Source organism: Pseudomonas sp. FW215-R2, from assembly GCF_058789255.1.
Window position 1 is genome coordinate 115,343 of the sequence record NZ_JBYTBO010000004.1, and the last position, 230,686, is coordinate 346,028.

At 55.9% G+C, this 230,686-nt stretch carries 188 protein-coding genes, 1 tRNA gene and 1 pseudogene (2 of these 190 cut by a window edge); 69 read left to right on the forward strand and 121 right to left on the reverse strand.

The features are described from left to right. From hyoA to AC3WRD_RS07380, 6 genes are all read right to left on the reverse strand, one after another. A protein-coding gene (hyoA, locus tag AC3WRD_RS07355) for an NACHT domain-containing antiphage protein HyoA (protein ID WP_102619981.1) crosses the window boundary here: on the reverse strand, window positions 1–2,315 show its 5' portion. Its footprint begins 2,029 nt before the window's first position; 2,315 of the gene's 4,344 nt are visible here — the first part of the coding sequence; it begins with the start codon at window positions 2,313–2,315; the stop codon falls past the left edge of the window. A gap of 161 nt (window positions 2,316–2,476) precedes the next feature. Next, complete coding sequence (locus tag AC3WRD_RS07360) at window positions 2,477–2,974, reverse strand: 3'-5' exonuclease family protein (protein ID WP_102619980.1); 498 nt, start codon at window positions 2,972–2,974, stop codon at window positions 2,477–2,479. 779 nt (window positions 2,975–3,753) lie between these two features. Next, window positions 3,754–4,464 carry a hypothetical protein gene (locus tag AC3WRD_RS07365; protein WP_102619979.1) on the reverse strand — a complete coding sequence of 237 codons (711 nt, stop codon included), beginning with the start codon at window positions 4,462–4,464 and terminating at the stop codon, window positions 3,754–3,756. Window positions 4,465–4,572: 108 nt separating this feature from the next. Continuing rightward, window positions 4,573–5,016 carry a ubiquitination-like system serine protease family protein gene (locus AC3WRD_RS07370; protein ID WP_219737190.1) on the reverse strand — a complete coding sequence of 148 codons (444 nt, stop codon included), beginning with the start codon at window positions 5,014–5,016 and terminating at the stop codon, window positions 4,573–4,575. Beyond that, window positions 5,013–6,203, reverse strand: coding sequence for a ThiF family adenylyltransferase (locus AC3WRD_RS07375; protein WP_102619978.1), 1,191 nt, complete (start codon window positions 6,201–6,203; stop codon window positions 5,013–5,015). The genes AC3WRD_RS07370 and AC3WRD_RS07375 overlap by 4 nt, the downstream gene beginning before the upstream one ends. Next, window positions 6,178–6,927 carry a multiubiquitin domain-containing protein gene (locus AC3WRD_RS07380; RefSeq protein ID WP_102619977.1) on the reverse strand — a complete coding sequence of 250 codons (750 nt, stop codon included), beginning with the start codon at window positions 6,925–6,927 and terminating at the stop codon, window positions 6,178–6,180. The genes AC3WRD_RS07375 and AC3WRD_RS07380 overlap by 26 nt, the downstream gene beginning before the upstream one ends. A gap of 212 nt (window positions 6,928–7,139) precedes the next feature. Here AC3WRD_RS07380 and AC3WRD_RS07385 point away from each other — a divergent pair, with 212 nt between their 5' ends. The 9 genes from AC3WRD_RS07385 to AC3WRD_RS07425 all read left to right on the forward strand — a co-directional run bounded on the left by AC3WRD_RS07385 (window position 7,140) and on the right by AC3WRD_RS07425 (window position 18,453). Continuing rightward, window positions 7,140–7,511: a helix-turn-helix domain-containing protein gene (locus tag AC3WRD_RS07385; RefSeq protein WP_102619976.1), complete on the forward strand. Its 372-nt coding sequence runs from the start codon at window positions 7,140–7,142 to the stop codon at window positions 7,509–7,511. A gap of 14 nt (window positions 7,512–7,525) precedes the next feature. Further along, window positions 7,526–8,395 (forward strand): ImmA/IrrE family metallo-endopeptidase, encoded by an 870-nt coding sequence (locus AC3WRD_RS07390; RefSeq protein ID WP_102619975.1) that lies wholly within the window; start codon window positions 7,526–7,528, stop codon window positions 8,393–8,395. 49 nt (window positions 8,396–8,444) lie between these two features. Then, window positions 8,445–9,017, forward strand: a complete 573-nt coding sequence (locus AC3WRD_RS07395) for a GNAT family N-acetyltransferase (RefSeq protein ID WP_102619974.1) — start codon at window positions 8,445–8,447, stop codon at window positions 9,015–9,017. A 244-nt stretch (window positions 9,018–9,261) separates the two neighbouring features. Further along, window positions 9,262–9,954, forward strand: coding sequence for an ImmA/IrrE family metallo-endopeptidase (locus tag AC3WRD_RS07400; RefSeq protein WP_102620057.1), 693 nt, complete (start codon window positions 9,262–9,264; stop codon window positions 9,952–9,954). Window positions 9,955–11,103: 1,149 nt separating this feature from the next. After that, window positions 11,104–12,111: a DUF6896 domain-containing protein gene (locus AC3WRD_RS07405; protein WP_102619973.1), complete on the forward strand. Its 1,008-nt coding sequence runs from the start codon at window positions 11,104–11,106 to the stop codon at window positions 12,109–12,111. A gap of 20 nt (window positions 12,112–12,131) precedes the next feature. Next, complete coding sequence (locus tag AC3WRD_RS07410; RefSeq protein ID WP_102619972.1) at window positions 12,132–12,635, forward strand: hypothetical protein; 504 nt, start codon at window positions 12,132–12,134, stop codon at window positions 12,633–12,635. A 526-nt stretch (window positions 12,636–13,161) separates the two neighbouring features. Then, a complete protein-coding gene (locus AC3WRD_RS07415; protein ID WP_173861309.1) occupies window positions 13,162–16,920 on the forward strand; it encodes a hypothetical protein in 3,759 nt (1,252 codons plus the stop codon). Between the two features lie 210 nt (window positions 16,921–17,130). After that, window positions 17,131–18,192 carry an SDR family oxidoreductase gene (locus AC3WRD_RS07420; RefSeq protein ID WP_102619971.1) on the forward strand — a complete coding sequence of 354 codons (1,062 nt, stop codon included), beginning with the start codon at window positions 17,131–17,133 and terminating at the stop codon, window positions 18,190–18,192. Window positions 18,193–18,243: 51 nt separating this feature from the next. Beyond that, a complete protein-coding gene (locus AC3WRD_RS07425) occupies window positions 18,244–18,453 on the forward strand; it encodes a hypothetical protein (protein ID WP_102619970.1) in 210 nt (69 codons plus the stop codon). Between the two features lie 229 nt (window positions 18,454–18,682). Here AC3WRD_RS07425 and AC3WRD_RS07430 read toward each other — a convergent pair whose 3' ends face one another. From AC3WRD_RS07430 to AC3WRD_RS07490, 13 genes are all read right to left on the reverse strand, one after another. Next, window positions 18,683–18,931 (reverse strand): CsbD family protein, encoded by a 249-nt coding sequence (locus AC3WRD_RS07430; protein ID WP_083369126.1) that lies wholly within the window; start codon window positions 18,929–18,931, stop codon window positions 18,683–18,685. Between the two features lie 202 nt (window positions 18,932–19,133). After that, window positions 19,134–20,516, reverse strand: a complete 1,383-nt coding sequence (locus AC3WRD_RS07435; RefSeq protein WP_102619969.1) for an LLM class flavin-dependent oxidoreductase — start codon at window positions 20,514–20,516, stop codon at window positions 19,134–19,136. A gap of 35 nt (window positions 20,517–20,551) precedes the next feature. After that, the gene (locus AC3WRD_RS07440) at window positions 20,552–21,397 is read right to left on the reverse strand and encodes an amino acid ABC transporter permease (RefSeq protein WP_102619968.1); all 846 of its coding nucleotides are present in this window, start codon (window positions 21,395–21,397) and stop codon (window positions 20,552–20,554) included. Then, the gene (locus AC3WRD_RS07445) at window positions 21,394–22,215 is read right to left on the reverse strand and encodes a transporter substrate-binding domain-containing protein (protein ID WP_102619967.1); all 822 of its coding nucleotides are present in this window, start codon (window positions 22,213–22,215) and stop codon (window positions 21,394–21,396) included. The genes AC3WRD_RS07440 and AC3WRD_RS07445 overlap by 4 nt, the downstream gene beginning before the upstream one ends. Window positions 22,216–23,057: 842 nt before the next feature. Continuing rightward, window positions 23,058–23,645, reverse strand: a complete 588-nt coding sequence (locus AC3WRD_RS07450) for a TetR/AcrR family transcriptional regulator (protein ID WP_256580573.1) — start codon at window positions 23,643–23,645, stop codon at window positions 23,058–23,060. Beyond that, window positions 23,632–24,483 (reverse strand): 3-hydroxybutyryl-CoA dehydrogenase, encoded by an 852-nt coding sequence (locus AC3WRD_RS07455; protein WP_102619966.1) that lies wholly within the window; start codon window positions 24,481–24,483, stop codon window positions 23,632–23,634. The genes AC3WRD_RS07450 and AC3WRD_RS07455 overlap by 14 nt, the downstream gene beginning before the upstream one ends. Before the next feature lie 48 nt (window positions 24,484–24,531). After that, window positions 24,532–25,308, reverse strand: a complete 777-nt coding sequence (locus AC3WRD_RS07460) for a hydroxypyruvate isomerase family protein (protein ID WP_102619965.1) — start codon at window positions 25,306–25,308, stop codon at window positions 24,532–24,534. A 69-nt stretch (window positions 25,309–25,377) separates the two neighbouring features. Continuing rightward, the gene (locus tag AC3WRD_RS07465) at window positions 25,378–27,780 is read right to left on the reverse strand and encodes an efflux RND transporter permease subunit (protein ID WP_102619964.1); all 2,403 of its coding nucleotides are present in this window, start codon (window positions 27,778–27,780) and stop codon (window positions 25,378–25,380) included. Further along, window positions 27,777–28,781, reverse strand: a complete 1,005-nt coding sequence (locus tag AC3WRD_RS07470) for a WD40/YVTN/BNR-like repeat-containing protein (protein ID WP_256580572.1) — start codon at window positions 28,779–28,781, stop codon at window positions 27,777–27,779. Before AC3WRD_RS07470 ends, AC3WRD_RS07465 begins: the two co-directional genes overlap by 4 nt. 207 nt (window positions 28,782–28,988) lie before the next feature. Then, a complete protein-coding gene (locus tag AC3WRD_RS07475) occupies window positions 28,989–30,341 on the reverse strand; it encodes a DUF1329 domain-containing protein (protein ID WP_102619962.1) in 1,353 nt (450 codons plus the stop codon). Between the two features lie 23 nt (window positions 30,342–30,364). Further along, window positions 30,365–32,017 carry a DUF1302 domain-containing protein gene (locus AC3WRD_RS07480; RefSeq protein ID WP_102619961.1) on the reverse strand — a complete coding sequence of 551 codons (1,653 nt, stop codon included), beginning with the start codon at window positions 32,015–32,017 and terminating at the stop codon, window positions 30,365–30,367. A 99-nt stretch (window positions 32,018–32,116) separates the two neighbouring features. Then, window positions 32,117–32,638, reverse strand: coding sequence for a GlcG/HbpS family heme-binding protein (locus tag AC3WRD_RS07485; protein WP_102619960.1), 522 nt, complete (start codon window positions 32,636–32,638; stop codon window positions 32,117–32,119). Between the two features lie 256 nt (window positions 32,639–32,894). Further along, entirely contained in the window at window positions 32,895–33,650 is a 756-nt protein-coding gene (locus AC3WRD_RS07490) for an IclR family transcriptional regulator (protein WP_102619959.1), read from the reverse strand. An 84-nt stretch (window positions 33,651–33,734) separates the two neighbouring features. Here AC3WRD_RS07490 and AC3WRD_RS07495 point away from each other — a divergent pair, with 84 nt between their 5' ends. From AC3WRD_RS07495 to AC3WRD_RS07515, 5 genes are all read left to right on the forward strand, one after another. Continuing rightward, window positions 33,735–35,264 carry an MFS transporter gene (locus AC3WRD_RS07495; RefSeq protein ID WP_102619958.1) on the forward strand — a complete coding sequence of 510 codons (1,530 nt, stop codon included), beginning with the start codon at window positions 33,735–33,737 and terminating at the stop codon, window positions 35,262–35,264. Next, window positions 35,261–36,292 carry an HlyD family secretion protein gene (locus AC3WRD_RS07500; RefSeq protein WP_102619957.1) on the forward strand — a complete coding sequence of 344 codons (1,032 nt, stop codon included), beginning with the start codon at window positions 35,261–35,263 and terminating at the stop codon, window positions 36,290–36,292. The genes AC3WRD_RS07495 and AC3WRD_RS07500 overlap by 4 nt, the downstream gene beginning before the upstream one ends. A gap of 1 nt (window position 36,293) precedes the next feature. Beyond that, window positions 36,294–37,703 (forward strand): efflux transporter outer membrane subunit, encoded by a 1,410-nt coding sequence (locus AC3WRD_RS07505; protein WP_102619956.1) that lies wholly within the window; start codon window positions 36,294–36,296, stop codon window positions 37,701–37,703. Window positions 37,704–37,721: 18 nt separating this feature from the next. After that, window positions 37,722–38,684, forward strand: a complete 963-nt coding sequence (locus AC3WRD_RS07510) for a LysR family transcriptional regulator (protein WP_102619955.1) — start codon at window positions 37,722–37,724, stop codon at window positions 38,682–38,684. Window positions 38,685–38,896: 212 nt separating this feature from the next. Next, window positions 38,897–39,580: a GntR family transcriptional regulator gene (locus AC3WRD_RS07515; RefSeq protein WP_102619954.1), complete on the forward strand. Its 684-nt coding sequence runs from the start codon at window positions 38,897–38,899 to the stop codon at window positions 39,578–39,580. Between the two features lie 144 nt (window positions 39,581–39,724). Here AC3WRD_RS07515 and AC3WRD_RS07520 read toward each other — a convergent pair whose 3' ends face one another. The 3 genes from AC3WRD_RS07520 to AC3WRD_RS07530 all read right to left on the reverse strand — a co-directional run bounded on the left by AC3WRD_RS07520 (window position 39,725) and on the right by AC3WRD_RS07530 (window position 42,951). After that, window positions 39,725–41,371: a bifunctional 3-(3-hydroxy-phenyl)propionate/3-hydroxycinnamic acid hydroxylase gene (locus tag AC3WRD_RS07520; RefSeq protein WP_102619953.1), complete on the reverse strand. Its 1,647-nt coding sequence runs from the start codon at window positions 41,369–41,371 to the stop codon at window positions 39,725–39,727. A gap of 125 nt (window positions 41,372–41,496) precedes the next feature. Continuing rightward, entirely contained in the window at window positions 41,497–42,057 is a 561-nt protein-coding gene (locus AC3WRD_RS07525) for a VOC family protein (RefSeq protein ID WP_102619952.1), read from the reverse strand. Between the two features lie 42 nt (window positions 42,058–42,099). Next, window positions 42,100–42,951: a fumarylacetoacetate hydrolase family protein gene (locus tag AC3WRD_RS07530; RefSeq protein ID WP_102619951.1), complete on the reverse strand. Its 852-nt coding sequence runs from the start codon at window positions 42,949–42,951 to the stop codon at window positions 42,100–42,102. Window positions 42,952–43,076: 125 nt separating this feature from the next. On the opposite strand from AC3WRD_RS07530, the gene AC3WRD_RS07535 reads away from it, so the two are divergent. From AC3WRD_RS07535 to AC3WRD_RS07550, 4 genes are all read left to right on the forward strand, one after another. After that, the gene (locus AC3WRD_RS07535; protein WP_102619950.1) at window positions 43,077–43,658 is read left to right on the forward strand and encodes an amino acid synthesis family protein; all 582 of its coding nucleotides are present in this window, start codon (window positions 43,077–43,079) and stop codon (window positions 43,656–43,658) included. 69 nt (window positions 43,659–43,727) lie between these two features. After that, window positions 43,728–44,843, forward strand: a complete 1,116-nt coding sequence (locus AC3WRD_RS07540) for an alcohol dehydrogenase catalytic domain-containing protein (RefSeq protein ID WP_102619949.1) — start codon at window positions 43,728–43,730, stop codon at window positions 44,841–44,843. A 70-nt stretch (window positions 44,844–44,913) separates the two neighbouring features. Beyond that, window positions 44,914–45,465 carry a cupin domain-containing protein gene (locus tag AC3WRD_RS07545; protein ID WP_102619948.1) on the forward strand — a complete coding sequence of 184 codons (552 nt, stop codon included), beginning with the start codon at window positions 44,914–44,916 and terminating at the stop codon, window positions 45,463–45,465. A gap of 34 nt (window positions 45,466–45,499) precedes the next feature. Then, complete coding sequence (locus AC3WRD_RS07550; RefSeq protein ID WP_102619947.1) at window positions 45,500–46,060, forward strand: NADPH-dependent FMN reductase; 561 nt, start codon at window positions 45,500–45,502, stop codon at window positions 46,058–46,060. A gap of 190 nt (window positions 46,061–46,250) precedes the next feature. On the opposite strand, the gene AC3WRD_RS07555 is transcribed toward AC3WRD_RS07550, so the two are convergent. Beyond that, a complete protein-coding gene (locus AC3WRD_RS07555; RefSeq protein WP_102619946.1) occupies window positions 46,251–47,165 on the reverse strand; it encodes a LysR family transcriptional regulator in 915 nt (304 codons plus the stop codon). Window positions 47,166–47,407: 242 nt separating this feature from the next. On the opposite strand from AC3WRD_RS07555, the gene AC3WRD_RS07560 reads away from it, so the two are divergent. From AC3WRD_RS07560 to AC3WRD_RS07580, 5 genes are all read left to right on the forward strand, one after another. Further along, complete coding sequence (locus AC3WRD_RS07560; RefSeq protein WP_102619945.1) at window positions 47,408–48,391, forward strand: aldo/keto reductase; 984 nt, start codon at window positions 47,408–47,410, stop codon at window positions 48,389–48,391. A gap of 46 nt (window positions 48,392–48,437) precedes the next feature. After that, window positions 48,438–49,424 carry an aldo/keto reductase gene (locus AC3WRD_RS07565; RefSeq protein WP_102619944.1) on the forward strand — a complete coding sequence of 329 codons (987 nt, stop codon included), beginning with the start codon at window positions 48,438–48,440 and terminating at the stop codon, window positions 49,422–49,424. 45 nt (window positions 49,425–49,469) lie between these two features. Next, window positions 49,470–49,862, forward strand: coding sequence for a nuclear transport factor 2 family protein (locus AC3WRD_RS07570; protein WP_102619943.1), 393 nt, complete (start codon window positions 49,470–49,472; stop codon window positions 49,860–49,862). Between the two features lie 111 nt (window positions 49,863–49,973). Beyond that, window positions 49,974–50,807 carry an SDR family oxidoreductase gene (locus AC3WRD_RS07575; RefSeq protein ID WP_102619942.1) on the forward strand — a complete coding sequence of 278 codons (834 nt, stop codon included), beginning with the start codon at window positions 49,974–49,976 and terminating at the stop codon, window positions 50,805–50,807. Window positions 50,808–50,907: 100 nt separating this feature from the next. Beyond that, on the forward strand, window positions 50,908–51,498 hold the full coding sequence (locus AC3WRD_RS07580; protein ID WP_256580571.1) for an NAD(P)H-binding protein: 591 nt from the start codon (window positions 50,908–50,910) through the stop codon (window positions 51,496–51,498). 103 nt (window positions 51,499–51,601) lie between these two features. On the opposite strand, the gene AC3WRD_RS07585 is transcribed toward AC3WRD_RS07580, so the two are convergent. Both AC3WRD_RS07585 and AC3WRD_RS07590 read right to left on the reverse strand, forming a co-directional pair. After that, the gene (locus AC3WRD_RS07585; protein WP_102619940.1) at window positions 51,602–53,374 is read right to left on the reverse strand and encodes a monovalent cation:proton antiporter-2 (CPA2) family protein; all 1,773 of its coding nucleotides are present in this window, start codon (window positions 53,372–53,374) and stop codon (window positions 51,602–51,604) included. A gap of 366 nt (window positions 53,375–53,740) precedes the next feature. After that, window positions 53,741–54,321: pseudogene (locus AC3WRD_RS07590) on the reverse strand (flavodoxin). A gap of 266 nt (window positions 54,322–54,587) precedes the next feature. On the opposite strand from AC3WRD_RS07590, the gene AC3WRD_RS07595 reads away from it, so the two are divergent. Beyond that, the gene (locus AC3WRD_RS07595) at window positions 54,588–55,403 is read left to right on the forward strand and encodes an SDR family oxidoreductase (RefSeq protein ID WP_102619939.1); all 816 of its coding nucleotides are present in this window, start codon (window positions 54,588–54,590) and stop codon (window positions 55,401–55,403) included. Further along, the gene (locus AC3WRD_RS07600) at window positions 55,396–56,700 is read left to right on the forward strand and encodes an NTP/NDP exchange transporter (RefSeq protein ID WP_102619938.1); all 1,305 of its coding nucleotides are present in this window, start codon (window positions 55,396–55,398) and stop codon (window positions 56,698–56,700) included. Before AC3WRD_RS07595 ends, AC3WRD_RS07600 begins: the two co-directional genes overlap by 8 nt. A gap of 44 nt (window positions 56,701–56,744) precedes the next feature. Here the strand turns inward: AC3WRD_RS07600 and AC3WRD_RS07605 are convergent, their stop codons facing one another. Further along, window positions 56,745–57,668, reverse strand: a complete 924-nt coding sequence (locus tag AC3WRD_RS07605) for a LysR family transcriptional regulator (RefSeq protein ID WP_102619937.1) — start codon at window positions 57,666–57,668, stop codon at window positions 56,745–56,747. A gap of 320 nt (window positions 57,669–57,988) precedes the next feature. Between AC3WRD_RS07605 and AC3WRD_RS07610 the strand changes: the two genes are divergently transcribed. Beyond that, entirely contained in the window at window positions 57,989–59,230 is a 1,242-nt protein-coding gene (locus AC3WRD_RS07610; protein ID WP_173861308.1) for a Bcr/CflA family multidrug efflux MFS transporter, read from the forward strand. A gap of 47 nt (window positions 59,231–59,277) precedes the next feature. On the opposite strand, the gene AC3WRD_RS07615 is transcribed toward AC3WRD_RS07610, so the two are convergent. Both AC3WRD_RS07615 and AC3WRD_RS07620 read right to left on the reverse strand, forming a co-directional pair. Continuing rightward, the gene (locus AC3WRD_RS07615; protein ID WP_102620055.1) at window positions 59,278–60,288 is read right to left on the reverse strand and encodes an aldo/keto reductase; all 1,011 of its coding nucleotides are present in this window, start codon (window positions 60,286–60,288) and stop codon (window positions 59,278–59,280) included. A gap of 107 nt (window positions 60,289–60,395) precedes the next feature. Then, window positions 60,396–61,289, reverse strand: a complete 894-nt coding sequence (locus AC3WRD_RS07620; protein WP_102619935.1) for a LysR family transcriptional regulator — start codon at window positions 61,287–61,289, stop codon at window positions 60,396–60,398. 196 nt (window positions 61,290–61,485) lie between these two features. On the opposite strand from AC3WRD_RS07620, the gene AC3WRD_RS07625 reads away from it, so the two are divergent. The 3 genes from AC3WRD_RS07625 (at window position 61,486) to AC3WRD_RS07635 (ending at window position 64,533) form a co-directional block, all read left to right on the forward strand. Beyond that, entirely contained in the window at window positions 61,486–62,544 is a 1,059-nt protein-coding gene (locus AC3WRD_RS07625; protein ID WP_102619934.1) for an NAD(P)-dependent alcohol dehydrogenase, read from the forward strand. A 76-nt stretch (window positions 62,545–62,620) separates the two neighbouring features. Then, window positions 62,621–63,394 (forward strand): carboxymuconolactone decarboxylase family protein, encoded by a 774-nt coding sequence (locus AC3WRD_RS07630; RefSeq protein ID WP_102619933.1) that lies wholly within the window; start codon window positions 62,621–62,623, stop codon window positions 63,392–63,394. 146 nt (window positions 63,395–63,540) lie between these two features. Next, a complete protein-coding gene (locus tag AC3WRD_RS07635; protein WP_102619932.1) occupies window positions 63,541–64,533 on the forward strand; it encodes an aldo/keto reductase in 993 nt (330 codons plus the stop codon). Window positions 64,534–64,769: 236 nt separating this feature from the next. Here AC3WRD_RS07635 and AC3WRD_RS07640 read toward each other — a convergent pair whose 3' ends face one another. Genes AC3WRD_RS07640 through AC3WRD_RS07660 form a run of 5 tightly spaced genes read right to left on the reverse strand, consistent with a single transcriptional unit; the run spans window position 64,770 to window position 70,129 of the window. Continuing rightward, window positions 64,770–65,738: an XdhC family protein gene (locus AC3WRD_RS07640; protein ID WP_102619931.1), complete on the reverse strand. Its 969-nt coding sequence runs from the start codon at window positions 65,736–65,738 to the stop codon at window positions 64,770–64,772. Between the two features lie 11 nt (window positions 65,739–65,749). Then, window positions 65,750–67,960, reverse strand: coding sequence for a xanthine dehydrogenase family protein molybdopterin-binding subunit (locus AC3WRD_RS07645; protein ID WP_102619930.1), 2,211 nt, complete (start codon window positions 67,958–67,960; stop codon window positions 65,750–65,752). A 12-nt stretch (window positions 67,961–67,972) separates the two neighbouring features. After that, a complete protein-coding gene (locus AC3WRD_RS07650) occupies window positions 67,973–68,956 on the reverse strand; it encodes an FAD binding domain-containing protein (protein WP_102619929.1) in 984 nt (327 codons plus the stop codon). Further along, window positions 68,956–69,636: a (2Fe-2S)-binding protein gene (locus tag AC3WRD_RS07655; RefSeq protein WP_102619928.1), complete on the reverse strand. Its 681-nt coding sequence runs from the start codon at window positions 69,634–69,636 to the stop codon at window positions 68,956–68,958. The genes AC3WRD_RS07650 and AC3WRD_RS07655 overlap by 1 nt, the downstream gene beginning before the upstream one ends. A 49-nt stretch (window positions 69,637–69,685) precedes the next feature. Next, the gene (locus AC3WRD_RS07660) at window positions 69,686–70,129 is read right to left on the reverse strand and encodes a (R)-mandelonitrile lyase (RefSeq protein WP_102620054.1); all 444 of its coding nucleotides are present in this window, start codon (window positions 70,127–70,129) and stop codon (window positions 69,686–69,688) included. Between the two features lie 193 nt (window positions 70,130–70,322). On the opposite strand from AC3WRD_RS07660, the gene AC3WRD_RS07665 reads away from it, so the two are divergent. After that, window positions 70,323–71,216 carry a LysR family transcriptional regulator gene (locus AC3WRD_RS07665; protein WP_102619927.1) on the forward strand — a complete coding sequence of 298 codons (894 nt, stop codon included), beginning with the start codon at window positions 70,323–70,325 and terminating at the stop codon, window positions 71,214–71,216. 62 nt (window positions 71,217–71,278) lie between these two features. On the opposite strand, the gene AC3WRD_RS07670 is transcribed toward AC3WRD_RS07665, so the two are convergent. The 6 genes from AC3WRD_RS07670 to AC3WRD_RS07695 form a co-directional block, all read right to left on the reverse strand. Beyond that, on the reverse strand, window positions 71,279–72,010 hold the full coding sequence (locus AC3WRD_RS07670; protein ID WP_102619926.1) for an NADPH-dependent F420 reductase: 732 nt from the start codon (window positions 72,008–72,010) through the stop codon (window positions 71,279–71,281). A 97-nt stretch (window positions 72,011–72,107) separates the two neighbouring features. After that, entirely contained in the window at window positions 72,108–73,271 is a 1,164-nt protein-coding gene (locus AC3WRD_RS07675; protein WP_102619925.1) for an efflux RND transporter periplasmic adaptor subunit, read from the reverse strand. A 1-nt stretch (window position 73,272) separates the two neighbouring features. Next, window positions 73,273–76,437, reverse strand: coding sequence for an efflux RND transporter permease subunit (locus tag AC3WRD_RS07680; RefSeq protein ID WP_102619924.1), 3,165 nt, complete (start codon window positions 76,435–76,437; stop codon window positions 73,273–73,275). Window positions 76,438–76,491: 54 nt separating this feature from the next. Then, complete coding sequence (locus AC3WRD_RS07685) at window positions 76,492–76,782, reverse strand: LysR family transcriptional regulator (RefSeq protein ID WP_102619923.1); 291 nt, start codon at window positions 76,780–76,782, stop codon at window positions 76,492–76,494. Then, window positions 76,772–77,083 (reverse strand): antibiotic biosynthesis monooxygenase family protein, encoded by a 312-nt coding sequence (locus AC3WRD_RS07690; RefSeq protein ID WP_102619922.1) that lies wholly within the window; start codon window positions 77,081–77,083, stop codon window positions 76,772–76,774. Before AC3WRD_RS07690 ends, AC3WRD_RS07685 begins: the two co-directional genes overlap by 11 nt. Window positions 77,084–77,512: 429 nt before the next feature. Continuing rightward, window positions 77,513–77,878, reverse strand: coding sequence for a histone-like nucleoid-structuring protein, MvaT/MvaU family (locus tag AC3WRD_RS07695; protein WP_102619921.1), 366 nt, complete (start codon window positions 77,876–77,878; stop codon window positions 77,513–77,515). A 337-nt stretch (window positions 77,879–78,215) separates the two neighbouring features. Here AC3WRD_RS07695 and AC3WRD_RS07700 point away from each other — a divergent pair, with 337 nt between their 5' ends. The 7 genes from AC3WRD_RS07700 to AC3WRD_RS07730 all read left to right on the forward strand — a co-directional run bounded on the left by AC3WRD_RS07700 (window position 78,216) and on the right by AC3WRD_RS07730 (window position 83,336). Continuing rightward, window positions 78,216–78,371 carry a hypothetical protein gene (locus AC3WRD_RS07700; protein WP_173861307.1) on the forward strand — a complete coding sequence of 52 codons (156 nt, stop codon included), beginning with the start codon at window positions 78,216–78,218 and terminating at the stop codon, window positions 78,369–78,371. Window positions 78,372–78,420: 49 nt separating this feature from the next. Then, window positions 78,421–79,668, forward strand: a complete 1,248-nt coding sequence (locus AC3WRD_RS07705; protein ID WP_102619920.1) for a hypothetical protein — start codon at window positions 78,421–78,423, stop codon at window positions 79,666–79,668. 133 nt (window positions 79,669–79,801) lie between these two features. Beyond that, window positions 79,802–80,497, forward strand: a complete 696-nt coding sequence (locus tag AC3WRD_RS07710) for a GIY-YIG nuclease family protein (RefSeq protein WP_102619919.1) — start codon at window positions 79,802–79,804, stop codon at window positions 80,495–80,497. 12 nt (window positions 80,498–80,509) lie between these two features. Continuing rightward, on the forward strand, window positions 80,510–81,235 hold the full coding sequence (locus AC3WRD_RS07715; RefSeq protein WP_102619918.1) for a hypothetical protein: 726 nt from the start codon (window positions 80,510–80,512) through the stop codon (window positions 81,233–81,235). Between the two features lie 36 nt (window positions 81,236–81,271). Beyond that, window positions 81,272–81,478, forward strand: coding sequence for a DUF3833 family protein (locus tag AC3WRD_RS07720; protein ID WP_256581050.1), 207 nt, complete (start codon window positions 81,272–81,274; stop codon window positions 81,476–81,478). A 131-nt stretch (window positions 81,479–81,609) separates the two neighbouring features. Then, the gene (locus AC3WRD_RS07725) at window positions 81,610–82,419 is read left to right on the forward strand and encodes a phosphodiester glycosidase family protein (RefSeq protein ID WP_102619917.1); all 810 of its coding nucleotides are present in this window, start codon (window positions 81,610–81,612) and stop codon (window positions 82,417–82,419) included. A 2-nt stretch (window positions 82,420–82,421) separates the two neighbouring features. Further along, on the forward strand, window positions 82,422–83,336 hold the full coding sequence (locus tag AC3WRD_RS07730; RefSeq protein ID WP_102619916.1) for a COG1361 family protein: 915 nt from the start codon (window positions 82,422–82,424) through the stop codon (window positions 83,334–83,336). 365 nt (window positions 83,337–83,701) lie between these two features. On the opposite strand, the gene AC3WRD_RS07735 is transcribed toward AC3WRD_RS07730, so the two are convergent. Beyond that, entirely contained in the window at window positions 83,702–84,226 is a 525-nt protein-coding gene (locus AC3WRD_RS07735) for a hypothetical protein (RefSeq protein WP_102619915.1), read from the reverse strand. A 7-nt stretch (window positions 84,227–84,233) separates the two neighbouring features. Continuing rightward, window positions 84,234–85,331: a CHAT domain-containing protein gene (locus AC3WRD_RS07740; RefSeq protein ID WP_102619914.1), complete on the reverse strand. Its 1,098-nt coding sequence runs from the start codon at window positions 85,329–85,331 to the stop codon at window positions 84,234–84,236. A 100-nt stretch (window positions 85,332–85,431) separates the two neighbouring features. Here AC3WRD_RS07740 and AC3WRD_RS07745 point away from each other — a divergent pair, with 100 nt between their 5' ends. Then, entirely contained in the window at window positions 85,432–85,926 is a 495-nt protein-coding gene (locus AC3WRD_RS07745) for a hypothetical protein (protein WP_102619913.1), read from the forward strand. Window positions 85,927–86,167: 241 nt separating this feature from the next. Here the strand turns inward: AC3WRD_RS07745 and AC3WRD_RS07750 are convergent, their stop codons facing one another. After that, entirely contained in the window at window positions 86,168–86,995 is an 828-nt protein-coding gene (locus AC3WRD_RS07750) for a pentapeptide repeat-containing protein (protein ID WP_102619912.1), read from the reverse strand. 709 nt (window positions 86,996–87,704) lie between these two features. On the opposite strand from AC3WRD_RS07750, the gene AC3WRD_RS07755 reads away from it, so the two are divergent. Next, window positions 87,705–87,842: a type II toxin-antitoxin system CcdA family antitoxin gene (locus AC3WRD_RS07755; RefSeq protein ID WP_102620053.1), complete on the forward strand. Its 138-nt coding sequence runs from the start codon at window positions 87,705–87,707 to the stop codon at window positions 87,840–87,842. A 270-nt stretch (window positions 87,843–88,112) separates the two neighbouring features. Here AC3WRD_RS07755 and AC3WRD_RS07760 read toward each other — a convergent pair whose 3' ends face one another. The 3 genes from AC3WRD_RS07760 to AC3WRD_RS07770 form a co-directional block, all read right to left on the reverse strand. Further along, window positions 88,113–88,352, reverse strand: a complete 240-nt coding sequence (locus AC3WRD_RS07760) for a PDZ domain-containing protein (protein ID WP_146013077.1) — start codon at window positions 88,350–88,352, stop codon at window positions 88,113–88,115. Between the two features lie 684 nt (window positions 88,353–89,036). After that, window positions 89,037–89,459, reverse strand: coding sequence for a hypothetical protein (locus AC3WRD_RS07765; RefSeq protein WP_102619910.1), 423 nt, complete (start codon window positions 89,457–89,459; stop codon window positions 89,037–89,039). A gap of 30 nt (window positions 89,460–89,489) precedes the next feature. Further along, complete coding sequence (locus tag AC3WRD_RS07770) at window positions 89,490–89,930, reverse strand: DUF6957 family protein (protein ID WP_256580567.1); 441 nt, start codon at window positions 89,928–89,930, stop codon at window positions 89,490–89,492. A 281-nt stretch (window positions 89,931–90,211) separates the two neighbouring features. On the opposite strand from AC3WRD_RS07770, the gene AC3WRD_RS07775 reads away from it, so the two are divergent. Further along, window positions 90,212–90,685, forward strand: coding sequence for a Cro/Cl family transcriptional regulator (locus tag AC3WRD_RS07775; RefSeq protein ID WP_102619909.1), 474 nt, complete (start codon window positions 90,212–90,214; stop codon window positions 90,683–90,685). Window positions 90,686–90,881: 196 nt separating this feature from the next. On the opposite strand, the gene AC3WRD_RS07780 is transcribed toward AC3WRD_RS07775, so the two are convergent. From AC3WRD_RS07780 to AC3WRD_RS07800, 5 genes are all read right to left on the reverse strand, one after another. Beyond that, complete coding sequence (locus AC3WRD_RS07780; RefSeq protein WP_146013078.1) at window positions 90,882–91,358, reverse strand: hypothetical protein; 477 nt, start codon at window positions 91,356–91,358, stop codon at window positions 90,882–90,884. Between the two features lie 66 nt (window positions 91,359–91,424). Next, window positions 91,425–92,426: a TniQ family protein gene (locus tag AC3WRD_RS07785; protein ID WP_146013079.1), complete on the reverse strand. Its 1,002-nt coding sequence runs from the start codon at window positions 92,424–92,426 to the stop codon at window positions 91,425–91,427. After that, entirely contained in the window at window positions 92,419–93,210 is a 792-nt protein-coding gene (locus tag AC3WRD_RS07790; protein WP_102619907.1) for a P-loop NTPase family protein, read from the reverse strand. Before AC3WRD_RS07790 ends, AC3WRD_RS07785 begins: the two co-directional genes overlap by 8 nt. After that, window positions 93,211–94,113: a TniB family NTP-binding protein gene (locus AC3WRD_RS07795; protein WP_256580566.1), complete on the reverse strand. Its 903-nt coding sequence runs from the start codon at window positions 94,111–94,113 to the stop codon at window positions 93,211–93,213. It abuts the gene before it with no gap. A gap of 212 nt (window positions 94,114–94,325) precedes the next feature. Then, window positions 94,326–96,230 carry a TnsB C-terminal domain-containing protein gene (locus tag AC3WRD_RS07800; RefSeq protein WP_102619906.1) on the reverse strand — a complete coding sequence of 635 codons (1,905 nt, stop codon included), beginning with the start codon at window positions 96,228–96,230 and terminating at the stop codon, window positions 94,326–94,328. A gap of 732 nt (window positions 96,231–96,962) precedes the next feature. Here AC3WRD_RS07800 and AC3WRD_RS07805 point away from each other — a divergent pair. From AC3WRD_RS07805 to AC3WRD_RS07815, 3 genes are all read left to right on the forward strand, one after another. Further along, window positions 96,963–98,216 carry a tyrosine-type recombinase/integrase gene (locus AC3WRD_RS07805; protein WP_102619905.1) on the forward strand — a complete coding sequence of 418 codons (1,254 nt, stop codon included), beginning with the start codon at window positions 96,963–96,965 and terminating at the stop codon, window positions 98,214–98,216. 146 nt (window positions 98,217–98,362) lie between these two features. After that, entirely contained in the window at window positions 98,363–99,748 is a 1,386-nt protein-coding gene (locus tag AC3WRD_RS07810) for a tyrosine-type recombinase/integrase (protein ID WP_256580578.1), read from the forward strand. Further along, window positions 99,735–101,849 carry a hypothetical protein gene (locus AC3WRD_RS07815; protein ID WP_102619903.1) on the forward strand — a complete coding sequence of 705 codons (2,115 nt, stop codon included), beginning with the start codon at window positions 99,735–99,737 and terminating at the stop codon, window positions 101,847–101,849. The genes AC3WRD_RS07810 and AC3WRD_RS07815 overlap by 14 nt, the downstream gene beginning before the upstream one ends. Before the next feature lie 514 nt (window positions 101,850–102,363). On the opposite strand, the gene AC3WRD_RS07820 is transcribed toward AC3WRD_RS07815, so the two are convergent. Beyond that, window positions 102,364–102,807 carry a hypothetical protein gene (locus tag AC3WRD_RS07820; protein WP_102619901.1) on the reverse strand — a complete coding sequence of 148 codons (444 nt, stop codon included), beginning with the start codon at window positions 102,805–102,807 and terminating at the stop codon, window positions 102,364–102,366. 85 nt (window positions 102,808–102,892) lie between these two features. Between AC3WRD_RS07820 and AC3WRD_RS07825 the strand changes: the two genes are divergently transcribed. Then, window positions 102,893–103,174, forward strand: coding sequence for a helix-turn-helix domain-containing protein (locus AC3WRD_RS07825; protein ID WP_102619900.1), 282 nt, complete (start codon window positions 102,893–102,895; stop codon window positions 103,172–103,174). Window positions 103,175–103,651: 477 nt separating this feature from the next. On the opposite strand, the gene AC3WRD_RS07830 is transcribed toward AC3WRD_RS07825, so the two are convergent. The 10 genes from AC3WRD_RS07830 to AC3WRD_RS07875 form a co-directional block, all read right to left on the reverse strand. Further along, window positions 103,652–105,787 carry a hypothetical protein gene (locus tag AC3WRD_RS07830; protein ID WP_102619899.1) on the reverse strand — a complete coding sequence of 712 codons (2,136 nt, stop codon included), beginning with the start codon at window positions 105,785–105,787 and terminating at the stop codon, window positions 103,652–103,654. 114 nt (window positions 105,788–105,901) lie between these two features. After that, a complete protein-coding gene (locus tag AC3WRD_RS07835; RefSeq protein WP_102619898.1) occupies window positions 105,902–106,864 on the reverse strand; it encodes a hypothetical protein in 963 nt (320 codons plus the stop codon). 75 nt (window positions 106,865–106,939) lie between these two features. Then, window positions 106,940–107,575 (reverse strand): hypothetical protein, encoded by a 636-nt coding sequence (locus AC3WRD_RS07840; protein ID WP_102619897.1) that lies wholly within the window; start codon window positions 107,573–107,575, stop codon window positions 106,940–106,942. A 248-nt stretch (window positions 107,576–107,823) separates the two neighbouring features. Next, complete coding sequence (locus AC3WRD_RS07845; RefSeq protein ID WP_102619896.1) at window positions 107,824–108,462, reverse strand: hypothetical protein; 639 nt, start codon at window positions 108,460–108,462, stop codon at window positions 107,824–107,826. 5 nt (window positions 108,463–108,467) lie between these two features. Beyond that, window positions 108,468–109,634 (reverse strand): nucleotidyltransferase domain-containing protein, encoded by a 1,167-nt coding sequence (locus AC3WRD_RS07850; protein ID WP_102619895.1) that lies wholly within the window; start codon window positions 109,632–109,634, stop codon window positions 108,468–108,470. A 51-nt stretch (window positions 109,635–109,685) separates the two neighbouring features. Beyond that, window positions 109,686–111,281, reverse strand: coding sequence for an SAVED domain-containing protein (locus AC3WRD_RS07855; protein ID WP_102619894.1), 1,596 nt, complete (start codon window positions 111,279–111,281; stop codon window positions 109,686–109,688). A gap of 268 nt (window positions 111,282–111,549) precedes the next feature. Next, window positions 111,550–112,071, reverse strand: a complete 522-nt coding sequence (locus AC3WRD_RS07860; RefSeq protein WP_102619893.1) for a Mov34/MPN/PAD-1 family protein — start codon at window positions 112,069–112,071, stop codon at window positions 111,550–111,552. Then, window positions 112,052–113,797 (reverse strand): ThiF family adenylyltransferase, encoded by a 1,746-nt coding sequence (locus tag AC3WRD_RS07865; protein WP_102619892.1) that lies wholly within the window; start codon window positions 113,795–113,797, stop codon window positions 112,052–112,054. The genes AC3WRD_RS07860 and AC3WRD_RS07865 overlap by 20 nt, the downstream gene beginning before the upstream one ends. Further along, window positions 113,790–115,001, reverse strand: coding sequence for a nucleotidyltransferase domain-containing protein (locus AC3WRD_RS07870; RefSeq protein WP_102619891.1), 1,212 nt, complete (start codon window positions 114,999–115,001; stop codon window positions 113,790–113,792). The genes AC3WRD_RS07865 and AC3WRD_RS07870 overlap by 8 nt, the downstream gene beginning before the upstream one ends. Before the next feature lie 13 nt (window positions 115,002–115,014). Further along, window positions 115,015–116,136, reverse strand: a complete 1,122-nt coding sequence (locus AC3WRD_RS07875; RefSeq protein ID WP_102619890.1) for an SAVED domain-containing protein — start codon at window positions 116,134–116,136, stop codon at window positions 115,015–115,017. Window positions 116,137–116,335: 199 nt separating this feature from the next. Between AC3WRD_RS07875 and AC3WRD_RS07880 the strand changes: the two genes are divergently transcribed. Beyond that, a complete protein-coding gene (locus AC3WRD_RS07880) occupies window positions 116,336–116,956 on the forward strand; it encodes a 3'-5' exonuclease (RefSeq protein WP_102619889.1) in 621 nt (206 codons plus the stop codon). Window positions 116,957–118,145: 1,189 nt separating this feature from the next. On the opposite strand, the gene AC3WRD_RS07885 is transcribed toward AC3WRD_RS07880, so the two are convergent. Both AC3WRD_RS07885 and AC3WRD_RS07890 read right to left on the reverse strand, forming a co-directional pair. Beyond that, a complete protein-coding gene (locus tag AC3WRD_RS07885) occupies window positions 118,146–118,787 on the reverse strand; it encodes a hypothetical protein (protein ID WP_102619887.1) in 642 nt (213 codons plus the stop codon). Continuing rightward, a complete protein-coding gene (locus tag AC3WRD_RS07890) occupies window positions 118,784–119,476 on the reverse strand; it encodes an HNH endonuclease (protein WP_102619886.1) in 693 nt (230 codons plus the stop codon). Before AC3WRD_RS07890 ends, AC3WRD_RS07885 begins: the two co-directional genes overlap by 4 nt. 203 nt (window positions 119,477–119,679) lie before the next feature. Between AC3WRD_RS07890 and AC3WRD_RS07895 the strand changes: the two genes are divergently transcribed. Then, window positions 119,680–122,061 carry a type I restriction enzyme HsdR N-terminal domain-containing protein gene (locus AC3WRD_RS07895; RefSeq protein ID WP_102619885.1) on the forward strand — a complete coding sequence of 794 codons (2,382 nt, stop codon included), beginning with the start codon at window positions 119,680–119,682 and terminating at the stop codon, window positions 122,059–122,061. Between the two features lie 754 nt (window positions 122,062–122,815). Here AC3WRD_RS07895 and AC3WRD_RS07900 read toward each other — a convergent pair. The 12 genes from AC3WRD_RS07900 to ectB form a co-directional block, all read right to left on the reverse strand. Continuing rightward, window positions 122,816–123,526, reverse strand: a complete 711-nt coding sequence (locus AC3WRD_RS07900) for a ribonuclease T2 family protein (RefSeq protein ID WP_102619884.1) — start codon at window positions 123,524–123,526, stop codon at window positions 122,816–122,818. 46 nt (window positions 123,527–123,572) lie between these two features. Next, a complete protein-coding gene (locus AC3WRD_RS07905; protein ID WP_102619883.1) occupies window positions 123,573–124,454 on the reverse strand; it encodes a hypothetical protein in 882 nt (293 codons plus the stop codon). Between the two features lie 773 nt (window positions 124,455–125,227). Continuing rightward, window positions 125,228–126,460: a ferritin-like domain-containing protein gene (locus AC3WRD_RS07910; RefSeq protein WP_102619882.1), complete on the reverse strand. Its 1,233-nt coding sequence runs from the start codon at window positions 126,458–126,460 to the stop codon at window positions 125,228–125,230. Then, window positions 126,457–128,097 carry a GMC family oxidoreductase gene (locus tag AC3WRD_RS07915; protein ID WP_102619881.1) on the reverse strand — a complete coding sequence of 547 codons (1,641 nt, stop codon included), beginning with the start codon at window positions 128,095–128,097 and terminating at the stop codon, window positions 126,457–126,459. The genes AC3WRD_RS07910 and AC3WRD_RS07915 overlap by 4 nt, the downstream gene beginning before the upstream one ends. Next, on the reverse strand, window positions 128,094–128,510 hold the full coding sequence (locus tag AC3WRD_RS07920) for a TetR family transcriptional regulator C-terminal domain-containing protein (RefSeq protein ID WP_102619880.1): 417 nt from the start codon (window positions 128,508–128,510) through the stop codon (window positions 128,094–128,096). Before AC3WRD_RS07920 ends, AC3WRD_RS07915 begins: the two co-directional genes overlap by 4 nt. A gap of 238 nt (window positions 128,511–128,748) precedes the next feature. Then, window positions 128,749–129,555: a copper chaperone gene (locus tag AC3WRD_RS07925; RefSeq protein WP_102619879.1), complete on the reverse strand. Its 807-nt coding sequence runs from the start codon at window positions 129,553–129,555 to the stop codon at window positions 128,749–128,751. Between the two features lie 2 nt (window positions 129,556–129,557). Next, window positions 129,558–131,051: a tyrosinase family protein gene (locus AC3WRD_RS07930; protein ID WP_102619878.1), complete on the reverse strand. Its 1,494-nt coding sequence runs from the start codon at window positions 131,049–131,051 to the stop codon at window positions 129,558–129,560. A 274-nt stretch (window positions 131,052–131,325) separates the two neighbouring features. After that, a complete protein-coding gene (locus tag AC3WRD_RS07935; protein WP_102619877.1) occupies window positions 131,326–131,628 on the reverse strand; it encodes a hypothetical protein in 303 nt (100 codons plus the stop codon). A 9-nt stretch (window positions 131,629–131,637) separates the two neighbouring features. After that, window positions 131,638–132,261 (reverse strand): LysE family translocator, encoded by a 624-nt coding sequence (locus AC3WRD_RS07940; protein WP_102619876.1) that lies wholly within the window; start codon window positions 132,259–132,261, stop codon window positions 131,638–131,640. 50 nt (window positions 132,262–132,311) lie between these two features. Continuing rightward, entirely contained in the window at window positions 132,312–133,616 is a 1,305-nt protein-coding gene (locus tag AC3WRD_RS07945; RefSeq protein ID WP_096820435.1) for a SidA/IucD/PvdA family monooxygenase, read from the reverse strand. 10 nt (window positions 133,617–133,626) lie between these two features. Beyond that, complete coding sequence (locus tag AC3WRD_RS07950; RefSeq protein ID WP_096820434.1) at window positions 133,627–134,094, reverse strand: GNAT family N-acetyltransferase; 468 nt, start codon at window positions 134,092–134,094, stop codon at window positions 133,627–133,629. Next, window positions 134,091–135,344 (reverse strand): diaminobutyrate--2-oxoglutarate transaminase, encoded by a 1,254-nt coding sequence (gene ectB, locus AC3WRD_RS07955; RefSeq protein WP_207267954.1) that lies wholly within the window; start codon window positions 135,342–135,344, stop codon window positions 134,091–134,093. The genes AC3WRD_RS07950 and ectB overlap by 4 nt, the downstream gene beginning before the upstream one ends. A gap of 536 nt (window positions 135,345–135,880) precedes the next feature. On the opposite strand from ectB, the gene AC3WRD_RS07960 reads away from it, so the two are divergent. Further along, a complete protein-coding gene (locus AC3WRD_RS07960) occupies window positions 135,881–136,447 on the forward strand; it encodes a TetR/AcrR family transcriptional regulator (protein ID WP_096820432.1) in 567 nt (188 codons plus the stop codon). A gap of 84 nt (window positions 136,448–136,531) precedes the next feature. On the opposite strand, the gene AC3WRD_RS07965 is transcribed toward AC3WRD_RS07960, so the two are convergent. The 3 genes from AC3WRD_RS07965 to AC3WRD_RS07975 are packed head-to-tail and all read right to left on the reverse strand — an operon-like array spanning window position 136,532 to window position 142,256. After that, window positions 136,532–137,935 (reverse strand): efflux transporter outer membrane subunit, encoded by a 1,404-nt coding sequence (locus AC3WRD_RS07965; RefSeq protein ID WP_102619874.1) that lies wholly within the window; start codon window positions 137,933–137,935, stop codon window positions 136,532–136,534. 4 nt (window positions 137,936–137,939) lie between these two features. After that, window positions 137,940–141,071: a multidrug efflux RND transporter permease subunit gene (locus AC3WRD_RS07970; RefSeq protein ID WP_102619873.1), complete on the reverse strand. Its 3,132-nt coding sequence runs from the start codon at window positions 141,069–141,071 to the stop codon at window positions 137,940–137,942. A gap of 27 nt (window positions 141,072–141,098) precedes the next feature. Further along, the gene (locus AC3WRD_RS07975) at window positions 141,099–142,256 is read right to left on the reverse strand and encodes a MexC family multidrug efflux RND transporter periplasmic adaptor subunit (protein ID WP_102619872.1); all 1,158 of its coding nucleotides are present in this window, start codon (window positions 142,254–142,256) and stop codon (window positions 141,099–141,101) included. Window positions 142,257–142,374: 118 nt separating this feature from the next. Between AC3WRD_RS07975 and AC3WRD_RS07980 the strand changes: the two genes are divergently transcribed. Next, on the forward strand, window positions 142,375–142,941 hold the full coding sequence (locus AC3WRD_RS07980) for a TetR/AcrR family transcriptional regulator (protein ID WP_102619871.1): 567 nt from the start codon (window positions 142,375–142,377) through the stop codon (window positions 142,939–142,941). On the opposite strand, the gene AC3WRD_RS07985 is transcribed toward AC3WRD_RS07980, so the two are convergent. Beyond that, entirely contained in the window at window positions 142,942–143,553 is a 612-nt protein-coding gene (locus AC3WRD_RS07985) for a dTMP kinase (protein ID WP_102619870.1), read from the reverse strand. Window positions 143,554–143,702: 149 nt separating this feature from the next. On the opposite strand from AC3WRD_RS07985, the gene AC3WRD_RS07990 reads away from it, so the two are divergent. The 3 genes from AC3WRD_RS07990 (at window position 143,703) to AC3WRD_RS08000 (ending at window position 148,896) form a co-directional block, all read left to right on the forward strand. Then, entirely contained in the window at window positions 143,703–144,836 is a 1,134-nt protein-coding gene (locus AC3WRD_RS07990) for an aminotransferase class V-fold PLP-dependent enzyme (protein ID WP_102619869.1), read from the forward strand. 271 nt (window positions 144,837–145,107) lie between these two features. After that, window positions 145,108–147,513, forward strand: a complete 2,406-nt coding sequence (locus tag AC3WRD_RS07995; protein WP_102619868.1) for a glucose/quinate/shikimate family membrane-bound PQQ-dependent dehydrogenase — start codon at window positions 145,108–145,110, stop codon at window positions 147,511–147,513. An 84-nt stretch (window positions 147,514–147,597) separates the two neighbouring features. Then, window positions 147,598–148,896, forward strand: a complete 1,299-nt coding sequence (locus AC3WRD_RS08000; protein ID WP_102619867.1) for a carbohydrate porin — start codon at window positions 147,598–147,600, stop codon at window positions 148,894–148,896. Between the two features lie 11 nt (window positions 148,897–148,907). Here the strand turns inward: AC3WRD_RS08000 and AC3WRD_RS08005 are convergent, their stop codons facing one another. Both AC3WRD_RS08005 and AC3WRD_RS08010 read right to left on the reverse strand, forming a co-directional pair. After that, window positions 148,908–149,588 (reverse strand): DUF3313 domain-containing protein, encoded by a 681-nt coding sequence (locus AC3WRD_RS08005; protein ID WP_102619866.1) that lies wholly within the window; start codon window positions 149,586–149,588, stop codon window positions 148,908–148,910. After that, window positions 149,588–149,914 (reverse strand): hypothetical protein, encoded by a 327-nt coding sequence (locus AC3WRD_RS08010; RefSeq protein ID WP_096820422.1) that lies wholly within the window; start codon window positions 149,912–149,914, stop codon window positions 149,588–149,590. Before AC3WRD_RS08010 ends, AC3WRD_RS08005 begins: the two co-directional genes overlap by 1 nt. Before the next feature lie 146 nt (window positions 149,915–150,060). Here AC3WRD_RS08010 and AC3WRD_RS08015 point away from each other — a divergent pair, with 146 nt between their 5' ends. Both AC3WRD_RS08015 and AC3WRD_RS08020 read left to right on the forward strand, forming a co-directional pair. After that, window positions 150,061–150,786 (forward strand): response regulator, encoded by a 726-nt coding sequence (locus tag AC3WRD_RS08015; RefSeq protein ID WP_102619865.1) that lies wholly within the window; start codon window positions 150,061–150,063, stop codon window positions 150,784–150,786. Then, window positions 150,783–152,117, forward strand: a complete 1,335-nt coding sequence (locus AC3WRD_RS08020; protein WP_102619864.1) for an ATP-binding protein — start codon at window positions 150,783–150,785, stop codon at window positions 152,115–152,117. The genes AC3WRD_RS08015 and AC3WRD_RS08020 overlap by 4 nt, the downstream gene beginning before the upstream one ends. 5 nt (window positions 152,118–152,122) lie before the next feature. On the opposite strand, the gene AC3WRD_RS08025 is transcribed toward AC3WRD_RS08020, so the two are convergent. Continuing rightward, window positions 152,123–153,733, reverse strand: coding sequence for a mechanosensitive ion channel family protein (locus AC3WRD_RS08025; protein WP_102619863.1), 1,611 nt, complete (start codon window positions 153,731–153,733; stop codon window positions 152,123–152,125). 163 nt (window positions 153,734–153,896) lie between these two features. Here AC3WRD_RS08025 and AC3WRD_RS08030 point away from each other — a divergent pair, with 163 nt between their 5' ends. Next, window positions 153,897–155,192 carry an OprD family porin gene (locus AC3WRD_RS08030; RefSeq protein WP_102619862.1) on the forward strand — a complete coding sequence of 432 codons (1,296 nt, stop codon included), beginning with the start codon at window positions 153,897–153,899 and terminating at the stop codon, window positions 155,190–155,192. Window position 155,193: 1 nt separating this feature from the next. On the opposite strand, the gene AC3WRD_RS08035 is transcribed toward AC3WRD_RS08030, so the two are convergent. The 8 genes from AC3WRD_RS08035 to fdnG all read right to left on the reverse strand — a co-directional run bounded on the left by AC3WRD_RS08035 (window position 155,194) and on the right by fdnG (window position 167,968). Next, complete coding sequence (locus tag AC3WRD_RS08035; RefSeq protein WP_102619861.1) at window positions 155,194–158,823, reverse strand: AAA domain-containing protein; 3,630 nt, start codon at window positions 158,821–158,823, stop codon at window positions 155,194–155,196. A 90-nt stretch (window positions 158,824–158,913) separates the two neighbouring features. Next, window positions 158,914–159,009, reverse strand: a tRNA-Sec gene (locus AC3WRD_RS08040). Between the two features lie 6 nt (window positions 159,010–159,015). Beyond that, on the reverse strand, window positions 159,016–160,935 hold the full coding sequence (gene selB, locus AC3WRD_RS08045) for a selenocysteine-specific translation elongation factor (protein WP_102619860.1): 1,920 nt from the start codon (window positions 160,933–160,935) through the stop codon (window positions 159,016–159,018). Then, window positions 160,932–162,338, reverse strand: a complete 1,407-nt coding sequence (gene selA, locus AC3WRD_RS08050; RefSeq protein ID WP_102619859.1) for an L-seryl-tRNA(Sec) selenium transferase — start codon at window positions 162,336–162,338, stop codon at window positions 160,932–160,934. The genes selB and selA overlap by 4 nt, the downstream gene beginning before the upstream one ends. 48 nt (window positions 162,339–162,386) lie before the next feature. Beyond that, window positions 162,387–163,313 carry a formate dehydrogenase accessory protein FdhE gene (gene fdhE, locus AC3WRD_RS08055; protein WP_102619858.1) on the reverse strand — a complete coding sequence of 309 codons (927 nt, stop codon included), beginning with the start codon at window positions 163,311–163,313 and terminating at the stop codon, window positions 162,387–162,389. Window positions 163,314–163,316: 3 nt separating this feature from the next. After that, window positions 163,317–163,970: a formate dehydrogenase subunit gamma gene (locus tag AC3WRD_RS08060; RefSeq protein WP_102619857.1), complete on the reverse strand. Its 654-nt coding sequence runs from the start codon at window positions 163,968–163,970 to the stop codon at window positions 163,317–163,319. Continuing rightward, complete coding sequence (gene fdxH, locus AC3WRD_RS08065; protein WP_096820413.1) at window positions 163,967–164,902, reverse strand: formate dehydrogenase subunit beta; 936 nt, start codon at window positions 164,900–164,902, stop codon at window positions 163,967–163,969. The genes AC3WRD_RS08060 and fdxH overlap by 4 nt, the downstream gene beginning before the upstream one ends. Next, complete coding sequence (gene fdnG / locus AC3WRD_RS08070) at window positions 164,903–167,968, reverse strand: formate dehydrogenase-N subunit alpha (RefSeq protein WP_146013081.1); 3,066 nt, start codon at window positions 167,966–167,968, stop codon at window positions 164,903–164,905. It lies immediately after the preceding gene. 218 nt (window positions 167,969–168,186) lie between these two features. On the opposite strand from fdnG, the gene AC3WRD_RS08075 reads away from it, so the two are divergent. Beyond that, the gene (locus AC3WRD_RS08075) at window positions 168,187–169,341 is read left to right on the forward strand and encodes a MalY/PatB family protein (RefSeq protein ID WP_102619855.1); all 1,155 of its coding nucleotides are present in this window, start codon (window positions 168,187–168,189) and stop codon (window positions 169,339–169,341) included. 49 nt (window positions 169,342–169,390) lie between these two features. On the opposite strand, the gene AC3WRD_RS08080 is transcribed toward AC3WRD_RS08075, so the two are convergent. The 3 genes from AC3WRD_RS08080 to AC3WRD_RS08090 are packed head-to-tail and all read right to left on the reverse strand — an operon-like array spanning window position 169,391 to window position 175,288. Continuing rightward, window positions 169,391–171,310, reverse strand: a complete 1,920-nt coding sequence (locus AC3WRD_RS08080) for a hybrid sensor histidine kinase/response regulator (protein ID WP_102619854.1) — start codon at window positions 171,308–171,310, stop codon at window positions 169,391–169,393. A gap of 10 nt (window positions 171,311–171,320) precedes the next feature. Next, window positions 171,321–173,639: an ATP-dependent DNA helicase gene (locus AC3WRD_RS08085; protein WP_102619853.1), complete on the reverse strand. Its 2,319-nt coding sequence runs from the start codon at window positions 173,637–173,639 to the stop codon at window positions 171,321–171,323. Next, window positions 173,636–175,288: a VRR-NUC domain-containing protein gene (locus AC3WRD_RS08090; RefSeq protein ID WP_102619852.1), complete on the reverse strand. Its 1,653-nt coding sequence runs from the start codon at window positions 175,286–175,288 to the stop codon at window positions 173,636–173,638. Before AC3WRD_RS08090 ends, AC3WRD_RS08085 begins: the two co-directional genes overlap by 4 nt. Window positions 175,289–175,485: 197 nt before the next feature. Between AC3WRD_RS08090 and AC3WRD_RS08095 the strand changes: the two genes are divergently transcribed. Further along, the gene (locus AC3WRD_RS08095; RefSeq protein ID WP_096820406.1) at window positions 175,486–175,710 is read left to right on the forward strand and encodes a YgdI/YgdR family lipoprotein; all 225 of its coding nucleotides are present in this window, start codon (window positions 175,486–175,488) and stop codon (window positions 175,708–175,710) included. Window positions 175,711–175,768: 58 nt separating this feature from the next. Here AC3WRD_RS08095 and AC3WRD_RS08100 read toward each other — a convergent pair whose 3' ends face one another. From AC3WRD_RS08100 to AC3WRD_RS08165, 14 genes are all read right to left on the reverse strand, one after another. Continuing rightward, the gene (locus tag AC3WRD_RS08100) at window positions 175,769–176,143 is read right to left on the reverse strand and encodes a hypothetical protein (protein WP_096820405.1); all 375 of its coding nucleotides are present in this window, start codon (window positions 176,141–176,143) and stop codon (window positions 175,769–175,771) included. 163 nt (window positions 176,144–176,306) lie between these two features. Then, complete coding sequence (locus AC3WRD_RS08105) at window positions 176,307–178,160, reverse strand: polyurethane esterase (RefSeq protein ID WP_102619851.1); 1,854 nt, start codon at window positions 178,158–178,160, stop codon at window positions 176,307–176,309. A gap of 151 nt (window positions 178,161–178,311) precedes the next feature. Beyond that, window positions 178,312–180,000 carry a polyurethane esterase gene (locus AC3WRD_RS08110; RefSeq protein WP_102619850.1) on the reverse strand — a complete coding sequence of 563 codons (1,689 nt, stop codon included), beginning with the start codon at window positions 179,998–180,000 and terminating at the stop codon, window positions 178,312–178,314. 57 nt (window positions 180,001–180,057) lie between these two features. Then, window positions 180,058–183,144 (reverse strand): autotransporter serine protease, encoded by a 3,087-nt coding sequence (locus AC3WRD_RS08115; protein ID WP_102619849.1) that lies wholly within the window; start codon window positions 183,142–183,144, stop codon window positions 180,058–180,060. Window positions 183,145–183,314: 170 nt separating this feature from the next. Further along, the gene (gene eprS / locus AC3WRD_RS08120; RefSeq protein WP_102619848.1) at window positions 183,315–186,266 is read right to left on the reverse strand and encodes an autotransporter serine peptidase EprS; all 2,952 of its coding nucleotides are present in this window, start codon (window positions 186,264–186,266) and stop codon (window positions 183,315–183,317) included. 42 nt (window positions 186,267–186,308) lie between these two features. Next, window positions 186,309–187,673: a TolC family outer membrane protein gene (locus AC3WRD_RS08125; protein ID WP_096820400.1), complete on the reverse strand. Its 1,365-nt coding sequence runs from the start codon at window positions 187,671–187,673 to the stop codon at window positions 186,309–186,311. Window positions 187,674–187,675: 2 nt separating this feature from the next. After that, window positions 187,676–189,025, reverse strand: coding sequence for an HlyD family type I secretion periplasmic adaptor subunit (locus tag AC3WRD_RS08130; RefSeq protein ID WP_096820399.1), 1,350 nt, complete (start codon window positions 189,023–189,025; stop codon window positions 187,676–187,678). Next, the gene (locus AC3WRD_RS08135; protein WP_102619847.1) at window positions 189,022–190,809 is read right to left on the reverse strand and encodes a type I secretion system permease/ATPase; all 1,788 of its coding nucleotides are present in this window, start codon (window positions 190,807–190,809) and stop codon (window positions 189,022–189,024) included. Before AC3WRD_RS08135 ends, AC3WRD_RS08130 begins: the two co-directional genes overlap by 4 nt. Before the next feature lie 204 nt (window positions 190,810–191,013). After that, window positions 191,014–191,442 (reverse strand): AprI/Inh family metalloprotease inhibitor, encoded by a 429-nt coding sequence (locus AC3WRD_RS08140; RefSeq protein ID WP_158243853.1) that lies wholly within the window; start codon window positions 191,440–191,442, stop codon window positions 191,014–191,016. Window positions 191,443–191,535: 93 nt separating this feature from the next. Beyond that, on the reverse strand, window positions 191,536–192,993 hold the full coding sequence (locus AC3WRD_RS08145; RefSeq protein WP_096820397.1) for a serralysin family metalloprotease: 1,458 nt from the start codon (window positions 192,991–192,993) through the stop codon (window positions 191,536–191,538). A gap of 403 nt (window positions 192,994–193,396) precedes the next feature. After that, window positions 193,397–194,482: a polyamine ABC transporter substrate-binding protein gene (locus AC3WRD_RS08150; RefSeq protein WP_102619846.1), complete on the reverse strand. Its 1,086-nt coding sequence runs from the start codon at window positions 194,480–194,482 to the stop codon at window positions 193,397–193,399. A gap of 56 nt (window positions 194,483–194,538) precedes the next feature. Further along, window positions 194,539–194,883 (reverse strand): cupin domain-containing protein, encoded by a 345-nt coding sequence (locus tag AC3WRD_RS08155; RefSeq protein ID WP_102619845.1) that lies wholly within the window; start codon window positions 194,881–194,883, stop codon window positions 194,539–194,541. 41 nt (window positions 194,884–194,924) lie between these two features. Further along, entirely contained in the window at window positions 194,925–196,331 is a 1,407-nt protein-coding gene (locus AC3WRD_RS08160; protein ID WP_102619844.1) for an NAD(P)/FAD-dependent oxidoreductase, read from the reverse strand. Between the two features lie 51 nt (window positions 196,332–196,382). Continuing rightward, a complete protein-coding gene (locus AC3WRD_RS08165) occupies window positions 196,383–197,198 on the reverse strand; it encodes a helix-turn-helix domain-containing protein (RefSeq protein WP_102619843.1) in 816 nt (271 codons plus the stop codon). A 263-nt stretch (window positions 197,199–197,461) separates the two neighbouring features. Between AC3WRD_RS08165 and AC3WRD_RS08170 the strand changes: the two genes are divergently transcribed. After that, on the forward strand, window positions 197,462–197,734 hold the full coding sequence (locus AC3WRD_RS08170; protein ID WP_096820481.1) for a DUF1652 domain-containing protein: 273 nt from the start codon (window positions 197,462–197,464) through the stop codon (window positions 197,732–197,734). A gap of 57 nt (window positions 197,735–197,791) precedes the next feature. Here AC3WRD_RS08170 and AC3WRD_RS08175 read toward each other — a convergent pair whose 3' ends face one another. Then, on the reverse strand, window positions 197,792–200,266 hold the full coding sequence (locus AC3WRD_RS08175; protein ID WP_102619842.1) for a UvrD-helicase domain-containing protein: 2,475 nt from the start codon (window positions 200,264–200,266) through the stop codon (window positions 197,792–197,794). Between the two features lie 279 nt (window positions 200,267–200,545). Here AC3WRD_RS08175 and AC3WRD_RS08180 point away from each other — a divergent pair, with 279 nt between their 5' ends. Further along, entirely contained in the window at window positions 200,546–201,241 is a 696-nt protein-coding gene (locus AC3WRD_RS08180) for a pirin family protein (RefSeq protein ID WP_085731268.1), read from the forward strand. 63 nt (window positions 201,242–201,304) lie between these two features. On the opposite strand, the gene pgm is transcribed toward AC3WRD_RS08180, so the two are convergent. From pgm to AC3WRD_RS08200, 4 genes are all read right to left on the reverse strand, one after another. Beyond that, window positions 201,305–202,951, reverse strand: coding sequence for a phosphoglucomutase (alpha-D-glucose-1,6-bisphosphate-dependent) (gene pgm, locus AC3WRD_RS08185; protein WP_102619841.1), 1,647 nt, complete (start codon window positions 202,949–202,951; stop codon window positions 201,305–201,307). A 109-nt stretch (window positions 202,952–203,060) separates the two neighbouring features. Further along, window positions 203,061–204,461: an aminotransferase-like domain-containing protein gene (locus AC3WRD_RS08190; RefSeq protein WP_102619840.1), complete on the reverse strand. Its 1,401-nt coding sequence runs from the start codon at window positions 204,459–204,461 to the stop codon at window positions 203,061–203,063. Window positions 204,462–204,510: 49 nt separating this feature from the next. Further along, window positions 204,511–205,965, reverse strand: a complete 1,455-nt coding sequence (locus AC3WRD_RS08195; RefSeq protein ID WP_102619839.1) for a hypothetical protein — start codon at window positions 205,963–205,965, stop codon at window positions 204,511–204,513. 546 nt (window positions 205,966–206,511) lie between these two features. Then, window positions 206,512–207,534 carry a zinc-dependent alcohol dehydrogenase family protein gene (locus AC3WRD_RS08200; RefSeq protein WP_085731020.1) on the reverse strand — a complete coding sequence of 341 codons (1,023 nt, stop codon included), beginning with the start codon at window positions 207,532–207,534 and terminating at the stop codon, window positions 206,512–206,514. A 270-nt stretch (window positions 207,535–207,804) separates the two neighbouring features. Between AC3WRD_RS08200 and AC3WRD_RS08205 the strand changes: the two genes are divergently transcribed. Next, the gene (locus AC3WRD_RS08205; RefSeq protein WP_085709803.1) at window positions 207,805–208,719 is read left to right on the forward strand and encodes a LysR family transcriptional regulator; all 915 of its coding nucleotides are present in this window, start codon (window positions 207,805–207,807) and stop codon (window positions 208,717–208,719) included. Between the two features lie 50 nt (window positions 208,720–208,769). Here AC3WRD_RS08205 and AC3WRD_RS08210 read toward each other — a convergent pair whose 3' ends face one another. Beyond that, entirely contained in the window at window positions 208,770–209,954 is a 1,185-nt protein-coding gene (locus AC3WRD_RS08210; RefSeq protein ID WP_102619838.1) for a sugar transporter, read from the reverse strand. Window positions 209,955–210,287: 333 nt separating this feature from the next. Between AC3WRD_RS08210 and AC3WRD_RS08215 the strand changes: the two genes are divergently transcribed. The 6 genes from AC3WRD_RS08215 to AC3WRD_RS08240 all read left to right on the forward strand — a co-directional run bounded on the left by AC3WRD_RS08215 (window position 210,288) and on the right by AC3WRD_RS08240 (window position 218,007). Then, entirely contained in the window at window positions 210,288–210,947 is a 660-nt protein-coding gene (locus AC3WRD_RS08215) for a hypothetical protein (RefSeq protein ID WP_102619837.1), read from the forward strand. 101 nt (window positions 210,948–211,048) lie between these two features. Continuing rightward, window positions 211,049–211,396 carry a DUF4190 domain-containing protein gene (locus AC3WRD_RS08220; protein WP_096820381.1) on the forward strand — a complete coding sequence of 116 codons (348 nt, stop codon included), beginning with the start codon at window positions 211,049–211,051 and terminating at the stop codon, window positions 211,394–211,396. A gap of 15 nt (window positions 211,397–211,411) precedes the next feature. Beyond that, a complete protein-coding gene (locus AC3WRD_RS08225; RefSeq protein WP_096820380.1) occupies window positions 211,412–211,864 on the forward strand; it encodes a DUF805 domain-containing protein in 453 nt (150 codons plus the stop codon). Window positions 211,865–212,140: 276 nt separating this feature from the next. Next, a complete protein-coding gene (gene mexE, locus AC3WRD_RS08230) occupies window positions 212,141–213,394 on the forward strand; it encodes a multidrug efflux RND transporter periplasmic adaptor subunit MexE (protein ID WP_096820379.1) in 1,254 nt (417 codons plus the stop codon). A 15-nt stretch (window positions 213,395–213,409) separates the two neighbouring features. Next, the gene (locus AC3WRD_RS08235) at window positions 213,410–216,589 is read left to right on the forward strand and encodes an efflux RND transporter permease subunit (RefSeq protein WP_102619836.1); all 3,180 of its coding nucleotides are present in this window, start codon (window positions 213,410–213,412) and stop codon (window positions 216,587–216,589) included. Continuing rightward, window positions 216,586–218,007 carry an efflux transporter outer membrane subunit gene (locus AC3WRD_RS08240; RefSeq protein WP_096820377.1) on the forward strand — a complete coding sequence of 474 codons (1,422 nt, stop codon included), beginning with the start codon at window positions 216,586–216,588 and terminating at the stop codon, window positions 218,005–218,007. The genes AC3WRD_RS08235 and AC3WRD_RS08240 overlap by 4 nt, the downstream gene beginning before the upstream one ends. A 59-nt stretch (window positions 218,008–218,066) precedes the next feature. Here AC3WRD_RS08240 and AC3WRD_RS08245 read toward each other — a convergent pair whose 3' ends face one another. The 3 genes from AC3WRD_RS08245 to AC3WRD_RS08255 are packed head-to-tail and all read right to left on the reverse strand — an operon-like array spanning window position 218,067 to window position 221,377. Beyond that, window positions 218,067–219,047 carry an HlyD family secretion protein gene (locus tag AC3WRD_RS08245; protein ID WP_102619835.1) on the reverse strand — a complete coding sequence of 327 codons (981 nt, stop codon included), beginning with the start codon at window positions 219,045–219,047 and terminating at the stop codon, window positions 218,067–218,069. Window positions 219,048–219,051: 4 nt separating this feature from the next. Then, on the reverse strand, window positions 219,052–219,252 hold the full coding sequence (locus AC3WRD_RS08250) for a DUF1656 domain-containing protein (RefSeq protein WP_096820375.1): 201 nt from the start codon (window positions 219,250–219,252) through the stop codon (window positions 219,052–219,054). Beyond that, entirely contained in the window at window positions 219,242–221,377 is a 2,136-nt protein-coding gene (locus AC3WRD_RS08255) for an FUSC family protein (RefSeq protein ID WP_102619834.1), read from the reverse strand. The genes AC3WRD_RS08250 and AC3WRD_RS08255 overlap by 11 nt, the downstream gene beginning before the upstream one ends. A 192-nt stretch (window positions 221,378–221,569) precedes the next feature. Here AC3WRD_RS08255 and AC3WRD_RS08260 point away from each other — a divergent pair, with 192 nt between their 5' ends. The 4 genes from AC3WRD_RS08260 (at window position 221,570) to AC3WRD_RS08275 (ending at window position 226,994) form a co-directional block, all read left to right on the forward strand. Further along, the gene (locus AC3WRD_RS08260) at window positions 221,570–222,625 is read left to right on the forward strand and encodes a tetratricopeptide repeat protein (protein WP_102619833.1); all 1,056 of its coding nucleotides are present in this window, start codon (window positions 221,570–221,572) and stop codon (window positions 222,623–222,625) included. A gap of 127 nt (window positions 222,626–222,752) precedes the next feature. Continuing rightward, window positions 222,753–224,255 (forward strand): ATPase domain-containing protein, encoded by a 1,503-nt coding sequence (locus tag AC3WRD_RS08265; protein WP_102619832.1) that lies wholly within the window; start codon window positions 222,753–222,755, stop codon window positions 224,253–224,255. Further along, the gene (locus AC3WRD_RS08270) at window positions 224,252–225,922 is read left to right on the forward strand and encodes an ATP-binding protein (RefSeq protein ID WP_102619831.1); all 1,671 of its coding nucleotides are present in this window, start codon (window positions 224,252–224,254) and stop codon (window positions 225,920–225,922) included. The genes AC3WRD_RS08265 and AC3WRD_RS08270 overlap by 4 nt, the downstream gene beginning before the upstream one ends. Before the next feature lie 184 nt (window positions 225,923–226,106). Continuing rightward, window positions 226,107–226,994 carry a halovibrin HvnA gene (locus AC3WRD_RS08275; protein WP_102619830.1) on the forward strand — a complete coding sequence of 296 codons (888 nt, stop codon included), beginning with the start codon at window positions 226,107–226,109 and terminating at the stop codon, window positions 226,992–226,994. A gap of 39 nt (window positions 226,995–227,033) precedes the next feature. Here AC3WRD_RS08275 and AC3WRD_RS08280 read toward each other — a convergent pair whose 3' ends face one another. The 5 genes in view from AC3WRD_RS08280 to AC3WRD_RS08300 are tightly spaced (at most 44 nt apart) and all read right to left on the reverse strand, a layout consistent with a single transcriptional unit that may run on beyond the window. After that, on the reverse strand, window positions 227,034–227,411 hold the full coding sequence (locus tag AC3WRD_RS08280; RefSeq protein WP_007954537.1) for a response regulator: 378 nt from the start codon (window positions 227,409–227,411) through the stop codon (window positions 227,034–227,036). Window positions 227,412–227,455: 44 nt separating this feature from the next. Next, a complete protein-coding gene (locus AC3WRD_RS08285) occupies window positions 227,456–228,670 on the reverse strand; it encodes a hybrid sensor histidine kinase/response regulator (RefSeq protein ID WP_102619829.1) in 1,215 nt (404 codons plus the stop codon). After that, entirely contained in the window at window positions 228,664–229,257 is a 594-nt protein-coding gene (locus AC3WRD_RS08290; RefSeq protein WP_102619828.1) for a chemotaxis protein CheB, read from the reverse strand. Before AC3WRD_RS08290 ends, AC3WRD_RS08285 begins: the two co-directional genes overlap by 7 nt. Beyond that, a complete protein-coding gene (locus tag AC3WRD_RS08295) occupies window positions 229,254–230,087 on the reverse strand; it encodes a CheR family methyltransferase (protein ID WP_096820368.1) in 834 nt (277 codons plus the stop codon). The genes AC3WRD_RS08290 and AC3WRD_RS08295 overlap by 4 nt, the downstream gene beginning before the upstream one ends. Further along, window positions 230,087–230,686, reverse strand: partial view of a response regulator gene (locus tag AC3WRD_RS08300; RefSeq protein ID WP_102619827.1) — the end only. The gene runs 2,892 nt beyond the window's last position; only the last 600 of its 3,492 coding nucleotides appear in the window; the start codon falls outside the window, past its right edge — the gene reads right to left on this strand; the stop codon is at window positions 230,087–230,089. Before AC3WRD_RS08300 ends, AC3WRD_RS08295 begins: the two co-directional genes overlap by 1 nt.

Below are 230,686 nucleotides of genomic sequence, written 5' to 3' on the forward strand. Positions count from 1 at the left end.
GACATCTGTCGATCATGCATATTCGTGAGGCAAACAATGTGTTCGCAGGCGAGGCTAAAGTTTTGACTATTCAACGACCAGAATGGCCGGAAACCGAGCAACTGCCAGACGTGAATTACAGGTTCACGATGTACTCGGCCGTTACGAGCTAGTCTAACGTCATACCAGAACAGCTTGTAATCCAGCTCCGGCCAAGTAGGCACGATCTCCCGGAGTTTTTCTCCGAGCTCTAGAGTGTCTCGCTCATCATAAATGTGCGCCTGGGCCAGCTTGCTCAGAATCGCAAGGGCGGACTCATCAAGCGCAAACGGGTCTTGTACCTGGAGCAAACGGAGGACAGCCAGACCAGCTATCTCGGCTAGCCAGGCGTACCTTTTAGAGATGACGCTGAAACCGTGCTCTTCAGTTGGAGGCTTGTCCAAGAGCGCACCGAGCCCACATATAAGGGCTGGCAGGTTTTCTAGCGGACAATCCATTGCCAAGGAAGAAAGCTTCAACGCTAGGGAATCCCTACCGCTATATCGCTCCTTCTTCGCACTTCTCTCGATCGCCTGTAGCAGCCAAGGCAGCCATTGGCTATCAAGCGCAAGCCCGTCAAGCAGTTCAGCTAGCCACTCCCGGTTAACTTTGGAGTCTCCTGCCAGCAGCTCTAGGCGCACATCGGCTATATCTTGGGCCGTCCCCAGGTCGATAACAGCTCGGATTGCTGCCAAACGAGTATGTTTGTGCTGAGCATCGAGGGCAAATTGCTTAGTCTCTGCAAGTGCACCCACCACCTCGCCCTGCCATACCATTCTTAAAAGGAACCAGGCGATGTCATCGTTGGTGCGGTAAAGCGTCAGTAGTTCTTTGATGTCTTCAGTGAGATCGTGGTGCGCGAATCGCTGTACGGCTGAATAGTCAGTCATCGTCCAGCTGTGAGCCGGCTGCGCCAAGTGCTCGCACGCTTTACGCAGCACCCTCCGACGTGTACTCAGTGGAAGCTGTCCAGGATCGCCTCCCTCAAAAAACACCTCCGGAGCAACCTCCTCCAGCCGTGTACAAATACGATCATCCAACAGCGCTAACCAGGGTAGAACTGGACGCATCGAAGGATTGATAACCTCCAGCCCATATTGTGTACGGAAGAACAAGTTCTCGATTTTGACCCGCGAACCTGCGCCACGGATGAGTTCGTGGAGCCATTCCGCTGTTAGGTATTCTCGGACAGTCCGATGGTGGAAACGAACCGTTCCATAGATACCCGGCTCGAAAATTGGTCGATTCAGCAAGGCTGCTGATTCTGTGTCATTCCAATCCGTCAGCACCTCGCGAATGGCAATCCCACTTTTATTGATCTCACCATCAGGGACGCGGATCGCAGACGTTAGCCCTAATGTCGTTGCTGCTGCAATTAAGCGTGCGCCTTCTCTGAGCCTATCTGGAGCAATGGGTCTAGATTCGGCACGATCTTGGTCACGCTCTTCAAGGCGGCGATTAATGCTGCTTCTCATGAGCTCCAAGCGCGAGCCTATTCGATGGTGCTCAAGCCAAAAGTCGACGAGCTCTAGAAAGTCCAGAGGGCGCGTGGTTAGCGACCATGCTTCCTTTCGCTCAACTGCGGCGCGAAACGCTTTGATGTCTTGGACGCCAGTGGCATCTAAGAAGCGATCAATCTGCTCGTCATGGATGTCGTCCAAGGTCACCAAGAGGAACGACGTAACTGGCTCCGTTTTTTTGCATGGAACCGTTTGCACAACTCCCTCAAAACCATCACTTGTTGTGGAAGGCGCTTGTCGAGCTACGGGCCTAAACGCAAATGCCTTTTCACAGATCGCGAGATCCGTCTTTGCGCGCCATGCTGTGCTTCGTCCAGTAATGATTATGTGCGCTTGGCCCACAGCGTTCTGGGTCAATCGACCAAGTTTTCGAATTGCGCGCTCAAAATCTTTCGGATCATTTAACCGAGCTTCGTCGACTGAATCCATCAGCAGCCAGCCCTCGCCGTCTGAAGCGAGCCAGCTCTCGAACTCATCAAACGTCCCCACCTCGAACGCGTCCTCCAAGTCTGAAGTGACGTTCTCAATACGAAGAAAGAACGAGGTTTTACCTTGGCTCCGGAGCTCGTAAGCGACGTTTCGAATCTCAGCAGTTTTACCTGATCCCGCCTCGGACAGCAGTATCACTCGATGATGAGTTATTAAGTCTGGCCAGCGGAGCTCCCCCTGCCGGCTATGCCTACCACTTAGGTCGACATCATCAGACACATCAGCATCCAGAGGGATTTTGGAGAAGGTGCGATCAAGGTCAATGAAGGCGTCCGAGTGTTTGGTCATAGCGAGTCTCAAAGCAAGTCAGGAGCAGTCCCGACGGGGTCTACACCATCCTACTCGAATGCCGTCTCCGCCGGTGACCCGCGCTGGGAGTTCGACTTGTACTCCGAATCACCTCCTGGCCATCTCTGGATAACGGAACTCTTCGCCACGGCTCATGGCAATCAATCTCCAACCGACTTGGAGGTTGCTGTCAGGCGTTCGTAAAGCTCGGCAAGGAGTCTGGCATCGAGTAAGGCATGATGTGGAAGTTCGGGAAGTGCTGTGTCACCGATGTCGCCGACTTCAAAATGTCTGAACAAGTGGATCAGATTGGTAGGTCTGTTCGCCACATGGCTTGGCCATTTGTGATCCGCGTTTGCGAGCTGACAAAAGAAATCCCAGTCCCAGTCTGGAGCATCGGAGCAGACCTCTATTTGTTCTTCGATACTGTCTAGGAAAGCGCTCAGCGCAGCTTGTGCATCCACAAGTGACATTCCGTATCGAGGTAGGCTCAACTGCGGCAAGACATGCTGGATTACGAAGTCACTGCAGTCTTCGACCTTGTAGGTATCGGTCAGTTCTACATAGAACTCGTCTCCAGCTTCTGAGACCAATGCTAACGAGATCAGCTTTGTATCCTGGTTGAGCTGAGTGAACTCACAGTCCAAAAATAGCTTCATCGCAGTCTCCCCATGTGTGGTCTCACCCTAGAGATCTAAGTACAGGTTAAATGGAGAATCGCATAGGGCTTCGGCTACTTAGGGGAGTTCTGTACGGGCACTCACGGTCTTCCCGCGCCACTGCACTTCAACGCATGCAGTCTTTGCTTTACCCCTACTTTTGGGCCTAAAACGACGGCCTATTCGTAAGCCTGGATAGCTTTGCTCACGAGTGCAAAACTGGTGGGTTGTCGACACGTGAGCGCGCACTGCATGCTCTCCAAGATCCTGTTGAGAGCCGGGTGGGCATTTGACTGACTCAGTGTGCTTACCAACTGCAGCAGTTGCCGGCCCTATGCGAGGGACATTTGAACATCGCAATACACTGTGTCGTGATCGTCTATCATACCCATCGGATTTCTCCACTCAACCTAGTCGTTTGCCGCCGCGTCCCAAAAGGGCCATTTTTGTTCGTGCCCCTGCGGGGAATGGCTGTCGTGAACCGAGCCTTGGCAACGCCTACGCCTCGGCCCTTCGGGTTTTCATCCCACACGCCGCGCGCTCCGCTTGCCATATCTATTCAACCGTGTGATCACCCGCAACCGGATCGAGCGGTCATCCGCTTAAAACTCTCGTGTATTTAAATCTAGTAATCATCGTCACTTGATGTTGATGCCCATCTCATTCCAATTGCTTGTCTCGTCCGAAGTCATCACCTCAATTTACCTGTAGCCTTGCGTTCTGAAGAACTCTACGTACTGATCCCTGAAATGTAGAGGTTCGTTTCGAAATACGCAGGATCATGCAGGGTCTCGGGACGCCAGCGATAACTCTATCAGCTCTATTCGATAAGCGTCACGATTGGTGATAAACCGTACGCACATCGCACCAATGGAAATTGCGAAAACGAACCCCATCAATATCGTCACTATTTGAGTAGATATAGGGCTGTCCAAGCTTGAGGAAAATAGAGATGACCAGTTTCCTTGAAGGAGCATGTTACCCAGAGTGAAATTCAAGATAAGTAGTGAGAATGCCGCAAATTTTTTGCCGTCAGCTTCAATGAAATAGCCCAGGCGCCGCTCTAATCTTTTAATTTTCAACTCTAAGTAATATTTCGCACTTTTTAGGTGTTTCGCCTCATACCGTCTGAGTTGAGTTGCAAAATGCTGGTCATGGTCAATCTCAGCATCCCGGAGAATTCGTGACCGTTCTTTCCACATCCAAACACTACATATCATGAGAATAGGGGGGAATAGCAAAGATAGCGTCGCAATTAGTTGCGAAAGTCCCGCACTCCAGAGAGCCAAGGTCACCCATCCCCCCGCCAGCTTAAAGATAAGCTTGTGCCAGAGCGCGAGCAATATCAGCACAAGGAAAGGTGCAGAGGCAGCAATTATCCCATATTTGGAGACTCGATCTACGACGAGTTCAAATTTGGTCAAAGCTTGTTGCGGACGGTAGGGCTTCATGGCCTCGAGGGTGTTTAAAAGTATTTTGAGATTTTGCATTTATACTCATCTCATAGCCAATGAGAATGTTGACGTTAAATTACGGCGAGTGAGGGCCCGTGTCCTCTGTACGGGCCCGCTCATCTAGACTGAAATTGGGGGACTCCATCAGAGGCCGAGCCATTTCTTCAGCCTGGTGGTGAAGGATTGTGTATTGTTCAATTCCTGGATTTTAGGTGCCGACTGAAGCACCAATTGCTCTCTCGGCTCGCTCGACTGTAGCCTTGCCTTCGCTTCGGCATCACGCTTGCGTCCTAAGTTGATCGTCTCTTGAGACATGTTGCCAGCCCACTCGATGCGACCAGAACGAACCCAGTAATGCGAGCGGCACTTGAATGACCAGTTTCCGATGGAGGGCTTGAGCGACACCGTTTCACCATCGAAGTACATCTGCCAGTCGGTGGGAGAGAACGGAGTGATCACCTTGTTGCCGCAACCACAGGCACACAGATGTGCTGCAGTTGCGAACTCCATTGCTAAATAAAGCTCGCCTTGCTCCAGCTTATCTGGGAAACGCTCAACAAATTGAGGAGTGAGGTTTCTAATCGTCATGGACACTCCTCACTATTGCCCATCTCGTTGAGGTGAGTCGCGTAGGTGAAGTGACCAGCTTGGACGTTGTCCGCGTAGAAACCACAGAGCCGCTTCCAGGCACCAATTGCCAGCACCGCATTGAGGGCATTCAGATCAGCGATCTGGATGTTCGAGCGGTAGATGTCCTCTACAGGATTTTCAGTTAGAGGCATGGTACGAGCCGCATGGGTGTAATGCTCAGATGTAAGCGTTGTGACCCGGCACATTCCCCAGATTTGCTGTGTCTCACCAACTAGGTGAACCCCCATTCCGACATCAAGCAGAGATGTGCGGGTACCTCGGAGCGCTTTCACCACAAAATCCCTCACCGTGGTGTTATCTACACTGAGAAAAACGTAGTCGAAAGCACATAGGTCATCGACATTCTCCGCTGTGATCATGCATGGGTGAGCAGTGATGTTACGGTGCATCTCTCCATACTTCTCTTGGAGGTACTCAACCTTCTTCATACCCCGAGCTAGATCAACGAATGACACCGCTCCAGGGTAGCGAAACGCGTTGTGCTGCTGTAGCACGTCCGCATCGAAGAGATGGATCTCCTCTACAGGGGTCTTAGCGATCTGATCCAAAATGTAGGCACCAGTACCGCCGAGCCCCACTACTGCCACCTTCAATCCCTTGAACTTCTCGGTGGGCATTCCGATGCCGGCGCGTGCCGACGCCGTGTCGGTGTAGGCGAAGACAGTTCCCTCCATATCCGACCGGATTGGCGCGAAGGTCTTAGCTGTGACGTCCTTGTCCAATGCCTCAGCTTGGCCGCTCAGGATTGAAACGTAGATCGAGACCTTCTCGTAGTAATCGGAGTAGTTGCCGCTCCGGGGCTTTGCCGAGAAGTAATGGTTCACGACCAAATTCGGTAACAACTGATTCGAATTGCTGTTGTTGATGATCTGTTCGAGGGGACGCCCTTTTGAATCGCAAGGGCAGTCACCAATGAAATGCGCCGTGTGATCGCTCGGTTGGCCCGCAACATCTGCCGTCAGATTGAGCGCCATGACCAACACACCGCTGCGGCACACCTGGCGCTGGGCGTTTACATAGGGCACGTCATGAACCAGGAGGTAACCCTCGTAGGTATCTAGGTTGTACCCTTCATTGCGCAAGCGCAGGAGGTGAGGACTACGACTTATCAGTTGGTGTGACATTAAAGTGCATCCCCTTCTTGATCCGGACGTGTTGGCCATCAACCAAATTAGTGAGCGAGTTGCCTTCGTGGCCTTTGGCGTAGGTCACGGTGAAGTGAGCATTGGGGGCAGGCTGCGCGTCCGGGTAGGCCAAGTGAACTACCTCCCAGTACGACAAAGTGTGGGAGTGGACAAACACTGGCTGCGTATTGACGAAGACCTTGATATTGATTTCCACCGCAGCGAAATGCTCGACCCCAGGGCGGGCCAAATCGAACAAGTCGCGGTCTTCGATAAGCTCATCGTCATCGCCGGGGATGACCAGGAAGATGTCGTACTTCTGAGCATCCACGCCGGCCAGTTGCTTCAAGGTGCGACCAGAAATACGCTGAGCACCCCAGTCCTGCGCACCTCCATCAATGAAGAAGCGGAAGGTGCGATCACTCTTGAATGCAAGGAACTTCTCGATGCCGGCCTTGCGCAGGTCGGTAGTTTCAGTGGGGCTAAGCAGCTCCAAGTGGCCATTGGTGAGAACCTGGAACAGCAAGTAATCGTCCACTGGTCGGAGCTCCGCAGCCTCCAAGACTTGCTGCCCCGTTGGAACAGGATCCGCGATCACTAATTGCCGATATTCCAGAGCATCGTTGCCAAGCTGGATTTTATACGGCCCATGATCACGTACCTCGCGGCCCGCTAAGACGGCGGCGGCCACGTCTTCAACCTCAAAATCGTTCAACTGTGACATAGGGAAAACCTCGTATCTGAACCAAATGAGCTGTTGCCTACACAGACAACACCACCGTCCTTAAAAAACGACCCAAAGGTCGTTGTCCTGTCAGACAACAGTGGACTTCAAAAAAAAGCCGCTTATCATGGATGATGAATCGCGAGCTGTTGTCTGACTAGGCAACAGACTACTCCCGCCCTATCGGGCAATGCAATAGGTTGGAGAAAAAAATGGATTTGGCCGGGTTCATCGCTGCCATGCGTGAACGAAAAGAGCTGAGTTTTCGTGACTTGGAGAAACGTGCAGGCGATCTAGATCACGCTTATATTTGGAGACTGGAGAAAGGAGACCGGGCAGCCCCTTCAGAGGAAGTCGTAGCACGCCTGAGCCACGCGCTCGAGCTAGATGACCGTGAGGGTGATGTTTTCAAGTTGCTGGCTAAATCGGTCACTGTTGAAGATTCGCTTTACAACTTGATGGTGTCCCGCACGGACATCCCATGGGAAGATTTTGAAGACGTAGCAACAATGAGCTTTCGAGGTGAGCGTCCGAACACCGAAGTGGCTTGGCTCAAGCGCATCCAACTCATTCAGCAAATGTAACGACGAGGAGCTTCATGGACGAAAACGTTGTGGTCTCGCGAGCCAGGAAGCTGTTGAAGGACGCACGCATCGATACAGCACCTGTTGATGTAGATGCGCTCGCTCTTCATTTGGGCTTCAAGGTCTCACGTGTGGAGCTTTCAGATGGTGAAGCAGGTAACACTTTCGAAAGGCGTGGACAGAAGTACATCTGCGTGAATGAAAAGGACAGCGTTGTTCGACAGCGCTTCACCATCCTCCATGAGATCGCGCACCACGTCCTAGAGCTGCCCTCGCTGCACGGTGAGAAGGTGATTGGCGATGAGCTTGAACGCTTCACGGGCCGCCCTCAGGAAGAGATTTCCTGCGACGTCTTCGCTGCTGAATGCCTGGTTCCCTGGGCATTGATCCAGCCGCTCGCGGAAGACATGAACTTCACTTTAGAGCACCTTGCTGAGTTGGCTGAACGCTTCCAAGCATCGCGCTCATGTATCGCTTCCAAGTTCGCCCAAGCCTCAGAAGGCCACCTGGCCTTTGTCGTCGCGGAAGACGGCGTGGTTAAGTATTCCATTGGCTCAAAGGCCCTGCGCGATGCCAGAGTATGGATCAGCAAAGGGATTCCCCTTCCTCAAAACTCTGCCGCAGCAAAAGCGTATAAAGCAGGTATCAGCGGCCTTCATGAGGCAGACATCGACGGGAGTGATTGGAGCACCAGTGATGATGCTCGGCGGTTCGCCTGCTACGAACAAGCCACCTACCACGCCCCGACCAGGCAGACTCAATCGATTCTGAATTTCGAAGAGCTCGATCCTCGCCTGGTTTCGAGCGGCTACCGGGCGAAACACGATGACGAAGATCTCTTGGAAGAGCTGGATGGCCGCCCAGGCTGGTCTAAGTATCGGTAGTGGCCTTATTAAAAACTGGTCAGCTGTGCACCAGACTAGGAGCGCGACGATGTCGAGACTTCCCGATGTAGCCGCAAGTGATGAAGACTGGTTTGAATTTGCCGAAGCACGGTCTGAGGATCTAATACCTTACCTGAAGGATTTTATCCTTGAGCGGTTCACCTACAAGCCCAGGTACGTCCAGCAGCGGGTCTGGAGATCATTCGCCACAGTCTCGGCACTTAGCACCCAATTCGATCTCTATTTCCGTTTATTCGGGAGACCCGACGCTAACTGTCCACGGGATACTTTGGTGATCGCTCGGATTGGATTCAAGCACCAGCGCATTGGACATGGCCGAGCCTTAATTGAACGTTTGGTAGAGCTGGCGCCAAAATTTGGCTACAAACATCTGCTGATTGAAAGTGCCAACGCTAAAGCATCTGCTTTTGCCGAGCGCCTGGGCTTCACGCCCTACGATAGCCGCCGACATTGGATGGGATCAGTCGAAGCTATCCAGGAGGCACTTGAACAACAATCAGAATGGAAACCACTGCAGCAGATTGATGACTGTTTCTCCTCACCTGCTGAGAGACAGCGACTGCTTGAGATTCTATATACAGGCAGGTCAAAGCTTTCCTAGGTGGGCCGATGGCAAAAAGTGGAAGCGTGGCTGCGTACGCAAACCTTCAACTAGGGTAGTCGCTAGTCTGGATTGCAACAGCACAGGCACCGAGATGGGTTCTGGGCTGGAGTATCCAGCGCACGAGTACCGGGAGCCCATTCATGTCTTTAGCTCGACATCACCCTGGCATTACAGATGATTGACAATACTACATATGGTTAATAAGGATGCGCAAATAGCACATCATATGGTGTACAAGGCTATGAATCGTGAACGCATCCAGCAAGCAGCCCATCGTCTTCATAAAGAAATGTGGGACAACCAGGAACGCTTATGGCCAAACCGGCACCTAACGCCTTTTCAGATGCTGGCACCTGAGGTCGCGGCCCATATTTTAGGACTTGATTACCAGCTCCTTCCTAATCTGGGCTCTCCACTCTTCGGGCGAGAGGGTGAACGCTTCAAGGCTGCTGGTTTAATGAATCGCTCGATTCGACGCGTAGCTGTTTCCACCGAATTCCCATTGAATGTGATCCGGTTCACTGGCGCTCATGAGATCGGTCACTTTGTACTTCATGAAGATGAGGTGATGCATCGTGATAAGCCTTTAGACGGATCGGCACGAGGACAAAGTCGCCCTCCCAAGGAAAGGGAGGCTGATTACTTTGCGGCGTGTTTTTTGATACCAGCCCGACTTCTACTGGATGCTTTTGCTGCTCAATTTCAGATGAAGGGCCCCTTCCCCTTCACTGATACCACCTGTTACCACCTCAATCCTTCAGATCCATGGTCGCTTCTGAACGCAGAAAGGGATTCGCTTGATCGAGAGATTTCGTTGGCAAGGTGCGCCCGGTTCAACAACCGTAATTTGATTCCACTTTCGGTTCAATTTGGGGTGTCGGATATTGCGATGGCGATTCGAATCAAGGAGCTTCAGCTAGTACGCTGGCCTTAGCCGCTATCCTCCTTGATGCTCTAGTGCCGATGCTCAGTGGTGCGTCGGCCGAAACAAGTCCCTGGTCGGTGGGTTTGCGACGAAATCGATGGATGTACTGAGTTCGTCTTACATGTGCTCGAAGACTTTGTCGAGACGCGGATGAGCTTTCGATTCTCGCAGTGCATTTACTAATTCCAGAAGCTCTCGACCCTGGGCTAGTGCATCTGGATATCGCAGTACACCGTGTCATCGTCGTCTTGTCCCATTCCCGTCATCCGCTCAGCCTGTTCCAGGTTTGTATCTGGCGGCCCTATGCTGCTCTAGGTGATGAATCTCTGCTTACCAACTCGGCAGAAATTCATCCCAGTCTGCGGCAAAAGGCCCATCAACCAACCTGGTCGACCCGATAGTTGCTTGGTGGAAACGCTCTCTCCAGGGTTGTGGAATAGTCTGCTCCAAAATGATGTCGATTCCGGAGTTATGACACAGCACCGTTTTGACTTTGTAGCCGGCTTGAGCTGATCGAGCGGCACGATGTTATTACTATAGACTGTTTATTGTAACGGCCCGTCCCTGGCCGTATCCTCGCTTTTGAGGATCCGACTCATGAATGGGCATTGCGCGTAGCCCCTGCACACCAAAGACTGAGTTACGAGGATCTCGCGGGTGCAACACACAGAACGAATGTAGGAAGCTTGAGCAGGCCAGAAAGAAGCCGACATTGAAGAAACTGGACGAGATAGCTGACTACTTAGGCCTCAACCTTTTGGCGGTAGTCACTCTAGCCATTGCCGCTCAGGGTGACCAACTCCCTTCGGAGACTTTGCAGCGTAACGCCTTGCGAATTAGGGATTTCGAGATGTCCGGAGGATGGGAGTTGGTGGATGAGTAGTTCAGTGATGGAAAGCTCATCAAGCGCTCCCAAGGGAAGCCTAGGCAGCCCTTAAATGCGGATGCCGTCAGAAGTTTGAAGGCTCAGGGTCTAGACAAGAAGACAATCGCGAAAAAGGTCGGAAATGCGCGAGCTAACGTCCAGAAATACTGGAACACCTAAGATTTTTTCGCTCATTCTTTATTAGATGTGCGCTCACTTAGAGACAGCTAATGCACTACGATAAACTTTCTAAAGCCTTACTACTTCCTTAATTACTTTTATTTCGAGGCATCATGGACGAACGACTTTCCAATTTGATTAGCGATTACCTAGAAGCTGTCCGAACAGCCTTGACGTTAATTAAGAAATCGGGAATCCCCCTTCCCCGCACCTCAATAGAATGGATAAATACTGATCTGTCGCACATCTCAAACTTAGATAGCGGCATCAACTACTTTAAGCACGGATGCGGATGTAGCGTGGATTTACCAAACGGCACAGTAGATTTCGATTTCGGCAGACATGGAGAAATTTCTGGGCTAGACGCTTGGCGTATTATACGGTTCGCCAAGGAAAGGCTGGAGAACTACGGATTCTCAACAGATGAAGAGTTCCACGAGTGCTTTCAAGATTCGATCAAAAAAAAATTAATAACCCCCTTGGACTCCGCCCTGTATCGCCTTGCAAGTCAGCCCCTAGAATATACTTCAATTATTGACAGCCGTGAGGAAGGAGACCTACTCCCTCATAGAGAACAGGATAAAGTTCTGACGCTCCAGATACACTATTTTTACGCAGCTGATTTGATGCTGAAACAATACGATGCGCTGATTAAAAAATGGAATAAAAATAAAAAGCTTAGCAGAACTGATGAAATAAATTTCAGAATATACATGAGCTCCTGGCTCGGTTTCTTAGCCGTAACGTGCGAGGGCTATAAGAAACTGAATATGTACAGACTGCTCAATGAGGAAAGACCTAATGATTACCAAGAGCTAATTCCAAAATACAACAACCTCAATAGCGTCATCAATAAGAACTACGACGATTTGCGTAAATTTCGAAATAACGTATTTCATCTGCGCACTAGCATTAACGATACAATAGCATTTCTCTCGCCAAGCTCAGACCGCCTCTCTTGGGCGCGGCAAATCCACAAAGATCTCGAATCCTTTTTCTCTGACTATCGAGTGCTATGCGAGTGCTATTGCATGTTCAACGGCCGGGAGAACGAAAGTGAGTTTGGCCCCAAAAAACAAGCAAGCACCTCAGCTTTACCTCTCAATACACGAGTTTCGTAATTACCAGCAAGGAGCTGCAAATGTGGATATTAAATTCTGGGCGTAAGCATTTCCTAGAGTTCCTTCGCAATACGTCAATTCAGTTTTTCCTGATGGTACTGGTCGGAATAGCTGGAGGAAAATTCAAAATACTCATTTCAAAGCAGAATTATAAGGATGCTATTCCTATGGGAGCGATTTGCTTTGTCATGTTCCTCCTTCTCTATCTTGCTGCACACGCAAACATAAAGACATTCTTTAAAGAATTTAGAGCCGGGGCGACCGACGGGCTCGATCCCTTTCTTAACACCCTAGATGGGGAAAATTTAAAGCGCAAGAATCGTCTGACATGCATCTACCTCATAAAAAACTATAAGTCAGCCCTGGCTGAAGCATGCTTACTAATAATGGGCATTTACTTTGTCATGATATTTGGACTTTTCTACTCTGTAGAAAATGCACAACGCTTTATGGCGGATACCAGTGGAGGTTCTGATCACACTGCGCACGTTAACCAAGTCACTTCAATAGTTCCTAAGGAGTAATCTAGTATTAAGGCTTCAGCTGTACCCTCTAGCTAGGGCCCTGACAAATGCCCCACAGCTATATCTACAGCATATCCAAGTAAGACTAGGTACCCAGCATCGCAAAGCCAAGACATGGTGTGCACTTAAATTTAAGTGGGCACCAGTTCTATCCTTTTAAGCGCGTTTTTCATGCAGCGAACACGCCGTACCATTACGACTGAACTGGAGAAAAGTTAACCGCAGGTTGACCACGAGCTCTCTGGGGTCTCGCCACGCAGAGGTGCCAGTACAAGCGATTATGCGTTGGCCGTGGGCGCCATGAAGGTTTCAGGGTAGGTTTGCGAGTGGCGCAGCTAGCGGCAAGCAAACCTCTATGCCGCATGAAATCGCCGTGCTCACCTCTTTCGATTTAAGAGGTTTTGCGCCCATAGATAAGAAAATCCCTCGCAATTCTCAACCGCCCGAGAATAAAGTGGCGGCAGTCCGTCCAGTAAAGCTGAATGGAAAATGGAACCTGCAGGCTACTGAAATCAGGAGATGAAAGTTGCAGTGGATCAAAGCGCTTGATCTGGAGATGTGGGCCGAAACAGTCCAGGCTAAAGGCAAGATGCCCGGCCTCGTGAGCGACCTAATATGGGCTACGGCATCAAAAGTCAGATACCTAAGATTTCCAAACGGGGATAAAGGCCAAGTTCGAGGCTACGATGGCGAACTTGACGCAGACTCCTCCTCATCGTTCATCCCGGACGGCAAGTCCGTCTGGGAGTTTGGAACAAGTGGTGCAGGCAAAGCCAAGGCTGAGAGTGACTATAAAAAACGCACCAGCGAGGTCGCGCCGGCTGATCGCGCGAACCTTACGTTGGTGATTGTTACACCTCGAACTTGGGATACCGGAGGAGAGAAACTGCCTGACTGGCTTGCGGAGAAAAACGCCCTAGGGGAGTGGAAAAAAGTTGAGTATCTCGAGGGAACGCGGTTAGAGGACTGGCTCGCCCAGTGCCCGGCCGTCGCGTCGAAATGGGCCAGCTGCGAGCTCAAGCTCACTCCCCAAATCGGAGTTCAGAGCACTGAAGAATTCTGGCAGTTCTACTCAAGTCGATTCTCACCCGAACTGAACGAATCGGTATTGCTCGCCAGCCGAGAGGATCAAGCGAAAGAGTTGCTGGAAAAGCTGAATCAAAACAGCGGCCGCCTTGCATTTGCAGCCGACTCTCCTGACGAGGTCATTGCTTTCGTCATCGCGGCAATACGTAGCGCACCGGAACTCATCCGCAACGTACTGGAGGCCCGCACCCTAGTCGTAGAAACGGAAGAAGCCGTCAGGCATTGCTTAACGCTCGAAAATCTTATTTACCTTCCACGACAAGGCGCTAGGGCTTCGGCAGGGCGACTCGCTCGTGAAGGTGTTACCGTCATCAGTGCCGGGGCAGATGAGAAAAGCCACGACCACGTTCTCCTTCGCAGGCCAAGCAGCAGAGAAATGGGCAAGGCGTTCATGAATATGGGCATGAACGAAGACGCCGGTTACCAACTGGCTAGAACATGTGGCCGCAGCCTAGCGGTTCTGGCTCGACTGCACCCTAGTGGCACGGCTGAAAATCCTGAATGGATTGAAGATGCTGACTTGTTGATACCTGCTCTACTCGCTGGATCCTGGATGGCTGACGTGGAGCCGGATCGCTCAATCCTGAGTCTGCTCACCCGTAAAGATTACGATGACGCAGAAGAAGAGCTGCTCAAATTTACCAAGATGCGGGATGCGCCATTAGAGCGCATTGAAGATCTCTGGGCGATGAAAGCATCAGTGGACGCTTTTGTATACCTAGGGCATCTCATCAGCAGCAAACATCTGGATCGCTTCAAGGAAGCTGTAACCTCAGTTTTTTCAAAAGCTGCGCAAGCGCACAAACCTCCTACTGCGGATCAGCCCTTTTTGATGCCAGGCAGTAGAGATCAAAATCCGCTGCATACTGAATCCCTAAAAAACGGCCTTATGAACACACTGCTACACATGGCCGTGTTACATGAGCAAGCGCAATTCAAAGTCTCACGCTCGAACCCTCAAACTTTCGTTGACGAGGTCATCCGGGGACTGCCAGGCCTGTCCAGCGATCACCGGCTCATTGCGAGCTTAGAGCAACAACTCCCCCTGCTGGCGGAGGCCTCCCCACACCCTTTTCTTGAGGCCCTTGAGCGTCAGCTTGAGGGCGACGCCACGATCCGTCCTATCTTCGACGAATACCCGGGCCTAATCACCCCAACTACCTATCATTGCGGTTTGTTGTGGTCTCTGGAGGCGCTGGCGTGGCTTCCGGATTTCTTGCAACGAGCAGCACTCTGCCTCGCAAAGCTTGCAGCTCTGGATCCTGGTGGAAAGCTGACGAACCGGCCAATCAATAGCCTACGCTCGATCTTCCTTTCATGGAGTCCCGGCACTGCCGTCAGCACTCAACATCGGCTCGCGATTCTTGAGTCGATTATTAAAGACGTCCCCGTCATCGCATGGCCGCTGCTGGAACAACTACTCCCTCGATTTAGCGACACCAGCACGCCGACGACGAAGCCGAGATTCAGAGAGCCCGAACAGAGAGATAACGAAAACCTGACATACGGGCTTGTCTGGAAAAGTGAGGAAAGAATCGTTGAGCTCGCGATAACCCGGGCAGAATATGATCCAGCTCGTTGGAGCTCGCTGATCGACTCCTTGGGCGCGGTGCAGAACCCCACGTTCGAGCTGATCGTAAACGGCCTCGCACAAGCTCTTGGTGCTACCCAGGACGAACAGCAATCAAAAATATGGAATGCACTTCGCAAACAAACCCTGCGCCACCGAAAGTATCAAGACGCAGACTGGGCATTGCCTTCTGACAGTATCGAAACGCTCGAAGCTTTGGTCGAAAGACACAAGCCCGCAGCTTTAGTGGATTCTGTAAGCTGGCTCTTTGACGATTGGATGCCCTCGTTCGATTTGGCCGATGAGACCTCCGACCCAATTCAGGCGGTGGAGGACGCCCGCGGGGAAGCTCTCAGGGGCATTATGGATGCGACGGGAATCGATGGAGTTGTGGGCTTGATAGAGCGCGTTAAGATTCCTCGCTTGGTGACGCTCTCGATTCGCGGCCTACAGCTTACTGATAACCAGCTTCTGCAACTGTTCACCAGGCTGCTCTCAAGCACCATTGGCGAGTCAGCCCTCGCTGCAAGCATCGTCTTGGCACATGGTATGGAACGCTTTGGTGACAGTTGGGCCACAGATGCAAAGGACGCTCTGCAGAAAAGCGGCTGGGATCATCAGAAGAGCGCTCTTGTGCTTTTGGGGCTCGGCGAAACGAGGGAAAGCTGGAACTACGTCAAGTCCTTTGGAAGGGAGACGGAGGCAGCGTACTGGAGCCAAAAATCGCCGATCAGGATCCAAGCGCCGCTAGAAGATCTTAAATTTGCTATCGAAAAATATCGTACCGTGGGGCGATCCGCCGCAGCCTTGGCCGCAGCAGAAAAGCGATTGGGGGAGCTTCCCGTCGCAACGATTCAAGCAATCATGTCCTCGGCAGTGTCCGAACATAACGCAGATCCAGATGCGAAAAGCACATTTGGATATCTGGACGTAGACAGAATTTTCTCCGCACTGGCGCAAAGATCTGACCTTCCACGGGAAAGCTTGGCAGCAATGGAGTTCATGTACCTTCCCATGCTCCGTACCGACAACCTTACGATCCATGAGCTTTTGCTGGAGCAGCCAGTGTTCTTTATGGGCATGGTTAGCAGGGTATTTCGAGCCAAAGACGAAGAGCCTCGAGATCTTTCCGAAACGGATAGAAAGCTGGCGACCGCTACCTATCGGCTACTCAAGGGGCTAAAGAAGCTGCCAGGTCAGAAAGGAAACGACGTGGATGAAGCTGCTCTGAGGACTTGGTGCGTAGATGTCCGAAAATTGGCGCAGGAATCGAACAGGGGTATGGTCACAGATCAACTGATTGGACAAATACTGGCACACGCCCCGCTTGGAGCGAAAGATTCGGCATGGCCTCACGAGGCCGTCAGAAACGTCATTGAAGTTTTGGCATCGCCTGAGGTTGAGCGAGGCATCAGCCTCGAACGGTACAACATGCGCGGGGTGTACAGCAAAATGCCGGATGAGGGCGGGGATCAGGAACGCGCCCTCGCTTCTCAATCGCGTGAGTGGGCTACGAAAACGATAACATCAGTAAGAACGTCAGCAATGCTCCGCAGGATTGCTGAGGGTTGGGAAGCCGACGCCGAACGGGCAGATATTGCTGCTGCTCAGCGAGCCACGCGTTGGTAGAAGTGTAATAAGAGGGGCTTGGCGTGCGTTGAGTTTTGTCAGCATATGTCAAGCACCTCCCCTAATTGCGACGAAGTGGCCTCGTCAAAGCAGACGTAGTGAGTCTGACCAAGTATCTCGACTAACTGACGGTGAGTGCAGGTCGCAAGACCAAATGCGAATCCGGTTAGGTTGAACGTGGACTCTCAAACCTAAATCCAGGAGAAACGTATGACCCAGACAGCTTTGGTCGTGGGCGCCAGCGGCATCGTCGGCAGCGCCATCACTCAGTTACTCATCGACAACCAGTGGCAGGTCGCAGCGCTATCGAGGCACCCGTCGCAAGTGCAAGGCGTAATACCTGTCGCGGCAGACCTTCAGGATCCTGCTTCGCTGGAACAGGCGCTGGCGGATTTGAAACCCACTCATGTGTTCATTACCACATGGTCACGGCAAGCCACGGAAGCCGAGAACATTCGCGTTAATGCCGCCATGGTACGCAACGTGCTCGCCGCCATTCGCCCAGCCAAAAGTGTGGAGCACGTCGCACTGGTTACCGGCCTCAAACACTACCTCGGCCCGTTCGAATCCTATGGAAAAGGCAGCCTTCCGCAAACACCGTTCCGCGAAGAGCAGGGTCGCTTGGATGTCGAAAACTTCTATTACGCCCAAGAAGACGAACTCTTCGCCGCTGCTGAAAAGGATGGCTTCACATGGAGCGTCCATCGCCCGCATACCGTTACCGGGGTTGCCGTAGGTAACGCGATGAATATGGCAACCACCCTCGCCGTCTATGCCACGATTTGCAAACAAACCAATCGCCCATTTGTGTTTCCCGGATCAAAAGTGCAGTGGGACAGCCTTACTGATATGACGGATGCCCGGCAGCTGGCGAAACAACAACTGTGGGCAGCCACCATGCCGGCTGCAGCCAACCAGGCATTCAACGTCACCAATGGCGATGTGTTTCGTTGGAAATGGATGTGGAGCCGAATTGCCGAATACTTCGACTTGCCTGCTGCCGATTACCCCGCTTCAGTGTCACCTCTTGAGACGCAGATGGCTGATGACCAAGTCATATGGGCGCAAATAGTCGCGGAACACAGTTTGAAAGAACCTGATATTGGTCGCCTGATATCCCCATGGCACACCGATGCAGACCTTGGTCGACCAATCGAAGTTGTCACGGACATGTCCAAAAGCCGCGCCATGGGCTTCACTGCATACCAAGCAAGCGATCAAGCATTTTTCGACGTGTTCGACAAACTACGAGAGATGCGCTTGATACCCTAGGTCATTGCAGAACAGGTTTTCTCAGAAGATTCCAAGGAGAGGAGAAGGAAAATGGCAGGCGAATACTCGTTGTCCGACGTGCTGGAAAGGATGTATCAGAATCAGCTCGCCCTAGAGGCGGCGTTGATGGAGTTAACGCTCCACATCGAAGCCCAGGGGAGCTCTGTGGTTGGAGACAATGTTCGCGGCGCTTTGTGGGGCATCGGTGAGAACGCCGGGCATATCAAACAGGGTTTAGCCCGGCTCAAAAAGCGTCCATGACCTAGCCGCTCTTCGATTTTGATCTCAAGCAAGTGTCGTGTGAACACCACATTACAGGGAAGGCCGACATCAATTTTGCGCACGCAGAGAGCACAACAGGTAAATGGCATTTTTCATCGTACTTTGATCGCAAAACCGGGGGGCTTGAAGGTATCGCTTGCGGGCATCCATTATCCGGATATCACCAACGAAGGAGGTGTCACCAAGGCTGGCGGCACCTCCTACACGTTTAGCGACGAAAAATACGGTTTATAAGGATCAACGCTGCTGCACCTATTGCGAGTGCGGCGACCGGTTTTTCTTTAACGAAAGTCGATACGTTATCTAGTGCATCGCCGTAGGTTTTAGTCAGTTGCCCAGCCGCTTGGTGTCCCGCGCCTTCAGCCTCCATCTTCGAATCACCAATCAGTTTTCCGACCGCGCTCTGCGCCTTGCCGGCCAGTTTTTCTGCTACGCCTTCTACCTGTTCACTCTTCATGATTCACAAACCTTCGTGTAAGTGGGGAGCTCAGAGCCTACCTACCGAGCAGCAGCCAATTGCCTGCGCTCCTTTAGGGGAGCGAGCAAGGCAGTAAGTTCAATGTTGATGAACTGCAGAAGCGGAAAAGCACTGATTAGCTTCTGGACTTACGCCATGCCCTTGCGCCCGCGCGGTGTATGGAGTATTCGCCACATCGCCCCTAGAGTGCCTTGCCGAAGCGAAACGATGCTCCATATGCCGAGGCCGGCAAGTGACTCGACCCATCGTCGCGCAGCCTTGAACGAAACGTTCCGCGCTGAGGTTCGGTGCGATACAAACCGCGCTTCTGCAACTCGGGAATGATCAGTTCGACGAAGTCTTCAAGGCTGCCTGGGCTGATCAACGGGTTGAGCATGTAGCCGCTGGTGCCGGAAATTCGCGCGTGCTCTTCGATGCGGTCGGCGACTTGCTGCGGCGTACCGACGAGAATCAGGTCGCTGCCGCGAGTGACACTGGCGAAACGCTGTTTGACGTCGCCCGCCGTCAGTGGCTTGCCACTGCCATCGGGGCGCATTACGTAAGAGGTCAGGCCTTCGGTGTGCGTCGAGAGCGCGTCGCCGTCGGCGTAGCGGCTTATATCGATGCCGGTGTCACCGGCGTAGCTGACCAGTTGTGCCTGCAAGTGATAGTTGCTTTGCAACTCGTCGTATTTACGCTGGGCCTCGATTTCGGTTTTGGCGGTGACGATGCGCAACACCGTCAGTGATTTCACATCTTCACGTTGACGCCCCCGCGCCTGAGCCTTGGCCCAGATGTCCTCCAGGCCCTGACGGATTTCCTGCGGGTTGGACTTGGCGATGAAGATCAGTTCCGCATGCTTGGCGGCGAACTCGCGACCGCGTCCCGACCAGCCCGCCTGGATCAGCAACGGTGTGCGCTGCGGGGACGGAGCGGTCAGATGCGGCCCAGCCACGCGATAGTGCGCACCCTCGTGATTGATCGGTCGCACCCGGTCGCCTCTGGCATACAGCTGGCGGGCCTTGTCGGCAACCACGGCGTCGTCGGCCCAACTGCCTTCCCACAGTTTGTACACCACGTCGAGAAACTCCTCGGCGCGCTCATAGCGATCGTCATGCTTGATCATTTCCTCCAGCCCGAAATTGCGGGCGGCGCTGGACAGGTAAGAGGTGACGATGTTCCACCCCACTCGCCCGTTGGTGAGGTGATCGAGCGTGCTGAAACGCCGGGCATGCGTAAACGGGTGCTCATAACTGGTGGTCACCGTGACACCAAACGCGAGGTTTTCCGTCACGGCCGCCAATGCCGGAATGATCATCAGCGGATCGTTGGCCGGTGCTTCCACCGCCCATTTCATGGCCGCATCGGCATTGCCACCGAACACATCGTAGAAACCCAGCACATCACCAAAGAACAGCATGTCGAGGTGAGCCTGATCGGCAATCCGGGCCAGGTTTGACCAATAGCCCAGCGAGTTGATCGCCAGGCGTTCGTCCGCCGGGTGCGTCCAGAGGCTCGGCGCACCGCCGCATCCGACACTGGCTTGTTCATAGAGTGCAAACAACAGAGGTTTAGGATCGGACATCTTGGTTCCTGCAAGAAAATCATTGAACGGGCGAGTCATCGCTGATGCTTGAAGCCTCTGCCGTAATGGCGTTCGAGGCGATGCTGGATCAGTTCGAGACCGATGGACAACAGCCAATATATGACCGCTGCGGTGGTGAGCATTTCGATGTAACGGTAGGACGAACGCCCGTACGACTGCGCCAGGAACATCACTTCCCAGACACCCATGACCGAGATCAGCGATGAATCCTTGAGCATCGAAATGAACTGGCTGGTGGTCGGCGGAATGATCGTGCGCATGGCTTGCGGCAGGATGATATGGATGAACGTCGCGGCCGGTCTCAGGCCCAGTGCGGCAGCCGCTTCGCGCTGACCAGGGGCAACAGCAAGAATGCCGGCACGAAAAATTTCACTGAGATAAGCCCCATAGTTGAGCGACAGCGCGATGATCCCGGCGCTGATTGCGCCTGGCACCACGCCCAGCTGCGGCAGCCCCAGATAGATCAACAGGATCTGGATCAGCAGCGGCGTGCCGCGAAAGAACGAGGCGTAGAAGCTCGCGATGCCAAACGCCACGGCGCTGCTCGACAACCTGGCCAGCGCTGTGACAAAGCCCAGCAGTAACGAAAACCAGATCGAGCAGAAACACAGGAATATCGTCAGCGCGGCGCCCTGCAAGAACCCGTTCGGCCCCAGATGCAGGCCGACCAGGTTCGGCCACTTTTCCAGAATGATCGAAAACTTCAGATCGAAGCGCATGAAAAACAGCACGCACAAGCCGAATAACGCCGCCCACGTCAGATACAGACGAGTGCGAAAGCCGAACAGCTGACGTGTCAGTTGCGGCTGCTTTTGCGGGGTGACAGTGGCTTTGGCCGGATGAGGATTAAGGGCTGTCATTGGCTGATATCGGAACCGATCCACTTGCGGGATATTTTGCCCAGCGTGCCGTCAGTCTTGAGTTGCGCGATGACCTCGGTGACTTTCGCGTTCCATTGCGGATCGCCCTTCTCGACCGCTACCACGTTCGGTTCGGAATACAGTGAATCTCCGGCAATCTTGAAACGCGGATCCTGGGCGATGCGCTCACGGGCGGTGATGAGGTTGGTGACCATGGCATCCAGGCGCACGCCGGTGCCCAGTGCCAGATCCTGAAAGGCGACGGTTTCATTGTCGTAAGGCGCGATCTGGACACTGTCGAACGGGTAGCTCAACGGCCTGTCCTCGCCACCTTCGATGACCAGATCCTTGTTCAGATAGGCCTCATAAGTCGACGCACTGATCACACCGACTTTTTTGCCGGACAAGTCCTTGCCCGTGACAATGTCCTCGTCTTTTGCATTGACCACGATCACTGCCGGTGACTGGTAATACTCCACGGGGAAGTCGAACACTTCGGCCCGCACCTTGCTCGGTGTCATCGAGCACACGCAGATGTCGTAGCGACCGTTCCAGTGCCCGGCGGCAATCACGTCCCAGGACGGCGTTTCGAGTTTCAGCTTGACCCCAAGACGCTCGGTGACAGCTTTAGCCACATCCACATCGAAGCCGTCGAGCTGGTTCTGGTCATTGAGAAAAGAGAACGGCGGATAACTCTCCATCAGGACACCGGTGAGTTCACCTTTTTGCGTCACGCGATCAAGAGTGGGCCCCGCGAAAGCAGCAGAGCAACTGGCAGCCAACGCCAGGCCAAGTGTCAAAAGTGTCGGGTTCTTCAAGTACGCATGCTCCAATCAGGAAAGGCCTGCTTAGATTAAAACGCAATATAGGATCAACTTACACTTTGCTTTTGAAATAAAAGCCTATGTTTAAGCTATATTGAATCTCGCGACTCGCTAAACCCATTCGCCTATCCCAGAGCATCTGGTCGCGAATAGTCTTCCATTGCGCTCGACGATTAGCGGGCGCGTGAAGCATTCTCCAATGCTCTCGATTTTTCTGTTTGCACCCTTTGACGACAAGCTGGTGCTGACTGATCGGCTCCAAGTAGGCTTAAGGGAAAAAACTCAGATCTACTACCTCAACTGATCAATCTGTAGATTTTAGAAACGAGTAAATTGGCACCCGCAACCAAAAAAACAACGCAAGTTGAACCGTTGCCCCCTCGTTTTTGTCATTCAAAAATGAGCTTTCCATTGAGGCCAATTCTCCTGAGAGCGAAGACCCGATGACACCGACAGAAATACTTCTAGAATGGCACTCAAACTGGGCGATTAATAAGGGCATTGTTCGCTGCAGGATGTGTCATGCCGAGCAAGCTGAACTGGACAGGGACAAAATATTTCTTCATCAGCCAGGCTGCGTGAAAGGGTCTTTAAGAATTCTTCCTTGGAAGGCCTTAGACGATATTGAAAACGCATTCGCAAGTGGTCAAAAACGTGACTAACCAGCGGGCGAGTGTATAGGACACCGTCCTTTAGCACCCTTAAAAAAATTCGTTCATGTAGTTTCTCATCGACTGGACGGTCTTGATACATGCCGCATTTAGACTTCCTCTCTGTATTTTTTTGTTAGCCTTAACACTAGGCACGGCCCAACAAAGATGGATGTTGCAAGCCCACTACTTAGTGTTCGCCGGAGAAACAAGCAGCTGTTCGATTGCACCTGTTAACATTCTCTCCATAAGCATCATACCTCTGCGCTCATCGGAAGATGAATCTGGCATCCAAGAGGGAGCGCTGTTCAATAACGAACCAATGACATGACCAATAGCCGGGTCAATACCTCCAGGATGTGCGTCAGCACAATCAAACATCCTCAATAATTCTTGCTGATACTTCTGATTCATATCCAATATTTTTTTCTGTTGTCCCGCCGCAAGGCAGCCGCTATCTCGAAGTGCAATGTTAAAATGCCGGGGAAAATCCCTGTACAACTTCAAATGCACCTGTACCACGGCTCTTACTCTGTTTCGATCACGCTTATTCGTATTGCTCAGAGCCGAAATTAACTCCTCATAAAACTCCTCAAGTATGTCTAAAAGCAGGTGCTGCTTGCTTGGGTAGTGATGATAAAGAGACCCAGGAGCCATTCCTAAGAACGCAGCCAGTTCGCGCATTCCGACTTGGTTGAAACCTTTGCATGCAAACAACTCTACGGCTTTTTCTCGACTTCCTGCAAAGCGAGAACTTCGGTCACCCATACTCATGAAATCCGCGTCCTGTTTTTCGACCAAGAAAACCCGCAGCCACCATTTCTTTCAATAAAGGAGCCGGACGATATTTACTATCGTTAAACCCCTCATATAAAGACTCCTGAATTGAGAGAAGCGTGTCCAAACCGACGAGATCTGCAAGCGCGAGAGGCCCGATCGGGTGATTGCAGCCCAACATCATTCCGTCATCGATATCCTTGGCACTAGCCAAGCCTTCTTGGTAAACCAACACTGCCTCATTGATCATAGGTATAAGAATACGGTTCACAACAAAGGCAGGTCTATTAACAACGGTAATTGCTGATTTGTCTAGTCGATTGACCAGATCAATCACAAGTTCGTGGGTTTCTCCATTGGTTCTTACACCTTTAATGACCTCGACGAGTTGCATCACCGTTACCGGGTTGAAAAAATGTAACCCGATGAATCGTTCAGGATAGGAAACATTCGAAGCTAGCTGCGTGATCGATAACGAAGATGTATTGGACGCAATGATACACGCGGTGCTGACCAGCCCTGATATTTGATTAAGGATTTTATTCTTAAGTGAAAGGTTTTCAGTTGCCGCCTCAATCACGATATCAGCCCCGGAGAGTTCTTCTACCTTCGTGGTTGTTTCTATGCGTTTCAGAATTGCATTTTTCTCATCGACATCTAGCGTTCCTTTGGAAATTTGGCGGTCAAGATTTTTAGATATAACTGCCAGGGCCCTTTCTAGCGAGTCCGAAGAAACGTCCAACAGTTTTACACTCAAGCCTGTCGCCGCGCAGACTTGTGCGATCCCGTTCCCCATCGTACCGGCTCCAACAACCCCAACAATCTCTAAGCCCATTGGTTGCTCCAAATATTAAATAGAGGGTGGTGAGAGAAAAGCTCCGAGTCAGCCTCGTTGAGTAAATTGATGTGACTTAGTTAACCATCCAATGCCGTTAAGAGTTCCGTTTGAAGGAAGGTACTCGCAGCCGACCCATCCGTTATAAGTCTGTGTAGCGATAAAACTTAGTGCTTCAGCCATTTTAAAGTTACCGAGATCTGGCTCATTCCTCCCTGGAAATCCAGCTATCTGCACGTGATCTGAATGCCGAAGATATTGTTTTAGGCATGCGACTGGCTCCCTCCCCTCCTTCGCCGCATGATACAAATCCAGTATTAAACCTAATCCTTGAACACACCGAGTCCAATTCGCCGCGTCCGCTAAAGCTCGAATAAAATAATTAGGCAATGCATGTTGATTGATGGCTTCGATGACGATCTTTATTTCATAACGCTCTGCTGTCTCTACTGCCCAATGCATGTTTTCGGCAAATATCCCGCGGCACATTTCATAATCTGCGGGGTCAATCACTCCGCTGAGGACGTGCATCAGGGGACTCTTGCCTTCTATGGCGTACTCTAGCCCACGCATGACGTCATCACGAAAATCACCGCCCCGGCCAGGTGAAGCGGCAAGCCCCTTAGTGCCATGTCGCACCGGAGCAGTGGCTAGCACTTGGCAAAGGCCAGTTCGGCGCAACTCTTCAGCTATTTTTATTGGCGAAATATCATGAGGAAAGCTGAACTCTACGGCATTGAACCCCGCATCTCTTGCGGCGCTGAATCGATCCTTAAAAGGCCATTCCGTGAATAGCAATGTCAAATTTGCGGCGTATTTGATCATTCGATTTTCGAGTCATTGTGTGTGTGCGATAACGCGGGTTCTGCCTTGAACTCGCGTTCCTAATCGGAGCTAAGCGTTAACGGATGAAGGTTTAGATTTGAGCAGGAAATGCGCAAGGGCTGGAACCAATATCAACGCCCCCACCATGTTCCAAATGAACATGAACCCAAGCAAAATGCCCATGTCAGCTTGAAACTTGATAGGTGATAGCACCCAGGTGAGCACTGCAATGCCCAGAGTTATACCTGTCATAACCACGACCTTCCCGGTAGACAGCAACGCCAGGTAATAAGCCTCAGATAGGCTTCTGCCACTTCGCAAATTGGTGAGTGTTACGCTCAGGATGTACAAGGCGTAGTCCACGCCAATACCAACCCCCAACGCGATCACGGGCAGCGTCGCGACCTTCACGCCGATGCCAAGCCCGACCATCAAGGCTTCACACAAAATAGAGGTCAGCATCAGAGGCAGTACCGTGCACACGACTGCACGCCAAGATCTGAAGGTAATGAAGCACAGTGCGATGACGGCCGCGTACACCATGAATAGCATCTGCACGTTTGAGCGCTTCACCACAATATTTGTGGCCGCTTCGATGCCGGCATTGCCCGCCGCATTGAGGAACTGGATTTGATCCGAGTTATGGGTCGCCGCGAATTGTTCGACCGTCTGAACCACGCTGGTGAGCGTGTCCGCCTTGTGATCCTTCAGATAGACATACACTGTCAGCAGATCGCAGTTCTGGTTGAACAGTTCTCGCGGTGCCCGGGTGATGATTGCATTCAACAATCCCTGGTTACGGGGTATCTCGTACCAGGTCATGCTGCCTTCATTCATCCCGGCCGCTGCCTGCTTGCTCAGTGCAGCTAAAGATGTCGTGGACACCACGCCCTGCAACTGCTGAAGCTGAGCTTCCAGCGCATCGACTGAAACCAAGGTCTGGTAATTGGCGCAGTAGTATTGGGGCGTTTTCACCATCACTACATATTTGTCGCTACTGGCAGAAAAGTTACTGACCATGAAGCGGTTATCGCTGTTGTAACGCGATTCAGGTCGCAGTTCGGGTGCCCCGGGATTCAGATCGCCGATCTTCACATGTAGGCTCACGGCAAAGCCTGCGACGCCTAGTATCACTGCGACGATGATTGCGCCGCTCGCCCATTTTCGTTCAGTGAATCGATCCAGAAATGCCCAAAATGGATGGCGGGTATGATGAGCATCCAGTTGCGAAAATTTGTCGTTCTCAGCTTCACGTTGTGCAGCTGCTTTACTGACCCCCGTGTATGACAAGAGAATCGGTAGCAGAATTAGGTTAGTGAAAATAAGCGTCAGAACACCGATCGTCGCCGCGACCGCCAGATCCTGAATCACTGGGATTTTAATAATCATCAGCACGGCAAAACCTACCGCGTCCGCCACGAGCGCCATCAGTCCGGTCAAAAACAACCGGCGAAAGGTGAAGCGTGCGGCCACGAGCTTGTCGGCTCCGCGCCCGATGTCCTGCATGATTCCGTTCATTTTCTGGGCGCCATGGCTCAACCCGATAGCAAACACCAGGAACGGTACGAGGATAGAGTATGGGTCGAGATCAAAGCCCAAGGTGGGCAGTAATCCAAGTAACCAGACAACCGCGATAATTGAGCAAAGCAACACCAACAACGTGCTGCGTACGCAGCGGGTATACCAAAACAACACGATGCCGCAAATGACCAATGTCGCGGCGAAGAACAGTTGCATCTGCCGCATACCATCAATCAGATCACCCACCACTTTGGCGAAGCCTGTGATGTGGATTTTGATGTTGTCGGTTTCGTACTTGGCTCGGATCTGTTCAAGCTGGCCGGAAAGCACGCTGTAATCGAGAGGCTTGCCATCGTCCGATATGATGTCCTGAAGAGGCAAAAGCACGATACTGGATTTGAAATTGGACGCCACGAGCCGACCGACTTCTCCCGATCGATCGACGTTATGCCGAACCTGATCAAGGCTCTGGGCGGAGCCATTGTAATCGTCCGGTATGACTGGCCCACCATCGAACCCCTCCTCGGTCACGCCGATCCAACGGGTCGCTGGCGTCCAAAGGGACTTCATGTATGAGCGGTCGACTCCAGGGAGTAGAAATACCTCATCATTGATTTTTTTGACCGTCTCGAGGTAGACCGCATCAAAAATGCTGCCCTGTTTGGCCTCGATCGCAATCCTTAAGGTGTTTCCACCCTCCCCCAGCTGGCCTCGGTTTTTGAGATAGTTCTGCACATAAGGATGATCTGTAGGGATCATTTTTTCAAAAGCTGCGTTGAGCTTCAGGCTCAGTGCCTGATAGCCCAGCAGCAGACTGAGCAACACGCAAATGCCCAAAATGATACTGCGATGATTGAACAGAAGCCGTTCAACCAAGGTGCCAGAAGAAGGGTCGAAAGCATCCGACTGAAGGATGGTGTGATGCTCCGCTGAACGAGTATAGCTATTCATTGATCGTGCTCCGGCGAGTCCACTGCAACTGCGGACGACAGCATGCCGCGTGCGCTACTGATGATCAGGTTGCCGTTTTCGGCTTGTGCCATGCCTGTGAAATAACTGGGTTGAGTAATTTGAAGGATTGCAGCTTTGGTATCGCCATCGGCGAAGCGCAACACTCTTCCCGACTCATCGGTCAGCAGCACCGATCCATCGGCAAGGCGTAACCCGCTGGTCAATGTGACAGGCTGCAAGGTGTCGAGGGGCTGCCAAGTATCGCCGTGATCCTTGGACTCAAACGCTTTTCCACGAAGCCCAAATGCCAAGACCGAACCGGTGTTTGTCGCTTGCAGTCCGAAGGTCGTGCCCTCGTAAGGTGACGCCAGCTGCTCGAAGGTTTTTCCTTCGTCGCGTGAGCGCAACAGAGTGCCCTGCTCGCCGGCGATGAAGAGATCTTGCCCTACCCTCGCGATGCTGTAGAGATGCAATCCATTTGGGTTATCGATACGAGATCGGATCGATTGCCAGGTGAAACCACCATCATGGGTGACAAACGCCAGACCGTAAGCGCCCACCACCAATCCGTTTTTGGCGTCCAGGAAGAGAAGATCGAGCAGCGGTTTGTCAGGGCCATCGTCTACGAGTTGTTGTGCTTGAGCTAAACGCTCTTGCGCCTTTTCACCGTCCTCGGAACCGTCGGTGGCCTGCTTGGCTTCCTGTAATTCGATACCCGCTGCCTGGACACCATCTAGCTGCTTGTCCCAGCTAAGTCCGCCATCCCGGGTATGCAAGACGACCCCAGCATGCCCGACGGCCCATCCTTCGGCATCGTCAATGAAACGAACTTTGACCAGCGTCACGCTGACGGGAGAACCGACTTGCGACCAGCTCGTGCCATTGTCATTGGATACGATAATGAACCCACGTTCGCCCACGGCTACCAAGCGATGACCAGCGCGCGCAACGCTGAGCATGACAGACTGGGCCGCCATTGAACTGATGATCGATGGTTGCATAGGTAAACCATCGGATTGTGCGGATGCTGAAGTGCTAGGGAGCGCCGTCACAAATGACGCGCTTAGCAGCAGTGCCTTAAACGAACGTCCAGCGATAGATCTTATAGTCTGATTATGCATTTGGGAGCCTCGATGATTCGGTTCAGCGGATGCCGCGGTAGTACCGCGGCATCCAGGGAACCTATGTGTGAAAAGCTATTTCGAGGCTCAGGGCACTGACCCAGACGCTACCGAGTTACCGGTAAAAAAGTTCTCAGGCTTGCGCGGGATGACGCTGTAGGTTTCGCCGTTGAGGCTTTGCACGACGCTGTACGTTTTGGCTTGCAGGTTGTAGATAACGACTGGCTTCACTACCACCGCAGGGATAGAAGGAACAACGAATGGAAGCACTTGTGAGACGCGCCACAGCTTGCCTTCTGCGTCGTAACCATCCACCAGTGAGACCGTCCAGCTGTCTTCATCGATGAAGAATTTACGCTTAGGCACGGCATGGCGTTTGCCTGCCGCGACAGTTGCTTCAAGTTCCCAGACACGATGCAATTCCCAGCGAACCTTGTCCGGATTGAGGTGGTTGGCCACAAAGGCGTCATCACGTTTTTCGGCGTTGAATTTGTTGTCGTTGTAAGGGATGTACATCTCCTTTTTGCCGACCAGCTTCCAGTCGTAGCGATCTGGATGGCCAATGAAGCCATGTACTTCATCGAAGTAGTTAGCGCCTGAGGCAACAAAATCCGGTGTGTCATAACCTACAGTAGGCGCTCGCCGTACTCGGCGCTGACCGACTAGGTATTGCCAGGCTTCTCTCGGTTCCTGCGCGTTTATGCTGTCGTGCGTCACCAGCGACTCGCCGGCCTTGAACGGTGGTTCGTTGGTCAAGAAACGCAATAGTGCGTATTGCCCCGACCATTTATCAGCGGCGCCGTCCTTGTAGTAATAGGGGTACTGCCAATTCTCGACGCCACGACTGGCCAGTGTCCGGGTTCCGTCAGCATTGCCAATGACGTTGGCATATCCCATCTGAATGGATTCCGCTTCTACCCGCAGCAGAAAATTCCAAATGACCTCGTTGCCGGTTTTAGGTATTGGGAATGGAATGCCGCCATAGCACCCCTCCACCGACAGTCCGTTGCTGGTCGTCTTACAACGGGTCGCATTGGCAAACGTGTTTTGATAAACGCTGTCAGGTGCTGCGGCCGTACGGTGAGTTGGGTAAATATCCAGATGGAACGTGTCGGGATATTTCGCCAGCAAGGCTTTCGTGCCTTCACTCAATTTGTCCGCGTACTGCGCAGCGTTCTTGGCGGTAATTTGGAGCACCGGCTTCTCGCCCGGAAACGGATCAGCCGGCATATCGCCGAACTTTGCCCCGGACACTTCCTTGGTCAGTCCACCTGTCCAAGCAGGAATAGATCCATCGGCATTACCAGCTTTTTCGGCGCCCATTGGAGTTAATGTAGTTTTGAGTTTCGCGGCCTCGTCAGGGCTCACCGCCGCAAATGCGGAGCTGGCACAGATTGAGATCGACAGGGCAGAAAGCAGTAGCAGTTTAGTTTTTGTCATTGTCAGGGCCGCCTGTTCTTTGCTTAAAAGGTTCGCTGGATCGAGAACGCCACAAAATCTCTGTCTTTCATGTTTTGTTGGTAGGTGAACGAGTTGGAGGAGTTGATGACTGGCCCCGCCTCACCAAAGAAATTGGTGTAGCTAAGCGAGGCATACCATTGCTTCTTGTAATCAGCCTTGAGACCCAGGGTTAGGTCACCGCCATGCTCTGGGCCAAATGCTTGAGGCGTGACTGAAGAGCGTCCGGATGGGTTGTAACCGATGGTGATCGGAGCCTGAACGTCGATCCCGGGAAAGACCTGGAAGTACTGAGGTTCAAACGTAAAGCGCAGCGCAAAGGCATCGCGTGTGGTGTTGGGATCCAGCTGATCAGCATTTTTGGTCACGCTCAGCCGGCGGTTAAACGCCAGTTCACCGACGAACGACGCGCCGTCCCAAACCGCCGATCCGCCGTAAACATTGACCATCGACACCTGGGCATGCCATGAGCGACCAATCGGGTAAGCCGGATTGGAATCGTTGTCGGAATCCAGGCCGGTAATGATGGTGCCGCCGACACCTGCCAACGGGGTATCGAGCCTGATAGAGGTTTCACCGGCAATGTTAGCTTCGCCCACCAAGGTGCTAAAGCTTGCGCCGAAGACCTTGATGTCCTCGGGATAAACATTAATGAAGGTATCGTTCGCACCAGGAACCAATGCGGCCGGGCGGAAGTAAAACACCGGGGTCTTTTCGTGATACTTCGCGGCGTATAGACCGAACTCCCAGTCCTCAATGCCGAACTTCAGTTGAGCACCGAATTGCCCGGAATTCCTGGCATCCTTATCCTTGCCGTGACGCAGTTCGCCGGTCGGGAAAAACACTCGCTCCCCGCCTTCACCGACAAAATCTGCACCACTAAAGTAGCTGCCGGCGGCGGGAAGTCGGGTCTTGTTCCACTCGAATTGGTAATAGGCGCCGACACTGACTTTATCGTTCAGCTGCCAGTTACCGGACACCTGTTTGGTTGGCATAAGAATCTCTTTGAACTGAGATCCCGGTACCGATTGCAGCTTTACCAAATCGACTGTGGATTGCGCATTGGCAATACCGTTGGCACCAAAGAACAGGCTCTCACCATAGATCTGTGTGAACTGCCCCAACCGCCCGGACAGCGAGGTATTGCCGATTTCTTTCGAGCCGTAGACGAAGGCATCGAGAACTTCAGTGTTCGTTTCGTGGACGCGACGTGTATCACTGGTGAACTGATCGTGATCAACGCTCACAGAGTTGGCGGTGCTTGGTGAGTTGTTATCGTTGTCATGGCTGTAGACGTTGTCGTACCAAGACGCTGCGCTGAGGCGCGCCCCGACATCTTTGTATTTGATGTCGAACTCTGAAAGCAGATCCAGGCGATTGGAAATCAGCCCCCGATCGAAGTTTCGATCGCCGTCATCAAGGTTGGGGTTGCTGTTGGACGTGCCAGGAGCGGCCGCGACCTTGCTATCAAGTTTGTTCACGCGCCATGCGTTGCTGTACTTGATCGTGTTGTCCCAAGTCGCCGAAAGATCAGGACTGCCGGTGTCGATCTGGAAGGCGTGCGATGGTGTTGAGAGGCTCAGCAATACCGTTGCGCTGACGGCGCAGGCAACGCTGGAAACCGGTAACGGACAGAGCCGCTGGTTGGCTGTTTTCATGAAGATGTTCCTGTATTTTTTGTTTTTGTAAAAGGTCATCTACTCGCAGCACTGGCCGCGAATACATCAGGGTGCTACGTAACGTTCCGAGCTCCTTTGTTACCCGCCTTGCCGCTCCAAATGCGCGGCCAGCGCTTGCAAGCCAGCCTCCACAAGAACGATGTCCAGTTGCGATCTCAACCCGCTGACGGCAAAACCTCCTACGACTTCACCTTCAACAACGATTGGAAGTCCGCCTTCGATGGCAAAGACACCGTGAATCATCGAGGCGCCGGATCGGCCATCAGCGACCATGTCCTCAAAAAATCTGGTCGGTCGACGCGTGACTGCAGCACTGCGGGCTTTATCAATGGCCGTCTGGACTGACGAGACGGATGCGCCATCAAGTCTTCTAAACGTCATCAAGTACCCCCCCTCATCTACTACGGCCATCGAAGCTTTCCAGCTCTCTTGGTCGGCTTTTTTCATGGCCGCCACGAGCATCAATTCGGCATCAGCCAGGTCGAGAACCCGCTTCGTCTTCATCGCCCACCTCGCAAGTCGCAGGTTTTTGCAGCTGATTTGGATCGAAATCAAAATGCACAATAATATTTTTGCTGCATTTAAATTATCTTTGTGCACAAAAAATATTCCTGCTCAAATTCAAAGTCAAGAAGATTCGGGCGCGCCTGCTCATCCACGCTCCAGATATCCGAAGCGAAGCTGAACCATTGAGGCTTTGAGCACAGAAGATGAGGGCTTTATGAAGCCTCCTGCCATGGAGACGTTTCTCATGGCAGCGGTTTCAAAAAGAGAAAAAACGGGACGTCGCAGATTTCTTTGAGGGGGCAGGAGCCTGCTTCAGTGTGGGAAGCAGTCTCCTTTGATTGAGGGTGTATTAATCAATACTGCGTAAGCCGTTGATGAGGTCTTCCTGACATTTCAGGAGCGCTGACTTTATCGCTTCCTCCCCTTCTTCCATTCGCCAGACAGGGCCGACAACATCGATCGCATAACGCCCTTGAGGCGTCTGTATACCCACAGCTATCGCGCCAACACCCATCGTGTGCTCGTCAAAGTCGTAAGCAAATCCGCCCTTCCTGATCTGCTCTAACTGTTTCAACAACTGAGGGAGTGTTGGTGTTTTAGGAGTGAACTGTTTGAGCTCCGGCCCCAACAGTTCACGAATGGCCTGGTCATGCATGTTGGACAGCAGAATTTTTCCACCTGATGTGGCGTAGATGCTCAAAAAATTGCCGGCTACGGGCGCAACCCTCAACGCATGCGGCGAAACAATAGTTTGAAGAATCATCAATTCAGTACCGCTTGCGCCGACTAGAACTGCCGTTTCCCCCGTAACGCGCGAGAGTTCCTCAAGGTAGGGTCGCGCTTTTTGAGTGATATCCACGTGACTATGCGAAGCCAGGCGCATGAGCGCCGGCCCGAGACAAACACCTCCCCTGCCATGTACTTCAAGAAGATCTTCATGTGCAAGTGCATCGACCAACCGCTGGACGGTTGAGCGCGGTAAACCGCTGCGCTTGGCGATTGCTCCAAGGCTTAACCCTGATGGCTCGTCTTCCAAGCAGCGAAGAATCGCTGCCGCGCGCGAGATGACCTGGACACCGCCACGATCAGATTCCTGGATTGTCATATCATTGCCTTTCGTATCATCAGTTGGTACATTGTACCGCACAGTAGGTTGTACGTACTTTTTTGCACAGCAGGAATTTCTCCCTTGTCCTTACCTATTTCATCTTCCACTCCTGCGCCTTTCGGCTGGAGACTCGCCATCGGCTTGGTCGGAGTTTTGATTGCCGCACTTACGTCAGGCATCAATGATCGCGTCACTGATATTACCTTGGTCGACGTCCTGGGCATCTATGGTCTTGGTCACGACGAAGGCACCTGGGTCAGTTCTGCATATGCAGCAGCCGAAGTATCCGCGATGCTCATAGCGCCGTGGTTCGCTGTGACGTTTTCACTTCGTCGCTTCGCGATTGTTGCCACGTTTGCCTTCACAATCTTTGGCATACTCATTCCTTTTGCTCCTAACCTTGAAAGCTTGATTACGCTACGCGTACTTCAAGGTTTAGCTGGAGGAGCATTACCCCCTTTGCTGATGACCGCCGCCCTCCGTTTTTTACCTTGGCACGTCAAGCTATATGGACTCTCCGCCTATGCCTTAACAGCAACTTTCGGCCCAAATATCTCTATGCCACTGGCGTCACTTTGGACGGAAGGTGGTGACTGGAAAATGGTCTTTTGGCAGATCGTACCGACAGGTTTGATCGGTGCAGCGCTCATCGCCTACGGCCTCCCGCAAGATCCAATCCGACTTGAGCGCTTCAAGCAGGCTGACTGGCAAGGGGCACTGTTTGGGGTTGGCGGCATCTCAATGTTGGTCATCGCCTTGACTCAAGGTGAAAGGCTCGACTGGTTGAATTCGCCGCTCATAAGTGCCCTTCTTTTGGGCGCAGCGATGTGCCTGCCACTTTTCTTGCTGAATGAGTGGTTCCACCCACTTCCATTGTTCAAGCTTCAGTTGTTGGAAAGGCGCAACTTTTCATACGGCATCATCACCTTGTGCCTGTTCCTATTTCTGGCCATGGCCGGCAGTGCAATCCCTGCGTCTTACTTGACTGAAGTACAAGGCTATCGGCCGCTCCAAACAATGCCAACAGCGCTAATGATTGCCCTACCTCAATTGCTCCTGGCGCCGCTGGTGGCGACCGTGATCAATCGCAATTGGATCGACTCGCGCTACGTGATTGCCGGCGGTCTTACCCTACTGGCCGTTGCTTGTGTCGGCGGATCGTTGATCACCAGTGACTGGATTCGGGACGACTTCTACGTCCTTCAAATGCTCCATGCCTTCGGTCAACCAATGGTCGTAGTGCCCTTGCTGATGAACGCAACCGGTGTGATCCACCCAATGGAAGGCCCGTTCGCTTCTTCTATGGTCAACACGATGCGAGGTTTGTTTTCGGTAGTGGCTGCATCTGCACTAGAGAACTTCATCACCCATCGCGAACACCTGCATTCCAACACACTGCTCGATGCACTGGGTTCAAAGCATCAATCGTTAAGCCCTCTGCTCGACGACAAAGCCGTGAGCTCCATGGCAGAGCGTGTGCGAGAACAAGCCTTTGTATTGAGCTTCAGTGATGCCTTCGTGGCATTGCTGGCTGTGATCACCATTTTGTTTGTCGTCCTCGTGACTCTGCCCAAGCGCGCCTTTCCACCGCAACCCCCGGTATCGCCATGAAACAACATAGAACTGCTATCAGCTTAATCACCACCGCCATCGTCATCTGTGCCGTCTACACCGGCTACAAATTCCTGAATGGAGGTTCTGTTCAGAGCACAGATGACGCCTACATAAGAGCCGACTCCGTCCTCGTATCACCTCGTGTATCAGGACAAATCACAAAGGTTGCCGTGGAAGACAACCAGTCAGTAAAAGCAGGCCAGTTACTGGCCGAACTCGATGACCGAGACTTCCTCGTTGCACAGGCAGCGGCAGCTGCAAATGTCCAAGCGGCAAAAGCAGAGCTGAAGAATCTTAGCGCCACTATCGAACGCCAGTCGGCTGTCATAGATCAAGCAGCCGCGACCACACGCGCCACTGCCGCATCGTTGAAGTTCGCGCAAGCGAATGCCCAGCGATACCTCAACCTATCGAACGCGGGGGCAGGAACCCTTCAGGAGCGGCAAAAAGCCGAGGCAGATCTACAAGGCTTGCAAGCTACACGTGATAGGGATGAGGCCTCCCGAATTGCTGCCGTGAAAACTCTCGACGTATTGAAGGCGCAACTTGATGTCGCCAAGGCTGCTCTTGCTAAAGATGAAGCGGCGCTGAGACAGGCAGACCTCAACATCTCCTACACAAAAATCACCGCACCGCAGGATGGAGTGGTTGGTCAGCGTTCAGTTCGCGTTGGTGCGTATGTCTCTCAAGGGCAGCCGCTTATGGCTGTAGTCCCTCTAGATGAGGCATTTGTAGTCGCAAATTTCCGAGAGACACAGTTGGCTCACATGCGAGCGCAACAGACCGTTGACCTGCGTGTCGACAGTTTCCCAGGTCACGGATTCAAGGGACGTATTGAAAGTCTTGCGCCGGCCACTGGCCTGTCGTTTTCCGAAATTGCGCCAGACAATGCCACAGGCAACTTCACAAAAGTCGTCCAGCGCATCCCTGTAAAAATCGTCTTCGATGAGAGCCAGCCTGACTTGGATCGACTGCGTATAGGAATGTCAGTAGTGGTCAGCGTCGATACTATCAAGGAGCAATGAAATGAAACGTACTCTTTTGTTGATCGCGTTGAGCAGTCTCAGTGCATGTGCAGTGGGGCCTGACTTTCAGAAACCACAAAGCCAGTTGCCGGCAACCTGGCAAGACTCCATGCACTCTGGCGCGACCTTGGAAGGAAAGGTTGATACCCAGTGGTGGCAACAGTTGGGTGACCCACAATTGACCAGCCTTGTGGATCGTGCAACCAAAGCCAATTTTGACGTACGCACCGCTAGTAATCGCCTGGAGCAAAGCCGGCTACTGCGCAAAGTCACAGGCAGTGAGCAACTGCCAGGAATTAGTGCTAACGGTGCGTACAAGCGCGCTCGGAATAGCTCGGTAGGTGTGCTGGATGAGTCGAACTTGAATGGTAAAGCGCCCTTCGAACTATGGAGCAGCGCCATCGATGCCAGTTGGGAAGTCGACCTGTGGGGCCACGTGCGCCGCAGCGTCGAGGCCGCAGACGCAGAGGTCGAACTGACCAAGGCACAACGTGATGGTGTGTTACTGAGCATCGCGGCGGAGACCGCCACTGATTACATCCGTCTGCGTGGCGTGCAGGCTAAACTGGCGGTTGCTAAACAGAATCTGGAAATTGCGAAACAAAGCAACCTGCTCACTAAAACTCGTTTTGAAAATGGTGTGACCACCAACCTGGACACTTCCAACTCGGCCGCACAAGTAGCAACGATAGAGGCTGTATTGCCGGTGCTTGATGCTGAACAGGATCGATTGATCAACGCACTTAGCTATTTGCTCGGCGAGGCACCTCGAACATTGCACGTTGATCTGATCGAACCCAAAGCTATCCCGAATCCCGCACCGGATGTTCCTGTCGGTTTACCATCAGAATTAGCTCAACGCCGTCCTGACATTCAACAAAGTGAAGCCGCTTTACACCGAGCCACGGCAGCCATCGGGGTTGCCAAAGCAGATTTTTATCCTCGCATCAGTCTGGGGGCAAGCATGGGCTTCCAGGCTATGGATGGGTCGAACTTGGGGGCATGGAACTCGCGAGAATGGTCTTATGGCCCAAGCCTTTACCTACCTATTTTTCAAGGTGGCCGACTGACCGGCACTCTTGAGTTGCGTAAACGCCAGGAGCAGGAGGCAGCTCTAAATTATCAACGCGTTGTACTCGGCGCTTGGCATGAAGTTGATAATGCGATGACTGATTATGCTGCAGAGAAAAAGCATCACTCTGCGCTCGAGGAAGCCGTCCATCAGAACAACATCGCGCTGAGCACTGCCCGGAATCGATATGCCCAAGGAGCGGTGGACTTCATCAACGTATTAGGTGTGCAGCGCTCACTCCTAACAACGCAAAGTGATCTAGTCGATAGCGCAACCGAAGCAGCGCTAGACCGTGTGCGTCTGTATCGAGCACTCGGAGGTGGCTGGCCTAACAGCTAAAGGCGATCGGGAGACAACATGGATATATTTTATGCCATGCGCGTGTTTGTGAGAGTCGCCGAGACCGGCAGCTTTACAGCTACTGCCAATTCGTTGAATGTCTCAACCGCGCACATTTCACGCTCAATTGCTTTACTCGAAGACTCTATCAAAGCTCGCTTGATACAGCGCTCTACCCGTAGTCAGGCACTGACAGAAGTCGGTGCTCGCTATCTTGAGTCCTGCAAGGAGATTATTGCCAAGGTTGAAGATGCCGCCTCTGAAGCAGGCTCTTCCTTCCTTAAACCCAGTGGATGCTTGAAGGTACATTCAGTGACCGAATTCGGGCTTGAATGTCTGATGCCATTGGTAGTGGAATATTCAAAATGCTGTCCCGAAGTGACTCTCGATTTGACGCTGGCCCGCCAAAGGCCGCACTTGATCGATGACAACCTCGACGTTCTGATAACCCTCTCACGCAATTTGCCGGATTCTGATTTGGTAGGTCAGCACCTTGGGAGCTTTTTCAGCGTGGCGTGTGCGTCCCAAGAGTACCTAGATCATCGCGGAGTTCCGATCAGCCCATCAGACCTGACCCGCCACACCTGCCTGCGACTGACGGATTCGATGTTTCCGGATCGTTGGGTTTTTGAAGGATCAGAAGGTGAAATGGTCATTGATCCAGGTGAAACCTTCAAGGTAAACCATTCAGAAGCGCTCGCATTCAGTGCTTCGGCAGGTATGGGAATCTGCTTGATACCAAGCTTCGTCGCTAGCAAGCCACTGCGTGAAGGTAGCTTGGTACGCGTATTGCCTGAGTATCAGCTTCATGAACGAAGCGTATACGCCATCTACTCATCGAGAAGATATCTGGACGCAAAGATCAAGACTTGGGTAGACCACATGAAAGCTCAGCTTCCCAAAGTGTTTGACAGACATTTATCAATCGTCAATTCGCCAAAATACTGGGTTGGCCGCGACGTCAAGCGTAAATTGGGATAGCCCAGTTACTCCAACAAGGTGTCTCTTTCCTTTGCGGCAGACAATTGGACACTCTGCTCTCTGACTGTCGCAGTGCAATCCGGTATCTGCCCTACACTCTACTCTTGCCTCACATCAGTTTTTGTGGGCGGTGGTAGAATTCAGCCTTTGCACTAAACTATGTTTTGCGCATAAAATCTTTTTAGTGCAAATTCTAGGAAACCCTCCAGACCATGATTTCCTCCCCCAACAGTCCGCTGATCGATGTCGCGCTGACGAAGATGAAAAAAGCGATTGTTTGTTGCGAACTGGCCCCGGGCGAAAAGCTCAAGGTCGCCGAACTGTCCAAAACCTACGGACTGAGCAGTTCTCCCATTCGTGAAGCGCTTAATCGACTGACTCAAGATGGTGTCGTCGAAGCCAGCGACAACAAAGGGTTCAGGGTTGCACCAATCTCCACTACCGATTTCCGCGACATTACGCGGATGCGTTGCCTACTCGAGTGCGAAGCGCTGAGTGATGCCATCCAGTATGGAGACGACACCTGGGAGGCCGACGTGCTGGGTGCGTTTCATCGCTTGAGTCTGATTGAGAAGAAACTGGGAAGTGGTGTACTCGTACTCGATGATGAGTGGTCTAACCGGCATAAGGCATTCCACTTCGCGCTGTTCGCGGCTTGCCCGTCACCGCTTATGCTAAAAATGATCGACTCTCTTTTCGACAGAGCGGAGCGTTACAGGCGCTTTTCAGCTAAGCAGCGGATCACTCCAAGGCACAAGGGGAATGAGCATCAAGAGCTGATGGATGCTGCGCTGGCGCGAGACCCTAAGGCTGTGACGCTATTACGCGATCACATTCAAAACACGTTGGGTCGAACTGTTGAAGCCATCGAGCGCCAACAAGCTACGCTTCAGTAAAATATTGATCTGCCACTGGTTTCGGATTTTCGGCTCGATGACGTTGGCACGCGTCATCGATAGCTGAATTTACATATCCCACAAGAAACCCTTCACCTCGCAACTGCTTTCGTGGACAGTACGAAGCAAAGGGCGTACTGCTCCTTATAGGGTTATCGCTTGCGCAAACCTGATCGATTTATCGCAAGCGACGCTATTACTCTTCAGAGCCTGCTCAGGTTCTTTGCACCACAACGCAAGCTCCATACCCTCAAGCATCTCCATCGCCCAAGCGATAGTGACTGCCCCGCCGTAAACGTAGTGATCCGGGCGCACGATGACCACATTGCAGCCACGGCGCTCCAGCCATTCGGCCAGCACGCCGTCAACCTCTTCGTAATCATCAACAGCGCGTGTGCCAGACTGTTGGGAGCCGACTAACCGAACGACTTGGAGAGGCAGACTTTTCAACGATTGGCTACTTCGCAGACATCTTAATAGCGCGCTGGCGTCGAACCCTGGCGCAATCACCACTCGAAAGGATTGGCCAGTAAACTCATCCAGCAGTGCTTTCTTGCCGGCATGGTTGATGACCATTGGTTGCGGAAACAGCTCTCCGGCAGGCGGAACATTGGCTATAAAGCCTTGCTTCAAGCCAGGAATCAGCGATTGCCTGATGGTGCCTCCCGGATTTTCAGTCATCTGCTGGATCAGGCGCGCATCCCGGATTGAGGCTTTCTCGCTGTCACGCTCGCAAATCACTCCGCCGAATTCTTTTGCCGCCATCGTGGTTTGACGGACATGAGGAATACGTTCGGTCTGGTAGGAATTAAGGAACGCGGGGGCAGCAAGACCTCCTTTAACCAGCGCTAGTTTCCAAACCAGATTCAATGCATCGCGAATTCCTTGGCACATGCCTTGTGCCAGAAAGGGGGGCGTCATGTGCGCCGCGTCTCCGAGGAAAAACACCCGGTCGGACTTCCACTGCTCCAGAATCAGCGCATGGAATCGGTAGGCAGACGCACGCCACAGCTGATAGTCCCCCTCAGGTAACCAGCGGGCGATAAGCTTCTTGATCGCTTCGGGTTGTGAGATTTCCGTCGGCTGTTCGTCAGGGTTAATCATGAACTCCCAACGCCGATGCTGACCCGGCCCGACGACAAAGGTACAGGGCCTGGCCAGCTCACAAAACTGCACGTTGGTCTTCGGCAAATTTTCGCCCGCCCCTTCGTTGAGGATCACGTCCACCACCAGCCATGGCTCGTCGAAGGCTAGATCCTCCATTTTCAGCCCTAGGCGGGTGCGGATCGGACTGGTGCCTCCGTCACACGCCAAGACATAGTCTGCAGTCACCGTACGCTCTACCCCGTCCTTGGACTTAATACGCACATCCGCTTGCGAACCTTTGGATTCTACCGATAGAACCTCTGAACCGAGCTCCACAGTGACGGACTTCAAATCCGCAATTTTACTGCGCAGAGCGCGCTCGACCGGGGGCTGCGAGAACACGTAGTTAGGCGCCCAACCTAGCGGATAGGGAGGTTTGGCGGCATCTATGCGCTTGATTAGTTGAGAACCGGTGGTGCGGTACTCCGAAGGACGATACGGCATGACATGTTCAGCAATATCATTGGCCAAACCAATATTGCCGAAGACACGCATCACTTCGTGATCAAAGCCCATGGCCCTTGGGTTGATATACACCGATTCAGACTTGTCCACGACGAGAGCACTCAGCCCCCACATGCCAGCCAAATTAGCGCACAGAGCACCCACTGGCCCCATTCCAACAATGATGACATCGTAGTCCATCGTCTACTCCGCTTTTTGTTTTTATCTATTGCGACTTCTGGTTGATGAACTGGTTTGTTCTCGCCCATCAACCAGAATTCAACACCGAAAGATCGGAACGGGCTATTCACCCCTTCCCTGCGCCATCAACTGATTCGAACTCGCTGCTCTTCGATCCTCGAGCGAATTGAATCCATCCATTGCTCGCGAGTCTGGAAGCCTGGACGGCGCCTGCACATGGATTCGGTCTGGGCCAGAATGACTTCCGTCGGCAACTCCAAATCAAGTGGTTCTTTACAGGGTTGTGCGGTGTAGAAAGGCGCATCGACATACATTTCGATTGGATTGCCTTCAGGATCTTTGAAGTACATCGACCAGGCGTTCCCGTGATCTACCTGAGCGATCCCTTCAATTCCGCTTTTTTTGGCGAATTGGTAGTACGTCTTCAGGTCTTCCAGCGAGTTCAGTAGAAACGACAGCTGATTGATCGGATTGAATGGTAAGTCGACAGGCTTACCGTCAAACAGCACGACTTGGTGATGCAATTCAGGGTTCTGCGTCATGAAAAACAACCGATGTCCTGTTGACGCGACACCTTTGTCACTTACGATGAAGCCTAGGGTACGGCAGTAGAAGTCGACCATTCGATCGAGGTCAGCGCAAAACACACCGGAGTGGGTAAAATTGATTGTAGGTAACGCGGGCATTTGGAACCTCCAGTTTCTTATGATTGTGTAGAGGACAACGCTTTAGGCTTCGTCAATAACGCCGTTCGATAGCGTCCCGATCTCGGTGATCACTACTTCGAAAACATCACCTGGTTTCAGAAAAATGGGTGGATTTCTCTTAAAGCCGATCCCGCTAGGTGTACCGGTTGCCAAAATGTCGCCTGGGTTCCATGGAAGTGCTTTTGATACGTACGAGATCAAATGCGGAATGTCGAAGGCCAGCTCCGACAGGCTACCTTCCTGCAGTTGCTCGCCGTTGAGTACGCCCCGCACAACCAGCTTACGATAATCGGGAATTTCTGAAGCCGGAACCAGCCATGGGCCTAGTGCACCGGTTTTTCTGAAGGTCTTACCCATACCGTACTGGTGTGTATGGAACTGCCAGTCGCGGACGCTTGCATCGTTGAAGCAGGTGTAACCCGCAACGTGATCCATTGCGTCCGCCGGATCGATATGTGCACCACCTTTCCCGATCACAACCGCCAACTCGGCTTCGAAATCAAATTGCTCTGAGACTTGAGGCCTAACCAGCGGCTCACCGTGGGGCAAAAGAGTTTCGGCGAAACGCTGAAAAATCACTGGAAACTCGCCGACCTTTCGGCCCGCCTCTTCTGCGTGAGCAACATAGTTAATGCCTACGCAAATCACCTTTCCAGGATTGGGGATTACTGACTCCAACTGGATACTTGAGAATAGGTAGTCAGGCTGCGCAGCATCAATGATCTTGTGCGCCTCCTGAAGCAAGGACGGGTTGCTCAGAAAAGTCGCGAGATCTGGAACCTCCGAGAAACGGTTGGTCAGCTCAACCACTCCGTCGCCGGATACGGCGCCGAAATGGGCTACTCCTTCTTTACGGTACGAAATCAGCTTCATTTTTCCTTTCCTGTTTTTGTGCATAAAAACTATCTTCTTGCACCATACATCATTAAATGCATAATGCAAAAGGCCGGTTTAAAAAAATAGCGAGCCCATGAGGCTCTCGGTTCTGGAGGTTAGGCATGTCGCTTGTGATGGTTCGTAAGGTCAAGCTGGACGTTGAAGAGGTATTCCACGAAGGCGGGCCTCGTTTGTCAGCCCCGCTGCGGATTGCAGTAGCCACCGCGGTGGTCGCCAATCCCTATGCAGGTAAGTATGTAGAAGACTTGCTGCCGTTTATGCAGGAACTGCGAGCTTTGGGCGCAGAGCTGTCGGAGCAACTGATCCATACCCTGGGTGGAGCCAAACACGTACAGGCGTATGGCAAGGGCGCAATCGTCGGTGAAGACGGTGAGTTAGAGCACGGCGCTGTTTGGCACGAAGCAGGTGGCTGGGCAATGCGCGAAGCGCTAGGCAATCCGAAGGCGATCGTCCCCGCGGCCAAGACTATTGGTAGCCCGGGCTGCCGAGTGATGATTCCACTGGGGCATATCCAAGCTGCATACGTTCGTAGCCATTTCGGTGTAGCGGAGATGACGGTATGGGATGGCCCTCGTCGTGGCGAAATTGCCTTTGGGCTTGCCATGGCTACAGGTGGGCGGATACATGCACGATTGGGCGGTCTAGCTGCCTCCGACGTGAAGGGCGAGGACGGACTGCGCTAGAGCCCTAGATTTGAAGCGTGCTCCAAAGGTTAGATACCACTACAAAAACAATATGTGTTGGAGAACATCATGACTGTAAAAACTATGCGCGCCGCACGTCTGTACGAAGGCGGTAAACCCATGGTCATCGAGCAGGTTCCCGTTCCCGAGATTCGTCCTACCGAAGTGCTGGTTAAGATCAAGGCGTGCGGGATCGTTCCAAACCTTCATAACATCCTCACCAATTGGGTTAAATGGTTTCCGCAGAGTCCTCTGCCTAAGCTCCCTGCCATTTTCGGCCTTGATCCCTCTGGCGTCGTTGAAGCGGTCGGTTCTCAGGTTTACGACTTCAAGTTCGGCGATCGAGTTTATGTCAACCCGGGGCGGCATTGTGGTTCATGCCGCGCTTGCCGCGCGGGGAATACCATTGCCTGCACTGCTTATACCTTCAACGGTTACTTTGGATTTACCGCCAAAAGCCCGCGGATGTTCGAAGACTACCCCTACGGCGGACTTTGCGAGTACATCCCCGCTCCGCAGTACAGCTTGGTGAAACTCCCCGATAATCTCAGTTTTGAAACCGCCGCACGTCTGGGGTATTTGGGTACCGCCTACAAAGCATTGCTCAAGGCCAATGTTGGCCCCGGCAGCACCGTGCTGATCAACGGTATTAGCGGGACACTCGGCCTAGGCGCAGTCGCCCTAGCGCTAGCCATGGGCGCTCGCAAAATCCTTGGCACAGCAAGAAACCAGGATCTATTCCAAAAGGTGAAAGACCTGGCAGCTCCGGGTCGGATTGAAATTCATACCCTCGGTGCGGTACCTACTAATGAGTGGGTCAGTGAAGTAACCCATGGCGAAGGTGTCGATGTCGTTATTGATGCATTGGGCCCTGGTGCACCCCATGAAAGCCTGACGCAGGCGCTCAAATCAATCCACCGCGGTGGACATCTGGTTAACATCGGCGCCATCGCAGGAGACGTACCTGTAGATCTTCACTGGATCATGGACAACGACATCCAGATCAGCGGGTCTGCCTGGTTCACAGCCGGACAAGGACAAGCCATGGCTGACATGGTTGAATCCGGAGTGCTAGATCTTTCGTTCTTTGAGAACACAACCTTCAGGCTGGAGGACGTCAACAGCGCGATTACCGGTATAGAAAATCGCCATGGCGGCTTCAGTAACTACGTCATCTGTCCTTAATGCAACACAGCGAGTGGAGCGGCTCGCCCTCCCCTCGCTGCCCTATTGACCTGCTCGTTGAGTAATCCACATGAAAATAAGAAGAATCGTGACCGGTCATGACGAACAAGGAAACTCTGTCTTCGTTGCAGATGACTACGCCCCGAGGGCCCAATCTTTTAATTCAATCCCGGGGCATGCCATGGCGCAGTTGTGGTCAACTCCGGCAAATCCGGTACGTCTCGAACAAGACCGTGATCCCACGCTTGATTACTCTTCACTGATTCCTCCTCAAGGTGGTACCAGCATTGCCATGTTCGATTTTCCACCTGACTCGGTCATGCAGAACCCGATAGATGGAGTTCAGGCCTACGAGGAGTTGGGGGCGGCTTTGCCAGGCTTGATCGAAAGCTTCGAACCAGATAATCCGGGTATGCACACCACCGCAACCATCGATTATGGGATCATTCTGGAGGGTGAGATGTGGCTGGAGTTGGATAACGGACAGAGCCGTCTGGTAAAAACGGGCGACATTGTGATTCAAAATGGTACACGGCACGCATGGCGCAATAAAAGTGAGCAGATTGCCCGTGCCGTTTTTGTAATGATAGGTGCCCCCTTCTCAGAAAAAGTTAAAGCGTAGCTTCGACTTTCTCCTCTCTCATTTAAGGGGTCTTATGAGTACCGCACCTTATCGTTTGCTTGGTATATCTGGCAGCCTGCGCTCAAAATCAACGAACACCGCGGTGCTCACGACACTTTCCGCTCGGCTAGGGAGTCGTGCCGTGATGGACATCTTCGCACTGAACGAGCTTCCCCTATATAACGCTGATCTTGAAGAAACGATTCTACCGGCCTCAGTTACTACACTAAAAGAATCGATTTCACGCGCCGATGGCTTGATTATTTGTTCTCCTGAATATAACTACGGCATATCTGGCGTACTGAAAAATGCATTAGATTGGGCTTCGCGCCCTGGCTTTAACTCACCACTGAAAAATAAGCCCGTACTGATCATGACTTCTTCGCCTGGAATACTCGGTGGCGTCCGTGCGCAATCTCAATTGCGTGAAACGTTATCCGCAACGCTTTCTAAAATAATCTGTTTCCCCCAAATTGTCATTCCGAGCATCAACAAAAAAATTCAGGATGGTAGATTCGTCGACGAGCCAACAATTGAATTTATACTCACGGCCGTTGAAGAGTTGATAACGGAAATTGATCTTGCGTCGAACTAACAATCACTAACAGAAAGGGCCCATGATGGCCCTTTTTTACTCAAGCAAAAACACTTCGTCGTTCAGAACTCAACGATTGTGGAACCGCGTTAGGCTTTTCGCGCGTTCAGTATTTTTGGGTCGGATCAAACAATTTATAAAAAGCAAAAAACAGTGTTGAACTGTCCAAGCGAAGTAAAAATTTAGTCCATCATATTTTCGACGGTAAAGCAGCGACATTCATGCGCAATGCCTCCACCAACAGCGTAAATGCTGGAGACTGCTGACGCCGGCTGGGATAATAGAGATGGTATCCCGCAAAAAATGGACACCATTCATCCAGCACCTGTATGAGTTGACCGGATCGTAGCTGTTCCTGCGCAGCGTCCTCAAACACGAACGCTAACCCAAAGCCTTCTACCGCAGCTTGTTGCGCCAAACGCATGTTGTTGAAAATCAGCGGCCCATCAACCCGTACGTTTAAATCCCGGCCTTCATTGTGGAACTCCCAGACGTAGAGCGCTCCAGAAGATGGTAGACGCACGTTGATGCAGGCATGACGAGTCAAGTCGTGAGGCGTTTCAATCTCCGGACTGCGCGCTAAATACGACGGTGCCCCCACAACAATCAGGCGCAAGTCAGGGCCTATCCGTACGGCGATCATATCCTTGTCTACCTGCTCGCCCAAACGCACACCTGCGTCAAAGCGATCGGTGACAATGTCCGTCAATGCCGCATCAGTGGATATCTCCACCTTGATGTCAGGGTGCTCTGGCAAGAGGCGTGAGATTGCGGGCCAGAGGATGCCCTCTGCAGCGTGTTTGCTTGAAGTGATACGAACGATACCGGCCGGTTTATGACGCATCTCGCCGAGTATTCTCAGCTTGGCGTCAATGTCTTCGAATGCGGGCCGCAGCGTCTCAAGCAAGCGCTCCCCGGCCTCGGTCGTAGCCATGCTACGGGTCGTACGGGCAAGCAATCTTACGCCTAAGCGAGTTTCAAGTCGGCGAATGGTGTGGCTGAGGGAGGATTGTGATGTAGCGAGTCGTGCAGCAGCGCGAGTGAAGCTCAACTCTTGGGCGACCACCAGGAAAGCCGCTAGATCACCAAGTTCGGATCGATCCATTTATGATCTGCAAGTATAAGTTCATTTAGATTCTAGCATCTAATCATGAGGATGGTGACGTTCTATATTGGTCTGCGCAGAGCTCGATAGTCGAACAATCAGACACCGTTCTCTCGGTGGAAGGCTTCCGATGGTTTACCGAATTGATTCTGCAAATGTGTTTTCGCTGACAACACTTTCCCTAGCAGGCGCACCACAATCTTCATTGTGAGAGTGCCAGAGCATCGACCAGGAGTGCAATCATGCAGAAGCGAATGTTGGGCAGCGGTGGCCTTGAAGTGTCCGCCATTGGTCTGGGATGTATGGGCCTGAGCTATGGCTATGGGCCCGCTACCAATAAAGCCGAAGCGATACAGCTGATTCGATCTGCCTTTGAGCACGGAGTGACCTTTTTCGACACAGCCGAAGCCTACGGCCCCTTTGTCAACGAAGAGCTAGTTGGAGAGGCGTTGGAACCAATACGCAATCAGATCGTCATTGCCACCAAATTCGGCTTTCAGGACGGTGATTCGACAAAGGGCCAAGATAGTCGGCCCGCGCGTATCCGCGCCGTGGCCGAAGCCTCTCTCAAGCGCTTGCGCACCGATCGTATTGATCTTTTTTATCAACATCGCGTCGACCAGAACGTGCCGATTGAAGACGTTGCAGGCACGGTTAAGGATCTAATCGCTGAAGGTAAAGTGAAGTATTTCGGGATGTCCGAAGCAAGCGCCCAATCTATCAGGCGCGCACACGCTGTGCAGCCGCTGACAGCCCTGCAGAGCGAATACTCTATGTGGTGGCGTGAACCGGAGAAAGAAATTCTCCCACTGCTCGAAGATCTGGGTATCGGTTTCGTACCTTTCAGTCCATTGGGTAAAGGTTTTCTGACAGGAAAGATCGATTCGAATACCCGATTTGACGACAAGGACTTTCGAAGTGTCGTGCCGCGTTTTTCGCAGGAAGCTCGTCAGGCCAATCAGGTACTGCTTGATCGCCTTGGAGAAATTGCCACCGCCAAGGGCATAACGACCGGGCAAATTGCGCTCGCGTGGCTTTTGGCGAAAAAACCTTGGATCACACCTATTCCAGGAACCACCAAGCAACATCGCATGGAAGAAAATAATGCCGCTGCGAGCGTAATCCTTACGGCCGGTGAGCTCAGCACCATTGAGAACGCGCTGTCGAACATAGATATCCAGGGAGCACGTTATCCCGAGCATTTGCAGAAGCGCGTAGGTGGTTGAACCGTTCCTTGAATAACGTGCGAAATATTTATTGGAGAGGCTGCCGATGCAAACTCGCAAACTCGGTATCAACGGTCTGGAAGTCTCCGCCCTTGGCCTAGGCTGCATGGGTATGAGTGTTAATTACGGCCCAGCAGAGAGTCGAAGCGAGATGATCGCCGTTATCCGCAAAGCGGTAGAGTTGGGAGTTACCTTCTTCGATACAGCAGAAGAGTATGGCCCCTTTACCAATGAGGAGTTGGTCGGTGAAGCACTCGCGCCCTTTCGTGGCCAAGTGATAATCGCCACCAAGTTCGGTTTCGACATCGATCCTAGATCGGGGGAGCGATCAGGACAATTTACTAGCCATCCTAAGCATATACGTGCTGTCACAGAGGCCTCGCTCAAGCGTCTGCGAGTCGATTGTATCGACCTGCTCTACCAGCACCGAGTTGATCCAGCCACTCCAATTGAGGACGTGGCAGGCACGGTCAAAGACCTTGTTACCGAGGGTAAGGTAAAGCACTTTGGTCTTTCAGAGGCCAGTGCTACCACTATTCGTAGAGCCCATACCGTGTATCCCGTCTCGTCTGTACAGAGTGAATACTCGTTATGGGCACGCGATCCCGAAGCCGAAATTTTGCCAGTGTGCGAAGAACTGGGCATCGGTTTTGTACCCTGGAGCCCGTTAGGTCAAGGGTTCCTCACGGGTAAGGTCGATGCTTCGGCGTCCTTTGACAGCCAAGATGTTCGAAGCTGGTTCCCACGATTCACCCCTGAGGCCATGCGAGCGAATCAGCCACTTATCGATCTGATCTCTCTAGTTGCGACCGAAAAAGAGGCGACGCCCGCCCAAATCGCAATCGCTTGGTTGCTGGCCCAAAGACCATGGATCGTACCTATTCCGGGCACCCGCAAGCCTTCACGATTAGCGGAAAACATTGCCGCATGCGACATCCAATTAGATAAAAGTGAGTTGCTCCGTATCAGTGCCGCTGCCGACTCCATCGAAATAACTGGCAGGCGCGGTACTGGCTTCGAACAGTATGGTTAATTTTCCACTGACAGAGCAATTATTCATTGCTGAAAGGACAGACGCATGGTGAGCATCAAGGAACTACCTAGTGAAAATTTGAGCATTCTTCAGGTGCTTAACGCCTATCACGCAGCCATGGTGAAGGCGCGCACGGCGGATCTTGACCGCTTGCTCGAACCAGACTACTCACTGGTACACATCACCGGCTACGTCCAGCCCAAGCACGAATGGTTAGATCTTATTTGGTCAGGGGACTTTAACTATCACCAAATAGATCTTGAGCAAGACTCTATCGAAATCAACATTGCAGGCAATAAATCAACAATCAAGGGGCGTGGAGTTTTTAGCGCCACCATCAATGGCATAAATGCACCCTGGAGGCTGAAGTTTACTTTGCAGTTTAAAAAATACGACGACAGCTGGGTTATCGCAAACGCTCGCTATACCAGTTTCTAATGAGTTTAGATTTACCCATGACTATGCAAGGTGTGGTTCCCACTCTCTGCAAGCTCAAGCAGAATCAATGAAATACAACCATGCAGCTTATATAGCTCAAGGAAATACAAGATGAAAAACGAAGTTGTTGTAGTAATCGGTGCCGGTGGTATCGGCCTTGCCATAGCTCGCCTTCAGAGCTTTGGTAAAACGTTGTTGCTCGCAGATTTCAATGATCAAGCGCTGCAAGCTGCCGCTGAGAATTTACGGGGCGCAAGCTATATCGTCGAGACGCATCTCGTCGATGTATCGTCTCGAGAATCAGTTAAGGCATTGGCCAATGCTGCAGCCGCATTGGGCAGTGTAGTCCAGGTGGTTAACACTGCTGGCGTGTCACCGAACATGGCGCCGCCGGAGCGAGTATTGGCAGTAGACCTGTATGGGTCTGCCGTTGTTTTCGAAGAGTTCGAGCGTATCATTGCGCCTGGCGGCGCAGGACTGATTATCTCGAGCATGGCAGGTCATATGATGCCCGCCTTAACACCAGAGCAGGATCACGCGCTGGCTTTCACACCTGCAGACAAATTGCTCGACCTCCCGTTTCTTTCCCCAGATGCGATCCCCAACTCTATGATCGCTTATATGATGGCCAAGCGCGCCAACAATCTTCGTGTACAGGCTGCGGCTGTGAGCTGGGGTGAACGAGGAGCTCGCGTCAACTCTATGAGCCCTGGGATCATTGCGACGCCACTGGCGCAACACGAGCTCAACTCACCTATAGGTGACGGCTACCGAGCGATGATTGCCGCCTCCCCTTCCAAACGCATGGCCCCGCCAGAGGAAATTGCAGTTGCCGCCGCCTATTTACTCGGCCCTAACGCCGGATTTGTGACCGGTAGTGATCTGCTGATCGATGGCGGCGTAGTGGCAGCAATGCGTGCGGGCAAATTACCTACTCCAGGTTGATAACACGTGTGGCGTGAGTCGGTTCTTACTTTTCGGTAGATCCGACTCGCAGCTAAATAGCTCATCCATCAATTTGAAACATGGGCAGGAGAATCCATTGATGAATATTTTGATCCTCGGCGCGGGCGGACAAATAGCCCACCATGTGATCGATCTATTGCAGGAAAGACCAGACGTCCGACTGACCCTTTACTCACGTAATCCGGCTCTTTTTCGTCGTTTTAACTTGCCGTCTCACACGCGAGTTTTAAACGGAGACGTGATGGACGAGCATCGACTTATCAGGGCAATGGCCGGACAAGATGTGGTGTATGCCAATCTTTCTGGTGAGTTGGAGGAGCAGGCGCAAGAGATCGTATCGGCTATGAAAACAACCAGTGTTTCACGCCTAATTTTCATCACATCTATGGGTATATACGACGAAGTTCCCGGTGAACAATACGGAACGATATTGGAGCCATATCGAGGCGCTGCGAAAGTCATCGAAGCTTCTGATCTGGACTTTACGATCGTGAGACCCGCTTGGCTCAACGACGACAATGAAATTAGCTATGGAGTAACTCGCAAAGGCGAGCCGTTCAAGAACGCTTCGAAAACTGTGTCTCGTCGCAGCGTGGCTGACTTAGTGGTTAAACTCGCAACAACTTCGGGACTTGAGTCTGGTCAGAGCCTCGGCGTTCACAAGACCTAGGCTCAACATGGCATGCCTCGACAGTTCTCAGTCGAGGCACCCGTTAATAGAAAATTATGCAACAGACTGCTCGCTGTCACACCTACACTAAACCACTATTAGTCTACTTCAGATCAGTATCGGTAGGTTGAGCTGACTCTCCGCTAAAAAAAGCCCTTCCCGCATCAACACCACCGACAATCTCCAACTGCAAACGCTGCTCGTCTCTATCCCTGATTTTGGCGCTAATCTCGTCCACTTCTGATTGTTCGACTCCAAGATGATCGAGTGCGGCTCGACCAAGGGCCAAGGCAGATTCGAAAGTTTCACGAACTTGAAAGTCCGCGCCTTTACTCAAAAGTTCCATGCTGTGAACACGATCTTTGGCTCTTACCAGCACCGGAACCAGAGGGAGTTCAGCCTTTAACAGAGATGTTATTCGAGTGGCATCTTCCGCTCGATCCACGCAAATCAACACCACCCGACATTCTCCAGCGCCAGCGGCACGAAGTGTATCCAGGCGCGTGCCATCACCGAAGTAGACTTTGAAGTGCAGTTTGGTGGCCACATCAATCATCTCGACATCTGTGTCAATGATCGATACCTCATAACCGCGTGCGAAAAGGAATTGACTGGCAATTTGTCCGACCCGGCCGAACCCGATAACCAGCGCTGAACCTGATAGGCCGTTAGCTTGCTTGTACCCCGCAGTGGAAGGGCCTCGGTCAGGGAAGACAATTTTCACGATGGCGATCACGATGGGCGTCAAAGCCATCGACACGATGACGATAGCTGTCAGGAGGGCGTTCTGGGTAGCACTGATGATTCCTACGGTCGCGGCAACAGAATACAGAATGAACGCAAACTCTCCCCCTTGAGCCATCAATACGGCACGATTGATCGCCTCTCGATTCGATGATCGAAACACTCGAGCGACCACATAGATGGCAAGCGCTTTGAGTGCCATATATGCCAACACATAACCAAGCACCACCTGCCAGTTATCGATTACTAAGTGAAGCTCCAGCGACATCCCCACCGCAATAAAGAACAACCCCAGCAATATTCCCCTAAAAGGCTCTATATCGACCTCAAGTTGATGGCGATAGGTCGACTCAGACAAAAGCACACCCGCGAGAAAAGCGCCCATAGCCATCGACAGGCCACCCATTTGAATTCCATAGGCCGAGCCAAGCACCACCAACAGTGCTGCTGCGGTCATGACTTCGCGTGCTCGTGCCTTCGCTAGCATCCCAAAAAGAGGGTTGATCAGGTACCGACCAACGACGATAAGCGTCGCGATAGAACCTATCCCTACAGCGATTGCCCCCCATTGAACACCGGCTTCGGATGCCGGCTTATCGAGTGACACTGGCGCCAAGAATGTGACGATGGCCAGCAACGGCACAATCATCAAGTCTTCCAACAAAAGTATCGAAGTAATGCGCTGCCCGCCGGAACTGCCCAGTTCGCCTCGCTCCTCCAACAATTGCATCACAATAGCCGTAGAGGTCAGCACGAAGCCCGCGCCAGCCACAAAGGACAGGCCCACAGGAAACCCTGACACCACCCCCACACCTGTGAGCACCAGCGCGCATACCACGACCTGCAGCAAGCCCAGACCGAAAATCTGTCTTCGAAGACTCCAAAGTAGAGAGGGCCTCATCTCTAAACCAATGAGGAACAGCAACATGACTACCCCTAGCTCGGCGACTTGGAGAATGGAGGACGGATCGTTGAATAACTGAAGGCCGAAAGGGCCGATTACGATACCGGCGGCTAGATAACCCAGTACGGCGCCAAAGCCGAGGCGTTTAGACAATGGCGCAGCGATGACCGCCGCTGCAAGCAAGGTGATGATGGGGAGCAGTTGTAGCGCGTGGTGTTCACCAACCATTATAAGTCCTTGAATCAATGGGTATAACTCGAATCCAACAGATTACAACCTTTACCGCTAGACCTTGTCGAATGTGTCGCTAGAGACTGTTTTATCGATGCCCCTTCGCTAAAATGCACCTATGTCAACTAACACCTCAATACCTTAAAAAATTTCGAGTCCTTAAGAGCTCCAATCCCCGAGGTTGCTTCTTACGCCCGCGACGGTCACGATAGCTTCCAGGCGTCACCAGTCCTCACTCACTATGCGATCCCAACCAACGCTCGCCCGCCTTGATAGACGTGAATGACCAGCCGTTCGTTATGTACTCACCAGTGGGCGTGGATAATCCAATGAAATCATCGTCGAAGCATTTTTCCTTGTCGACTATGTTCCGCGATGTTTTAACCACTCGTTCACTTTTTCCATCGTTTTTCTTTCCTGCTCCCCTTCCATCACGAACCCTTCTAAAACGTTAGCTCCCGGCGCGGGATCCTGCAGCACTTCAAGGCTGTCCCCAAGACCGTAGCCACCGTGAGTGATAAAAGGCACGACCGTTTTCCCGCACAAATTATGCTCCGCCAAAAATGCTTTGATCACTGGAGGAGCGGTCTCCCACCAGATCGGGAACCCGAGAAAAAGTAAGTCATACCTGCCAACATCAGAAACTGTTTCGTCTAAAGCTGGCATGTATCCAGAAGCTGTCTCTTGACGAGCTTGCTCGACCGTTTCTAGGTAATCATCGGGATATGGGGTTGCAGGGCGAATCTCAAACAGATCGCCGTTCTGCGATCGTTGAATCAAGCCTGCAACAACTTTGGTATTGCCTGACCGGGAAAAAAACGCGACTAAAATCTTGTAGTCGACGTGCTTGCAGAATCCCCATCGCGGCTCATGCCGGAGGCAATGAGTGGAAGGCTGGCGATAGCCGCGACCACTTTGCGGCGACGCGGGTCGTGCAAGGACATGTCTTTCCTCATCTATGACTACAGTAAAATTTTGTAGGGCGTGGATTTAGTTACTGGTGAGGCTAAGCCGTGGAGTGTCCCTCGACAATCGGGATATCAGTGCATGGGCTCATGAGGATGGTTCACCAATTAGCACTTTTCGAACCCGACCATCCAGTACCCGTACTAACTGCTGAATTTAATTCATAAGGGCAAGCTTAATTAAGAGACTAATCATCAAGCGTTTGTCACCGTAGAGTGAGTCAGGCCATTCTAGGAGAACGAAAATGACAGATGTAACTGTGGTTATTGGTGCTGGTTCGATTGGCCAAGCCATCGCACGCCGCGTCAGTGCTGGCAAACATGTCGTACTCGCTGATCTGCGACAAGAAACCGCTGAGGCAGCTGCTAAGGTTTTGAGCGATGCAGGTTTCGAGGTCACTACGTCAAACGTTGATGTCTCGTCCCGCGAATCTGTCCAGGCCCTCGTCGCCCTCGCGGCAAGCATTGGCGATATCACCGGAGTCATCCATGCGGCAGGGGTTTCACCATCTCAGGCTGCCCCCGCGACCATTCTCCGTGTCGATCTGTATGGCACAGCCCTTGTGCTGGAGTTGTTTGGTGATGTCATCGCAAAAGGCGGTTCGGCAATCGTCATCGCATCGCAGTCAGGCCACCGCTTGCAAGCGCTTACTGCCGAGCAAAACAAAGCCTTGGCGTTGACTCCGACTGAGGATCTGCTCGCTTTGCCAATGCTACAGCCGGAGCTAGTGACCGATCCTTTGAATGCCTACCAGATCTCCAAGCGCGGCAACTCGCTACGAGTCGCTGCGCAAGCTGTACGCTGGGGGAAGCGCGGCGCCCGAGTCAATACAATTAGCCCAGGCATCATCTTCACGCCATTAGCCCGGGATGAGCTGTCAGGGCCGCGTGGCGACGGTTATCGGCGCATGATTGAATCCAGTGCAGCCAAGCGTGGTGGTACTCCCGATGAAGTAGGTGCAGTAGCGGCTTTGCTGATGGGGCCTGAGGGCACCTTCATCACCGGTAGCGACTTCCTGATGGACGGAGGCGTCACCGCACAGTATTGGTACGGTGAGTAATTGCAATAACCGCGCGGCACGGGCGATCAACGCATTGCCTGGCGAATTGCTCCCCGCATTCGCCGGGTTTGCGTATTTCTTGTGCCTATTCGGCGGCTATTTCATGTTGCGACCGATTCGCGAAGCCATGGGTATTCAAGCCGGTGTCGACAACTTGCAATGGCTATTCACTGCTACGTTCGTACTGATGCTTGTGGCCGTACCGTTATTCGGCTGGCTCAACTCGGTAGTCCCGCGACATCAGTTCATCGATTGGGTCTATGGACTATTTACGTTTAACCTTGTCGCCTTCGCTCTGGCGTTTGCCCAACACCATGACAGCGTATGGCTTGCCCGCATCTTCTATGTGTGGATCTCGGTCTATAACCTGTTCGTAGTTTCGGTAGCTTGGAGTCTAATGGCCGATGTCTTCGACAGTGCACAGGCGCGGCGCCTCTTCGCTTTCATTGCGGCTGGTGCCAGTGTTGGCGGCTTACTCGGGCCGATGGCTAGCGCGCTGCTTATCAACATTCTGGGCCAATCCGGGTTGGCGTTGTTGAGTGCACTGCTCTTAGTGATGACCCTGGCGTTGAAGCGCTACCTGATGGCTTGGCGAGAGTCAGGGGGGGCTGGGCGTCCCGGAGCCGCGCAAAGTGAAAGTCCACAGTGCCCGGTGGCGGGGAATCCCTTCAGCGGCATGATCCGAGTGTTGCGCTCACCCTATTTGCTGATGGTTAGCGTATTTGTGGTGTTGCTTGCTACCACAAGCACTTTTCTCTATTTCGAGCAGGCCCGCTTGGTATCGCAACAATTCCCTACGCGCGAAGAACAAGTGCGTGTGTTCGGCCTGATCGACTTTGTGGTGCAGGCCGGTGCATTGGGTTCGCAACTTTTTATCACCGGGCGCTTAGCTCAACGTTTTGGGATGAGTAGCCTGCTGGTCGCGGTGCCGGGGCTAGTGTGCGTGGGGTTCGTTGGCCTCGCGTTGGCGCCTAGTTTCGCCATGCTCGCCGGCTTGATGATCGTACGCCGAATTGGCGAGTACGCTTTTATCCGTCCAGGACGCGAGATGTTGTTTGCTCCATTGGATGCCGAAACCAAGTACAAGGCGAAGAACTTTATCGATACCGTGATCTACCGCGCCGGTGATGCCATTAGCGGTTGGGCCAAAAGCCTTCTTGACCTGCTGAGTCAAGGGGCAGTAGTAGCCGCCATCATCGGTGCGCTATGCGCGGGGTTATGGGCGTTGACCGGCTGGTACCTAGCACGAAAACGTGCGGACGAGCTTGTCAGCGTAGGAACAGCAACTGCCCAATGATCGACTCAATTGCGTTTTCAGTGAGAATGACGCTGTTGACCAAATCAGCACGTGCTGGGCTGGGTTATTTCTTGGCCGCGCGCCCATTCGCGTACCGCCTCGGCGAACATTCGCAGCGCCATCGGCGGGTGCCGGTTGGCAGGGTAGTACAGGCACGCGCCTGGGTAGTACGGCCCCCAATCTTGCAACAGATGCACCAAGCGACCAGCCAGCAGATGTTCTTCAACTTGATGCTCCGGCAACCAGGCAATTCCGATGCCTGCTAGCGCGGCCTCCGTCATCAAATTGATGTTATCCATCGTCATTGGCCCATCGACATCAATGCTGGCCGTTCTGCCCTGATGGCCTAGATCCCAGCGAAACAGGGTGCCGCTCGCGAAGCGAAACCGAATGCAACGATGTGCCTTGAGATCATAGGGAGCTTTAGGTTCCGGGTGATGAAGCAGGTACTCCGGGGATGCGACTGCTGCAAATCGTATATCGGGGCCGAAACGCACCGCGATCATGTCACGCGGCACGTCGTCATAAAGGCGAATACCCGCATCGAACCCATCAGCGACGATATCGACCAGGCGGCTGTCAGCAATGCATTCGATATGGATCTGCGGGTTATCCTGCAAAAAACCAGGCATCACATGACGGATCAGAGGCTTGAACGAGGACTCCGAAGCGCTGAGCCGTATCGATCCGGAAGGTGTGTTGCGCTCTGAGGTCACCTCATTAACTGCGCATTCAAGATCGCCCAACAGTGGTTGTACGCGCTTGAACAGTTGCTCACCGGCCTCCGTCAGCGCTACGGAGCGCGTCGTGCGGTTGAACAATCGCAACTCCAAACGTGATTCAAGACCCCGCATGGAATGGCTAAGCGCCGAAGCGGACACACCAAGAATTTTTGCTGCGCCGCTGAAGCTGCGTTGTTCCGCAATAGCGACGAAAGCAGTCAACTCAGGAAGTCCAGCACGGATCATTTGTGAGTTTCCCTCAGGTACTTATGAAGCAATGTGCCAATTGTTGAGCTATGCACAGGAATTTAAAGTGTACCTATCAGTCACTTGCTTGCGAAGGAGATGAAACATGCAGAAACGTCATTTAGGCAAAAGTGGTTTGGAAGGCTTGGAGCGGATCAAGATCGTAGGTGATCGCTATCCTGCTCATTTGCAAAAGAACGTTAATCGCTAAATTCCAAAGTCTTCACATACCGCCGGGGCCCGCAGATGGACGCCGGCAGTCTTGTATTGTCATAGATATTTCAAGGGTACCGCTGCACATGCCATCGACAGATCCCCACATGGCTACAGTTCAGCCATCCGACAAACAAAGGCTCTGGATTCTAGCTACCCTCAGCGCCCTTATGGCCTTCGCTTCCATCTCAACAGATCTCTACCTGCCTGCTATGCCCGCCATGGCTAAGTCGCTGCACGCTAACGCGGGCCAGCTGGAGCTTACGATTTCCGGCTACCTGATCGGCTTCAGCCTAGGTCAATTATTATGGGGGCCAGTCGGCGACCGGTATGGACGACGGCTGCCAGTCGCATTGGGGTTGCTGCTGTTTATTGCGGGCTCCGTCGGCTGTGCCCTATCGACGACGGCGCCAATGATGATTGGTTGGCGTGCAGTTCAGGCTGCTGGCGCATGTGCAAGTGTCGTGTTGGCTCGTGCAATGATTCGTGATCTTTATGAGGGGCACAGGGCTGCGCAAATGCTGTCGACCCTGATGACGGTCATGGCTGTTGCCCCTCTATTGGGCCCAAGCATTGGCGGGTTAATTCTTAAATTAGGCTCCTGGCATTCTATTTTTTGGGCCTTGGCGGTATTTGGCATTGCCACACTCGCTGCCCTGTATACGCTTCCGGAAACCCTTCCTATCGAGCGCCGCAATCAAGCCACGCTGTGCAGTGCCCTTCGCCGATATGGACAATTACTGATAGATCGCCGCGTAGTAGGTTATGCCTCGGCAGGCGGATTCTTCTATGGGGGGATGTACGCCTACATTGCGGGAACGCCTTTCGCGTACATTGATTACTATCACGTATCCCCGCAGGCCTACGGAGTACTGTTTGGTGTTGGTATCGTAGGAATCATGCTAGCTAATCAGCTCAACGCCAGGCTAGTAAGACAAGTAGGCACGGATCGATTGATGCGACTGGGAGCACTGATAGCTGCACTGTCGAGCTTGTGGCTGGCGATCGATGCATGGAGCGATGTTGGTGGACTGGCGGGATTGGTCGCACCTCTGTTCTTGTTCGTCGCGGCGGCGGGTTTGATCGTAGCCAACTCGATAGTCGGTGCGCTGGACAGCTTCCCACATATGGCGGGAGCGGTTTCTGCGTTGATTGGGGCGTTGCAGTACGGAACAGGGATGATCGGGTCGGGCTTAGTCGGCGTACTGGCGGACGGCACACCGAAGCCGATGGCGACAGTGATCGTATTATTCGGAGCAGCCAGTATGGTGTGTGCGTTTTGGGTGGTTAAATCGAAAAGTCAGTTGGTTATCGAAATCCATGGCGATGAGCCAACTGCAGAGCGCTAGTAGAAAAGCAGGCAGCCACTATGCCGCCTGCCCTTCCCTTACTGTGTTTAGCTTACTTTACGACCTTCGACCGGGTAGCCCGGATCAGTGAAGCCGTGGGTCGATGCATGACCTGGCACAACCAAGCTGTCGACCAGCTTTTCGTCATCCGGCCCCAGCTCCAGCCCTAAAGCTTCTATGTAGCTGTCCCAGTGAGCCTCAGTGCGAGGGCCTGCAATTGCTGCACTGATCAGCTGATTTTTCAGCACCCAAGCGATGGCAAATGCAACGGAAGTAGTACCCCGATCAGTAGCATGCTGGGCGATGGTCTTCGCAATCTTTAAAGATTCCGGACGCCATTCAGTCTGCTGGATACGCTTGTCACCGCGCCCTGCCCTTGTATCAGCCGGCGGCGGCGCATCCACTGGGTACTTACCGCTGAGAACGCCTCGGGCGAGCGGGCTGTATGGAACAACCCCAATACCGTAATTGCCTGCGACCGGCAATTGCTCTACTTCGGCAATACGATTGACGATGTTATACAACGGCTGGCTGACTGTTGGCCGCTGGATGCCCAACGAATCGGCAATCCGTACCATCTCGGCGATTTTCCAGCCGTGGAAATTAGAAGCCCCGTAATAGCGGATCTTTCCCTGGCGAATCAGGTCGTCGATCGCGCGTAAGCCCTCTTCCATCGGTGCATCTGTCAAGGTGCGGTGGAAATACAGGATATCGATATAGTCGGTGCCCAAACGTTTAAGGCTAGCCTCGACATTCTGGATAATCCACTTGCGCGACTGACCCTGTTGATTCGGGCCAGCGTCGGCCGACGACGGATAACCGAACTTGGTCGCCACCACCCAGTTGTCACGCTGAGCCGCAATGGAACGGCCGACGACTTCTTCGGAACGCCCAGCGTGGTAGGCGTCTGCGGTGTCAATGAAGTTGATGCCGGCAGCACCTGCCTTGTCGATGATGCGCTTACTGGTAGCTTCGTTCGTCTCGCCGCCGAACATCATGGCGCCTAGGCACAAAGGCGATACTTTCAGGGCGCTGCGGCCCAGATAACGGTAATTCATCATTAAACCTCAACGGCGTTGAATAGATGAATTGATCCTAGCTCCATTCGAATTGGTGATTAAGGTGCAAAAAAAGGATACGGCCATGAAAACCAATCATGAATGATCTACGCCTTGTAGCGCAGCGTTTCCACGACGAGACTAAGTGCCCGTGAAGACTGCCGCCGGCTCGGGTAGTAAATGTGCAGGCCCGGAAAGGTCGGGAACCACTCCTCCAGCACCCAACGAAGACGGCCGGCTGCAACGTGCTCTTTAACCAGATCCTCAGGCAGATATGCCACTCCGCATCCATCCAGTGCGGCAGCAAGCATTGGGTACGTGCCATTGAACGTGAGTTGGCCCTGCACCCGAACCCGCAACTCGCGGTCACCGTTAACCAGTTCCCATGAGTAACACCCCCCATGGGTAGGGAGCCTCAGGTTGATGCAGTTATGCCCAGCTAGGTCTTCCGGAACCTGCGGCGCCGAATGCGCGTGCAGATATGCTGGCGAGGCAACCATTGCCATGCGAAGGTCGGGGCCGATCCGGACGGCAATCATGTCCTGGGCGACCTGATTGCCCAAGCGCACGCCAATGTCATAGCGTTCGGCAACGATATCGGTCAGGCCATAGTCGGTCGTGATTTCGATCTTGATATCGGGAAAGCGCGGTATGAAGTCCGCCAGTCGCGGCCACAGCACCGCGTTCGCAGCGTAATCAGTAGCCGATATGCGCAATGTGCCGCGAGGCGAATCACGCAGTTCGACAACTTCGGCAAGGTCGGCCTCGATCTCTTCGAAGCGCGGCGCCAGCTTGTTGAACAACTGCTCTCCCGCGTCGGTAGGCGCCACGCTTCGGGTAGTTCGTGTGAGCAAACGCACGCCAAGCCGGGATTCCAGCGCGCGGATAGTATGACTCAGGGCCGACTGCGAAACGCCGAGCTGAGCGGCTGCGCGCGTAAAGCTGCGTTCCCGCGCGACTGCTAAAAACGCCAACAAGTCGCCATACCCTTCGCGCGCCATTTATGAACCTCATTCATATAGTGATCGCTGTATAGCTTATCTCACATCAATTGCATGATGTCATAACTGCACGGCCTCCCGACTTATTGGTGAGCAAGGCTCATAACTCCATGCAGGTTATGCCTCTTAATCAAAGGATGTCAGCTGCCTACCATGGGTAGGTCTATTCATTCGTTTCAAATGTTGGAGGTATGCAATGAAGACCATTGGTTACGCCGCACAAACGCCCCAAAGCCCTCTCGCGCCCATGCGGTTCGATCGCAGAGAGCTGCGCCCTAACGACGTCGCCATGGAAGTGCTCTACTGCGGCGTCTGTCACTCTGACCTCCATACCGCTCGTAACGATTGGGGCTGGACGGTCTACCCCGCGATGCCAGGACACGAAATTGTTGGCCGCGTCACCGCGATCGGAAACGAAGTAAACCGCTACAAGATCGGTGACGCCGTAGCGGTCGGCTGCATGGTTGACTCATGCATGACGTGTGATCAGTGCCGCAAAGGCGAAGAACAACTGTGCCGCGAAGGCAATACCAACACCTACAACGGCAAGGATCGGGTGAGCGGTCAAAACACGCTCGGCGGTTATTCCAAGCATTTGGTGGTGCGTGAGGAGTTTGTACTGAGCGTCCCGGAAAGCCTTGACCTGTCCAAGGTCGCTCCTTTGCTGTGCGCCGGAATCACCACATATTCCCCGCTGCGTACCTGGAACGTCGCTCCTGGCAGCCGCGTTGGTGTAATCGGTCTCGGCGGCCTGGGTCATATGGCAGTCAAATTGGCCGTGGGTATGGGAGCTCAGGTCACCGTTATCAGCCGCACGCGGGACAAGGAAGCCGACGCACTAGCCCTAGGTGCCACACGCCTTCTACCATCGAGCGACAGCGCTGCGATGGCCGCTGCTGCTTCAAGTTTCGATCTGATCATCGATACGGTGCCGGTCAAGCATCAGCTCGATGGCTATGTGTCGCTGCTAGACGTTGATGCAACCCTCGTGATGGTTGGCCAAGTCGGGCCGATGGAAGAGCAGAACACAGTGCCGATGATTCTCGGTCGGCGACGCATCGCCGGCTCGCCGATCGGCGGTATTCAAGAAACCCAAGAAATGCTCGACCTTTGCGCCGAAAAAAACATCTTGCCGGAGTGCGAAATGATCCGCATGGATCAGATCAACGACGCCTTTGACCGGATGGAGCGTGCCGATGTGCGCTATCGATTTGTCATTGATATGGGTTCGTTGCCAGCGCCTGAGCGAGCCTGACCGATCGCATCCCCTCAGATTCGCGGGCAACAGATCCAGGCCCGCGAATACTTCGAAACTTCTTTAGGAACGCTCGATGAAAATGCTCACCGCTACGACTTTCGCCACCCTCCTCTTTGCCGCAGCCGTGGATGCCGATCAAGGTCAGCCGCGTCCTGATCCGAAGCCGTCACCCGACGTCCTCGAAGTCACCCCGCAGCTATACAAATACACCACTGAACTACTGTTCGGCGAAGTGTGGAAACGTGCAGAGCTAATACCGCGAGATCGTAGCCTGATTACTTTGTCTGCCCTGATTGCCAGCGGCCAGATTCCGCAACTCACAGGTCACATCAAACTGGGGCTCGATAATGGCCTTAAGCCAAGTGAGATCAGTGCCTTGATTACCCATCTCGCGTTCTACTCTGGCTGGCCTAACGCGATGTCCGCGGCCGGTGTCGCCAAGCAGATATTCAGCGAGCGAAACATTCCAGCCGATCAGATTCAGCCACTAACAGCCGATCCCCTGACACTCGATCCAGAGAGCGAAGTAAAACGCCGGGCCGCTGTTGAAGCAGGTGTAGGAGGCGTTGCTCCGGAGCTGGCCCGGTATACCAATGACGTGTTGTTCGGTGATCTTTGGCGGCAAAGCACTCTCAGCGCCCGAGACCGCAGCTTAATCACTGTCGCAGCACTGATTGCCCAGGGTCAGTCGGCGCAGCTACCGTTCCACCTCAACCGAGCCATGGACAACGGCCTGAGCCAAGCCCAGGCCGCCGAGGTGGTGACGCATTTAGCGTTCTACGTTGGCTGGCCTAAGGCGATGTCAGCTGTGCCGGTGCTCAAGGAAGTTTTCGCTTCCCGCCAGTGAGGTCGATGCACACCGTGCAGTGGTTAGGCATTGATGAATTCATCTCATAGGCCCGTCTCGAGTTACCCGGCTAGTGCGCGTCGTCATGACTGGATAAATTGCTATTTATCCAGTCATGACCACCTCCACTCAATCCGAGCGAAAATATGAAGACTAGAACGCTAAGCGATGGACTGACGGTTTCCGCCTTGGGCTTGGGCTGCATGGGCATGAGCTCTGGCTATGGCCCAGCAGCAGACTCCGCGGAGATGATCAAGCTGATACGCACGGCGCATGATCAGGGCGTTACTTTGTTCGATACGGCAGAAGCTTACGGCCCATTCGTCAATGAAACATTGCTAGGCAACGCATTGGCACCTATCAGGGACAAGGTGGTCATCGCCACCAAATTCGGCTTCGACATCGACTTGGAAACGGGCGAACGCCGCAGTGGTACCGACAGCCGTCCGGAGCATATTAAGGCCGTCGTGGAGGCGTCCCTTAAACGTTTGCGCACCGACCGTATTGACCTCCTGTATCAGCACCGTGTTGATCCTGCAGTTCCGATTGAAGACGTCGCCGGCGCGGTACAGCAACTCATTGCCGAAGGTAAAGTTGGACACTTCGGGCTTTCGGAAGCTGGTATCCAAACCATTCGCCGCGCCCACGCAGTGCAAAAAGTTGCTGCGGTTCAAAGCGAGTACTCGTTGTTCTGGCGGACGCCGGAGCAAGAGCTGTTGCCTGTGCTCGAAGAGCTCAATATCGGGTTCATGCCGTTCAGCCCACTTGGCGCAGGATTTCTGACCGGGAAGATCGACGAGAACACTGCCTTCGATCCAACGGACTTCCGTAATGTCGTACCTCGCTTCACACCGGAAGCGCGAAGAGCTAATGCGGCATTGGTTACAGCGATAAAACGTATAGCCGATCGCAAAGGCTCAACGCCGGCACAAATCGCTCTAGCCTGGTTGCTCGCCAAAAAGCCCTGGATTGTTCCGATTCCAGGTACCACCAAGCAACATCGCCTTCAAGAAAACCTGATGGCCGTCGAACTCGAACTGACCCAGGACGATCTTGTTGAGATCGATGCAGAGACATCAAAAATCCAGGTGCAGGGTGATCGATTGCCTGAGGCGGCTATGAAAATGGTCGGGCAGTAAGTCAATCATTCCGCCGAATTAAGGGTCGTCAGGGATGACAGAAACCCTCTCGCGGGAGATAAGCAGACGCCAACTGCCCATATACTGGCAAGCGCGCCGTCTTTTGCCTCAGAGCTCAACAAGGTCGTCTTAGCGATCAAGGCCCAGGGGGCGCGGTCGCCTGATACGGTTCTGGCCTACTCCGTTGTTGAGGCGCCCTTGCAGCAATGAACTGAGAGAGCGAATCGGATGCCCTCCTACAGCGCGTGACGCTGTATGCCATTTGATACTCGTAGAATATCGGCCATCACTGCCAATGCGATTTCTGCCGGGGTTTTGCTGCCCAAGCGAAGACCAATGGGGGCATGAATCCTATTAAGGCTCACGGCATCAAGCCCACCAATTCGAGCCAAACGCTCAAGTCGCTTGCTGCTTGTGCGCTGCGAGCCCATGGCACCGATATAGAACGCCTGGGTTCGTACTGCCTCAAGCAGCGTCAGGTCGTCCAGGCGAGGATCATGCGTCAGAGCTACCACCGCTGTCGAAGCATGGCATCCGCCGTTGGCGATGTAGACCGCCGGCAGCACCTCATGCACTTCAACGCCAGGCAATCTAAATCCGCCAATCACCTCCTCCCGTGGTTCGCACAGAATCACCTCATAGCCCAGCGCAATTGCGTAACTGGCACAGAACTCCGCGACGGGCGAAAGGCCGGCCAGCAGCAAGCGTTGAACAGCCCCCATTCGAATCGCGACCTGTTCAACACCGACATCAACTCTGGCTGTATCCATGCTGCCAGGGCCGATGCGACAGAGCTCAGTGCCGAGCAGCACTTGGCGAGTTATCAAGCCCGCCCCAGAGAGCGCTGCCTCAACAGCCGCGAGATGCTCGTCGGTATCGTTGGTCGGGGCCAGATACTCCACAAGCACGTCCAGAACGCCACCGCAGGGCAAGGCTAGGTTAGGAGTCAAACCACCCTCGCCATAGCGGATAACTTGGCTACCCGGTTTGAAGAATTGACCAGCGACCCGCTCAACAAAATCATCCTCGATACATCCGCCAGACAGTGAGCCCCGATTCTCGCCGGAACTCAGACAGGCCAGCATTGCCCCTGGCCCACGCGGTGCAGAGCCAAAAGTGGCAAGCACCGTGCAAAGCCATACAGGCTGGCCTTGTGCGATCCAGGCTCGGGCCTGCTGAATGACCTGAAGATCAAGCTGTTCCATAGCATCGATCCTTAAATAGTCATCAGCTTTTCCTTGGTAATCGGCAAACTGCGAATGCGTTTTCCAGTGGCGTGGTAAACGGCATTGGCCACCGCCGCCGCCAAGCCTGTAACACCGATTTCTCCGATACCGCGCGCACCAAACTCACTGAGGTTATAGTCCGGGTAGTCCAACAAGGTGACGTCGATATTAGGCAAATCGCCATGCACAGGCACTACGTATTCGGCGTAGTTGTTGTTAACCGGCAAGCCAGTGCGCTGATCGTTTTCCGATGCTTCAAACAGCGCCATACCGAGACCCATGATGATTGCCCCTTCGACCTGATTGCGTGCCGCGAGTGGATTAACCACCTTGCCCACATCGATGGCACTGACCACCCGTGCTACACGCAGGCGCGAGACGCCAGGATCCCAGCGGACTTCGACAAAGTGCGCACCAAAGGAGCGATAGGAAAAATCGCCGCCCTTGGCCCCGCTCTGGAAGTTGCCCTCAGCGCGAGCGATGCGTTGGTGACGCAGTACCTCGGCGAAACTCACCCGCAAATCCCCCTTGACGAGATGGCCACCTTCGACGGCAAGGCCGTTGGCTTCAGCACCAGAAAGAAGCCCTCCATTCATCACCGCGTACTCACGCAGCTTGGTAAGCGCAGCTCGTGTGGCGCCAGCGATTGCCGGCAGGATGCTTGCCGTGGCCCAGGAACCACCGGCCAACGCGCCCGGCGGGAACGTGGAGCTGCCCAGTTCGACCTCAATACGTTCGAACGGCAGGCCAGTCAGTTGAGCGACGGTCTGCGCTACCACTGTATAGGTGCCGGTGCCGATATCTTGCTGTCCGCATTGAACAAGCACGGTGCCATCTGAGCGAATAATCACACGGGCGTCAGTCGGCACTTGGAAGGCCTCCCAATTGCAGGCGCCCATGCCATAGCCAATGACTTCATCACCGTCACGCATTGACCCAACCGCTGCATTGCGTGCGTGCCAGCCAAATCGTTCGGCGGCGGTATCAATCGCTTCCGGCAGGTGATTGCTCGACCATTCCAGATTGAGGCTTTCGTCACGGGTGGCCAAGTTCAGCTTGCGAAACGCTAGCGGATCAATACCACGCAGTAACGCCAACTCGTCGATCGCCGACTCCAGCGCAAACAGGCCAGGCGCAGCGCCAGGTGCACGCATTGACGTCGGAGTGCCTCGATTAAGCGGGCTGTTCTTATGATTTACCAGCACGTTCGCACAGGAATAAAGGCTACGCGTGACGCCGCCGCATGCTTCGGTATAAGCATCGGTGGTGGAAGTACTATTGAATGACTCATGCCGAATCGACACCAGCTTGCTTTCCCCATCCGTAGCAAGACGGATGCGCTGCAAGGTTTCAGGGCGATGCCCTGCGGTGGTAAACATCTGCGCCCTGGGCAGCATCAATTGCACAGGACGCTTCACGACCTTGGCGGCAGCGCAGGCTGCTATCGAGTGAGGCCACGGCCACAGTTTGCTGCCGAACCCTGAACCGATGAAGGGCGCATGCACTTCAACGCGGTCTGGAGGCAGGTCGAAGACATTCGCCAGCACGTTGCGGTGATTGACGACGCCCTGCGTGCCCTCATAGACATACAACTTGCCGTCGCGCCAATACGCTGTAGTGGCGTGCATTTCCATCGGGCTGTGGGTTTCGACCGGCGTGGTATAGGTCTGGTCAAGCCGGGTGGCAGCTGCTTGCCAGCCTGCCTCCGGATCGCCTCGGCTGTGCCCTCGCCCCCCCTCGCGAGCACCATTTTGCTGCAGTGCGTCTTTGAGGTTGGTGATTGGCGGACTTTCGGCATATTCGACCTTCACCTGTTGCGCTGCCGCTCTGGCCTGCTCGAAGGTATCAGCCACAATTAACGCTACAAACTGGCCAGGATAGGCGACTTTGTCATCCTCGAAAGGCAATCGACGCTCGTCGACCTTGGCGGCGCTGAGAATGTCTTTGAACGTCATCGCTACATCAGGTGTGCGGTGCAACGGGGGAAAATTGCCATGGTGCAGAACGGCGACCACGCCCGGCATCGCACGTGCCTGTGTGTCGTCGATTGCCACGACTCGTCCATTGGCGATCGTACTGTAGACGCCGTAGGCATAAGCCATATCTGGAAAGGAATGATCTGCGGCATACCGTGCTGCGCCCGTGACTTTGAGGCGACCGTCGATACGTTTATATGGCGTGCCGATTATAGACTGGCTCATCAGAGTGCACTCCTATGCTGTCAGATCGCGGAGGTTGCGAATCACGACCTGTTGGCCGAGTGGGATCTTGAACGTGTTATGTTCATAAGCGCGGGCGCCCTGCATGGCGCGCTCCCCCACCTGCGTAAACAACGCAATATCGGCTTTCTGGCCGACCAGGGCACGCTCTGCTTCAAGAGCTCGCCAAGGCTTAGTGCCCACCCCACCCAAGGCAATCCGGGCATCAGTAATACGCCGGCCGTCCATCACGACAATGACGGCACTCGAAGCCAAGGCAAACTGATAGGAATCTCGGTCACGCAGTTTCAGGTAGGCCGAGCGACTATTCACCAGTGGTGCATCCAAGGTCACATGAGTGATGAGTTCGTGTGGCTCGAGCGCATGTTCGACCCAGGGTGTCTGACCCGGCAGCATATGGAAATCACCAAAGGGTATCTCGCGTATCCCATTTGGGCCCTGCACCGTCACCTGCGCGCCAATGGCGGCCATTGCCACGCACATATCCGAAGGGTGGGTCGCGATGCAGCGCTCGCTGGTACCGAGCACGGCATGAACGCTGCGGTTGTGACCCCCCATAGCCGCACAGCCGGATCCAGGCTGGCGCTTGTTGCAGGGTGATACACCGTCGCGAAAGTAGTTGCAGCGAACGCGCTGCATGACGTTCCCACCGGTGGTGGCTTTGTTGCGAAGTTGTGTAGAGGCACCGGCCAGAATCGCCTGAGACAACACGGCATAGTGATCGCGGATCAGCGAATGGTTCGCCAGCTCGGTATTGCTGACCAGCGCACCAATGCGAACGCGGCCATCAGCAAGCGGCTCGATTTGCTTGAGGGTGAGATGATTGATATCCACCAGGCGGTCAGGCTGCATGACATTCAGCTTTACCAGATCCAGCAACGTAGTACCGCCTGCCAGATAGAACGGCAGGCCCGGTGCGGCATGGCTGTTGATAGCCTGAGCAGGCGATTGCGCGCGGGCATAGTCAAAAGTACGCATCAGACCGCACCTCCCATCTTCCCGCGTGCCGACTGAATTGCTGCGAGGATGTTCTTGTAGGCACCACAGCGGCAGATATTACCGCTCATAGCTTCCTTGACGCTGGCGTCGTCGGTGCCGATATTCGGGTCATTGAGTAGTGCCACAGCGCTCATGATCTGGCCTGAGGTGCAGTAGCCACATTGGTAGGCATCGTGATCCCAAAAAGCTTCCTGTACAGGATGTAGATCGTCGCCTTGGGACAAGCCTTCAATGGTGGTGATGCTGTCTCCGTCGTGCTGCATGGCGATTGAAAGGCAAGAGTTAATCGCAACACCGTTAACCAGCAAGGTACACGCGCCGCACTGCCCGTGGTCGCAGCCCTTCTTGGTGCCGGTCAGTTGCAGGCGGTCACGCAAGACATCCAGCAGTATCGCGTTAGCCGGAACATTGAGTTTATGCAGCTGCCCATTCACAGTGAGCTGGATACGTCGTTCACCCACTCTGGGCGCGCCTTCGTCATCGATCACCTGTGGTGCTAGTTGGGCAGCAACGACGCTGTCAGGGATCCAGGTCGACACCGTCGCGGCGGCGATTCCTGAAACGCCAAACTTAAGAAAGTTGCGGCGCGAAGGTGTGACGCCCGACGCCTCAACAGCCGGCGAACCTTCGGGTTTGTTTAAATCTCTGGTTTCTGTCATCAGGTTTCACCTTTAAACGGGCGCAGCTACGTTGGCTGCCGGGTGAGAATCACAAGGCTTTGGCGTAATCTTCGTCGGACACTTGCTCTAGCCATTGAACAGCGCTGCCTTCGAGCAACTCGGCGATTGCGACATGGCTCATGCCATTGGTAGGCGTTGCGCCATGCCAGTGCTTGGCGCCAGGTGGTATCCATACAGTGTCGCCTGGGCGAATGACTTGAGTTGCCAGGCCCTTTTGCTGCACCAATCCGACACCGGCAGTCACTATCAACGTTTGGCCCAAAGGGTGGGTGTGCCATGCGGTACGAGCACTAGGCTCAAAAGTTACTGTTCCTCCGCTGACTCGAGCCCCATCTGTTCCTTGGAACCGTGCGTCAATCCACACTTTTCCGGTGAAGTATTCAGCTGGGCCCAACGTCGACGGCTGAGACCCCGCCTGCGAAACGGTCACCAATGGACGATTTTCGCCATTAGCATTGAGTGCAAAGAGCATCAATGCCGCACCGATCGTTTGAAACAAACTCGCAGATTTCAATTTGACGCTGAGCGCGGAGAGGCGAATAGCGGGCATAGGGTGTCCTCGATTGATGTCCATAGCAGGGATAGCCCAGATTTTGAATGTAGCCTTTACTGATAAAGCTGATTAGTGGGTAGAATCCAAATAACCTCATGAACTGGACTCATCAATGCTTCGGGAAAATGCCAACGACCTGCTTGCCTTTCTTGCAGTAGCCCGCGAGCGCAGTTTCACTAAGGCAGCAGCCAAACTAGGCGTATCTCAATCGGCCCTTAGTCATACCGTACGGGCCCTGGAAGCTCGCTTGGGACTGCGCTTACTGACCCGTACCACGCGCAGCGTATCGCCCACCGAAGCAGGCGAACGACTGCTGAAAAGAGTCGGCCCTCGTTTCGAGGAAATCGAGCACGAGCTAGCCCTACTCAGTGACCTGAGAGATACACCCACCGGGAAGATCCGCATCAACGCAATGGACTTTTCATTGGACTTGGTACTGCGCCCGGTGCTGAAAACGTTCTTACCGGAGTATCCGGATATCTCTGTGGAGGTTTGCTGCGACTACAACTTCGTCGATATCGCAGCGCAAGGCTTCGATGCTGGCGTCAGGCTCGGCGAAGACGTAGCCGAAGGCATGATTGCCACTCGAATTGGCCCGGACATTTGCATGTCGGTAGTAGGGTCTCCTGCTTATTTTGCCAATCGTGCGTTACCACAGACGCCTCGCGATCTCGTACAACATCAATGCAACAACCTGCGCTTACCCACAAATGGTGGTCTGTACGCGTGGGAGTTTAAAAAAGACAACGAGGCTCTCAACGTTCGTGTTTCAGGGCAAATTACCTACAACGGTGTTTATCATTTACTGGACGCGGCACTGGACGGCTTTGGGCTGAGTTACGTACCCACGGACATCGTGGCCTCCTACGTCGCGAACGGCCGGCTGATCCGCGTGCTCGAAGACTGGAGCCCCCAATTTCCAGGTTTCCACCTTTATTATCCAAACCGACGTCAGACATCCCCAGCATTCGCACTCTTGGTGGATGCATTGCGCTACCGAGGGTAGTGCTTTTACTCAGAGTGCATAGAGCCGCTGAAGGTGATCACTCATTAAAAGTTGCTCGATGGTTACAAGCCAAGCAGACGACGTAGCTCGGGCTCAGAGGTGTTGGCCCGAAACCCTGGGCCGCCGCGCTGAAAGCTGACAGCCTGCTTCAGCCCGCCGACAATGACCGGAGCGCACCCAGCGTCCCGCACAAGTTGTGCAACTACTTGCAAGGCGGCATCGTCGTCGCTGGCAATGGGCACGCCAAGCTTGAATCCATTTCCAGAAAAAGATGCTTCGATAGAAGTTGCATCTACTGCACTGAAAGCCCTGACCACTCGCGAACCCGGAAGGTATTTGGCGGTGGTGACGGCTGCACCTTCGGCCAATGCCTCCTGAGCCAGCGTACTACTGCTCGATCCAGAGGGATTGCAGGCGTCGAGTACGATCTTGCCCCGCAAGTAGGTGCCCAAATCACGGCCTAGATCGGGTATCGCCTCATAGGGAATAGCGATCAATATGATGTCGCCGAACTCAGCCGCTTGCTGTGGCGTGCCGAATGAAGCACGTGATCCCAACGGTTTTACCCAGGATTCCAGCTCCTCGGGATGTCGGGTCGAGAAAAACACTTCATGACCCGCTTTGACCCAGCAGCGGCCGACCGTACCACCGAGCCAACCTGCGCCAATCACACCGATTCGCAGAGGCTTGGTGACAGTCTTGCTACCGGAGCCGCTCCCCGCTCCAAACCCCAGACTGGGTATCGCTGCAAAAGCAGTCATTGCCAACAAGGTCGTACGTCTTGTCATAGCCATGTCAATCTCCCATGCATCTAAGAAGGGTCATGCTGAAGATGCGCTCTGTACACAAGAAGGCATCCCTTGGGTACCGGTGAATGCAATCACTGTTGTGCTATTTCGCTGCAGTGACGCCTGACTGTGCAATTCGCACCTGGTCGCCCGAACTTAATCCGTCGGGCGGATTCGCAATGACCTGATCGGCTTGGCTGACACCTTCAGCGAGCTCTACATAAGTGCCGTGGTCGCGGGCGACCGTGACCTTTTTCAGCAACACTTTTCCAGCGTTGTCCAAGGTCGCCACCTGTACTCCACTTTTGCCTACAATAAGGGCACTAGGCGGCAAGCTGAGCGTATTGGGCACAAGCGCGCCTTCAAACTGAACAGTGGCAAATGATCCCGGCAGCAGGTCTCCACCTTCATTTTCCACACTGAGCTGGACGCGCATCGCGCCAGACCCAACATCCACCGCCTGAGCCAAGGATTGCACCGTGGCCTCAAATGTTTTACCTGGTCGCTCAGGAACGCTTAGCTTGGCTCGATTACCCACTTTTACCCAAGTGAGCTGCCGCTGAGGGACGCTGACATAAACACGCAACCGGCTCACATCAGAGACAACGAATAGCTCGCTTCCTGCTGTCATACCCACGTTAATCAACGCTCCAACATCTGTATTGCGGGCGGTCACCACTCCATCAAACGGTGCCACGATTCGGGTGTAGCCCTGCAGCGCCTGTAGCCGATCCACATTGGCCTGAGCTTCATTGACTTGAGATCGTTTGGTGGCAAGATCACCACGCCGTTCTTCGACTTCCTGAAGCGATACCGCTTCGCTCTCTCGCAATTGCTCCCAGCGTTTGGCCGTGGTACTGGCGAGCGCCATTTCGCTGCGGGAGGTGGTCAGCTGTGCGCGGGCTTGGCGTAGTTGCTGGTCTAAATCCGGGGCATCGATCTCGGCCAAAAGCTGTCCGGCCTTGACCGTAGACCCTATGTCCTTCTCCCAACCCTTCAGGTACCCACTGACGCGCGCATACAGCGGCGCGCGTGACCATGCTTCGATGCGCCCGGGCAGTTGCAGAGACGCCGGCGTCACTAGGCTGGGTACTACCAATGCAACCGTAGCGATCCGTTTGCGCTCTGCCATCTGCTCCAATTGATCCGCTTGGGAATGGCGACTCGCCAATCCGACGGCGACAATCACAGCAGCAGTCGCAATCGCACAGACAGCGAACAGAAGACGACCGGATCCGCTGGTATTTGTGGGGGCTTTGACAGACATATCAGATTGCTCCAGGAACAAAGTGCCGCTTGGGTTCAGTGCGGAAATCGTTGCGGTGAGCCAAGCTGAATAGCACCGGCACAAATAACAACGTTGCGACAGTTGCAAACAGCAAACCACCAATGACTGCTCGTCCCAGCGGGGCGTTCTGCTCACCGCCCTCGCCCATCCCCAACGCCATGGGGAGCATGCCGAGCATCATTGCCAACGCGGTCATCAGTACGGGCCGCAAACGTGCAATCCCAGCTTCCAGCGCTGCTGCGTTCGCATCTCGCAGTTCCTGTAAACGCTCGCGGGCGAAACTGATCACCAGCACACTATTGGCAGTCGCAACGCCCATGCACATGATCGCGCCGGTTAACGCAGGAACGGACAATGTGGTGCCCGTGGCGAAGAGCATCCAGACGATGCCCGCCAGCGCAGCGGACAGGCCGGAGACAATGACAGCGGGGTCAACCCAGGATTGAAAGTTGACAATGATCAACAGGTAGATCAATACAACTGCGCCTAGCAGACCGTACAGCAACCCCGAAAACGCGCGCTCCATAGTCTGCACCTGTCCCATAAGGTTGACCGTGCTGCCGCGCGGTACCTCATTGACCATTTGCGCGATGATCTGACGGATGTCCTTCGCAACAGCCCCGAGATCACGGTCTTGGGTTGCCGCATGAATTTGTACCATCGGTTGGACGTTGTACTGGCTGACCATCCCGCTGCCGGTTGTTCGCTCAAAGTCTGCGACCGCGCCCAGAGTAGTGACGTTTGAGGCGCTGCCATTACCGACAGGCAAATTAGCCAGGGCTGCTAGCGAGTCCATTTTCAGCTGCGGCGTCTGTAGCACGATGGGGTAACTCACGCCGTTGGCGGGATTGAGCCAATAGGTGGGTGCCACCTGGCTGCTCCCTGCTAGATTGACGACCAGGCTGTTGGTGACATCTCGAGTGGTCAAGCTCAGCAACTGAGCCTGAGTGCGATCTAGGTCGACATTGAAGACCGGCGCCTTGTTCGATTGCAGGATGCGCGCATCGGCCAGCCCCGGCACCGTGCGGATTCGCTTGAGCAAGTCTTGTGCATAGGCGAAGTTCGCTTCTACGTTGTTGCCTCGGATCTGAATATCAATAGGCGCAGGGGCACCAAAGTTAAGAATTTGACTGACGATATCCGCCGGTGGGAATGAAAACGTGCTGTCGGGAAACCGTTCAGGCAACACTTCTCGCAGTTTCTTCACATAGTCCGCCGTGGGCTTATGGCCAGAGCGCAACGCAATCTGGAAATCGCCATCCTGGGAACCCATTACGCCGGTGTTGTTGTACGTCAGGTTGATGTTGCTTGGCGGAAGGCCAATGTTATCGACCAGGGTAGTAATCTCCTCGGCCGGAATGATGCTCCGTATCGCCTCTTCTATTTCCGCGAACCGTGAGGCGGTCTCTTCCACTCGAGTACCTACCGGAACCCTGACATGCATCAGCACTTGCCCAGAATCCACCGACGGAAAGAAGTTGCTACCAATGAACGGCACGAGGCCGAACGAGAGTGTCACCACCGCCATGAATCCCAGCAAGAACACTTTGCGACGGCGCAGTGCACCTTCGAGCACGAGCTGATAGCGCTGGCGCAGTTGGTCAAAACGGTTCTCAAACCCTTGCTGAAAACGCACCAGCGGATTACGCAACCCTTGCTGAGGCTCCTGGTGTACCTGATGCGGCTTAAGCAGGTACTTGGCCATTGTCGGTACCAATGTCCTGGACAGGATGAAGGAACAGATCATTGCGAAGATCACTGCTTCAGCCATAGGTACGAACAGATACCGCGAAACGCCTTCGAGAAAGAACATCGGAACAAACGCGATACAGATGCAAAGCAGCGACACGAAAGCCGGCGTAACAATCTGACGTGCTCCGTCCAATATCGACGTCTCGACATCCTTACCCTGCTCCAGGTGCCAGTTGACGTTCTCGATGGTCACAGTAGCGTCATCCACCAGAATGCCAATCGCCAGAGCTAAACCGCCAAGCGTCATCAGATTGAGAGTTTCACCTAAAGAAGCAAGGATGATTAACGAACCCAGAATCGCCAGCGGAATCGACACTGCGATGATCACTGTCGAGCGCCAGCTACCAAGGAACAATAAGATCATCACGCTGGTCAGCGCAGCGGCGATGGCTCCTTCGAGAACGACACCCTTGATCGCCGCACGCACAAACAGCGATTGGTCGTTGATCGGTTGGACAACCAGCGCCTCCGGCCAACCTGGCTTCAGCGCTTCGATTTGAGCTCGAATGCCATCGACGATGGCCAACGTCGACGCCGATCCATTCTTGAGCACTGACATCAGCACCGAGCGACTACCGTCTACGTGGACAATGTTGGTCTGTGGAGCATTGCCGTCATGGACGTCCGCAACGTCGCGAAGGTAGATCGTGCTGCCGCCCACCACCTTGACAGGCAAAAGGCCCAAATCATCGATCACCGACGGTGCACCGTTGAGTTGCAGGGTGTACTCGAGCTCTCCGATCTTCTGTGTCCCAATCGGAATCAGGATATTGTGGGCAGCTAAAGCAGCGGATACATCCTGAGCCGATAGCCCCCGTGCCTGGAGCGCCTCAGGGTTGACGTCAATCTGAACTTGGCGTTGCTTGCCACCATAGGGCAAAGGCATTACTACACCTGGCACTGTAATCAGAGGAGTGCGAACGGTGTTCATACCCAAGTCAAAGAGTTGCTGCTCCGATAAGCCATCCCCCGAAAGCGCCAGTTGCAGGATCGGTACAGTAGCCGCGTTGTAGTTGAGGATCACAGGAGGCTGGATGCCAGCGGGCATCTGCCGCAACGCGACTTGTGACGCAGCCGTGATCTGTGCGTTTGCAACAGCAATGTCGACACCCGGTTGAAAGAAAATCTTCACCACCCCCACACCAGGATAGGTGTTGGACTCAATGTGCTCGATGTCGTTGACCGAAGCTGTCAACAGACGTTGAAAGACCGTAGAGATCCTCCCCGCCATCTGGTCTGGCGGTAACCCTGTGTACTGCCATGCCACAGCAATCACTGGTATCCGAATTTCCGGAAAAATATCGGTCGGCGTACGCAACGCAGTTAAAGGGCCGACGATCAAGACGAGCAAGGCCATCACTACAAATGTATAGGGGCGGCGCAGGGCCACCATCACGGTACGTATAAGCACTGATGGCTCCGATGACTTGATAAACTAAAATTGAGTTCAGCTCTTTAACTCGGAGTAGCTCAGCGCGACTTCGATGTGCATGAACGCCGGTGTGAGTTCGTCGGCTATGGTTCGAGCTCGTTGCGTTGGTACAAGAGTTCCGGCATCTCGAATGAACAGCGGATCTCGAAAGTAGACCCGTAGCTTAGCCAGCGTATTGCTAACAGCTGGTTGGCTAATATCCAGGCGTAGAGCCGCGCGGCTGACACTATGCTCGTGATAAACCAGCATAAAAGTCAGCAAACTATTCAGGTCTATGCCATGCAACATCTGTGCATCAATCGGCATGAGCAATCGCCGTCTGTGGAACAAAGCTCCAGAAACTCAGATTTGCACCTTCTTCGACCAGGCAGTTAAGCAACTGCATCATCGGAGCGCTTTCGAACGAGCTGGTCATTTGAGATTCGCTCTCCCAATAGCCGGTAAGCCACCAAAGTCCGGGCTCTAGCGTGCTTCGGGTCAGCGTGTAATCGAGACATCCAGGAAAATCTTGAAGGCGTCTGACGCAGACCATCGCCGTTTTGACGAAAGTCGACTCAAGGGTCTCGAAAAGACGTATTTCAATGGTGTTGACGCTTTCGATGGCCATTGGCTGATCCTGCTGAATTGACTTAGCGCGAATCTAGCGATGGTCTTTAAAAGCGACTACGTCACTCAGCCAACATAACCTTATGAGCTCGACTCATGAATCAACTCAAACCCACGTATCTATTGACGTTGGGGCGAAAGCTTTATAGTGAAAGATACAATTTGAAATCATTGCCAACCGCTGCTCCTGGAGGAGCTCCAATTTTCCACCAGGCTTTTAGAAGCGCTTGTCATTCCCACTGCTTCTAATTTAGGAGCTCAACCCTTGCAGAGAGTCATGGATAGATTCGCCGGGCAACGAGACTGTTTCTGGATGCAGCCATAACGAAAAATGCTCCGTATCTTTCGATACGAAGCATTTCCGAAATGCGTTTCGCTGATGGCTAGGTCTCAAACAGTCTGTGATGCGCCGTTTTTTACTCAAACAAAATCACTTGGTCAGCCAGGATTCGACTGTCGCGGCGCCGTGCTGCGCTTTCCACTCCTTCAGAGTCTTATGATTGCCGCCTTTCGTTTCGACGACTTCGCCGGTGTGAGGGTTTTTGTATACCTTCAACTGACGAGGCTTGCGGCTGCCTGCTTTGGACTCGACAGCTGGAGCGCGACGGCCCACTTGCGGATCTAGCAGGTTGATCACGTCCTTTAGGCTGTAGCCATACTTTGCGAGCAAATCGCGCAGCTTCGTTTCGAATTCGATTTCTTTCTTGAGACCTGCGTCGCCCTTGAGGGCCTCGAGCGCTTGGAGCTGTTCGGCGAGGTGTTTTTCGAGCTGACGGAATTCTGCGAGTTTCGACATAAAAAGTTCTCGATGTGATTAGTACCAGAAGGTTACAACATAAATCACGGCCCGCATTTACAGGGAGATGCGTCTTGGCCTTTCACGCGAAAAGCCTCCAATGCACAACACTTAAAAGCTAACTCGACGATTTTTTTGAACTCGCTCTACACTAACTTGAACATCTGAACGATGTCCATTTACTTCGTAGATTCGATCCTTGGATGGTGGTGCAATCAGCAGGTTGTGAATGCTCCTCAGATTTTTTTCCTAGTTTGCCCCCCTGACGACAATCGGAAGCGTACGTAAGGTCGATCACAACGCTCAAGCGTTCAACCCGACCCTTAAGGAAAATGACATGACCAAGAAATCTTCAAGCACGAAATCTCAGCCTATGACCCAGGACGCCAAGGCCCGCATCTACTCGGCGACAGCTCGAGAGAACGACGGCATCATCCCACCGGACAGTTTCGCTACCCGAGCAGCAAGCGCGGCAGACAAAGCAAAAAAATAAAGTTGATCAGCACCCAAGGGGGAGCTACCTCCTTGGGTTAGGTGATTGTATGAAGCTACCAGAATCACCCTATCCCTCTATAGGCGAAATTGTCTACGAGATAGCCACTCGTAGCGGCCTCGTGCTCTCAACAGAAGGTACCGGCTTTTACGATGATTTGAAGGCTTTCAAAGACGAACGTAAGCGACCTGGCCTTGATCCAATTGAGATTCCAACCACCATTTTGCTCAAGCTCGAAAAGCGGTTGGCGGCCTTTATTGGGGATGAGTTGTTCGCCAACTCTATTTTCGTAGCTTGGCGTCGCTGGCTCGAATATTACACAGCTGTAATCGCTAGGCACGATGCCGGATTACTTGGTCGGCGAGACATGATGTACCTACTCTGGCCGACAGTTTTTGCGTTTGGCGGCGGTTTAGTGCTGAAGATGATTCACCACATCCTGCCAATCGTTCCCTTAGAGAAATTGTTGTCTGATCCAGCGCCATTCGGGTACCTCGTAAAGGCTTTTTGCACTTGGGAAGTCAGGGACTACGCCAAAATCTGTGAGTATCGGGCAGAGGCGAATGGTATTGATCTCGATAACTGCCGAGATACCCTCGACGAATGGCTGAAGGGGCAAGCGGTTCCAAACCTTGATCGAGCTCAAGAGATACTCCAAGCGCTGGGGCTAGGTAACGAGTTTGCACCGAAGCTGTGGATAGTAACCTCCAGGCTTCTAGGCAGAACGCCACTCAAGTATCGAAAGGCGATTTCAAATCATCTGAATCTCCGCGAAGACGCTGGCTCCTTCCTGGAAGCCTTTTACTGGCGTAAACGGCAGCTTTCAATGGAGCGAGCAAAAGGTTTAGACATAGGCCCAGATCGACCATATTCAGAGCTGCGAGAAGCTCTTTACGATCCAGCTATACCGAGGGATGCGCATGCCGTTGAAGACATGTTGATCCGTCTTGAAAGGACGTGGTCACCCATTGCGGAGGAAACGTATCACATCATCAATTGGCTTCGCGGTCGCTTTTTGGTTCTATCCGGCCAAGAAGAGAAAGCCATGAAATGCTATCAAGATGCCTACGTGCATGGGATGGGTAGAGAGGCTGAGGTATTCGACCATGTACTCCCTGAGGCTCTCGCGCTAGCAGGTAAACTAGGTAAGAAAAAATGGGTTGCCCGATTCGACTCGTTGCTTAGCCTACATTGGAAAGGTGACTGGGACGGCGACTCTGAATCATTGGGCGAGCTTTTCAAAAAATATTTTGACAGTCGATTGCTGTATAGAAGAGATGATTCACAGCAGGAATGACGGCGTCCGGTTTACTGAATGCTGGCATCGAAAGTTATCTCTGATCTACGCTGGATGCGGCACCGGTACGTATTAATGAGACGTGTCGTTGCGGTAGCCAAGTAACCTTTAGGATCAGTGCAAGGAAGCCGACTTGAAATTTTATCGCTTCGATCCCCAAAAGCTTGGTGCGTCTGTGAAGCATGACGCGCATGGAGATTCTGATTTGGTCGGCCTGATAACTCAGGTGCGTCCGAAGGACTGCATTCTGCTCGCCGAATGGGACGCCTCCTCTCAGGTTGGTAAGGTGAGTGCCATCGGCATCGTGATGGAGATTGAACGAGAGCGAGGCACTGCCAAAATGCTTTGGCGTGAGGCCAATGTAACCCTCCGCCCCAGTTCAAACGGAAAGCGTTATTGGGAGCAGTCCAAACACTGGTTTGCTTTTGCTCCCGATGTTGTAAGACGCTATGGTCTTCGTGACCTGCATGCTGAGCATTTTCCAGACTTCACCGGATTCGATATCCCAGCACCACCACCGGTGGGAAGCTCAAGCAGGTCATCAAGCTCACCTACAGGTGGGTACGTCTATGTCATTCGATCTAAGCTAGGCTTTAAGATCGGCAAGACAATCCATTTGAAAGCTCGCACCCGGCTCTTCGAGGTCAAGCTGCCATTTCCCATCAGCCTTGAGCATTACGCTTGGTTTGATGACTACACGCATGCAGAACGAAGCCTCCACATTGCCTATCAAGCAAAGCGCCTTGAGGGTGAGTGGTTTGATCTCAGTGCGTCCGATCTTCAGCAAATAAAAACACTTGGTAAATTGGTTCCAATTGCAGGGCTTTGATTGGGTGATCAAATGGTCGTGATGAGTTACTTGCGAATTGAGAAATCAGTAGACGATTGTCTTGAGGCTTTGACGACAGCTTTGGTCGCGATACCCACACAGATCATTGAGTGTACGTCTATTTCTGCAGGTACATCTCCGATAGCGATGCTGGATCACTTAGCCTTCATTAAAGCCTGCGAGAGCCTCAAACCTACTGTGGTATTTATTCATCGGGAGCATAGCCTTTTAGAAGAACAACTCGCCGATATGGTCTCCGAAATCACTGACATCCAGCCCCAGAGAGACGCGCTCCAACGTGATTTCTTGACTAAGGAGGCTGAGCTTATGGCTAGGGCTCAAAAAACTTGCCCCGAATACTCTCACCTTCAGTGTTTCTTCACATCCGGTGCCTCATTAGTCGCTATGGCCTGTGAAGTAGGTGACTACCAAGACTTCACTGAGGCACTCGACAGGTTCGAACAGGCTGTGGATGAGGCCGAAGTAATCGCATTATCTCTAGACCAAGCGAGGCTTAACAGTGAGATGAGAAGGATCTCAGAGGTAGTTTCTATGGATCAGGGTTTCATCTCCCTCCGTGGCAAACGAAAGCGGGCGATGTACGTACTGAAGCACTACCGACAAGAGATACCTGAATCTCCCTATTTGGAACGCCCCGATCAGGGATCCGATCCAATTGATCGAAACGTCGTAATGGTCGCAAGAAAGGCCGCTGATATTCTTGAATTTGGGGTTTGAGCACGGTCAAGTGCACATGCTCAAGAGATGGCTGTTATGCAGTTGCAGCAGGTGGATGTGCACACCTACAGCCATGAGACGCCCACCCTTGAGTTGCGCGAATTCTTCGAGGGACGGGTCGAAGCATGGGGATTGCTCATGGCACCTCCTAATGCGCTAGATTTAAGGCTTGTAGGTTTCTACGAAGCTAGGAGCGATTCACTCCGCCTCTCAATTCCGTGGTATCTAACGCGTCCCTTTTGATATCGCAGGTGCGCACGCCGTAGGAAAAATGGCGAGACGCCAGTACGCTTATACATTACTATTCGGAGCGATTTTTAGTGCCAGCTAGACGACGTCTGAGTGGCAAAACCATAATGTAGACAAGAAAAATAATGAAACGGACTTCACCCGCTGCACTTCTGATTTCTTTATTGACCGTAGTGTTTACTGCCCAAGCGCAGGAGCAGCCGGCGACTCAAGAGTGCGTGGAAAAAAACTACCTCTTGGCAGCGGGAACAGAGGTGGTGACACGGATTTGCGGCGAGCATCAAACCATCACTGCCTATATCCCTGCGAACGTCTCCGCCCTGTCAGTCCAAGATATCCGGAAGAAAGGCACCGCCAAGGAAGCCTATTCTGCGATCACGAACAAAAACACCATTTTGATAGCAAGCGGCGGCTTTTTTGGTTTCAGATCAGATGGTGCCGAGAAGCCAATTGGCTTGATCAGGTCTAATGGGAAACGCTTGGTTAAGCTTATGGAATGGGATCACGGGGGTATTCTGGTCTCTGACCGCAAAGGCAATGTGAAGATCATTCCAGCCCAGAATCGCAACCAGGCAGGCGCATGGCCGGACGCTGTTCAATCCAAACCGATCATCGTGCATAAAGGCGCTATCGATATCCGCAAAAATCCCCGGGATGCCGAATTCAACAGAGTCGCCATTGGTTACACGCTTGAGGGAGAAATGCTGGTCGTAGGCGTTTTTCACTCATTCAGCCAAGCGTCCACCCTTTATGACTTTGCGCAAACATTCAATGAAATCGCTGAAAGCCGTGGTTTGAAAATTCACAGGGCCATTGCCCTAGATGGCGGTGCGGGAGCTCAGATACACATCCCATCGAAGGGATTGCTGTTTGGTGACTCCGGCAGATCTTACTTTCCGAACGCCATCAGAATCGACCGCTTGGCAGAGAAATAGCCATGTTCGGTTTGAGCAAGCTGATCATCAAAAGAATCAAGATATGCGCAGGCATTCTTGTTACCTGTGGGCCAAGCCTAGCGTGGTGCATTTCCAATGCTGAATCGATTAAAAATGCGGTTGGCATGTTTCAAAGCCCAGATGCCGAGGTGAGAATCGACGCCGACTCGAAATCCTTGAATGTCGGAGACACGCAGGATTTAATAATCACAATCTATCCCTCTGCACAGCACAAGCTGCCCCCTGGGACGGTTACAGTAACATCGTCCTCGAACAGCCTTAAGGTGATTCCGAACGCACATGCAGTGGTGGGTGAAATCAGCGGTTCGGGTCTCATAAAAGAATTCAAAGTACGCGCCGTCAGCTTCACCGATGTTCCGATTCAGGTCTCTGCGAGTTACCGCACTGGTGATTTGGAAAGAAATTCGACTCCAATTACCTTCACCATCACTCCCAAGCTGCCCACGCTGAAACCACACTTTGAGCGGACAGATACGAAGCGAGTTATTCTCGCGGGTGAGTGGGAAATGGTGCTCGGAGCAAATGCAGGCGTGTTAAAACTCGTCCAGGCGGAATCCAAGCTGACCGGTTCATTTGATGTCCCTCACTACAAATGGAAAAGCGGAAGAATCGCAGGCAGCAAGGACGGGAACACTTTCCGTATGGACTTTTTGGTTCCCTCCAAATCGACGGCGGAACGTCTCTGGGTTGTAGGTGACTACGTCATCGAGAAAGAGTCGGGGAGCATTCAGATGCGCGGATGCGCCTACCATTTAGGAAATGCGCCAGATCAAAGAGTAGAGACCGGCGCTCAAGGGCTTGATTGCTCCACTGCCGTAAAATTTCCGGGCTGGAAAACGCTTCGGGGAGAAAAATTCATGGCCACGGCGAGCTTTGATTTCGGCAGCGATTACTAAATATCCGTCCAGACTTCTGACGGAGCATGGGATGAAAGCGGGAGGAGCGCTTGATCCGTCCGCAGTTACCCAGGTGCAAATCTGAATAGTTCATCCAAACGAACGAGCCTACCTGGGCGTTGCATCAAATCGAAGCCGACTAACGCCACGGTACAGGTCATGCAGTTGCCAATTCCTCAAGCCGAAGGTTGGCTAGATGGCCAAAGATGAGTACATGACACAAGCCCCGATATGCGATGGGCTGCGCTATCCTCCTAGGCGACTTGAGGCCGCTGCGGGTGCTCTACATCAAGAACGTCGTCGATTTATCATCAGCAGACTTGCTACTGTTGGAACGCTTTCGTAGCGAGAGTAACAGGGTCGAATCAAGCAATGGCTGACGTCAAAAAAGTCAGACCCGCTGCGAGTTGCTCCTCCCGTGTCAGCTTATCTAAGCTTGGAAACGCTGATCGCGATGTGATCACCAGCTCAGATTCCGCCCCTATCTTGTCTGGATACATTGCCAAATACCATATCTGGAAGGCTTGCATGGCAGTGCTGGATGGGCCGCCCAGCTCTCCACACTCGAGCGAAGCAGTGAAAATCAAATACTCATTCTCCTCCTCGTCGAAACTTAAATACGCGTCAGGATCGCGGTCAGCGTGCTTCAGGAAATTCTGAGCCCTGTTGATGACCTCAAGCGCCTCTTTTTTAGACAGGCCAGAGGTTCCGATCAAGTGTGATCGCCAGGAGCCATTTGGATGCATGAGCTCCACCAAGTCTGCAAATATGCCATGTGCAGCGGCGGCCAACGTTCGAACTGCCAGCGGATCACGATCGTAGAAAAACATGATAATTGCTTCGTCTAGCTGGCGAGAAGCTGCTTCGAACTTTGTACAGGTGACTTTCATGATCAGATCACCACCGCGACCTAGGACGCACCAAGGTTAGCTCTTCTTCCGACAAGCCGTCCTTTAGATGAAGCTCAGGAATATCGGACTGAGAAAGATCCTCCATCATCAGCGCAGATTTGGCCTGTTCAAATGCTTTAGGGATTGAGTAACCGAAGCCAATGCTGGAGTAAAACTGGGAGGAAAATACGCGAGCACCTTGATCGCCGATTTCACGATTCATACCGATTGCAGCATCTATCTTTTCAACGCTGCTTCGTGCCTGATTGAAAGAGAAACAAGTATTGAAGAATACAAGTTTAACGCTCTCAGAGCCGAACGCGATTGCACTCACTATCCCCTCCTTTGAAACGTGCTTTGGTCTACCATGGTCATCCTGAAGAACTAATGCATCTGCCGATGTGCCATGGCCACTGAAATGCACAATCGTCGGGTGGAGTTCATTTATAGCCTGCAGGATATCCATCGGTCTGACCGCCCAACGCGTCTGAAAATTAACGGCATCCCGATACTCTGAAGCCCTGAGTTTTTCCCCAATCGATCTTGCCTCCTCATCGAGCGCAAGCTTGTTGGTTCCTGGATCTGACGCCATAAAAAGTACGGTGATCCGTTCAGGTAATGCCCTCAGCATCTGAATCTGCAAAGCCGTTTCTACGTGCAAATCCTCATGCCTAGCCAGCCCTGCTCCAATCTCACGCATACGGCGCTCTCGGGTCTGCTCTGTACGCTTATGTTCGGTCTGCTGTTTCTTAAGTTCAGCATCGCGTTTTTTCTTAGCTGCGTCCTGTTTTTTCTGTTCTCGAGCCTCCTCTTGGCCAACCTTGCCTTGAGCGGCCACAAGCTTCTTATGTTCATCGGCAATCTTGCTATCGAGCTTGGCCATTTCGACCATGGCCTTGCTCTGGTCAGAAGCATAGCGCTCGGCCTCACGCAGCTTCATGTTGATTGTAGAAGAGCTCGTCGTCCTGCCGGCGGCAGCCAATGCATCTTGCTTTTTCTTCAATGCCGCGGCGGCTCTAACGGAGAGCTTTCCCTTGTCGGCCTGCAGTTTGGCTATGTTTTTTTGGCATGTGGTGACCTGTCTTCGGTAGGTTTCAATGCTCATTCAACGCTCCTTTATTAGGGCTTGATCATAGCAATCCCTGTAGAGTGACCTACTCCATTTCTACTCAGTCCTCATGGATCTTCAACGGATATCTACTGGCATGGATGAGACCATCAGCTACCTGAAAGAACGCTTTAAAGAGGAACAGGGTCGCTTCGACCACTTTGAAAACAAATGCGCGAAATTCCTGACTGCCGTTTCGATTGTAATCGCCGCAGTAAGCGCTTTATCAGGCCTGAAAAACGGTATTCTCTTCCAGTTGACGTCCCCTCTAGCTGTAATGATTTTTCTATCCTTTGCAGCCACCGCTATCTGCGTAGCCTGCTCTTGGGGACATGCATTCAGCGCCTTGCGCATCAGCGATTGTCCAAGCCTGCCTTCGAGCCGTCGAGCTGCGGAATATTTATTGGCCGTCGAATCTGAGAAGCAAAAGCTCCACATCTATAACTGCTACATTGACACCCTTGAAAAACTCCAAGCCGCCATCGACGCCAAATCCAGACCGCTAGATTTGGCTTACAAGGAACTTGTATGGGGTGCCGGCTTTTTCATGCTGCTAGCGATTCTCACAACAATCAGAGAGCTCAATACATGACAGACAAGAATCTTCAGAACAACCAGAACCAGACGCCACCCCCTCCCCCGCCCACCACGGAATATCAGCGAAGATCTGAAGAGCCGGCCGTAAATCGGCAGACGCCACCAGACAAGCGCTAACCGCGAGACGCCGGCCCTATAGATAGGGCTGGCGCCTGCCTGGCTAGAGAGATGTGTAAGCGGTGGAAGTCGCTAGGATTGGGCTACAGAGCATAGTGGTGAACTGCCCAAATACAGCACTACGACGCCAATTCATCGTACAACTTAACAATCCCATTCGGGCCTACGTCCCAATCATCATCCGGAACGTTACCGCTCACAAATGCCCCTTGAGCACGGGTGAAATTGCATTCGAAAATGTTGGCATTCCGAAAATCCACGCCTTCCAATTTAGCGCTACAAAAACTCGCACCCCGAAGGTAGGATCCACGAAAATCCGCCCCAGTTAAGTCAGCATTGTCGAAATCTGCCATCCAACAATTGACCCCCGGTAAGACCAACGGATCGACGCTCATCGAATAAAATTTTGCATCTCGGAAATTTGAATTTTTGAAGTTCTTTACATCCAGTACCCAGTGCCAATGTACAAGGCTTCCTGGTGCCTGAAGATTGCTAAAATCAGGAAGTTTTTTCCGAGCGAGCACTTGGCTGATCCTGCTGAAAAGCAAGCTGCTAAAGTGGAAGCCACTGAAATCTACTTTTCGTTTGTTGGCTGCGACGGCGAGTGGCACTTGATCCCGTAGGCATTCAATAAGCGCATCAAACTGAAGCAGGAATCGAGCACGACGAAACACGCCGCTGTAGGGTTGCCTCCAGTACCCCTGAGCATAGGAATGCTGCGCGTACTTGAAGATCATCTGCTCTTCGGCTGTGATTTCTTCGTAGGTGGTTTCGTATTCTTTGGCGATGGTTCGCAGGCATGTCGCGAGCTTGATTTCTCTCTTTGGGCGAGACGAATACCGAGCAATCCTTTTGCTGGCATCAGGACAACCGTCACGGAAATCGCGAAGCAGTACAGCTGCATCCGACTTGAAAGCACTTAGGGAGGGGGTAACAAAACGACTCATGGCCAATCCTCTCACGGCCAACGTTGAACCCTAGTATTCCGTTGACCATTCAAGATGGCTGGGATGAAGAAGATGAAGCAACGGTGCAGAGGCTTTATCTAGCTAGGGCTGAACGCCACCGTCATTGGCGTAGTGGCAATACTGAAAATTTTCTCTCTAAAAGTCAAGTCGCAGAAACTAGCCCAGCAGATCGATCCAATACTGTGCTTAGCTCAGCCATCGAGTCGCGGTTAGAGGCATCAAAAAAACTGATTTTCACATAAAGACCGCTGCACGCCACTGCTTTTCATTTGGTAGGCTGTAATTCGATTTGGGCGATTTGATGAGGGGCGAAGGGTGGCGAATTGGATATGGGTTCCGCCATCTGAGGCAGTGGTGGGTAATATGATTGCGGGTCGAAGAATCGTCAGAATTTCCAACAACAAGAAAATGCTGTCAAAGAGCTTATGCAAGGTAACGCTTCGCTTAATGTGGCCTGGCTACTATCAAAGCGTGATGATCGAGTGAGTAAATTTTCTCCCTCATGTTCAAAGCCGAAGGCCTGAAAATCATCCCACCTTTCAAAGTGAAGGACATTCAAATCCCCTTCAATATCAAATCAAAAAATCCTTAGCACCGCTCAGCGCCCCAAGTAAGCGGAGCGCGCAGGCCCATGGCCGAAGACCGAGGATGGAAGCCCGGCAGGGCCGAGACGCGGAGTGGCTCGAAAATGAGGCAGGCGCTGGCCGAAGCACTCAGGAGGAAGCAGTCTGAGCAATGGCTGGCAGAGAACTGCGAGGCCGTTCATACATACAACGAATACGTGGAAGCCCAGGGCGTTTTCAGCGACTCCGTACGGAGCTTTTAATGCCTGAGCGAATTGATACTCCCCGGAAACGGCCGTGGCCGAGACTTAGGAGGGCCAAAGCAGTGAGTCTGTAAGCTAATGCGCCCTCACCTCAAGCCAGGGGCAGATTGATCTAAAACCAGCGTAAGCGCCTGAAACCCATTAACACACCCATTAACACCCAATTTATCTCTGCGGAGATCATGTTACGTTTTTGAATACTCGATATGCTGCGCGCCTCCCAAGCTGGAAATCATGGCGACAAATCAGCAGTCCTGCTTTCAGCACCACCTACTCCACAACCTTCACGGGCGAGGTCAAAAAGCCTTGGCCTCGCCAAATATTCAAATCCACATTCGAGTCAATCGGCGCACACTTAACGGCTACCTTAAAATCAATAAAGTCATGAACAGGCGCACCGTTAACTTCAACGATTACATCTCGAGCCACGACTCCAGCTTTCTCTGCGCTTCCACCAGGAATGGCGTGAGAGCTATCAGAGCTAAAGGTTCTGCGCTCAGTGAAAAGCAATCGTCCCTCGCGTCAGCGCCTAGCCTTAGCTTTTTTAATGCTTCGTCGGCTCTCCGGCGCCCCAATCGGGCGGACTCTCAACAATGTCTATCGACAGCGTCAGCTCAAGCTGAAAAATCTCAAATAAAGACTCCATGCCCGGATGTGCACTCGACTCATGTAGAGCAGTCACAAGCTGCAGAAGCTCTCGAGCCTGAGCAACTGGCATTTGACTGTCGCGGTACACCGTATCGTCGCCTTTCCGGCCCATATCAGCTCCAGATCTTTATCCAGCATGGGCCTGACCTGAGCTCACTAAACAGTTGGAGGCACAGGAGACGCATTCATACTCGCCAGGAGGGCTCGGAAGCTGTGCCTTCCATCCAAGCGTTTGAATGACGCAATCACGTATCTGGCATCCAACGTTGTGAGCACCCAGAACCGCCCTTCCTTCCTAGCAAAACGTATGGAGGAGGTGCGCAAAAAACGCCCGTCATCGAATCGCCCGAATTGATCGACCTCTCTGTGGCCAAATACGACTCCGATCGCCGTGCCACCGGATACGAAAACTTCGCTCAAGTAAGCCGTGATGGGAAGATCGTAGTGGTGCTGGCATGCACGTAGGATTCTGCGCAGATGAAAATCCGTGAGACGCCTGGAGTGAAATTCAATCTCTGTAGCGTTCGACATGGTCTAGGTCTCGGTTTAGTAGATTTTCTTTACTTCAACTAAGGAGTCGACACAAAACAGAGGGTCATGTACGTCTGCATACACCTCCCCGCTCGCTACCTCTAGAAGGCACACTTGAATGCCGTTTCTATCGAGGCCAATCGACATACCGACCAGCTTTTCCATACGCCACCCATCAGTCTTGTTCATCCAGGCGGGAGTAATTGCCTGTACCTCCTTTAGGACTACATCATCACCGCATTTCTCAAGAACCTGCTTAAAGGCCAATTCATCTCCGGCCATCTCAACCATGGGGGTCATGCGGTCTTCATATCTAACTTTCAAATCAATGTGGTACCAGTGGGTCGGGAGCAATCGCGAAACCTTGAACCAATGCGCATGTCCTTCGCCGAACATTCCTGCCACTCCGGCCCTATCTGTTACGTTTGTTCCGAACATCTCAACCCCAATCGTTTAACCGATTTCACACTAGAAAAAAGAGAGAACCGTCTTGAGACTTGCTGATTTTTTGTGCCCTGGGCCCCTCAACACGTAGATTGTGTTCCGCGTTTCAAAGAGGAATTCCTCCTCAAACGAAATTGCAAAGGTGCTGCGCACCCAGTCACCCACGTCGAAGCGACGCTCACTATCAAAGCGAACATTGTGAGCAAACAGAATCATTGGAAGCTGCCCTACCGCATGGATTTTGTTCAGCTCCTCTTCGGTGACGTCGACGTTGAAAATTGTCCAGCTCTCAACCAGGCAGTACGGCTTGTGCGGATGCAGTGCTCGGACGAGTTCAATGAGTTGCTCATCTGTGTCCATAGATCCCTGGAGTGGTTCACCGGGGCCACCGAGTAGTTCGTCATCACATTTGTTTTGATCTGTACTCAACTGCAAAATCTCCGTTGATGCATTGTCTGTGTTCACCACGCGCGCCCTCAAAGGCTATGTGGCTGTAGCCCGGAATCTATTTCGAACGACCGTGGATGGTTGATCACGATCGTTACATCGCCCGATGTCTGTGCTTTTGAGGTCTCTATAGACGCCCTGGTTTGAACTCCCCGGTTGAGTGGGGTTGGCGGTGTCCTGCCATCCGCTCTCGCCACTGTGTACCGGTGTTGGTAGCAGTCAATCATACGAATAATACACTATATTGACGTTTATCCATAAAGCTCAGTTATGGCTATATCCTGACTTTTGAGAAAGTCATGGAACTGAGAACCGCATTTGCAGGCGTACTTCGGGCGCTCCGCCTCGTCCGGCGTGCCAGGTACGCTGACGTCTCGGATGCGACCCACCGGCGCAAAGTCAGTGCTCTCGAGAACGCACAGACCAGCATCACGGTCGAGCAATTTGATGAGCTGGCGCAGTCACTTGGCCTTGATCCGATCGCGATGCTTACCCTCTGCATTGCTCACCGCCAGGGTGAACAACCACTGACTGTAATTGGCCGTGCTTTAACCGACGTAGCTGCTTTTGAGGCTGAGGGTGGCATGAAGGTGCTCAGCGATCAGTTCGATGCTGACGGCAACCTCATTAAACGAGGACGCGGCAAACCGCTAAACGCAGACAATGAGCGAGCCGTACTGGCACTTAAAGCGGAAGGTGCGACGCAGCAGCAGGCAGCGGCGCAGTTGGGGCTGGCTTTGACGTCGGTGAGGGAGTATTGGAGGAAGGTTTAGATCTAAATGGTGGACTACGAGCTCAGAGCCGGAGCTACAACATAAAGTCCAAAACCCAAAACTCTTGTCAATGCACCGTAGTTTTACAAAATCGCTACGGATGTAGCGGTATTCTTGTGTGTGTACAAGCCACAGAGCTCCACCCACAGAAGTTCGCATAACTGAATGCACGTTTGTCGCGCCAACTTCAATCTGTTCAAGATGACTTATTTGCAATCAGGAACTCAAAAGTAATATCGCCCGACTCAACCAAACTGTTAAATCGACAAACCACACACTCTATCAGCCGGGTAAGTGACTGGGGGCTGACATACCTGAAGTCTTCAAGCTCACTGATAAACTCATTAGACCAGTCGTAAAAAAAATGCCCCAACAGAGCCCCTACCCTATGCAAGTCATATATCTTTGGTTTTTTACATCTCGAACCAGTTCCAGTTAAAGATAGTACAGCGTGATCGGTCATAACCTTTCTCTTTGCCAAGCTCGGATCACCCAAAGCACTGCGAAACATGTGTATTGATCCCCCAGGGCGCGCTTGTTTTTCCCGAAGCGCAAGCATTCCAAGGCTCAGCAAGTCAGTACGGGCCAATCCATAGCTGAATGCGTGCGATAAAATGAGCCCGGACTCACAATCCATCGCAAAACAAATAGGTGTGATCACATAGTCGTTCAAGGGAAGCATTCGCACTCGCAAATCAGGTATCCAGTAAAGAGGAAGAATACATTTAAACATCCAAAACTACTCCCAACCAGTTAGCGTTGACACCCCTAATAGATCCGTACTAAATAGCTGCAGCAAGGTGTGAACTCGAGACATGTCCGCAACCCGCCGCCAGATATCGGAGGCCGAAGTTGCCAAATAAAAGTCATCCCTCTGCTTCGCATTTTGAGCCTGCTCCTCATCAATCCAGCCTAACAGCAGCCCTATCAGATAAAATGATCGGGCACGCGCCATGCCGGTTACACAATACGGAAGCTGGTAAAATAACGGCAACTCATTAACGCTCTCAAGTTTTTTACTGGACGGAACTGTGAATTTTATAACCGATGTATAATTACCCCAGTTTTTTCGCATAAGCGTCACGCGCAAAAGAGTCATAATAAAGCTTAATAGTTTACTGTGCACTACAGCACTTTCAACCTTGCTCAATATTGAGTCAATACGATCAGCGACCATCTTGCCCAGAGCCTGAACATCAGAGTCTTTCGCAAGCCATTTAGACATACGGTCTAATTCATGCGACCTAGCGCAGTCATATTCAAAAATGCTCGTAGCAAAATCCATCGAGCAATGCAATGAAATATCTGTGCTATAAAGTACGCTCCCATGTTTCTGGCAAAAAGGTTTGAGAGTCAATCGCCAACTTTTAAGATAAACCGGGAAGCCGACTTCGGCGATCGATTCTTCCATGCATTGCAGGCAGTAATCTGAGCGAAACCATATCGGAATTGTCTGCGTACAAGCCGGTGAGAAAGCACTTTTGATCCATTCAAGAGATAGATCATAAGCATTCATAAACGCAACGATCTCTGGGTTTTCAAAACGGAAGTCTAGGTCTTTGCCTCTGCTATCAAGAACCTTTGCGTAATAAGCTGCGAAAGGTGAGGACTCTCGCTCATGGCCACTCATCTCGCGTAACGCTCGGATTTCCGGCTCAGGGAACGTTTCGCGGACACGATACATCCATGACGACAAAGCTTCGTCAGGATAGGGTTCAGGAAGTGAGGAATGATTAAACATAGGACTCATACTCATTGAGATCGTTTAAATTACTCAGTAAACCCATAGCACCGTACTGCAGCAAAAATCGCTCGACATAATGCAGTCGAAGTTCTCTGTTTACATCTTGGAGATTCAAGCTATTGCGAGGTTCTAGGGATTCAAGATTCGCTATCACCACGTCCAACGAGTATCTCTCATTAAGCCCCTCCCATAGACGATTAGCGAAATCGTAATATTCTTCAAGCGAGATCCGTTGTTGTATACTGTGGCTCCACCAATTTGCTTGCGAGTACTTAAAAAATCGATTAATAAGTTGCTTGTTTCGTGTTGAAAGCACAGCTGTAAATTCGGGTACTTTAGCTGACAGACTTCTGATTGTGCTGAACACTTGGCCGAGCTCATCCTCATTAGAAATGTAGATATCAAGGTCGTCTATCAGTAGTGCCTTGCGTTTAGTCAGCGAGAGCACCCTAAGCAAATGCGCTGGAAGAAGCTTTTTTCGGTAGTCTCCACGTCGGATGTTGAACGCATCGCAGAGGTGATCGACGAAATCCCAGTAACCGATATAAATGTCCCCTTTGAGCATGAGTGTGGCTGTCGGGTACTGCGTCTGTAGCCTCCTTAACAAAGTGGTAATGCCACAACCTGCGCTACCTTGCAGTAGTATCACCTCGCCTTTAGGTGATCGGAGCGATTCCTCTAGGCGCTGCATGAGATTCAAATGTTCATCTGAAAAATAATGAAGGGCAAAATCGCCCTCCAGTACTTCTCGAGCCACCTTGATAGCTTGAGATGGATTCATTTATTCGCGCTCCTTGTCCATCCTCACTTGTTCCAAGCCTTGCAGACTTAGGCCCAGTTCTTGTGCCATAATTTCTTCCACTTCCATGATATGGTTCAACGTGATACGTTCTGAACCATCAGCAATTGCCGCCCATGCTGAAGCCTGCAGAATCTTCACGATGTTATCGGTGATACCCAACGACTTTTCGATGATCGCCAAACACAGATTCTGATCACGAAAATCCGTTGGTTTTTTTAGCGGTAGCCGATGAATATAGCTGAAAACAAAATTTCGGAAATCTTGCCCATTCTCCCAAGACTCTAAGTTATGAACCGCATAGTGTCTCGCCAACTGCGGATCCTCCCTCAAGAAACGAGCTGCATCCGGAACACCAAAGGCAAACACTGACAATCCATACGTCGTGCCGGAAAGATTTTTCAGCAAGGAAAGGTTTATCTTGCGTTGAAACGGAGAAAGCGTAAGAGCGTCGTGTACTTCGTCAATTACAATAGCTTTGATGTTTTCAGACTTGATAATGTATTGAAGCTCTGGGCTTATTCGCCTGCTCTGTCTAGCCCTGCGACTCGTATCTAAGCCCATCTCCGCAAGAATTAGCTCTTTCAAGCCCAAGTTATCTGCGTTCTGGTGCATCGTGACGAAGACGATGCGGTTTAACGACGTAGCATTCCTGCGCTGAAGCTCCTCTACCGTCGTAGTTTTCCCTGCCCCTCCTTGCCCCAGGCACAACAGACAAGGTGCAACGACTTTCCTTGGCATGGACATGATCATGTCCATCTTCTTGAAAAGGCGCTCCGCAGAAGGATGTGGGATGAAAAAGTCTTTCAGGCAAGCTCGTGCTCGCTCCGGATCACTCAATTCAAACAGATGGTGGCAGCTATCGTGCACGTGAGAAAGATCCATCATTATCTCCAAGATTATTTACGAAATTCTTATTTTGCCTTTCTATTGGCGCACAAAGGCCTCTGCTTATAAACTCACGATCCGAATCTCTAAGTTCTATATGCGCTTTTTACTCTCAGCGAATTCTGAAGCAAATACACTCAAGTGATAACCACCGTTGCTGTCATGCCAAATACTCGTGCCAGTTATTTAACCAGCGTGAGAAATAACATTCAGTAAATTGTTGGAGGCACATCGAAATCAATTTCCTCAGCCAAATTGTTCTTCAAAAATCCCCTCCAGTGCTGTTCTGTAACCGCTCGTGCTCCCTCAATGCCTCTCAAGCGAGCGCGCCCTTGTCGACTCGATTTTTCCTGAGCCTTTTTCTGCTTAGTAGGCTTTTTATCAATCGCCGGAATCGCCTCTGAACCAAGATGATCCATTTGATCGACCAGAACTGCTTCACTAGGGATCACACACTCAGCCTGCGCAGCCAAGGATTCGGCGTATTGCTTTTGATCACGTTTGCCAGCCGCTTTAGCCGCTTGCCGCTTACTTTTAGCTGTCTTGCGGTATTCTTCCTGGGCAATTGCCTCACCTAGCGCTAGCGAGGCGGTACCTTCATAAGAATACGTTCCATCCCGCTCACCTCTCTGCTGCCTCTCTACTCTATAAGTAGCGTAGTCAGAGCCTCGCCCTGCCACGTTCTTACACTCCGGAATTTTTACATACTTTCCATCCTCATTAAGATCTACGTAGACATATGAAAAATCATTAGGATCAAACTTAACAATCAACTCATCACGAATCTTATATTGCAGGCATGGGGCATAATAGAATCTACTATGCATCTCAATTCCGCCGTTACGAATTAGCTTTGGCTTTTCCGGAAAGAGCACATACCTGAAGTTTTGATAATATGACTCGTCGATCTGACGCGGTGGAGCATGATGTGCAAAGTGCTCATTCCACTTTGTAGAAGGGAACATTTTGATAGCACTATGTTTACGATTGTTATAAGCATGTATAGCGCATACGAAAAATTTCCTGAGCGCTGAAATTGTAAAGGAAGCCCTGCCTTCACTATCCTCATCGCCGCGTTGCTGTGTATTCGAATAAGTAGTCCCTCTTAAGAAATGAATATGGGAGCTCATCATCGTGCCGATCAAACGCTCAATGTGGCCTCCCTGATGTTTTTTTCCAACATCACGGTGTTCAACTCTAACGCCAAATCTTTTAAGATTCGCCTTCAACACTTCGGAGCGAAACTCCGCCGCGTTATCTGCATGTATGACATCAGGTATGCCATACATTGGCCAAATGTGCTCATCTAGTCCAAGGCTTGCCAACATGCTGGTTTTCGGGAGGACGATGTTCTCGATCAGCATAGCCACCGTTACTCCGTTTGGTGGGAGCAAGGAGAGGTAGAAGCCCACGATGGCGCGCGTATGGATGCAAATGGCGAAGCTCACCCAAGGACGATCGATCACCTTGCGGTCTTTCTCGTCTACGACGATCAGATCTACACGTGTGTGGTCGATCTGAACCCACTCCAAGGGACGCGTTGTAACTTTGTAGCCTGGCCGTGCTTCGAGAATATCAGCCGCCTCGGTTTTGCCTAGGCGCATCTGCGTCAGAAAGCGTTTACCCTTAGCCCTCAGCCTTCGTCGCACAGCGTGGTAGCTGGGCCTTTTCAGCCCTCTTTCATCTGCGAGTACCTGAGCTGTCACCCAAACCTTCTCAATCGTTGCTGCTTTTCCCCGATAGGCGCTTACCGCATCCACGATCAATTGTTCCATCTCAGCGCCAAACTCCAACGGCGTGTTTCGTCGCCCTGGGGCGCCAGCCGTCACCGCGCTTAGATCACCTCCATGTGCTCGCACCCTCCGGATGATTTTGTGAAACCCGGAGACTTTGATACCTATGAACTGAGCTGCTTCTTTGGCGGTTAGATCACCGGCAAGATACAGCTTGATGGTAGGTATTCGCTCACTTGCAAGTTCGTATCGAGTCACACTGTGCTTCGAACTGTTAACATTCAGTTCCGCCGCCTTCGTCGTAGTTCCACTATAACTTGAACTACCAGAGGACGATGAACGTTTCTTATTTACCGCTGGAGATTGAGTTTTGCTACTCATTTCGCCTACCTATTTCTAGCGGGCAGCCAATATTTGAGGTTTCCCTAAGTCTATTCGCACCCTTCCGTTAGTTGTAGGTGGTGATTATCACTTGTTGATTTTTAAAGAGCGATATTGCGAAAGCTGGAACAGTCTCACTTTTTAGGGACTCCCGGTCAATAGCCTCACTCTAGACAGAAACAGTGCTATTTATTAATATATTGACGTAAATATACATATATTGCTCGCCCCTTGTAATCTACGTTAAATTAGTCACCGACCTTATCTGGCGGGAGTTTGAGAGAGATGGCAGCATGACAATAAAAAGCGCAACCACCTAAGAAGTGCAATAATTAACTATATATTGACGAGTTTTTTATAATAAAAACGTAAGTTGCAGTTTATTTTTATCGCGCATCATCATAAAAAAATGCGAATTTTTTGAAGAAAACAAGGGTTCATTGCCTGAATTTGCACTATTTCAAGACATAATCCTTTCATGATCCAGATCAGACACTTTTCTGGACACAGACAGAAAAAGTAACGAATAATCTGGACACTTCCCTCGGAAAAGTTGCAATTAAACTGGACTCAATCCTAAAAAATGTGTCCAGAAAGCAAACTGAAATGCTGGAGGCCTTGGATTGCGCGGCCCTCAGATTGTGTCCAAAAATCGCGAAGGTCACAGTCCACTCTCTTAACGGGCCATGTGCTTCGTGTTCATGGCGAAACAATGAATGAGGGTGGCTGCCGATGAAACTGATTCAGTGCCGTTACTTTTCTGGTCAGCGTGTACCGTTGCTTGTGCAGATCGGAGATGCGGCGCCATTGCCCAAGCTTGTTCCGTTCATCTACGTCCAACTCAAGCTAAGGTACTGCGCTTGCAACACTGCTGCAGCGCACCTACGTGCAATCCAGGCTTTCTACGCCTATGCCAAAAGCCGAGATCTGGATATCGATGAGGCCATCTTGGCCTGCCACTTTGAGGCGATTCTGTCTTTATTAGACGGTTACGCCATCTGGCTCCAAAGCGGTCGTTCATCCGATAATCTTGTCGCCCGAATCGGCAAAGCTACAACGGCACCTTTTCCACAGATTGATCCGCGCACCCGTGACCAGTACCTGCGGTTGCTGAAGCGGTATCTTTCCTGGTGTGTCACCCGTTACATCCCGCGCGCCCGTCAGGGCTCGACCATCCAGGCTAACATTGAGGTGGTATTTGCAGATGTCGCTGACGTCATAGAACGACGCTTTGAGAGCCATATCATCAATGTTCGTCCCGACCGCGCTCGTTACCGCAGCCTGACAGATCCGCAACTCCAGATCATTCGCACATTGATTATCCCGGGCGCTGTGGAGAATCCGTTTCCGGAACGACTGCAGTTGCGCAATTGGTTAATGATTGAATTGATGCTGGAGACTGGTATCCGCCGTGGAGAGCTTCTGAAGCTCTACGCCACGGATATCAATCAAGGTTCTCAGCATGCTTATCTCAGCATCAATGACCGCGAACATGACCCAGAAGATCCGCGCGCTGAAGAGCCTGCACTGAAAACACACGGGCGGACCGTAGGTATCTCCACACAGTTGTATGAGGTCTACGAGCGCTATATCCAGAGCGAGCGACGCCCACCGCGTGACGGAAAACCGATGAAATTGCTGTATCGCTATTTGTTCATCTCTGACCGAGGCCGCCCGTTGTCGATTCGCGCACTGTCTAACGTCCTCGATCGGCTATTTCTGACCATTGAACTGGCTCATCCAGGGTTGTTGCCTACACTCTCTGCGCATGACTTTCGCCACACCTTCGCAGACCGTTTCCTGGCCTATCTGGTCGAAACACGCGGTTATGATTTGGAGCGGGCTACGGATGAACTCCGGCGGGTCTGTGGCTGGTCCGATGCCTCGACCATGCCACGACGTTATGCAAGTCGTTATCTAGCAGAGTCGGCCAATCGCCATAACGCCGAGCGAGCCTCGTCAGCCTGGAGCCGCCGTGAAAATTAAGGAGGTTTGCTGTATCTAAATCCGCCGGTCGAGGTCACCCTTCACCCGCCTCTTCCTTAGCTGCTTATGTGTTTCAGGGCCCGGCTCAAGTTGCCATTCGAACACGTACGAATGACCAGCCACGCTACGTCGATACCCGGTTGAATGTGTGGACATGGTACGACGGTGGAGTCGCACTGAAAATTGATTGGGCCGAGCTTGACTTAACTCCAGAGTTTAATGAAATAGCCAAAGGCTTTATGGCATACGCGTTGGAGAAGTATGCTCCCCAGACAGCGTTCATGTTTGTAAGGTCTCTTGTCTATTTGTCAGGCACCAACCTCGCCCGTCACTTTCCTTGGGATCATCAAAATTTAATCGCCCATTTAGATGGATTCAAACGCTCTAGGCATAATCTTATCGGGTTCCGCAGGCTTTATCGCTGGGGACTTGATAGAGGAATTAAAGGTTTTGATTCAATCACCTATCTTAAAATCAAGGATGTAAAATTAGATCGTGTAGATCCATACTCGCGAATTTTTCTCTCACAAACGGGTTTAGATCTTGAGGAAGAAGTTCGATTGCTCAAGCGTATTGAACGAAATATTTCATCGGAATCGTGGGAGGAAGTCCAGTTCAATATAGTGCTTCATTTGGGCTTTGAACTTGCACCACGCTCGATTCAATTTCATTCTCTTGAAATTTCAGACTTTGAGTTTGTTGAAAGCACGGATAAGGATAAATATTACACCCTATGGCTACCTATGGCCAAAAAGGTCGGCCAACGCAGGCCTGAGCGACGGCCACGCAAAGTAACAACTAGGCTGGGGGATAAGATCTCACAGCATATCTTGGAAATTCAACGCCGCTTTGGTAGCAACTGTGAACCCTTATTTGTAAATTCTAACGGAAGACGGCTGTCTGTAACTGAAATCATAACAGGACTTAAGCATGAACTGAGTGAGGCTGGGATAGACAAGCCTAACCAGGTAACCAGGTTGCTCCGACATCATCTCGGTCAAGGTCTGGCGGACCAGGGAACTCCGGCAGACATGATTGCCGAACTGCTTGGCCACAACAGCACGGTTGCGGCGCGAGCTTACGTCACGGCAACCCCCAACATTGCACGGATCAAAGAGAAAGCACTCGGCAAGAGTCTCGCCTATCAACGCATTATGCGCAGTCTCTTGACCGGAGAAGTCGTGCAACGCCGCGATACCGCTGCCGAAAGAGCTATCCGTGGCGTGATCGATACACAGTACATCGGAGACATCGGTGCATGCGCCCTCCCAGTTCATACGCACTGCCCCTACAATCCCGTCTATGCCTGCTACACCTGCAAAAAATTTCACCCCTTTGCTGACGGCCGGCACGAGCAAGTGAAAGAGGCGCTGCAACGAGAAGCTCAGCGGTTCATTGACATGGCAGAACAAGCCGGAGACCTCATTCACAACCGGCCTCTCGCACAGCATCAAACAACCATCCTGGCAGTAAGCGCTACCATCGAACGCTGCCGGCAGCGCACGGAGGGTGCCGCAGATGACGCCGTCTAGAGCAAGGCTGAATCTCGAAGGTCTCATTAAACAGGAACAAGTGATTTTTCAGTCATTACCGATTCCAACCCCTTGGGAGCTAACGCTATGGTCGGTCGAGCATTGGCTGCCGCAGCGCTTAAAGCAACAGACCATAACCTTTGAAACTCACCGACAGTCGCTTGAAAAGAATGGCTATTCTGTTCCTCCTAAAGCTGCCCTCCCCTTGGATTTCCAGGATTTTTGCAAGGCATTAATCGTATATCTTCAACGCACCCGAAGCCTGAAGTTTTCGATGGTCGCGGCCTACAATATTGCCGTACGCCGGCTTTACAATCCGTTGTTTGAACGACGCGTATCCGACCCTACACAGTTGACGCGGGGTGATTTTGACCGCGTCGTAGAATTTCTCCGCGTGAGTGGCTACAAGAACCTTTACGACGCGATCTCTCATCTTCAGGTAATAGCGGATACGATCGATAAACTGCAATTAACCGAGACCGCCATCCACTTCGTACATGATGCAAAACCAGAGAAACGCCGCCACGAGTACATCTCATTGCACGATCCTGATCGTGCGGTAAAACAGCGTAAATCTGATGATAGATTGCCTTCTCGTGAGGCGATGGAAGCATATGCCCTATGTTCGAACAACCCGCTCAGTGACGGCGAAGAAATTTTGCTGCGCGTGATCGATTTATTGATTGCGACTGGACAGCGAGGTAACGAAGTAGCAGTCATTCCCTATGATTGTTGGGTCGAGAGGCCGATCAAAGGGAGCACAGGAGAGGTCGTTGTAGATGCCAATGGTAAGCCTCTGGTCGAATGCGGAATTAGATACTTCGCGGAAAAGCAATTTCAATCCCGTGTTCATTGGTTGGCTGAAAGCGACGTTCCTTTAGCCAGGCGAGCGGTAGAGAGATTGAAGACGCTAACCGAAGAGCAGCGAGAGATTGCCGCTTGGCAAGAACTCCACCCGGGACGTATTTGGAGCTACCCTCCTCAGTCGGTGATCTCCGATGCAATGGTCTTGGATTGGCTAGGTTTTAGCGAAACAAGGAGTGCAAACAGAAATCTATACCTTTTCCTCACACGCAACGGCGTCCATCCGTTTGACAATGAGCCCGATGAGAAACGAGGAAGGTCGTTAAAGCGACGCTACGTCGCGGGGGAGATTGAAAGACTGATCGTCCCGAAGCTCCGTGGGCACGCGGTACTAACAGAAAATGTCGGGGGAGAGGCTCGTATCGTACTTAGAACCAGCGAAACGCTTGCCATCGCTTTCGACGGGCAATTTCGTTTCGGTGGACGTGAGGCAAATGTGTTTCGTGCGGTCCCGCGTCGGGTCAGCATCGTGGATATTAATCACGCGTTAGGTGACGATGAAAAATATGCGTCCATTTTTTCGCGTCGTTTACTAACCGAATCCGATGGCACTCCGATTAGGCTAACAAGCCACCAACCCCGACACTGGCGAAACACTATTTATCATCTGACCGGCATGAGTGATGTTCAGCAAGCATTAGCCTTAGGGCGAAAACGCTTCGACCAGAATGTCTACTACCAACACACGAGCATTGAGGAAAACACTGCTGCGCATCATGAGTTCTTGGCGTTCAATAGCCATCACGAGCGCATCGATTTTCTGCATACAGGCATAAGAGATAAACGCATTCAGGGCGCGTTGACCGACAGTTACCATGCGTTGCTGTCAGATAAAGGCACGACCACTGCAGAAGCATTCCTCACCGTACACGCCACGGCTCTGCACGTGACCCCCTTCGGAGGTTGCATTCACGATTTCTCCCAAGCGCCCTGCCCTAAGCATCTTCAATGCTGGAATGGCTGCTCGCATCTCCATCTGATGGGCACTCCATCGGAGCGGGCCAACCTTGAGAGACAAGCCGAGAATCTGACGACCGCAATTACTATCATGCGCGATGCTGGCGCTGGAGAGGCAGGCAGCGATGTATGGCTGGCGGACCAGGAAGACAAGCTCAACAATTTAAAATCTGTCCTCGCACGCGATACCAATGGAGGTGTGCAACGCGTGTTTCCCAACGGGCATCCAATGACGGTTGCGGACACGGACAAACGGCACAGTTCGGTTTCGGATGATTAGAGGCGACCATGGCGAAACGACAGATCTTGAGGGGCGGCACCTTGGACGAGGCTATCGACGCCCTCCTCGCTCAAATGATTAGCTTAGGACTGGAGCTCGCGCCTATTTCACGCCCCGAAGTGCAGCGGCGATTGGGCCTGACTAGCCGAGCTACCTTAGTGGGGGACCGCGGGAGACGAATCGAGTCCGCCCGTATCGCACAACTCAAGGAGAGTGGCAGAGATCCAGACGGTGCCCGCCGCCGAAGAACCCTCGAAGAGCGTATTGCTAATCTGCAGGCAGAGAATTCTGACTTGATAAAGCAGCGAGACCAGCTCTATGAAGCACTGTCGGCGATTGCGCATAACTGCCTGCTGAAAGGGTTGGATGTTGAGAACATACTGAATCCATTACGAAAGCGGTAAGTGGCATCGCTGTCGGCCGACGCAGCGGGTGGGCGGGTAAGAAAAGTGGCCGCGAAACCGCTAGCGCATCGGAAGGTGTCGTTAAACGTTCGAGTGTATTGGGCTCACGCTCACCGATATGCAGATGCGGCTGAAAAAATGATACGAGGACGTTGCAAATTGGACCTGCCAGATCCCAAGTCTTCAGTGTAAATATGCCCTCCCTCCAAGCTATACACGTAGGCCGCCCCCGCACTCATGTCATCCATCGTCTCGCGCAACTCTAGTAGCCTCTCCATCTTCCACCCATCACTTCCGTTCAGATAAGCCGGGGAAATCAACTGTACATCCAACAGCCAGATGTCTGCTCCTTGTTCAGTAAGTAACTGCTCAAGCGCTGAAATGCAGGGAAGCATAACCATGCTAGTCAACGCTTCACTGCCTTGTTGTCGACCTACTCTGACGTAAAACCAGGGACAATGAGTGGTCTGCTCAACGTACTGCCAGTACTGGGTAGAGTCATCACCCAGGTATGCGCCGAGGAAAATTTCTGCTGGTTTGTAAGTGATGAACATAGCGCCATCCCAAAAGTGAACACTATAGATTGTAGCCCTATAGGGCTCGCGAAGGCTTCATCGTTCCTTTTGCGAGGTCGGCAATATGGAACTGAAACAGGCATTTGGCGCGGCCCTGAAAAAGCTGAGATCGGAGAGAAAGCTTTCCCAGGAAGATTTCTCCGACGTCAGTAGTCGTACCTATCTCAGCACCCTCGAGCGCGGTCTGAAAAGCCCTACGATCGAGAAGGTAGACGAGCTGGCAACTGTAATGAACGTTCATCCGCTGACCATACTCGTAGGCTGTTATCTGCTTCAAGACAATCCGAAATCCCTCGACGAGCTGTTTTCTCGAATTCGAACGGAACTGCCAAGCGGGATGAAATGAACATCTTATGAATCACGTTTCATAAGCAAAGGGGATCAACGGAAGACTGTGGGTTGTAAGGCTTGTGCTAGCATCCAATTTGATCCGAAGATCGAGGTCAGCAGCGATGAAGCACCCAGTTCAGCTGGAAAGTAACCTCTCTGAGATTTTGGAAGGTAAACAGAAACGTCGTGATGCGTTAATGCTTGCTGTCAGCCTTGCGTCACCGTCTGAGTTAGAAGGACCTGCTGAGCGTTTGAAAGAGGTGATGAGAAAACCTGCTGGATCACGCCGTCAACGCATTCCCCCACCAGAGTTCGCACGATAGGCGAAAGTACGATTTCTGCCTCTTTGAACAACAGCGCTACCGTGTCGATCGTCGGTGTCAGCCCCGTACCGTGGATTACCAACGTTGATGATCATATCTACCGCAGTTATTGCCTATAGCCCTCGTGCCAACTGACATGCTCACGCTTCCTTTTGGTTCTCGGCGCAGGTTCATGTCCGTTTAGTGTGGCGGCTGACCAGTAGGCCGTCGTCCCGCAAGCGTGCGAAAGGCAGCAGCCAATTCATGATTGTTTCTTGATCATTAGTGCTACCACAGGAGTCGGATTCATCGAGCAATTCGAGCATCGCGCGAAATGCATAATCGACGACATGGCAGTTAGAAACGACACGCCCAGAATCGACGTGATGATGAATCATTTCAATGAGCTGGGCATGATCGTCTGGGCGATCGTCTAAGCTTAAGGACGAAGCCACATATGCTGGAAAGCCACGCTTTCGGACCGCGACTATGGCGATGGCCCTGTATAGGTTTTCCACATCTTGCTGGCAAATGTAGGGCCCTGCAGCCCCGATCGAAGCAGATGTAAAGAAATACTGTAAGGCTTCTACCCCACGCAGTATGTCAGTGTACCAACGACCATTATCTAGAAGTGATGGCTCCCTAGCATCCCGTGCGACGAAGATATTATCTAGGTGCCTTGAGAACTCCTCTGCTTGTTTGGAATGCAGAAATCGCTTCCACCAGGAGCCAAACTCACGCCTAAACACCCGTTGCTTTACCTCGGGAAGCAATGTTTCATTCAACCAGCGTAAAGTGAACTCACAAGGCCACCATCCTTTCGGCGAAGGGGATCTGTACGTGAGATCATCCGGCGCCCATAGCAGCTTAACCCTGTTACCGGACGTAAACTCCTCCTCTTTTGAAGCGCTAATTAAACAGTGATAACCGGCGTCGAATTCTGCAGTAGCAGACTGATGGCACGGTTTAAGAAACTCCGCATGGCCGTCGAATATGTGCCAAGGTGTAGAGCCATTCGCATAATCGTGCTCCTCGGTGAATCGTCCGATCTCTCTCCAGACATCTTCACGTATGGAAGCAATGACAACTCTATGCGACCCACTCCAATCTAAAAATGGAAAATCTACAGCTGACCAATTGCTTTCGATGGCCTTTAGCGCATCGCGCATGACATTGGTTAAGAGATCAGATATATCGGCTAGTTCTTGGACAATCTCTTCTTGGAGAGTCAGCCGGCAATTAGGTAGGTCGATCAGGTACTGGTTGGGCTCGCCTGGCATCTTTCCAATGATGAAGGTACGAGCTTTGCTCGACAGGGGCGCCCCTGCTGCAAAAAGAAAGCACTTCAGGAGCCAATCGTGACTCACCGTAATCGTGACTCCCTTTAAATCCTCTTGGTGGAAGTCAAAAGCGGCGGATGCTTTGGAAGATATTTGGTCAGGCAGGAACACACTAACTGAGAACCATGGCCCACTATAAAACCAATGCCGGCCGGTATGACTGACTTTCCGGAACGCGTCTATGGAAAAAGACAACTCCCCTGTGATTCGATGGGCGGAGGGTATTGTCGATCCAGCCGGTAGGTTACTGCCACCCGAAATGCTGTCGAGTAGCCAGCCCGATTTTTCAATAAACTCTCTGGCCTTCTGTGCGACTCGCTCCCTGGGATCGAAGACTGCTTTTGAGACAGCATCGAGAAACCCGCTACGTTCCATCCACAAATTGCCGAACGTCTCGACGTGCGCCCCTGGAAAAAACTTTGATAGCAGATCCGGATAAGACTGGGTTTTCTGTGTCAGGTGGTGAGCCGTCCAAAGTTCACCTTCAACTCCACATTGCCTTAAGCGTTTTCTTTCGATATCCCAACGTCTTGCCAGAGGCTCGCCAAGGTCCTCTTGTGCCAAAATAAGCGTAAATGATCGAGTATCTTTCTTCCATTGACCTTGAAGAAATCGATCAATTGCCTCGGTTAGTCGTGTCGAATCGAATTTCTTCCAAGCCTTGCACTCGTACACATTAAGCTTGTCGATAAAGCGTTCATCATAAGCAAAAAGATCAATACCGCCCTGCTCCGCTCCATTTTTACCGAGCCTTTGACAGCCATGCAGCGATTGCTCCTTGGTCAGCAGCGACCAACAGAACTGTTCGAAAGTAGCCGCCGGCATCCTGGCGAAGTCGAGCAGAAACTCACCGCGATGAAGTACGCGTTCGACTGGTTTGACCGCTGCCTCTGCGTGAAGATGATCGGGCCATTCTTGGGGTAATTCTTTATGGACTTGAGAACTATCCGCAAATTTGTACGATTGCCCCTGACTTGAAAAATTCAAAATACATTTCCGAATGTGTTTTCGGCCAAAATCTTGGCGGGATTTCAATCATGCTGCTAGCCGGTGCGTGCCGCGCGGCACCGGGACAATTAACTCCAATAACTTCCTGGCCATTTATACATCGTACTTGATAGTATGGCTCGTTGATGCTGGCATGTGCTCAGTGCCAAACTTCCAGAAGCTACCAGTATCATGAATTGCCTCCACAACAAGATGAGTATAGTTTTTGCTTAGAGCTCTTTTAAATATTTCATTGCTAGGGATCTCGGCATCCACATAGTCAATATTGAGAGTTGGTTTAAAGTAATTTATTAGGCTCATTTCCACAAGAGAAATCGCGTCCTCAGCAGATACATCGCTAGTGTAATTACGCTCTAAGTGCATGCTTCCGTCAGGCAGATTTTTTCTGATTATTTTGTCACTGTCAAATTGAAATGCGTACAAGTAAATATCGGAATCATCATCCAGCTCCGCTAGAGCCTGTTGTATTTTTTCATGCTTATATATTCTGTCCACGAGTGATGATGATTTTCCTATATAAGCAATTCTAGGGTAGTCCCTTGCAACAATTCCATATGCGGATATGATGCTGTGAATCGGAATTATAGCATCATTAGCTTGCCCGTCAGGAGTGTAAAGTCTTAATGCGACATTCTTTTTTGTCTGCTTTTCTGGAATCAACGACAAACCAATTATTGGTAGCTCCCCAGGTTCAGCTAGCAATCGCTTATAGTCATCTATATCTTCGACAGACCTCATGTGCTTTTGGAGCGTTCCTGTATCGATATAAGTTTTTTTGAACATTTCTCCCAAATCAATAAATAGCGGTGCCGCATCAATCGTCTCCCTTATCACTTCTCCATCGCACAGTCTAAAATCAATTCGCAATCTTCCTTTGCTTGATAACTTTATTTTCTTGGGGTCAACACGAATCTTTCCTCTTTCAGCTATAAAATAAATATTACCTTTTTCAATGTGCTCAAGATTTTTTAGAATTTTTCTGTTTTTGTCGTACAGCTGCTCAGGCTTGAAAAATATTGACTGAGTCAAGTGAGCATTGAAATATATTTCATCCATATAAGCTTTAATTCCCTGCTTCTATAATGATAATAGATTTAAAGTCCGGCTCTGCGTAAGCGGCGTGCCGGTGTATTACTGGAAATTCTTTGATTTACGCCGCTTATGCTTCCCCGCTGCCCAGAGTATGAAATCCAGAGCTTTATGCTCAGAAACCTCACTCTCAGCGCAGCCAAATTTTGATCGAAACTGAGTTCTCACCAATCTGAGCGAATCGTCCTCTATGATCCGTCCATAGATGGTCTGCAGTTTTGAATAAAAACTAAGGTTCGCGTCCAGGCGCGCTTCAAACATTTTGTTGTGGTGCGGTGCCCGGAAACCGAAAATCGAGGCCACTTCTGAATCATAGATAGGTAGGTGTGGCGATATGGTCGCAGCGAGTTTGGTGGCGAAGGAAAATTGGAGTGACAGCTGCCCTTTCAGATTTGGATAGTCCCTCAGTTCCGTGGTAATCGCGCCGACATCGGCCCTCCCCTCCAGCCTTGCAGAACTCATCAGTTCAAAAAAACGTTTCTTGAAAGCCGCGGTGAGCCCCGCACTGTCCAGCCGATAGAATGACCGAAAAACGAACTGGAACAGTTCATCTTGAGCAGGATCGTAAGTCTTGAAGCGCTCAGATAAGAATCGATAGACAGTTACCGACTCAGTACCCAATTCACCAAGGACTGCCGTCGCTTCATCATCTACCCAAACCAGTTTCTCCATTTCCATTGTCGCTCCTTATTTAGCATGAAGACACGTGGCGTGTCGGGGCAGTGATAACCGAAATAAGACGGGCCGCTACATCAGCGACAGGTAGCTTCTTTTCAGTCACTTGATTGAACTCTTCCGGGTAACGCGGGTTGCTCATGGCACCTCTTGATTGGCCTCATTTTAAAGCATGGAGGTGTCTACGAAACCCGGGGCGATTCACTCTTTAACGACGGAAGGTGTACCACGCAAGACGTGATTAACAGGCTTTACCAGATCTCTTCGTACGCACACCTCAAATCAAAGGCGGTCAATGTACCTACAGCCTTATGAGCATGTGTGTACAGCTGGCAATCCGCAAACTTGCGACCGCATCCACATGGACAAGGATGCTCGTCTGCCGTGCCCCGATCAAAGGACATCAACTCCATCAAAGCACGCAGGATGTTCCGATCAGATACCCCAAAGATCTGAAGGTAGTCGTCTATCAATCCCGGAGATCCATGTGCCAGTTCCCCAAAAGGAAAGCTCGCAATACCCTTTTCCCGTAGGGATTGCGTATATAAGAAAGGAACTAGACATTTTTCAACAAAACGGCATAACGTCAGCTCGGCGCCCAATGCGAGCCTCACTCTTAGCAGTGATCCCAAGCACAGCGATCCGCCCGGGTTAACGTGATATTCGGCTAATTGAGGGATTCGGCCAGCCGTTTCATAGATGAGTGGCAGACCACGATCGAGCGGTTCTGTGATATCGATACGAATACGGTACTCATCTGTCAGGTGCGGGTATTCCTCGGACTTCGCCGAAAAAGGGAACCGACCCGCCAGTGAAACCACACCTAGCGCAGTCGGTCGACAGCGAATTGTCGGGAAAGCGTCTAGAAAGGCCTCGATGGCCTGCTCCATATCTTTCAATCCCAGCAGCTCCAAGGGCTCGGTGGTTGAGAAACGTCAATTGTCGGAAGATACAACGTAGCAACGGAAAGTCCCGTTTCGAGTTGAGTTGAAGAAATCGTCACGTCAAAGACTTCCTTGATGTGTTCGACTAGCGTCTTGGCGTCCAGCTTTCCAATTGCATTGAAGTCACGCAGGGCTTGTCTGACCCAGCGATAAAAGTTTTCTTTCAGCTGGAGCTCCCTCCCCTCGGGCGTAAACCAGCGATCTGCGAAATTTTCTACCGGGTTAACTGGGTTCGGCACGGTGTCCGAATCCGAATCTACAAAACGCTTCAAGGCCATAAGGCAAGTCGCTAACGCCTGACTCAAGCTCGCGGGTGATTCGTAAGCCTCGGCTGCAAGTGTCGTGATGATGACGGAGATTGGTTTTGAGTCGGGGCTGTCTTGATACATGACGTCGCGGTGGCGCTTGAGGAGCTGAATAGCTCGCTGCAAGTGGGTTATATGCTCATGGTACGGCACGTCATCGACTTGAGCAGCTTCCGCCGAAAGTCTTAACCCGAGAGGCTCAGACTTAGATTCGAACCACTTTGCGTATCCTTCGGGGTTGCTCAGCAGCCAGTCTTGAGAGATCAACTCGTAGCTGGTGTCGCGGATATCAGTGATGTATGCGGCGAGCTCCGCGACGTCTGTGGCGAGTACCTGCTGAAATCCATAGCTCTCCATCGCGGCGCTAAGAGCCATTCTTCGGGATTCATCTACCGGTACGCCAGGAACGACATCCATGTGAAAACTCATACCATCCTGGTAGTAAAGCCTCCAACAGCGGTTTTTTTCCTCTAGCGGCTCCTGGATCTGTAGAGCCTCCCTATATCCCTCAAGCTCAATACCGACCAAATTTTTTAGTTCGGCCTGTGTGTGCGTCGACCGGTGGATCCCTTCCCGCAGTTTGCAGGAGAGATCCAAGTCGTAGCTCTCGCCTTCAAGCCACGGCTTGATCGCAGTTCCAAGTGCGAACGACCCTTGCACATAAATGTGAGGGTCATTCAGTGCCAGCGTAGACTCGGGCCGTGCGAACCATTCGCCTAGCGATTCATAGCGACGTCTAGCTTTGTCGTAAGCCGCATGAGGAAGCGCAATCGCCTCGACCACAGCTGCCAAAGTACGTTCTTCATTGTCCACGTTGAGTCTCCTTTACCCGATCGAGTGAGTTGAAGGGCGCTGCTCGCGCCGTTAGAAAGCATCCAGAATCAGTTCGTTGTGTGGAGGCTCGTGTGGGCCGATGATTCTGTGACGCTCAAGACTGAAAGCCAAAAAGGGAGGTTTTTGACGGGCCATTTGGTACATGTGGATTCGGGGATGCAGTCTAGACTGTAGCTTCATGCCGAACGCGAATACGGCAGCAGCGGGGGCTATCGCGCAAATGGACACCTCTGAGGCTTTAAGGACGTCCACGGCGTATGCCCACGCTTCTTGGCAAGCCGCACGGTAACGCTCCATGGCTGCTGATGGCGCAACGACGTCAAAGCCGTGCGCAGATGGCGTGATCCGAACGCGTGGCATCGAGCGCAATTCTTCATTGAGAGCGGCATCAGTAACTTCTGCGGTGATCTCCAGCGTGATCAGCACCTTGGCTCCAGCCACCACCTTTCGTCCCGGTTTCGACCACGCGAATGTCACGGGTGGATTGTCATCTTGCGAACGCACCCAGGTTCCGGGATTGCGGCGGAAGCTGAATAGCTCAACCCGACGGGCTTCGCTGATCAACCAGCCCCCGAGCAACATCGCGGGCATATTCCCTAATGGAAAAATTGCCAACTCCTCTGCCTGGCTACCAAAGGCGCCGTGCCCCCGAACCGAATCGTGAACGAGTCGAATCTGGCTCTGGAAAGTTCGGAGGAAGGCTGACCAGTAGCCTGGGTCGTCGACATCGTTCCCACCTTGAGAATCACGCAAAAGAAACTCGGCCACACGCTCACTGGAAGGCATTAGCTGAGCTTCAAACAGTGCTTTTCGGGCGTCGTGCTGGGAAAAACCACTTGTGCGCCCTGCAATGTCGCCGATGAAAGCCAGGGCATGTACAGTCGGGTAGGCAAGCGTCTTGGCCTGATTACTCCGCCAACTGATCCTGGTGGCAACCATTGCCTCCAAGCGCTCGCGCGGATAGCTGTCAGGTTCAACCTTATCGATGAGGCGATGATGGATGTCGCAGCAAAGCATAATGTTTGCCGGGGACTGTGCGAGCGCGCTCGACAGCTTTTCATCCCCTCTCGGCCCTTTAGGCTTGGCGGCAACTATGTGGGCGAGATAACCGTAGTACCCATAGTGGTCACGGCTATCCTTGAACAGCTCCTGGTCACAACCTTCAAATTCGCAGATCCCACCTGACCTTGCGTACACCCAATTCACTACAGGATCCGGCAAAGCTGGCCGCTTGACGTCTGCAAGTAAGGAATCCCGGGTTTTCAAAAAATGGTTGAGCGCAGTCTTCGTTGCTTTTGCCACCGAAGAATCCAGAACAGCTTCTACGAACTCGGTGACATTCATTGCGACGATGGGTTGGGCTTTAATCGCCATGAGTTCCAATTGCACCACCAAGGAGGCGCGCGGCGTGGCGATCCACTCAAACATGAACTCCTTTGAAAGCGCCCCCAAGTCTCCCGTAGCAGCCTCTTTAGGCTCGCCCGAGTCACCATCAATTAGAAGAACGGCAAACCTCCAGCCATCAGGGTCGTAGGTCATGATGACTCGGCAACCCACCGATTGCTGCCATGCCTCCAGCCTGACCTTGAGGTCTTGGTCATACAGTGCATCCAACACTACCGCCATCGCTTACTCCAGCGCACGATTATGCATCCGTGATATGTAGCAAAGAATTCAGTCGCCTCCCCTGCTCATTGTCTTGCTTCAAATCGCTATCAAAAAAATAAAAAACTAGCACAACATATACATATGGATGGCTTAGGCATCGGTCACATGCCAAGAAAACAGTCGCCCTCACACGTCATTCTGTTATCTAGGTCGTTCGGAGAGAATGGCAAATTGGTCTCGACTCGAGTGAAGACACGCCCGGGGATAGCAGATTGCGGAGAGTATCTTATGTAACACTCTGCCCATCGCCCAAGGCCTCACTCTCAGCCCGCCACATTTTAGTCCCATCATGCACCCAGACGCCCAAACCGACAGGAAACGGATCGGTGCCCACAATCGTGAATACCAATCCTTCGAAGTCACTCTTGCCGGCCTCAGCGTGCTCTTTAGCCAATCTAATGTCGTCGTGTGAGGGGGTTGGGCGTGACTCAGGGTGGGTATGCCAGAAACCAAGGCAGTGAAGCCCCTTCGCGTACATTTCGGCGCGCTCGCGCTTGACCGCCGCCATATTCAGGCGCACCCCCGAATAGCCTGCCCATGCTGGAGTAAGACGGCTCATCCTATCGACCCGGATCGGATCTGAAGTGGCATCAGCGGTGTAAAGTTGACCCACGGACTCCAAGGAGTGACGGCCATGTTGTGCGACCGAAACCAACCCCGCTATAACTTCCGCAGAAAACTCTAGACTCCAAGCCGCCCCTCTTATCCGAAACCTCAAAGTACACTGCTCACTTTTCACCAAGGACATCTTCAAAATTTCGACTGACCTGAATGGAATCCAACGGGTTAGTACTGCTGGGCACAAGCGGGCTGACCTTTACTTGGACGCCCAGTGAATCGAAGAACCCTTTCGATCTGATCCAACTCCAGATGGTAGAAGGCGTTGCCTGGTTATCGAGGACCGCCAAAACGCGTTGCGCAGCAAAACCCGCAGACTGCCACGCATCTGCTGCGCCGTAGGGATGAAATCCAGAACCGCACGCGGGGAGTTTGATGCGTGTGTTGGACATCCATTGACCAACGTTGACCTTGTCCGTTGGATCATACACGGGCCACTCATGATCCTGTCCGACGAGGACAACGTGAGCAGCGCTGCAGAACGGCTCCATCCACGCATGCACCACTGGGCAACCGCCAAGCGCCACTACACGATAGCGGGCCAGCATACTGCGCACTGCAGCTTCGCCGGTGCAATCCAGTATCAGATCATAGTCGCCAGGTTTGCATTTGCCCGAAACGTAAGCAGCAGCGGTTGCAGGCAATCCCGTGACAGATAGACCAGGAACTGACAAGCGCAACCGCTTCGCCAACGCATCGGCTTTACCTTGACCAATCGCGTCAGCACCCAAAACGTGACGCGAGCAGTTGGAGGCTTCCAGTAACTCCATATCAACCAGATGCAACTCGCCTATGCCAGCACGAGCAAGCAATTCAGCTAGCGGAGCACCCAGTGATCCGCACCCGAGAACCAACACACGTTGCTGCCTACGGTTATGTAAAGACGTCAGCTGCTGATCACGAGCTAACGCCCAATCTGGATCAACGCGGTCAAGCGAAATGGGGATGACTTGAGGCGCGGTCAGTCGCGGCACGACAGGTACCGTTATCTGGTACCCGTAACACACGTTTTTCTGCACCAAGATCACGAGCAAGGATGACCGTCGCTTACCCTCCTTCGCCTTGCCCTCAATCCAAGAAGGAACAGTTTGCGGATCACCGCTGACGCTGGCGACAAGGTCACAGAGAGTCTCAAAGGTCTGGGGCCAGTCAGTCGGCCCCCACGGCGCACTCTCTGAGAGCGGAACAAAAAGTGCGTCACCACGAACGAGGTTGCCTGATGCCCAGTGATGCCGGTGAGCCAACGAATTGGGTTCCTCTTTCCCTAGCGTGGCCACCAGCATTTGGCAACGAGGCCTCTGTTTACTTTCCTTGAAATAACTCGCTACCTGACCCTCTGTAACACCCTGGATGCTCAAGTAGTGGACGCGCGTTTCGATGGGGCTCAACCGCCCGTGATACTTCTGGAAGAGCCGGCAGAACCGCAGCCAGTACGACAAGCTCTCTTCTTGAAACTCCGCACTAATCCAGGCGATTTTTTCAGTGTTTGCCCAGAAGTCCTGCAGCCGTTCGAGGACTGACTGAACGATCTGGACTGGGTTTATGTAGTCCCCAGCCTCAGGTTCGACCCCATGGCAGAATCGCCCGCTCTCTTCCACGTGCGGCCAAGTGAGGCACAGTCTCGCGTCTAAGTGAATCTGCGGTGGAGATGCTGGAAAATCTCGCAGCAAAGACAGCGTAACCCTCTGAGAGCCGACCACCGGATGGGGCAGATCCATTTGCCATGAGGCAAAATGCCGGCTCCGGTCGGGATGCTTTACACGTGCAACAATTGCAGCGCCAGGGCCGTCTAGCCACTCCTGGACAGCCCCGGCTGCCTGCTCAAAGGGAGTGGCGAGAAGCACGCTATCAGGCAAGGGTATTGCTCGATGCAGTGGAGCGAGGGGCCGCAGGCTGAGTACCCGCCACCCCGGGGGCCGTTGCCCGCAGGCTTGCCAAGATACCGCCAGCTTGGCTGGCCTCCCATGCTTTCGCCCCTACCTCGCCAAACACCGCGCGCACCCGGTCTTCCGATCGCTTGCTGTATTCCTCGGCGAACAGAGCCTCCAGATCTTCCATCAACACTGCGTGCCAAGTATTGAACTCTCTGTTTCGCAGACCGTTATCGGTATTCCACTTTTCAGCAAAATTTTCGCCATGAATGCCAGGCATGGCTGGATTTTCTACTCGGATTTCCCCATTGCGCGTAATGAACTGAGGCATACGAGCCACCAACTCGAGAGCAACCTCAATAGCAGAGCTTACGATATAGGTTCCGGAAGTTGCGATCTGGTCATAGGCCTTTGCCGCCAACGTAACCAGAATGACAGAAATGGGCTTTGCTGCACGACGAGGGTCGGACTGCTTCTTGTAGTAACTGTCACGGTGAAGCTTCATCAGTTGCACCATTCGCCTCAGCACATCATCAATCCCCACAGGCTGCTGAGGGAGGGGGTCAATCTTCGCTGAATCCATCATGGCTTTGTTCATGACCCGTCGGAAGAAGCGTTTGTTGGCGATCGTGCAGAACCAGTCGGCGAACTCCTCAGGGTTGGAGGGACTCCAGACCTCATCCTCATCACGTACCCGCAAATCGGTACCGGTAATCTGCTCCGAGAGCGGGATCGCCGGCGTAACGTCGAAATAGAACGGTTCGTTAGGATAAGGCAAACGCCAGCACCGATTTTTGGGCTGGGGATCTCCGGCACCGTCCAGACCTTCGAGCGCCTTGCCAAAGTCCGCAAAAAAAGAATTGGAATGACGAAGCTTTTCAAATCGTGGCCCGCACAGCTTAACTACTAGATCCAAGTCGAATTTCTCCCGCCCGTCCCCCGCAATCGTGGTCTGCGTCCGCATGGAGCCTTGAACGACGACATGGACATCGTCATCGTCGACACCGAGCTTCTGAGCGATGTGATGTGCAAATTGAGCGTAACGACGCTTGGCTTTTTCTTGGTTCTCAGCCGAAAGCTCAAGCTTCTTCAGCATGGAGACGATGAAAATCTCCCACTGTTTTTCTTCGTTTCGCTCAAGCAGAGACTTGGCGATCATCGCGGAACGTGACTGCACTTGGATGTTCATGCGGATATTCCTTCTAACCGGTAGTCACTTCATGGGTGGGGGTCTGAACGTAAACAGCAGCTTCATGCTGATGAGTCGGCATTTGCACACTCCACTCATAGGGGGGAATCTGACCCCGGTTCCATTGATAGCAACGCAGCGTCGGCATATTGCGACCGTCGTAGGCCATACCGAATCTGATAGAAAGACTTGCGGGTGCGGCCAGCACCAAGTGGATGAGTTCAACGCCGTCGTTGGCCAGCGTACCGAGCATCTGCAAAAACTGTTGCGTCAGCTGAATCTGAGCTTCCTCAGACCAGCTTGAATTTACGGCTAGTCCTTGGAGCGCCATGTCAACGACGGGCAGCCCTGGAAAAGTCGTCTGGATGTCGGCCATATCCACCCGATAAGACGCCGATACCGCGAGCACGACTGCCTTGCTTTGTCGCGTGCCCTGCGTTTCGTTGACGATGAAGCGCGTGCCATTGTCCGGATCGTCCAACGGTTTCCAAAGCTTCTGGGTTCGCTCCCAATCCATGAGTAGAACGTGCCCCTCATCGTCCAACAGCACACCTGAGTAGAACAGTAGGGGCACGGGCATAATGCCGCCAGCAACGACTTGAACGTGGGCGCGAGCAGCATCACCACGTACGTGACGAACATTGCGCTGCAAGTGTCGGATCTCCAACAGCGCGGCGGAAACATTGGGAGTGGGGCCTATTAACAATTGGCGAACGTCAACCAAAGCATCGATTTTTTGCCCTCGCAGGCTTTTAGGGACGGCCGCGATCAGGGGGTGGTCGGAGGTATCGACCAAGCCGCGCAGCTCAACGACCACTACTCGCTTGATGTCTGCCTCCTTCATTTCCTGCCAGTATGCGTGGCTGGCCAATCCGATACCGATCGCGACACCAAGCAACATGGTCCAGACGATAACCGTCTGCACCAAGTCTTCAACGCCGCCGCTAGTGCTGAATTTGAAGGCATCCACCACCCCGAACACGCCGTTGGCCTCAACTGAGATGCTCCCTGACACGATGGCTATCAATACAGCGCAGCAAGCAGCAACGATGGCCAAACCTACGTTGCGTTTACGGAAAGTCCACGCTACCCAAAGGTTAACCACCTTGAAGAACCACTTGAAGATTGATGCCACGTGCCATTCCTTAGATTACGTATCAATATCGAAATTATACTACATATAGACATATGGGAAATGCAAACCACTAAATATGGTATTTTTTGATTGTGGGTCGAGTTTTTACCTTGACATTCTTATTTAACGCTAGTGACTACCATGCGCTGAGTCAGCCAAGGCTCGTGTAGGCTATGTGAAATTTGAAGGCGGGTCGGCTATGAACATCGAACACAAAACCCAACACCTACAGACAGTGAAAGATTCGCTTTCCTCGATCCGATTCCTGCTGTGTGTGGACTTAGAGGCAACCTGTGACGAGCTGCCGGAAGGCGCGCCTCCCGACGCCAAACTGATTGTCGAAGCCGATCAGATGGAGACCATCGAAGTCGGCCTCGTCGTACTCGACCTTCACACCTTTAACGTCGTTGACGAATTCCAGCGTTTTGTGCGCCCTTTGATCAATCCTTCCCTGACCGCGTTTTGCAGATCGCTGACCTCAATCGAGCAGCGCTATGTTGATGAAGCAGGCACGTATCGCGAGGTTGCGGAGGAACTGGCCGCTTTCACTACTCGATACCCTTTAGCCGCTTGGGCTTCTTGGGGCGACTACGATGCGAAACAGCTCGCTAGGGATGCCGCGTTCAATAAGTGTGCCCCCATGCTCGATGGTCTGGAGCACCACAATGCGAAAAAATGGCATTTGAAAATTCTCGATTGCCGAGCGATGGGTCTCAAGCCAGCTGTTGAATCAATGGGCCTTGCATGGCGGGGCACATACCATCGCGGCATCGACGATGCGCGCAATCTTGCTCAGGTCATTAAGATGCTGCTTTCCTGACGCACTCCCTCCGCAAACTGATAAGCCGGCTCGCTCGACACCTAGCAGTTCTATGCCTCGCCTTGCGCAATCCCCCAGCGACCTGAAGAGAAAAAGAGTCAAAAATTACAGTTTAATGTGGCTCTCATGTGCGGCAGGCTTATGAGCATCTACGACGGTTTAGTTGGCGGACGATTTGCAACCGGTAATTGGCAACAGCGTAGCCGCGAGCTCAGCTGCCTCGCTAACATTTAGTTGGGTAGGCCAAGCGTCTGTTGCCATCTCGATCAAAATGTTACGAAGATCGGCGACATCTACTTTCGAGAGGGAGGCGTGCGCTATCTTCGGTTTGGCGAACAACGGTTCGAGCAAACACTAGGCCGGCCTCGACGTGCCCCGGCACTACGTTGACACCTCGATAGAAGGCACCAGCTGGCATAGGTTCGCTGAGATTTGCAATCTCTGCGAGGCCAGCAGTCAAAGCAGACCATCCCCTAATGGTTTGAAAGCCCCCACCACCCTCGCCTGCGCTATCCGCTAAATCCCCAGTTTGCGGCCTATTTCCGACGTTACGCCCAGTTCAGGCGCGCCCAGGATCCGGATGTTTCCCACCAAAGTCTGCTGCTGCCTTTGATGGATGGTACTGGCGGGTCAGCAGGCCACACCCTGATCGACCTTTTTGCCAACTTCACGACCATCATTTTGACGCGACTGCAGCAAAGCCCGCTGACGTCGAGGGCCTACGGGCGAGGCTGCGATCATTTTCAAGTTGAAGAGGCCTGCCAGGCACCTCCTAAACCTTGGCTTAGCACAAGACAGCATGCTGGCATGCCAAGCCTGGCATTACCAAAAGGTTGAGCAGGAACGGTGGATGCCCTATGAAAACAGGGTCGAGGAATACCTCAAAGTGGCTCGTGAGCGTCGCTACCTGAGCGAGCCAGCTGTGAGAGTGGAATGCACCCTTCACGCGCGATGAACGCTGTGTCCTCCGCCTCCGTCGGCATCATGTACAAGATGTCGAGCGGAAGCTCAGCGCCAGCGGCTCTCAACTCACTCTTAAGTCGAGCGAGCGGCGCGCCAGATGGGCCCACGACCAACACGTCGTAATCGCTGCCGACACCACGGAGTGACGACCCAAACATGAAGGCCTCGAAGTACCGTAACGACGGGCAGGCCTCGAGTAGAAAGCCTGCCACTTCCGCTGCTGTCATCAGCCCTTCAGCAAAATCGTTCTGAGGTCTTCCCACTTCAGTACTTTGCATCCCAGCTCCCGACCTGCCTCAATGGCGCTTGGAGCCGGCGATCCATTGGGATTGATGTTCCATACAACGTCTACCGCACCGAAATCGTCCCATAGGCTGCGGACGGCATCGGCTGTCGGCTCATATTCCCAGATCATCCCTATTCTTAGCGAGCATCCACCCGAAAGGGTAAGAGTGAACACACGATCAAACTCACGGCGGACGTTCGTTACGTACCGTAGCTGCAGAATCATTCGGTAAGAAAACGCATAGTTTTTGTGAGACGCTTTCCTCACTGAACCCTTCGGAATTGCCGACCCAAGTGTTCCGTAATTCCCCCATCCTATCGGCTTTTCCTCCAGGAAGGCGATTGCACCACCTTCCCAAACGCACTCTTTGCGATAGCCGCAGAGGAAATCCATCTCCGGCCATTGCTGGTGGTACCGGGCAGCCAATTCGGCGTCCATCTTGTGGGTGTCACTGATGACAGCCAAAACGTCTGGCTGCTCACGAACCGAAATGCGGATAGCGTCGCCTCCTGCGTGTTCTGCCGAGATGACCCCACTTTCACGCCGGATGTTTTCCAGCGCATATTTCACCTGCCATTTCATGCAAAAATTCCATCTATTTGTACAGGATAGCGAATAGCGCGGCCGGCTACGCCACAGACGTGGCGCTCAACCAGCCCTCGAACATGCTCCTGGTATTGGGCAAATGCCTCATGCTCGGCCTCGTCCATGTGATGCTGGTTCGCCGTGATGATGCGCTGGACACGAAAGTGATTGGGCAGGATGACGTTGCGCATCCTGTGCAGCCAGGTGTTCGCTGACTCTGACTCCGGGTCGTACTCGAAGCTTGTTCCTTCGCAGGGAGCGAGCCGCGTGTGGATCGCTTTGTTCTCGGCCATGGCGGCCGTGATGGCGCTTCTGACCTGCGAACGCTCCTCGTAGGCATACACGCCCTGCTTGTTGGCCAAGGCCGCGAGGTGGTTGCTCTTCCACATCAACAGAGTACTGCGATTGTACGAGGGCGAGTTCTTGTCGATGGTCGTATGGCAACTGGGGCACAGGAGCAGGAGGTTTTCAAAGGAGTCGGCTTCGAACTCGCCAGCAGGCCGCTCCTCATGACGTGGGCCCTTTTCGCCATGGGGGATCACGTGCGCCATCTCCGCGATGTGCTTGTCACCGCCCATCTCGGCCGGAAACAGCGGTTGCAGACAGTCCGGGCGCTGGCAGTGGCCTGCCGCATCCGCGAAAAGCCGAAGCTTGGTATCCTGTGGAATGTGCTTTCGATCTGCCATGCTAGCGCCCTCAAAATTCGAGGTGCGTAGCTTAGCGGGAGACCGTGCAGACTCATAGGCCGACCTAAGGCGAGTCCGACATCAAATGACGCAGTCGGCTGCGATTTGCCGGACGCTAGCGCCTGATGCGGTTCTCCAGCCAGTCAACAATCCCACCACCTGAGGTACGCTTTGCGCCCCTCAGATCTCATTCCAAGGACGATATGGCCGCCTCGAAAAAGAAAAGCGCTGCTAAGCCAAAGGTGCAACCGGCACCCCATTCTGGGGCGACCCAACCGATAAACGAGGCAGACTTCCAGGCTGCGATCATCGCTCGCTTGCGCCAGGCCCTCCCCTTGCTGCCGGCTAACATTCGTGCCGAGCGCTATTTGAACTTAAAGCTCGGCCACCATCACATTGCAGTCGATGGGAGCGGAAAAACTAGAGATTTTTTCAAGGGCCGGTCGGACGTCGTCATGCTTCTCGACGATAAACCGCTGTTGCTCGCTGAGCTGAAAGCTCCGTCTGTGGCTATCACTGATGAAGACGTTGACCAGGGGCTTTCCTACGCCCGGATCCACCAACCAATGGTGCCACTGGTACTAGTCACGAATGGCGATCAAGCGTCGACCCGACTTGTCCTGACCTACGATGGAACCACAGTTTCAAGCGATAAAGCGGATGCTGCAGGTTTGGAGAAGATTCTCTTAGCAGCGTCGAGTCTGGCACGCAGCTCGACCGAGGGCGCAATTCGCAGTTTGCTGGGACGTGACCCAAAAATCTGGGGAGCCATACTTAAGAAATGGAATGCCGAGGAGATCAGCAGCCGAACTGGCGCCATACCTGATCTGCACCGAGCTATTGCCGAGGGCTTTCAAATACCCCGCCAGGCTGTAGGCCAAATCTGCAACGACGTCGAAAGAGGCGCGAAAGTAGTCGTCCTGCATGGGGCTCCGCTATCAGGCATCACGGGCACACTGATCCAACTGGTCGAGAGGCTCGAGAAGGCTCCTATCCTCTACGTCGACCGCAGAAGCTCGGGCGATATTCTACAGTTTCTTGCATCCCGACTGACCCGAGAGCTTTCCATCGGGGTTTCCCGGGATGACGTTAGGCAGTGGCTTATTACTGGTCAGTCACTGGCAGGACTCATTCTCGTTGTGGACGGAGTACCGACCGGTGAGCTGGAGGAGCTGCTGCACCTTGCAGAGCTGAAGCGCCTCCAGCTCGTATTCGGGACTGATAGCGGTACGTTCGAGTCACACAGTACCTTGGCTGGCCGCATTGAAGAAACGATGCTTGGCCGCCTGGCAACACCGGTTGAGCTTGAGAATTTGTCAAACGAAGAGTTCCGGGCAGCGCGCGAGCTTTTTGTGAAACTCAAATACGCGCATTTTTTGACTGGCGCGCAGTTGATTCCTGATCTGCGTCGCCCGCGTCAGTTGCGGCTTATCGCGTCCCTTCTACCCCGGCATGTCCCGAAGCGCAAATCAGCAACTGATGGCTCAAGATATGAAACCCGCCTGGTAATCCCTCCGATTCCCGATTTTCGGATGCTAGAAAGGGCGAGCAACCTCATCGGTGCAGACCCTCAGCTGAAGCACGATCTATCAAAGCTTGCCGCCGCCTATCTGGTCGATGTGACGGAACACGGTCGAGACCAGCTGCGAATCATCGAGACCTACGGGGCACCGTCGATCGATCCCGATATCCTGGAGCGGTCACTCGGCGAACAGCGAATTGAACGCCTGCGCAGAAATGGCGTTATTCATTGGACTGACACCCGGACGCTCGGGCCCAGGCTGGTCGTTCGATTCCCAGAGCAGTTGGCTCATCACATCTCTGCCCAGTGGGCGGCAGACCTAAACAAGCAAACGGACGCGGACAACCTCAATACAACCCTGCAGCGCATACTCCAGCAATCGCATTTCGTGCCCGAAGGAGATCTCTGCGTCGCAGCAGCCATCTCCCGAGTTACCGACGGCAACCACTTATTCCTAATCGTCAACACACTGATCGCCGCCGAGCCAGAGCCCACCTTCCTGACTGAGGGATCGACGGTCGAAATACTAGCGAAGGATGTCAAAGGCGTACGCATTCAATTCGGTGAAGGAATGAACGAGCGGCTGCCCGGGGATATGCAGCCTTGGCTGATTCTGAGCCACTTGGCAATGACGCCCATGGACACGGGCGATGATGGTACGTCGGTGAACTTGTCGATTGTCGCCACCTTGGGCAATTCTGAAGATCTGATTTTCAAACCAGCGCCTCGCGACCTCAGAGACATTCTTGGCCTACATACCCACGACATTCCAGGTGTTGGCTCAGTACTATGCGTGAATAGCGGAATTGTGGAACCTCTCATGCAGGCCATGTACCTGTGTGCATCACACCGTCCTGATGAACTCCATCAATTGGTAACGCATGCGTTGCAAGAAGATAAGCGCCATCTAGCGTGGCGCCTGGTGATTCTTTGCAGTCTGCTGAGAAATGATAGCGACCCGAAGGCCAGTGCCGCCGCTCGCGCGGCCTTGCAACGGCTGGACAAATACTGGAAAGCCTTCATCGCATCCGATGACGCTAAAAACGACAAGTGCAGCGCTTAAACCATAAGCGCCCCCGGTAAGTCAGCTAGAGCGTGCCTACCCTAGACGATCACGTGTTGTCGTTACCAGTAAACCAATTTTTGAGGCGCGCCCAGATGCCATGCGCGTGAGGCGCTGCTTCTTCCGGTTGATGGCAAGATCGGCAAGCAATCCCACCACCATCAGAATCGCATTGCCCGGCGAGCAATAAGCAGCCCTCCTCCTGGAAAATTAATTTTTTTGAGTTATCCGTCAGATCTGCCCCTAAGCGCGGAATGTCTTTTTGGCGTCCATTTCTGCGACGATTATGCTGAGAGTACTGGTGTCGTAGTGGACGATTTCATAATCGCCCTCAAATACATTCGGCACATGCAGAGTAATCCGAAGCTTCGAAAATACAGCCTTTGTTTGAAGGGGCGCAGCAGGATCACGGCTGCCAACTGCGATTTTGAAACCACTGGGCGCTTTTTTCATGAACGAGTTTTAGTGAACTTAAGATGCATTTAGAGCAACAAGACTCGCGGTTAATCAATGGTTTGCCATTCTTGTGAACGGCTGACATCACCCACTTGTTAAATTATGTGTCTGGGAGGAACTTTACCAAGCCCGCCTTATGTGGCTCCTGACAAAAAAGCTATGCAGTCCGGAGCAGAATTTATCATTTTTGACATGTCCGCTCTAATAATGCCCTTGAGTACTTTTTGCGACGTTTGCACCTTCATCCGAAAGCTTTTTGGGAACACACCCTTCCAAACTCGGATTCAAGGGCAATCAGTTATTTACTCACAAACGTAAAATCGTTCTTGCAATTACCAAAGCTATTCTGCCCACTTTTCGTTTTTATGGGGGCTCCTGGCGTCTGCCCCCATTCGTACAGTACATACATGCCGGTAACCAGTTTACCCTTGCAATTGAGATGGACAGCCCCGTTAAGCTCAGGAAGCTTCTGCTGCACTCTTTGCTCAAACTCCGAGCGTGTCATTTCGACATCAGGCGTTATATCGAGGCTTTCGACGATGTGCCGGGTTTCACTCAACGACCAGTCGAAATACTCTACAACGTTCATTGGGGAGCATGTGCCATGCTTGGCCCACTCATGCCGTTCGAGACATTTTTCAGTTCCAGCCATGAAATCCTTATTGGCCTTCCAGGTTTCGGACGCGATCAGCTTAGGCAATTCTGGAAACTTGCAGAATTTGCCGTCCTTAACTTTCTGCTCCTCACACTCGCCAGGACTGCAACCTCCCTCCGGGAAATTTTTTTCATAATTAGGCCAAAGTCCGTGGAGTTGTACCAGTGATTCCTTTGGAAGCTGCTTGCAACTGGGATCCTCTTGATCTGCCGACCGACAAAAAGCAGCAGGAACCGTTAGCTCAAGGCGATAAAGTTTTTTCTTTGCGGGATCCACCTTGCACGACGGCTCGGCAGTAGCAAGTACTGGAGTGAGCGAAACGAGAGTAATCGCCAGAATCCTGCGCTTATACATGCTTTCATCCTTCCGCCAATGACATGTTTACGATCCGTTTTAATGTCTACTTTGGAACGAATTCAACGGTATTCAGATCGACCTGGATTATGATTTGGTTATTGACCTGCTCTAGCACATTGCTCAGTTTGCTTTTTAGACGGCCTCCATGGGCATCCTCGACATAAAAACTGTCGTTCTCATTGGTCTTCGCCATCAAGAAGTCATCCAGATCACTTCCTGGCTTGAGTTCGCCACCTGCCCATTTCAGCGCATCAACGCACCGCCGGAAAATTTTTGGATAAATTAACGTCCCGTGCTCCGGCAGAAGGTCATCCAGGGTGCTGATTGTGAACTGACTGGTGCCGTCGGCCTCCCAGATGCCGCGTTTATCGGCCCTTGCGTTTTTATAAGTGGCGATCAGGTGAGACTTGATCTCCGCCGAGAGTCCTCCCGAATAGAGCCCCAGATATGCCAGTCCAGTTTCGACCGCGTGGTGGTTGTAGCTGCTCATCAAAAGATCATTTGTGAGCTTGATTTCGCTCCCATCCTGCAGACCTGTTTCGCGTAATACAAAAGCAACTGGCCTAGAATGAGCTTCAAATCCATCGGTCAGGATCTCGGCGGGCGTCTCCCACTCAAAACCCGCCGGAGCCACTTCCCAATGCCACGCCTCTGGATTTACCCCTAACCATCGCAACAGGCCGTCACGACATTGCACGCCATAGGGTTGCGCGGCGCCTCCATAGTGAAGCTCAGGCGTATCGATGGCCTGAAACCGTAGCTGATAGCTAGCCAAACCATCGCTACCTTTGGGTTTGGTATAGCGTGGCAGGGATTCGAACAGCGACATGTCATCCGCAATGAAGCGCATGCTATCGCCATCTGGCGACTGACGCTCCCTCACAATTAAACGGCCCTTGATCAGTTTGTAGAAACCAAGTGACATAGCAAACTCCCTGCCTGCGAAATTAAGGCACTCATGCGTGGATTGCGTGAACTTGGCTCAGTTCACGCGAGATTCTGGAAGTCCGCTGCAACTAACTCTCGACAAGACGCAATGTCTAGCGGCCAGAATGCTGCTGGTTTTTTATATCCTCTTAGCCGCCTATTGTTGAATAGGCAGCACTACTCTCATCTCTCGCTTGAGCCAGTTGACTCCCCATAAAAATACACAGCAATACGAGTTCCGCCGCAATACTCCAACAACAGTGAAGACTTAACCCTGCCATCCGGCAAGAAGCTAATGATCACATTTTGAAATAAATGCAATTAGAAAACGAGATTGTGGCTCTGTAAAAATTATACAAATCAAGAAATGACGTCGAAACATTGCAACCAGCACGCTACCTAACTTGAAGACTCGGGGGGAGTGGCCATCGGTAATCCACAAAAAAAAGGTAGTGTACGGCACTCCCCCCTGTGTTGTGTTTACGTAGGCGAGCAGACGGCCATACCCATCTAATGCATCTGATGCAAAGCGAAGGAATAGGTGGAAGGATTCGTTGGTTGCGCCCTGCCCCACCAGCTCGTTCCGGAGCTCCTGCTCTAGCGCTGCCTGAGCTTGTGCCCCCCACTTCGCGAGGTTCGCTATGGCGTATCAATGCCTAGAAAGCGTAGTCCGAAGTTACCGAGGGCGCGCACCGTGAAGGTGTCGCCGTCGTGCGTAGCTTTGTGAGGATCATCCGATCAGCTAAACCGAAATGTCCTGTGAGCTTGCCGTCATTTTCCTTGATCGCCCTTGCTATCATGACCTCCCTTTTGGGTGCTTGAGTATTCACCGTGAACCACACCGAGCATCCACTCCAGCCGCCCGGCTAACCAAGAAAAGTCCTGATCGATGTCCTCGCGTTGCTGCAACTCACGGGCGGCAACGATAAGTTCATCAATGCGTTCGCTGACGAGTCGCAGTGCGTCATCTGCGTCATGCGGTAGCGGGACATGCCTCTGCATCGCAAAAGATGCGCCGGCAGTATGCGTGCCGTCGCCAGAGGGCATCCGTGCCAAGGCTTCCCCCAGCGGCTTGAGGATCACGGGCATGGCGCCGATACTAGCGCGAGCGAACCCACGTGTTTGCGGCTGTCCTGGTGAGCCTGGCCCAAATACCCAGCCAAGAATCCGAATGGTCAACACGTAGATGTTGTTGAATAAGGTCATTGCCTGACGTGCCGCAGGATGCGTGATCAAGTTTGCGCCCGCACGCTCCCGTGTAGCTGGATTCTGAAGCGTCGGGTATGCGGGCTGGAAGTGCGGGTTCGCGCCCAGCATCCGGTTAAGTTCGATGCGCATTTCATGGAAGATCCCGAAGTGGGAGTCCTCGCGGTCGTCATGGATGCCCTCCCCCTGGAATTGAACTCGTCGAATTGCTTCTAGTGCGCTTCGCTTGTCATACACGGCCACGAGGTCCGGGAAGTCAGCCAGATCGGGGCCAATTTGCAGGTCCGGATTACCGATGAATAAGTCCGCCTCGGGCATTGCCTCTATGCCATGCGCAATCAACTCGTAAAGCTCTCCCACACTGCGGAAGGCCAGGTCCTGTTCAGTTGGAGAATGTTCCCAGTGGATAAAGCCGGGGCGCAGCGTCGACTCGACAGGTGCTTCCCACTGTAGGAAGCGTTCAACGGTCTCGAGGCAGAACGACTGCAGGGTCAGCGCAGCAGGCAGGGGCCAATAACTCTTAGGTTGCGGAAAGACTGGGTGCATGAAATAGGGTGTTCCGCCGATCGCGGCCAAAAGGTTCCATGCCTGCGCCAGATGCAGCATTTCTTGCGAGGCTACAAAATAGATCTGACCAGCCCAGTACTGTGTGATTTGCTGATCGCGCCATTTGGGCCTGTCCTCCGTTTCCTTCTTCAAGGAGAAGGCGGCGTACAGGTAGGCACACGCGAGCGAATGCTCAATCTCGCAAGCCTCTGACAGCAAACTCAAGAGCTCGTTTCGGCTGGTGGGCATCATCTGCCTTCCGGGAGTTCAGTGGCGATTACAGCGGCAAGACGCAGGGCCAGAGCTGCTGCTGTGAGGGTCGGGTTGGCGGTGCCTGCCGTTGGGAACACGCTAGCGCCGACCACGAACAAGTTCTCGTGGCCATGCACGCGACAGTCCGCGTCGACGACTGACGCAGCCGCATCGGTGCCCATGCGGCAGGTTCCAATTACGTGGCCTGATCCACCGTATGCCGCTGGGTCAGCAGATGCTTCCACATTGGTGATGCCTGCGCGCTCATAGATGGCTCGAATCAGCGAGCGTGCATGCACGAAGGAGCCAAGCGTGTATGTATCCACGCTATAGTTCAGGCGCACTTCAGGCATTCCCAGCGCGTCGTAGCTCTGAGGGATGAGCTCAACGTAGTTGCCAGCACTGGGTAGTTGTTCCGATGCCCAACTGATTCGAACCATGCGCGGTGCAACGTCCGCGATTCGCTCACGCAAGGCAGTACCGAACAGTCCCTCGTCCATCCATTTCTGCACGGTTGCTTCCGGTGTCCTGAAGCGTCCATGCCCGTCATTTCCTAAAGACATCTTCCAGGCCGCATGGTCGCCACGCCAAGGGCCATCGCGCCAATCGTCGATGCCCGAAGTCACCGGCGGTCCGCGATAGCCGTACAACGGTTCGTCTGCGATACCCACCATTTCCCCCGTAGGGTGGTCCATCAAGTTGTGGCCGACCACAGCAGGGTCACCAATTCCAGAGACCAGCAGCAGACGAGCCGATTCGATCGAGTGAGCAGCGATTACGTACTTACGGGCACGCAGAGTGGAACGCTGAACCTCGCCCGTTTCTGTCCAGGCGGCGAGTTCGATCCCATCGATGCTTCCGTTAGCAACTACCACCTTCGTGGCCACGGTGCGATCGAGCAGCTCAGCGCCTTGTGTGAGTGCTAAATTAACATGCACAGTGGCATCGTACTTGGCCTGGATCGGACATAGCGGGATGCAAATCGAGTTGCCGGCGCAAGGTGGCCGGCCTTGGTAGGGGCGAGAATTGCGGGCCTGTGGGGTCGTACGGACGCGCAACGTAGCGCCTTCAAATTCGAGGCCGTTTACCTTCGCGGCAATAACCTTATCAAGGTACGAAGGCCAGATCTGCGTCATGGGAAACGGGGTGCTGCGCCATGCGCTGTGTACACCGCTCCAGGCGTCGTGATCGCCGGAAACTCCAAGCGCCTCTTCTGCTCGCGCGTACCACGCCTCCAGATCGTCGTAGCTGATTGGCCAGTCCACTGCGACGCCGAAGGCCGAACGCATCCGGAAATCATTTGGGATCAGTCGCGGCGTGCTGCCCTGCCAGTGCCAGGTGCTGCCCCCAACACGTCGAAGGTACGTGCTCTTGAAGCTCTTCGGTGTCGCCACATATTTGTAGTCGCCGGAGCCGTCAGGAGAGAACGCGAACTTGTCCGCCTGTGACTGGCGGTACGGAGAAGACAGGGTCTTGACCGGTGCAGCAGCCCATTGCTCCAGTGCATCCTCTCGTAAAACAGATGGTCCAGCTTCAACCAGGAGCACCTTATGGCCCTGGAGCGATAGCTGCCATGCCAAGAGTGCCCCTGCAACCCCGGCCCCAACAATAAGGACATCCACGTCGGCTTCGCTCACGCTTCCCCCGGATATGACCAATGACCGAAGTAGCCTCCTGGCAAGCCTGGGGGGTGGGCTTTCGCGAGACGCCAGAACGAACCGGAGAACCACAAAGCTGTGAGTGTGTCGGGCCCAACATCGGCGCTTGCCTGCGGCTTACCATCGCGAAAGCACTGGCCGAAACACCATGACAGCACAATGTCCCGGCACACCTGCTGAGACGCCGGGTCCGTCCATAGTCGCTGCTTGATCCATTGCTGTGGATCTGCATCGGCTGGTGCCTCGGCCCATGTGCGCAGCACCTGCTCAACCAAAGCTTTGCGCCCTTCAGATATCCCCATCAACACCGTCTCACACAGACGCTCGTCTAGTTGTGGGTCATCCATAAGCGCCTGGGACAAAGCCGAGAACGTTGCGTGCAGGAACGGCATGGAACCACCTCCATGGTCTACTATGCCTCCCCCACGGAGGCGTACTACGTGGCGAGCAAATAAGACGATAGGAGCCCTATGACTACTCCGCAAGTTTTTGCACGGGGTTGAAACTCAGCGTGAAACATTCCAGCTACGCCTTATGTTTACGGGACCCTGGCGCTGGCGACCGACAAGGAGTTTGTCACCCCCTGACTGCACAAGCGCCTGGTGCCGCTGTTTTTGGCCAGCGGACTGGTCAAGGATGTGGACGGGAATTTGCAGGTGCAGCCGCAAGCCGCTGCCTGATGGTCTTCCAACGAGGCGCAAGACCGCGACGGATTGCGCCCGTCATCTGAGAAAACGCTGGACCGTTAGTACTTGCGCGCTCATAGGCGATCAGAACGGCACCGCCCAGCATGACCGGCAAATGGGCGTAAGGCAGGCAAAGCGGAATCAACATCAGTGCCCAGCACGTCGTGACGCACCAGAACCCGTGTGTTACGCCAAAGCACAACGGATCGACCAGCGCAGCCATGCCAAAAACGGAGAGCCTGGGCTGTTGATGGCAACGCGCAAGACAGCGTGAACGCATGACGCTCAATTGCCAGATAAGCCACCCAACCACCGCCATGGCCCCGGCCACAAGCTCTGAATCCGTGAGCGAAACCAGCAGCAGTGCGATGACAAAAAGCAGCGCACAGGCCGCCAGCCACACACAAAAATAGCCCAGCAGGAACAGCACGATGGCTCGCCAGCGATGGCGCGACAGCGAGCGAAACCACAGGTGCAGCGCAGGCCCCGCCAAGGCGGGCGTCATCATCGCCACCAACATCAAGGTCATGCCAGCCGCAAACGCGGCGAGGTCCAGGGTCGAGTAATAAAAATGCAGATAGCTCAGGCTCTCGGCGAACACCGGGCCGGGATTGGAACGGCACAGAAGCATCAGTTCGGCGTGGACGTTGTCACTGAGGGCAATGACGCTGAACGCGACGAGGCTGATACTCCATAACGTGCAAGCAAGCGGGTCAAGGCCTGCTTCTCGAAGCCGTGCCGACACGGACATCGTCAGGTCGACTGACGATAGATGCTGACCCGTTTGATCGATATCCCGCGCGCGTCATTGACCGGCACGATCAATACCGGCAAGGCATTCAGATTGGCCTCGCCTGTCAGATGAAGCCGGTCAATCGTATCGGTGATCTCGATCACCTTGCTCAGGCCCGATCCGCCATGGGGCTTGGCAATGTTGGTCGACTCGCTGATACCGAACAACGACACAACGCCTGCTCGGTTCTCCGGGTGATCAGCGGCAACGGCGCCTTCGGCCAAACCGACATATACATCGAAAATGGCCGCGTCGTTTTCCCCCGTGATGTTCTCCAGATTGAGAAATACGCGATCAGGTTCCGGGCTCGCGCGCAGCGCGAACGTGGACAGTTTGAAGCTGTCGGTGAGCTTGCGGACGGTGGGTTTATCGGTCCTCACAACGGTGGCCGAGGGATCGCTCCCCAGGGTAATCGCCTTGCTGTTTGCACCGAGCAGTTCAACCGTGGGCTTTTTGGGCATGGTTTCGACCTCCAGACCGTCAGTGATGCCGGGGACGTCCATGAGCGTTTTCAACAATACCAACCGAAGGTTCAGGCGCTGCTGACCACTCAGCGGATCGGAAATGTCCTCATACAAATAGTTGAGCCCGGGCGCCTTCGTGTCCAGCATATCTTTTGGGGCAAATTCCTTTCGACTGCCATCAGCTTGTGGCATCACAAAGCGCCGCTTGCCGCTCGGCCCATCGAGCCATGACTTGAGCACCGGGTTCCTGAAGTTCGAATTTCGGTTGAGCCACACCTCCCATAGCCGATCAATGTTGGCGTGATGCAGCCAGAAAATCGGATCGAGCCCGGCTGTAATTGGCATAGACATCAAGCCCAGGTTATGCCAGTCCCGGGGGTCCGTTCCGGTGAGGTAACCGCCAACAAGACCATGCACCGGATCATGTGGTCCCTGTTCAAGCAAGCCTTCATTCGGGCGCTCTGCGTTGTGCTGGAACGGTGTACGCACACCGCCGAACCCGGGAGAGCCATTTCGAACTCCTTCGAAATCGGGATCGCTCAAGGCCGCCTTCAGATCGACATCCTCCTTTCGGATGACCACCACGCCATCCCCACGGCCAAAACGCCGAGGCTCAAACAGTGGGTTGTCGCCACCATCGGGCCAGGAATTCGTCGCGAAGGCTTGCGGCAGCAGTCGCGGATTGGCGACCGCCGTGTCGTTGTAATTCCAATAGGGCAATGCCCAGTCGTCCGGTGCCCCCGGCAACGTGTGTATCGCGGCTCGCACAATCGATTCGTAAGCCGACAGATAACCCCGGTGCCACGGAAAGAAATACCAATTATGGTGCTGGCACTGATTCCGATCCTGATCGAGGTATACCGACGTGTCCGGTTCATGCTCATCCGGTGCCAACCACCCGAACTGGCGCCAGACCACCTCTTCAATGCCATGAATCGCCGCCATGTATTTCCAACTGGTGATGTCATCAAACGGGCGCGACTTCAGCACTTTGACTCCGCGGGCATACCACAGTAGTTCTGGAGCCCACGGTTGTTGCAGGCTCCAGACATTGCGTCGTATAAAAGTCACTGATCGGACCTCCCTGTCATCGAGTGTTTTTACCGGACCACGGTTCTTCCAGCTCACTGCGTTCCAAGACTATAGATCAGCTTTAGAGGCTCGTACTTTTTGCCTACGTTCACACTAAAGCTAAAGAACAGGCCTTTGGTTGTTGGCCCCCTCCTCCTCGCGTATTGCCCGAGACCTTTTTGTAGGTGGCACATCAACACGCCCATTTGAAGTCCTGAAAAGCTCCTGCCGCCGGTAATTCAGCCACAACAGCTTGAACATATCGCCTGGCCGTTTGTAACGAGGCTGCATAGCTGATCCCGGGGCCTAAGGCATCCACGATGGAAAAGACGTCCTCAAGGTCGCAGTCGAGGATCAAAGTGACCGGGACATAATCACTTGTCAGGTTTCGCATCCGACGGTTCAGTGGCAAGCCATCACAGGGCAAATCGATCAGCAACCAACTGCGATATTTGAAGCGCACGCTTACATCCTTGAGCATATCGTTCCACTCCATGACCCGACCTCATCGACTGGCAATCAATACTGGAATTGCGTTATTGAGAGAGAACGCCACCAGAAACACGGCCAGGCCTATGTCAATCTGCCGGGTGTATTTGAGAAACAGCGCCTTTATCGGGCCCTGGCCGAAGAGCAACGACACCAGGGAATACCAGATGACTTCGAGGGTTGAGCACAACACGACCACCAGCACTTTTTCGATGTCGGTGCGTGGCGAGGACAGGAAGCCGGCGTAGATGCTGATCATGAAGGCGATCGTCTTCATGTTGCTGATGTTGGTGATGACTCCTACCCGATAAGCCTTACTGAAGCTGGTGACGCCAACAGCGGCGCTTTCGGTGGTGCCAGTATTTTTTGCCAGCACACTTTTGATGATGCTGTAGGCGATGTAGAGCAGGTACGTCGAACCACACAAGGTGGCCACTTTGGAAAAGGCCGGGTACTCATGCAGCAATGCTGCCAGTCCCAAGAGGGAAATGGTCGAGAAGAACACCCCTACAGTGCAGATGCCCAAGGTCGCGCCAAGTCCAGTGGAAACCGAGCCCAGTGAAGAGAATCGACTGACAATGATGAAATTCGGCCCAGGGCTTATTACCGCCAGTATGTAAATCAACGCCGCTGTGAACATAAAACCTCCTTGTTTGAGCAGCAGTCTTTCCAGACTGCTGCCGGGTGGCATCAAGCCAATGCTTGTACCGGGGCCTCGATTTGAGCCAATTTATTCTCCAGGGCGGAAAGAATGTGTTCCACCCGCAAGGAAATCAGGCTGAACGAGCCCGCATCGCCCAAGCCGTGGGAGCTTTCGCATAACCCATTGAGAAACACCGCGGGCAAGTCATCCAGAGGCGTCAGGCTGTAATCGCGATTGACCACCAGGGCCCCGTGAGCATCGGCGCGAAACTGGCGATGATGAGGCGCGAGCAACGGGGGATACAGCTCACCGTTTTCCTTGGCCGCAATATCCTTGAAGCCCGTGGCGAGCACCAACGCATCCAGAGCAAGGGTTGAATGCGTCAGCTGATTGACCTCCCTGAGTGCCAGTTGTACCTGGCCCGATGTATCGATGTGCGCCTGCTCGATGGCGATGTTATTGAGGATCTTGATGCGCTGCTTGCCCTGCAGTTTTTCTTCATGGATGCGTACGTACAGCGCGTTGATGACATCTTCATCGGCAGAGCTGTAATTGGTGCCCCGCAATTGCTTGTCCAGCCGCGATTTGGCTTCTGGTGGAAGGTCAAAGTAGTAGTCGATGAATTCCGGGAAGTACACCTTGTCACTGAACGGGCTGGTGTCCTTGAGTCGAAAGCTGAAGCTTCGATGTAACGAATAAACCTCTTTGTCCGGGAACCTGGCAGTCAGATCGAGGACGATCTCCACCGCGCTCTGGCTGGAACCCACCACGCCGATACGCTGCACACTCGGTGGCAGCTTGTTGATGTGCTCCAGATAATGATTGAGGTGGAACACTCGGGGCCCGGTCAGACCTTCGAAAACTGCCGGGATATTCGCCGTACGCCCGGTGCCCAGCACCAGGCTGCGCCCATAAACGACTCGTTGATCGTTATAGGTGACCTTCCACACCTGCTCTCCCTTAAACAGAAGCGGTTCAACCTGCTGGACGAACGCCGAAGATTCGACATCGCCGAGAAAATGGCTGGCTACCCATTTGATGTACTCGGCATATTCCCGGCGTAACGGATACGTCAGTGGCAAGTTGAGGTAGTCGAACAGGCGACCGGTTTCTTTCAGGTAATTGACGAAACCATAGCGGCTGCGTGGATTGCGTGGCGTAACCAGATCCCGTAAAGGGTTGTTCTGGATATCCGATCCGCTGAGCAGCATTTCATCCTGCCAGTCCGGCGTCTGCTTGGCGTCCAGGAAGCGATAAGTCAGCGCTGATGCTGACTCTTCGAGGCCGATCGCCAATGCAAGGTTGGAGGGGCCGAAGCCAATTCCCACAATATCGAAGACAGTATTTGACATGGAAAAGCTCCTATCCCTGGATTTGCTTTAATGGAAGATGATAATAGTGATACGCGGTGTTTTCGATAAAGCCAAATCGAGTGTATAGGTTTCGTGCTCGTGGATTATCGTCTGCGCCTTCGATAAATAGTTGTTTGGCGCCTGTTGTCTGCGCAAATGTTTTTGCTGCATTCAATAACGCCAGCCCTACTCCCTTCTTGCGCTTTGATGATTCGACATATAAGTCATTGAGTATCCAGAGGCGCTCCAGTGTGACACTTGAGAAACTGGGGAATAGTTGGGTGAATCCAATGACTTCGTTGTTGACTTCAGCAACAACAAAAATTGTTTCGCCCAGAAAAAAGCGCTGTTTAATAAACTCCAGTGAGCGGGCCAGATCGGAGGCTTCACCATAGAACTGGCGGTATTTGTCCAGCAATGGCGCAATCGCCGCAGCGTCGTCGAGGGACGCATGCCGGGTAATGATTTGATCACTCATGATGCGGTCACCTCGGCAAAGGCTTGCTCAAGTAGGTGCAAACCCTGAGTGATCTGCGCGGGGGATATTGTCAGTGCCGGCAGGAACTTGAGCACCTGGTTGTCGATGCCTGAAGTTTCAATGATCAGCCCGCCCGCGTAGGCCTGTGCCGCAACTCTCTGCGCCAGGGACTTGTCCTCGAACTCAATGCCTCGGAAGAACCCGCGCCCTTTGAGGCGATTAGGCGCCTTGCTCGCAAAGTCCCGGGATAACGCCAGCAGCCCTTGATGCAGCAGGTCTGCCTTGGCGCTGAGCTCCTGGGTAAAACGGTTATCGCTCCAATAGTGATCGATAACCGCCTTGCCCGTGACAAATGCCAGGTTGTTGCCGCGAAACGTGCCGTTGTGTTCCCCCGGCTCCCATACATCCAGATGGGGCGCCAATAAAACAAGGGACATGGGCAAGCCATAACCGCTGATGGATTTGGACAAGGTCACGATATCCGGGGTGACACCCAGGGCCTCAAAGCTGAAGAAGTCCCCTGTGCGGCCGCAGCCTGCCTGTATATCGTCGATGATCAACAGAATGTCATGGTCATGGGCGATACGTTGCACCGCTTGTACCCAGGCGGCCGAAGCGTTGTTCACACCGCCCTCACCCTGCACTGTCTCAAGTACGATGGCCGCTGGCTTATCGATGCCGCTACCGCTGCGCAACATCTTGGACAGGTACAACGAGGTGTCCAGGTCGTCGCCAAAATACTGGTCATACGGCATGAACGTCACGTTGTTCAAGGTGACCCCGGCCCCTGCTCGCTTACGCGGGTTACTGGTCAAGGCGAGGCTGCCCAGGGACATGCCGTGGAACGCATTGGTGAATGCCACGATATTCTGGCGGCCGGTGTACTTGCGGGCCAGTTTGATGGCGGCCTCCACCGCATTGGTACCGGTAGGGCCGGGAAACTGTACTTTGTAGCGTAAGTTGCGACGGGCCAGGATCTGCTCATCGAACGCCGTCAGGAAGTTCTTCTTGGCCGTAGTTTTGAAATCCAGGCCATGGGTAATGCCATTGTTCTCGATATAGTCGAGCAGCGCAGCTTTCAAAACCGGGTTGTTATGTCCGTAGTTCAGAGCCCCCGCTCCGCTGAAAAAGTCAATGAACACCTGACCTTGTTCACTGGTCAAGGTCGACCCTTCAGCGGTGTGAAAGGTGGTAGTGAAGTCACGACAGTAAGAACGAACGTTAGACTCTTTAAGCTCAAATATATCCAGGGACTGTGGCGTGGCAGGTGCAAGGTGGGGCAGTGAGTAGTTCAGCGTAGCCGTCATGTCAGGTACCGTTTATCAATCCAATTGAATGGACTTCCAACAGGCATAGCGATTTCCCAGTGGCCATGTAGCGAATGCTGAGAGGTCTATCATCCGTGAAGTCCGTGTACAACTTTCATCCGTTGAAACATGACCCGCTCTGTTGGCCAGCAGGAACAATGACGTCTTTCGCTTATTAAACTATCAGTAATTCGTGAACAAACGACCAACTATAAATTCATATGCTTATTACTGGTTCTGTGAAATGCCCAAACATACAAATCAGTAACCGTGATGAGGCGTTTTTGGTCGGCAGAATCGCCCGTCGCTCGTTTCAGGCTTGGGATTGGCGGGAGGCAAGAGCGTTGCGCGGCGTGCCGGGGGCGTTGAGTAAAAATTGTCTCAGATGAAGTAAATTTCTCGATTTTTTTGGTTTTCGTTGCAGTAAAGAGCTTTTCCTGCACAATTCCCGACATTGAAATTCGATCCGAGATTGACTGATGTCCCTGACTCCCCAAGACGAACGACTCATCAAGGCGCTGGCTTTGGCCATCGTTGATCGCCCCCGCGCGACGCTCAAGGAGCTGGCTGAAGCCGCTGGCGTAAGCAAGGCGACGCTGCACCGCTTTTGCGGCACCCGTGACAATCTGGTGCTGATGATGGAAAGCCATGGTGAGACGGTTCTCAACCAGATCACCACCTCGACCGACCTGTTGAATGGCGATCCGGTGCAAGCCCTGCGCGGTTTGGTCAATGAGCATCTGGCACATCGTGAAATGCTGGTTTTCCTGCTCTTTCAGTATCGCCCCGACACCTTCGCGAACACCGATGAAGGCAAACGCTGGCAGTTCTATCTCGATGCCCTCGATGCATTCTTTCTGCGCGGCCAGCAATTGGGTGCGTTCCGTATCGATATCACTGCCGCGGTCTTCACCGAGCTGTTCCTGACCATGATTTTCGCCATGGTCGATGCCGAGCGCCGTGGGCGTGCCGCCAGTGCCAACTCAGCCAACGTCGTGGAACAGATGTTCCTGCATGGCGCTGCCAATCCCGCCCGTCCTCAGTAACGTTCCACCAAGCAAAAAAAAGCCCCGTGACCTCTCGGTTCACGGGGCTGAATGGCTGGACGTGCCAACCCAAAGGAGCTGTTGTCAGGACTTTTCTGGCGACCAGCCTCCGCCCAGCGAGCGGAACAGATCGACCAGGGCAATCTGCCGCTGGGTGCTGACCTCGATAAATGCCGTTTCGTTGACGAAGCGGGTGCGCTGGGCATCGAGGTAACGCAGGTGACTGTCGATGCCGCCTTCATAACGCGCCTTGGCCAGTTTCAACGTTTCGCTGCTGGTGTCGGCCAGCGCGCGTCGGGCCGCCTCTTCCCGGCGCAAGGTGTCGGTGGCGGCCAGTGCATCGGCGACCTCGCGAAACGCCGTCTGAATCGTGCCCTCATAAGCCGCCACCGCCGAGTCCTTACGGGCTTCGGCCAGGCTCAGGCCAGCACTGTTGCGCCCGGCATCGAACAACGGCAGCGACAGGTTCGGCACAAAACTCCAGGACCGCGAGCCTCCGTCGAACAAACCGGACATTTGTGCGCTGGATGTGCCGAAGCTGCCGGTCAGGCTGATTCGCGGAAAGAACGCCGCCCGTGCAGCGCCAATGTCGGCATTGCGCGCCTGCAATCGATGCTCGGCGGCGAGAATGTCCGGTCGGCGCTCGATCAATGTGGAGGTGGTGTCGGGCGCAATGTCCTGAACCAGCATCGGCTCCGTCGACAGCCGTTCAGGAATTGCTTTCGCTGCATCCTTGGTCCCGAGCAACAACACCAGCGCGTTAAAAGCCTGCTGTTTCTGCCGCAGATTGCTTTCCTGTTCGGCGCGCGATTGTTCCACCAGTCCCAATGCTTCCTGATAGTCCAGCGCTGTCGCCGTACCGTTTGATCGGCGCTGGCTGATCAGTGCAAACGAGTACTCGCGGCTGATCAGCGTTTGCTGAGTCAGGTCCAGGCGACGCTGGGCGCCATCGTGAATCAGATAAGCCTGACTGACTTCGGCAATCAGGGCGATCTGCGCGGCGCGGGCCGCCTCTTCAGTCGCCAGATACTCTTGCAATGCAGAGTCGCTAAGGCTCTTTACCCGGCCAAACAGATCCAGCTCGTATTCCGGCAGCGACACGCCGACCTGATAGCTGCTGGCAACCCCCGCCTGGCCATTGCTGGCCAGATCCGCCGGCAAGCGCTGACGATTGCCGGATGCACCGGCATTCAGGCCCGGCACCCGGTCCGCCCGCTGGATACGGTATTGCGCCCGCGCTTGTTCGATATCCAGAAGTGTCTGGCGTAAAGAGCGGTTGTTGTCCAGCGCGATCACCACCAGGCGACGCAGTTCGGGATCGACGATAAACGTCTGCCAAGCTAGTTGGTTAATCGGACTGCCCTGCTTCGTCGTCTCCCCCGCCCAGTGCTCCGTAACCGGCGCAACAGGACGCTCATAAGTCGGTGCCAGTGAGCAACCGCCCAGCAGCATGGCGATCACCAGCGTAGAGAATGCTGAAATGCGCATGGAATCACTCCTGAGCCAAAGCGGGTTGTTCGACAGGCGCGGGTTTACTGCGCAACCGCGACAGCACCCAGACAAAACAGATCGGTACGAACAGCACACCCAGCAACGTCGCGCTGAGCATCCCGCCGATCACACCGGTACCGATTGCACGCTGACTCGCCGCCCCTGCCCCGGTGGCCAATGCCAGCGGCACCACACCGAGGATGAACGCCATGGAAGTCATGACAATCGGCCGGAAACGCAGGCGCGCGGCTTCGATGGCGGCGTCACGCAGGCTGTAGCCCTTCTCCCACAGCTCCTTGGCGAACTCGACGATGAGGATCGCGTTCTTCGCCGCCAGACCGATGATGGTGATCAGGCCCACCTTGAAATACACGTCGTTAGGCATGCCGGCGACCATCACCGCGAGCACCGCACCGATGGCACCGATTGGCACGATCAGCATCACCGTCAACGGAATCGCCCAGCTCTCGTAGAGCGCCACCAGCAACAGGAACACCACCAGGATCGCCAGCGCGAAGAGTTGCGTCGCCTGACCGCTGGAGACCTTTTCCTGATACGACAGCCCCGTCCATTCGTAGCTGAAACCCGCCGGCAATTGCGCAGCGATTCGTTCCATTTCCGCCATGGCTTCACCGGTGCTATAGCCCGGTCCGGCGTCACCGACGATGCGGATCGATGGATATCCGTTGTAACGCACCACTTGCACCGGGCCTTCTTCCCAATGAGTGGTGACGAAAGCGCTGAGCGGCACCAGATTGCCCGCGCTGTTGTGCACGTACAGCTTGAGTACGCTTTCCGGGGTCATCCGATCGCCCTGCTCGGCCTGTACCACCACACGCTGTTGGCGGCCAGAGTTGGTGAAGTCGTTGATCACTTCAGAACCGAATGCGGCGGACAACGCCCTGCTGATGGACTCGAAACTCACGCCCAGCGTGCGGGCCTTGTCACGGTCGATCACAACTCGCAATTGCGGCGACTCGGCCAAGCCTTCCATCATGGCGTAGAGGATTTTCGGGTTGCCGTTGGCCTGAGCGAGCACCTGGTCACGGGCGGCGAGCAAGGCTTCACGACCCAGACCGGCACGATCCTGCAGGCGCAGCGCAAAACCACCGGAGTTGCCCAAACCGTCAATCGGTGGCGGCGGCACCGCCATCACGGCGCCGTCGTTGGTCACGGCAAACTGCTCGTTCAGCGCCATGACCTCGGCCATCGCCGATTGATCTTCGCCACGCTGCGACCAGTCCTTGAACACCGGGAACGCCAGTGCCGCGTTATCACCCATCCCGGAAAAGCTGAAACCCGAGACCAGGAACATCGACTGCACCGCATCACGAGACGCGAGATAGCGTTCCAGTTGTTCGCCGGTCGCTTCGGTGCGAGTCCGGGTCGCGCCCGGTGGCAACTGGACGTCGACGATCATGTAGCCCTGGTCTTCTACGGGCACAAACGATTCCGGCAAGCGCAGGTAGAAGAAACCGAGCATCGCGATAATGCCGACGTACACCAACATCATGCGACCGGCGCGCGCGACCAGCCCGCTGTTCAGGATTGAGTAACGCTCAGTGAGTCGGGCAAAGCCACGGTTGAAGGCGCCAAAGAAACCGCGCTTTTCATGGTGTCCTTGCGGAATCGGCTTGAGCAAAGTGGCGCACAGTGCTGGTGTGAACGTCAGCGCGAGGAAACCCGAGAACAGAATCGACACCGCCAGCGAGACCGAGAACTGCTGATAGATCACCCCCACCGAACCGGACATGAACGCCAGCGGCATGAACACCGCCGACAGCACCAGGGTGATACCGATGATCGCGCCTGATACCTGCCCCATGGCCTTGATCGTGGCATCGACCGGCGACAACCCTTCTTCCGCCATGATCCGCTCGACGTTCTCCACCACCACGATGGCATCGTCCACCAGAATGCCGATGGCGAGCACCATGCCGAACATGGTCATCATGTTCACCGAGAAGCCCAGCAGGTACATCATCACCAGTGTGCCGAGCAGACACACCGGCACCACAATCGACGGAATCAAGGTGTAGCGGATGTTCTGCAGGAACAGGAACATCACCAGGAATACCAGCACCATCGCCTCGATCAGGGTGTGAATCACCTTCTCGATGGCGACATCGACGAAACGCGACGTGTCGTAGGGAACGGAATATTCCACGTCGTCCGGGAAGTACGCCGACAGTTCGGCCAGACGTTCTTTTACGGCCGTTGCAGTCTGGATTGCGTTGGCGCCGGGCGACAACTGGATCGCCGCCGCCACGGCGGGTTTGCCGTTCAGACGCGAGTTGAAGTTGTAACTCTCCTGACCGATCTCCACTCGGGCGACGTCGCCCAGTTTGACCGTCGAGCCGTCCTCGTTGGCGCGCAGAACGATGCGTGCGAATTCTTGCGGATTATCCAGCGTGCCTTTCACTGCCAGCGTGGCGGTCAGTTCCTGTTGGCTGCTGGTTGGCGTGCTGCCGAAACTGCCGGCCGGCACCTGCACGTTTTGCCCGCGAATCGCGGTGCTCACGTCGTCGATGGATAGCCCATAACCCACCAGCTTCTGCGGGTCGAGCCAGATGCGCATCGCGGCTTCAGAGGAGAAGAATTGCAGCTTGCCGACGCCCGGCACCCGACGTAGTTCGTTGTTGATGTTGCGCGCGGCGTAGTCGCCCAGTGCGGTCGTGTCGGTGTGCTGGGAACCTTCCTTATAGTTGAGCGCATAGATCAGCAGGAAACCGGCACTGGCCTGCTCCACCTCCAGACCTTGGGTGAGTACCGCTTGCGGCATGCGCGACTCAGCCTTTTTCAGGCGGTTTTGCACGTCGACCTGAGCGAGCTGCGGATCAGTACCCGGCTGGAACGTCACCGCAATTTCGGCGATGCCATTGGAGTTGTTGGTCGACTCGAAATACAGCAGGTTCTTGGCCCCGTTGAGCGACTCTTCAATCACGCTGGTGACCGAATCCACCAGTACTTTCGCCGAGGCACCGGGGTAAGTCGCTGTCACCTTGATCTGCGGCGGCGCAACGTCGGGATACTGCGCCACCGGCAGCATCGGAATGACCAGCAGGCCGGCCAGAGAGATGAACAACGCCACCACCCAGGCAAAGTTCGGGCGTTTGATGAAAAACTTGGACATCGGGAAATCCTCGCGGCGACGGCGCCCTTACTGTTTCGACTCAGACGACTGAGCCACGGCCTGGGATTGACCCGGTACGACCTTGGCCCCCGGTTGCAGACCGGCAAGGCCACCAACGATCACTTGATCGCCCGCCTTCAAGCCTTCACTGATCTGCCAGCGCGATCCCTGCATGGCACCGGTGACCACACTGCGTGATTCGACCCGGTCATCTGCGCCGACCACCATCACTTGGGCGCCGCCATCGCTGCCCCGCTGCACCGAACGTTGCGGCACGAGAATGGCCTGGCTGTCAGTGCCCTGTGGCGTACGCACACGGACATACATGCCCGGCAACAGCACGCCGTCGGTATTGGCGAACTTGCCGCGCAACGACACCTGCCCCGTGCCGCGATCCACGGCGACATCGGTAAACATCAGCGCACCCTGACGCTCGTATTGGGTGCCATCGACGCGAATCGACAGTGCCTTGTTGTCGGCGGCGGAGAGTTTTCCGTCCTTGAGCGACTCGCGCAGACGCAGTGCGTCGGCGGCCGACTGAGTGAAGTCGACATACACCGGATCCAGTTGCTGAATCCGCGCCATCAACGTTGCGTCCCCCTGCCCGACCAAAGCCCCTTCGGTGACCAGCGCCCGGCCGACGCGGCCGGAAATCGGTGCCGTCACCGAGGCATAACCGAGATTCAGCCGTGCACTTTGCAGATCGGCCTGAGCCGAACGGGTGGCTGCCTGAGCGCTGCGCAGGTCAGCCATGGCGCTGTCGAAATCCTGCTGGCTGACCGCTTCGATCTTCACCAACGGTTCATAGCGCTTGACCCGGGCCTGAGCCTCAAGCGCAACGGACTGGGTGCGGGCCAGTTCACCTTCGGCCCGCGACAACGCGGCTTTGAGCGGTGCCGGATCGATCAGGAACAGCAGTTCCCCGGCTTTCACATCCGCGCCTTCTTCAAAACGCTTCTGCATCACGATGCCCGGCACCCGAGCACGCACTTCCGCAATGCGCATCGGTTCCACCCTGCCCGGCAGCTCCGACGTCAGCGCCAAAGGCTCGGTCTTCACCGCCACCACTTCGACCGGGCGCGCCACTTCCGCGACCGCCGTTTGTTCACTTGCCGGCCCACACCCGGCCAACGCAATGGCGACTGCCAGCGAGCCCGCCATTCCTACCGCACGCAAATTGCCCATAACTCACCCAAGGCTTGATCGAATTTGGCGCGAATGCTACGTTTCAAATCTTAATGAGTCAATAATGTCTCATGTGAGTATTTTGTGAATCTTATATGAACACCGCTCAAGGCCTCTGATGAACTCGATTTCCCATGATGAACAGATGCTCAAGTCGCTGACCCTGGCCGTGGCCAACCGGCCGAGGGCGACGATGAAGGAACTGGCGCAACTGGCTGGCGTGAGCAAGGCCACCCTGCACCGCTACTGCGGAACACGGGAAAACCTGACCGCAAAACTGGAGGAGCACGCCGAGGGCACGCTAAAGCTGATCATCGACAACGCTGGCCTGCAGCACCTGGAACCGCTGGAGGCGCTGCGCCGATTGATCCGGGAACACCTCGCCCACCGCGAGTTGCTGGCCTTTTTGATGGCGCAATACCGTCCTGATTTTCTCGATCTGGAACAGGGGGGCAGACGCTGGCTGTTTTATCTGGAGGCGCTGGACGGGTTCTTTTTGAAAGGCCAGCAGGCTGGGCTGTTTCGCATCGATATCACTGCGGCAATCTTCACCGAGTTGTTCGTATCGTTGGTCTACGGGCTGGTGGATGCCGAACTGCGCGGGCGTGCGGCCCATGCGGATTCGGCGCGGACGCTTGAACAAATGTTTTTGAATGGGGTGCTGGCTGCTCGGCGTCTTTCTTGATCAGCCAAACAATTTACGGATCTCGGAAACCACCTGCATCGTAGCGTCTTCGATCGTTCCTTCATTACGGCACAAAGCCCAGCCATGATCGGCAGCCGCTTGCTCGAACGTCTCTGTACACGCGACATGCTCAGCGTGCTTCTGGATCACAGTACCGCCCAGCCCTCTGGATCGTGCCTTTGCCCTGGCCCATGAAATATCTGGCGCGGTGACGACGCCGACATGCAGGTCTGGCACCCGCACGTTTCGCTCGATGTTCAGCTTGAGAATCTCTGCAAACGGGACGGTTTGGCGAAACGCGGCGTCAGACGGATACCAGCGATCGATCAAGATAATGCTGCCCACCGGCTGTTCAGTCAGCACGTGCCGGGAGATCCAGCTACGGCTATCAGCAAAGCGCTGACACACCGCCCACTCCAGATCCCGGGAGTGATTTCTGGCAAGTTCGTTGACGAGGGCCATGGTGGCACCCCGGTAGGGATCGCTTTTTCTCTCGCAAAGCCGGATGACTTTCTTGTTGTCGGCCCTCAGTACTGCCGTAACGGCTTCCAGTAATGTGGTTTTGCCGGTTCCTTTTGGCCCATCCAGAGAAATAAACAGCGGACGATTCATTTTTCACGCAACGATTGAGACATTGATGAGCACTCTATCCTCATTTTCTGAAATTGAATCAGCTCATCCCTGCCCTTTGCCTAGACTTGCTTCCCGATGATGTTCGCCAGACCTTTTGACTGCCAGGGAATCACTTAAGGAGTCACCCCATGTCAAAGCTATATCCCGGAATCGATCCTGAAGGGCTTGTCGAGTACTCGGTGGTCTACACCGACCGCTCGCTCAACCACATGTCGCAGTCATTTCAAGCAGTGATGAGGAACATTTCCCGGACCCTGAAACAGGTCTACAACGCCGAGGCGGTTGCGGTGGTTCCGGGCAGCGGCACATTCGGCATGGAAGCGGTGGCGCGACAGTTCGCCACCGGCCAGCAATGCCTGGTGATACGCAACGGCTGGTTCAGTTATCGCTGGAGCCAGATCCTTGAGACGGGCAACATCCCGGCGGCCACTACGGTACTGAAAGCCCGACCGGTCGAAACGGGTCGCCAGGCGGCCTACGCCCCGCCCCCTCTGGACGAAGTGCTGGCAGCCATTGCGGCGCAGAAGCCGCAGATTGTCTTCGCCCCCCACGTTGAAACCTCATCAGGGATTATCCTGCCCGACGAGTACCTGCGGGCCGTCGGCGACGCCGTGCATGCAGTGGGTGGCCTGTTCGTCCTGGACTGCATCGCTTCCGGCACGCTTTGGGTTGATATGCACAAATGCGCCGTCGACCTGCTGATCAGCGCACCACAGAAAGGTTGGAGCGCCTCCCCTTGCTGCGCCCTGGTGATGTTCAGTTCTTTGGCCCTCGAGCGCATCGAGCAGACGCAAAGCAGCAGCTTCGCCTGCGACCTGAAAAAGTGGCTGCAGATCATGCAGGCCTACGAACAGGGCGGACATGCCTACCACGCGACCATGCCCAGTGATTCTCTCGCGCGGTTCAACGACGTAATGAAAGAGACGCAAGCCTACGGTTTCGAAAAGGTCCGCGACGACCAGCAGGTTCTGGGCGATCGGGTGCGCGCAATGTTGACCGGCAAAGGCTTCAAAAGCGTGGCCGCAGCCGGCTTTCAGGCCCCAGGCGTCGTGGTGAGCTACACCGATGATCCCGATATCAAAAACGGTAAGAAATTTGCCAACCACGGCCTGCAGATCGCCGCCGGGGTGCCGTTGCAATGCGATGAACCGGCCGACTTCCAGACCTTCCGTATCGGTCTGTTCGGACTCGAAAAACTGCACAACATCGAGCGGACGGTCAGCACCCTCGAGCAGGCACTGGATGAGGTGATGGTTAACTAAGCCCTCTTCTCGCCCACAGCAAATACCGCTCCCGCCGATCCTGCTCGGCGGGAACCACCAAGCCGCGATCAACCTGTCATAAATTCCATATCCGCTGGCAAAAATCCGACTTTCCTGGCGTTCCAATAACCCCTGAAGATCCGCGTGGACGCGCCCGGCGTCTTTCCGAAACGCCATTGAGCGCCAAATCACTGTTCATTCTGAATTAGTGATTTAACTAGGTAGTTACCTATCTATATAATGCCTTCCTCATTTCAACGGGACATTCAACGTGAAGCAGAGTCAACGCCTCTCGGGCATATCAACATTCATTCTGGTCGGGCTCGGGGTGATCATCGCCCTGCTCGGCCTGGCACTGGCCGCTGGCGGTGTGAAATTGGTCAGCCTGGGAGGCTCCTGGTACTTCCTGGTGGGTGGTCTGGTCATGGCCATTTCCGGCCTGCTGATCGCACGTCGCAAGCCTGCCGGTGCGTGGCTTTTCGCCGCGTTTCTGCTGGGGACGGCGATCTGGGCCGTGAGCGACGCAGGCCTGGTGTTCTGGCCGGTGTTCTCTCGTCTGTTCATGTTCAGCGCCGTGGGCCTGGCGGTCGCGCTGGTCTACCCGATGCTCAAGCGCGCTAATGGTGGCGTTCCGGGACGTGGCGCGTACGGCGTTGCCGCTGTTCTGGCGGTCGGCCTGGCCGTAGCGGCCGGCAACATGTTCGTCGCGCACCCGACCGTCGCCCCTACCGGCACCGGCCCGGGCCTCACTCCGGTCGAACCGGAAAAGGCGCAGAAAGACTGGGCGCACTACGGTAATACCGAAGGTGGTAGCCGCTTCGCTGCGCTGGACCAGATCAACCGCACCAACGTCGACAAGTTGAAAGTCGCCTGGACCTACCACACCGGTGACATCGCCGAGAGTGACGGCAATGGCGCTGAAGACCAACTCACCCCGCTGCAGATCGGCAACAAGGTGTTCATTTGCACCCCGCACAACAGCCTGATTGCGCTGGATGCCGACACCGGTAAAGAACTCTGGAAAAACGCCATCAACGCCCAGTCGAAAGTCTGGCAGCGTTGCCGTGGCATGGCGTATTTCGATGCGAGCGCCGCTGTCGCCAAACCAGCCAGCTCGCCTGTGACCGATACCCCGGCCGCTCCCGCCGCCAACTGCACACGCCGTCTGCTGAGCAACACCATCGACGCACGTCTGATCGCTGTCGATGCCGACACCGGCGAGTTCTGCCAGGGTTTCGGCAACAATGGCCAGGTTGATCTGAAGGCCGGTCTGGGTGATGTCCCGGACAGCTACTACCAATTGTCCTCCGCGCCACTGATGGCCGGCACCACCGTCGTCGTTGGCGGTCGCGTGGCCGACAACGTGCAGACCGACATGCCGGGCGGCGTGATCCGTGGTTTCGATGTGATCACCGGCGCCATGCGCTGGGCGTTCGACCCGGGTAACCCGCAGGATAAAAAGGCGCCGGCCGATGGCAAAACCTATGTTCGCAGCACGCCGAACAGCTGGGCGCCAATGTCTTATGACCCGGCTACCAACACTGTCTTCCTGCCGATGGGCAGCTCTTCCACCGACATCTACGGCGTGGAACGCAGCAAACTCGACCACACATACGGCGCATCGATCCTGGCGCTGGACGCCAACAGCGGCGAAGAAAAGTGGGTCTACCAGACCGTGCACAACGACCTCTGGGACTTCGACCTGCCGATGCAGCCAAGCCTGATCGACTTCACCAAGGACGGCAAAACCGTGCCGGCGCTGGTGATCGGCACCAAGGCCGGGCAGATCTACGTGCTGGATCGCGCCACCGGCAAACCACTGACCGAAGTAAAAGAAGTACCAGTCAAGGCTTCGAACATTCCGAACGAGCCCTACTCGCCAACCCAGCCAAAATCCGTGGGCATGCCGCAGATCGGTGCCCAGCACCTGACCGAGTCGGACATGTGGGGCGCCACCCCGTATGACCAGCTGCTGTGCCGGATCGATTTCAAGTCGATGCGTTACGACGGTCTGTACACCGCGCCGGGCACTGACAAGTCCCTGAGCTTCCCGGGTTCGCTGGGCGGCATGAACTGGGGCAGCATTTCCACTGACCCGGTGCATGGTTTCATCTTCGTCAACGACATGCGTCTGGGCCTGTGGATTCAGATGATCCCTTCGCAGAACAAAGGCCAGGCAACCTCCGGTGGCGAAGCGCTGAACACCGGCATGGGCGCCGTTCCGCTGAAAGGCACGCCTTACGCGGTGAACAAGAACCGCTTCCTGTCGGTGGCCGGCATTCCATGCCAGGCGCCGCCGTTCGGCACGTTGACCGCCATCGATATGAAGACCCAAAAAGTCGCCTGGCAGGTTCCGGTCGGCACCGTTGAAGACACAGGTCCCCTGGGCATCCGCATGCACCTGCCGATCAAGATCGGTCTGCCAACCCTCGGCGGCACGCTGTCGACTCAAGGTGGTTTGATCTTCATCGCCGGCACCCAGGACTTCTACCTGCGCGCCTTCAACAGCGGCAACGGTGAAGAAATCTGGAAAGCACGTCTGCCGGTCGGCAGTCAGGGCGGCCCGATGACGTACGTGTCGCCGAAAACCGGCAAGCAATACGTGGTCATCACCGCGGGTGGCGCTCGTCAATCGACCGATCGCGGTGACTACGTAATGGCTTACGCCCTGCCGTAAACCGCTGCGCCCTCCTTCACTTCACTTGTGCGCGACACCTTCGGGTGTCGCGTCGTTTCATGTCCTCAGCTTTGGATTTCAGCAATGTCATTGGCTGTTCGCTTTTCTCACTCCAGCGTATTCACCGGCGTGCTGCTCGGTCTCACCTGCGGCACCGCCCTGCCCGCCTTCGCCGACACCGATTCAAACGTGTTCACCCGCAACACCCTGACCGGCGACTGGGGCGGCCTGCGCCACCAGCTCGATGAAGACGGCATCAAGTTCACCGGTGATTACACTGGCGAAACCGCCTACAACGCCGACGGCGGCCTGCACCGTTCCGCCCGTTACTCGCAGAACATCAAGCTCGGCGCACAGTTCGACCTGAGCAAAATCTATGGTGTGGACAACGCGGGCAAGGTCCAGTTGACCATCAACGACCGTCGCGGCAACAGCGCCTCGGAGGATCTGGTCGGCAACCGTCTGCCTATCCAGGAAAACTACGGTGGCCTCTACACGCGTCTGACCGAACTGAGTTACGAGCGCACGCTGTTCACCCCGGCACTGAACGTCAAACTCGGCTACATGGCCATGGGCAACGACCTCGGTGGCCTCGACAGCGGCATCCTCTGCAACTTCATGAACGCCGGTTTCTGCGGCCACCCGCTGAACATGTCCGGTGGCAGCGGCTGGACCAACTACCCCAATGCGCACTTGGGTGTGCGGGTCAAATACGACCTGTCGCCGGAATGGCAACTGCGCGTCGCCGCGTTCAACGTCGACCCCGAAAGCAACGGCAACTCCAGCCGCGCCTGGCACCTGGGCCCGAAACACACCACCGGTACTGTGGTACCTGTCGAACTGGTCTACAAACACGCAGGCACCCTGCCTGGTGAATACAAACTCGGCTACTACTACGACAGCTCCGACGTGAAACGCATCGGCAGCGACAAGGAAGTGTCCGGTCGCGGCGGTCATTACCTGCTGATCGATCAGGCGGTCTGGAGTTCGCAATCGTCCGAGGGCCGCAGCCTCCACGCCTTCGGTCAATACTCGGCCGCCAGCGAAGCGGCTTCGCCGTTCAGCAAGTGGTACGGCACTGGTGTGGTTCTGTACAAGCCGTTCGAAGGCCGCCCGCGTGACACCGTCGCCCTGGGTTACGGTCGCGCCGTGCAGAACCCGCGCAGCCGCGACGTGCAACAAGACGCCGCGTTGGCCAACGGCACGCCGCTGTCCAACCTGGACAGCGCCGAGCAACTGATCGAACTCGGTTACGGCTACCAGGCCACCCCATGGCTGACCCTGCGACCGAACGTGCAGTACATCATCGAGCCGGGCGCGTTTTCCGGGCAGGACATCGACAATGCACTGGTGTTCGGACTGCAGGTGAAAGCAAGTCTCTGACCTCGGCGCTATCAGCGTAGCGATGCTTTGCGGGCCACGACATAAGACTGACTCAAGTCCGTGGCCCAACCATCGAGCACACCCTTGACGTTATCGGCCGTCATCACCTGCTTGTCGTTTTCCAGTGGAACGCCTGTGCCCTTGCGGACAACCTTCGCCACGACTTCGCCGGTCGAACCATCCTCGAGGGACACTTCAGTGGCGATTTCACTGTCCTGATCACGAATGCCGGCAGCCGTGCTGACGCCGGCCGCGACCAGGGTGACGGGCAGCCATTCATAAAACCGCAGGCCTTGGGTACTGGTGGCGACCTGCGTGATGGCTGGCCTCACAACCAGTGTGTTCGGGCCGGGCTTCGAAGCTAATGGCAGTATTTTTCCCAGTTCTTGCCTCAGGGCCGCGTCGTAGTAGCCGGTCACACCCGACAGGGTGCTTTGCGGAATCCGGCCAGTCGGCTCGACCTTCGGATAAAACTGGCTTGGTGCCAGATAGACCCGTGTGTAGCGGCCACTCGCCAACGCCGGGCTGATCCAGCTCAATATCGTCTGCCCCGAGGGTGTCTGCTGCTCCTTCAGCGTGCTGTAGTCGTTCAAAAAACCGGAATACATGTCAGGCGCGACCTTTTTATTGCTGCAGGCCGAGAGGCTCAGGCTGGCTGCGAGCAACAGCGCCAGTGAGTGATGGTTTCTCATCAATGCGTTTCCCCTGCGGCCTGAATCTGGCTGAACGGGGTATTTTCAGAACACTCGATGCGCAACTGGCCGTGGGTCATGATCCAGTGAATGAACTCGGCGGTGGGAATGGAGTGGATGTATTCCACCCAATGGCTGTCGGCCGGGCTGAAGCGCTCGAAGTAGCGGCGCATGACGAGCTGGCTCTGGTCCTGGGCGATCCCCAGACAGGTTTCCTGGAAAAAGATCGGCGCATTGAGAGCGCCGGTATTGGTGCGCTGGGTCAGGATCAGTGGACGCACCGCGCCATGCCCCTGAGTGGAATAAGCGCTTTTCATATCCTTCATATGAGCCCCCTTGGATGGAATGCCGGCAGAGTGCCCGAGGTTTTTTGCCCGAGGATGTCTGGCTGATGTCCGCACCGAAGGAATGTTGCTCGATTGAAATATATGACCCCGCCTTCGAAATGGTTTTAGATGCCCTCTTTTGATTCATGGATCCTGCAAACGTGAGCAGACTGCTGATCGTCGATGACGACGTGGAAATTCTGTCCCTGCTGAAGAAGTTCTTCGTTCAGCACGCCTACGACGTCGACGTGGCGCCCGATGGCCAGGCCATGTGGGCCGCCATCGAACAGGCGCGGCCGGACACGATCATTCTTGACCTGATGCTGCCGGGTGAAGGTGGCTTGAGCCTGTGCCAGAAAATCCGCGCGCAGATGGGGATCCCGATCATCATGCTCACGGCCATGGCTGAACTGAGTGACCGGATCGTCGGCCTGGAGCTGGGTGCCGACGATTACCTGACCAAGCCCTTCGCGCCCCAGGAGTTGCTGGCCCGGGTGCGCGCATTGCAACGGCGCGCCGGCGAACAAGGCCAGCGCACCAGCGAACCGGCGCGACCGGTCATGACCTTCGCCGGTTGGCACCTGGACATCACCTGCCGGGAACTGCGCTCACCCGAGGGTGTAATGATCCCGATGTCCGGCGGTGAGTTTGATCTGCTGCTGGTCTTTCTCGAGCATCCCCAGCGCATCCTGACCCGCGAGCAACTGATCGACCTGACCCACGGCCAGGGTCATGAAGCCTTTGATCGCAGCATCGATGTGCAGGTCAGCCGGCTGCGGCGCAAGATCGAACCGGACAGCAAGCGCCCGGACCTGATCCGCACTGTGCGCAATGGCGGCTATATGTTCACGGCCAAGGTCAGCCGTTCATGATCGGCCGACTCTTGCGGCGCGACACCCTCAGTCGCCGGATTGCCCTGACCATCGTTGCGGCGATGATCGCCTCGCTGATTCTCAATGCGCTGTTTGTGCAGGTCGCGGGCATCTGGGCTCGTCCACCCATCGAACGAACCGGATTGCTGGAGCGGATTGCCGCGAGCACCCGCGTGATCGAGGCGGCGCCCGCCCAATTGCGCCCGCAACTGGCGAGCGCGGCCAGCAGTTCGACGCTTGAAGTGTTATGGAATGCGCAACGCAGCCAGTTCAATCTGCCCGGGGACGGCGAACCGGTCGAGACCGGCAAGGTTCCTGCGCTGCGACAATTGCTCGGTGATGACCGGGAAATCGAAGTATTCAACCCCGACGACTGGCCGCCGGGCAGTGCGCAGGCGCATTACGTCGCCCTCGTACCTTTGGCCGATGGCAGCTGGCTGACATTCACGCCACCGGAGCGAAGCTGGGGACTGAGCCTGGATGCCCGGATCGCGGTGATCATTGCTCTGGGCCTGGTCGCGACGTTGCTGGTGGCCTGGATTGCCACCCGCCAACTGGCCAATCCGCTGCAACGTTTTGCCGGCGCCGCGAGGCGTTTTGGCGGTGATTTGAACGCACCGCCCATCGAGATCGAAGGGCCCCACGAAATCCGCCAGGCCATCATCGCCTTCAACACCATGCAGGCGCAGATCCAGCATTTCATTGGCGAACGCACCCACATGCTCGCCTCCATCTCCCATGACTTGCGCGCACCGTTGACCCGGATGCGTCTGCGCAGCGAGTTCATGGAAGACCTCGATCATCAGCAGAAACTGATTCGCGACATTGAAGAAATGCAATCGATGATCAACGCCGCCCTGGCGTTTTTCCGCGAAGGCACACAGCTGGAACAACCTACTGCGTTCGATCTGTCGGAGCTGCTGCAAACCGTCCTTGACGATTACCGCGACCAGAACCTGCTCATCGACTTCAGCGGTCCTGCCCACATGGTCTATGACGGTCGGCCACTGGGGATCAAACGGGTGATCGTCAACCTGCTGGAAAACGCCGTGAAATACGGCGAGCGTCCGCGTATTGCACTGAGTCGCAATGCTCGCTCGATCTGCATCGAAGTCTGCGACGAAGGGCCGGGCATTCCCGAAGAGTCGCTGCAACGGGTGTTCGATCCATTCTTTCGCCTCGAAACCTCGCGCAACCGTGAAACCGGCGGTGTCGGGCTCGGCCTCTCGGCAGCCCGGGCGATTGTTCGTGAACAGGGCGGAGAACTGACCTTGAGCAATCGCCGAGGCTCGGGACTGGTGGCGAGGGTTGAATTGGCTGTTGTCGATTGAGGCTGTCACGTATCCGTTGGCGCTTGTGCCGGGGCCGGAAACCATTTTTCCTTCGGCACGCGTTTTTCTTCTTCGGGGTCACCCAGATAGTGCGGAGACATGATCTGCACGCCGTATTCGTTGAACACATCCTGAATATTGGCGTGCAGCATGCTCAGCAACACGGCACGCGGACGAGGCTGACTGGGAATGGCCTGCGCCACCAGACGGTATTCGGGATAGAAGTCGGACAACGCAGTCTGGAACACTTGTGCTGGCGGAATCTCCAGCACGCCGGGCGTTCGTCGGGCCGCCTCCAGCAACATCGCTTCCACCTGGCGCCACGGTGTGTCGTAGCCGATGGTCACCACCGTGTCGACCACATAACCAGGGCCCTGCACCGTGCGTGAGTAGTTCTTGGTGACCGTGCCGGTGATCATCGAATTGGGCAGCGTCAGCACCTCTCCCAACCCGGTGCGGATGCTGGTGGTGAACATGCCGAGCTCCGTCACCGTGCCTTCATGTTCACCGATTTTCACGAATTCACCTGGGCGCAAGGTTCGGGTGTACGTCAGGATCAGCCCGGCCGCCGCCTGCCCGACCACACTGGTGGCACCCAGCGAAATCATCAGGCCGATCAGCACCGACAACCCTTTGAAGGCGTCAGTGCCGGCGCCGGGCAAATACGGATAGGCCATCGCCAGCGCAAACAGCCAGATCGCCAGAGACGTCAGGCGCTGGGTGGGTTGCAGGGTTTCCTCGTTCAGCCAGTTGAACGTTCCCGGGGTTGCCATGCGCCGCAGCACCCGACGGCTGAACGCCGTGGCGCCTCGGGCAATGAAGAAAATCGCCAGCGCCACGCCCAGCCCGGGGATGGCGCCCACGATGGCCTGCAAGAGATAGCTGGCAACCTCGATGAGGTAGTTGTTGAGGCTCTCACCCCAAGGGCGGGTGTACGGAAACCGCGACAGGACAAAACCCAGCCATTCATACGTCAACAGCAGAATGACGAACCAGCGCAGCAGCCAGAACACGCGAATGACCAGTGGATACAGGTAATTGGCATCCACCACCGGAATTCGTCCGACCTTCAGCGCCTGGGTATGCCGACGCATCAGCTCGGGCAATCTCTTCAGCCATCGACGCTGCAACCAGGCAATGCCCCACAGCAGCACGAAATAAATGCCGGTGGCGAGCGCCGCAGCGCCGAGCGCACGTAGCATCCGATGCAGGCTCCTGGCTTCCTGCGTTTCCGCCACGACCTGACGCAACTTTTCCGCCGCGCCCTGCGCCGCCATCTGCACGGAGGGATAGTCGAGGCTGTCGACATCCTTGGGCGAGACGATAAAGGCCCGTTTGTTGCCCAGCAGCACCAGGTAGTTGTCCTGCATCGGGTCAACAGTGACGGTACGGTCATCCGACTCATCCAGGGCTTCGGCGATGACCGCTTTGGCCCGTTTGACCCGAGATGCCGGCGCCTCCCCGAGCAGCGTGGCGCGAAACACCATGATGCTGCGGTTGGCTACCTTCAACTCGACGGGCTCGTCGGCAGGTTTTGCGCTGTCTTCAGCCCACAGAAGTGTCGAGCAGAACACGCTGAAAACAACCATCAACAACGCAGGCAACCGGCTCCGCATGTGTCAGTTCCTTACGCCACAGTTATGAGTGCGGGAATACAGAACGCAGCGTAGTTCAGCGATCAAGGGTTGTCAGATAGGCAACTCAGCACACCCGCTCAATCTTCCGGAAGCAGACCGCACGATTATCCGGCGACATTTCATCAACGCCGGTCACTGACACATGAAAGGTTTTCCGCCATCGCGTATCACGCTGGCCCTGCTGTTTGGCGGTCTGGCCAACTCAGCCTGCGCCAGTGGTTTTCTGGATGACGCCAAAGGTGAAGTGCTCAGCCGCAACTTCTTCCTGAGCAACGACTACCGTTCGCCCTCTCCCTCCGGGAAGAACTACAAACAGGAATGGGCTCAGGGGTTTATCGGCACTTTCGCATCCGGTTTCACCGACGGAACGATCGGGTTCGGTCTCGATGCCCATGCCTTTTATGGGCTGAAACTGGATGGCGGCCGAGGACATTCCGGCACCGGGCTGTTACCCGTGGACAGCGACGGGCGTAGCGAAAGCGACTATTCCAGCGCGGGCGGTGCGTTGAAACTCAAGGCCTCGAAAACCACCCTCGCCTTCGGCGAAATGACGGTAGAGACGCCCGTGTTCGACACCTCGGACAAACGTCTGCAACCGGAATACGCCACCGGTTTTCTACTCAACAGCCGCGAAATCGACAATGTGAATCTGGTGGCCGGGCATTTTACGGCGTTCAAGAATCAGGACAGCTCTACCGGCAAAGGCGATTTCCAGGGTTATGGCGCCAATACGAAGGCCGGCGGGATCAGCTTCATCGGCGCAGACCTGTTCAGTGAAAGCCCGGTAGGCGGCACTCTGTACGCGTCTGACCTGAGCGAAACCTGGCACCAGTACTACGCCAACCTGCATTTCAAACAGTCCGGCGTATTGATCGACGCCAACGTCTACCACACTCGCGATACCGGGCAGGCCCTGGCCGGCGAAATCGACAACACCGCGTTCAGCCTCTCGGGCAAATACACCTTTGGCGCCCACGCGGTGATGCTCGGCTGGCAACGCATCAACGGTGACACACCATTCGATTTCGTCGGTGGCGACTCGATCTACCTGGCCAACTCGATCAAATACGCCGACTTCAACGGCGCCCACGAGCGCTCATGGCAAGCCCGCTACGACCTCGATCTCGGTGCATTCGGCATTCCCGGCCTGAACTTCATGACCCGCTACGTCTCCGGCAGCCACATCGACGGCACTCACGCGCCCAAGGGCGGCGCCTACAACCCGTTCGACGCAGACAGCGGACAGTTCCAGCCGCAACAAGGCGACGGCGGCAAGCACTGGGAGCGCGACATCGACCTGCGCTACATCGTCCAGTCCGGCGCTGCCAAGGATCTTTCCGTGCAGCTGTCCCACGTCTCGCACCGGGCCAACAGCGCTCAGGCGGGGGATGATATTGACCGGATCTACGTGGTGATTCAGTACCCGTTGGGGTTCTGAATCAGCGCATCGGCGATTGCCCCTCATTGCGGCTTGTGATGCGCGACTTCAATTGATTAATCAATGCGGGGTCCCGCAACTCGACACTCGTTTCCCGACGTAACGCCAGCGGCGTGCCGGTGGACATTTCGCAGTAGCGATAATAACTGTGCGAAAGCCAGTTCCAGCTTCCCACCATTGCGACTTGATCATCAACCAGCAGGATTTTTTCGTGCGTACCTTCGGGAAGGCGGATGACGTTCTCGGGACCGAGCTTGTTTTGATAGGCTTTTATCAAGCCTGTTTCACCGTCATCGGCATTGGGATGCTCGATATGGTCATGCCCGTAGTAGACCTTCACTTCAACACCACGCTGTTGCGCCGCTTGCAGCAGTTTGAGCGGTGGATGGTTATGACTGATTCCCTGGCGAATCCACGGCACCACTGCAACGAAAGAGCGTTGGCTGGACGTAATAAGCGATTCGAATGCCTGGATGTGGTCGCAATCGAAGTAGTGCCTGACGCCACCAGGTGTGACACCGGCAAAGGATGGACTCTGATGCTCCATGCTGACGAAAAACGAGGCAGAGCAGACCCGCGCCATTTTTTCCAGCGATTTTCCGGCGCTTAACAAGCGGTGCTGGTTACCGACAACAATGAATTGTTGCTTGGCCCGCGATACGGCGACGTTCAACAGGTTGGGCTTGCCATTCTGGAAGTGATCGCGATCGGTCCGTTGAAAAATCACCGGTGAATAAATGATCACCTCGAAACCGACACCCTGAAACTGGTGTACCGATCCGATTTTGAGTGCCTTTCGCTGAGCGACCCGCTCGCCATAGGCTTTGATCAACAGGTTTTTCTGATTGGAGTATGGCGTGATGATGCCAACGTCCTGGGTGAGGTCGTAACCAGCCCCCTCCAGCTTGTCCAGCAACAACCCGATTGCCTCGACTTCATCCTGATTGGTATTGGGCATCGGGCCTTTACGACCTTCGACGCCATAGAACATCAGATTGAAACCACCCATGTTGTCGCACGCTGCCTGGATTCGCGGTTCGGCAGGCTGCGTGCACACCTGTACTCCCCTATAGCCGGCGATTTGCATGAACAGTTCGGCAATGGCCGGTCGGCATCGCCGATGCTCGTCGAGCACAATGCCATCGCCCATGTCCGTGACTGCACCGGTCAAGGAACCGGCGGCGCGATGGTAGGCGGTCACCAACATCGGAGACACAGCTTCATACAAAGTATTGTCGACGAAGTATTGGTCCTTGAGCTTGCCGGCCATGGCCGAGCCAAGCGTGCGGATCGGCTCGATCTGCAGCGGGTCGCCCACGACGATGCTTCTTTCGCTGCGTGCCAGCAACGGAACCAGCGACTCTGCGGAAACCATCCCCGCCTCATCCACCAGGCTCAGTGCGTAGGGGCTGAATCCGTTGAGGTCAGCGAGTTTGTATCCTGGCAGCTTCTGCACCGATGCCAGCGTCGAGGCCATGACCGGATAAGCAAGGCTGATCAACCGATAGAACTCTTGCAGTTTGTCCTTCCATTTGTAAAAACCGCTGTCGGTCTGGCCGTCGAGCATATTGCACCAGAGAGGCAATACCTGCCCCAGCGCCTCTTTCTGTCGGAGCAGCTCCTGCCAGAGGTAGTCAATGGCGTGCTCAAACAGCGCGCGTTGCTGTGTGATGAAGCGCAGACGCAACACCTCTATCCAGTCGCCTTCCGGGAACTCAGCGTAAAAGCTGTCACGGGCCGCCTCGTAACGCCGCCAGTCGCTGGAACGTTGTTTGACCTCGTCAATGGTCTTGGCCAGTAGCTTGAGCGACACCTCCCGGGCGGTTTCCGGCGGCCCCACTCTCAAGGTCTGAAATATCTGCTCGGCATTACCGGCGCCGAATACGTCACCCCGATTGCGGGCCAGTTCCGCGAGGTGTGCATGATCGAGGCGATCGAGCCCGTAGGTCTTCATGTCCTCGGGGCAGCTCTTTTTCAGGTGGTCGAACGCACGGGTATATTTGCGGCGAGAGATCCATGCACGCAGCGATGCCATAAAACCCGTCGGGTAGTCGGCAAAATGGTGCTGGAGTGTTTCGCTGAGTGTGCTCTCGAGCCACGGCTGATACGCCGTCTCATCAAATGGAGCATCAATGAGTTTTGTGTATCTGCGAGACAAGTGGTCTTTCGCTTGCGTGTATCTGACTTTGTCGGCAGCCAGCGCATCCAGCGCACCCTTGCAGTGGCTGGTTAGAACAGCGTAATCCAGCGACTGCTCCGGTTTATCGATCAGGCCCAGCGCTTTGCTGCTTTCGCACACGCTGCTGATCGATGCGTCCAGTCGCTCGCGAAAAATTTCGGGTGAAAGATCCGAAAAGGCAGAGCGAGCCTCCCCGAAACCTGCAAGCAATCGCAGATACGTCACGTAAAAACCATCAATCGTTTGCTGGATCCCGACGATCCGGTCCGCTAAGGCGTTCTGCTTTTCCTTGTCGTAGGACTGCTCGTCGAGTTGGCGCAGAAGCGTGTGCACCCGATCAATTTCAGAGGTGACCTGTGCCTTGTCCCCGCACAGAAAATAGAACCAGCTGAAATCTTTCAGGCAAGGGTCGTCACGCAAATCGTCAATGACGTTCTCCACCGCTTTTTTGGCCGTCGATGTCACGACGACGCCCAGGTTACGGTCTTCTCCGGCGATACAGACTAATGCCCTTTCGACAATCCGGCTGGCAATCAACGACTTGAACAAGGTCGTTTTGCCTGTGCCGGGAGCGCCCTGGACTGCCACCAGCGGTACGCCGCTGGCAACCTGGGTCAACGTTTGCATTTGCCCCCTGCCCAGAGGGTATTTACGCTCGAACAGGCCATACGGAAAGCGTGAGAACTGGTTGCGCGGCGCCGGGTTGCCGAGCGAACGCTGCATTATGTACCGCTGCAGCAAAGGCGAGGCTTTCAGGTCGGGACGTTGAAGCAGGACCTTGTAGTCCTTGAGTTGCTCGCGAGAGTTGAAGTCGCTGACCACTGGATGACAGATCAGCCCGGTCACGGCTTTTTCCAGGTACACATCGGCAACATCGTTACGGATGGCTTTCAACCCTGCGAGGCGATAATTGATCCAGGCCAGAAACGACCGGAAAACCGCGACGAAGGTTTCACCCTGCTTTCCCGTACAGGCTGCGGCCAGGCTCATCATGTGACGTTCGGCGCCCAACTCTTGTAAATCGACGTCCAGGTATGCCCGAAACGCGTCGATATCGGGAACCACTTCAACCCCTTGCTTGACCGGGACGCACACACTCAATTCGGACTGGGTATGCCAGTTATCAGGCAATGAGTAACGGAAAAGCGGAACGAAAAACGTTTGTTTTCCCTCGATCACGCGCAACAGTGGAAAGCCAAGTTGCAGGGCCTCAGCCTGAGCAATGCCCTCTTCACTGACTTTGACAAAGCGTTCTTCGAGCACTTGGGTCTGATCAGCAGGCAGCGAAAAACGAAACCCGGTCGAGTCCTCTTCGACATTGTCTGCAGAGAGCCTGACGTGTTGTTCCTGATAAACATCGGTCTCTTTCACCCGGCTCTTGGCCAACCCGGTCGCTTCGACAAAAGCACACCATCCGCGAAGTACGTCCATGTCTTGCTGATTGCCTTGCATTGTTTTATCCGAGCCTGAAGCGAAAAAAGAGGCGTGATTCTACGGCAGTGGCTTATTGATGGCACCCCTCGCCCGATAAGAACAGGTAATTGGCGGAAGGCAGCCGGAGTCGAACCTGCCCGGGAACGGATGCCGTCCCCAACCGGGTTTGAAGCCCGGCCGCGCCACCGGGCGCGATTGCCTTCCTTGAACTCAGTCGGCGCCGGGGTTGGCCAGCGCGTTGTCGAAGCGGATTTGCCGGCCCTCGCCGAGACGCCGGGTCAGGCCGAGGCGGTCGAAGTATTCGAGGATCTGGATACTGCGTTTGCGTCCCAAGCCTAGCGCATCGCGGAACGCCGTGACTTGAATCGGCGGATTTTCTTCACTCAGGCGCAACAGCACGGCCGCCATTTGCCGCAGGGTGATGTCGGTGAAGAACAGATCCCGTACCACCTGATGCATCACGCCCAGCCGCGCCAGTTTGCGCAGTAACAGCCGAACGGTGGCGTCGTCCTGGCCCACGGCTTTGGCCACGTCGCGTATCCATGGTGGGTCGAAGCCGGTCTGTTCGAACAGCGGCTGCAAGGCTTGCCACAAGTTTTCGTCGTCGGCGCTCAGGCGAACCTGATGATCCGGCAAATGCAGCCACGGGCCGCTGGCGGTGAGTGAGCCGGCGCTGCGCAGTTCCTCCAGCAGGCTGATGAAGGTCGAATGCTCGATGTTCAGTCCGCTGAAGCGCCGCAAACGATCACGGTCGGGGCCCATCTGGTCGGGTTCCAGTTCATGGAAACGCGCCAGTTGCTCCAGCAGCGTGAACTTCAGAATGCCCCAGCGCTGGGCATTGAACAGCCTCTGCCCCTGACGGGTTTCGATCAGGCGGACGTTGTCCGGCAGCGCCCAGCCTTCACGCGGACGGTTGAACTGACGCTCCAGACGCTGCGGATCAATGCCGCTTTCGCTGTATTCCAGCAACGTCTGCAACGCTTGTTCAAGATCACTGCTGATCGCCAGCGCCCGCAATTGCGCCAGACGCCCAGGGCTGCGCCGTTGCCGGGCCGGGGCGAACGGGTCGAGCAACTGACCGCCACCGAGCGTGCGCTGGGCACTCGAGTCGCGCAGGATCAGTCTGTCGCCCTTCACGCCATGCACCGGGGTATTGGTCAGCAATTGCGCAAACATGCGCTCGCCCGGAAGCAGTCGTGGGCCTTCCAAGAGCGCCACACGGGCAATCACGTCTTGCGTGCCGAGGTGCAGATGCACGGGTTGAAAGTGTTCGAAGGTGCGCGTCTCATCGGGCAGCAACTGGAAGTCGATATCCAGGCGTTGAGTCGGTGCGAACAGTGCTTCGGCGAGCAGCCATTGCCCGCGATGGATGTGCCCGAGCTCCAGACGATCACCGCTGATGTTCAGGGCAACACGTTGGCCGGCAAACGCCAGTTCTGCGGGTTGATTCTGGGCATGCAGCCCCCTCACCCGTACCGTTTTGCCCTGCGGCCCGAGGATCAGTTTGTCGCCCACAGCGACCATTCCCGACAGCGCCGTGCCCGTCACGACAATCCCGGCACCGGCCACGCTGAATGCCCGGTCGATGGCCAGACGAAATCCACCCTCGCGACTACGTTTCAACACTTCACTTTGCACCTGCAACAAAGCCTGCCGCAGGGCATCGACACCCTCTTCCGTCACACTTGAAACCGCCAGCATCGGCGCCCCGGCAAACGGACCGGGCGCCAACAGGGCTTCGATTTGTTGGCGAACCTCCACCACCCTGCCCGCCTCGACCCGATCAACCTTGGTGATCGCCACCAGCGCCCGGGGAATCCCCAGCAACTCGACGATCGCCAGATGCTCGCGGGTCTGCGGCATCACGCCGTCATCCGCCGCCACCACCAGCAACACCAGATCAATGCCTTGGGCGCCGGCGAGCATGTTGTGAGTGAATTTCTCGTGCCCCGGCACATCGATGAAACCGGTCAGCCCCGTTCCGGGCACCAGTTCGGCGTAGAGATAACCGAGGTCGATGGTCATGCCCCGCTCGCGCTCCTGCGGTCGGCGGTCGCCGGATTGACCGGTCAGCGCCTGAAGCAGCGAGGTCTTGCCGTGGTCGATGTGCCCGGCGGTGCCGACGATCATGTCTGCAACGGCCCGAGCTGCGCCAGCCACGCCGGTTCGTCGTCGAGTTGCCGCAGATCCAGCCACAGCGCGTCATCGTCGATCCGACCCAGCACCGGTATCGGCAACTCGCGCAACGCGGTCTGCAGATTCAACAGAGAGCGCCCACGCAGGCGTTTCGAAACCTGCGGCCGCACACACAACGCGGCACTCGGCAAACGCGCCACCGGTTGGCTGCCGCTGCCGATCATGCCCAGCGCCGCCACGGCAGTGACGGTCCAGCCTTCACCGAGAACGCCGGTCAATACCGGTTGCAGGCGTTCGGCCTGAGCCAGGATTTCATCTTGCGGGCGGGTCAGCAGACGCAAGGTCGGCAAACGCTCAGCCAGGCGATCCGGATCACGATAGAGCCCGAGCACCGCTTCCAGCGCCGCCAGTGTCATCTTGTCGACCCGCAAGGCGCGTTTCAGCGGGTTTTTCTTGATTTTCGCGATCAGCTCCTTGCGCCCGACAATCACGCCGGCCTGAGGCCCGCCGAGCAGTTTGTCGCCACTGAAGGTGACGATATCCGCGCCATCGAGCAGCGCCTGACGCACCGTCGGTTCCGCCGGCAACCCCCAGCGGGTCAAGTCCAGCAGACTACCGCTGCCGAGGTCTTCAAGCAGTGGCAAGCCATGACGATGGGCCAGTTCGGCCAGTTCGGATGTGGGGACGCGGGCGGTAAAACCCTCGATGCTGTAGTTGCTCGCATGCACGCGCATGATCAAGCCGCTGCGCGGGCTGATCGCCGCTTCGTAATCCCGGGCGTGGGTGCGATTGGTGGTGCCGACCTCATGCAGGCGCACACCGGCGCGGGCCATGATGTCGGGGATGCGAAAGGCGCCGCCGATTTCGATCAGCTCACCGCGAGAGATGATGCCTTCCTTGCGTGCGCCGAGGCTGTTGAGCGTCAGCAGCACCGCCGCAGCATTGTTGTTGACCACGGTGACGGCTTCAGCGCCGGTCAATTCGCGGATCAGGCCTTCGGTCAGATCGTCGCGGTCGCCACGCTTGCCGCTGGCCAGGTCGAACTCCAGATTCAACGGATAACGCGCCGCCAGTTGCACGGCTTCGATGGCTTCCTCCGGCAGCAGCGCGCGGCCAAGGTTGGTGTGCAAAACCGTACCGGTCAGGTTGAACACCCGCCGCACCTGACTGCGCTGCTGTATCGACAGGCGTTCAGCGACCCTGCCGGCCAGTGCTTCGGGGCTGATTTCAACGGCGGACAACTGCCCCGCCACCACTGTTTTGCGTAAATCGTCCAGCAACTGGCGTAACGCAGCCAGCAGCGCCTCACGCCCGTGGCGTTCGGCCAATGGCTGCAAGGCGATATGACGCAACAGACTGTCGATGGATGGCAAACGCTGGGCAACACTGGCAGGCATCAGGCGCTCCGGATAAAAAGCCGTTGCGCCAGAGTGTAGACGCTCGGTTCATTCGTCTCCGGGCGCCAGCAACAGATTCGGCGCCAATCGCTGATAACCGTCCTGGGCCAGACGCATGTCCAGCAGCAGACTGCTCAAATCCGCCGACAGCGCTTCAGCGTCCGCATCGTTCTCCAGGTACAGCAATTTCAGGTAGCTGTTACAACTCGGGCAGACCTCCGCCCGCAACGGCGCCTGATTGGCAGCGTGACGATCATCCTCAAGGCTCAGGTATTCCAGCCCTTTGCTCTGTTCGCAGTACACGCATTTGACCCGCACCACATGCCATTCACAGGCACACAGCGAACACACCAGATAGCGCAAGCCATTGTGTTTGCCGCGATGGCGGATCACCCCGGCCATGGCCGGCGATCCGCAGGCCGGGCATTGGCTGAGGCTGTTGCCGGGCGCCAGTTGCAGATTGGGTGCACTCAGCAGCCAATGGCTCCAGGCCGCTTGTAGCGCCGCGCCAAGGAACGGCACCAACGCCGCCGGCACCAGCGAATACTGACCGCTGACCAGCGCCACGGCCCAGGCCCGCAACTGACCGGCGCTGGCAAGTCGCAACGTTGTCAGCGCTTCGGCCACGGCGGTTTGCTCCGGTGCGTTGTAGCGTTGCAGCAAGGCGTCGAGGTACGCCTGCCACGCGTCCTCGCGGATCAAGGTATCGGCGGCGAACGGCGGCATGCCGTGTTGCCGGCAGACTTCGATCCGTTGCTCATCGATCGGCCCGGTCGAAGGCGGATCGTCGAGGATCTGCTGCTGCACGCGACACAACCCGGCGATCAGGCGCAGGTAGTCGGCCAGCGGATGGCCGGCCGCCAAGCGTTCCAGACGTTCGGCGCGCAGCAGGAAAAGATTGTGCGGCGGCAAATACAGAAACGGCGGCGCACTGGCCGCCGCTTCGATTTCCCCGGGTTCAAGAATGGTTGGCAAATGTCAGCCCTTTTTGGTGACCGGTCGCTCCGGTGTTTCCTTGGAAACGACCTCGCGAAACCAGAGTGCGTGATGTTTCTTCGCCCAGGCGCGACTGACCCAACCATGCAGCATCGCGTCCACCGAGCCCTTGATCCAGATGCCGGCATAGATGTGCACGATGATGCTCAGGATCAGCACAAACCCCGCCAGTGCATGCAGCAACATCGCCCAGCGAATTGTGGTGATGCCGAAGTAATGACTGAAGTACGCGCGCCAGATCACCAGCCCCGTGAACAACAGCCCGAGCATGCACAGCAGTAAAGTCCAGAACAGCATTTTTTGCCCGGCGTTGTATTTGCCCACCGGCGGCACAGTCTCTTCGTCATTGACCAGCACCCGGTCGATGCGCCGCAGCCACTTCCAGTCGTTGTCGATGAAGAAGTTGGAACGCCAGAAACGAAACACCAGGCCAAGGAACAGCACGAACATCAGCACGCCCATGAACGGGTGCAGGATCCGCGTCCACGGCCCGCCGCCGAACAGGTTGGTCAACCAGAACATCGACGGATGAAACAGCGCCAGCCCCGAAAGCCCGGCCATGAAGAACAGAATCGCCACCAGCCAGTGGTTGGTGCGCTGGTTGGCGGTGTAGCGCAGGATCGTCTTGTTGCTCATGGCCGGTCCTCCCCGCGTGGATCGAAGGTGTGCACCGCCGGGTCGACCACGTGTACCGAGGTGTCGGGCGGTTCCGGGTGATCATCCTCTTCGGTGCGGTTCGGGCCGATCCGCACGTAATGGAAGAACCCGGCCAGCACCGCCGCACCCATGGCCAGCAGGCCCAGGGGTTTGCTGATGCCTTTCCACAACCCTACCAAAGGACTGATCGCCGGATTCTCCGGCAGCCCGGCGTAGATCTTCGGCGTGTCGGCATGATGCAGCACGTACATGACATGCGTGCCGCCGACGCCTGCCGGGTCATACAGGCCCGCATTGTCGAAACCACGGCTCTTCAGGTCGACGATGCGTTCGGCGGCGTGGGTCTTCATGTCCTCTTTGGAGCCGAAGACAATCGCCCCGGTCGGGCAGGTTTTCACGCAGGCCGGTTCCAGCCCTACCGCCACCCGGTCCGAACACAGCGTGCATTTGTAGGCCTTGTGATCCTTCTGCGAAATGCGCGGAATGTTGAACGGGCAACCGGTGATGCAATAACCACAACCGATGCAGTGATCCTGATCGAAGTCGACGATGCCGTTGGCGTGCTTGATGATCGCCCCCGGGCTCGGGCATGCCGCCAGACAACCAGGCTCGGCGCAGTGCATGCAGCCGTCCTTGCGGATCAGCCATTCGAGGTTGCCGGCGTCGGTTTCGTGCTCGGTAAAACGCATCAACGTCCATGATTCGGCGCTCAGATCCTGCGGGTTGTCGTAGGTGCCGTGGTTGTGGCCGACCTCGTCGCGCAACTCGTTCCATTCCGAGCACGCGACCTGGCAGGCCTTGCAGCCGATGCATTTGGTGGTATCGATCAGCTTGGCGACTTCCTCCTGATTGCGCACCGAGGGTGCCGGGGTCGTGGTGGCCGAGCGGGCAATGATGTCTTGGCTGGCCATTTATAGTTTCTCCACGTTGACCAGGAATGACTTGGATTCCGGGGTCTGGGTATTGCCATCGCCGAGGAACGGCACCAGGGTGTTGGTCAGGTAACCGTGACGCGTCAGGCCGGTGAAACCCCAGTGCAGCGGGATGCCGATCTGATGCACGACCTGGCCGTTGACCTGCAACGGCCGAATCCTTTTGGTCACCACTGCCACCGCTTCGATGAACCCGCGCTTGCAGCTGACCCGCACCCGATCACCGGCAGCGATGCCCTTCTCTTTCGCCAGCACTTCGCCGATTTCCACGAACTGCTCCGGCTGGGCAATCGCGTTCAAGCGGCAGTGCTTGCTCCAGAAGTGGAAATGCTCGGTCAGCCGATAGCTGGTGGCGGCGTATGGGTAATCCTTGGCCACGCCGAGGCTGTCCCACACCGAATCGAAGATCCGCGCCGCCGGGTTGCTGGTGGCTTTCTTGTTGTCCGGGTGCAGCGGGTTGATACCGATCGGCGTTTCGAACGGCTCGTAGTGCTCGGGGAATGGCCCTTCGTTCATCTTGTCGACGGCGAAGAACCGCGCCACGCCTTCGGGGTTCATGATGAACGGGTTCATCCCGGCTTCCGGCGGCACGTCAGCCTTGTAGTCCGGCACGTCGGTGCCGCCCCAGGCCTTGCCGTTCCACCACACGAGGCGTTTTTTCGGATCCCACGGTTTGCCCGAGACATCCGCCGAGGCGCGGTTGTAGAGAATCCGCCGGTTCGCCGGCCAGGCCCACGCCCAGCCCTGGTGCTGATGCATGCCGTAAGGGTCGGAATTGTCGCGCCGGGCCATCTGGTTACCGGCCTCGGTCCAGCTGCCGCAGAAAATCCAGCAACCGGACGCCGTGCTGCCGTCATCCTTGAGCTGGGCGAACGCCGCCAGTTGCGAGTTGCCCTTGATCACCGCGCCCGTGGCGTCGGTGAAATCGGTGGTGGCGTAGCCGTTGACCTCCTTGGCGATTTCTTCCGGCGACGGTTCTTCCGGAATCTTGTACGGCCAGGACAGTTTGAGGATCGGATCGGGATAGGCCCCGCCCTCGGTCTGATAACGCTGACGCAGGCGCATGAACAGCTCGGTCATGATCCGCACGTCGGTACGCGCCTCGCCCGGGCCGTCGGCGCCTTTCCAATGCCATTGCAGCCAGCGGCTGCTGTTGACCAGCGAGCCGTCCTCTTCGGCAAAGCAGGTGGTCGGCAGGCGAATGACTTCGGTCTGGATGTCGGCACTCTTCACATCGTTGTACGGCCCGACGTTTTCCCAGAATTGCGAGGTTTCGGTGGCCAGCGGATCCATCACCACCAACCATTTCAGTTTGGCCAGCGCCGCCATCACCCGGTTCTTGTCCGGCAGTGCGGCAATCGGGTTGAAACCCTGGCACATGTAGCCGTTGACCTTGCCTTGCCCCATCAGGTCGAACACTTTGAGGATGTCGTAGTTGGGGATGTCGAGTTTCGGCAGATAGTCGTAGGCCCACTGGTTTTCGGCCGTGGCATTGGCGCCGTACCAGGCTTTCATCAGGCTGACGTGGAACTTGCTGTAGTTCTGCCAATAGGACAACTGCCCCGGCCGCAACGGCAATTGCGTGCGTTTTTTGATGTAGGCGGTGTAGTCCTGTTCGGCGTCGGTCGGCAGCGTCAGGTAACCCGGCAACGAGTTGGAAAGCAACCCGAGGTCCGTCAGACCCTGAATGTTCGAGTGCCCGCGCAAGGCGTTGACCCCACCACCCGGCATGCCGACGTTGCCCAGCAACAGTTGCACCATCGCCGCACTGCGGATGATCTGCGAGCCGATCGAGTGCTGGGTCCAGCCCAGCGCGTAGAGAATGGTCATGGTCTTGCCCGGCGTCGAGCAAGTGGCGATTTCCTCCCAGATTTTCTGCATCGCATCGACCGGCATGCCGCAGATCTGGCTCGCCAGGTCGATGTTGTAGCGGCTGTAATGCTGCTTCATCAACTGATAGACGCAGCGCGGGTCCTGCAGGGTCGGGTCGACTTTGGCAAAGCCGTCCTCGCCCAGTTCGTAACCCCAGGAGGATTTGTCGGTGTAGGTGCGTTTGGCTGCGTCGTAACCGGTGAACAGTCCGTCCTCGAAGCCGAACCCGGCTTTGACGATGAACGACACGTCGGTGTAGTTGCGCACGTATTCGTGCTGGATCTTGTCTTCGGTCAGCAGGTAATTGATCAGCCCGCCCATGAACGCGATGTCGCTGCCGGTGCGAATCGGCGCGTAGTAATCGGCCACGGAGGCGGTTCGGGTAAACCTCGGGTCGACCACAATCAGCCGCGCGGCGTTGTGCGCCTTGGCTTCGGTCACCCATTTGAAGCCGCACGGATGCGCTTCAGCGGAGTTGCCGCCCATCACCAGGATCAGATTCGCGTTGGCGATATCGGTCCAGGTGTTGGTCATGGCTCCACGGCCGTACGTCGGGGCAAGACTTGCCACCGTCGGGCCGTGTCAGACACGCGCCTGGTTATCGAACCCCAGCATGCCGAGACTGCGAACCACCTTGTGGGTGATATAGCCCGCTTCGTTGGACGCCGCCGAGGCCGCGAGGAACCCGGTAGTCAGCCAGCGATTCACCGTTTGCCCCTGGGCGTTCTTCTCGACGAAATTGGCGTCGCGGTCGGCCTTCATCAGGTCGGCGACGCGGTCGAGCGCTTCGTCCCAGGTGATCCGGGTCCATTCGCTGCTGCCGGGCTTGCGCACCTGCGGGTACTGCAAGCGGCCGGGGCTGTGAATGAAGTCCAGAAGACCCGCGCCTTTCGGGCACAGCGTGCCGCGGTTGACCGGGTGGTCGGCGTCGCCCTCGATATGGATGATGTTTTGCGCAACGTTCTTCGCCGTATCGCCCTGGCTGTACATGATCAAGCCGCAACCGACCGAGCAATACGGGCAGGTGTTGCGGGTTTCATGGGTGTGGGCAAGCTTGAAGTGGCGCACCTGCTCGGCGAAGGCCAGCGTCGGGGCCATGCCCAACGCGCCCAGGCTAGAGCCTGCAAGGCCGATACCGGCGACCTTGAAGAACTGACGACGGCTGAGATCCATCGTGCACTCCTGATCAGGTGGAACCCGGTACTTGAGCCGGGTTTTTCTGGACAAACACGGTTGCGGCAGACAAATGCCGATTCTTTCACTCTAGACAACGTGCGCTTGCCCAGTGTGAAAACCGACCGTCGGCCATTCATCGGTCACAAGTTCGCGCCCACAGGGGATGGAGGTTTATCATCCCGGGCACGACCCATCTCCGCCTTCAGAGACCGCGCATGACTTTCGATTTTGATCAGGTATTCGACCGCCACAACACCGGCAGCACCAAGTGGAGCCGCTATGCGGCCGACGTGTTGCCGATGTGGGTCGCTGACATGGATTTCGCGGCACCACCGGTAGTCATCGAGGCGCTGCAACAGCGTCTGCTGCACCCGTTGGTGGGTTACAGCGTGGCCCAGGACAATCTGCGCGAAGCCATCGTTGCCGACCTGTGGGACAAATTCGCCTGGCGCGTGAAACCACAGGAGCTGGTGTTCCTGCCGGGTGTCGAGTCGGGTTTCAACATGGCGCTCAAAGCGTTGGTACAGCCGCAGCAGAACGTCGTGGTGCAAACCCCGAACTACCCGCCGCTGCGTCACGCGCCGGGCCATTGGGGTCTGAACCGGGTCGAGCTGGAATTCACCGCCCAGGCCGACGGCACCTACGCCACGCCGCTGGACGCCTTGCGTGAATCCCTGACCGGTGGCGGCGCCCTGCTCCTGAGCAACCCGCACAACCCGATCGGCAAGGTCTTTGGCCGTGAAGAACTGCAAGCGGTCGCGGACATCTGCGTGGCGCAGGACGCCTGGATCATCTCTGACGAGATCCATGCCGAGTTGTGCTACGACGGTCGCGTGCACATTCCGACCGCGTCCCTGAGCCCGGAGATCGCCCGTCGCACCATCACCCTGATGTCGGCGAGCAAGGCCTACAACATTGCCGGCCTCAAGACCTCGTTCATGATCATTCAGGACAGTGCCCTGCGCGAACGGGTCAACCACGCCCGCTGCGGCATGGTCGACAGCGTCAATCCGCTGGGTATGGAAGCCACTCGCGTGGCCTACAGCGAGGCCGGTCCGTGGCTGAAGGAACTCAAACAATACCTGCAAGCCAACCGTGATTTTCTGGTCGAAGCGGTTCGTAGCCGTCTGCCGGGCGTGACGATCAACGTGCCACAGGGCACTTATCTGGCGTGGCTCGATTGCTCGGTGCTTGGGCTGGACAATCCGCAGCAGTTCTTCCTCGAACAGGCCCGCGTCGGGCTCAGCCCGGGACTGGATTTCGGTGATCACAGCCAGCAATTCGTGCGCCTGAACTTCGGTTGCCCGCGCTCGCTGCTGGAAGAAGGCATCGCGCGGATGGAACGCAGTCTGGCCCAACGCAAGGCCTGACACCGACGCAAAAAAAAAAGCCCGGCCTTCATGGCCGGGCTTCTTTTTGTCATTTCATCGACTGGGCGATGATCTCCACCAGATTCATCTGATTGAACGGTTTCGACAGCCGCGGCAACTCCGCCGCAAAGCCTTCGAGGCGCTCGGCATAACCGGTGGCCAGGATGATCGGCAGGTCCGGCTTGAGCAAACGTACTGCGTGGGCCAGTTGCGCGCCGCTCATCTTCGGCATGGCCATGTCGGTGATCATCAGGTCGATGACTTCCCCTTGGTCGAACAATTCCAGAGCTTGCGCACCGGATGCCGCGCCGATGACCCGGTGCCCGAGATCCTCCAGCAACAGGCTGGTACTGGTGCGCACCAGGCTGTCATCGTCCACCACCAGAACACTGAGTCGCGGCACTGACGCCGTGGATGGCCTCGGGCTCAGAGGTTTGGCCGCCACCCCGTCGACGGCGACCGGCAGCCAGAGTTCCGCACAAGTCCCCTGCCCCTTCACGCTTTTAAGAATGAAACGCCCGCCCAGCTGTTCGATGAAGCCGTGCACCATCGACAACCCCAGCCCCGTGCCCTTGCCCAGGCCTTTGGTGGTGAAGAACGGATCGGTCGCCGAGGCCAGTGTCTCGTCGTCCATGCCTTCGCCGGTGTCGGTCACGCTCAGGCAGACATAACGCCCCGCTGCCAGGCTCGACTGGCTCTGCTCCAGATCCACTTGCGGCTGCGCGCCGATGACCACGCTGCCGCCCTCGGGCATCGCATCCCGCGCGTTGTTGGCCAGGTTGAGCACCGCCAGTTCGAGCTGGTTGGTATCGGCCAGCACCGTTTCGAGATTTTCCGGAAACTGCGTTTCGATGCGAATCCCCGGCCCCAGTGAACTGCGCAACAGGCCGGTAATGCCTTGCACCAGTTTCGGAATGTCCACGGCTTCGGTCTTGAGTTCCTGGCGCCGGGCGAAGGCCAGCATGCGCTGGGTCAGTGACACTCCACGCAATGCGCCCTGGGTGGCGTTTTCCAGCAGACGACTGACCTTCGGATCGTCGCCGACACGTTTGCGCACGATCTCCAGGTTACCGAGGATCACCGTCAGTAGATTGTTGAAGTCATGGGCGATACCGCCGCTGAGTTGGCCGATGGCCTGCATCTTCTGCGCCTGGAACAGCGCCTCGCGGGTTTGCTCCAGTGCCAGTTGCGCCTGGTGGGCTTCGGTCACGTCCCGGGTGATCTTGGCAAAGCCGAGCAGCGTGCCGGTCTCGCCGCGAATCGCATCGACCACCACATGCGCCAGAAACCGCGTGCCGTCCTTGCGCAGGCGCCAGCTCTTGTTCTCGAAGCGCCCTACGCGCACGGCGGTTTCCAGGGCGCGTTGCGGCTCCCCTGTCTCACGGTCTTCCGGGGTGTAGAACATCGAGAAATGCTTACCGATGACTTCGTCCGGCGCATAACCCTTGATCCGCTGCGCGCCGGGGTTCCAGTTGGTTACGCGACCTTCCGGGCTGAGCATGTAGATCGCGTAATCGGTGACGCCCTGCACCAGCAGCCGGAACTGCTGTTCGCTTTGCTTGAGGGTTTCCTCGGCCATCTTGCGGTCGGTGAGGTCGCGGGTGATCTTGGCAAACCCAAGCAACTGCCCGCTCGGGCTGAAAATCGGGTCGATCACCACGTGGCACCAGAAGTGCGTGCCATCCTTGCGCACCCGCCAGCCCTCACCTTCGAACCGCCCTTCGCGGATCGCCGTATCCAGTGCGCGCTGCGGCATGCCGACGGCGCGATCTTCATCGGTGTAGAACCGCGAAAAGTGCTCGCCGAGAATCTCGGCTTCCTCATAACCCTTGAAGCGTTTGGCCCCGGAGTTCCAGCTGGTGATGATGCCGCTGGGGTCGATCATGTAGATCGCGTAATCGACCACGGCATCGATCAGCAGGCGAAAGCGCATTTCTTCGATCGCAGCGGACTTCTTGTTCTCGCTCATCAGGCTTGGCTCAAAGCAGATTTTCAATAACAGGAGTATGCGTCAAACCGGCGGATTGGAAAGGCGCATCTGCATGGTCGAGCTGCCACCAGCGCGGCAACAACTGTTGGATCCGGCGCTCGGCGAAACGGTCGTCGATCAGCATGACCACACCGCGATCCTGCTGGGTGCGGATCACCCGCCCGGCGGCCTGCACCACTTTCTGCACGCCGGGGAACAGGTAGGTGTAGTCATAACCGGCACCGAAGATCGCCGCCATGCGCCGTTTCATCTGTTCGTTGACCGGGTTGAGCTGCGCCAGACCCAGCGTGGCGACGAAGGCACCGATCAGCCGGGCACCGGGCAGGTCGATACCTTCGCCGAACGCGCCGCCGAGTACCGCAAAACCGATGCCCTGGCTGTGCGTCGTGAACTGATCGAGAAACGCCTGCCGCTGCCCTTCGGCCATGCCCCGCGATTGCTGCCAGAGCGTGATGTGCGGATGCCGTTCAGCGAGCAGTTGCGCGACCTGTTGCAGGTAATCGAAGCTGCTGAAGAACGCCAGATAGTTGCCCGGGCGCTCGCCAAACTGGCGGGCGATCAGCTCGACAATCGGTTCGAGCGACGCCTGACGATGGGTGAATCGGGTGGAGATCTGGCTGATGATCCGCACCTGCAACTGTTCGGCGCTGAACGGCGATTCAACGTCGATCCACACCGTGTCGGCCGGGGTGCCGAGCAAGTCGGCGTAATAGTGGCGCGGGCTGAGGGTCGCGGAGAACAGCACGCTGCTGCGGGCCGATTTCAGGCGCGGACCGAGCAGCGCGGCCGGCACCACGTTGCGCAGGCATAGTTGCGACAACGGGCGTTTGCGGTCGATGTCACGCTTGCTGATGTCGAACAGGTAGTGCGCGTCGAACAACTCCGCTACGCGACCGAATTGCAGCATTTCGAAGTAGACATTCTGCAAGCCACTGTCGAGTCCTTGCGGGTGGTCGTTGAGGTAATCGCCGATGCTCGCGCTGCACGACATGATCGCTTGCAGCAGTTTTTCCGGCGCCTTGTCGTAAGCCTGATACGGCGCCAGTTGCGCGTTGTGCAGGGCATTCCATTCACGGTTGACCCGCTGCAAAGGCTTTTTCAAAACCTCGGGCGCGGTTTTGCGCACGTCATTGAAGATCGCCTGATCGAGGGTGGCGCTGTACATCTGCCGCCCGCGCTCGACCAGGTTGTGCGCCTCGTCCACCAGCACCGCGACCTTCCATTGATTGAGCTGGGCCAGGCCGAACAGCAGCGCGCTGAAATCGAAGTAATAGTTGTAGTCCGCCACCACCACATCGGCCCAGCGCGCCATTTCCTGGCTCAGGTAATACGGACACACCGAGTGTTGCGCGGCGACATCGCGGAGCGCTGCCTGATCCATCAATTGCAATCGGCTGGCGGCTTCACGTGCCGCCGGCAGTTGATCGTAAAATCCTTGGGCCAACGGGCAGGACTCGCCATGACAGGCCTTGTCGGGATGCTCGCAAGCCTTGTCCCGGGCGACCATCTCCAGCACCCGCAGTGGCAGGGTTTCGCTGCGATCGAACAGCACTTGCGCCGCGTCCAGTGCCAGTTTGCGTCCCGGGGTCTTGGCGGTCAGGAAATACACCTTGTCCAGTTGCTGCGGCGCCAGCGCCTTGAGCATCGGGAACAGCGTGCCGAGGGTCTTGCCGATGCCGGTGGGGGCCTGGGCCATCAGGCAGCGGCCGGTGCTGACGGCTTTGAACACCGATTCGGCGAGATGACGCTGGCCGGTGCGGAACTCTGGATGGGGAAAGTTCAACTGCTGCGCCGCGTGATTGCGGGCCTCACGGTGGGCCATTTCCTGTTCGGCCCATGCCAGGAACAAGCCACATTGTTGTTCGAAGAATCCGCGCAAGGTTTCGGCGCTGAAGGCTTCGACCAGACAGGTTTCCTTTTCGCTGACGATATCGAAGTACACCAGCGCCAGATTGATCTGCTCCAGCTGCAACCGGCAACACATCAGCCAACCGTAGATCTTCGCCTGCGCCCAGTGCAGCGCGCGGTGGTTGGCCGGTTGTTTGCTCAGGTCGCCACGGTAGGTTTTGACTTCCTCCAGACAGTTCTGCGTCGGATCGTAGCCGTCCGCCCTGCCCTTGACCTTCAAAGTGCGAAATTCACCTTCCAGCGCGACTTCGCTCTGATAGGCGTCATTGCGCCGCGAGGCGACGGTGCGGTGACCGGCGATACCTTCCAGCGCGGTGGGCGACGGTGTGAAGCGCAAGTCCAGGTCGCCGCACTTGGCGGTGAACTCGCACAACGCCCGCACCGCAATGCTGTAGCTCAAGCGCCCTGCTCCGCCCATTGCACGTAACACACGGCCACCGGCATCTGGTGCGTATGGCAAAACTCCAGCCAGCGAAGTTGGTTGTCCTGCAAGCGGTCGCCGGGGCCTTTGACTTCGATCATCCGGTAGGTCTTGTGCTGCGGCCAGAACTGGATCAGGTCCGGCATGCCGGCGCGGTTGGCCTTGATGTCCAGCAAAAGGCGATTGAACCAGTGCTTGAGGTGTTCGGCCGGCAGGCAGGTCAGCGCTTGCTCCAGCAGTTCTTCATTGAGCGCCCCCCAGAACACGAAAGGCGACTGAATGCCCCACTTGGTGGCAAATCGGCTGCGGATGGTGTCGGCATAACGGCCGTCGTCGAGTTCCGCCAGGCAGGCCTCGAACAGTTCGGCCCGACGGCCCTGAAAATCCTCATGAAGCAAATCTGCCGGCCCACGCTGGAACGGATTGAAAAACGCGCCCGGCAGCGGCGCGAAAATCGCCGGCCAGCACAACAGGCCGAACAGTGAATTGATCAGGCTGTTTTCCACGTAATGCACCGGGCCTGCGTCTTCATGCAGGTGCGCCTGCACGTGATATTCCACCGACAGCGACGGATCGAGCCGTTCCAAGTGCAGATCCAGCCGTTCCACCGGTCTTGGCGCAACGCGTTTGAGCGCCGGCCCGCCGAGTTTGCGCCGCAGACGTGGCAGCGCCCGTTGCAGGCCCTGTTGTTCGGCGGCGCTTTCCGGCGCCTGTTCGGCCAGCGTGCCCAACTCCAGCGCCAGCGCATATTCGCCACAGCGCTCCAGCACCCGAATCATCCGCAACCGCGCGCCGGGGTAGGCGCAGTCGCGATACAGGCTCAAGGCCAGGGCAAACTCTTCGATGCGTTCGCAATGCTGGCCGATCTGGAACAGCAAATTGCCGAGCCGACGCTGCAGCCACGGGTTGTCGAACTGCAAAGCGCTCAGCTTTTCGGCAATCGGCTCAAGCGCCTCGCCCGCTTCGAAACGTTGCTGACAATCGTGCAGGAACAGGCAGGCATCGACGTCGGCCCGGCTGCGCAGGCCCCGGGAATCGGCGCTGAATTCGACTTTTTCGTAGGTGAAGATCCCGAGATCAGCGAGGACAAACTCCGACCAATCCTGATACAGGTTGCCGAAGAACATCAGGCGAAACCGGTCGCACAGGTCCATCAGCGTCAGGCTGAACAATCGATCTGCAATCGCCGGGCACCAGTCGTGCCAGCGGCGTGATTCGGGAAACTGCTCATGCAGGCCCGGCAGCCAGTCGACTTTGCGGCCCTTGGGCGAGTCGATCGCCGGGCCGAACGCTTGCAGGACTTCGGCCTTCAAACACAGATCGAACAACTCCGGCATCGACAGCAGCGCCTGCTCATCCAGCCAACCATGATCGAGCAACGGCTGCGCGGCCAACGCGATGTCGCCAATTTCCGCATAACTGAGCTTGCCCGCCCGAAAATGCACGCCCTTGCGCATCACCATCCGCACCAGCAAACCCTGGGACCCGCGAGGCAGTGCCTTGAAGTCGCTGATGAAAGCATGTTCCGTTTCGCTCATCACATCGGCATAACGAAGCTCAAGCCAGTCAAGCACTTGCCGGAAGTTGTTGAGGTAATAGAACGGATCGTCGAGGGGGCTGGAAGTCACGGTGATAAGGGGCCATGGCGAACGAATACTGGTTATGCGTACAGATACCAGTTCCGCCCCGCCGGGTGCAAACGGAAAAGGATCAGTGGCATCCGCGATTCGGGTTTTTTCGCCAGTCCATCGAACTTTTGCGGGCTATTCGGCACCAACCGCGTTAGAAGACCGGCATCGGTCGAATTGAATGAGGAACGCTGGGTATGAATTTCAGAAAAATGGCTATGCCGATGGCGGCTGTGGCTTTGCTGGCATTGGCCGGTTGCTCGACCCCGACGGTGGTGACGTTGCAGAACGGCACGCAGTATTTGACCCAGGACATGCCGAAGACCAAGTCCGACGATGGTTTTTATGAATTCCGGGACATTTCCGGCGCGAAGATCCGCGTGAAGTCCGACGAAGTGGCCACGGTGCGCAAGGAAGATTGACGGTTACTCCATCAAAAAAGGCTGCAATCCTGTTGGAGCGCAGCCTTTTTTGCATTCTTCAGCGGGGTAATGCCATGCCCGGAAGGGTGCCGTCGCAGTTCAACGCGCGTTCACCGCGCCGGACCATTTCTTCCTGCAAGCGCTGGCAACGTTGACGCTCCTGTTGCGCCATGCGGTCGATGCTCAGGTTGCCGGTCATTTCGGGCTCATTGTTTTCGCCGATACGAACGGTCACGAACGGTTGTTCGGGCTGGATATGAAAGCGGCTTTTCTCTTCAACGGGTTTGACTTCATCGCTTTCGACCGGCTTTGGCAATTCATCGGTACTGACGCCATAGCGGCTCAGAATCGAGCTGTGAGGCAGATCGGCCCAGGCATTGGCCGAAAGCAGCGCCAACCCGACGATACCGATATACCCCTTGAAACCTTTCACGTTTGAATCTCCTGTACTCAATGGCGGCTTGCCTATACATGACGGTTACATCGTCATTGGCTTTAGTCCGCATTTCCTGTTGGTGCAGGGGTTTGAGTCAGGTAGTGGCCAATGAGTCACTTTTGATGTGGAGAGGGAAAGAATTCCCCCTCCACCGTCACCCTCAGGCGATCACGATGCCATCGGCACTGAGACTGCTCAGCGAAACCCCGACCAGCGTCACGGAATCACCGCCGAACTTCAGCACCGTATCCTGCCCCACCGAGGTGGCATGGGCGCGGAAGTCATCGCCCGGCAACACGCCCTGCACACCGAGGAACACCAGTTTGTCGTTGCCGGTGAATCCCACCACCCGGTCCTGGCCGAACGCGCCGTTGAACAGGAACGTATCCGCCCCGCCGCCCGACTCCATCAGGTCATTGCCGGCACCACCGACAAACACGTCGTTGCCCACGCCACCGATCAAGTGATCGTTGCCGTCCAGGCCGAACAGCCAGTCACCGCTGGCGTGGGCCTTGAGGGTGTCGACGCCAGTGGTGCCCTTCACGCTCGACTCGTACTGAGTGACGTTGTTGCCGACCTTCAGGCCATCCGCCGTGACGCTGTGGGTCACGTCGTCCTTGAACAGGCCCCAGAGGAAACCCGGCTCCTTGGTGACGATGCTGCCGATGTCGCGGGTGATGCTGATCCCGCCGTTGGCATCGCGGATGTACAGGTTGCCGGCGCCGTCGTTGGCGAAGTCGAACTTGTTCACCGACTGCTGCAAGTCGAGGGTGTTGTTGCCGGCGCCGCCAAGAATGACGTTGTAGCCGCCGCTGTCACGGAACGTGTCGTTGCCGGCGCGGCCCTCCAGGTAATCGTTGCCGCTGCCGCCCTGGATCAGGTCGTTGCCGTCGCTGCCGATGATAAAGGTGCTGCCCTTGTGGGTTTCGGCGTTGCGGTTGAGGTCCTGCACCCAGGTGTTGGCCCGCGCCGGGTCCGACAGGTTGGCGACGATGATCGTCGAGTCACGGCTGGTGAGGTCGTAGAACTTCGACTCGATCACCCGGTTCATGCCATCGCCGTAAGCGGTCGGCAGGTGCGAGATCCAGGTCGGGACGTTGACGATCGAGAATGGCAGCACGTTCCAGACGTTCGAGGCGTAGTGGTCGTTGAAGCTGACGATGTTGTCGGTCGCCGAAACCTTCGACGCGTCATGCACGCCGAGGGACGCACCGGTGAAGGTCGAACCGTCGAGCGCGCGGAACACCGGATCGTTCTCGTAGCCGACGTTGAGCACTTTGTCGGTGCTGCTTTGGGTCGGCGAGGCGTAGGCGATGTAGTTGGAGTCCTGGAAGAACCCGCCCCATTTGCTGCCGCTCAAGTCCGCCATGCTGTTGACCGCCAGGCCGCCGAGGCTGTGGCCGCTGACCAGCACGTCCTTGCCGGTGAGACCGTTGGCCTTGGCGAAGGCCACCACATCGTTCAGCAGGTTGCCGAAGGCTTCACCAACGTAGTTCTTGGCGTAATCCTTGGGGCCGAACGCGGCGAGCAGGTCATTGATGGCGTCGGCGATGGAGTCGCCGATCAGGATCTCCCGCGGGCCGCTGGTGCCGCGAAAGGCGATGCCGATTTCCGTGAGATGGCCCTGAGCGTCGTATTTGCCGAGGATTTCCACTTGCGCGCTGGTGTAGCCGGCCTTTTCGCCGAAAAAGGTCCCGCGAGCATCGGTCTTGCCGTCATAGCCCAGTTGCGAGGCGGTGATAGGCGTCCAACCAGCCTTTTTCACGGCGTCGAGGGCGAGTTTTTCCGAGTCGGGGTTCCACGGGAGTCCGGGAATCACACCTTGCGAATCCGTGCCGCCGATCAGCGCCGAAACCAGCGTGGCCGGCAGGCCGAGGCCGAAGCCGTTGTGCTGATACCCGACAGCGAAACCGTTGTCGAGGTTGTGATAGGAGTACAGCGTGATGGCCATGGCATCAGTGAACAACGCCTTGGAATCCGCTGAGCTGAAGTTCTTGTAGTCGTACACACCCATTGCTGTTGCCTCTCTCTTTGTTGGAATTATTCAGAGATAGCTCACAACCAAAGCGCCCCTCCCGAGGCGTTCCGGAGCATTTCAGTTACAACATTTGTGTCATGCAACCCCAATGGGAACCACCGCAAGCCGCGGTGGTTCCCACACGGAATCAGGCGAACACGAAACTCGAGTCGGACAGGTTAGCCACACCCACCCCGATCAGGGTCACGGCATAGTCGCCAATCTTCAGCACGGTATCGGCGCCGGACTGCGAAGCGTGTTGCTTGTAGTCGTAGCCCTGCCCTGCGCCCTGAACGCCCATGAACACCAGTTTGTCGCTGCCCTGGTAGCCATTGATCGCATCGAAGCCGAAGGCGCCGCTGAACAGGAAGGTGTTGTTGCCACCCACCGCACTCATCACGTCGTTGCCGGCGCCGCCGACGAAGGTCACATGGGCTTTGTCGCTGAACAGGTGATCGTCGCCGCCCAGACCGAACAGCCAGTCGCCGTCAGCGGTGGCCTTCAGCGTGTCGCCGAAAGCACCGCCATTGAGCGAATGGTTGTACTGGGTCAGTTCACTGCCATTGGCCAGGCCTTTGCCGGTGACGGTCCAGGTGATTTCCTTGCTGCTCCACCACGACCCCGACTCCTTGCTCACCAGTGCGCCGATGTCGCGAGTCATGCTGATGCCGCCGTAGGCGTCGCGCACGTACAGCGTGCCGTCACCGTCGTTGGCAAAACTGAAGTTCTGCAACGGCTTCTGCAGATCGAAGGTGTTGTGGCCCTGGCCGCCGAGCAGAATGTTGAAGCCACCGTCATCGCGGAACAGATCATCACCGGCGCGGCCTTCGAGGAAGTCGTTGCCCGCCCCGCCCTTGAGCCAGTCGTTGCTGTCGGTGCCGATGATGAAGGTGCTGCCGGTGTGCGGCTCACCACTGCGGCCCAGATCTTCGACCCAGGTCTTGCCCCGGGATGACGCTTCCAGGTTGGACACGATGATGGTCGAGTCCTGGCTGGTGAGGTTGTAGAACTTCGAGTCGATCACCCGGTTCAGGCCATCGGCATACCCCAGCGAGCTGTGAGCCGACCAGTTCAGCGGATTGACGATGCTGAACGGCACCAGGTTCTGCGCGGTGGACGCGTAGTTATCGTTGAAGTTGACGATGTTGTCGGTGGTCGAGTCGTGCGGCTTGTCGTGTTTGCCCATCGACGCCGTGCTGAACGTGGTGCCGTCGAGCACACGGAACACCGGATCGTTCTCGTAGCCGATGTTCAGCACGTTGGTGCCGGTGCTGCTTTGGGTCGGCGAGGCGAACGAAATGTAGTTGGCGTCCTTGAAGAACCCGCCCCAGTTGCTCGCGCTCAGATCCGCCACGCTGTTGACCCCGAGACCGCCGAGGCTGTGGCCGCTGATCAGCACGTCCTTGGCGGCGATGCCATGGGCCGTGGCAAACGCGGCCACAGCCTTCAGCAGGTTGTCGAAGGCGTTTTTCGCGTAGTTGGTGGCGTAATCCACTGGCCCGATGGCTGCCAGCAGGTTGTTTTTCATGTCACCGAAGGTGTCGCTGTAATCCAGCCCGCCCGTGCCGCGAAAGGCCACGCCGATACCGATCAGCTTGCCCGCCGCGTCGTATTTGCCGAGCACTTCCGCCTCGGCGCTGGTGAAGCCGTCCTTCTCGCCGAAGAACGTTCCTTTCGCGTCGGTCTTTCCTTGATAACCCAGTGCCGTGGCGCCCAGTGGCGCCCAACCGGTGCCGGGCAAAGCCTGCCCGGTCGGCGTGTAGGAATACAGCGTCAGTGCGATGGCATCGCTGTACAACGCTTTGCCGTCGGCATTTTTGTAGTCAAACAGTCCCATGTCGTGCTCTCTCTTCCTTTCAAAAACGGCAGTTCTTTGCCGAACTGCCGCTACACCTTAGAACTGCCAGTCCAGCGTCAGGCCCACACCGTGGTCCTTCTCGTTCGAACCGATCAGTCCGTTGTAGTCCAGGTTGACCCGGACATCGCGATTGAGCGCCAGGCCGGCACGAACGCCGACCACTGCCGCATCGCGATCCATCGACGCACTTTGCACCGTGAATGCACTGTTGCCATTGACGAAGGCCAAGTGGCTGTCGGAATCCACGCTGCTCAGGTTGTGCTGCCAGCCCAGTGTCGCGCCCAGTTCCAGCTGATGTTTGTCCGACAGGGCAAACGTGCGCTTGGCGCGGACACCGAGGGTCGACAGCACGGCGTCGCGGTTATCTTCACCGCCCTTCAGTGCGGCGGCATCACCCTTCTCGGTGAAGCTGTCGCTGTTCAGGTGCACGTAAGCCAGGTTGGCGAACGGCTCCAGATTCATCGGTTGCAGACCGAGATCGTAGGCTGCTTCTGTGAACAGTTGCGCGGTGGTCGCATCGCGTTTGGTTTTCTGCTTGCCGCTGACACCGGCAAATTGCAGATCACGTTTGACGTCGATGCGATGCCAGCTGTAAGCCGCGCCGGCGGTCAGACGCAGGGCATCGATCTGATGCCCCAGGTACGCACCCAAGTGATAACTATCGGCCGATGCAGACGAATGTGTACCTTTGCCCATGTTCAAAGAGCTGTCGCTATAACCGGTAACGAAACCCAGACGCGTATCTTCAGCGATCAGCCCGTCGACACCGGCCAGCAAGCCACCAATGGAGCTGTTGGAGTCGGCATTTTTATAGCCGCCATCGCTCTTGCCCCAGGCGCCCAGCACTTTAAGCCAGGCGTTGCTGCGGTCATCGGTCGGTGCACCGGCGTCGAACAGGTCACGCTCGCGCAGACGTTCGCCCACGGCATCGCGCAGGTAATGGCTGTCGTTGATCAGCATGGTGCCGATGGCCGGGTGAATCTCGCCGGACAGTTGCTGGAAGGCATCCTGCGCGACAGCGGCAGTCGGCGACAGCAACAGGGTTTCGAACAACGCATTGCCCGCGCCCAGACGTTCGGCGGCTGCACCGACGGCACGCTGGTTCGGGGTCAGGCCGACGCTGGCGAACGACGCACCGTTACGCCCGACGTCCAGTTGAACACCGCCCGAGGAGTAATCGAGGGTGCCGCCGAGAAACGCATAACTCGGCAAGACCTGACCGAAGCGCCCTTGAATGCCACCCGCCGCCTGCAGAATGTTGAACTGGCTGCCGAGCAGGGATTTCACCTCGCCGGTGGTCAGCAGCGTCGGGCTGTTTTCCAGGGTCAGGGCGACCGTTGCGCCCTCGATGGTTGCAGTGCCGCCAGCGACAACGCGGTCGCTGCTGGTCGGCGAGACTTCGACGGAATAGGTCGAACCCGGTTCGAAGGTCACGTCACCGGCCACGTTCAAGGTGCCGATGGAGTTGCCCGGCGCGACGATACCGCCGCTCTTCGCGGTCAGTGCCGCGATGTGCCCGTTACCGCCGAGGATGCCACCATCGTTGACCGTGACCGCCGATTGCAGCGAGCCATTGATCGCCAGTCGCCCCTGATTGACCAGGGTCGGACCGGTGTAGGTGTTGGCGCCGGTCATGACCAGGGTGCCGATCCCTTGCTTGGTCAAACCGCCGTGGCCGGAAATGTCGTTGCGCCAGGTGTCGAGACCGCAGGTGATGTCGGTGCACACGCGCTCGGTGGGTTTGCCGGCGTCGATGATCGCGCCGATGCCTGGCAGGTCGGCCACGAACTGGCCGGAGCCATAGGCACCCTGGATGCGGAATTCTTCGGGAATGTCTTGCTCGGTGACGAACATCGCCGGGCCGTCGATGGCCTTGCGCAGGTTGATCATGCCCCAGCCGTACAGGGCGTCGATGCCCGGTGCGCCAAGGTCAGTGGCCGTGGTGCGCAACACGCTGGCAACCTGATCACCGGACATGTACGGGAAGCGCTCCATCAACACCGCCATGGAACCGGCCACGTGTGGTGCGGCCATCGAGGTGCCGTTGTAGTTTTTGTAGCCGGTGGTCAGGTTGTCGGCGTTGGTGCCTTCAATGATCGAGCTGTAGATTTTCGTACCCGGTGCCGAGACGCAGAAACTCGCGGTGTAGCCGCAGCGCGAAGAGAACGTACTCATGATGTAGGGATTGGCACTGGCCAGATCCGGGTTCTTTTGCAGTGCGGCGACGGTGATCCAGTTCGGCGCGATGTCCGGCACGAAGTAACCGAGGCCGGCGATGGCGTCCGGGTTGTTCAGGTTGTAGTCGTTGCCCGCCGCGAAAATCGTCACGATACCGCTGCGCGCGGCGGCGATTGCACCGTCGTAGGCGCCGCCGGGTTTGGTGCCCAGCAGTGTGCGGATCTCGTTGAACTGCAATTGCGCGTCGTTGACGGTGAAATGCGGGTACGCCGGGTCACGGCCGCCGAGATCGAAGCGGTCGGTGATACCGATCCCCCAGCTATTGTTGATGATCCGCGCGCCACTGGCGATCAGGGCATCCCAGCCGGCCTTGTACACCGCGCCGTCGTTGCCGCGCACGATACCGTCTTCCGGGCCCGGGTCGCCGTTGTCGGCGCTGATGATCTGCGCACCGAACGCCACGCCGTGCATCGGCCCACCGTCACGGCTGCCGGCGGCGATGCCGCCAACGTGGGTGCCGTGGGCGCCGAGCTTGCCGTCGGAACCGACCGAGGGCGAACCGTCATAACGGAAAGCGTCCCCGGCTTTGACCGGGATGTACGGGTCGGTGTATTCACGAATGCCGCTGGTGACCAGGGTCACGACTTTATTCGGCCCGGAAAACTCCGGGTGCGCGGCGTACACCGGCTGGTCGAAGATCCCCAGCTTCACGCCTTTGCCGGTGTAACCCGCGGCGTAGGCGTAATCCGCGCCAATCGCGCCCAGGCCCCAATCCGCCTGGAATTCGGCGCTGCGCCAACTGGCGGCATCCCCTGCCCGGCCGCTTTCCACATAGGGCGCAGCGTGTGCGCTACCCCAGGTGGCCAAGGCGCAAAGCAAGGCGCGATTGAGAGTTTTCAGGCGAAAGCATCCACCCGATTGCGCGGGGGTGTTGTTATTTTTCATCCAGCGACCTTCCTTAGTGATGTTGCACAAAATCCGTCTATTGAAGTGATCGTTCCCACGCCCTCCCCGTTGATCGTTCCCACGCTCTGCGTGGGAATGCCTCTAGGGACGCGGAGCGTCACGGGCTGCATCCCCACGCGGGAGCGTGGGAACGATCATCTCTCGGTGAGTCAGAACTGCCAGTTCAGGCTCAGGCCGACGCCGTGACTCTTCTCACGGTTGGCCAGTTGTCCGGTGTAATCCAGGTTGATCCGCACGTCGCGGGTGACTGCCAGGCTGGCCTGCACGCCGACCAGCGCCGCGTCGCGCACCAGCGGCGTGCTTTCGACGCTGTACGGCGCGCTGCCGCTGGCGAAACGCAAATGCTGCTCGGCCTCGATGTCCGTGAGGCTGTGCTGCCAGCCGAGATGGCCGCTGACATCGAGTTTTTGCGTGCCCGACAGGTTGATTGTCTTGATCGCCCTGACGCCGAGGGTGCTGAGCACCGCGTCACGCTGGTCGCCGCTGCTTTTCAACGCCGCAGCGTCGCCCTTCTCGGTGAAACCGTCGCTGTCCAAATGCACGTAGGCCAGATTGGCGAACGGCTCCAGGGCCAGTGGTTGCAGATTCAGTCGATAGGCCGCTTCACCAAATACCTGTGTGGTGGCGGCATCGACCTTGGCTTTCTGTTTGGCGCTGACGTCGCCGTATTGCAGATCACGTTTGACGTCGGCGCGATGCCAGCTGTAGGCCGCGCCGGTGCTCAGACGCCAGTCGCCGATGTTGTGCCCGGCGTAAGTGCCGAGGTGGTAACTGTCGACCTTGGCCGAGGAATGCGTGCCAGAACCCATGCTCAACGAGCTGTCGCTGTAACCGGTGACCAGACCGATGCGGGTCTGCTCGTCCAGCGCGCCGTCGACGCCTGCCAGCAGGCCGCCGATGGATGTGCTGTAGCCGGCGGTGTCGTGTTGCGAATCGGTCGTGCCCCAGGCGCCGAGGGCCTTGATCCAGCCGTTGCTTTGCGCGGCGTTTGCGTCGTGCAGGCGTTCGCCGATGGCGTCGCGCAACTGACGACTGTCGTTAATCAGTACCGAACCGAGGGCCGGGTAGATTTCCCCGCTCAGTTGCTGGAAGGCTTGCTGTGCATCGCTGGCGGTGGCCGACAGCAACAGGCTTTCGTACACGGAGTTACCGGCGCCCATGCCTTCGACGGCGCTGGCCACGGCCCGCTGGTTCGGGGTCTGGCCGACGCTGGCAAAAGACCTCGCGTTGCGTTCGACATTCAGCGCGATGCCGTTGCCGCTGTACGCGAGACTGCCACCGATGAACAGGTAATCCGGCACCACGGCGCCGAACTGGCCCTGGATGCCACCGGCCGCTTGCAGAATGTCGTACTGATGACCGAGCAGGCTTTTCGCTTCAGCGGTGCTGAGCAAGGTCGGGCTGTTTTCCAGCGACAGACTGACGGTGGCGCCGCTGATGGACGCCGTGCCGCTGGCGACGATGCGATCGCTGGCGTTCGGTGACAGCTCCACCGCGTAGGTCGAGCCAGGCGCGAAGGTCACGTCACCGGCCACATTCAAGGTGCCGATGGAGTTGCCCGGTGCCACGCGACTGCCGCTGTTGGCGATCAGTGCGCCGATTCGGCCGGAACCGCCGAGGGTGCCGCCGTCATTAACCGTAACGGCGGACGTCAGCGAACCGTTGACGCTCAGCAGGCCGCCATTGACCGTGGTCGGGCCGCGATAGGTGCTGTCGCCGGTCAGAATCAATTGCCCGGCGCCGGACTTGATCAGGCTGCCCTGATACACCCGATTGGCGGCGGCCGCATCACGGGCCATGCCGACAGCGTAATCGGTCTGGTCCTGTTGGCTGGCGCCTGCCGAAATTCCGTTCTGCCAACCTTTGCTTTGCAGGGTTTGCTGCCAGGCACTGTGCTCGGCGAGGTCTTCGCTCTGACGCTGGATCAGCGCCTTGTCGGAGATGTCGTTGCTCCACACATCGCGTTGCCCGGTGGCCAGATTCGCGTCGAACGCGCCGAGCAATTGCCCCGGTCCGCCCATCGCCCGCTTCAGGTTGGCGACGCCCCAGCCGACCCGTTCGGTCGGTGCGCTTGTCACGCTGCCGTCGAGTTGAGTGGCGGTGGTCAGCAGCACTTCCAGCGCCTGCTGGTTGTTCATGTACGGGTAACGCTCCATCACCAGCGCCAAGGCGCCGGTAGCATGGGGCGCGGCCATCGAGGTGCCGGACTTGATCGCGTAACCGCCGTCGGGAATGGTGCTGTCGATCTTTGCCCCCGGCGTGGTGATGCACCAGTATTTGGCGATGCCGCACTGGTTGTACTTCTGCTGATTGCTCTGATCCAGCCCCGACACGGCCAGCCAATGGCCTTCCAGGTCCGGCTGAAAATACGGCAGCGCCGAACGCACGCTGGCGTTGGGGTAACCGCTGTTGCCGGCGCTGAACACGTTGATCACGCCGCGGCGTGAAACATCGGCGGCGGCATCGAGCCAGGTGCCTTTGTTCCAATGCTGAGCGTAAGCGGCGTGCAGATCGGCCAGGGTTCGATAGCTGACATCCGGCGGCTGACTGCCCCAACTGTTGTTGATCGCCCGCACGCCGGCATCGGCCAGTGCGTCGTACACCGCTTTGAAATAGCGCGGGTCGGGATTGGGGCCGAACAGAAAACTGTCGTTCTTGTTGGTGTTGCCGACGTAGATCTGCGCATTGAACGCCACGCCGTGCATCCCGCTGCCATCGCGGAAGGCGCCCATGGTGCCGACCACGTGCGTGCCGTGAGAATCGTTGTTCGGGTTAAGCGTGCCGTTGACCGTGAACAGCGAGCCATCGACATAGCTGCCGCTGGCCGATACCGGGTGATACCGGTCGCTGGCGAACTCGGGATGGGCCGCGTCGAAACCGGAGTCCAGCGCGCCGATCTTCACGCCCTTGCCGGTGATACCGGCGGCGTAGGCCTGATCGGCCTGCATCCGGTCCAGCCCCCAGTCCCGCAGGAATTCGGCGGAGCGCCAACTGGCTGGATCGCCGGGTTTGCCCGAATCCACGTATTGCGCCTGGGCCGGGTTGATAAAAATCACAAGCAACAGGGTGCCGACCGAAGCCGGCTTGAAGCGTACGTCCATGTTCACCACTCGTTTTTGTTGTTTTGTGTAAAAACTACGGTGCTATTGCGTCCGTGGGCCTTGCCCGAATGCTTCGTCCACCCGAGCCAGATCCTGCTCGCTCAAGGTGCCCGCGTAGTAATGCAATTTGGTCCAGGCCATGAGGTAGTCATAGCGGGCCTGGGCCAGATCGCGGCGGGTGGTAAACAGTTGTTGTTCGGCGTTCAGCGCGTCCAGGTTGGTCCGCTCACCGCCAAGAATGCTTTGCTTGGTCGAGACCACCAGCGCCTCGGCCGACGTCAGGGCTTTCTGGTAGGCGCGCAGTTTGTTGACACCGGACAGGCAGGCACTGAACTGGCGACGCAGTTCGATCAGCGTTTCGCGGGTCTTGCCGTCCAGTTCGTATTCGGCCTGCTCCATGGTGCGGCTGGCCTGACGGGTCGATGCCGACACCCCGCCACCGGCGTACAACGGCACGTTGACTTCGATGCCGATGGTGTTGGTGTCGTAGCGCTGGTTATAGGTGTTGCCGCTTTCCGATTCGTTCTGGCGCATCGAGGCGTAGGCACTGACTTTCGGCAGGTGCCCGGCGCGGTTGCGCTCCACTTCATAACGGGCCACTTCCACTGCCTGGCGCTGTGACGCCAGGTTCGGGTTGTTGCTGATCGCCAGTTCGTGCCAGGTGTCGTAGTTGGCCGGCATCAACGCGAAGGTCTGGAAGTTCTGATCCAGCGGCGCCAAATCGGTGATGTCCACTGTCGGCACACCAACCAGCGCACCCAGTTCACGCAGCGCGGCATCCTGTTCGTTGCGGGCCTCGATTTCCTCGGCGGTCGCCAGTTCATAGCGCGACTCGGCTTCGAGAATGTCGGTCCGCGTGCCTTCGCCCTGCTTGAACATGTGCTCGTTCTGCTGGAACTGCTGCTCGTACGCCTTCTTCTTGGCCTGGGCGATGTCGATCTGATCCTGAGCGAACAAGGCCTTGGTGTAGTTGTCGAGCACCCGCACCAACAGTTCCTGGCTCTTGCCCCGGAAGTTCTCGTCGGCAAACAGCGACTGCGCCACACCTTTGCGATACGCGGCGTAGGCCTCGTAGTCGAGCAACGGCTGTTGCAGGGTCAAGTTGGAGCCGTAACTGTTGTAGTTGCGGTTTTCCGTAAAGTTGCCGCGATCGGTGAGCTGCGTGACCTTCGAGGTGTTGTGGCCCTTGTTGTAGTTGTAACCGACTTTCGGCAACAACCCGGCGCGGCCAATGGCCCGGTTTTCAAGGCCTGCATCACGTTCCTTGATCGCGCCGAGGAACACCGGGTCATTGCGCAACGCCTGTTCGTAGATCTCGAACGGCCCCATGGCCGCCACTGCACTGTTGCCCGCGAGCAGCGCGAACGCTGCCGCCAGCATGGAAAGCTTATTCATACAGCCGAACATCCTTATTCTTCAGTCAACGCGGAGCCGGCCCGGTCGAGCAGCGGTTTGAACAGGTAGTTGAGGAGTGAACGTTCGCCAGTGCGCACGAACATTTCCGCCGGCATGCCGGGCTTGATCACCAGGCCGTTGAGTTTCTCCATGGCCTGATCGCTGACGCTGCTGCGCAACACGTAATACGGCACGCCGGTTTTCTCATCGACCATCTGGTCGGCGGAAATCAGGCTGACTTCGCCGGGAACACGCGGTGTCTTGCTCTGGTTGAATGCGGTGAAGAGGATGTCTACCGGCAGGTGCGTGCCTACCTTGTCGATCAGGTTGATCGGCAGGTGCCCTTCCACTTCCAGGCGCGTGCCTTGCGGAACGATTTCCAGCAGGGTTTCGCCCTGACGGACCACGGCGCCTTCGGTGTGCACACCGAGGTTGACGGCCACGCCGTCCGACGTCGCCACGATCTCGCTGTGTTGCAGATCGAAACCGGCGGAGGTCAGTTGTTCGGACAGGGTGACGCTTTTCAGTTGCGCGTCGGCCAGTTGGGTGCGGACTTCCTTCTGGTATTCCTCGCCGTGCTGTTGCAGTTTCAGGCGCGACTCAAGAATGCCCTGCTCTACCCGGCCGCTTTCGCCGGTGTTCTCAGCCAGCTGCTGCTGCACTTGCGACAGTTGACGCTGATATTCCATCAAGCGGTTGCGCGGGATGTAGCCGTTGTCCGCCAGCGGTTGCAGATTGCTCAACTGCTGTTGCAGGGAGTCGGCCTGGGCGTTGAGATCGGTACGGGCGCGGCGCATGCCGGCCAGTTGCGAAGTGGCGCCTTCGATACTGGCGCGCAGTGCGGCCTGCTCGCGGGAATACGCTTCGCGGCGGCTGCTGAACAGTTGGCGCTGACCTTCCAGCACCAGGGCCAGGCGCGGGTCCGCGTTGTCGCTCAGCTCTGCCGGAAACGTCACCTGCTTGAGGTTGTCGCGCTCAGCCTGCCAGCGCGCAAGGCTGGCCCATGCCATGCGGTACTGCGCCTGCAGCGACTGCACATCGGCGGCGACCTGGGTCTGGTCGAGGCGGAACAACGGCTGACCCTGTTTTACGATCTCGCCTTCGCGCACCAGAATCCGGCTGACCACACCGCTGCTCATCGACTGCACAGCCTTGCGTTTACCGGAGACCACCACCGTGCCTTGCACCGGAATCCCTTGATCCAGCGGTGCCAGTGCGGCCCAGGCAAAGAAACTGCCAGCGCCGGCCAGTGCCAGAATCCAGCCCATGCGGGCGAAGAATTTAGCGTCGCGCTCAGGGCGTTCGGTGATGTACGCGTGTTCCATCGTTGCTTCGTTTTCAGTGTTCATGCTCGCGCTGCTCATACACCCGAATTCCTTGTCGTGGGCTGGTACTGCCGGCTCAAGCTGAGCCCGCCCGGTGCCTGCGCGGTTTTTTCAGTGGGTTGTGGCTGTTGTTGCGCCTGGTTGCCGGACAACGCCTTGAGCACATCCTGGCTCGGGCCGAAGGCTTGCAGACGGCCATCGGCGAGTACCAGCAATTTGTCGGCCTGGGCCAGTACCGAAGAACGGTGCGTCACCAGCACCACCGTGGTGCCCTGCGCCTTGAGTTGCACGATGGCGCTGGACAATGCGGCTTCGCCGACGGTGTCGAGGTTGGAGTTCGGTTCATCCAGCACCACCAGGCTCGGTGTGCCGTACAGCGCACGCGCCAGGGCTACACGTTGCTTCTGGCCGCCGGACAGACCGCTGCCATCCTCGCCCAGTTGCGTGTCATAGCCCTGCGGCATGCGCAGGATCATTTCGTGTACGCCGGCCTGTTGCGCGGCGGCCACCACCTTCTGCGGGTCAGCCTCGCTGAAACGGGCGATGTTCTCGGCGATGGTGCCGCTGAACAATTCGATGTCCTGCGGCAGGTAGCCGATGTATGGGCCGAGATCATCGCGATTCCAGCGATGAATGTCGGCACCGTCCAGGCGAACCGTGCCACCGAGGGTTGGCCACACGCCGACCAGCACCCGCGCCAGTGTCGATTTACCGGAACCGGAAGCACCCAGTACGCCCAGCACTTCACCGGCCGCCAGATTGAAATTGACCATGTGCAAGGTCGCGGTACGTTGCCCGGGTGGGCCGGCGCTGACTTGTTCGAAGGTGATCTGGCCCTTTGGCGGCGGCAGCGCCATGGCGTCGTCGCTCGGCGGATAAGCCTGCAGCAGGGAGTCGAGTCGGCGGTACGCCAGCTTCGCCCCGCTCCACTGTTTCCATACGGCAATCAACTGGTCGATCGGGCTGAGCACGCGGCCCATCAGGATGGAACCGGCAATCATCATCCCGGCGGTCATGTCGCCCTTGATCACCAGCAAGGCACCCAGGCCCAGCACCAGCGATTGCAGGCACAGGCGCAAGGTCTTGCTCAGCGAGCTGATCACCGCGCCCGTGTCGCTGGCCTGGTTTTGCAGGCCGAGGAAGCGCGAATGCACCTGGAACCAGCGTTTGCGCAAGGAACCGAGCATGCCCATGGCCTGAATGGTTTCGGCGTTGTGCAGGTGGCTGGTGGCCAGCTGGCTGGATTTTTGCGAATAACCGGCGGCTTCGCCCAGCGGCTTCTTGGTCATGTATTCGTTGAGGCACGCCAGGGCGATCAACAACAGCGCGCCGGCAGTGGCGAGGACGCCGAGCCAGACGTTGAACAGATAAATCACAAACAGATAGACCGGAAACCACGGCGCATCGAAGAACGCGAACAGCGCAGGCCCGGTGACGAACTGGCGAATGTGGGTCAGGTCGCCCAGGGACTGGCCGGCATTGCCCTCGCCTTTGAACAGGTTGCGCTCGAACGCGGCCTGATAGACCCGCAGGTTGAAGCGGCGCTCCAGCTGGCTGCCGATGCGGATCACGATGAAGCTGCGCACCACTTCCAGCAGGCCGATGAACGCGAAGAATCCCACGACCATCAGCGAGAGCATCGCCAGCGTGGTTTCGTTTTGCGAAGACAGCACCCGGTCATAGACCTGAAGCATATAAATAGAGGGCACCAGCATCAGCACGTTAATCAGTGCGGTAAAGCATCCGACGCTGATCAGAATGCTTTTATAGTCACCCAATGCCTTGAATAAGGGAGCGGTGGCTGGGGCCTTCGCCATCTTCATTGATTATTCCTGAAATGATATTCCCCGCCGTGCTTGGCGAGACTTCAATTAATAGCCCGCACACGGGGCGGGACATACACCGACAGTGTCCGCTTACACTTCGATAACAACTTTCGCGATTAAAACCGGCGTCCGTGTTATTGAAGAGAGCCTTATAACTGTCACGGGGTGCCTTATATTTAAACTGTGAGTCGGTTCCGGTGATCAGGGCTGTTTGGCAGCTCGCTCAAGTGTAATCACCAGGCCTGACTTCAAAGTGCTCAGATAAAGCCCATCACGTTGTCGGCTGAAAAACTGGATTCTTGAGCCTTCCTTGCCGGTGATCGAAAGACCGTCCGGATCGGGAAACCAGCCGATGGCGCTGTCCTGCAGCCATGCGCTCAGGCAGTCGGCGCCCTTGCCCAGCGTCTGGTTGGCTTCAAGGTCGATCAGGCAGGTGTTCGACGGTTTGTCTTGCAAAGCCTGGGCTTCGGGAGCGTCGTTGCGGTCGCTCAGGGTCGCTTGCCACTGTCCGGCAAATACCGATGGGTCTTCGAGTCTCAGGCTGCTTGCCATAGTTGTTTCTCCAGAAATCATCATCAGCACCGGCAACAGGTACGCCGCCGCTTTGCGGGTAAAAGCGAATTGGATCATAGGAAATTTCACTCCGGCGCGTAGCCTTGCTTACCAGCCAAAGCGATGCAAGTGAAGAAAGCGGCGCATCACGCGCCGCTTTCCCGGTTCACATCACGCCACGATGTCGCTGAGCGCTGCCTGGCCAACGGTGCTGACCTGGAAATCAGCCACGCCGTGCCCGGAGAAGTCCACCGAGAGCAGGCTGTTGCCGCCCGAGGAAGTCAGGACTGCATCGCCCGCCGCACCGGTGAAGGCGCTGACGAAGTGCAGGCCTGCGCCTTTGGTGATACCGGTCAGGTCGATTTTGTCGAGACCGCTGACAAAGTCGAGGATCTGATCGATCGCACCTGGCTTGGAGTCGGAACTGGCTGCGAACACGAAAGTGTCCGAACCCGAGCCGCCCCACAGCTTGTCGGCGCCACCGCCGCCCCAGATGATGTCGTTGCCGGCACCGCCCTTGAGTTCGTTGGCTGCGCTGTTACCGATGATCAGGTCGTTGCCCGAGCCACCGATGGCGTTCTCGATGGTGACGCCCTTGGCGATGGACACGTTGCCCACCAGGCCGCCAACGTCGGAGAACGAGGCTTCATTGAGGTTGATCTTCTGGTTCTGGGTGAAACCCGAGAAGTCGAAGGTGTCTTTGCCGCCCGCATCCCACACCGAGAACACCAGCTTGTCCGACGAAGAGGACGCGCTGAGGAAATCGCGACCGGCGTTGGAGTTGAAGCCGTAGGTGGTGTCACCGGTACGGGTGGTCAGATTGGCGCCGTAGAGCTTCTGGATCGCGGCAATGTCGTCCATCAGCGGGCCGGAGGCATAAGCTTCCACACCACCCTTGCTGAAGTTCTGGCTGGTGTTGCTTTCACTCCAGTAACTCATGAGGCTGTAGCCGCGGGTGTCTTGCCCGTAGGTCGCGTCATTGTAGGTCGGGTTGCCGGTCCCGGCGTTGTAGTCGCCAGGGTGAGACAGGCCCAGGGTGTGGCCAATTTCGTGGGTCAGGGTCTGACGCCCGTAGTTGTTCAGGCCCGGGGTTTTGTTGACGTCGTACCCACTGCCGGTCAGGTACCAGGACTGACCGTCATAGCCTGGCTCGGTGCCTGGCAGGAAAGCAAACGCCGCCGCGCCTTCCTGGCCGCCGCTGTAGTTACCGAAGGTCATGTGACCGTCGCCACCTCTGGCTGCTTCGGTAAAGGTCACGTTGGCGACATCGGCCCAGGATTGCATGGCGAGCACGGCCTGGGTTTTCTGCAGGGCGCTGAACTGACTGAAACCGGTGACTCCCAGGCCGCTGAAGTTGGCGGTTTTGGACGTCAGAAAGGTATAGGTCAGTTCGATCTTGCCGCTGCCGTCGAGGTCGTGCCAGGAGGCACCGTCTCGCAACAGTTGGGTAGCGGCTTGATCCACCGAGAAGGAGGGTTTGCCATTGACCGTGAGGTTGCCGCCACGATCGTACTGATGGCTGAAGCTATTGATCTGGTTGAACGCCGAGCTTGGCGCGGCCAGTGGTGCCGCGTTCAGCTGGAAAGCCTGTTCGGCGGTATCAATAGCATTAGCTTTTACTTTCGACATAAACACACTTCCTTGTTTAGCAATGGAACAGTTTTTGTCCGATAGCGACAACCTCTGGCGAGATTGTCCTATCACTCGCCCAATGAAGGCGTTAGAAACCTGACACAATTTGAAATCTAACGTCTAGCGTTTTTTTGAGATCAAATTGAACTATTCCGGGAAAGTCCCGTAAACAAAGCGCGTGCGGCGGGAAGAATGTTGTAAGTGTGGTGAGTTTGCCTAATTGTCTGACGATTTCTTATTTAAATATTAAATATCGGTAAGTTACTTTTTGTTAGACGCGTCTCACTTTCCTGCACTTTATTAGTGCGGTGCCAGCGAAGTGATATCAACCAAATAAACACAAGTTGCAGGCGTCATATACCGCTGCCGGAGCGGAGGAAAACCCGCTCCGGCAGATTTTTCAGCTGCCGGTACGGATCTTGTTCCAGACGCGAGTGCGGATCCGGTCGATGTTCAGCGGCATGGCTTCCAGCGCGAACAATTTGCCCATCATTTCCGGGCTCGGATACACCTTGGTGTCGTTCTTGATGGCGGGGTCGATCAGACTGTCGGCCTGTTCGTTGCCGTTGGCGTAGTGCACGTAGTTGCTGATGCCGGCCATGACGTCGGGCTGCAGCAAGTAGTTCATGAAGGCGTAACCGGCCTTGGCGTCTGGCGCATCGGCGGGCATGGCGACCATGTCGAACCAGATGGCGGCGCCCTCCTTGGGAATCGCATAACCGATATCGACGCCGTTCTTGGCTTCCTTGGCGCGGTTCTCCGCTTGCAGGATGTCCCCGGAGAAGCCGACCGCCACACAGATATCGCCATTGGCCAGGTCGCTGGTGTACTTCGAAGAGTGGAAGTAGCTGACGTACGGCCGCACTTTCATCAGCAGGGCTTCGGCCTTTTTATAGTCTTCGGGATTCTTGCTGTGATGCGGCAGACCCAGGTAGTTGAGCGCCGCTGGCAGCAATTCCGGGCCGTTATCGAGGATTGCCACGCCGCACTTCTGCAGTTTTTCCATGTTTTCGGGCTTGAAAATCAGGTCCCAGGAATCCACCGGCGCGTTATCGCCCAGCACCGCCTTGACCTTGGCGATGTTGTAGCCGATGCCGGTGCTGCCCCACAGGTACGGGAAGCCGTGTTCGTTGCCCGGATCGTTCGTCTGCAAGGCCTTGAGCAATACCGGGTTGAGGTTCTTCCAGTTCGGCAACTGGCTCTTGTCGAGCTTCATCAGCGCGCCGCCCTGAATCTGCCGGGCCATGAAATGGTTGGACGGAAACACCACGTCGTAACCGGATTTGCCGGTCATCAACTTGCCGTCGAGGGTTTCGTTGCTGTCGTAGACGTCGTAGGTGATGCCGAGACCGGTGGCCTTTTCGAAGTTTTTCGCGGTATCCGGCGCGATGTAGTCGGACCAGTTGTAGACCTTGACCGTTTCCGCTGCCTGAGCAAGGGAAGCGGCGAGCATCAAGGGGGCGAGAGCGAGGGTCTTTCGGATCATGGATCGATTCCTGTATTGGCTATTGTTGTTGGCAGGCAATCAAAAGGATCAAAGCGTCAGAAAATCAGGACGTAGGTCTTGCGCACGGTCTCCTGGATATCCCAGATGCCGAGTGTGTTGGCCGGCAACATCAGTGCGTCGCCACCTTGTATGTGCAGGGTTTCGCTGCCGTCGTCCGGGGTGAAGGTGCAGCGCCCGGAAATGAAGTGGCAGAACTCCTGGGCGGTGATCTGCCGCCGCCAGCGCCCGGGCGTGCATTCCCAGACGCCGGTTTCGACGCCGTCGTCGCGCTCCACACTGGTGGTCGACGCAATGGCCACTGGTGTGCCGAGCGGCACGGCCACCGGATTAGATTCGTCCAGTGGCAGCGTGGCGGTGTTCTTGAATTGGGTGATGCTCATGGCGCTTCCTGTCTTAAAGGCTGTCTGGAATTAAACGACGTTTAGTGCATGAAACCTTCCATGAACCCGGCCACCCGACTGGCAAGTTTGCGCCGCCAGGGTGCGGTCGCCGGGTTGGCCAGGGTCTGGTCTTCGTGGACGAAGCTTTTGATGATCGCGTTGTAGCCGAGCCAGCGGCACGGTTCCGGCTCCCACGCCCGCAGCGCATGGATCCCCCCGTCCGGCAGCACCCAGGGCTGGTGAACCAGTTCGGTATCGCGCTCGAGAATCAGGTCAGCCAGGGTGCGACCGCCCAGGTTGGAAGCCCCCACGCCCTCCCCGCCATATCCGCCGGACAACGCAATGCCGTTGGCCCGATCACAAAGCATGTGCGGTTTGAAATGCCGCGACATGCCGAGGTTGCCGCCCCAGGCATGGGTGATTGCGGTGTTTTTCAGTTGCGGGAACAGTTCGCCAAACAGATAGCGCCGCAGTTCCACTTCGTCACGGGTCAGATCAAAGTTGTGCCGTAACTGGCCAGCGAACTGATAGCCGCCACGGGCACCGAAAATCAGCCGATTGTCGGCGCTGCGCTGGCCGTAGGTGACCTGACGGCTGAATTCACTGAAGGCCTGGCCACGATTGAGGCCGATTTCGTCCCAGGTCGCGGCAGATAACGGTTCGGTGGCGACAATCAGACTCTGCACCGGCAATTGGTAACGCCCCAGCGGCGGCAATGTCACCGAATAGCCTTCGATGGCGGGAACAATCCAGCGGCTGCGCACGCTGGCCTTGTCGGTGCGCAGACTGCCCGCCTGCCAGTGGGTTACGGGACTGTTTTCGTAGATCTTCACGCCCATGCCTTGAACGGTTCGGGCCAGGCCGCGCACCAGTTTTGCTGGCTGAATGGTCGCCACGTGCGGGGCGAAGATCCCGCCGTAAGGCTTGGCGACGCGAATCTGCTGGGCCAGTTGTTCAGGATTGAGCCAGCGATAATCGTCGTCGGTCAGGCCCTGGGCATGCAGCTTGTTCAGATAGTCGCGCAGGCTGGCTTCCTGTTCCGGATAGCGCGCAGCGCAGTAAAGCACCCCGCCCTTGCGGTAATCGCAGTCGATGCCCTCGCGCTCGAGCACGACTTCCACTTCATCAGGAATGCTGTGCAGCAGATCGAATGAGGCGCGGCGCTGTTGTGGCGACAGGCCTGCCAGCAGGCGATCTTCGCCCAGCAGATTGCCCATCAACCAGCCGCCATTGCGACCGGACGCACCGAAACCGGCGGTTTGCGCCTCGATGATGGCGATGTCCAGGCCCGGCGCGTGTTTCTTCAGGTAGTACGCCGTCCAAAGCCCGGTGTAACCGGCGCCGATGATTGCCACGTCGACGTCAAGGTCTTGTTCCAGCGCCGGGCGCGCGGTGAGCGGCTCGTCGAGTTGGTCCATCCACAAACTGATAGTGCGCCACGCCGGCATGCAAGACTCCGCCAATCCAGGTTTCGATGGCGTCGATCCTAGTGGCTGACCTCAGTGACTGTCTTGCGCGCGTGTCCGCAAAGAAATTTGCCTGGCGTAGGCCTTGGGCGACTGGCCAGTGTGCTGGCGAAAACAGCTATAGAAAGCCGATAGCGAGTTGAACCCGGCGGCAAACGCCAGCTCATCGATGCGCAGTGGCGGCGTGGCGTTGTCCAGCGATTGCAGCAAATGCTGGAGCCGCGCCTGATTGACGTAGCGATAGAAGCTCTGTCCCAGCACCTGGTTCAGCAGATAGGAAATCTGGTTGCGGCTGTAACCGCACTCCTTCGCCACCCGCTGCAGATCCAGTTCGGGATCGAGGTACGGCTGCTGACGCTGGAAATACTGCTGCAGGTCTTCGGCCATGAAACTCAACTGGCGTGGCGACAGGCCCAGTCGGCTCGCCGCTGGACGCTGACTCGGTGCCGCAGCGCTGGAGCCCTGCTCACGCACCAGTGATGCGTACTCATTGACTCGCCAGATTTTCGCGTCCTTGACGGTAATCGCTTCGCTGGAACGGAACGACACCAGGCCATTGCCGCCACGCAGGGTCACTTCGTATTGAATGAACGCAGTGTTGCCGTCAATGCGGATCCGGTCGCAATGCTCCAGCGCTTCGTCGGATTCACGGGGCATGCTGACACGAACGTACTCGCGCAGTTCGTCGAGGCCGAGCACGCGGTTCTGGAAGAAGTCGTTGTACTGGATGTCCGGATGGTAAAGCGCCATGACGCCATCCAGGTCCCGGTGTTTCCAGCTCAGGTGATAGCGCATGACCGTTTCGGCCGTGGCCTGGGTCTGTTGCGGGCCGTCATCATCGGCGTGCATAAGGGACTCTTGGAAAAAGAACCGAGCTTGCCCAACTTCTGGCGCGGCATCAACCAGCCGGTGGTGATGGCACTTTGGCAAGGTTTTCGTCGACCATGACTTACATCAAAAAAATCCCTGCAATCGCCAAATGGCCTGAAAATTCTCACAGGTTTTTCACATCCAGATGCTACTTTTAAGGGCAGTCACCGGTTGAGCCAATGAAGGCTCTTCCCACCTACCATGAGCAAACGGAAGCGCTCGATGAAGAAGGCGGGCAACACATGAATAAAGGGTCAAGCAAGGTTACGTTCCCCAATGCCTGCCAGCTGATGCGCTGGCATTTTCATCCCATGGGTTTCGAGGCCACGATGGACGCGCCGGGCAGCATGATCGCCCGCCTGTTCGATCGGGCCAGCGGCGAAACCCTGATCGCCATTGCCGGCATTCCCTGTGCCACGGTCATGAATGCTGCGGATGTCGAACGAATAATCGAAGCCGTGGAGGATGAGCTGGAAGCGTTTGTTCCTCCGGAATCTCTCAGGAGTTACGCCTAAGTTATTGATCTGAATTAAAAAGCCCGCTGTTTGCGGGCTTTTTTGTGGGCGCTCGCTTCAGGCGGTTTTCTTTTCCGGCCGGTGATCGACGAAGAACGGCTTGCCCTTGGCGACCCGATCGGAGGCGCGCGGCATGTTCACTGCCTGGGCGTCCTGCGGTTCGACGTACCAGTAGCAATGACTCACCGCCCGGGTGATGCCGACATAGGCCAGGCGCAGGATTTCGTCCTTCTGCGCGGTGTCGTAAGGCTCGTTGTCGCCGGCCTTGCCCAGCCCGGCCATGCGGTAGACCTGATTCTTGTACGGCGAACTGGTCAGGTGCTGACAGTCACCGAGCAGGAACACCGCATCGGCCTGCAAGCCTTTGGCGCTGTGATAGGTCAGTTGCTTCAAGCGTCGGGACTCGTACGGCAAGCTAGAATCAACATTAACTACAGACTGAATATGCTGCTCTATCAATGACTTATCGCTGCTTTTTCGATAAAGCATCAGGATTGAATCGCCGTTTCTGTAGTGCTCCGCCAGGCGCTGGCCGAGTGCTTGATCGTCGCGCTCCAGTACGTTGACCGGTTGCAGCGGCTTCTCCTCGCCGCTGGCCTTGGCTTTCTTGCCGGGAATCGCCGGCGCCGCACGGACGATGTGCTCTGCCGCGTCGATGATGTGCTGATGGCTGCGATAGTTGTCGCTGAGCATCACCCGCGTGGTGCTCGGCGATGAAAACTCCTTGTTGAACTCCATGAAGTAACTCGGCGAACTGCCGCGCCAGCCGTAGATCGACTGCCAGTCATCCCCCACGCACAGCAAGGAAGAACGCTGCGCCCCGCGCCCGACGTGCATGGCCGGGCCACGGCTGCGGATTTCCGCAAGGCTGGCGCGAATCCACGAAACGATCTGCGGCGACACGTCCTGGAATTCATCGATCATCAGGTGCGACATGGGCCGCAGCAGTTCATCGCTGAGCAGTTTGAGGTTTTCCGGCGAGTGCTCGCTGAACAGCGCGAACATGCGGTTGTAGGTCATGACCGGTGGTTTCTGATCGAGCAAATGATCTTCCAGCGCGCGCCAGAACAGGCTCAGCGCTTCAAAGAAAAACCGGTCCGGATCATCCTTGGCGAAACTCATGCGGCCAACGGCGTCCGGTACATCCAGGCCCAGGTTTTCGATAAAGCCGGCGGCGGCGACAAAACAGTCCAGCAACGGCGCGGATGCGAGCTCGCCCTTGACCTTGTAATCGAAGCCCGGCCCGGCACTGGCATCACCTGCCAATGTGGCCAGGATGCGCTTTGATGACTCGTAACTATCTATCCAAATCAATGGCTTACGGCAGAAAGCTTGAAACAGGGTGCGCTTGACTGCCCACTCTGCACGGACTGTCAGCTTGGCGTTTGGGCGGCAGACTTGCGGATTTTCGCGCGGATCGAAGCCTAAAATGACCCAGGCATCGAGGCTTGGAATGTAGCCATGACAGTGGAAGTTCGCACCGTTGATCTCGAAGGTCTGGCGGTTCGGCTCGACACCCTTGATCGGCCAGGCACCGGCGCGGAACCACAAGTCTTCGATCACGTCGCACAGTTCTTCGTCGCGCTTGGCGGCCAGTTCGGTCACCGCCATGCGCTTTTGCACGTCCGGGTGATCGCGTTCCAGCTCCTTGAGCTGCAAGGCATGCCGGGACAGTGGCTGGATCAATTGCCGGAAACGCTCGTCCTCGGTGTAGAGACGGTGATAACAGGCGTTGAGCTGCTGCCGCTGGGCGTCGTTGATCCGCAGATCAAACGGGTTGCTGTCGACGTCATCGTCCCCGCCCTGCGGCCGGAGGCTGAGGTTTTCAAAAGCCTGCAAACGCTCGAACCCCGGCAGGCTGCGAACCATCGGCAGAATGCGCGAGTGAAAGGTTCGCACCAGATCCCGGGCGGTTTTGTGGCTCAGGGCCTGACCCCAAAGCGCAAACAGCTCAATCAGTTTGTTGATGAAGTCCTTGCGCGACTCCCGGGTGAAGGTCACGACGGTCATCGAATCCAGCTCAAAGCCCAGATAATGCGTCAGCAGCAGAATGCGCAGCACCAGCGTGGTCGATTTGCCAGCACCCGCTCCAGCAATCACCGACGTTGACGGCGTATCACTGAAAATCATCTTCCATTGCGCAACGCTCGGCTGGGCATGGGCCGGCAGCAAGCGGGCGACGTCAGCCTTCATGCGCTTCTTCAGCTCGGCCGTCAGTGGCAGACGCCAGTCATCGAACAGGTGGTTGTCGATGCTCGGCGCGCGATGTTCGGTGCTGCGGCTGTCGCGGATCAACAACACCTGACGGCCCTCTTCCAGGCCGTCAGCCTTGCCTTCCTTGTAACCATAATCGACCCCGGCGGTGTGACCGCTGCGAAAGCCATCGGCCTGGCCGTGCAGCCACGAAGCCCGATGCTGGGCGCGCAGTTGCGTCAGGCCGTGCCCCAGGAAACGCGCCGCCAGGCGTTTGAACCACGGCATCTCGGCCAGGGGACGAAGTTCGGGAGGAAGATCGGGGGTGTGTTGCGCCACGCTGACGGACTCCAGGAGGTGAGGCTGTTGGGGGCTATGGTGTCTGCATTTGCCCTTGAGTTCTAGCGAAATGCTTACAGGTCATCGAGTTAGGCGATGAACTGAAGGCTGCGTAAGAGCGTTTCGAGGTTTATAACATCAATCAATTCGATGGGAATGCAGCACTTTTTACGCTTTTTCTCGATTGTTGGCTGATAGATGATGCTCGCCATCAATCACCGGTCTCGCTTCGTGGCTGCGGCCGAAACGCCCCATGACGAACCTTTTGAGGAGAAGATCATGCTTGAACTCAGACCCTTCAGCTCGCTGGGCGGCGCCCATCACGGCTGGTTGGATGCCCATCACCATTTTTCGTTCGCCGAGTACTACGATCCACAGCGCATGAGCTGGGGCAATCTGCGGGTGTGGAACGACGACATCATCGCCCCGGGAACCGGTTTCCCCACTCACCCGCACCGGGACATGGAAATCATCACTTACGTGCGTGAAGGTGCGATCACCCACCAGGACAACCTGGGCAACAAGGGCCGCACTGAAGCCGGCGACGTTCAGGTGATGAGCGCCGGCACCGGGATCGCCCACAGCGAATACAACCTGGAAGCGACCGCTACCAAGATCTTTCAGATCTGGATCATGCCGACCGAAACCGGTGCACCACCTTCGTGGGGTGCCAAACCGTTTCCCAAAGGCGAGCGCGAAGGCTTTGTGACCCTCGCCAGCGGCAAGGTCGGTGACGATGAGAGTCTGCGCATTCGCGCCGATGCACGTTTGGTGGCAGCCACGATCAAGGCCGGGGAAACCGCCGAGTATCGCCTCGATGCCGGACGTCGCGCCTACCTCGTACCGGCCACCGGCGTGATTGAAGTCAACGGCTTGCGTGCGCAAGCTCGAGACGGTGTCGCGGTGAGTCATGAGCCGGTGCTGACCGTCACAGCCATTGAAGACAGTGAAATCGTGTTGGTGGATCTGGCCTGATCGGCTGAATGGCGGGCAAAAAAAGGGCGACCTCTGAGGTCGCCCTTTTCTATTCAGCACTGATCACTTGGTGGAAATTGCACCATCCACCAGGGTTTGCGCTTCGGCCACCAGTTGCTTGAGGTGGTCGTCACCGATGAAGCTTTCAGCGTAGATCTTGTAGATGTCTTCGGTGCCCGAAGGACGCGCGGCGAACCAGCCGTTCTCGGTCATCACTTTCAGGCCGCCGATGGCCTGATCGTTGCCCGGTGCCTTGCTGAGAATGCTCTGGATCTTCTCGCCCGCCAGTTCGGTCGAAGTGACTTGCTCCGGCGACAGCTTGCTCAGCAGCGCTTTCTGCTCAGGGTTGGCCTTGGCATCGACACGCACCGAGAACGGCTCGCCCAGTTCATCGGTCAGTGCGCGGTAAGCCTGGCTTGGGTCACGGCCGGTACGGGCAGTCATTTCAGCAGCCAACAGGGCCGGGATCAGGCCGTCCTTGTCGGTGCACCAGACGCCACCGTCCTTGCGCAGGAACGATGCGCCGGCGCTTTCTTCACCGCCGAAACCGAGCGAGCCGTCGAACAGGCCGTCGGCGAACCACTTGAAGCCGACCGGTACTTCGTACAGGCGACGTCCCAGACGCTTGGCCACGCGATCGATCAGGCCACTGCTGACCACGGTTTTACCCACGGCCGCATCGGCGCGCCACTGCGGACGGTTCTGGAACAGGTAGTCGATCGACACGGCCAGATAGTTGTTCGGTGCCAACAGGCCGCCGGACGGGGTAACGATGCCGTGACGGTCGTGATCCGGATCGCAGGCGAACGCGACGTCGAAGCGCTCCTTGAGACCGATCAGGCCTTGCATGGCGTGGCTGGACGATGGGTCCATGCGGATCTGGCCATCCCAGTCGACAGTCATGAAGCGGAACGTCGAATCGACTTCCTTGTTCACTACATCGAGGTCCAGACGATAGTGCTCGGCAATGGCCGACCAGTAACGCACCCCTGCTCCACCCAGCGGATCGACACCCAGACGCAGTTTGGCACCGCGGATGGCATCGAAATCGATGACATTGATCAGGTCGGCAACGTAGGTATTCACGTAATCGTGACGATGCGTGGTTGGGGCTTTCAACGCCTGCTCGTAACCGATGCGTTTAACGCCTGCCAGTTTGTTGGCCAGCAGTTCGTTGGCCTTGGCTTCGATCCACTTGGTGATGTGGGTGTCGGCCGGGCCACCGTTGGTTGGGTTGTATTTGTAGCCACCGCTTTGTGGCGGGTTGTGCGACGGCGTGATGACGATGCCGTCAGCGAGGCCGGTGGTGCGGCCGCGGTTGTAGCAAAGAATGGCGTGGGACACTGCCGGTGTCGGGGTGTACTCATCGCCTTCGGCGATCATCACGGTCACACCGTTGGCTGCCAGCACTTCCAGGGCGCTGGCCCCGGCCGGCGTCGACAGCGCGTGGGTATCGATGCCGACAAACAGCGGACCGGTAATGCCCTGGGCTTCGCGGTACAGGCAGATCGCCTGGCTGATGGCCAGAACGTGCCACTCGTTGAAACTCAAGTCGAAGGAGCTGCCACGATGCCCGGAAGTACCAAACGCCACACGCTGGGTGGAAATCGAGGCGTCGGGTTGACCGGTGTAATACGCCGTTACCAGTCGCGGGATGTCGACCAACAACTCTGCCGGTGCCGGTTTGCCCGCAAAAGGACTGAGTGTCATGCAAAACCTCTGAAATAGAGTGGTTCAGGAAATTACAGCGGAGTTTACTGGCAGTTTGACCGTAGTGCGATGGGATCTATCCAGCGCATCCCCGATGTTTTTTAACAGCTCAGTCATCGGGGGCCAGTCGCAAGGCATCGCCAAGCAAACCGACGACGCCTGCCAGCTCCTGCCCGCTGCTGCCTATCGCGCTCAGACGCATGTGTTGCCCATGCATGCCTTGGGTACTGAACAGCTCTCCCGGCGCGATCAACACATGTTGCTTGAGCAGCCGTTGAAACACCGTGCCCATCGCCACCCGACGCGATGAACGCACCCAGACCGTCGCACCGCCCTGCGGCTCGGCGATGTGCAGTGCATCGCCCAGTCCTTCGCGCAGCAGCTCGATCAACTGTGTACGACGCTCCTTGAGCAGACGCTTTAGCACCGGTAGATGTTGATCGACACGACCGCTGGCATACAGTCGGGCAATGGCTTTCTGGCGAATCGGCGACAAGCGAAACGAACGCAGCAGAAAGTGCCGTTGCAGGTCGTTGCGCCATTGGCGAGCGAGCACATAGCCATAGGGCGCTTCGACACCGATGACCTTTTCGAACGTGGAAAACACCAATAGGCGATCGGGGTCCAGCAAGTCCCGCAGAGGTCGACTTGCGCAGTCATCGCCCAATTCACTGTAACTGTCGTTTTCCAGCACCCAGGTACCGTGGAGCCTGAGCAGGCGCGCGATGGCTTCGCGATTATCCGCAGGCGCCAGGCTGCCATGGGGCATGTTCAATTGCGACGACAGCAGGATCAGCCGTACCGGTTCGGTTTCCAGTAACGAGGCCAGATGCCATGGATCGAACTCTCCGCCGGGCTGTACCGGCAGCTCGATGACCCGCACGTCGGCAGACTGAAGCAAGCGCAATATCACCCAGTCGCAGGGAGACTCGACCACCACGGTCGTGTGACGCAGTTCAAGGACCGCGATCAGGATCTCCAGCACCCCTCTCACATCGGCACCGATATAGACATCCTCGGCATGCCAGCAATGGGTCGGTGATGAGGTATAGCGAGCGGCCAGCAGCGTGCGCAACTCCAGCTCGCCACAAGGCTGGGCCGGTGCCTGTGATGGCCGGGGATATTGGCGCATGAGCTCCCGCTCAAGCATCAGCAACGGACTGTCCAGGGGTTGAATCGAAGCCGGGTCGTCAGCACTCAATACGCGCATGCCGAGACATCTGGCGTTGACGTACACGGTTTCCAGCAGATCATTGCCTCGCCCGGGCGGCATGACCGTGGATGCCGGCTGTGCGAAATACCCGGACTTGGCCACGGAGTAGACCCGGCCTTCTCGTTCAAGCAGTGCATAGGCGTACTGAATGGTCGAAATCGACACGTTCAGCCGTTCGGCCAGTTGCCTTAACGAGGGCAGTCGGACCGCTCCTTCGCCGCCTGGCCCTTCGATCAGTTGGGTGAGATAGCGATAGACCGCCTGATAGGCGAAATCGTTTTCACGCGAGGCATTCATGAACCGGCGTCCGCAGGCATTCTCTGGTGACCGGGCGCTACGCTCACGTTCAACCTTCCGCCGTACGGTCGCCTGCGGCAACCTCGCGGTCGGCCGGACCCGGGGCGTGCGTTGCCTGATCGGCCATTTGAATGGCGTCCATGGCATACAGCCGACTGATCAGCCGCACGGGCAACCCACTGACATCGGTCATCCATTGCAGAACCTGCTCCGGCGCGTGCAATCCCTGCATCGCACGATGCAGATCCGGCATGGCCACCAGCATGCCCGGATGGCAGGTGCGCAGAAAACGTTCGAGCCCGGCTCCGCCCTCGATGAAAGGCGCGAACAAGAGACAGACCAGTTGCGCTTCATTGAGCCCGAAACTCTTTTGCAAGGATGAGGAGGCCAACGATCGATGCTCGCTGAGATCGGACAGGTTGCCGAACGTCGCCACAAACCGTTCGCAAATCTGCTCCGGCAGGTTTTTGCGACGCATCACTGCCAGGCAACGCTGCAGGTATTCCGAGACCCCGACTTCATAATCGTGACCGCCGATGTAGTTGGCTTGCAGACCGCTCAGGTAGGCCGCGACCAAGGGATCTGGCGACTCGCCGGTGCCTGGCTCGAGCAACAAATCATCCGTCTGAAACCCGAGAAAGTCGCTGAGCAAGGGCCATCGCTCCTCCATCTTGCCCACCACCATGTCATCGATGCCGATGTAATGGGTGCGCCGACAGGCTTCGAACTGACCGAGAGGACGCCACGGCAGCAGATCGGACTCTGCGTGGAGCTCGCGATAGCAGTCGCCCCCCATGCCGTCGAGCAGATTGAACAGCTCTTCGAATCCGGCCCCCCGCTTCGGCAGCGCGCCGATGCCAGCCTTCTGGGCGGCGCGATCCAGCCCCTGGAGAAAATGCTCCTGGCTGCGTGCGGAGTCGCTGCTGACCAAGGCATCGACGCCGTTGTTCCAGCGTGCGACCTGCCCGTAGAACTCGGCGGTGGCCAGGTACGCGTCGTCCCAAAGCTCCAGGCTCTCTCCCCAGCGCCGGCGGTGGCCAACCATCAGCAGATTGATGCGATTCGCCTCCCGACCATCGTCGGTGAGCGGCGCCTGATGGTTAAAAGGCAAGACCTCCCGATTGTCGATCATCAGCAGTTCTACCCTTGGGTCGTCATACAGAAACAGTGCGCTGAAACTGCGGTGCATGTTGTGCAGTGCCGAGGGCGGTGTGGCGCAACCGCGCAGGGTTGCCACCCGCAACTGAAAAGTGCCCGGAGCCCGTCCGGCGATGCTCAGTTGCGCAGCGCGCATCAGGGCCAGGCTGTAACAGCAATCCCGAGTGCCCGATTGCGTCACCAGCACCTTGAATTCGCCGATTCGATCCATGCCCCCGGCAGCCACCGCCAGTCGCTGAATCAACAGCTGCAATGCCGTGCGTTCTGCACGGGAAAAGAAACTCAGCAATCGTTGCAATACTTGCTGGTAGACATAGTTCATTGCCTGGTCATGGATCGTGCTCATCAGTACTTCACCCGATATCAAAGGTTTTATATTGCGCAACCACGAACGCCGGACGCGCAATCATTCTTCATTAATTAATAGACGCTGAAATGCTAACACTTAAGGTTTTGTAGTTATTTGAAACAGTTGGGCTCGCAATAATTCATGTTTATGACTCGCACGCCGCAAGCCCCCGCCGTTACAGGGTTTTCTCGAGAAAGAAGTTTTCCTGGGAAATTTCTTACAATGGCCTGCGCATGATGAGCACAAGAAAAAAAGAAGGGATTACGCGACCGCCCTACAGCAATTAAACAAGAATCAAGATATCGACCCTCGACAATCATTTTGTATCGCGCAGAAAAAAGAGAATGCACAGCCATAGCTCATTCCTTGAGATGAAAGTAGTCATTCAATTATCAGGGTCTGGAGGGCGATTAGAAGATACAGATCAAGAGTAAAAACCAGTTCAGTTGCTGAACGTCCCCAGGCGTCGCGCCCAGGGTTTCTCATGGTCTGAAGGATGGAACGCACAAGAGTCCGTGGGGCCACGGACTCTGATCACAACGGTCAGGCAGGTTCGACTTGCAGGGCGACCCGCTCACGGCAAGGGCATTCGTCCATGTAGCGGTGTGCTTCGACAAACTCGTTGAACGGGAAGACCCGGGTCTTGAGCGGAAGCAGCACGCGGTCGGCCGTCAACTGGTTGATGTCACGCAGGGCACGTTGCAAGGCGACGTGATCCTGGACGATGCCCAGTTCCGGCTTCCCGGTGAAGTTGCCGATGCAGTGCACGAAGAACTGGATGTTCTTCTGGAACGCTGCGCAGGCCGGGAATGGCGTCTGGTTGCCACCCTGCAGGCCATACAAAACCAGGCTGCCGCGAGGTGCCAGCACATCTCCAAGCAGCGACATCTGTGGGCCACCGAGACCGTCGAACACGACATTGACGCCACGGTTGTCGGTGATCTTGTTGATCCGCATCAACAGGTCTTCTTCTTCGGTGACGATCACTTTCTCGGCACCGAGGGACAGCAGGTATTCGCGCTCTTCCGCGGTTTTCGTGGCGGCAATCACTCGCACACCCAGCGCCTTGCCCAACTGGACAAAGGACGGACCGGCGCAATGACTGGCGTCAGTGACCAGGGCAAACTGCCCGGGTTTGACGCGTGCCAGATCGACGTAACCGAAATAGGCGATCAACAGCGGCGTGTAATGCACGCTGGCTTCGATCGGGTTCAGCACGTCCGGATAACGGGTCAGCGCCGTACGCGGCAGAACGATCAGTTCGCCATAGACCGGATAGTCATTGGGACTCTCGGCCGGAAAACTCGCCACCTTGTCACCGACAATCAGGTCTTCGACACCGTCGCCAATGGCCGTGACCACACCAGCCATTTCATGACCCAGGCCTGAAGGCAGGCGGGCCTGAGACGACGCCAGGTTCTGACGCCAGAGCGTGTCGTACCAGCTGATGCCGATCGCCTCGACACGCACCTGCACTTCGCCAGGACCTGGCTGAGCGGCCGCATGCTCTTCGCATTTGAGCACCTCGGCCGGACCAAACTTGTGAAAACGGATCGTGCGGGACATCGCAAACCTCGTCAAAGTAACCTCTAATGCCCTGAACTCTATCTGGGCTTTCCAGCCAAGACTATCAGTGGCTATTAATAGTCGACATGCCTGTCATTGATTCCGCAGTATGGCCAGCATTGAGCAAATCCATGAAAAAACTGCTGCCGCCTTCTCAGTAAAGCTGAATTACCCGGTGCAGACTACCAGCCTTTCCCCGTAAGATTCATGCCGGCCATTGTTCTCATATGGTCGCTCTCGTCAAGCTTGATGACTCTGCCAGGACTCCAGATGAATCGTAATGACCTGCGTCGTGTCGACCTGAACCTGTTGATCGTATTCGAAACGCTGATGCACGAACGCAGCGTGACCCGCGCTGCGGAGAAGCTGTTTCTCGGCCAGCCAGCGATCAGCGCGGCGCTTTCGCGCCTGCGCGGACTGTTCGACGATCCGCTATTTGTACGCACCGGGCGCAGCATGGAACCGTCTGCTCGTGCGGTGGAAATCTTCGCCCTGCTCTCGCCTGCCCTGGACTCGATTTCGACAGCGGTCAGCCGAGCAGCCGAATTCGACCCGGCCACCAGCACCTCGGTATTCCGGATCGGCTTGTCGGACGACGTCGAATTCGCGTTGTTGCCGATGCTGCTCAAGCGCCTGCGGGCCGAGGCGCCCGGGATCGTGTTGGTGGTCCGTCGCGTCAACTACATCCTGATGCCGGGCTTGCTCGCCTCCGGTGAAATCTCGATCGGCGTCAGCTACACCACCGACCTGCCGGCCAACGCCAAGCGCAAAGTCTTGCGCCGCAGCCAGCCGAAACTGCTGCGCGCCGATACGGTGCCGGGACCATTGAGCCTGGATGACTATTGCGCCCGCCCGCATGCGCTGGTGTCGTTCGCCGGCGATCTCAGTGGCTTTATCGATGAAGAACTGGAAAAGCTCGGCCGCAAACGCCACGTGGTGCTGGCCGTGCCGCAGTTCAACGGTTTGAGCACGTTGCTGGCCGGGACCGACATTGTCGCGACGGTGCCGGATTACACGGCGGATGCGCTGACGTCTGCGGGTGGTGTGCGCGCAGAAGACCCGCCGTTGCCGACACGTACGTTTGAACTGCACATGGCCTGGCGTGGGTCGCAGGATAACGATCCTGGGGAGCGTTGGTTGCGGTCACGGATTCAGATGTTTTTCGGGGATCCGGACAGCCTCTGAGAAGCCTTTCCGAAACCGCTTTGCTATCGGCAGCAAAGCGGTTCAAAAACTCAAACAGAAGCCCCGGGCCGAGCCAATCGATAGACCGACAGGCAATAAAGCAACAGCGCCAACGCCGCCAGCATCCCGCCCACCACCCCAACATAAGCAAAACCAAACTGGCTGCCCACCCAGCTCCCCATCAGTGCACCGCCACCAATGCCGATGTTGTAGATCCCCGAAAACAACGCCATCGCCACATCGGTCGCATCAGGCGCCAGCACCAGAACCTTGGACTGCAACGCCAGACCGAACCCCATGATCGCCATTCCCCAGAACAGGCTCAGCGTGCACAGGTAAGAGACCTTGCCACTCAAGGGCAGCAGCAACGCCAGGCACAACGCGAGCAACGACACGGCGACGATCAGAAAGCGCTGCGGGCTGTACCGGTGTAGCCAGCTGAACAGCAGAGACCCGAAAATCCCCGCACCGCCGAATAACAGCAGGATGAGCGTTACCGTCTCGCCACTCATGCCCGCCACGACCTGAACGAACGGTTCCACGTAGCTGTAAGCGGTGAAGTGAGCCGTCACGACCATCGCGGTCAGGATATAGATCGCTACGAGTGCAGGTCGCTTCAACAATAAAGGCAAACTTTTGAGCGACCCCGAGTTCTGGCTGGGCAGCAACGGCAAGACCCTGGCCAGCCAGAACACCAACGTAGCCGCCAGCACCGCGATCGCGATAAAGGTGGTTCGCCAGCCCATCGCCTCGCCCAATATCCGGCCGAGGGGAATGCCCAGCACCATCGCCAGGGAAGTGCCGGTTGCCAGCAAGCCCAAGGCCTGAACCTGCTTGCCCGGTGGCGCCAGACGCACGGCCAGAGAAGCCGTGATCGACCAGAACAGCGCATGCGACAACGCCACGCCGATCCGGCTCAGCAGCAGGACAGCGAAGCTGGTCGCCAGACTCGACAGGATATGACTGACGATGAACATCGCAAACAGCACGATCAACAGCGTGCGCCGCTCGACGTTGCGCGTCAGCAGCATGATCGGCAGCGAGGTCAGCGACACCACCCACGCATAGATGGTCAACATCAAACCGACCTGAGCCGACGTCATGTCGAAGCTGCTGCCGATCGAACTCAACAGCCCGACTGGGACGAACTCGGTGGTGTTGAAGACAAACGCAGCCAGTGCCAGTGCAATGACCGCATACCAATTGCCGCTGGTTGTAGTCGTGGAGTTGTTCATTTATAAGTCGTGCCCATCTGTCGTTTTTACGTACACCAATTGCCGAAAAGCCTCAGACGACAGGTGGTTCGCTGGCGACTTTACTATAAAGAAACGGCGACTTGTCCGCCGGGTGGGAAACTCTCGGCGCACACTTTCGAGTACACCCCGCTGCCCTGAACCGCAGCGCGCTTCATTGGCCTGCGTAGCGCAATCAATTGCCATACGGATATCAAGCTCCCGCATTTCTTACTCGCGAGCAATGTTGCAGTTGACCTGACATTCAGCCATGTGGATCTTCCGGCAAACCATTGAAAGCCAGAAATGCCCCCAAGACGTTACAAGGAAGTACTGATGCCCTCGCAACAAAACCACTTCACCAACCGTGCTTTTCGCTCCGTTCGTACCCTGCTTGTCGCCAGTTCCATGCTGCTGGGCAGCGGCTGCGCGATGCTCTCGAACACATTCACGCTCAAGACTGAAATGCCTGCACAATTCAATGTCTACACCACCGCGTATTACAGCGAGCTGTTCGGAGGGATATGCATATTGCCCGACGATTACGCGGGCGATCCGCAGCCTGATAGAAAAGAGTTCTATGCCGATGCCCACGCCACGCCTTTCACTTCCGAGTTCGAGATAGCGGTGAGTCGCAAGGTCGGAGATTGTTTCTTGGTGCTCAGTGGCATTGATTTCAATATTGCTGGTCACTCTGCGACAGTCGAAAAAACGATCGACACGTCCTCGGTCGGCCTCAAGGTTGAAACATTCCTTGGGGAGAATGAAAAACCGGCAACACGAATCGATGAGCAAATACTCGCCGTGCGTTGCCATTGGCAAGATCCATCGTCTGATCGTTCCCTCAAGTCCAGTCTCCAGTGCCGAGGGTTGGACGCCAATGGCAACGAACGCAAGGGGCCGGAACTGGGCATGTTGAAAAACAGACAGCTTCAAGGTCTGACGTTGCGCTTGAAGGTCAGTGTGGACGATGAGCCCAGAAACCCTGGCTCATGAGTAATGGCAAAGTGCTTAATGACAAATCCGGTAATAAAGTTTAACTTACCGCCGCCCCGACCGATGGAAGGTCGGGCACTCGCACTCAGTTAAGGAAAACGATGGCAATGGTCTATTGTCGTGCATGCGCCAAGGAGCTACACGAAACGGCGCTCACCTGCCCCCAATGCGGGGCCGCCCAACAGGCCTCAGTGCCGCAAACGCAAGCCGAAATGCCTTGGCTGGCCATCGTTTCGTTGATCCTCGGAATTATCAGCGCACTCACCCTGTTTGATGACTCCGAATGGGACAGGGACGCGATTGTCGGTGTGGGAACTCTCAGCCTCGCGGGCCTCATTTGCGGCATCGTCTGTATCAACCAAAAACACTCAGGAAGAAACCTCGCGATTGCCGGCATTGTTTTGTCAGGTATTGCCGCGTTTGTGTTGTCCTGTTTATCGATTGAATAATTTTAGGGAAAAAATATGAGCATGGTTTTCTGCCGCGGTTGCGCCAAGGAAATTAGCAGTCTGGCCGTGGCTTGCCCGCAGTGCGGGGCGCCTCAAGCAACACAACAAGTCTATGCAAGTGGCCCCGCCATCACGACGGGTAACCCATACCTCGAAGCATTGAAGAACTACGTAGTGTTTCAGGGTCGCGCCACTCGCCGTGAATACTGGATGTTCATTCTGATCAACCTTGGGGTTTCCATTGTCATCGGCGTTCTCGATGCCATGCTGAACACCAAAGGCATCCTGTACAACCTTTATAGTCTGGCAGTGTTCCTGCCGGCGCTCGCGGTAGGCGTACGCCGCATGCACGACACCGACCGCAGCGGCTGGTGGTTGTTGCTGCCAATCGTCAACATCGTGTTCCTGGCACAAGACAGCCAGCCGGGCCCGAATCGTTTTGGTCCAAACCGCAAGGGCGTCAACTGAAACACGTCGACACCTAGCTGATCGAGACGGCCCACGTGGCCGTCTCTTTGTTTCTGCAATTCACCTTTGAAAAGGTGTTGCTGCTTTTTTACTTGCCACGCAACACAGTTTTGTCATCATTTCATTTGATAGCCCCCTAACGAAAGGTGCATGCTAGAGGGCTTCGCTCGGTCTTATATCATTCCGAATGATAGTTACCTTCGTGTCATTCGATTCGTTTGCTATCAACCCGCCGAGCATCATCCGCCCATCTTCAATACATTGGCGGATGCATCCATGGAACAATCACTCAAACATTTGCGCTTCCCGTTGGCTCTGTTGGCCGTGATGGTGATGAGCGCCTGCGGCAAAGCTCCAGAGACCGCCGCCGCCATGCCTGCTGCCAAGGTCAGTGTGGCCAAGGTGCTGGAACAACCGGTCAACGAGTGGGACGAATTCACTGGGCGCCTCGAGGCGCCGGAAACCGTTGAAATCCGTCCGCGGGTCTCCGGCCAGATCGACGAAGTCGCCTTCACCGAAGGTGCACTGGTCAAGAAAGGCGACCTGCTGTTCCAGATCGACCCGCGTCCGTTCCAGGCTGAGGTTCGCCGCCTCGAAGCCCTGGTCGCCCAATCCCGCGCCAACGCCACCCGCAGTGAAAACGAAGCCGGCCGTGGCGAGCGCCTGCGTGCCAGCAACGCCATCTCCGCCGAACTGGCTGACTCGCGCACCAGCGCTGCACAAGAAGCACGTGCCGCTGTCGGCGCCCTGCAAGCGCAACTGGATCTGGCCAAACTGAACCTGAGTTTCACCCGTGTAACCTCCCCAATCAGCGGTCGCGTCAGCCGTGCCGAGATCACCGCCGGCAACCTGGTGACTGCCGACACCACTCCGCTGACCAGCGTGGTTTCCACCGACAAGGTCTACGCCTACTTTGACGCCGACGAGCGTGTGTTCCTCAAATACACCCAACTCGCCCGTCAGGGTCAGCGTGGCGCGACCACGCCGGTGTACATGGGCCTGTCCAATGAAGACGGCAACCCGCACCAGGGTCAGATGAACTTCGTCGATAACCAGGTCAACCCGAAGACCGGCACCATCCGTGGTCGCGCCGTGTTCGACAACAGCGACGGCACCTACACCCCGGGTCTGTATGCACGTCTGAAACTGGTCGGCAGCGGCACCTACAACGCCATGTTGATCAACGATGAAGCGGTCGGCACCGACCTCGGCAAGAAGTTTGTGCTGGTGATGGATGGCGACAACAAAACCGCCTACCGCGCCGTTGAACTCGGTCCGAAGATCGAAGGCCTGCGCATCGTGCGCAGCGGCCTGAACAAGGACGACACGATCATCGTCAAGGGTCTGCAACGGGTTCGCCCTGGTTCTCCGGTCACGCCTGAAGTGATCCCGATGGCCAGCGAGCAGACCATTGCTGCACTGGCTCAACAACGACAAGCGCTGGAAGCCAGCAACCTGCCCAAAGTCGCACCTGCCAAAGGCGCGTCGGGATCGGTTGTGAAACTGGCTGCTGCGACCCCACGCGGTTAAGGGACGACAACTCCGATGAATTTTTCCCAATTCTTCATTTCACGGCCGATCTTCGCAGCGGTGCTTTCGCTGTTGATCCTGATCGCCGGTGCGATCTCGCTGTTCCAGTTGCCGATCAGCGAATACCCGGAAGTCGTGCCACCGACCGTGGTGGTGCGTGCCAACTTCCCGGGTGCCAACCCTAAAGTCATCGGTGAAACCGTGGCGGCTCCACTGGAGCAGGCCATCACCGGCGTCGAGAACATGCTGTACATGTCCTCGCAGTCGACCGCTGACGGCAAGATCACCCTGACCATCACCTTCGCCCTGGGCACTGACCTGGACAACGCGCAGGTGCAGGTGCAGAACCGCGTGACCCGGACCGAGCCGAAACTTCCAGAAGAAGTGACGCGCATCGGTATCACCGTCGACAAGGCCTCGCCCGACCTGACCATGGTTGTGCACTTGACCTCGCCGGATAAACGCTACGACATGCTGTACCTGTCCAACTACGCAATCCTCAACATCAAGGATGAGCTCGCTCGCCTTGGTGGTGTCGGTGATGTGCAGCTGTTCGGTATGGGCGATTACTCGCTGCGTGTATGGCTCGATCCGAACAAGACCGCTTCGCGCAATCTGACTGCCACTGATGTCGTGACCGCCATTCGCGAGCAGAACCGTCAGGTCGCCGCCGGCCAACTGGGCGCCCCCCCTGCCCCGAATGCCCAGAGCTTCCAGTTGTCGGTCAACACTCAGGGCCGTCTGGTCTCCGAGGAAGAGTTCGAGAACATCATCATTCGCGCAGGCGACAACGGTGAAATCACGCGTCTGAAAGACATCGCCCGCGTTGAACTGGGTTCGAGCCAATACGCCCTGCGTTCGTTGCTGAACAACCAGCCTGCCGTAGCGATCCCGATCTTCCAGCGCCCGGGCTCCAACGCCATCGAAATCTCGAACGAAGTTCGCGGCAAGATGGAAGAACTGAAGAAAAGCTTCCCGCAAGGCATGGACTACAGCATCGTCTATGACCCGACGATCTTCGTGCGTGGCTCCATCGAGGCGGTGGTTCACACCCTCTTCGAAGCGCTGATCCTCGTGGTTCTGGTGGTGATCCTGTTCCTGCAGACCTGGCGTGCCTCGATCATTCCGTTGGTGGCGGTGCCGGTATCGTTGATCGGTACGTTTGCGGTGATGCACCTGTTCGGCTTCTCGCTCAACGCGCTGTCACTGTTCGGCCTGGTACTGGCGATCGGTATCGTTGTGGACGACGCCATCGTGGTGGTGGAGAACGTCGAGCGGAACATTGAACTGGGACTCAACCCCTTCGATGCGACCAAAAAGGCCATGGGTGAAGTGACCGGTCCGATCATTGCCACGGCGCTGGTGCTGTGTGCGGTGTTCGTACCCGCTGCATTCATCTCGGGCCTCACCGGTCAGTTCTACAAGCAGTTCGCCTTGACCATCGCGATCTCGACAGTGATCTCGGCCTTCAACTCGCTGACCCTGTCGCCAGCGCTGGCCGCTGTGTTGCTCAAAGGTCACGACGCACCGAAAGACCGCTTCTCCAAAGTGCTGGACAAGATCTTCGGTGGCTGGCTGTTCCGTCCGTTCAACCGCTTCTTCGACCGCGCCAGCCATGGCTACGTCGGCACCGTGCGCCGGGTTATCCGTGGCAGCGGCATCGCCCTCTTCCTGTACGCAGGCCTGATGGTGCTGACCTTCTTCGGTTTCTCCAGCACCCCGACCGGTTTCGTGCCCGGCCAGGACAAGCAATACCTGGTGGCCTTCGCGCAACTGCCGGACGCCGCGAGCCTGGACCGCACCGAAGACGTGATCAAGCGCATGTCCGACCTGGCCCTGAAACAGCCGGGCGTGGAAAGCGCCGTAGCGTTCCCGGGTCTGTCGATCAACGGCTTCACCAACAGCCCGAACGCCGGCATCGTGTTCGTGACCCTCAAACCGTTCGACGAGCGTAAAGACCCGAGCATGTCCGCCGGTGCGATTGCCGGTGCCTTGAACGGCCAGTACGCCGGGATCCAGGAAGCCTACATGGCGATCTTCCCGCCGCCGCCGGTACAAGGTCTGGGCACCATTGGTGGTTTCCGCCTGCAAATCGAAGACCGGGGCAACCTTGGCTACGACGAGCTGTACAAGGAAACCATGAACATCATCACCAAGAGCCACAGCGTGCCTGAACTGGCCGGGCTGTTCACCAGCTACACCGTGAACGTGCCACAGGTCGATGCTGCCATCGACCGCGAAAAAGCCAAGACCCACGGCGTGGCCGTCAGCGACATCTTCGACACCCTGCAGATCTACCTGGGTTCGCTGTATGCCAACGACTTCAACCGCTTCGGTCGCACCTATCAGGTCAACGTTCAGGCTGAACAGCAGTTCCGCCTCGAATCCGACCAGATCGGCCAGCTGAAAGTACGCAACAACAAGGGCGAAATGATCCCGCTGGCGACCTTCATCAAGGTCAGCGACACCTCGGGTCCGGATCGCGTGATGCACTACAACGGCTTCATCACCGCTGAAATCAACGGTGCCGCAGCCCCAGGCTACAGCTCCGGCCAGGCCGAAAAAGCCATCGAGAAACTGCTCAAGGATGAACTTCCGAACGGCATGACCTACGAGTGGACCGACCTGACCTACCAGCAGATTCTGTCCGGCAACACCGCGCTGTTCGTGTTCCCGCTCTGCGTACTGCTGGCGTTCCTGGTGCTCGCCGCTCAATACGAAAGCTGGAGCCTGCCACTGGCGGTGATCCTGATCGTACCGATGACCCTGCTGTCGGCTATTACCGGTGTGATCATCTCTGGCGGTGACAACAACATCTTCACCCAGATCGGCCTGATCGTACTGGTGGGCCTGGCGTGCAAGAACGCGATTCTGATCGTCGAGTTCGCCAAGGACAAACAGCAAGAAGGTCTCGACCCGCTGGCCGCTGTACTGGAAGCCTGCCGTCTGCGTCTGCGGCCGATCCTGATGACCTCGTTCGCGTTCATCATGGGTGTGGTGCCACTGGTGTTCTCCAGCGGTGCCGGTGCCGAGATGCGTCATGCCATGGGTGTGGCGGTGTTCTCCGGGATGCTCGGCGTGACCTTTTTCGGTCTGCTGCTGACGCCGGTGTTCTATGTGCTGATCCGCAACTTCGTGGAACGCGGTGAGGCTCGCAAAGCGGCCAAGTCCCTGAAACTGGAGGCGCAACAATGAGTCTGAAAGTCTTCCTGCCGAGCCTGCTGGTACTGGCCTTGAGCGCCTGTGCAGTCGGTCCCGACTACAAGACCCCAGCCACGGAGGCGGCCAACATCACGGCCGCCACCGACGGCGCCGCCGGCCAGAAGAACTTTGACCGTTCGAAGTTCGAAGGCATCTGGTGGCAGCAGTTCGACGATCCGACCCTCAACCAGTTGGTGACTCAATCGCTGCAAGGCAACCGCCAACTGCGCGTGGCGTTCGCCCGCTGGAAAGCTGCACGGGCGATCCGCGACGACGTCAGCAACGACGCCATGCCGACTATCACCAGCCGCGCCAGCAGCGATCTGGCCAAGGGTCAGATTCCCGGCCAGACCACCAAACGGGTCAACAGCGAACGCTATGACCTGGGTCTGGACATGGCCTGGGAAATCGATCTGTTTGGCCGCATCCAGCGCAATCTGGAAGCCAGCGACGCTGACCAGCAGGCTGCCGAAGCCGATCTGTACCAGCTGCAAGTCACCATGATTGCCGAACTGGTGGACGCTTACGGTCAACTGCGCGGTGCACAACTGCGGGAAAAGATCGCCGTGGCCAACCTGGAGAACCAACAGGAGTCGCGCAAGATCACCATCAGCCTGCGTGACGCCGGCGTGGGTGATCAGCTCGATGTCGAACGTGCCGATGCGCGTCTGGCATCGGTCGAAGCCAGCGTGCCGCAATTGCAGGCCGAACAGGTTCGCCAGAAAAACCGCATCGCTACCCTGTTGGGCGAGCGTCCGGACAAGCTGACCGTCGACCTGAGCCCGAAAGACTTGCCAGCCATCGCCAAGGCATTGCCGATCGGCAATCCAGGCGAACTGTTGCAACGTCGTCCGGACATTCTCAGCGCCGAACGCAAACTGGCTTCCGCCACGGCACGTATCGGTGTGGCCAAGGCCGACCTGTTCCCACGGGTCAGCCTCAGCGGTTTCCTCGGCTGGACGGCCGGGCGTGGTTCGCAGATCGGTTCCTCGGCGGCCAACGCCTGGGCACTAGGCCCGAGCATCACCTGGGCGGCGTTCGACCTTGGCAGCGTGCGGGCCCGTTTGCGTGGCGCCGACGCCGATGCCGAAGGCGCACTGGCGACCTACGAGCAGCAAGTGCTGCTGGCTCTGGAAGAATCGGAAAACGCTTTCAGCGATTACGGCAAACGCCAGCAACGGTTGATCTCGCTGATCCGCCAGAGCGAATCAAGCCGCAAGGCTGCCGATCTGGCTGAAATCCGCTATCGCGAAGGCACCACGGATTTCCTCGTGCTGCTCGACGCCCAGCGTGAACGTTTGAACGCCGAAGACAGTCAGGCCCAGGCCGAAGTCGATCTGTATCGCGGTATTGTCGCGATCTACAAGGCCCTCGGCGGCGGCTGGCAGCCAGAAACGGTTGCCAGCAAGTAACAGTTTTTTAAAGAGCTCCTTTGGTTGGCCGCAACCAACCAAATTCTTTGCCCCGCGTATCATTCGGTCGCGGGGCTTTTTTGTGCCTGTCTTTCATGGTTCTCCAGCACCGTGACGGTGGCGGTGGTGCCTGCCCTCAATCGGTCCTTGCCCGCGTAATCCGGGTCGATGCCGATCCGCACCGGCACCCGCTGTGCAAGCTTTACCCACGTGTAGCTGGGGTTGATGTTGGCCAGCAATCGACTGCCCGGTGCGTTTTCCCGATCGGCAATGGCGAAGGCGATGCTTTGCACCGTGCCGCCAAACTTTTCGCCGCTCATCAATTCAATCCGCACGCGATCACCCTCCTCGATCCTTGGCAGTTTGGTTTCCTCGAAATAGCCACTGACATAGAACGAGTCGCTGTCGACCAGTGCCAGCAACGCTCCGCCGGCCACCGCGTAATCCCCCTGACGGGTCAACAGGTTGGTGACATAGCCGCTGACCGGCGATTCGACACGGGTACGCTGCAAGTCCAGCTCGGCCTGAGTCAGTGCTGCAATCGCCAATTGCACGTTGGCTTGCGCCAGACCCAGATTGGCCTGGTTGCGCAGCAAATCAGCCTGGGCCACGGCCACTTCGGTACTGGACTTTTCCCATTCTTCCCCGGAAATCGCAAAGCCCTGCTTGAGCGTGCGCCTGCGCCGTTCTTCGCTCTCGCGTTGCTTGAGCAAGGCCTCGCTGGCGACGATGGCGGCCCGGGATTGGCCGAGCGTGGCCCTGGCCACTTCGACCGAACGCCTGGCATGTTCAACCGCCAGGCTGTAGCGAGCCGGATCGATCTCCAGCAGCAATTGGCCCTTGTCGACATGCTGGTTGTCCTGCACCGCCAGACTGACGATACGCCCCGAGACATCCGCCGACAGGGTCACGACATCCGCCCTCACCCGCGCATCCCGTGTCCATGGGGCTCGGGTGTAATGCTCCCAGGCGAACCAGCCGAGCACGATTGCCAGCAACACCACTGCCAATGTCGTCAATCGAGTGAGCAACGTCTTCAAGGCATCAGGCTCCCATCAACAAAATCAATGTGGCGCAAACACAGGCGTACAACGCCCCTTCGAACAGCGCTTCATGCCAGACCAGACGCAGCACGCCGAGGCGGCGCAATACCCAGTCCAGCAATAGAAAGACCGGGATGGCCAGAATCAGGGCCTGAGCAATGGGTGGCAGGTAGACGCCACCGACCTCGAAATCAATGGGCAAGGGCCGGTACTCCTTCAGGGACGTTGTGTTGCAGATACTCACCGTGACGCTCAAGAAACGAGACGACGATCAACAAAGCAACGCGCATACGAAACACGGACCACAGGTGTTCATGCGTCGCGGCATGCAGGTCATCCAACTGATCACCGAGCGCGTGCAGCGTCGTCAGCAAGGCTGGCAGGTGCACATCCGGACGGCCAGCGGCAAAGCGGCCGGTCTGGCGCAAGGCGGCCATCAGTTGCTGGCCGAAAGCGTCCGTGAGCAAGGCGTTACCCTGCACCTGTTGCCTGAGCTGGTGGATGGCCACGCCGAGTGCCACACAGGCAAGACTGATTTCATATCGTCGTTGCATATCCGGATCATTGGCTGCCGGCAACAGCCCCAGCATCGTTGTCAGGCGATCGACCATGCGGCTTTCGAACGTGAATTGCTGTTCGTCTGTAGCGGGCACTTTCGTCAGTTGATACACCTGCTCCCGCGCTTCGTTGTAGAACCGGCGGATTCGCAACACCGGGCGGAACGGAAAGATCCAGGCATAAACGATCAGGGCCAACATCGCCGCACTGACGTAGGCACCGGCAAACTCGAACCATTGGATGGCGGTGTTCTGCCCGGTGCCGACGTTCTGTGGACCGAGCATCAGGAAACTCGACAATCCCAGCCCCATGCCGATGCCCGCCGTGGCCGGACTGGCCAGTCCGACCGCAATCACATAGAGCAGAGGCGCCAGCAACAGCGCCAGCCATTCGAAGTCGTTGACCGCCGGCACCAGCATGAACTGATACAGCGCCGAAACCACCAGTGCCAGGCCCAATCCCCGGGCGTAGCTCTGTGCGGCGATCAAGGGGCGCGGGAACGTTGCCATCAGTGAACACAGAATTCCCACCAGAATCATTCCGCCACGTGCACCGTCCCACGCCGTTTCGATCCAGATCAGCCCGGCCACCAGCAGTGCGCTGAAGGCCCGGATGGCGTTCATGGCTGCCAGGGTGAAATCCAGGTGCAGCGGACTGGACTGGCCGCGAAACATGCAACTGGCCTCCCGTCCTTCCTGTATCGCTTCGCTCAGTTCGAGGATCTGCTCCAGTTGTTGCAGCAACCGCGCCTGCTCCCAACGCAGTGCCCATGCCAGCGAACGCAAGGTCGCACTCATGTCTTCGGTCAACTGTTCAGCCCTGTAGGCCAGCGCTTCGAATTGTTGCTGCAGGACAACCAGCTGGTGCCGCATGTCTTCCGGCAGTGAACGCCCGTACTGTGCCAATTGATCGAGAAACGCCAGCTCATCGGCACGCAAACGCTGGACCTCGAGCGGCAGATCGCCGTCCCAGCGCGCGGTCAGCAACTGGCGCTGATGACGCAGGGCAGTCAGGCGCGATGTCAGCAGCATCAGTTGATTGCCCAGCATCAACACCAGGTTGTTGGCACTGCGCAGGCGCGGGGCATCGAAATACAGATGGCGACGCAAGCCTTCCAGCGCACTGATTTCTCCGAGCAGCTGCATTTGTCGGCGCTGGAATTCGGCTTCGCTTTCTTCGGTACGAATCACTGCGGCGGCATGGGTGGCAACCAGTTTGATGACCTGATCGACTTTGGCGAAGTAGTTGCGCGAAACCGCCTCGGGACGGGCCGTGAGCAGACTGACAACACAGACGCAGGCCACCGCCAGCAAGGTTTCAGTGACCCGGGTGACCGCCAGCAGAAAGGTGCCGTCCTGATCCGGGATTGCCAGCAGCGCCACCACCACGGCGGTGTAGCCACTGAGCACGAACGCCTGGGAACTGGTGTAGCGCAGCAACGTGCCGCCAGCCGTGCACAGGGCCAGCCACAGCGCCAGGGTTGTGATGAACGGCAAAGGTGCCTGAGGAAAAATCGCCATGATCAGCACCGCCACAGCAGCGCCAAGGGTAGTGCCAATGACCTGACCGAAACTGCGGGCCAACGCCATCCCCGCCAGTGGCTGACTGATGATGACCACGGCCATGATCGACCACTTGGGTTGATCCAGATCGAACAGGAACGCCAGGTACAGCGTCAGTAGCCCGGCCGCAATGGTGCGCAGGCCAAACAGCAGCACTGCCTGACCAGGGTGGATCACGGCCTTGAAATAATTGAACAGGGCTTGCATGAATGCGCTCGTCAAAGGAACTTCACCAAGCGTAGTCACTGCATTGAGAGCTGGCCGACTTCCGGGGCCGACAGATGTTGTAGGGCTATTCATCAATGGTGGTCGGTCATATCGGGCACAGTGTTTGACTCACGGCTTCAGCTGACCGAAGCTTGCCCCCTCTGCGTCAATATAAAAGCTTCGGATACCTGCATGCCTCAGTCCCGCCGCTACTTGTTCATCAGTCTTGGCCTCGTGCTTGTCCTCCTGGTTGGATGGCTGTCCCTGCGCAGCACCGCGCCCGTGGTGCCGGAGGCCATCAAGCATGGTTTCAGTGAAGCGCTGGCCGCCGCACGAGCCGGTCAACCGGGCGCGGCGCGGGTTTTGTACCAACAGCTGGGGCGTCCGGACCTGTCGGTCAAGCGGCGTGTCTGGCTGCACGCCGAACTGCCGAACTACCCGAGCCCGCAAGCGTTGAAACTGGCCGATGCCGATCTGCAGAACGAATCCCCGGATGTACGAATGGCGGCGATCAGGAGCGTGACCGGCCTGGTGCCGGGCGGCCAGCGCAGTCTGTTGCTCGGCCCGTTGCTCGACGATGAGGATCAGGACGTTCGATTTACCGCGATCAACGCTCTGCTCGGCTTGTCCCCCGATCAGTTGGGCCTGTATTTCGCGCCGTTGCAGCAAGGCATCGACGTGTGGGAGCAGGCACTCAAGAGCCAGCCGGAAAGCGCCGCCAACTACGCGCAACTGGCACGTCTGTATCTGCACAATGCCGAGCTCAAGCAGGCACAGGATGCTCTTGAGCAAACCCTGCGCCTGGATCCCGCCAACCTGCCGGCGCTGGTGATGCAGATCGAAGTGCTTGACCGTCAGGGCCAGAGTGACGCCGCCCGACAACTGCTGGCCCAACAATTGAAGGCTCAGCCGGATTCCGCCTATCTGCAACATGCACTGGGCCTGTGGTTGCTACATCACGATCAACGCGAATTCGCCCTGCTCGGCCTGTCCAAAGCCGTGGAGCTGGAGCCCGACAACAAGGACTATCGCTACGACCTCGCCACCACCCTGCACAGCGCCGAGGAACTGGAAGCGGCGCAGAAACAGTTGCAGGAAATCGTCCAGCGTCATCCGGCCGACCGCAAGGCGCGAGTGCTGCTGATCAATTACTGGAAGGAAAGTGGCCAATTGCAGAACGTGCAGGTTCTGCTGGCCCAACTCGAACAGATGAATCCGGACGATCCGTCGTTGCAGCAAGGTCTTTGAACGAGGTCAGACGCCTCCCGCAAGAAATTCGGAACCGCTCTCGCGACGAAGGGTCAAGTAATCAGGCAGCCCAGAATGGCGTACACCGCCCGCTGCCTCGTTTCCCCTAGTCATGAGAGGGCATTTTTTGTCTACATCGAACGAGTTGATCAGCGCAAAAGCCGCCACAGGCATCGAAGGGATGGACGACATTCTGGCCGGTGGTTTGTCTCGCGGTCATGTGTTCCTGCTGGAGGGCGAGCCCGGTACCGGTAAAACCACGGTGGCGTTGCATTTTCTTCTGGCCGGCGCCCGGGCCGGCGAGCGCTCGCTGTACATCACGCTGTCCGAAACCGAGCGCGAACTGCGCCAGGGTGCGCTCTCCCACGGCTGGGACCTGAACGAAAACATCGAGATTTTCGAGCTGACACCGCCGGAAAGCCTGCTCAACGCCGAGCATCAGCAGAGCCTGCTGTATTCCTCTGATCTTGAGCTGGGCGAAGCCACCAAACAGATTTTCGAAGTGGTCGAGCGCTTCAAACCGACCCGCGTGGTGCTCGACAGCCTGTCGGAGATCCGCCTGCTGGCGCAAAGCTCCCTGCGTTATCGCCGCCAGATCCTGGCGATCAAGCACTACTTCGTGCGGTATGACGCGACGGTATTGTTGCTGGACGACCTGACGACAGAGTCCCTCGACAAAACCGTGCACAGCGTGGCCCATGGTGTCATCCGCCTCGAAGAGTTGACCCCCAATTACGGCGCCGAACGCCGACGTGTGCGGGTGATCAAGTACCGCGGCCAGAAATATCGCGGCGGTTTTCACGACTTCACCATCATGGGCGATGGCGTGCATGTCTTTCCGCGTCTGGTGGCGGCCGAACATCGGGGCGATTACCCGCGTCTGCAATTGACCAGTGGCATCCACGAAATGGACGCGCTGCTGGGCGGCGGGATCGAAACCGGCTCCAGCACGTTGATTCTCGGCCCGGCCGGTACCGGCAAATCGCTGATTTCGATGATCTTCGCTGCCGCTGCGGTCACGCGTGGCGAGAAGGCGGCACTGTTCATTTTCGATGAAGAACTGGGGCTGCTGTTCGAGCGCATGAAGAACATCGGCATCGACCTCAAGGCCCTGCAAGCCACCGGCAATCTGCTGATCGAGCAAGTCGACGCCGCCGAACTGTCTCCCGGCGAGTTCTCTCACCGGGTACGACGCTGCGTTGATGAAGCCGACATCAAGACCGTAGTGATCGACAGCATCAACGGCTATCAGGCCGCGATGCCGGAAGAAAACGCGCTGGTCCTGCACATGCACGAACTGCTGCTGTACCTGAACCGCAAAGGCGCCGCGACCTTCATGACCGTCGCCCAGCACGGTCTGGTCGGCGACATGCAGGCGCCGGTGGACATCACGTATCTGGCCGACACCGTGATCCTGTTGCGCTACTTCGAAGCCCTCGGCAAGGTGCGTCGGGCGATTTCGATCATCAAGAAACGCACCGGCAGCCACGAATCGACCATCCGTGAATACCGTATTTCCGCCCAGGGCATGACCATCGGCGAGCCACTGGAAGCCTTCCAGGGGGTGCTGCGCGGTGTGCCCACGTACCTCGGCGCGAGCAATCCGCTGCTCAAGGAAGACAACTTGTGACCGTCACCGTCCCGCTGTCCGAACGGGCGCTGATCCTCGCGCCCCTGGGTCGCGACAGCCAGATTGCGCTGATGATCCTCAACGAGGCCGGTTACGGCGGTCTCATCACGTCCGGCCTGGGGCATCTGTGCGCCGAACTGGAACCCGGCGCCGGTCTGCTGCTGATCGCCGCCGAGGCCCTGAATGGCCCGGACCTGGAAGGCCTGCTGGCCTACCTGAAGCAACAACCGGCGTGGTCGGATCTGCCGATCGTCCTGCTCACCCATCACGGTGGGTCCGAACAAGGCCCCTCCTCGCGACTCAGTGAATTGCTGGGCAACGTGACATTCCTTGAACGCCCTTTCCATCCGGCGACCTTGATCAGTCTGGTCACGACTGCCCTGCGCGGGCGACGACGACAGTACGAAGCCCGCGACCGTCTGATTGATCTGAGCGAAAGCGAGCGACGCCTGCAATCGACCCTCGAAACCCTTGAGCAACAAGTCGAGGAACGCACGGCGCAACTGCGGCACAACGAAGAAGCCCTGCGCCAGTCGCAGAAGATGGAAGCGGTCGGCCAGCTCACCGGCGGTATCGCTCACGACTTCAACAATATGCTGACCGGGATTATCGGCAGTCTCGAATTGCTGCGCCGGCGACTGGCTCGTGGACGGACTGAAGATCTCGACAGCCTGATCGATCTCGGCGTGACATCAGCCAACCGTGCCGCCGGCCTGACTCACCGTTTGCTGGCGTTTTCCCGGCGACAGTCGCTGGACTCCAAAGCGGTGCAGATGAATGACCTGGTGCAATCGATGGGCGAATTGCTGCAACGCAGCCTCAACGAAAGCATCCAGCTGGATATGCGTCTACATGAACAATTGTGGGTGGCCGAAGCCGACCCCAATCAACTGGAAAGCGCCCTGCTCAACCTGGTGATCAACGCTCGGGATGCGATGCCCGACGGCGGCAATCTGGTAGTCGAAACCGGTAATCAGGTGTTGGATCGCGACTACACCGCGACCTATAGCAATCTTGAGCCCGGTGATTACGTCGTCTTGAGCGTGACCGACAATGGTTGCGGCATGCCGGAAAGTGTCATCAATCGCGCATTCGACCCGTTTTTCACCACCAAGCCGATCGGCCAGGGCACGGGGTTGGGCCTGTCGATGATCTATGGCTTCAGCAAGCAATCCGGTGGACATGTGTCGATCGACAGCAAGATCGATCAAGGCACCACGGTCAAACTTTATCTGCCGCGTTTCCAGGGCGAGTCACTGCCTCACGCGCCAGCAGACACGGAGCAGGCGCCGAACGCCGTGGAAGGCGAAACCGTCTTGATCGTCGAAGACGACCCGGCCGTACGCGTGCTGGTCAGCGCGGTGTTGAGTGAGTTGGGTTATGGCTTTGTCGAAGCCAGCGACGCCGACGGCGCGGTGCCGATCCTGGATTCGGCGCAGCGCATTGATCTGTTGATCAGTGATGTCGGCCTGCCAGGCATGAACGGCCGGCAACTGGCGGAAATCGGCCGGCAATACCGGCCAGAGCTGAAAGTCCTGTTCATCACCGGTTACGCCGAGCACGCCGCGGTACGCGGCGGGTTTCTCGACCCGGGCATGCAGATGATCACCAAACCGTTCACCTTCGATCTGTTGACGGCGAAGGTGCGGGAGATGATTCGCGGGTAGCGCTTTGCTCCTTGTCCATCCTGACAGACGGTAACTTTCCATAAGCGGCCAACTGTGCAGCATAGGCCGTTTTTTCATGCTTGAAACCTGTCAACTCTGACAGCTATTCATCAAGATTTTTTTGTTGCTTCATACCCGCCGGAGCGCAAGGTTTTTGAGCCATACATCAATCGGGTAAAGAACAATGAAAAGAATCTTCTCGCTGCTATTGATGCTGGTGATGACCGGGTGTCAATTCAACGATCAATCCTCGACGCAATCAATCAGTGTCGCCCAGAGCGTTCAGCAGACGGGCCCACAAGTAGTTGCAGATTTGATCGCCCGGTACAACGACCTCCGTCAGAACTGCGGAAAACCTTCAATGCCAGCGTTTTTGTGCCGGGGGATTATCCTTCGCGCAACGACTCCCTCAACCAATTACAAATCGTGGAATCCAAGCCCGCATTCGCAATCGAGTGGTGGCGTTTCATTTTCGTTTCTGAGCCAGGATTCGAAATTCACCACGCTTGTATACCGGAAGACAAACGGGTTTATTTTCTATCCGATTTTCAACTCCCCTCCGGACAAGCGAGACATCGATATCCTCTGCTCCTTTCCCAAGGATGGAGCTACAACACTAAGAGAAAAGCCCGGTTGCGGGGCTCATCCTTATGCACCGGATCGCAGCCGGCTCTGCAAGGTCCTCGGAATAACCACCGCAGAGCAATGGATCGCCAACTACAACAGCTACACGTGGAATCAATGTGCCTTTGACGTCAGCGACTCGATGAATCACCTGGCCGCGGATGCCTTTTACCAAACGATAAGGGCTCATCAACTGGCGAACTTCTTTGCAGGTGTCCATGACTATATCGAACTTATTCTCGCGACCTGGCCACAGGACATTCCGAAAGAACTGCCCTTGCAGGCTTTTTTCTATATGGAAGGTGGGCTGGCAGGTGCGCAATTCGATCAAGTCGACTTTTTCAATTCGACTGGCGGACTAGTCCTTCCCATCATAAAAATCATATTGCCGACTACACCTACGGCGAATGCTCAGTTCATATTCAATCAAGCTGATCAGGTGAAGTAGTGCTCAGTGCGCTGCGTCGATATTCAACCGACGCATGCGTCAGGCCAGCAATTCCTGAATCTTCTCCTGCAACACATCCAGATCGAACGGTTTTTCCAGGATCGGCGCCCTGCGGGTAATAGGGCTGCCGGTCTCGCGGATTTCCTGGGGATAGCCGCTGATAAAGATCACTTTGAGATCCGGGCGCAATTTGACGGCGGGTTCGGCGATCTGCACGCCGGAGATCCCGCCTGGTAAGCGGAAATCGGTAATCAACATGTCGAGATGCGGCTTGCTCGCCAGAATCTCGAACGCCTGCTCGCCGTTTTCGGCCTGCAATACGCGATATCCCTGCCCTGACAGATAGTCTGTCAGCACCATCAGGATCACCGGTTCGTCCTCGACGACGAGTACAACATCTTGTGCATCTACGCTCATGGGAAGCCTTTGTTCGGTCAATAGCTGCTGATACGACCGTGTGGTCACTCAGAGGTTGCGTTTGTTTCGCCGTTTTCCTGGAGCGGCAGACAAACGCGAAACAGGGCGCCTTCGTTGATCTTGCTCTCGACGACGATGGAACCGCCATGGGCGGCGACGATCTGCTCGGAAATGAACAGACCCAGCCCGAGGCCGGCCACCACCGTCTTGGCGGAAACCCGTTCGAACTGTTGAAAAATGCGTTTCTGATTCTCCTCGCTGATACCGATGCCCTGATCCGCGACTTCGACCCGAGCCTCATTGCCTTCGCGATAAACCCGCACCTGCACCGGGCTCTTGCCGCCATAACGCAAGGCGTTGGTCAGCAGGTTCGACACCACTTGCTCGATGCGGAACTCGTCCCACTGCCCTTGCACCGGTTCGGCGGCGGTGAAGCTGACTTCGGTCTCGGCCGCTTCGATCTGCTGGGCGAAATTTTGCAGCAGGTTGCCGACCAGTTGCGCCAGATCGAAACGGCTCGGTCGGATCGACAGCTTGCCGGTGCGGATCCGCGACACGTCGAGCATGTCTTCGATCAGGCGGATCAGGCTTTTGATCTGGCGCTCGTCGCGGTCGACCATCGCGTGCATCTTGTCGAGGGTGAACGCGGCGGCGTTGTCCCGGGCCAGGTGCATCTTGCGCAGCTGGGTTTCGAGGATAAGGCCGTTGAGCGGCGTGCGCACTTCGTGGGCGACGATCGACATGAAATCGTCACGCATGCGCACCGCCTGCTCCAGTTCGCCTTGGGTGCTCTGCAACTGTTGAAGCAGCGCTTCCTGTTCGCGGCGGCTCTGTTCGAGGGCTTCGACCTGTTGCTTCATCGCCTTGCTCTGGCGGTACAGGTCGACAAATACATTGACCTTGCTCTTCACCGCGTGGATATCCAGCGGCTTGTGCAGGAAGTCCACCGCCCCGCTTTCATAACCCTTGAACGCGTAATTCAGTTCACGGCCGGCAGCGCTGACGAAGATGATCGGGATGTTCTTGGTTTTCTCGGTGCCGCGCATCAGCTCGGCCAGTTCAAAGCCATTCATGCCGGGCATCTGCACGTCGAGGATGGCCATGGCGAATTCGTGTTGCAGCAGCAGCGACAGCGCTTCGTCCGCCGACAGCGCTTTGTAGACGGTGCGGTCTTCGCGTTTGATCAGCGCTTCGAGAGCCAGCAGGTTCTCGGGCAGATCGTCGACGATCAGCAGTTTTGCCTGGATATTACTCAGCATGCGATTCGTTCCAGCTCGACAAGCAGACGGCCGATGCCGCGTATGGGAAGTATGTGATCCGGTTGATGGAGCTTCAGTGCCGCCTGGGGCATGGTCGCGATCTGCGCATCGTCCGGATCCTGAACGATGGTCAGCCCGCCATGGCGTTTGACCTGCGCCAGGCCCCGCGCGCCATCGTGGTTGGCCCCGGTCAACAGCACCGCGGCCAGCGCCGGGCCGTAGACATCGGCGGCGGACTCGAACAGGAAATCGATCGAAGGCCGCGAATGATGCAAGCGGTCTTCCAGGCTCAACGACAGGCTGCGGTCCTGCTCCACCGACAGGTGATAGCCCGGTGTGGCGAAATACACGGTGCCGGGCTGAATGTCCTGTTTATCGATGGCTTCGGCGACCGGTAACGCCACTCGCCGGGCAAACACGTCGGCGAGCTGGCTGCGCCGCTCTTCCGGCAGGTGCAGGACGATGATGATCGGCAGCCCGAACCCTGACCGCAGCGAACCGAGCATCGTCAGCAAGGCCTCGACGCCACCGGCGGAAGCCCCGACCACAATCGCCTCGACCCGAGGCAAATCCGCTGCACTGTTCATGATTTGCGGTAGATCCGTTCTTGTTTCACCAAGGGCTCGAACTGGTTGGAATAGCCGGAAAAATCCAGCGTTTCCTTGCTGCCCAACACCAGGAAGCCTCGGTGGCACAACGACTCATGGAACAATCCGAATGCTCGATCCTGAAGTTTTTTATTGAAATAAATCAACACGTTACGACATGAAATTAATTGAGTTTCAGAGAATACGCTGTCCGTCGCCAGGCTGTGATCGGCGAAGGTTACGTTCTCGCACAGGCTCTTGTCGAAAATCGCGTAGCCATACGCAGCAGTGTAGTAGTCGGCGAACGAGCGCTGACCGCCGGCCTGCTGATAGTTGGCGGTGTAGGCGCGCACGTTTTCCATCGAAAAGATCCCCTGCTTGGCCTTGTCCAGCGAGCGCGGGTTGATGTCGGTGGCGTAGATGATCGTGCGGTCGAGCAGACCTTCTTCGCGCAACAGAATCGCCATCGAATAGACCTCCTCACCGGTGCTGCACCCGGCGATCCAGATCTTGATCGACGGATAGGTCTTGAGCAGCGGCACCACCTCCTGACGGATCGCCAGGAAGTGCGACGGATCGCGGAACATCTCGCTGACCGGAATCGTCAGCAATTGCAGCAATTGCATGAACGCCGTCGGGTCGTGCAGGACCTTCTCCTGCAACGCCGAAATCGTCGCGCATTCGAACTGGCTCAACGCATGTTGCACCCGGCGCTTGATCGACGCGCCGGAGTAGTCACGAAAGTCATAGCTGTACTTGAGGTAGATCGCCTCGATCAGCAAGCGCAATTCGATTTCGCTGTTTCGTTCTGCTGAGTAACTACGTTCCACTAAATGCGTTCCATCTTCGGCAACCACACGCGAATCAGCGAGAACAGGCGATCCAGGTCGATGGGCTTGGCCAGGTAATCATTGGCGCCTGCCTGCAGGCAGCGCTCCTGATCATCCTTCATGGCCTTGGCCGTTACCGCAATGATCGGCAGCTTGCGCCAGCGCGGATCCTTGCGGATTTCCATGGTGGCTTCAAAACCATCCATTTCCGGCATCATCACGTCCATCAGCACCAGGTCGATGTCCTCGACTTCATTCAGTTTTTCAATCGCTTCGCGACCGTTACGGCCGATCACCACGACTGCACCCTTGGTTTCCAGCGCGCTGGTCAGGGCGAAGATGTTGCGTACATCGTCGTCCACCAGCAGCACTTTGCGACCCTCGAAGACCTTGTCGCGGCTGCGCGCGGTCTTGAGCATCTTCTGCCGTTCATGGGACAACTGCGATTCGACTTTGTGCAGAAAGAGTGTGACCTCATCCAGCAGACGCTCCGGCGAGCGCGCGCCCTTGATGATGATCGAACGCGAATACTTGCGCAGATCGGCCTCTTCATCGCGGGTCAGGTTGCGTCCGGTGTAGACGATGACCGGCGGGAACGA

Bases quoted from the DNA above. Each gene is read 5' to 3' on its own strand.
- AC3WRD_RS07905 (WP_102619883.1), bottom strand. From the start codon at position 124,454: ATGTCACTTGGTTTCTACAAACTGATCAAGGGCCGTTTAATTGTGAGG.
- AC3WRD_RS07585 (WP_102619940.1), bottom strand. From the start codon at position 53,374: ATGGTTGGTGAACACCACGCGCTACAACTGCTCCCCATCATCACCTTG.
- AC3WRD_RS07605 (WP_102619937.1), bottom strand. From the start codon at position 57,668: ATGATCCGTGCTGGACTTCCTGAGTTGACTGCTTTCGTCGCTATTGCG.
- AC3WRD_RS07455 (WP_102619966.1), bottom strand. From the start codon at position 24,483: ATGGGCTTAGAGATTGTTGGGGTTGTTGGAGCCGGTACGATGGGGAAC.
- AC3WRD_RS07365 (WP_102619979.1), bottom strand. From the start codon at position 4,464: ATGCAAAATCTCAAAATACTTTTAAACACCCTCGAGGCCATGAAGCCC.
- AC3WRD_RS07900 (WP_102619884.1), bottom strand. From the start codon at position 123,526: ATGTATAAGCGCAGGATTCTGGCGATTACTCTCGTTTCGCTCACTCCA.
- AC3WRD_RS07970 (WP_102619873.1), bottom strand. From the start codon at position 141,071: ATGTCCAAGTTTTTCATCAAACGCCCGAACTTTGCCTGGGTGGTGGCG.
- AC3WRD_RS08285 (WP_102619829.1), bottom strand. From the start codon at position 228,670: ATGCTGAGTAATATCCAGGCAAAACTGCTGATCGTCGACGATCTGCCC.
- AC3WRD_RS07610 (WP_173861308.1), top strand. From the start codon at position 57,989: ATGGCTACAGTTCAGCCATCCGACAAACAAAGGCTCTGGATTCTAGCT.
- AC3WRD_RS08000 (WP_102619867.1), top strand. From the start codon at position 147,598: ATGTCATTGGCTGTTCGCTTTTCTCACTCCAGCGTATTCACCGGCGTG.
- AC3WRD_RS08255 (WP_102619834.1), bottom strand. From the start codon at position 221,377: ATGCAAGCCCTGTTCAATTATTTCAAGGCCGTGATCCACCCTGGTCAG.
- AC3WRD_RS07695 (WP_102619921.1), bottom strand. From the start codon at position 77,878: ATGTCGAAACTCGCAGAATTCCGTCAGCTCGAAAAACACCTCGCCGAA.
- AC3WRD_RS07935 (WP_102619877.1), bottom strand. From the start codon at position 131,628: ATGGAGTGGAACGATATGCTCAAGGATGTAAGCGTGCGCTTCAAATAT.
- AC3WRD_RS07540 (WP_102619949.1), top strand. From the start codon at position 43,728: ATGACTGTAAAAACTATGCGCGCCGCACGTCTGTACGAAGGCGGTAAA.
- AC3WRD_RS07465 (WP_102619964.1), bottom strand. From the start codon at position 27,780: ATGAATAGCTATACTCGTTCAGCGGAGCATCACACCATCCTTCAGTCG.
- AC3WRD_RS07895 (WP_102619885.1), top strand. From the start codon at position 119,680: ATGGCCGCCTCGAAAAAGAAAAGCGCTGCTAAGCCAAAGGTGCAACCG.
- AC3WRD_RS07615 (WP_102620055.1), bottom strand. From the start codon at position 60,288: ATGAATTACCGTTATCTGGGCCGCAGCGCCCTGAAAGTATCGCCTTTG.
- AC3WRD_RS08105 (WP_102619851.1), bottom strand. From the start codon at position 178,160: ATGGGTGTGTACGACTACAAGAACTTCAGCTCAGCGGATTCCAAGGCG.
- AC3WRD_RS08275 (WP_102619830.1), top strand. From the start codon at position 226,107: ATGAAAAGAATCTTCTCGCTGCTATTGATGCTGGTGATGACCGGGTGT.
- AC3WRD_RS07835 (WP_102619898.1), bottom strand. From the start codon at position 106,864: ATGGATGAAATATATTTCAATGCTCACTTGACTCAGTCAATATTTTTC.
- AC3WRD_RS07670 (WP_102619926.1), bottom strand. From the start codon at position 72,010: ATGGCTATGACAAGACGTACGACCTTGTTGGCAATGACTGCTTTTGCA.
- AC3WRD_RS08110 (WP_102619850.1), bottom strand. From the start codon at position 180,000: ATGGGACTGTTTGACTACAAAAATGCCGACGGCAAAGCGTTGTACAGC.
- AC3WRD_RS08025 (WP_102619863.1), bottom strand. From the start codon at position 153,733: ATGCGGAGCCGGTTGCCTGCGTTGTTGATGGTTGTTTTCAGCGTGTTC.
- AC3WRD_RS07685 (WP_102619923.1), bottom strand. From the start codon at position 76,782: ATGCCGATTGATGCACAGATGTTGCATGGCATAGACCTGAATAGTTTG.
- AC3WRD_RS07620 (WP_102619935.1), bottom strand. From the start codon at position 61,289: ATGGCGCGCGAAGGGTATGGCGACTTGTTGGCGTTTTTAGCAGTCGCG.
- AC3WRD_RS07855 (WP_102619894.1), bottom strand. From the start codon at position 111,281: ATGGCGGTAGTGTTGGATGCACTGTATGACCAAGACCTCAAGGTCAGG.
- AC3WRD_RS07490 (WP_102619959.1), bottom strand. From the start codon at position 33,650: ATGACAATCCAGGAATCTGATCGTGGCGGTGTCCAGGTCATCTCGCGC.
- AC3WRD_RS07545 (WP_102619948.1), top strand. From the start codon at position 44,914: ATGAAAATAAGAAGAATCGTGACCGGTCATGACGAACAAGGAAACTCT.
- AC3WRD_RS07580 (WP_256580571.1), top strand. From the start codon at position 50,908: ATGAATATTTTGATCCTCGGCGCGGGCGGACAAATAGCCCACCATGTG.
- AC3WRD_RS07800 (WP_102619906.1), bottom strand. From the start codon at position 96,230: ATGAGTAGCAAAACTCAATCTCCAGCGGTAAATAAGAAACGTTCATCG.
- AC3WRD_RS07475 (WP_102619962.1), bottom strand. From the start codon at position 30,341: ATGACAAAAACTAAACTGCTACTGCTTTCTGCCCTGTCGATCTCAATC.
- AC3WRD_RS07860 (WP_102619893.1), bottom strand. From the start codon at position 112,071: ATGTCCTTGGTGAAAAGTGAGCAGTGTACTTTGAGGTTTCGGATAAGA.
- pgm (WP_102619841.1), bottom strand. From the start codon at position 202,951: ATGACACTCAGTCCTTTTGCGGGCAAACCGGCACCGGCAGAGTTGTTG.
- selA (WP_102619859.1), bottom strand. From the start codon at position 162,338: ATGCCTGCCAGTGTTGCCCAGCGTTTGCCATCCATCGACAGTCTGTTG.
- AC3WRD_RS07980 (WP_102619871.1), top strand. From the start codon at position 142,375: ATGAACTCGATTTCCCATGATGAACAGATGCTCAAGTCGCTGACCCTG.
- AC3WRD_RS07845 (WP_102619896.1), bottom strand. From the start codon at position 108,462: ATGGAGCAGGCCATCGAGGCCTTTCTAGACGCTTTCCCGACAATTCGC.
- AC3WRD_RS07990 (WP_102619869.1), top strand. From the start codon at position 143,703: ATGTCAAAGCTATATCCCGGAATCGATCCTGAAGGGCTTGTCGAGTAC.
- AC3WRD_RS07510 (WP_102619955.1), top strand. From the start codon at position 37,722: ATGGATATATTTTATGCCATGCGCGTGTTTGTGAGAGTCGCCGAGACC.
- AC3WRD_RS07755 (WP_102620053.1), top strand. From the start codon at position 87,705: ATGAGGCAGGCGCTGGCCGAAGCACTCAGGAGGAAGCAGTCTGAGCAA.
- AC3WRD_RS07735 (WP_102619915.1), bottom strand. From the start codon at position 84,226: ATGAAAGTCACCTGTACAAAGTTCGAAGCAGCTTCTCGCCAGCTAGAC.
- AC3WRD_RS07655 (WP_102619928.1), bottom strand. From the start codon at position 69,636: ATGACAGAAACCAGAGATTTAAACAAACCCGAAGGTTCGCCGGCTGTT.
- AC3WRD_RS07960 (WP_096820432.1), top strand. From the start codon at position 135,881: ATGTCCCTGACTCCCCAAGACGAACGACTCATCAAGGCGCTGGCTTTG.
- AC3WRD_RS07480 (WP_102619961.1), bottom strand. From the start codon at position 32,017: ATGAAAACAGCCAACCAGCGGCTCTGTCCGTTACCGGTTTCCAGCGTT.
- AC3WRD_RS07450 (WP_256580573.1), bottom strand. From the start codon at position 23,645: ATGAGTATGGGTGACCGAAGTTCTCGCTTTGCAGGAAGTCGAGAAAAA.
- AC3WRD_RS08165 (WP_102619843.1), bottom strand. From the start codon at position 197,198: ATGCACGCCGATGATGACGGCCCGCAACAGACCCAGGCCACGGCCGAA.
- AC3WRD_RS08290 (WP_102619828.1), bottom strand. From the start codon at position 229,257: ATGAACAGTGCAGCGGATTTGCCTCGGGTCGAGGCGATTGTGGTCGGG.
- AC3WRD_RS07885 (WP_102619887.1), bottom strand. From the start codon at position 118,787: ATGAAATGGCAGGTGAAATATGCGCTGGAAAACATCCGGCGTGAAAGT.
- AC3WRD_RS08075 (WP_102619855.1), top strand. From the start codon at position 168,187: ATGACTTTCGATTTTGATCAGGTATTCGACCGCCACAACACCGGCAGC.
- AC3WRD_RS07680 (WP_102619924.1), bottom strand. From the start codon at position 76,437: ATGGTGGCCCTGCGCCGCCCCTATACATTTGTAGTGATGGCCTTGCTC.
- AC3WRD_RS07700 (WP_173861307.1), top strand. From the start codon at position 78,216: ATGACCAAGAAATCTTCAAGCACGAAATCTCAGCCTATGACCCAGGAC.
- AC3WRD_RS08005 (WP_102619866.1), bottom strand. From the start codon at position 149,588: ATGAGAAACCATCACTCACTGGCGCTGTTGCTCGCAGCCAGCCTGAGC.
- AC3WRD_RS07640 (WP_102619931.1), bottom strand. From the start codon at position 65,738: ATGGAACAGCTTGATCTTCAGGTCATTCAGCAGGCCCGAGCCTGGATC.
- AC3WRD_RS08195 (WP_102619839.1), bottom strand. From the start codon at position 205,965: ATGAGCACGATCCATGACCAGGCAATGAACTATGTCTACCAGCAAGTA.
- AC3WRD_RS08135 (WP_102619847.1), bottom strand. From the start codon at position 190,809: ATGAAGATGGCGAAGGCCCCAGCCACCGCTCCCTTATTCAAGGCATTG.
- AC3WRD_RS07625 (WP_102619934.1), top strand. From the start codon at position 61,486: ATGAAGACCATTGGTTACGCCGCACAAACGCCCCAAAGCCCTCTCGCG.
- AC3WRD_RS07390 (WP_102619975.1), top strand. From the start codon at position 7,526: ATGGACGAAAACGTTGTGGTCTCGCGAGCCAGGAAGCTGTTGAAGGAC.
- AC3WRD_RS08125 (WP_096820400.1), bottom strand. From the start codon at position 187,673: ATGTTCGGCTGTATGAATAAGCTTTCCATGCTGGCGGCAGCGTTCGCG.
- AC3WRD_RS08030 (WP_102619862.1), top strand. From the start codon at position 153,897: ATGAAAGGTTTTCCGCCATCGCGTATCACGCTGGCCCTGCTGTTTGGC.
- AC3WRD_RS08140 (WP_158243853.1), bottom strand. From the start codon at position 191,442: ATGATCCAATTCGCTTTTACCCGCAAAGCGGCGGCGTACCTGTTGCCG.
- eprS (WP_102619848.1), bottom strand. From the start codon at position 186,266: ATGGACGTACGCTTCAAGCCGGCTTCGGTCGGCACCCTGTTGCTTGTG.
- AC3WRD_RS07945 (WP_096820435.1), bottom strand. From the start codon at position 133,616: ATGTCAAATACTGTCTTCGATATTGTGGGAATTGGCTTCGGCCCCTCC.
- AC3WRD_RS07965 (WP_102619874.1), bottom strand. From the start codon at position 137,935: ATGCGCATTTCAGCATTCTCTACGCTGGTGATCGCCATGCTGCTGGGC.
- AC3WRD_RS07690 (WP_102619922.1), bottom strand. From the start codon at position 77,083: ATGGCCATCGAAAGCGTCAACACCATTGAAATACGTCTTTTCGAGACC.
- AC3WRD_RS07940 (WP_102619876.1), bottom strand. From the start codon at position 132,261: ATGTTCACAGCGGCGTTGATTTACATACTGGCGGTAATAAGCCCTGGG.
- AC3WRD_RS07530 (WP_102619951.1), bottom strand. From the start codon at position 42,951: ATGAAGCTGATTTCGTACCGTAAAGAAGGAGTAGCCCATTTCGGCGCC.
- AC3WRD_RS07395 (WP_102619974.1), top strand. From the start codon at position 8,445: ATGTCGAGACTTCCCGATGTAGCCGCAAGTGATGAAGACTGGTTTGAA.
- AC3WRD_RS08210 (WP_102619838.1), bottom strand. From the start codon at position 209,954: ATGAACAACTCCACGACTACAACCAGCGGCAATTGGTATGCGGTCATT.
- AC3WRD_RS07795 (WP_256580566.1), bottom strand. From the start codon at position 94,113: ATGGATCTTTCTCACGTGCACGATAGCTGCCACCATCTGTTTGAATTG.
- AC3WRD_RS07440 (WP_102619968.1), bottom strand. From the start codon at position 21,397: ATGACAGCCCTTAATCCTCATCCGGCCAAAGCCACTGTCACCCCGCAA.
- AC3WRD_RS07740 (WP_102619914.1), bottom strand. From the start codon at position 85,331: ATGAGCATTGAAACCTACCGAAGACAGGTCACCACATGCCAAAAAAAC.
- AC3WRD_RS07385 (WP_102619976.1), top strand. From the start codon at position 7,140: ATGGATTTGGCCGGGTTCATCGCTGCCATGCGTGAACGAAAAGAGCTG.
- AC3WRD_RS07410 (WP_102619972.1), top strand. From the start codon at position 12,132: ATGTGGATATTAAATTCTGGGCGTAAGCATTTCCTAGAGTTCCTTCGC.
- AC3WRD_RS08225 (WP_096820380.1), top strand. From the start codon at position 211,412: ATGAGCATGGTTTTCTGCCGCGGTTGCGCCAAGGAAATTAGCAGTCTG.
- AC3WRD_RS08170 (WP_096820481.1), top strand. From the start codon at position 197,462: ATGAATAAAGGGTCAAGCAAGGTTACGTTCCCCAATGCCTGCCAGCTG.
- AC3WRD_RS07790 (WP_102619907.1), bottom strand. From the start codon at position 93,210: ATGAATCCATCTCAAGCTATCAAGGTGGCTCGAGAAGTACTGGAGGGC.
- AC3WRD_RS07715 (WP_102619918.1), top strand. From the start codon at position 80,510: ATGGTCGTGATGAGTTACTTGCGAATTGAGAAATCAGTAGACGATTGT.
- AC3WRD_RS08160 (WP_102619844.1), bottom strand. From the start codon at position 196,331: ATGCCGGCGTGGCGCACTATCAGTTTGTGGATGGACCAACTCGACGAG.
- AC3WRD_RS07950 (WP_096820434.1), bottom strand. From the start codon at position 134,094: ATGAGTGATCAAATCATTACCCGGCATGCGTCCCTCGACGACGCTGCG.
- AC3WRD_RS08010 (WP_096820422.1), bottom strand. From the start codon at position 149,914: ATGAAGGATATGAAAAGCGCTTATTCCACTCAGGGGCATGGCGCGGTG.
- AC3WRD_RS07665 (WP_102619927.1), top strand. From the start codon at position 70,323: ATGCTTCGGGAAAATGCCAACGACCTGCTTGCCTTTCTTGCAGTAGCC.
- AC3WRD_RS08150 (WP_102619846.1), bottom strand. From the start codon at position 194,482: ATGATCCGAAAGACCCTCGCTCTCGCCCCCTTGATGCTCGCCGCTTCC.
- AC3WRD_RS07380 (WP_102619977.1), bottom strand. From the start codon at position 6,927: ATGTCACAGTTGAACGATTTTGAGGTTGAAGACGTGGCCGCCGCCGTC.
- AC3WRD_RS08180 (WP_085731268.1), top strand. From the start codon at position 200,546: ATGCTTGAACTCAGACCCTTCAGCTCGCTGGGCGGCGCCCATCACGGC.
- AC3WRD_RS07785 (WP_146013079.1), bottom strand. From the start codon at position 92,426: ATGTTTAATCATTCCTCACTTCCTGAACCCTATCCTGACGAAGCTTTG.
- AC3WRD_RS07420 (WP_102619971.1), top strand. From the start codon at position 17,131: ATGACCCAGACAGCTTTGGTCGTGGGCGCCAGCGGCATCGTCGGCAGC.
- AC3WRD_RS07405 (WP_102619973.1), top strand. From the start codon at position 11,104: ATGGACGAACGACTTTCCAATTTGATTAGCGATTACCTAGAAGCTGTC.
- AC3WRD_RS07890 (WP_102619886.1), bottom strand. From the start codon at position 119,476: ATGGCAGATCGAAAGCACATTCCACAGGATACCAAGCTTCGGCTTTTC.
- AC3WRD_RS07360 (WP_102619980.1), bottom strand. From the start codon at position 2,974: ATGAAGCTATTTTTGGACTGTGAGTTCACTCAGCTCAACCAGGATACA.
- AC3WRD_RS07925 (WP_102619879.1), bottom strand. From the start codon at position 129,555: ATGTCCGTGTCGGCACGGCTTCGAGAAGCAGGCCTTGACCCGCTTGCT.
- AC3WRD_RS08115 (WP_102619849.1), bottom strand. From the start codon at position 183,144: ATGAAAAATAACAACACCCCCGCGCAATCGGGTGGATGCTTTCGCCTG.
- AC3WRD_RS07745 (WP_102619913.1), top strand. From the start codon at position 85,432: ATGGATGAGACCATCAGCTACCTGAAAGAACGCTTTAAAGAGGAACAG.
- selB (WP_102619860.1), bottom strand. From the start codon at position 160,935: ATGATCGTCGGCACCGCCGGGCACATCGACCACGGCAAGACCTCGCTG.
- AC3WRD_RS07630 (WP_102619933.1), top strand. From the start codon at position 62,621: ATGAAAATGCTCACCGCTACGACTTTCGCCACCCTCCTCTTTGCCGCA.
- AC3WRD_RS08205 (WP_085709803.1), top strand. From the start codon at position 207,805: ATGAATCGTAATGACCTGCGTCGTGTCGACCTGAACCTGTTGATCGTA.
- AC3WRD_RS08145 (WP_096820397.1), bottom strand. From the start codon at position 192,993: ATGTCGAAAGTAAAAGCTAATGCTATTGATACCGCCGAACAGGCTTTC.
- AC3WRD_RS07515 (WP_102619954.1), top strand. From the start codon at position 38,897: ATGATTTCCTCCCCCAACAGTCCGCTGATCGATGTCGCGCTGACGAAG.
- AC3WRD_RS07400 (WP_102620057.1), top strand. From the start codon at position 9,262: ATGAATCGTGAACGCATCCAGCAAGCAGCCCATCGTCTTCATAAAGAA.
- AC3WRD_RS07805 (WP_102619905.1), top strand. From the start codon at position 96,963: ATGAAACTGATTCAGTGCCGTTACTTTTCTGGTCAGCGTGTACCGTTG.
- AC3WRD_RS07460 (WP_102619965.1), bottom strand. From the start codon at position 25,308: ATGATCAAATACGCCGCAAATTTGACATTGCTATTCACGGAATGGCCT.
- AC3WRD_RS08155 (WP_102619845.1), bottom strand. From the start codon at position 194,883: ATGAGCATCACCCAATTCAAGAACACCGCCACGCTGCCACTGGACGAA.
- AC3WRD_RS08015 (WP_102619865.1), top strand. From the start codon at position 150,061: ATGGATCCTGCAAACGTGAGCAGACTGCTGATCGTCGATGACGACGTG.
- AC3WRD_RS07520 (WP_102619953.1), bottom strand. From the start codon at position 41,371: ATGGACTACGATGTCATCATTGTTGGAATGGGGCCAGTGGGTGCTCTG.
- AC3WRD_RS07535 (WP_102619950.1), top strand. From the start codon at position 43,077: ATGTCGCTTGTGATGGTTCGTAAGGTCAAGCTGGACGTTGAAGAGGTA.
- AC3WRD_RS07650 (WP_102619929.1), bottom strand. From the start codon at position 68,956: ATGCGTACTTTTGACTATGCCCGCGCGCAATCGCCTGCTCAGGCTATC.
- AC3WRD_RS07765 (WP_102619910.1), bottom strand. From the start codon at position 89,459: ATGTTCGGAACAAACGTAACAGATAGGGCCGGAGTGGCAGGAATGTTC.
- AC3WRD_RS08200 (WP_085731020.1), bottom strand. From the start codon at position 207,534: ATGTCCCGCACGATCCGTTTTCACAAGTTTGGTCCGGCCGAGGTGCTC.
- AC3WRD_RS07720 (WP_256581050.1), top strand. From the start codon at position 81,272: ATGCAGTTGCAGCAGGTGGATGTGCACACCTACAGCCATGAGACGCCC.
- AC3WRD_RS07815 (WP_102619903.1), top strand. From the start codon at position 99,735: ATGACGCCGTCTAGAGCAAGGCTGAATCTCGAAGGTCTCATTAAACAG.
- AC3WRD_RS07570 (WP_102619943.1), top strand. From the start codon at position 49,470: ATGGTGAGCATCAAGGAACTACCTAGTGAAAATTTGAGCATTCTTCAG.
- AC3WRD_RS07730 (WP_102619916.1), top strand. From the start codon at position 82,422: ATGTTCGGTTTGAGCAAGCTGATCATCAAAAGAATCAAGATATGCGCA.
- AC3WRD_RS07775 (WP_102619909.1), top strand. From the start codon at position 90,212: ATGGAACTGAGAACCGCATTTGCAGGCGTACTTCGGGCGCTCCGCCTC.
- AC3WRD_RS07375 (WP_102619978.1), bottom strand. From the start codon at position 6,203: ATGTCACACCAACTGATAAGTCGTAGTCCTCACCTCCTGCGCTTGCGC.
- AC3WRD_RS07505 (WP_102619956.1), top strand. From the start codon at position 36,294: ATGAAACGTACTCTTTTGTTGATCGCGTTGAGCAGTCTCAGTGCATGT.
- AC3WRD_RS07435 (WP_102619969.1), bottom strand. From the start codon at position 20,516: ATGTCCGATCCTAAACCTCTGTTGTTTGCACTCTATGAACAAGCCAGT.
- fdxH (WP_096820413.1), bottom strand. From the start codon at position 164,902: ATGGCCAGCCAAGACATCATTGCCCGCTCGGCCACCACGACCCCGGCA.
- AC3WRD_RS08215 (WP_102619837.1), top strand. From the start codon at position 210,288: ATGCCCTCGCAACAAAACCACTTCACCAACCGTGCTTTTCGCTCCGTT.
- AC3WRD_RS08235 (WP_102619836.1), top strand. From the start codon at position 213,410: ATGAATTTTTCCCAATTCTTCATTTCACGGCCGATCTTCGCAGCGGTG.
- AC3WRD_RS07820 (WP_102619901.1), bottom strand. From the start codon at position 102,807: ATGTTCATCACTTACAAACCAGCAGAAATTTTCCTCGGCGCATACCTG.
- AC3WRD_RS07555 (WP_102619946.1), bottom strand. From the start codon at position 47,165: ATGGATCGATCCGAACTTGGTGATCTAGCGGCTTTCCTGGTGGTCGCC.
- AC3WRD_RS08020 (WP_102619864.1), top strand. From the start codon at position 150,783: ATGATCGGCCGACTCTTGCGGCGCGACACCCTCAGTCGCCGGATTGCC.
- AC3WRD_RS08080 (WP_102619854.1), bottom strand. From the start codon at position 171,310: ATGAGCGAGAACAAGAAGTCCGCTGCGATCGAAGAAATGCGCTTTCGC.
- AC3WRD_RS08095 (WP_096820406.1), top strand. From the start codon at position 175,486: ATGAATTTCAGAAAAATGGCTATGCCGATGGCGGCTGTGGCTTTGCTG.
- AC3WRD_RS07910 (WP_102619882.1), bottom strand. From the start codon at position 126,460: ATGATGCCCACCAGCCGAAACGAGCTCTTGAGTTTGCTGTCAGAGGCT.
- AC3WRD_RS07985 (WP_102619870.1), bottom strand. From the start codon at position 143,553: ATGAATCGTCCGCTGTTTATTTCTCTGGATGGGCCAAAAGGAACCGGC.
- AC3WRD_RS07750 (WP_102619912.1), bottom strand. From the start codon at position 86,995: ATGAGTCGTTTTGTTACCCCCTCCCTAAGTGCTTTCAAGTCGGATGCA.
- AC3WRD_RS07725 (WP_102619917.1), top strand. From the start codon at position 81,610: ATGAAACGGACTTCACCCGCTGCACTTCTGATTTCTTTATTGACCGTA.
- AC3WRD_RS07645 (WP_102619930.1), bottom strand. From the start codon at position 67,960: ATGAGCCAGTCTATAATCGGCACGCCATATAAACGTATCGACGGTCGC.
- AC3WRD_RS07550 (WP_102619947.1), top strand. From the start codon at position 45,500: ATGAGTACCGCACCTTATCGTTTGCTTGGTATATCTGGCAGCCTGCGC.
- AC3WRD_RS07870 (WP_102619891.1), bottom strand. From the start codon at position 115,001: ATGAACATCCAAGTGCAGTCACGTTCCGCGATGATCGCCAAGTCTCTG.
- AC3WRD_RS08260 (WP_102619833.1), top strand. From the start codon at position 221,570: ATGCCTCAGTCCCGCCGCTACTTGTTCATCAGTCTTGGCCTCGTGCTT.
- AC3WRD_RS08130 (WP_096820399.1), bottom strand. From the start codon at position 189,025: ATGAGCAGCGCGAGCATGAACACTGAAAACGAAGCAACGATGGAACAC.
- AC3WRD_RS08220 (WP_096820381.1), top strand. From the start codon at position 211,049: ATGGCAATGGTCTATTGTCGTGCATGCGCCAAGGAGCTACACGAAACG.
- AC3WRD_RS07880 (WP_102619889.1), top strand. From the start codon at position 116,336: ATGAACATCGAACACAAAACCCAACACCTACAGACAGTGAAAGATTCG.
- AC3WRD_RS08240 (WP_096820377.1), top strand. From the start codon at position 216,586: ATGAGTCTGAAAGTCTTCCTGCCGAGCCTGCTGGTACTGGCCTTGAGC.
- AC3WRD_RS08035 (WP_102619861.1), bottom strand. From the start codon at position 158,823: ATGCAAGGCAATCAGCAAGACATGGACGTACTTCGCGGATGGTGTGCT.
- AC3WRD_RS07430 (WP_083369126.1), bottom strand. From the start codon at position 18,931: ATGAAGAGTGAACAGGTAGAAGGCGTAGCAGAAAAACTGGCCGGCAAG.
- AC3WRD_RS07975 (WP_102619872.1), bottom strand. From the start codon at position 142,256: ATGGGCAATTTGCGTGCGGTAGGAATGGCGGGCTCGCTGGCAGTCGCC.
- mexE (WP_096820379.1), top strand. From the start codon at position 212,141: ATGGAACAATCACTCAAACATTTGCGCTTCCCGTTGGCTCTGTTGGCC.
- AC3WRD_RS07425 (WP_102619970.1), top strand. From the start codon at position 18,244: ATGGCAGGCGAATACTCGTTGTCCGACGTGCTGGAAAGGATGTATCAG.
- AC3WRD_RS08280 (WP_007954537.1), bottom strand. From the start codon at position 227,411: ATGAGCGTAGATGCACAAGATGTTGTACTCGTCGTCGAGGACGAACCG.
- AC3WRD_RS07525 (WP_102619952.1), bottom strand. From the start codon at position 42,057: ATGCCCGCGTTACCTACAATCAATTTTACCCACTCCGGTGTGTTTTGC.
- AC3WRD_RS08190 (WP_102619840.1), bottom strand. From the start codon at position 204,461: ATGAATGCCTCGCGTGAAAACGATTTCGCCTATCAGGCGGTCTATCGC.
- AC3WRD_RS07840 (WP_102619897.1), bottom strand. From the start codon at position 107,575: ATGGAAATGGAGAAACTGGTTTGGGTAGATGATGAAGCGACGGCAGTC.
- AC3WRD_RS07560 (WP_102619945.1), top strand. From the start codon at position 47,408: ATGCAGAAGCGAATGTTGGGCAGCGGTGGCCTTGAAGTGTCCGCCATT.
- AC3WRD_RS07500 (WP_102619957.1), top strand. From the start codon at position 35,261: ATGAAACAACATAGAACTGCTATCAGCTTAATCACCACCGCCATCGTC.
- AC3WRD_RS07920 (WP_102619880.1), bottom strand. From the start codon at position 128,510: ATGCCGTTCCTGCACGCAACGTTCTCGGCTTTGTCCCAGGCGCTTATG.
- AC3WRD_RS07675 (WP_102619925.1), bottom strand. From the start codon at position 73,271: ATGTCTGTCAAAGCCCCCACAAATACCAGCGGATCCGGTCGTCTTCTG.
- AC3WRD_RS07575 (WP_102619942.1), top strand. From the start codon at position 49,974: ATGAAAAACGAAGTTGTTGTAGTAATCGGTGCCGGTGGTATCGGCCTT.
- AC3WRD_RS07635 (WP_102619932.1), top strand. From the start codon at position 63,541: ATGAAGACTAGAACGCTAAGCGATGGACTGACGGTTTCCGCCTTGGGC.
- AC3WRD_RS07370 (WP_219737190.1), bottom strand. From the start codon at position 5,016: ATGACGATTAGAAACCTCACTCCTCAATTTGTTGAGCGTTTCCCAGAT.
- AC3WRD_RS07825 (WP_102619900.1), top strand. From the start codon at position 102,893: ATGGAACTGAAACAGGCATTTGGCGCGGCCCTGAAAAAGCTGAGATCG.
- AC3WRD_RS07470 (WP_256580572.1), bottom strand. From the start codon at position 28,781: ATGCAACCATCGATCATCAGTTCAATGGCGGCCCAGTCTGTCATGCTC.
- AC3WRD_RS07705 (WP_102619920.1), top strand. From the start codon at position 78,421: ATGAAGCTACCAGAATCACCCTATCCCTCTATAGGCGAAATTGTCTAC.
- AC3WRD_RS07565 (WP_102619944.1), top strand. From the start codon at position 48,438: ATGCAAACTCGCAAACTCGGTATCAACGGTCTGGAAGTCTCCGCCCTT.
- AC3WRD_RS07660 (WP_102620054.1), bottom strand. From the start codon at position 70,129: ATGCTCTTTGCACTCAATGCTAATGGCGAAAATCGTCCATTGGTGACC.
- AC3WRD_RS08060 (WP_102619857.1), bottom strand. From the start codon at position 163,970: ATGAGCAACAAGACGATCCTGCGCTACACCGCCAACCAGCGCACCAAC.
- AC3WRD_RS07595 (WP_102619939.1), top strand. From the start codon at position 54,588: ATGACAGATGTAACTGTGGTTATTGGTGCTGGTTCGATTGGCCAAGCC.